The organism is Paenibacillus sp. D51F, from assembly GCF_053345695.1.
This window is the reverse complement of sequence record NZ_JBKFAO010000001.1, coordinates 519,045-739,158: the sequence shown is the minus strand read 5'-3', so window position 1 is coordinate 739,158 and position 220,114 is coordinate 519,045. Positions and strand designations below refer to the sequence as shown.

186 protein-coding genes, 4 pseudogenes, 1 riboswitch and 1 other annotated feature are annotated in these 220,114 nt (G+C 54.3%); of the genes and pseudogenes, 142 read left to right on the top strand and 48 right to left on the bottom strand.

Going from position 1 to position 220,114, the window contains the following annotated elements:
* Together ACLBWT_RS03445 and ACLBWT_RS03440 are read left to right on the top strand one after the other, a co-directional pair.
* Nucleotides 1–229, top strand: a pseudogene (locus tag ACLBWT_RS03445) (hypothetical protein); the annotation flags it as partial.
* Between the two features lie 17 nt (nucleotides 230–246).
* The gene (locus ACLBWT_RS03440) at nucleotides 247–2,082 is read left to right on the top strand and encodes a peptidoglycan D,D-transpeptidase FtsI family protein (RefSeq protein ID WP_447661651.1); all 1,836 of its coding nucleotides are present in this window, start codon (nucleotides 247–249) and stop codon (nucleotides 2,080–2,082) included.
* Nucleotides 2,083–2,199: 117 nt separating this feature from the next.
* Here the strand turns inward: ACLBWT_RS03440 and ACLBWT_RS03435 are convergent, their stop codons facing one another.
* Complete coding sequence (locus ACLBWT_RS03435) at nucleotides 2,200–3,324, bottom strand: AI-2E family transporter (protein ID WP_447661650.1); 1,125 nt, start codon at nucleotides 3,322–3,324, stop codon at nucleotides 2,200–2,202.
* Between the two features lie 189 nt (nucleotides 3,325–3,513).
* On the opposite strand from ACLBWT_RS03435, the gene ACLBWT_RS03430 reads away from it, so the two are divergent.
* The 3 genes from ACLBWT_RS03430 (at nucleotide 3,514) to ACLBWT_RS03420 (ending at nucleotide 6,625) form a co-directional block, all read left to right on the top strand.
* Nucleotides 3,514–4,953, top strand: a complete 1,440-nt coding sequence (locus tag ACLBWT_RS03430) for a polysaccharide deacetylase family protein (RefSeq protein ID WP_447661649.1) — start codon at nucleotides 3,514–3,516, stop codon at nucleotides 4,951–4,953.
* Between the two features lie 134 nt (nucleotides 4,954–5,087).
* Complete coding sequence (locus ACLBWT_RS03425; protein ID WP_447661648.1) at nucleotides 5,088–5,666, top strand: RNA polymerase sigma factor; 579 nt, start codon at nucleotides 5,088–5,090, stop codon at nucleotides 5,664–5,666.
* Nucleotides 5,663–6,625, top strand: coding sequence for an anti-sigma factor domain-containing protein (locus tag ACLBWT_RS03420; protein ID WP_447661647.1), 963 nt, complete (start codon nucleotides 5,663–5,665; stop codon nucleotides 6,623–6,625). The genes ACLBWT_RS03425 and ACLBWT_RS03420 overlap by 4 nt, the downstream gene beginning before the upstream one ends.
* 78 nt (nucleotides 6,626–6,703) lie before the next feature.
* Here the strand turns inward: ACLBWT_RS03420 and ilvD are convergent, their stop codons facing one another.
* Nucleotides 6,704–8,389, bottom strand: a complete 1,686-nt coding sequence (gene ilvD, locus ACLBWT_RS03415) for a dihydroxy-acid dehydratase (RefSeq protein WP_447661646.1) — start codon at nucleotides 8,387–8,389, stop codon at nucleotides 6,704–6,706.
* 200 nt (nucleotides 8,390–8,589) lie between these two features.
* Here ilvD and ACLBWT_RS03410 point away from each other — a divergent pair, with 200 nt between their 5' ends.
* From ACLBWT_RS03410 to nfsA, 11 genes are all read left to right on the top strand, one after another.
* Nucleotides 8,590–9,096, top strand: a complete 507-nt coding sequence (locus tag ACLBWT_RS03410; RefSeq protein WP_447661645.1) for a copper amine oxidase N-terminal domain-containing protein — start codon at nucleotides 8,590–8,592, stop codon at nucleotides 9,094–9,096.
* Nucleotides 9,097–9,278: 182 nt separating this feature from the next.
* The gene (locus tag ACLBWT_RS03405) at nucleotides 9,279–9,989 is read left to right on the top strand and encodes a response regulator transcription factor (RefSeq protein ID WP_447661644.1); all 711 of its coding nucleotides are present in this window, start codon (nucleotides 9,279–9,281) and stop codon (nucleotides 9,987–9,989) included.
* Nucleotides 9,979–11,124 (top strand): sensor histidine kinase, encoded by a 1,146-nt coding sequence (locus tag ACLBWT_RS03400; protein ID WP_447661643.1) that lies wholly within the window; start codon nucleotides 9,979–9,981, stop codon nucleotides 11,122–11,124. The genes ACLBWT_RS03405 and ACLBWT_RS03400 overlap by 11 nt, the downstream gene beginning before the upstream one ends.
* A gap of 414 nt (nucleotides 11,125–11,538) precedes the next feature.
* Entirely contained in the window at nucleotides 11,539–11,844 is a 306-nt protein-coding gene (locus ACLBWT_RS03395; protein WP_447661642.1) for an urease subunit gamma, read from the top strand.
* Between the two features lie 82 nt (nucleotides 11,845–11,926).
* Nucleotides 11,927–12,295 carry an urease subunit beta gene (locus tag ACLBWT_RS03390; protein WP_447661641.1) on the top strand — a complete coding sequence of 123 codons (369 nt, stop codon included), beginning with the start codon at nucleotides 11,927–11,929 and terminating at the stop codon, nucleotides 12,293–12,295.
* Nucleotides 12,292–14,007, top strand: coding sequence for an urease subunit alpha (gene ureC, locus ACLBWT_RS03385; protein WP_447661640.1), 1,716 nt, complete (start codon nucleotides 12,292–12,294; stop codon nucleotides 14,005–14,007). The genes ACLBWT_RS03390 and ureC overlap by 4 nt, the downstream gene beginning before the upstream one ends.
* 53 nt (nucleotides 14,008–14,060) lie before the next feature.
* On the top strand, nucleotides 14,061–14,729 hold the full coding sequence (locus tag ACLBWT_RS03380) for an urease accessory protein UreF (RefSeq protein ID WP_447661639.1): 669 nt from the start codon (nucleotides 14,061–14,063) through the stop codon (nucleotides 14,727–14,729).
* A gap of 162 nt (nucleotides 14,730–14,891) precedes the next feature.
* Complete coding sequence (gene ureG, locus ACLBWT_RS03375; RefSeq protein WP_447661638.1) at nucleotides 14,892–15,647, top strand: urease accessory protein UreG; 756 nt, start codon at nucleotides 14,892–14,894, stop codon at nucleotides 15,645–15,647.
* The gene (locus tag ACLBWT_RS03370) at nucleotides 15,644–16,513 is read left to right on the top strand and encodes an urease accessory protein UreD (protein ID WP_447661637.1); all 870 of its coding nucleotides are present in this window, start codon (nucleotides 15,644–15,646) and stop codon (nucleotides 16,511–16,513) included. The genes ureG and ACLBWT_RS03370 overlap by 4 nt, the downstream gene beginning before the upstream one ends.
* A gap of 183 nt (nucleotides 16,514–16,696) precedes the next feature.
* A complete protein-coding gene (locus tag ACLBWT_RS03365; RefSeq protein ID WP_447661636.1) occupies nucleotides 16,697–17,140 on the top strand; it encodes a MarR family winged helix-turn-helix transcriptional regulator in 444 nt (147 codons plus the stop codon).
* Between the two features lie 114 nt (nucleotides 17,141–17,254).
* Entirely contained in the window at nucleotides 17,255–18,004 is a 750-nt protein-coding gene (gene nfsA / locus ACLBWT_RS03360; RefSeq protein ID WP_447661635.1) for an oxygen-insensitive NADPH nitroreductase, read from the top strand.
* A 120-nt stretch (nucleotides 18,005–18,124) separates the two neighbouring features.
* Here the strand turns inward: nfsA and ACLBWT_RS03355 are convergent, their stop codons facing one another.
* Entirely contained in the window at nucleotides 18,125–18,565 is a 441-nt protein-coding gene (locus ACLBWT_RS03355) for a hypothetical protein (RefSeq protein WP_447661634.1), read from the bottom strand.
* Between the two features lie 249 nt (nucleotides 18,566–18,814).
* Here ACLBWT_RS03355 and ACLBWT_RS03350 point away from each other — a divergent pair, with 249 nt between their 5' ends.
* Together ACLBWT_RS03350 and ACLBWT_RS03345 are read left to right on the top strand one after the other, a co-directional pair.
* Nucleotides 18,815–19,771 carry a 3'-5' exoribonuclease YhaM family protein gene (locus ACLBWT_RS03350; RefSeq protein WP_447661633.1) on the top strand — a complete coding sequence of 319 codons (957 nt, stop codon included), beginning with the start codon at nucleotides 18,815–18,817 and terminating at the stop codon, nucleotides 19,769–19,771.
* Nucleotides 19,772–19,866: 95 nt separating this feature from the next.
* Nucleotides 19,867–20,598 (top strand): NAD-dependent protein deacylase, encoded by a 732-nt coding sequence (locus ACLBWT_RS03345; RefSeq protein ID WP_447661632.1) that lies wholly within the window; start codon nucleotides 19,867–19,869, stop codon nucleotides 20,596–20,598.
* Nucleotides 20,599–20,696: 98 nt separating this feature from the next.
* Here the strand turns inward: ACLBWT_RS03345 and ACLBWT_RS03340 are convergent, their stop codons facing one another.
* Both ACLBWT_RS03340 and ACLBWT_RS03335 read right to left on the bottom strand, forming a co-directional pair.
* The gene (locus ACLBWT_RS03340) at nucleotides 20,697–20,942 is read right to left on the bottom strand and encodes a hypothetical protein (RefSeq protein ID WP_447661631.1); all 246 of its coding nucleotides are present in this window, start codon (nucleotides 20,940–20,942) and stop codon (nucleotides 20,697–20,699) included.
* Nucleotides 20,943–20,955: 13 nt separating this feature from the next.
* Nucleotides 20,956–21,270, bottom strand: a complete 315-nt coding sequence (locus tag ACLBWT_RS03335) for a hypothetical protein (RefSeq protein WP_447661630.1) — start codon at nucleotides 21,268–21,270, stop codon at nucleotides 20,956–20,958.
* Nucleotides 21,271–21,579: 309 nt separating this feature from the next.
* Here ACLBWT_RS03335 and ACLBWT_RS03330 point away from each other — a divergent pair.
* The 32 genes and pseudogenes from ACLBWT_RS03330 to ACLBWT_RS03175 form a co-directional block, all read left to right on the top strand.
* Nucleotides 21,580–21,777, top strand: a pseudogene (locus ACLBWT_RS03330) (RNA polymerase subunit sigma-70); the annotation flags it as partial.
* A gap of 301 nt (nucleotides 21,778–22,078) precedes the next feature.
* On the top strand, nucleotides 22,079–23,497 hold the full coding sequence (locus ACLBWT_RS03325) for a Wadjet anti-phage system protein JetA family protein (protein ID WP_023554900.1): 1,419 nt from the start codon (nucleotides 22,079–22,081) through the stop codon (nucleotides 23,495–23,497).
* 6 nt (nucleotides 23,498–23,503) lie between these two features.
* On the top strand, nucleotides 23,504–24,112 hold the full coding sequence (locus tag ACLBWT_RS03320) for a DUF4194 domain-containing protein (RefSeq protein WP_023554899.1): 609 nt from the start codon (nucleotides 23,504–23,506) through the stop codon (nucleotides 24,110–24,112).
* A complete protein-coding gene (locus ACLBWT_RS03315) occupies nucleotides 24,081–27,536 on the top strand; it encodes an ATP-binding protein (RefSeq protein WP_316142311.1) in 3,456 nt (1,151 codons plus the stop codon). Before ACLBWT_RS03320 ends, ACLBWT_RS03315 begins: the two co-directional genes overlap by 32 nt.
* A gap of 24 nt (nucleotides 27,537–27,560) precedes the next feature.
* Nucleotides 27,561–28,835: a Wadjet anti-phage system protein JetD domain-containing protein gene (locus ACLBWT_RS03310; RefSeq protein ID WP_447661629.1), complete on the top strand. Its 1,275-nt coding sequence runs from the start codon at nucleotides 27,561–27,563 to the stop codon at nucleotides 28,833–28,835.
* Between the two features lie 346 nt (nucleotides 28,836–29,181).
* Nucleotides 29,182–29,418, top strand: coding sequence for a hypothetical protein (locus tag ACLBWT_RS03305; RefSeq protein ID WP_023554896.1), 237 nt, complete (start codon nucleotides 29,182–29,184; stop codon nucleotides 29,416–29,418).
* Nucleotides 29,402–29,668 carry a type II toxin-antitoxin system RelE family toxin gene (locus tag ACLBWT_RS03300; protein WP_023554895.1) on the top strand — a complete coding sequence of 89 codons (267 nt, stop codon included), beginning with the start codon at nucleotides 29,402–29,404 and terminating at the stop codon, nucleotides 29,666–29,668. The genes ACLBWT_RS03305 and ACLBWT_RS03300 overlap by 17 nt, the downstream gene beginning before the upstream one ends.
* A gap of 217 nt (nucleotides 29,669–29,885) precedes the next feature.
* Nucleotides 29,886–30,161 carry a hypothetical protein gene (locus tag ACLBWT_RS03295; protein ID WP_447661628.1) on the top strand — a complete coding sequence of 92 codons (276 nt, stop codon included), beginning with the start codon at nucleotides 29,886–29,888 and terminating at the stop codon, nucleotides 30,159–30,161.
* Between the two features lie 202 nt (nucleotides 30,162–30,363).
* Nucleotides 30,364–30,519, top strand: coding sequence for a hypothetical protein (locus ACLBWT_RS03290; RefSeq protein WP_157462203.1), 156 nt, complete (start codon nucleotides 30,364–30,366; stop codon nucleotides 30,517–30,519).
* Nucleotides 30,520–30,609: 90 nt separating this feature from the next.
* Nucleotides 30,610–31,743 carry a DUF6155 family protein gene (locus ACLBWT_RS03285; protein WP_150959861.1) on the top strand — a complete coding sequence of 378 codons (1,134 nt, stop codon included), beginning with the start codon at nucleotides 30,610–30,612 and terminating at the stop codon, nucleotides 31,741–31,743.
* Nucleotides 31,744–31,755: 12 nt separating this feature from the next.
* The gene (locus tag ACLBWT_RS03280) at nucleotides 31,756–32,394 is read left to right on the top strand and encodes a UPF0158 family protein (protein WP_447661627.1); all 639 of its coding nucleotides are present in this window, start codon (nucleotides 31,756–31,758) and stop codon (nucleotides 32,392–32,394) included.
* Between the two features lie 28 nt (nucleotides 32,395–32,422).
* Complete coding sequence (locus ACLBWT_RS03275; RefSeq protein WP_447661626.1) at nucleotides 32,423–32,719, top strand: hypothetical protein; 297 nt, start codon at nucleotides 32,423–32,425, stop codon at nucleotides 32,717–32,719.
* A gap of 187 nt (nucleotides 32,720–32,906) precedes the next feature.
* Nucleotides 32,907–34,571 (top strand): SWIM zinc finger family protein, encoded by a 1,665-nt coding sequence (locus ACLBWT_RS03270; RefSeq protein ID WP_447661625.1) that lies wholly within the window; start codon nucleotides 32,907–32,909, stop codon nucleotides 34,569–34,571.
* Between the two features lie 150 nt (nucleotides 34,572–34,721).
* Nucleotides 34,722–34,901 carry a hypothetical protein gene (locus ACLBWT_RS03265; protein WP_015253841.1) on the top strand — a complete coding sequence of 60 codons (180 nt, stop codon included), beginning with the start codon at nucleotides 34,722–34,724 and terminating at the stop codon, nucleotides 34,899–34,901.
* On the top strand, nucleotides 34,894–35,478 hold the full coding sequence (locus tag ACLBWT_RS03260) for a zeta toxin family protein (protein ID WP_447661624.1): 585 nt from the start codon (nucleotides 34,894–34,896) through the stop codon (nucleotides 35,476–35,478). Before ACLBWT_RS03265 ends, ACLBWT_RS03260 begins: the two co-directional genes overlap by 8 nt.
* A 382-nt stretch (nucleotides 35,479–35,860) precedes the next feature.
* Nucleotides 35,861–36,817: a 3'-5' exoribonuclease YhaM family protein gene (locus tag ACLBWT_RS03255; RefSeq protein WP_278739780.1), complete on the top strand. Its 957-nt coding sequence runs from the start codon at nucleotides 35,861–35,863 to the stop codon at nucleotides 36,815–36,817.
* A 92-nt stretch (nucleotides 36,818–36,909) separates the two neighbouring features.
* Nucleotides 36,910–38,031, top strand: a complete 1,122-nt coding sequence (locus ACLBWT_RS03250) for a Fic family protein (protein ID WP_447661623.1) — start codon at nucleotides 36,910–36,912, stop codon at nucleotides 38,029–38,031.
* Nucleotides 38,032–38,158: 127 nt separating this feature from the next.
* Nucleotides 38,159–38,536 carry an HIRAN domain-containing protein gene (locus tag ACLBWT_RS03245; protein ID WP_447661622.1) on the top strand — a complete coding sequence of 126 codons (378 nt, stop codon included), beginning with the start codon at nucleotides 38,159–38,161 and terminating at the stop codon, nucleotides 38,534–38,536.
* A 54-nt stretch (nucleotides 38,537–38,590) separates the two neighbouring features.
* The gene (locus tag ACLBWT_RS03240; RefSeq protein ID WP_447661621.1) at nucleotides 38,591–39,544 is read left to right on the top strand and encodes a helix-turn-helix transcriptional regulator; all 954 of its coding nucleotides are present in this window, start codon (nucleotides 38,591–38,593) and stop codon (nucleotides 39,542–39,544) included.
* 41 nt (nucleotides 39,545–39,585) lie between these two features.
* The gene (locus ACLBWT_RS03235) at nucleotides 39,586–42,549 is read left to right on the top strand and encodes a PD-(D/E)XK nuclease family protein (protein WP_447661620.1); all 2,964 of its coding nucleotides are present in this window, start codon (nucleotides 39,586–39,588) and stop codon (nucleotides 42,547–42,549) included.
* A complete protein-coding gene (locus ACLBWT_RS03230; RefSeq protein ID WP_447661619.1) occupies nucleotides 42,542–45,862 on the top strand; it encodes a UvrD-helicase domain-containing protein in 3,321 nt (1,106 codons plus the stop codon). The genes ACLBWT_RS03235 and ACLBWT_RS03230 overlap by 8 nt, the downstream gene beginning before the upstream one ends.
* A 206-nt stretch (nucleotides 45,863–46,068) precedes the next feature.
* On the top strand, nucleotides 46,069–46,527 hold the full coding sequence (gene brxF / locus ACLBWT_RS03225) for a BREX-3 system P-loop-containing protein BrxF (RefSeq protein WP_447661618.1): 459 nt from the start codon (nucleotides 46,069–46,071) through the stop codon (nucleotides 46,525–46,527).
* Between the two features lie 19 nt (nucleotides 46,528–46,546).
* A complete protein-coding gene (locus ACLBWT_RS03220) occupies nucleotides 46,547–50,224 on the top strand; it encodes a DUF6079 family protein (protein ID WP_447661617.1) in 3,678 nt (1,225 codons plus the stop codon).
* Nucleotides 50,217–53,000 carry a DNA methyltransferase gene (locus tag ACLBWT_RS03215; RefSeq protein ID WP_447661616.1) on the top strand — a complete coding sequence of 928 codons (2,784 nt, stop codon included), beginning with the start codon at nucleotides 50,217–50,219 and terminating at the stop codon, nucleotides 52,998–53,000. The genes ACLBWT_RS03220 and ACLBWT_RS03215 overlap by 8 nt, the downstream gene beginning before the upstream one ends.
* Before the next feature lie 14 nt (nucleotides 53,001–53,014).
* Entirely contained in the window at nucleotides 53,015–54,898 is a 1,884-nt protein-coding gene (gene pglZ / locus ACLBWT_RS03210; protein ID WP_447661615.1) for a BREX-3 system phosphatase PglZ, read from the top strand.
* Nucleotides 54,899–54,907: 9 nt separating this feature from the next.
* The gene (locus ACLBWT_RS03205; protein WP_447661614.1) at nucleotides 54,908–55,618 is read left to right on the top strand and encodes a hypothetical protein; all 711 of its coding nucleotides are present in this window, start codon (nucleotides 54,908–54,910) and stop codon (nucleotides 55,616–55,618) included.
* 58 nt (nucleotides 55,619–55,676) lie between these two features.
* A complete protein-coding gene (locus tag ACLBWT_RS03200) occupies nucleotides 55,677–58,886 on the top strand; it encodes a DEAD/DEAH box helicase (RefSeq protein ID WP_447661613.1) in 3,210 nt (1,069 codons plus the stop codon).
* A gap of 460 nt (nucleotides 58,887–59,346) precedes the next feature.
* Nucleotides 59,347–62,031: a DEAD/DEAH box helicase gene (locus ACLBWT_RS03195; RefSeq protein WP_447661612.1), complete on the top strand. Its 2,685-nt coding sequence runs from the start codon at nucleotides 59,347–59,349 to the stop codon at nucleotides 62,029–62,031.
* A gap of 224 nt (nucleotides 62,032–62,255) precedes the next feature.
* The gene (locus tag ACLBWT_RS03190; protein WP_447661689.1) at nucleotides 62,256–64,796 is read left to right on the top strand and encodes a DEAD/DEAH box helicase; all 2,541 of its coding nucleotides are present in this window, start codon (nucleotides 62,256–62,258) and stop codon (nucleotides 64,794–64,796) included.
* Nucleotides 64,797–64,835: 39 nt separating this feature from the next.
* On the top strand, nucleotides 64,836–65,372 hold the full coding sequence (locus ACLBWT_RS03185; protein WP_028537358.1) for an HD domain-containing protein: 537 nt from the start codon (nucleotides 64,836–64,838) through the stop codon (nucleotides 65,370–65,372).
* Nucleotides 65,373–65,526: 154 nt separating this feature from the next.
* Nucleotides 65,527–67,887 (top strand): AAA family ATPase, encoded by a 2,361-nt coding sequence (locus ACLBWT_RS03180; protein ID WP_212949685.1) that lies wholly within the window; start codon nucleotides 65,527–65,529, stop codon nucleotides 67,885–67,887.
* The gene (locus ACLBWT_RS03175) at nucleotides 67,887–69,173 is read left to right on the top strand and encodes an McrC family protein (RefSeq protein ID WP_023554867.1); all 1,287 of its coding nucleotides are present in this window, start codon (nucleotides 67,887–67,889) and stop codon (nucleotides 69,171–69,173) included. The genes ACLBWT_RS03180 and ACLBWT_RS03175 overlap by 1 nt, the downstream gene beginning before the upstream one ends.
* Before the next feature lie 364 nt (nucleotides 69,174–69,537).
* On the opposite strand, the gene ACLBWT_RS03170 is transcribed toward ACLBWT_RS03175, so the two are convergent.
* Genes ACLBWT_RS03170 through ACLBWT_RS03160 form a run of 3 tightly spaced genes read right to left on the bottom strand, consistent with a single transcriptional unit; the run spans nucleotide 69,538 to nucleotide 73,116 of the window.
* Nucleotides 69,538–70,479 carry a tyrosine-type recombinase/integrase gene (locus tag ACLBWT_RS03170; protein ID WP_201318271.1) on the bottom strand — a complete coding sequence of 314 codons (942 nt, stop codon included), beginning with the start codon at nucleotides 70,477–70,479 and terminating at the stop codon, nucleotides 69,538–69,540.
* Nucleotides 70,476–71,603, bottom strand: coding sequence for a tyrosine-type recombinase/integrase (locus ACLBWT_RS03165; protein WP_201318272.1), 1,128 nt, complete (start codon nucleotides 71,601–71,603; stop codon nucleotides 70,476–70,478). Before ACLBWT_RS03165 ends, ACLBWT_RS03170 begins: the two co-directional genes overlap by 4 nt.
* Before the next feature lie 10 nt (nucleotides 71,604–71,613).
* Nucleotides 71,614–73,116 carry a tyrosine-type recombinase/integrase gene (locus ACLBWT_RS03160; protein ID WP_447661611.1) on the bottom strand — a complete coding sequence of 501 codons (1,503 nt, stop codon included), beginning with the start codon at nucleotides 73,114–73,116 and terminating at the stop codon, nucleotides 71,614–71,616.
* Between the two features lie 78 nt (nucleotides 73,117–73,194).
* Between ACLBWT_RS03160 and ACLBWT_RS03155 the strand changes: the two genes are divergently transcribed.
* The 4 genes from ACLBWT_RS03155 (at nucleotide 73,195) to sigK (ending at nucleotide 76,561) form a co-directional block, all read left to right on the top strand.
* Nucleotides 73,195–73,356 (top strand): hypothetical protein, encoded by a 162-nt coding sequence (locus ACLBWT_RS03155; RefSeq protein WP_240269551.1) that lies wholly within the window; start codon nucleotides 73,195–73,197, stop codon nucleotides 73,354–73,356.
* Between the two features lie 34 nt (nucleotides 73,357–73,390).
* A complete protein-coding gene (locus ACLBWT_RS03150) occupies nucleotides 73,391–74,158 on the top strand; it encodes a hypothetical protein (protein WP_240269554.1) in 768 nt (255 codons plus the stop codon).
* 269 nt (nucleotides 74,159–74,427) lie between these two features.
* Nucleotides 74,428–76,134: a recombinase family protein gene (locus ACLBWT_RS03145; RefSeq protein WP_447661610.1), complete on the top strand. Its 1,707-nt coding sequence runs from the start codon at nucleotides 74,428–74,430 to the stop codon at nucleotides 76,132–76,134.
* Nucleotides 76,025–76,561: an RNA polymerase sporulation sigma factor SigK gene (gene sigK / locus ACLBWT_RS03140; RefSeq protein WP_447661609.1), complete on the top strand. Its 537-nt coding sequence runs from the start codon at nucleotides 76,025–76,027 to the stop codon at nucleotides 76,559–76,561. Before ACLBWT_RS03145 ends, sigK begins: the two co-directional genes overlap by 110 nt.
* Before the next feature lie 134 nt (nucleotides 76,562–76,695).
* Here sigK and lspA read toward each other — a convergent pair whose 3' ends face one another.
* Complete coding sequence (lspA, locus tag ACLBWT_RS03135) at nucleotides 76,696–77,139, bottom strand: signal peptidase II (RefSeq protein WP_447661608.1); 444 nt, start codon at nucleotides 77,137–77,139, stop codon at nucleotides 76,696–76,698.
* 293 nt (nucleotides 77,140–77,432) lie between these two features.
* Here lspA and ACLBWT_RS03130 point away from each other — a divergent pair, with 293 nt between their 5' ends.
* Nucleotides 77,433–78,878 carry a hypothetical protein gene (locus ACLBWT_RS03130; protein WP_447661607.1) on the top strand — a complete coding sequence of 482 codons (1,446 nt, stop codon included), beginning with the start codon at nucleotides 77,433–77,435 and terminating at the stop codon, nucleotides 78,876–78,878.
* A gap of 286 nt (nucleotides 78,879–79,164) precedes the next feature.
* Here ACLBWT_RS03130 and ACLBWT_RS03125 read toward each other — a convergent pair whose 3' ends face one another.
* Nucleotides 79,165–79,722, bottom strand: coding sequence for a DUF1796 family putative cysteine peptidase (locus tag ACLBWT_RS03125; protein WP_447661606.1), 558 nt, complete (start codon nucleotides 79,720–79,722; stop codon nucleotides 79,165–79,167).
* Nucleotides 79,723–80,252: 530 nt separating this feature from the next.
* Here ACLBWT_RS03125 and ACLBWT_RS03120 point away from each other — a divergent pair.
* Complete coding sequence (locus ACLBWT_RS03120) at nucleotides 80,253–81,173, top strand: DMT family transporter (protein ID WP_447661605.1); 921 nt, start codon at nucleotides 80,253–80,255, stop codon at nucleotides 81,171–81,173.
* A gap of 152 nt (nucleotides 81,174–81,325) precedes the next feature.
* Here ACLBWT_RS03120 and ACLBWT_RS03115 read toward each other — a convergent pair whose 3' ends face one another.
* The 5 genes from ACLBWT_RS03115 to ACLBWT_RS03095 form a co-directional block, all read right to left on the bottom strand.
* Nucleotides 81,326–82,465 (bottom strand): toxic anion resistance protein, encoded by a 1,140-nt coding sequence (locus ACLBWT_RS03115; RefSeq protein WP_447661604.1) that lies wholly within the window; start codon nucleotides 82,463–82,465, stop codon nucleotides 81,326–81,328.
* Between the two features lie 17 nt (nucleotides 82,466–82,482).
* Nucleotides 82,483–84,171 carry a VWA domain-containing protein gene (locus ACLBWT_RS03110; protein WP_447661603.1) on the bottom strand — a complete coding sequence of 563 codons (1,689 nt, stop codon included), beginning with the start codon at nucleotides 84,169–84,171 and terminating at the stop codon, nucleotides 82,483–82,485.
* 10 nt (nucleotides 84,172–84,181) lie between these two features.
* Complete coding sequence (locus ACLBWT_RS03105; RefSeq protein ID WP_447661602.1) at nucleotides 84,182–84,919, bottom strand: hypothetical protein; 738 nt, start codon at nucleotides 84,917–84,919, stop codon at nucleotides 84,182–84,184.
* 226 nt (nucleotides 84,920–85,145) lie between these two features.
* Nucleotides 85,146–86,753 (bottom strand): helix-turn-helix domain-containing protein, encoded by a 1,608-nt coding sequence (locus ACLBWT_RS03100; RefSeq protein WP_447661601.1) that lies wholly within the window; start codon nucleotides 86,751–86,753, stop codon nucleotides 85,146–85,148.
* 24 nt (nucleotides 86,754–86,777) lie between these two features.
* The gene (locus ACLBWT_RS03095; RefSeq protein WP_447661600.1) at nucleotides 86,778–88,487 is read right to left on the bottom strand and encodes a sensor histidine kinase; all 1,710 of its coding nucleotides are present in this window, start codon (nucleotides 88,485–88,487) and stop codon (nucleotides 86,778–86,780) included.
* A gap of 301 nt (nucleotides 88,488–88,788) precedes the next feature.
* Here ACLBWT_RS03095 and ACLBWT_RS03090 point away from each other — a divergent pair, with 301 nt between their 5' ends.
* The 3 genes from ACLBWT_RS03090 to ACLBWT_RS03080 are packed head-to-tail and all read left to right on the top strand — an operon-like array spanning nucleotide 88,789 to nucleotide 92,315.
* Nucleotides 88,789–89,715 (top strand): ABC transporter permease, encoded by a 927-nt coding sequence (locus tag ACLBWT_RS03090; protein ID WP_447661599.1) that lies wholly within the window; start codon nucleotides 88,789–88,791, stop codon nucleotides 89,713–89,715.
* 13 nt (nucleotides 89,716–89,728) lie between these two features.
* A complete protein-coding gene (locus ACLBWT_RS03085; protein ID WP_447661598.1) occupies nucleotides 89,729–90,655 on the top strand; it encodes a carbohydrate ABC transporter permease in 927 nt (308 codons plus the stop codon).
* A 58-nt stretch (nucleotides 90,656–90,713) separates the two neighbouring features.
* Nucleotides 90,714–92,315: an extracellular solute-binding protein gene (locus ACLBWT_RS03080; RefSeq protein ID WP_447661597.1), complete on the top strand. Its 1,602-nt coding sequence runs from the start codon at nucleotides 90,714–90,716 to the stop codon at nucleotides 92,313–92,315.
* A gap of 164 nt (nucleotides 92,316–92,479) precedes the next feature.
* Here ACLBWT_RS03080 and ACLBWT_RS03075 read toward each other — a convergent pair whose 3' ends face one another.
* The 4 genes from ACLBWT_RS03075 to ACLBWT_RS03060 form a co-directional block, all read right to left on the bottom strand.
* A complete protein-coding gene (locus ACLBWT_RS03075; RefSeq protein ID WP_447661596.1) occupies nucleotides 92,480–93,007 on the bottom strand; it encodes a methylated-DNA--[protein]-cysteine S-methyltransferase in 528 nt (175 codons plus the stop codon).
* Nucleotides 92,991–93,641: a bifunctional transcriptional activator/DNA repair enzyme AdaA gene (locus ACLBWT_RS03070; RefSeq protein WP_447661595.1), complete on the bottom strand. Its 651-nt coding sequence runs from the start codon at nucleotides 93,639–93,641 to the stop codon at nucleotides 92,991–92,993. The genes ACLBWT_RS03075 and ACLBWT_RS03070 overlap by 17 nt, the downstream gene beginning before the upstream one ends.
* A gap of 230 nt (nucleotides 93,642–93,871) precedes the next feature.
* Nucleotides 93,872–94,735 (bottom strand): alpha/beta fold hydrolase, encoded by an 864-nt coding sequence (locus ACLBWT_RS03065; protein ID WP_447661594.1) that lies wholly within the window; start codon nucleotides 94,733–94,735, stop codon nucleotides 93,872–93,874.
* Between the two features lie 7 nt (nucleotides 94,736–94,742).
* Entirely contained in the window at nucleotides 94,743–95,912 is a 1,170-nt protein-coding gene (locus tag ACLBWT_RS03060) for an oxalate decarboxylase family bicupin (protein WP_447661593.1), read from the bottom strand.
* A gap of 159 nt (nucleotides 95,913–96,071) precedes the next feature.
* Here ACLBWT_RS03060 and mscL point away from each other — a divergent pair, with 159 nt between their 5' ends.
* The 7 genes from mscL to ACLBWT_RS03025 all read left to right on the top strand — a co-directional run bounded on the left by mscL (nucleotide 96,072) and on the right by ACLBWT_RS03025 (nucleotide 102,789).
* Nucleotides 96,072–96,470 carry a large conductance mechanosensitive channel protein MscL gene (gene mscL, locus ACLBWT_RS03055; protein ID WP_447661592.1) on the top strand — a complete coding sequence of 133 codons (399 nt, stop codon included), beginning with the start codon at nucleotides 96,072–96,074 and terminating at the stop codon, nucleotides 96,468–96,470.
* Between the two features lie 101 nt (nucleotides 96,471–96,571).
* Entirely contained in the window at nucleotides 96,572–97,558 is a 987-nt protein-coding gene (locus ACLBWT_RS03050; protein ID WP_447661591.1) for an aldo/keto reductase, read from the top strand.
* Nucleotides 97,559–97,590: 32 nt separating this feature from the next.
* On the top strand, nucleotides 97,591–98,538 hold the full coding sequence (locus ACLBWT_RS03045) for an ABC transporter permease (protein WP_447661590.1): 948 nt from the start codon (nucleotides 97,591–97,593) through the stop codon (nucleotides 98,536–98,538).
* Between the two features lie 195 nt (nucleotides 98,539–98,733).
* Nucleotides 98,734–99,807 carry a LacI family DNA-binding transcriptional regulator gene (locus ACLBWT_RS03040; protein WP_447661589.1) on the top strand — a complete coding sequence of 358 codons (1,074 nt, stop codon included), beginning with the start codon at nucleotides 98,734–98,736 and terminating at the stop codon, nucleotides 99,805–99,807.
* Nucleotides 99,808–99,842: 35 nt separating this feature from the next.
* The gene (locus tag ACLBWT_RS03035; protein WP_447661688.1) at nucleotides 99,843–100,994 is read left to right on the top strand and encodes a Gfo/Idh/MocA family protein; all 1,152 of its coding nucleotides are present in this window, start codon (nucleotides 99,843–99,845) and stop codon (nucleotides 100,992–100,994) included.
* A gap of 37 nt (nucleotides 100,995–101,031) precedes the next feature.
* Nucleotides 101,032–101,664 carry a ThuA domain-containing protein gene (locus tag ACLBWT_RS03030; RefSeq protein ID WP_447661588.1) on the top strand — a complete coding sequence of 211 codons (633 nt, stop codon included), beginning with the start codon at nucleotides 101,032–101,034 and terminating at the stop codon, nucleotides 101,662–101,664.
* 30 nt (nucleotides 101,665–101,694) lie between these two features.
* Nucleotides 101,695–102,789: a Gfo/Idh/MocA family protein gene (locus ACLBWT_RS03025; RefSeq protein WP_447661587.1), complete on the top strand. Its 1,095-nt coding sequence runs from the start codon at nucleotides 101,695–101,697 to the stop codon at nucleotides 102,787–102,789.
* Nucleotides 102,790–102,964: 175 nt separating this feature from the next.
* Here ACLBWT_RS03025 and ACLBWT_RS03020 read toward each other — a convergent pair whose 3' ends face one another.
* The 3 genes from ACLBWT_RS03020 to ACLBWT_RS03010 all read right to left on the bottom strand — a co-directional run bounded on the left by ACLBWT_RS03020 (nucleotide 102,965) and on the right by ACLBWT_RS03010 (nucleotide 106,495).
* The gene (locus ACLBWT_RS03020) at nucleotides 102,965–104,197 is read right to left on the bottom strand and encodes an aminopeptidase (RefSeq protein WP_447661586.1); all 1,233 of its coding nucleotides are present in this window, start codon (nucleotides 104,195–104,197) and stop codon (nucleotides 102,965–102,967) included.
* 313 nt (nucleotides 104,198–104,510) lie between these two features.
* Nucleotides 104,511–105,461: an aldo/keto reductase gene (locus ACLBWT_RS03015; protein ID WP_447661585.1), complete on the bottom strand. Its 951-nt coding sequence runs from the start codon at nucleotides 105,459–105,461 to the stop codon at nucleotides 104,511–104,513.
* Between the two features lie 17 nt (nucleotides 105,462–105,478).
* A complete protein-coding gene (locus ACLBWT_RS03010; RefSeq protein WP_447661584.1) occupies nucleotides 105,479–106,495 on the bottom strand; it encodes a Gfo/Idh/MocA family protein in 1,017 nt (338 codons plus the stop codon).
* 122 nt (nucleotides 106,496–106,617) lie between these two features.
* Here ACLBWT_RS03010 and ACLBWT_RS03005 point away from each other — a divergent pair, with 122 nt between their 5' ends.
* Both ACLBWT_RS03005 and ACLBWT_RS03000 read left to right on the top strand, forming a co-directional pair.
* A complete protein-coding gene (locus ACLBWT_RS03005) occupies nucleotides 106,618–107,454 on the top strand; it encodes an AraC family transcriptional regulator (protein ID WP_447661583.1) in 837 nt (278 codons plus the stop codon).
* 147 nt (nucleotides 107,455–107,601) lie between these two features.
* A complete protein-coding gene (locus tag ACLBWT_RS03000) occupies nucleotides 107,602–108,057 on the top strand; it encodes a hypothetical protein (RefSeq protein ID WP_447661582.1) in 456 nt (151 codons plus the stop codon).
* Nucleotides 108,058–108,322: 265 nt separating this feature from the next.
* Here ACLBWT_RS03000 and ACLBWT_RS02995 read toward each other — a convergent pair whose 3' ends face one another.
* The 4 genes from ACLBWT_RS02995 to ACLBWT_RS02980 all read right to left on the bottom strand — a co-directional run bounded on the left by ACLBWT_RS02995 (nucleotide 108,323) and on the right by ACLBWT_RS02980 (nucleotide 111,305).
* Entirely contained in the window at nucleotides 108,323–108,826 is a 504-nt protein-coding gene (locus ACLBWT_RS02995; protein WP_447661581.1) for a DUF3600 domain-containing protein, read from the bottom strand.
* Complete coding sequence (locus ACLBWT_RS02990) at nucleotides 108,816–109,382, bottom strand: sigma-70 family RNA polymerase sigma factor (protein ID WP_447661580.1); 567 nt, start codon at nucleotides 109,380–109,382, stop codon at nucleotides 108,816–108,818. The genes ACLBWT_RS02995 and ACLBWT_RS02990 overlap by 11 nt, the downstream gene beginning before the upstream one ends.
* A gap of 232 nt (nucleotides 109,383–109,614) precedes the next feature.
* Nucleotides 109,615–110,085: a GyrI-like domain-containing protein gene (locus tag ACLBWT_RS02985; protein WP_447661579.1), complete on the bottom strand. Its 471-nt coding sequence runs from the start codon at nucleotides 110,083–110,085 to the stop codon at nucleotides 109,615–109,617.
* Between the two features lie 260 nt (nucleotides 110,086–110,345).
* A complete protein-coding gene (locus ACLBWT_RS02980) occupies nucleotides 110,346–111,305 on the bottom strand; it encodes an aldo/keto reductase family protein (RefSeq protein ID WP_447661578.1) in 960 nt (319 codons plus the stop codon).
* 719 nt (nucleotides 111,306–112,024) lie between these two features.
* Here ACLBWT_RS02980 and ACLBWT_RS02975 point away from each other — a divergent pair.
* The 4 genes from ACLBWT_RS02975 (at nucleotide 112,025) to ACLBWT_RS02960 (ending at nucleotide 116,127) form a co-directional block, all read left to right on the top strand.
* Nucleotides 112,025–112,378: an NAD-dependent epimerase/dehydratase family protein gene (locus tag ACLBWT_RS02975; protein ID WP_447661687.1), complete on the top strand. Its 354-nt coding sequence runs from the start codon at nucleotides 112,025–112,027 to the stop codon at nucleotides 112,376–112,378.
* Nucleotides 112,314–112,661 (top strand): hypothetical protein, encoded by a 348-nt coding sequence (locus ACLBWT_RS02970; protein WP_447661577.1) that lies wholly within the window; start codon nucleotides 112,314–112,316, stop codon nucleotides 112,659–112,661. Before ACLBWT_RS02975 ends, ACLBWT_RS02970 begins: the two co-directional genes overlap by 65 nt.
* Nucleotides 112,662–113,874: 1,213 nt before the next feature.
* Nucleotides 113,875–114,999 carry an NADH-dependent flavin oxidoreductase gene (locus tag ACLBWT_RS02965; protein ID WP_447661576.1) on the top strand — a complete coding sequence of 375 codons (1,125 nt, stop codon included), beginning with the start codon at nucleotides 113,875–113,877 and terminating at the stop codon, nucleotides 114,997–114,999.
* 273 nt (nucleotides 115,000–115,272) lie between these two features.
* Nucleotides 115,273–116,127 (top strand): DUF4405 domain-containing protein, encoded by an 855-nt coding sequence (locus tag ACLBWT_RS02960; RefSeq protein WP_447661575.1) that lies wholly within the window; start codon nucleotides 115,273–115,275, stop codon nucleotides 116,125–116,127.
* Nucleotides 116,128–116,278: 151 nt separating this feature from the next.
* Here ACLBWT_RS02960 and ACLBWT_RS02955 read toward each other — a convergent pair whose 3' ends face one another.
* On the bottom strand, nucleotides 116,279–117,871 hold the full coding sequence (locus tag ACLBWT_RS02955) for a M2 family metallopeptidase (RefSeq protein ID WP_447661574.1): 1,593 nt from the start codon (nucleotides 117,869–117,871) through the stop codon (nucleotides 116,279–116,281).
* Nucleotides 117,872–119,038: 1,167 nt separating this feature from the next.
* Between ACLBWT_RS02955 and ACLBWT_RS02950 the strand changes: the two genes are divergently transcribed.
* The 12 genes from ACLBWT_RS02950 to ACLBWT_RS02895 all read left to right on the top strand — a co-directional run bounded on the left by ACLBWT_RS02950 (nucleotide 119,039) and on the right by ACLBWT_RS02895 (nucleotide 132,715).
* Nucleotides 119,039–120,046: a LacI family DNA-binding transcriptional regulator gene (locus ACLBWT_RS02950; RefSeq protein ID WP_447661573.1), complete on the top strand. Its 1,008-nt coding sequence runs from the start codon at nucleotides 119,039–119,041 to the stop codon at nucleotides 120,044–120,046.
* 29 nt (nucleotides 120,047–120,075) lie between these two features.
* Complete coding sequence (locus ACLBWT_RS02945) at nucleotides 120,076–120,939, top strand: sugar phosphate isomerase/epimerase family protein (protein ID WP_447661572.1); 864 nt, start codon at nucleotides 120,076–120,078, stop codon at nucleotides 120,937–120,939.
* A gap of 73 nt (nucleotides 120,940–121,012) precedes the next feature.
* Nucleotides 121,013–121,951: an ABC transporter permease gene (locus tag ACLBWT_RS02940; protein WP_447661571.1), complete on the top strand. Its 939-nt coding sequence runs from the start codon at nucleotides 121,013–121,015 to the stop codon at nucleotides 121,949–121,951.
* 26 nt (nucleotides 121,952–121,977) lie between these two features.
* Nucleotides 121,978–122,850 (top strand): carbohydrate ABC transporter permease, encoded by an 873-nt coding sequence (locus ACLBWT_RS02935; RefSeq protein ID WP_447661570.1) that lies wholly within the window; start codon nucleotides 121,978–121,980, stop codon nucleotides 122,848–122,850.
* A gap of 95 nt (nucleotides 122,851–122,945) precedes the next feature.
* Nucleotides 122,946–124,451, top strand: coding sequence for an ABC transporter substrate-binding protein (locus ACLBWT_RS02930; protein WP_447661569.1), 1,506 nt, complete (start codon nucleotides 122,946–122,948; stop codon nucleotides 124,449–124,451).
* 194 nt (nucleotides 124,452–124,645) lie between these two features.
* The gene (locus ACLBWT_RS02925; RefSeq protein WP_447661568.1) at nucleotides 124,646–126,838 is read left to right on the top strand and encodes an alpha-L-rhamnosidase-related protein; all 2,193 of its coding nucleotides are present in this window, start codon (nucleotides 124,646–124,648) and stop codon (nucleotides 126,836–126,838) included.
* 121 nt (nucleotides 126,839–126,959) lie between these two features.
* Nucleotides 126,960–129,059 carry an alpha-galactosidase gene (locus tag ACLBWT_RS02920; protein WP_447661567.1) on the top strand — a complete coding sequence of 700 codons (2,100 nt, stop codon included), beginning with the start codon at nucleotides 126,960–126,962 and terminating at the stop codon, nucleotides 129,057–129,059.
* Between the two features lie 157 nt (nucleotides 129,060–129,216).
* Nucleotides 129,217–129,561, top strand: a complete 345-nt coding sequence (locus ACLBWT_RS02915; protein ID WP_447661566.1) for a cupin domain-containing protein — start codon at nucleotides 129,217–129,219, stop codon at nucleotides 129,559–129,561.
* Nucleotides 129,558–130,556 (top strand): Gfo/Idh/MocA family protein, encoded by a 999-nt coding sequence (locus ACLBWT_RS02910; RefSeq protein ID WP_447661565.1) that lies wholly within the window; start codon nucleotides 129,558–129,560, stop codon nucleotides 130,554–130,556. Before ACLBWT_RS02915 ends, ACLBWT_RS02910 begins: the two co-directional genes overlap by 4 nt.
* Before the next feature lie 486 nt (nucleotides 130,557–131,042).
* A complete protein-coding gene (locus ACLBWT_RS02905) occupies nucleotides 131,043–131,504 on the top strand; it encodes a MarR family winged helix-turn-helix transcriptional regulator (protein ID WP_447661564.1) in 462 nt (153 codons plus the stop codon).
* Between the two features lie 25 nt (nucleotides 131,505–131,529).
* Nucleotides 131,530–131,838: a luciferase domain-containing protein gene (locus ACLBWT_RS02900; protein ID WP_447661563.1), complete on the top strand. Its 309-nt coding sequence runs from the start codon at nucleotides 131,530–131,532 to the stop codon at nucleotides 131,836–131,838.
* Nucleotides 131,831–132,715 (top strand): haloalkane dehalogenase, encoded by an 885-nt coding sequence (locus tag ACLBWT_RS02895; protein ID WP_447661562.1) that lies wholly within the window; start codon nucleotides 131,831–131,833, stop codon nucleotides 132,713–132,715. Before ACLBWT_RS02900 ends, ACLBWT_RS02895 begins: the two co-directional genes overlap by 8 nt.
* Nucleotides 132,716–132,882: 167 nt before the next feature.
* Here the strand turns inward: ACLBWT_RS02895 and ACLBWT_RS02890 are convergent, their stop codons facing one another.
* Nucleotides 132,883–133,518: a Ger(x)C family spore germination C-terminal domain-containing protein gene (locus tag ACLBWT_RS02890; protein WP_447661561.1), complete on the bottom strand. Its 636-nt coding sequence runs from the start codon at nucleotides 133,516–133,518 to the stop codon at nucleotides 132,883–132,885.
* 237 nt (nucleotides 133,519–133,755) lie between these two features.
* On the opposite strand from ACLBWT_RS02890, the gene ACLBWT_RS02885 reads away from it, so the two are divergent.
* Nucleotides 133,756–135,495: an ABC-F family ATP-binding cassette domain-containing protein gene (locus ACLBWT_RS02885; RefSeq protein ID WP_447661560.1), complete on the top strand. Its 1,740-nt coding sequence runs from the start codon at nucleotides 133,756–133,758 to the stop codon at nucleotides 135,493–135,495.
* A gap of 227 nt (nucleotides 135,496–135,722) precedes the next feature.
* Here the strand turns inward: ACLBWT_RS02885 and ACLBWT_RS02880 are convergent.
* The 3 genes and pseudogenes from ACLBWT_RS02880 to ACLBWT_RS02870 all read right to left on the bottom strand — a co-directional run.
* Nucleotides 135,723–135,993, bottom strand: a pseudogene (locus ACLBWT_RS02880) (transposase); the annotation flags it as partial.
* A 74-nt stretch (nucleotides 135,994–136,067) separates the two neighbouring features.
* Nucleotides 136,068–136,604, bottom strand: a complete 537-nt coding sequence (locus ACLBWT_RS02875) for a hypothetical protein (RefSeq protein WP_447661559.1) — start codon at nucleotides 136,602–136,604, stop codon at nucleotides 136,068–136,070.
* Nucleotides 136,580–136,786 carry a hypothetical protein gene (locus ACLBWT_RS02870; protein ID WP_447661558.1) on the bottom strand — a complete coding sequence of 69 codons (207 nt, stop codon included), beginning with the start codon at nucleotides 136,784–136,786 and terminating at the stop codon, nucleotides 136,580–136,582. The genes ACLBWT_RS02875 and ACLBWT_RS02870 overlap by 25 nt, the downstream gene beginning before the upstream one ends.
* 482 nt (nucleotides 136,787–137,268) lie before the next feature.
* Here ACLBWT_RS02870 and ACLBWT_RS02865 point away from each other — a divergent pair, with 482 nt between their 5' ends.
* Entirely contained in the window at nucleotides 137,269–137,517 is a 249-nt protein-coding gene (locus ACLBWT_RS02865; RefSeq protein ID WP_447661557.1) for a hypothetical protein, read from the top strand.
* Nucleotides 137,518–137,638: 121 nt separating this feature from the next.
* Here the strand turns inward: ACLBWT_RS02865 and ACLBWT_RS02860 are convergent, their stop codons facing one another.
* The 3 genes from ACLBWT_RS02860 to ACLBWT_RS02850 all read right to left on the bottom strand — a co-directional run bounded on the left by ACLBWT_RS02860 (nucleotide 137,639) and on the right by ACLBWT_RS02850 (nucleotide 141,042).
* Complete coding sequence (locus ACLBWT_RS02860; RefSeq protein ID WP_447661556.1) at nucleotides 137,639–140,134, bottom strand: DsrE/DsrF/DrsH-like family protein; 2,496 nt, start codon at nucleotides 140,132–140,134, stop codon at nucleotides 137,639–137,641.
* Nucleotides 140,134–140,430: an ArsR/SmtB family transcription factor gene (locus ACLBWT_RS02855; protein WP_447661686.1), complete on the bottom strand. Its 297-nt coding sequence runs from the start codon at nucleotides 140,428–140,430 to the stop codon at nucleotides 140,134–140,136. Before ACLBWT_RS02855 ends, ACLBWT_RS02860 begins: the two co-directional genes overlap by 1 nt.
* 162 nt (nucleotides 140,431–140,592) lie before the next feature.
* Nucleotides 140,593–141,042: a MarR family winged helix-turn-helix transcriptional regulator gene (locus ACLBWT_RS02850; RefSeq protein WP_447661555.1), complete on the bottom strand. Its 450-nt coding sequence runs from the start codon at nucleotides 141,040–141,042 to the stop codon at nucleotides 140,593–140,595.
* A 178-nt stretch (nucleotides 141,043–141,220) separates the two neighbouring features.
* Between ACLBWT_RS02850 and ACLBWT_RS02845 the strand changes: the two genes are divergently transcribed.
* Nucleotides 141,221–141,676, top strand: a complete 456-nt coding sequence (locus tag ACLBWT_RS02845) for a CBS domain-containing protein (RefSeq protein WP_447661554.1) — start codon at nucleotides 141,221–141,223, stop codon at nucleotides 141,674–141,676.
* 87 nt (nucleotides 141,677–141,763) lie between these two features.
* Here the strand turns inward: ACLBWT_RS02845 and ACLBWT_RS02840 are convergent, their stop codons facing one another.
* Nucleotides 141,764–143,086 carry a glycosyl hydrolase family 18 protein gene (locus ACLBWT_RS02840; protein ID WP_447661553.1) on the bottom strand — a complete coding sequence of 441 codons (1,323 nt, stop codon included), beginning with the start codon at nucleotides 143,084–143,086 and terminating at the stop codon, nucleotides 141,764–141,766.
* Between the two features lie 365 nt (nucleotides 143,087–143,451).
* Nucleotides 143,452–143,585, top strand: a riboswitch (cyclic di-AMP (ydaO/yuaA leader).
* 3 nt (nucleotides 143,586–143,588) lie between these two features.
* On the opposite strand from ACLBWT_RS02840, the gene ACLBWT_RS02835 reads away from it, so the two are divergent.
* Nucleotides 143,589–144,080, top strand: coding sequence for a C40 family peptidase (locus ACLBWT_RS02835; protein WP_447661552.1), 492 nt, complete (start codon nucleotides 143,589–143,591; stop codon nucleotides 144,078–144,080).
* Between the two features lie 132 nt (nucleotides 144,081–144,212).
* Here the strand turns inward: ACLBWT_RS02835 and ACLBWT_RS02830 are convergent, their stop codons facing one another.
* Complete coding sequence (locus tag ACLBWT_RS02830) at nucleotides 144,213–144,782, bottom strand: GbsR/MarR family transcriptional regulator (protein ID WP_447661551.1); 570 nt, start codon at nucleotides 144,780–144,782, stop codon at nucleotides 144,213–144,215.
* 242 nt (nucleotides 144,783–145,024) lie between these two features.
* Between ACLBWT_RS02830 and ACLBWT_RS02825 the strand changes: the two genes are divergently transcribed.
* Genes ACLBWT_RS02825 through ACLBWT_RS02815 form a run of 3 tightly spaced genes read left to right on the top strand, consistent with a single transcriptional unit; the run spans nucleotide 145,025 to nucleotide 147,982 of the window.
* Nucleotides 145,025–146,242: a quaternary amine ABC transporter ATP-binding protein gene (locus ACLBWT_RS02825; RefSeq protein ID WP_447661550.1), complete on the top strand. Its 1,218-nt coding sequence runs from the start codon at nucleotides 145,025–145,027 to the stop codon at nucleotides 146,240–146,242.
* Nucleotides 146,220–147,065 carry an ABC transporter permease gene (locus tag ACLBWT_RS02820; RefSeq protein ID WP_447661549.1) on the top strand — a complete coding sequence of 282 codons (846 nt, stop codon included), beginning with the start codon at nucleotides 146,220–146,222 and terminating at the stop codon, nucleotides 147,063–147,065. Before ACLBWT_RS02825 ends, ACLBWT_RS02820 begins: the two co-directional genes overlap by 23 nt.
* Nucleotides 147,066–147,091: 26 nt before the next feature.
* Entirely contained in the window at nucleotides 147,092–147,982 is an 891-nt protein-coding gene (locus tag ACLBWT_RS02815; RefSeq protein ID WP_447661685.1) for a glycine betaine ABC transporter substrate-binding protein, read from the top strand.
* 63 nt (nucleotides 147,983–148,045) lie between these two features.
* Here the strand turns inward: ACLBWT_RS02815 and ACLBWT_RS02810 are convergent, their stop codons facing one another.
* On the bottom strand, nucleotides 148,046–148,687 hold the full coding sequence (locus ACLBWT_RS02810; RefSeq protein WP_447661548.1) for a hypothetical protein: 642 nt from the start codon (nucleotides 148,685–148,687) through the stop codon (nucleotides 148,046–148,048).
* Between the two features lie 100 nt (nucleotides 148,688–148,787).
* Here ACLBWT_RS02810 and ACLBWT_RS02805 point away from each other — a divergent pair, with 100 nt between their 5' ends.
* The 3 genes from ACLBWT_RS02805 to ACLBWT_RS02795 all read left to right on the top strand — a co-directional run bounded on the left by ACLBWT_RS02805 (nucleotide 148,788) and on the right by ACLBWT_RS02795 (nucleotide 150,948).
* Nucleotides 148,788–149,264 (top strand): DUF523 domain-containing protein, encoded by a 477-nt coding sequence (locus ACLBWT_RS02805; protein WP_447661547.1) that lies wholly within the window; start codon nucleotides 148,788–148,790, stop codon nucleotides 149,262–149,264.
* 196 nt (nucleotides 149,265–149,460) lie between these two features.
* Nucleotides 149,461–149,661, top strand: coding sequence for a copper ion binding protein (locus ACLBWT_RS02800; protein WP_447661546.1), 201 nt, complete (start codon nucleotides 149,461–149,463; stop codon nucleotides 149,659–149,661).
* Nucleotides 149,662–149,868: 207 nt separating this feature from the next.
* Nucleotides 149,869–150,948 (top strand): Gfo/Idh/MocA family protein, encoded by a 1,080-nt coding sequence (locus ACLBWT_RS02795; protein ID WP_048748908.1) that lies wholly within the window; start codon nucleotides 149,869–149,871, stop codon nucleotides 150,946–150,948.
* Between the two features lie 84 nt (nucleotides 150,949–151,032).
* Here the strand turns inward: ACLBWT_RS02795 and ACLBWT_RS02790 are convergent, their stop codons facing one another.
* Nucleotides 151,033–151,797, bottom strand: a complete 765-nt coding sequence (locus tag ACLBWT_RS02790; RefSeq protein WP_447661545.1) for a YdcF family protein — start codon at nucleotides 151,795–151,797, stop codon at nucleotides 151,033–151,035.
* Between the two features lie 322 nt (nucleotides 151,798–152,119).
* Between ACLBWT_RS02790 and ACLBWT_RS02785 the strand changes: the two genes are divergently transcribed.
* From ACLBWT_RS02785 to ACLBWT_RS02775, 3 genes are read left to right on the top strand one after another with little or no spacing between them, the layout of a single operon-like run.
* The gene (locus ACLBWT_RS02785; RefSeq protein WP_447661684.1) at nucleotides 152,120–153,133 is read left to right on the top strand and encodes a methionine ABC transporter ATP-binding protein; all 1,014 of its coding nucleotides are present in this window, start codon (nucleotides 152,120–152,122) and stop codon (nucleotides 153,131–153,133) included.
* On the top strand, nucleotides 153,130–153,789 hold the full coding sequence (locus tag ACLBWT_RS02780) for a methionine ABC transporter permease (RefSeq protein ID WP_447661544.1): 660 nt from the start codon (nucleotides 153,130–153,132) through the stop codon (nucleotides 153,787–153,789). Before ACLBWT_RS02785 ends, ACLBWT_RS02780 begins: the two co-directional genes overlap by 4 nt.
* A 42-nt stretch (nucleotides 153,790–153,831) precedes the next feature.
* Nucleotides 153,832–154,686 carry a MetQ/NlpA family ABC transporter substrate-binding protein gene (locus ACLBWT_RS02775; protein WP_447661543.1) on the top strand — a complete coding sequence of 285 codons (855 nt, stop codon included), beginning with the start codon at nucleotides 153,832–153,834 and terminating at the stop codon, nucleotides 154,684–154,686.
* Between the two features lie 62 nt (nucleotides 154,687–154,748).
* Here ACLBWT_RS02775 and ACLBWT_RS02770 read toward each other — a convergent pair whose 3' ends face one another.
* Entirely contained in the window at nucleotides 154,749–155,288 is a 540-nt protein-coding gene (locus ACLBWT_RS02770; RefSeq protein WP_447661542.1) for a C40 family peptidase, read from the bottom strand.
* 139 nt (nucleotides 155,289–155,427) lie between these two features.
* Complete coding sequence (locus tag ACLBWT_RS02765) at nucleotides 155,428–156,675, bottom strand: CynX/NimT family MFS transporter (RefSeq protein ID WP_447661541.1); 1,248 nt, start codon at nucleotides 156,673–156,675, stop codon at nucleotides 155,428–155,430.
* A 326-nt stretch (nucleotides 156,676–157,001) separates the two neighbouring features.
* Between ACLBWT_RS02765 and spoVAC the strand changes: the two genes are divergently transcribed.
* The 15 genes from spoVAC (at nucleotide 157,002) to ACLBWT_RS02690 (ending at nucleotide 170,032) form a co-directional block, all read left to right on the top strand.
* A complete protein-coding gene (gene spoVAC / locus ACLBWT_RS02760; protein WP_447661540.1) occupies nucleotides 157,002–157,496 on the top strand; it encodes a stage V sporulation protein AC in 495 nt (164 codons plus the stop codon).
* A gap of 1 nt (nucleotide 157,497) precedes the next feature.
* Nucleotides 157,498–158,517, top strand: coding sequence for a stage V sporulation protein AD (gene spoVAD, locus ACLBWT_RS02755; RefSeq protein WP_447661539.1), 1,020 nt, complete (start codon nucleotides 157,498–157,500; stop codon nucleotides 158,515–158,517).
* Nucleotides 158,514–158,864 carry a stage V sporulation protein AE gene (spoVAE, locus tag ACLBWT_RS02750; RefSeq protein ID WP_447661538.1) on the top strand — a complete coding sequence of 117 codons (351 nt, stop codon included), beginning with the start codon at nucleotides 158,514–158,516 and terminating at the stop codon, nucleotides 158,862–158,864. Before spoVAD ends, spoVAE begins: the two co-directional genes overlap by 4 nt.
* Before the next feature lie 163 nt (nucleotides 158,865–159,027).
* Nucleotides 159,028–159,984: an AAA family ATPase gene (locus tag ACLBWT_RS02745; protein WP_447661537.1), complete on the top strand. Its 957-nt coding sequence runs from the start codon at nucleotides 159,028–159,030 to the stop codon at nucleotides 159,982–159,984.
* A gap of 3 nt (nucleotides 159,985–159,987) precedes the next feature.
* On the top strand, nucleotides 159,988–161,244 hold the full coding sequence (locus tag ACLBWT_RS02740; protein ID WP_447661536.1) for a DUF58 domain-containing protein: 1,257 nt from the start codon (nucleotides 159,988–159,990) through the stop codon (nucleotides 161,242–161,244).
* Nucleotides 161,237–163,486: a DUF4129 domain-containing transglutaminase family protein gene (locus ACLBWT_RS02735; RefSeq protein ID WP_447661535.1), complete on the top strand. Its 2,250-nt coding sequence runs from the start codon at nucleotides 161,237–161,239 to the stop codon at nucleotides 163,484–163,486. The genes ACLBWT_RS02740 and ACLBWT_RS02735 overlap by 8 nt, the downstream gene beginning before the upstream one ends.
* Before the next feature lie 130 nt (nucleotides 163,487–163,616).
* A complete protein-coding gene (locus ACLBWT_RS02730; protein WP_021879578.1) occupies nucleotides 163,617–164,144 on the top strand; it encodes a YqeG family HAD IIIA-type phosphatase in 528 nt (175 codons plus the stop codon).
* A complete protein-coding gene (gene yqeH, locus ACLBWT_RS02725) occupies nucleotides 164,141–165,262 on the top strand; it encodes a ribosome biogenesis GTPase YqeH (RefSeq protein ID WP_447661534.1) in 1,122 nt (373 codons plus the stop codon). The genes ACLBWT_RS02730 and yqeH overlap by 4 nt, the downstream gene beginning before the upstream one ends.
* Before the next feature lie 22 nt (nucleotides 165,263–165,284).
* Nucleotides 165,285–166,181 carry a shikimate dehydrogenase gene (gene aroE, locus ACLBWT_RS02720; protein WP_447661533.1) on the top strand — a complete coding sequence of 299 codons (897 nt, stop codon included), beginning with the start codon at nucleotides 165,285–165,287 and terminating at the stop codon, nucleotides 166,179–166,181.
* Between the two features lie 16 nt (nucleotides 166,182–166,197).
* Nucleotides 166,198–166,491, top strand: coding sequence for a ribosome assembly RNA-binding protein YhbY (gene yhbY, locus ACLBWT_RS02715; protein WP_447661532.1), 294 nt, complete (start codon nucleotides 166,198–166,200; stop codon nucleotides 166,489–166,491).
* Between the two features lie 52 nt (nucleotides 166,492–166,543).
* Nucleotides 166,544–167,164: a nicotinate-nucleotide adenylyltransferase gene (gene nadD, locus ACLBWT_RS02710; protein WP_447661531.1), complete on the top strand. Its 621-nt coding sequence runs from the start codon at nucleotides 166,544–166,546 to the stop codon at nucleotides 167,162–167,164.
* Nucleotides 167,157–167,729: a bis(5'-nucleosyl)-tetraphosphatase (symmetrical) YqeK gene (yqeK, locus tag ACLBWT_RS02705; protein WP_447661683.1), complete on the top strand. Its 573-nt coding sequence runs from the start codon at nucleotides 167,157–167,159 to the stop codon at nucleotides 167,727–167,729. The genes nadD and yqeK overlap by 8 nt, the downstream gene beginning before the upstream one ends.
* Nucleotides 167,730–167,740: 11 nt before the next feature.
* Complete coding sequence (gene rsfS, locus ACLBWT_RS02700; protein ID WP_447661530.1) at nucleotides 167,741–168,088, top strand: ribosome silencing factor; 348 nt, start codon at nucleotides 167,741–167,743, stop codon at nucleotides 168,086–168,088.
* Nucleotides 168,085–169,032, top strand: coding sequence for a CvfB family protein (locus ACLBWT_RS02695; RefSeq protein WP_447661529.1), 948 nt, complete (start codon nucleotides 168,085–168,087; stop codon nucleotides 169,030–169,032). Before rsfS ends, ACLBWT_RS02695 begins: the two co-directional genes overlap by 4 nt.
* A 226-nt stretch (nucleotides 169,033–169,258) precedes the next feature.
* Nucleotides 169,259–170,032, top strand: a complete 774-nt coding sequence (locus ACLBWT_RS02690; RefSeq protein ID WP_447661528.1) for a class I SAM-dependent DNA methyltransferase — start codon at nucleotides 169,259–169,261, stop codon at nucleotides 170,030–170,032.
* An 828-nt stretch (nucleotides 170,033–170,860) separates the two neighbouring features.
* On the opposite strand, the gene ACLBWT_RS02685 is transcribed toward ACLBWT_RS02690, so the two are convergent.
* Nucleotides 170,861–171,289 (bottom strand): GNAT family N-acetyltransferase, encoded by a 429-nt coding sequence (locus ACLBWT_RS02685; protein WP_447661527.1) that lies wholly within the window; start codon nucleotides 171,287–171,289, stop codon nucleotides 170,861–170,863.
* A 384-nt stretch (nucleotides 171,290–171,673) separates the two neighbouring features.
* Here ACLBWT_RS02685 and ACLBWT_RS02680 point away from each other — a divergent pair, with 384 nt between their 5' ends.
* Nucleotides 171,674–172,195 (top strand): GNAT family N-acetyltransferase, encoded by a 522-nt coding sequence (locus ACLBWT_RS02680; RefSeq protein ID WP_447661526.1) that lies wholly within the window; start codon nucleotides 171,674–171,676, stop codon nucleotides 172,193–172,195.
* Between the two features lie 326 nt (nucleotides 172,196–172,521).
* On the opposite strand, the gene ACLBWT_RS02675 is transcribed toward ACLBWT_RS02680, so the two are convergent.
* A complete protein-coding gene (locus ACLBWT_RS02675; RefSeq protein ID WP_447661525.1) occupies nucleotides 172,522–173,244 on the bottom strand; it encodes a 3-ketoacyl-ACP reductase in 723 nt (240 codons plus the stop codon).
* 181 nt (nucleotides 173,245–173,425) lie between these two features.
* Nucleotides 173,426–173,667: a binding site (T-box leader), on the top strand.
* 67 nt (nucleotides 173,668–173,734) lie between these two features.
* Here ACLBWT_RS02675 and leuS point away from each other — a divergent pair.
* A complete protein-coding gene (gene leuS, locus ACLBWT_RS02670; RefSeq protein WP_447661524.1) occupies nucleotides 173,735–176,176 on the top strand; it encodes a leucine--tRNA ligase in 2,442 nt (813 codons plus the stop codon).
* Nucleotides 176,177–176,295: 119 nt separating this feature from the next.
* Here leuS and comER read toward each other — a convergent pair whose 3' ends face one another.
* On the bottom strand, nucleotides 176,296–177,135 hold the full coding sequence (comER, locus tag ACLBWT_RS02665) for a late competence protein ComER (RefSeq protein WP_447661523.1): 840 nt from the start codon (nucleotides 177,133–177,135) through the stop codon (nucleotides 176,296–176,298).
* Between the two features lie 250 nt (nucleotides 177,136–177,385).
* On the opposite strand from comER, the gene ACLBWT_RS02660 reads away from it, so the two are divergent.
* The 6 genes from ACLBWT_RS02660 to ACLBWT_RS02635 all read left to right on the top strand — a co-directional run bounded on the left by ACLBWT_RS02660 (nucleotide 177,386) and on the right by ACLBWT_RS02635 (nucleotide 184,773).
* On the top strand, nucleotides 177,386–178,255 hold the full coding sequence (locus ACLBWT_RS02660; protein ID WP_447661522.1) for a ComEA family DNA-binding protein: 870 nt from the start codon (nucleotides 177,386–177,388) through the stop codon (nucleotides 178,253–178,255).
* 58 nt (nucleotides 178,256–178,313) lie between these two features.
* Nucleotides 178,314–179,627 carry a homocysteine synthase gene (locus tag ACLBWT_RS02655; protein WP_447661521.1) on the top strand — a complete coding sequence of 438 codons (1,314 nt, stop codon included), beginning with the start codon at nucleotides 178,314–178,316 and terminating at the stop codon, nucleotides 179,625–179,627.
* Between the two features lie 206 nt (nucleotides 179,628–179,833).
* Entirely contained in the window at nucleotides 179,834–180,373 is a 540-nt protein-coding gene (locus ACLBWT_RS02650) for a deoxycytidylate deaminase (protein ID WP_447661520.1), read from the top strand.
* Between the two features lie 348 nt (nucleotides 180,374–180,721).
* Nucleotides 180,722–183,589: a ComEC/Rec2 family competence protein gene (locus ACLBWT_RS02645; protein WP_447661519.1), complete on the top strand. Its 2,868-nt coding sequence runs from the start codon at nucleotides 180,722–180,724 to the stop codon at nucleotides 183,587–183,589.
* A 61-nt stretch (nucleotides 183,590–183,650) separates the two neighbouring features.
* Nucleotides 183,651–183,989 carry a hypothetical protein gene (locus ACLBWT_RS02640; protein WP_447661517.1) on the top strand — a complete coding sequence of 113 codons (339 nt, stop codon included), beginning with the start codon at nucleotides 183,651–183,653 and terminating at the stop codon, nucleotides 183,987–183,989.
* Complete coding sequence (locus ACLBWT_RS02635) at nucleotides 183,913–184,773, top strand: glycoside hydrolase family 76 protein (RefSeq protein ID WP_447661682.1); 861 nt, start codon at nucleotides 183,913–183,915, stop codon at nucleotides 184,771–184,773. Before ACLBWT_RS02640 ends, ACLBWT_RS02635 begins: the two co-directional genes overlap by 77 nt.
* 175 nt (nucleotides 184,774–184,948) lie before the next feature.
* Here the strand turns inward: ACLBWT_RS02635 and ACLBWT_RS02630 are convergent, their stop codons facing one another.
* Complete coding sequence (locus tag ACLBWT_RS02630; protein ID WP_447661516.1) at nucleotides 184,949–185,338, bottom strand: hypothetical protein; 390 nt, start codon at nucleotides 185,336–185,338, stop codon at nucleotides 184,949–184,951.
* Between the two features lie 255 nt (nucleotides 185,339–185,593).
* On the opposite strand from ACLBWT_RS02630, the gene ACLBWT_RS02625 reads away from it, so the two are divergent.
* The 4 genes from ACLBWT_RS02625 (at nucleotide 185,594) to ACLBWT_RS02610 (ending at nucleotide 188,615) form a co-directional block, all read left to right on the top strand.
* On the top strand, nucleotides 185,594–185,809 hold the full coding sequence (locus tag ACLBWT_RS02625) for a hypothetical protein (RefSeq protein WP_447661515.1): 216 nt from the start codon (nucleotides 185,594–185,596) through the stop codon (nucleotides 185,807–185,809).
* Nucleotides 185,722–186,480 carry an RNA polymerase sigma factor gene (locus ACLBWT_RS02620; protein ID WP_447661681.1) on the top strand — a complete coding sequence of 253 codons (759 nt, stop codon included), beginning with the start codon at nucleotides 185,722–185,724 and terminating at the stop codon, nucleotides 186,478–186,480. The genes ACLBWT_RS02625 and ACLBWT_RS02620 overlap by 88 nt, the downstream gene beginning before the upstream one ends.
* Nucleotides 186,477–187,031, top strand: a complete 555-nt coding sequence (locus ACLBWT_RS02615; RefSeq protein ID WP_447661513.1) for a zf-HC2 domain-containing protein — start codon at nucleotides 186,477–186,479, stop codon at nucleotides 187,029–187,031. Before ACLBWT_RS02620 ends, ACLBWT_RS02615 begins: the two co-directional genes overlap by 4 nt.
* Nucleotides 187,032–187,433: 402 nt before the next feature.
* Complete coding sequence (locus tag ACLBWT_RS02610) at nucleotides 187,434–188,615, top strand: hypothetical protein (RefSeq protein ID WP_447661512.1); 1,182 nt, start codon at nucleotides 187,434–187,436, stop codon at nucleotides 188,613–188,615.
* 698 nt (nucleotides 188,616–189,313) lie between these two features.
* Here ACLBWT_RS02610 and ACLBWT_RS02605 read toward each other — a convergent pair.
* Nucleotides 189,314–189,823: an NUDIX domain-containing protein gene (locus tag ACLBWT_RS02605; protein ID WP_447661511.1), complete on the bottom strand. Its 510-nt coding sequence runs from the start codon at nucleotides 189,821–189,823 to the stop codon at nucleotides 189,314–189,316.
* A gap of 287 nt (nucleotides 189,824–190,110) precedes the next feature.
* Between ACLBWT_RS02605 and ACLBWT_RS02600 the strand changes: the two genes are divergently transcribed.
* The 14 genes from ACLBWT_RS02600 to holA all read left to right on the top strand — a co-directional run bounded on the left by ACLBWT_RS02600 (nucleotide 190,111) and on the right by holA (nucleotide 214,739).
* On the top strand, nucleotides 190,111–191,469 hold the full coding sequence (locus ACLBWT_RS02600; RefSeq protein WP_447661510.1) for an extracellular solute-binding protein: 1,359 nt from the start codon (nucleotides 190,111–190,113) through the stop codon (nucleotides 191,467–191,469).
* Nucleotides 191,470–191,666: 197 nt separating this feature from the next.
* The gene (locus tag ACLBWT_RS02595; RefSeq protein WP_447661509.1) at nucleotides 191,667–192,956 is read left to right on the top strand and encodes an ABC transporter permease subunit; all 1,290 of its coding nucleotides are present in this window, start codon (nucleotides 191,667–191,669) and stop codon (nucleotides 192,954–192,956) included.
* Nucleotides 192,956–193,798, top strand: coding sequence for a sugar ABC transporter permease (locus ACLBWT_RS02590; RefSeq protein ID WP_049867718.1), 843 nt, complete (start codon nucleotides 192,956–192,958; stop codon nucleotides 193,796–193,798). Before ACLBWT_RS02595 ends, ACLBWT_RS02590 begins: the two co-directional genes overlap by 1 nt.
* 116 nt (nucleotides 193,799–193,914) lie before the next feature.
* Nucleotides 193,915–200,196: an S-layer homology domain-containing protein gene (locus ACLBWT_RS02585; RefSeq protein WP_447661507.1), complete on the top strand. Its 6,282-nt coding sequence runs from the start codon at nucleotides 193,915–193,917 to the stop codon at nucleotides 200,194–200,196.
* A gap of 1,072 nt (nucleotides 200,197–201,268) precedes the next feature.
* Nucleotides 201,269–202,816 (top strand): ABC transporter substrate-binding protein, encoded by a 1,548-nt coding sequence (locus tag ACLBWT_RS02580; protein ID WP_447661506.1) that lies wholly within the window; start codon nucleotides 201,269–201,271, stop codon nucleotides 202,814–202,816.
* Nucleotides 202,813–204,609, top strand: a complete 1,797-nt coding sequence (locus ACLBWT_RS02575) for a sensor histidine kinase (RefSeq protein WP_447661505.1) — start codon at nucleotides 202,813–202,815, stop codon at nucleotides 204,607–204,609. The genes ACLBWT_RS02580 and ACLBWT_RS02575 overlap by 4 nt, the downstream gene beginning before the upstream one ends.
* A gap of 19 nt (nucleotides 204,610–204,628) precedes the next feature.
* On the top strand, nucleotides 204,629–206,245 hold the full coding sequence (locus ACLBWT_RS02570; protein WP_447661504.1) for a response regulator transcription factor: 1,617 nt from the start codon (nucleotides 204,629–204,631) through the stop codon (nucleotides 206,243–206,245).
* 390 nt (nucleotides 206,246–206,635) lie between these two features.
* Entirely contained in the window at nucleotides 206,636–207,604 is a 969-nt protein-coding gene (locus ACLBWT_RS02565) for an ABC transporter permease (RefSeq protein ID WP_447661503.1), read from the top strand.
* 12 nt (nucleotides 207,605–207,616) lie between these two features.
* On the top strand, nucleotides 207,617–208,510 hold the full coding sequence (locus tag ACLBWT_RS02560; RefSeq protein WP_447661502.1) for a carbohydrate ABC transporter permease: 894 nt from the start codon (nucleotides 207,617–207,619) through the stop codon (nucleotides 208,508–208,510).
* Nucleotides 208,511–208,558: 48 nt separating this feature from the next.
* The gene (locus ACLBWT_RS02555) at nucleotides 208,559–210,172 is read left to right on the top strand and encodes an extracellular solute-binding protein (protein WP_447661501.1); all 1,614 of its coding nucleotides are present in this window, start codon (nucleotides 208,559–208,561) and stop codon (nucleotides 210,170–210,172) included.
* A gap of 170 nt (nucleotides 210,173–210,342) precedes the next feature.
* Nucleotides 210,343–211,476 (top strand): GntR family transcriptional regulator, encoded by a 1,134-nt coding sequence (locus ACLBWT_RS02550; protein WP_447661500.1) that lies wholly within the window; start codon nucleotides 210,343–210,345, stop codon nucleotides 211,474–211,476.
* 221 nt (nucleotides 211,477–211,697) lie between these two features.
* Nucleotides 211,698–212,246 (top strand): RNA polymerase sigma factor, encoded by a 549-nt coding sequence (locus ACLBWT_RS02545; RefSeq protein WP_447661499.1) that lies wholly within the window; start codon nucleotides 211,698–211,700, stop codon nucleotides 212,244–212,246.
* Nucleotides 212,243–213,331 (top strand): zf-HC2 domain-containing protein, encoded by a 1,089-nt coding sequence (locus tag ACLBWT_RS02540; RefSeq protein WP_447661498.1) that lies wholly within the window; start codon nucleotides 212,243–212,245, stop codon nucleotides 213,329–213,331. The genes ACLBWT_RS02545 and ACLBWT_RS02540 overlap by 4 nt, the downstream gene beginning before the upstream one ends.
* A gap of 367 nt (nucleotides 213,332–213,698) precedes the next feature.
* Entirely contained in the window at nucleotides 213,699–214,739 is a 1,041-nt protein-coding gene (gene holA / locus ACLBWT_RS02535; RefSeq protein ID WP_447661496.1) for a DNA polymerase III subunit delta, read from the top strand.
* 151 nt (nucleotides 214,740–214,890) lie between these two features.
* Here holA and rpsT read toward each other — a convergent pair whose 3' ends face one another.
* Nucleotides 214,891–215,163, bottom strand: coding sequence for a 30S ribosomal protein S20 (rpsT, locus tag ACLBWT_RS02530; protein WP_447661495.1), 273 nt, complete (start codon nucleotides 215,161–215,163; stop codon nucleotides 214,891–214,893).
* A gap of 176 nt (nucleotides 215,164–215,339) precedes the next feature.
* Here rpsT and gpr point away from each other — a divergent pair, with 176 nt between their 5' ends.
* Entirely contained in the window at nucleotides 215,340–216,347 is a 1,008-nt protein-coding gene (gpr, locus tag ACLBWT_RS02525; protein WP_076354704.1) for a GPR endopeptidase, read from the top strand.
* Nucleotides 216,348–216,402: 55 nt separating this feature from the next.
* On the opposite strand, the gene ACLBWT_RS02520 is transcribed toward gpr, so the two are convergent.
* Both ACLBWT_RS02520 and ACLBWT_RS02515 read right to left on the bottom strand, forming a co-directional pair.
* Nucleotides 216,403–216,756, bottom strand: coding sequence for a TetR-like C-terminal domain-containing protein (locus ACLBWT_RS02520; RefSeq protein ID WP_447661494.1), 354 nt, complete (start codon nucleotides 216,754–216,756; stop codon nucleotides 216,403–216,405).
* A gap of 67 nt (nucleotides 216,757–216,823) precedes the next feature.
* Nucleotides 216,824–216,997: pseudogene (locus ACLBWT_RS02515) on the bottom strand (TetR/AcrR family transcriptional regulator); the annotation flags it as partial.
* A 298-nt stretch (nucleotides 216,998–217,295) separates the two neighbouring features.
* Here ACLBWT_RS02515 and ACLBWT_RS02510 point away from each other — a divergent pair.
* The 3 genes from ACLBWT_RS02510 (at nucleotide 217,296) to ACLBWT_RS02500 (ending at nucleotide 220,033) form a co-directional block, all read left to right on the top strand.
* Nucleotides 217,296–218,060, top strand: a complete 765-nt coding sequence (locus ACLBWT_RS02510) for an SDR family NAD(P)-dependent oxidoreductase (RefSeq protein ID WP_447661493.1) — start codon at nucleotides 217,296–217,298, stop codon at nucleotides 218,058–218,060.
* A gap of 213 nt (nucleotides 218,061–218,273) precedes the next feature.
* Nucleotides 218,274–219,512 carry a stage II sporulation protein P gene (locus ACLBWT_RS02505; RefSeq protein ID WP_447661492.1) on the top strand — a complete coding sequence of 413 codons (1,239 nt, stop codon included), beginning with the start codon at nucleotides 218,274–218,276 and terminating at the stop codon, nucleotides 219,510–219,512.
* Between the two features lie 32 nt (nucleotides 219,513–219,544).
* The gene (locus ACLBWT_RS02500) at nucleotides 219,545–220,033 is read left to right on the top strand and encodes a hypothetical protein (protein ID WP_447661491.1); all 489 of its coding nucleotides are present in this window, start codon (nucleotides 219,545–219,547) and stop codon (nucleotides 220,031–220,033) included.
* Nucleotides 220,034–220,114: the final 81 nt, after the last annotated feature.

The following is a 220,114-nucleotide window of genomic DNA, read 5'->3' as shown; positions in this document are numbered from 1 at the left end:
CAAGAAGCAAGAAGCAAGAAGCAAGAAGCAAGAAGCAAGAAGCAAGAAGCAAGAAGCAAGAAGCAAGAAGCAAGAAGCAAGAAGCAAGAAACAAGAAACAAGAAGTAAAAAGCAAGAAGTAAGAAGCCCCTTTGCGAGAGCAAAGGGGCTTCTTTGGCTTTGTTCATTCTTCCCGCTGTTAGCTGAACGAAGGATGGGGAATGCTGGAATACAGAATCAATCGATTTGATATTCGGAGGCATTCCTATGTCCGTACGCCGCTTGAGAACCGCTGCTTGCTTGATTACGATCGTCATGCTTATCTGCCTCGCTCGCCTTGCCTGGATTGATCTCCTTCCTTCCCGACACGCTTCCGGCAGTCCGGCTGGAGGGCAGCGGCTGGCTGCCGGCCCGCTGCAGCTGCACAGCCAAAGCCTCCAGCTTGATTCCGGGAGGGGCGACTTCCTCGACCGTTCGGGCTTGCCGCTTACCGGCTTCTCCTATCGCTCGCTTGCGCTGTTCCCCTTGCCTTCTTCGGCGAGCAGAGGAACGGGCGGCGACCTCTCCGTCCTCGCGCGGATCATGAACATCGGGAGGGAGGAGCTGACGGAGAAGCTGTCCGCCCTGAAGTCGCCTGAATTCTGGCATGATTCCGGATCGGGAATTCCGCGCCGGCTAAGCGCTTCCCAGGAACGGGAGCTGGCCGGCCTGCGGATCGAAGGGGTAGCGGTGCTGCCGTTTCGGGCGCGCTATCTGGAAGGGGATAGCGGAATCCAAGCAATCGGATATATTAGCGAGAACCCGGATCGGATTCGGGAATTGTACGCCAAGCAGCTGCAAAAGGGAAAGGCGGCCCTTTCCGATCGAACTGGTGGAGCGGGTCTGGAGCTGTCGCTGGAAAAAGTGCTGCGGGGAACGGGCCCGTCCTACGCCCGATATTTTACGGACGGAGGAGGAGCTCCGCTCAAGGGGCTCGACATGACGCTAACGCGCCCGTCTACTCCTCTCTATCCGCTCCAGGCCGTCACGACCATCAGCCTTCCCTTGCAGCGGGAGCTGGAAAGGAAGGCGCGTCTGGAAGGGCTCGCCAAAGGAGCTGTCGTCGTGCTGGATGTCCGCAACGCCGACATCGTTGCGATGGTTTCGATGCCTTCCTTTGACCCGCTCAAGCTGGACGGCTCCCTGTCCGGGACGGAAAATCACGGTGTCAAAGCGTTCACTCCGGGCTCGATCTTCAAATTGGTTACGGAAGCGGCGGCGCTGGAGGCAGGCGTGACGAGCGAGGGAGAGAAGTTTTTCTGTCCCGGCGAATACGGCCGTTTCGGATTGTCCTGCTGGAAAGAGGGAGGCCATGGGCTCGTTACGCTGCGGCAAGGGCTGGCGCAATCCTGCAATATCGTTTTTGCCGGGCTTGCGGAGCGGCTGACTCCCTCCCAGATCCAGATCACCGCAGACCGTCTCGGGCTCGGCAAGAGGGTAGGCTGGAGCCTGGAGGACGGAGAAGCCGCAGGGCCGCTCAAGGGGCCGCTGCGGCTTCTGTGGGAAGAAGAATCGGGCCAAGTGTTCCGCCAAGGGGGAGCGCCGGGCAAACTATCGGGAGGCGAGCTTGCCCGGACGGGAATCGGCCAGCAGGATGTGCTGGCGTCTCCGCTTCAGGCGGCCAATCTGATGGTCACTCTTCTGCATGGCGGTCAGGTCCTCGAGCCGAGGCTGCTCCGAGAAATCCGATATGCCGACGGGCAGCTGCTTGCCCGGATGCCGGCTCATGAGCTGAAGTCGCCGTACGGACGCATTGCTCCGGATACGGCGGCAGCTCTGCGCAAAGGCATGGAGGCGGTCGTCAGCAGCGGGACGGGACGTTCCCTGCAGCGCATGTCTTGGCAGCTGGCGGGCAAATCCGGGACAGCGGAGACAGGGAGGCGGGGACAGGGGAACCATCAATGGTTCGCCGGCTACGGCCCTGTCCGCAGCCCACGGTATGCCGTCGCGGTGCTGGCCGAAAACCGGCCGGAGGGGAGCCCGAACCAGGCGGCGAAACTATTCGGCAGCGTCATGGATACGCTGGCTGCCTGGGAAGCCTCCGGCGCGGAGCGGCTGCCTTGACGAGAATCGCTTGATATCGAGCCGAATTTCAATGGCCGAGTTAAGGCCGAGTTAAGGCCGAGTTAAGGCCGAGCTTCATTCAAGCGGCGGACTGTCGGGACTCCGCTGATGATCTTCTCATGCCTCTGCCGGCGGATCGGGCCTTCCATAGTCCGGCAGATCATATTCATCCTTGGGCGGAGTGATCCATCGTCTCAGATAGCCCTGATCGTACAACGCTTTTACAAGGATGAGCAGCACGGGCGAGAGGATGACGCCGGCGACGCCGAACAGCGACAGAGAGATGACCATGAACGCCAGCATCGTGAAGGCGGAGACGCCGAGCGTATCCCCGGTAATGAGCGGCTCCAGAATCTGCCGGGCGAGCACGATGACGAGGAACAGGACGGTCAGCCAGATGGCCAGATTGAAATCCCCGACAGCCAGCAGATAGATGATCCAGGGAATGAATACCGTTCCGACCCCGAGCAGCGGCAGGATGTCGAACACAGCGGCCAGCACCGATATCGTCAGCGCGTTGTCGACCCCGAGCAGCAGGAGGGACACGAACACGACGAGGAAGGTGATGGAGATCAGCTTCATCTGGGCCTTCAAGTAAGCGGTAATGCCCGAGAAGACGTTGAGGCGCAGAAATTCGAATGCTTTCTTGAATGTCCGGGGCGTTTTGTCCCGGGCGATTTTTTTCCAGTCGCCGATCTCGATGCTGAGGAAATAAGCGAGTATGATTCCGACGATAAAGTTAAACATAAAGGCGGAGACCGAGGACAGGTATCCCGCCGCGCTGAAGAGGAAGCCTTTGGCCACTTTCTGCCCCCACAGGGTAAGGGAGTCGACGTATTCCTGCAGCTTGTCGACCGATCCCGGCGGAAGGGCGCCTACCTGCTCCTTGAGCCAATCCGATCCGGCATTGACCTTGGTGACGAGCATGCTCTGGTACTCCGGAAGCTTGTCCGCAAGCGCGGTCGCTTCCTTGACGACGATATATCCCGCTCCGAAGAAAAGGCCTAGAACGAGAGCGGAAAAGACGAGGATGGAAACAGCCGAGGCCAGAGATTTTTTGATGCCGATCCGGTTCAAGGCTTTGGCCAACGGCTCAATGATGACGAAGATGAGCAGCGAGAGGAAGATCGGAGCTGCGATGGAATACAAAAAGCTGAACAATAGCATGATCAGATAAACCGTGAGGACGATCAAGCCGATGTCGAAAGCCGTTCTCCAGTACTTGCGGTAAAAGGTCAGCATGCTGTCGGGTTCTCCTTCTCCAGATATCGGTGTACGAGCATATTTCTGTCTGTATTGTACTATAGTTTTAGAGATGATAGGCTTTTTTTGCCCTTGGACTATGGTACAATGGATGTTGACTTCAATGGACTTCCGGAAGGCTTGTGTCCGGAATCGACAGAATACAGAGAATATGGTGGGGAAAAGAACATGGAGAATTTGCTTGTCTGGGGATTCTACTTTTTGACGCTGTATGCTTTTCTCCCGGGGCTGGTCAGCCGCATGTTCGGATTCCGAGTGTTCAAAAAAGGCCTCACGGAACGAGAGATCGCCTTGACGTTCGATGACGGGCCCGATCCCGTTTATACGCCCAAGCTTCTCGATTTGCTCGCCAGGCACGGAGCCAAGGCGACTTTTTTTGTCGTCGGATCCCATGCGGAGAGGCACCCAGAGCTTCTTCAGCGCATGCGGGACGAAGGGCATACGATCGGAATCCATAACTATGTGCACAAGACCAATTGGCTGATGAGGCCTGCCACGGTGAGGAAGCAGATTCAACGGACGGCGGAGATCATCGAAGCGGCAGCCGGGCTGATGCCGGCCTACTACCGCCCGCCGTGGGGAATCGTGAACCTGTTCGATTTCTCCAAAAAAGGCCAGTACAAAATCGTGCTCTGGTCCGGCATCTTCGGTGACTGGAAAGCCCACGATAATGCCGATCGGCTCACGGAACGGCTGCTCAAGAAGCTGAGGCCGGGCGAGGTGGTGCTGCTGCACGACTGCGGGCTTACGCTCGGCGCGGATGCGGAAGCCCCGGCGCAAATGCTGGAGGCTCTGACCGTTTATCTGGAGGAAGGAAGCCGTCGCGGCTTCCGATTTGTCGGCATCGAGGAGATGATGGCGATCACGGACAAGGCCAAGGAAGCGAGGCCGGGCCTGCTCGGACGAGCTGCGGCATGGACATGGCTGCAGTACGAGAAGCTGTTCCATCTTGTATTCCGGCTGAAGGCTGTTCGGGGCTCGGGGGACAGGACGGTCTTTTACTACCGCAAGACGACGTACAACGGTCCCGAGGTGGAGCTGAAGGAAGGCGATATCATCCGCAAAGGCGATTCCGTCGCGGAGATCCATCTCGACAACGACATGCTGCGCAGGGTATCGGGACGCTCGACCTCTCCCATGGCAGTCATCATCCACTTGATCCGGGAGATGGAGACGGCGCTTCCCGCCTTGTCGAGGCAGGTTCTGAACGATCCTGAAACGAGCTCCGTCAAGGCTATTTATGGAGTTACCATGATTCATAGAGGAACCGACAGGCTCGGGTTCCAGGTATTCGACCTTCCTGAGAATTTATTTGCCAAAGCATCCCGAATTTATCTTCGTATTCTGTTCCGGGTTCTCACGGCAAGGCCGAAGAAGAAATCCACCAGCCGCAAAGGCAAGGAAAGAGACAAAAAGCCGATGACACCGCGCATGCTGCTGATGTCGCGCGAGGATATATTGCGGCATGCTGCCCGGACGCCATCCTCTTCCCGCGATGCCGATGGCCAGGAAGCAGCCAGGCAGCCGAAGGGCTCCGTGACTGTTCCTGCGGCCGAGCCGGGAGCCTCCGTCGAACCGGTCGCAAGCGGAAGCCCGAGCGCTTCCTGAACCTCAGCGATTGCGGGTGCAAGACTGCTTTTCGGAGCGAGGATCTCCGTGAAGCAGTCTTTTTTGTGTCCGGAATCCATTGGACTTTCGGGCTGGAAAGGCTATGATGGGAGAAGCGCGAAGGAGAGGAAACAATGAGCGAAACGGCTTGGGAGGAGCAGCTCCTCCAACGGATAGCGGCTAAGGACAGCGATGCTCTTGAGCAGCTGTATGATCGATATGAGCGGCCCGTATACTCCTTTGTCTACCGCATCGTCGGAGACGTCATGGCGTCGGAGGAGATCGTGCAGGAGCTTTTTTTCAAAGTATGGAATCACGCCGATTCTTTTGACATGAACCAGCGCACAGGCAAAGTGAGCACCTGGATGTTCACGCTCGCGCGCAACCTCTCCATCGACTGGATTCGGAAGCGCGACCGCCGTCCGGCGGCTTCGGGATACGAGGAAGACTGGCAAGGGGTCAAAGACCCGGAAACGACGGAGCAGGCTGCCATGGACAGGCTCATGGCGGAGCATGTGAAGGAAGCGCTGGCGGAGCTGAACGAGGAGCAGAAGCGGGTGCTGGAGTTGGTTTATTACGGGGGATACACGCAGCAGGAAATTTCCGAGCTGCATCATATTCCGCTGGGCACAGTCAAAAGCCGGGTCCGGCTAGCGCTTAGGCAGATGCGCAAAAGTCTCGGGGAAGTCTGGAGAGAGGGGGTTCGATCATGACAAGCCAGCCCTATCAGCCGCATGGCAAAAACATGGAATGCGACAATGTGGAGCTGTACTCGGCAGGAGCGCTTGACGCGGCTGAGCGCGTTGCATTCGAAGAGCATCTGGAACAATGCGCTGAATGCAGTGCGGAGCTGCAGGAGCTGCAGAAGCTGATGAATCTGCTGCCGCTGGCGGTCGATCCGATCGAGCCTCCCGAGGGAATGAAGAAGCGGGTGCTTGGAGCGGTGCTCGGCCGGAACAACGCTCAGGATCCGAGCTTGGGAAGGCAAGCGGATGCAGGTCTGGCGAAGGTGGATTATCCTGAGGAAGATGCTTCCGATCGCCGGCGGACAGAGGCTGCTTCCGCAAGCAAACGGAATGAGGATGCAGGATCAGCTGCCTGGACCTCGAACGACGAAAGCAGGAGAAGGACCGCTGCAGCAGGAGGACGCAGGCAGCGCCTGGTGGCGCTTCTGGCCGGAGCGGCCGCGGTCATGCTGCTTGTGTGCGGCACCCTTGCCCAGCGGATGGACAGCCTCGGCAAGAAGAATGAACAGCTCGCAAGCGAGCTCGAGGCGGCCAAGCAGAATCTGGTCCAGGCCCAGTCGGAGCTGCAGAACGTGATGAAGCCTTCGGCCGATGCGGCGGTGAGCCAGATCATTTCGCTCAAGCCGGTCAAGAATATGGTCGCCAAAGGGCAGGCTTATATCGTCGTGGATGCCAAGGGCACGCACTTGATCGTGCAGGCCAGCAAGCTTCCCGCGCTTAAGGACAGCCAGGCTTTCCAGGTGTGGCTCATCAAGGGCGACAAGCCTGTGAATGCCGGTACGTTCAAGCCGGTGAACGGCTCCGGCGCCATTACGTTCACGTTCCAGCCGGATTCCTTCGATCAGGTCGCGATCACGCTGGAGCCGGATGCGTTCGGCACCGCGCCGCGCGGGACGATGGTCATGGCCGGAGGCTTGAAAGCTTGATTTGAACGATGGAAGCCGAACGAAAAACAATCCCCCTGCGGCATGAAGCGCAGGGGGATTGTTCGGTTGTGAGTTGAATTAGATTCTCATGACGCCGCCGGTGCTGGCGGAAGTAACGAGATGGGAGTAGCGGGCCAGGTAGCCGCGCTTGATCTTAGGCTCGAAGCCGGTCCATTCGGCGCGCCGCTTGGCCATTTCCTCGTCGCTGATCTCCAGCTGGATCGTCCGGTTGTTCATGTCCAGCTCGATGATGTCGCCGTCGTTGACGAAGGCCAGAGGGCCGCCGTCGGCTGCTTCAGGCGAGATATGGCCGATGCTGATGCCGCGCGATGCGCCGGAGAAGCGGCCGTCGGTGATCAGGCCGACCTTGGCTCCGAGTCCCATGCCCACGATCTGGGAAGTAGGGGCGAGCATTTCCGGCATGCCGGGACCGCCCTTCGGTCCTTCGTAGCGGATGACCACGACATGGCCTTCTTTGACGAGGCCTTTGCTGAGACCTTCCAGAACCGCGTCCTGGGAATCGAAGCAGATGGCCGGTCCGCGGTGGTAGCCGCCGACGGATTTGTCTACGGCGCCGACCTTGATGATCGCGCCGTCCGGCGCCAGGTTGCCGAAGAGGACGGCCAGGCCGCCGCGCTCGGAATGAGGGTCGTCGATAGGGCGGACGACGTCGCGGCGCTTCACTTCCGTATTCTCGACGTTCTCGCGGATCGTCTTGCCGGTAACGGTGATGCATTCCGTGTGGAGCGCGCCTTCTTTCTTGAGCAGCTCGTTCAGCACGGCGCTTACGCCGCCGGCTTCATGCACGTCCTCCATGTGGATGTCGGAGGCAGGGGCCAGCTTGGATAGATGCGGCACGCGGTTGGCGACTTCGTTGATGCGGGCGATCGGGTAGTCGATGCCGGCTTCATGCGCGATCGCGAGCGTATGCAGGACGGTGTTGGTGGAGCCGCCCATAGCCATGTCGAGAGCGAAGGCGTTGTCGATCGCTTCAACGGTGACGATGTCGCGCGGACGCAGATCGAGCTCGATCAGCTTCATGAGCTGGCGTGCGGACTCGCGGACGAATTCCTTGCGCTCAGGCGAGACGGCGAGAATGGAGCCGTTGCCCGGAAGGGCGATCCCGAGCGCCTCGGCGAGACAGTTCATGGAGTTGGCCGTGAACATGCCGGAGCAGGAGCCGCATGTCGGACAGCCGAACTGTTCGAGCTCGGTCAAGCTTTTCTCGTCGATTTTGCCGGCCATGAATTGGCCGACTCCCTCGAATACGCTCGTGAGGGAAATGGCGCGTCCGTCGCTGGTGCGTCCGGCCATCATCGGGCCGCCGCTGACCATGATGGACGGGATGTTGACGCGAAGCATGCCCATCATCATCCCCGGCGTGATCTTGTCGCAATTGGGAATGCAGACCATGCCGTCGAACCAATGCGCATTGACGACCGTCTCCACGGAATCAGCGATGATCTCGCGGCTGGCGAGCGAGTAGCGCATGCCGATGTGGCCCATTGCGATGCCGTCGTCGACGCCGATCGTATTGAACTCGAACGGCACGCCGCCCGCTTCGCGGATCGCTTCCTTGACAACCTTGCCGAATTCCTGAAGATGCATATGGCCGGGAATAATATCAATATAGGAATTGCAGACGGCGATGAACGGCTTGTCGAAATCTTCTTCCTTGACGCCTGCGGCGCGCAGCAGGCTGCGGTGCGGAGCGCGGTCGAAGCCCTTCTTGATCATATCGGAACGCATTTTCTTCGGTGCCATGACTGTCCCTCCCTGGTATACCATCATTTTATGATTCTACCATAGCGGGGAAGGATTGACTACAGATTGCCGCTTTGATGCTTCGCTTCGATGATGCGGCTGCAAATTAGGATCTTTTCTAGGTTTTTACCGGCCGAAAGCGGTTTAATTACAATCAGAGCCGTTCATTCCGTCTATCGCCAAAGGAGGCAAATCCATCCATGAGTCCCATTCGCCGTTTCTCCGCCAGTCCAGCATCCCACGGTTCCCGCAAGCTGAAGCCTGCCGCCGCATTCTGCGCGGCAGCGCTGATCGCCTGCGCGGGGCTGCTGGCTCCCGCTCAAGCCCACGCTTCCAAGGAGCTGCCGAAAATTCTGATTAATGGCATCAACTATGACATGAACCATGATCCGGTCATCGAGAAAGGCAGAACTCTCGTTCCGCTCCGCGGCGTATTCGAAGCGATGGGGGCTCAGGTGGAATGGAACCAGTTCGACCAGAGCATCAAGGCGACCAGAGGGACGATGACGATCGAGCTGACCGTCAACAAGACGAAGGCCTCCATCAACGGCAACGAGGTCGAGCTGGACGTGCCGGCGCGCAATCTGAGCGGCGCGACGATGGTGCCGCTGCGATTTGTTTCCGAATCTCTCGGCGCCTACTGCTGGTACAATCCGGAGCAGAATCTGATCAATATTACGGATAAGGCGGACAGCGACAAGAGCTGATTCTCTTATTGCCGTTCATAACCGTATTCAATACCCCGTCCCTGCATGGCGCAGAAACGGGGTTTTCCGCTGCTTGTTGAAGGAAACCTAAAGGAAAGCTTAAACCTGTCTGACGATTGGATGCCACGCCTTTCAAGCGGCCCGGCTCTGCGGTATAGTGGCTGTAAGGGGTGGTATCGGCTGTGAAAAAGCTGTTGATCGTCGACGACGACCGCGAAATCGCGGAATTGATCCAGATTTATTTATCCAATGAAGGCTACCAGACCATGACCGCCCATGACGGCGAGGAAGCGCTCGCGCTGCTTGCGGACGGGTCCTACCATCTGGTCGTTCTCGATATCATGATGCCGAAGCTGAGCGGCCTCGAGGTGTGCCGAAGAATCCGCAAGGACCACGAGGTTCCCGTTCCGATCCTCATGCTGAGCGCGAAGGCCGAGGACATGGACAAGATCATGGGACTCATGACGGGGGCGGACGACTACATGGTCAAGCCGTTCAATCCGCTGGAGCTGGTTGCAAGGGTGAAATCGCTGCTTAGACGTGCCTATCAATATCCCAAATCGTCGCAAGCCGGCAGCTTGGATTCGGACGAGGCAGTCGACCTTGGACCGCTGCGCATCGACAAGAGCACCCATGCCGTCGTCCTGCGCGCGGACGGGAGGCAGATGCATCTGACGAGCACCGAGTTCGGCATTCTTCATCTGCTCGCGTCGCATCCGGGGCGGGTATTCAGCGCGGAGGACATCTTCCAGCAAGTATGGAAAGAGAAGTTCTATGAATCCAACAATACGGTCATGGTCCATATCAGCAAGCTGAGGGACAAGCTCGAGCAGGAAACCGGAGACAAGTTCATCGTGACGGTATGGGGGGTCGGCTACAAAATTGAAGGATGACAATATCGTCAAGGACATGACGGTCCGTCTGCTCGTCCATCTGGCGGCAAGCGCGGCGCTCGCGGTCATCACCTCCGCGCTCATGGTCATCGCCGCCGAGAGGCTGGCTGTGACGTTCCCGTCGCTGCGCTCGATCGCCCATCTGATGATCGACCAGCTGGGGGATTTTACGCTCGTCATTCTGGCTCTGATCCTGTTCCTCGTCTATTTGCTGCTCCTGCAGCAGCGGCAATTCCGGTATTTCCGCGACGTCAGCCGCAGCGTACGCTATATCGCCGACGGGCATTTCGGCTACAAGGTTCCCGTGCGGCAGAAGAACGAGCTGGGAGATCTCGCTTCCTACATCAACTATCTCGTCCACAAGCTGCAATTATCGCTGGACGAGGAGCGCAGGGCGGAGCAGACCAAGAGCGAGCTCATCACGAACGTCTCCCATGACCTGCGCACGCCGCTGACCTCCATCATCGGATACCTCGGGCTGATCCAGCAGGACCGGTGCAGGGACGAAGTGGAGCTGCGCCATTATGTCAGCATCGCTTACGAGAAGTCCAAGCGGCTTCATGTGCTGATCAACGATCTGTTCGACTACACGAAGATGAGGTATGAGACCGCGCCGCAGCGCAAGCTTACCTTCAATCTGACGGAGCTGCTCCGGCAGCTGCTGCTGCAGTACCGGGTGCCGCTGGAGGAGGCGGGCCTGGACACGGAGCTGAGGGCGTCGGCCGACAAGCTGATGGTGACGGGAGATTCCGACAAGATGGTGCGCGTATTCGAGAATCTGCTCGCCAACGCGATCCGCTACGGCAAGGATGGCGGCAGAGTCGATCTGATCGCTTCGGCATCCGGAGGCGAAGCCGTGGTCGAAGTGGTCAATTACGGGGAAATGATACCGTCCATCGATCTGCCCCACTTGTTCGACCGGTTTTACCGGGTCGACAAGGCGAGAGGAGACGGCAGCGGCGGCACGGGACTGGGTCTGGCCATCGCCAAAGGCATCGTGGAGCAGCATGGAGGAACCATATCCGCGGCAAGCGATCCCTTCATGACGAGCTTCCAGGTCAGGCTCCCGCTGGCCGGCGCCACTGTCCCGCTAGCGGAAAAGGGACGCGAAACGACGGCATTAGACGCTCTTTAGGATTTCTTAAGAAATTTTTAGGATTACGTTACGGTATGCCTCTCCCGGCTCGGCTACAATAGGAGCAGACAATGACGCTGAGGAGGGGACGTCCTTGAGGCATCTGTGGATGATGGTCATGGCATGCGCGGTTATCTTGATGGCCGTTCTGCTGGTAGGCGGAGACGGCGGCAAAAACGTGGGATTGGTCGATATTCTGCTGCGGATCTGGTAGTAGAGCAGCCGCTGGCGAGTGTCGATGTGATGGAGGGAACAGCATAGCAGCTTGGAATCGGGAAGCTTCGCTTAAGGCGGAAGCTTCTTTTTTTGCGTGCAGTGAAGGTTTAATCATGTTAACTTTCCTGACATAATATGTTTACTTCCGCCGCCAGCGTGACTATAATGGAACTAATTCTGGCATAAGGGGTGGAAGGGATGCAGTTGACCGAGCGGGAAAAAGAGAAGCTGCTCATCACAATGGCCGCCGACGTGGCACGCAGGCGGCTTGACCGGGGGGTCAAACTCAATTATCCCGAGAGCATCGCGCTCATTACCTCCGAGATCATGGAGGGCGCCCGAGACGGCCTTACGGTCGCGCGCCTGATGGAATACGGCACGCGGATCCTGCGCCGGGACCAGGTAATGGAAGGCATACCGGAGATGATCCATGAGGTTCAGGTCGAAGCGACTTTCCCTGACGGGACGAAGCTCGTGACGGTGCACCAGCCCATATCGGGCTGATCGTTCGGCAGCAGCCGGAGGCCGGATCGGGGTGGCTCTAAGAGCTGCAAGCGCCATGCTTTTGAAGGAAAGGGGAATGCCCGTGATACCAGGGGAATACCGGACATTGCCGGGGGAGATCAAGCTCAACGAAGGCCGGCGGACCGTAGAGCTGTTTGTCGTCAACCAAGGAGACCGGCCGGTCCAGGTCGGCTCGCATTACCATTTCTTCGAAGTTAATCGCGGGCTGAGCTTCGACCGCGAGCAGGCTTTCGGCATGAGGCTCAATATTCCTGCCGGCACGGCCGTACGTTTCGAGCCGGGCGAGGAGAAGCCGGTCGAGCTCGTCGAGCTCGGCGGAAGCCGTCTCGGCTTCGGGCTGAGCGGCATTGCCGGAGGTCCGGCGGTTGCCGGCGCGATGCCGGATGAGGTGAGGGCCCGCCTGAAGGCTTGGGAGGAGGGGAACGCATGAAATCGATGGACCGCAGAAGCTACGCGGACATGTTCGGCCCTACTGCCGGAGACGCCGTAAGGCTGGCCGATACGGAGCTGTGGGCTGTCGTCGAGAAGGATTACACGGTGTACGGGGACGAATGCAAGTTCGGCGGCGGCAAGGTCATCCGCGACGGCATGGGCCAGTCGAGCCGGGCGCTCCGCAGCGACGGGGTGCTGGACACGCTGATTACGAATGCCGTCATCATCGACCACTGGGGCATCGTCAAAGCCGACATCGGCATTCGGGACGGACATATCGTCGCAATCGGCAAGGCCGGCAACCCGGACATCATGGACGGCGTCACGCCGGGCATGACGGTCGGAGCGAGCACGGAGGTCATAGCCGCCGAAGGCAAGATCGTCACGGCGGGCGGCATCGATGCCCATATCCATTACATTTGTCCCCAGCAGATCGAGACGGCGCTCTCCTCCGGCATCACGACGATGATCGGCGGCGGCACGGGTCCGGCAACGGGCACCAACGCCACGACCTGCACTCCCGGTGCCTGGCATATGCAGCGCATGCTGGAGGCCGCCGAAGCTTTCCCGATGAATCTCGGCTTCACCGGCAAGGGCAACGCCAGCTTCACGGGTCCGCTGATCGAGCAGATCGAAGCGGGAGCGATCGGCCTCAAGCTGCATGAAGACTGGGGAACGACGCCTGCCGCCATCGATGCCTGCCTGAAGGCGGCGGACCAATACGACGTTCAGGTCGCGATCCATACCGATACGCTGAACGAATCCGGCTTCCTGGAGGATACGCTTGCCGCCATCGGCGGCAGGACGATCCATACCTACCATACCGAAGGCGCGGGAGGAGGGCATGCCCCCGACATCATCCGCGCGGCGGGCGAGCTCAACGTGCTGCCGAGCTCCACGAATCCGACCCGTCCGTTCACGGTGAACACGATCGAGGAGCATCTGGACATGCTGATGGTCTGCCACCATCTGGATTCGCGCATCCCCGAAGATGTGGCGTTCGCAGACTCGCGCATCCGTCCCGAGACGATCGCCGCGGAGGATATCCTGCACGATATGGGGGTATTCAGCATGCTGAGCTCCGATTCCCAGGCGATGGGACGCGTCGGGGAAGTGATTATCCGAACCTGGCAGACGGCGGACAAGATGAAAAGGCAGCGCGGGCCGCTGGCTCCGGACGACGAGCATGGCGACAACTTCCGGATCAAGCGGTATGTGGCGAAATACACGATCAATCCTGCCATTACGCATGGCGTTTCCCATCTCGTCGGCTCCATCGAGCCGGGGAAATTCGCCGATCTTGCGCTTTGGAGCCCGATGTTCTTCGGGGTGAAGCCCGATCTCGTGCTGAAGGGCGGAATGATCGCCTTCGCGCAGATGGGCGATCCCAACGCCTCGATACCGACACCGCAACCGGTATTCGGCCGCCCGATGTTCGCCGCTTACGGCCGGGCGGTATACGGCAGCTGCATCACATTCGTCTCCCAAGCAGCCCATGACAGCGGCATCGCGGAGCGGCTCGGCCTGCAGAAGCGGGTGGAGCCGGTCAAGGGCTGCCGGACGGTATCCAAAAAAGACATGATCCATAACGACGCCACTCCCGTCATCGAGGTCGACCCGGAAACCTACAAGGTGACGGTGGACGGTGTCCATGCGACCTGCGAGCCTGCGGTAAGCGTGCCGATGGCGCAGAGGTACTTCTTATTCTGACCTCCGGCAATGGAAGCTGCGGGGCTTCTTCAAGCCCCCCGGCCAACTGGCTCGTGCTGCAGCAGCTGCTGGACTCGGCGCTGCCGATCGGAGGCTTCTCGCACAGCTTCGGCTTGGAGACGCTGATCCAGGAAGGCGGCATCCGCAGTTCCGCCGATCTGGAGCAGTATTTGCGCGCCATGCTGGAGCAGAGCTGGGCGACGACGGATGCGCTGGTCGTCTCCGCCGTATACCGGGATGCGCCGGCAGGGGAGTATCGGCGCTTATGGATGGCTGAACGCATCGTGCATGTCCAGCGCATCGGGACCGAGACCCGCTCCGGGATGGAGAAGATGGGACGGCGCCTGCTGGCGCTGGCGGCGTCGATCTATCCGGGATGCCGCATGGAAGAGCTGGAGAAGGCATACCGGGAAGGGGAATGCCTGCTGACCCATCCGCTCGTATTCGGCTGGATCTGCTGGCAGAGCGGCATCGGCCGGGAACAGGCCGTGCAGGGGTGGCTGTACGGCAGCATCAGCAATGCGGTGAACAGCGCGCTGCGCCTGATGGCCATCGGGCAGACGGAAGCCCAGCGTATGCTGGCCATGCTGTCGGCGGATGCCGGGCGGGCCGCCGGGATAACGCTCGGCATGGAGCCGGAAGAGGCTTGGAGCAACATGCCTTTCGCCGAGCTGGCCATGATCCGCCACGAGACGCTGTACTCGCGATTGTTCATGTCCTGAACCCGCCCGCAGGAAGGCGGCTTTCATTATAATGGACAGGAATCGGCGTTGCCGGCGTGGAGATGAACGGATGGACGACGTTGGCCAGGCTTTCGCGAGGAAGCTTGAACTTCGGCTCGTTAAGAATCCGCAATCCAAACGATCAATTAGGAGGAGTTACGAATGTGCCAAGGACAAGGACATACGCATGTGGAATGGGAGACGAATCCGATCCCGGCCGGGAGGCCGATCCGGATCGGCATCGGCGGACCGGTCGGCTCCGGCAAGACCAAGCTGGTGGAACGCCTGGCGGAAGCGCTGAAGGATAAGTACAGCCTGGCGGTCATCACCAACGACATCTATACCAAGGAAGATGCGCGGATACTGGCGGCGACAGGCGTTCTGCCGGAAGAACGGATCATCGGCGTGGAGACGGGCGGCTGCCCGCATACGGCTGTGCGCGAGGACGCTTCGATGAATTTCGAGGCGATCGAGGAGCTGCAGAGCCGGTTCTCTCCGCTCGAGCTCATCTTCATCGAGAGCGGCGGCGACAATCTGGCCGCCGCGTTCAGCCCCGAGCTGGCGGACCGGTTCATCTACATCATCGACGTTGCTCAAGGGGAAAAAATACCGCGCAAGGGCGGCCCGGGCATCATGCGTTCCGACCTGCTCGTCATCAACAAGACCGACCTTGCTCCTCATGTAGGAGCAAGCCTCGAGGTGATGGAGGCGGACTCGCGCCGCATGCGCGGCGACCGGCCGTTCATCTTCTCCAATCTGTTCGGAGGCGAAGGGACGGCGGAAATAGCCGCTTGGCTGGAGCATGAAATCGCCCATGCGCAGGGCAGAAGCCATACCCATCATGAACACGGCCATGCTCATGGCGAGAGCGCCGCTGCCTCCGAGGCGGCGTCCGGCGGAGACGGACACTCCCATTGAGTACGGTCCCGGAAGCGGGAGCGCCGGCCGGCATCCGGGTATCCGAGCTTCGGGCAACATTCGAGCATCGATCCGGCGCAACGCGGCTGCAGGAGCGTTATCATACTTCGCCCATCAAGATCGCCAAAAGCTTTCCGCTCGGCAGCGGAGCGGGCATTCTGGTCATGGATGTGTCGCCAGGCATGCTGGAAGGCGATGCGTACCGGATGGATTGGACAGCCGGCAGCAACACGATGGTCCAGATTTCCAACCAGTCGTTCCTCAAGGTGCACCCGTGTCCGGGAGGCGGCGGCGCATCGCTGCGGCAGCGGTTCAGCATCGGCGAGCATGCGGTCATGGAGCATATGCCCGAGCCGGTCATGCTGTTCGGAGATGCGGCCTTCGCCTCGGATACGGAAGTGATGCTCGCTCCCGGCGCATGCTGGATGCAGGCCGAGGTGCTCTGTCCGGGCCGGACGCTGCGCGGAGAAGTATTCCGCTATCGCCGCCTGGACAGCAAGCTTGCTGTATATGAGGATGGTGAACTGATCTATCGCCAAAACCAGCGCATTATTCCCGGCGAGCAGCTGCTCGCCGCGCCGGGAAGCTGGCAGGGGATGACCCATTGGGGAACCTTCTGCGTCTTCTCGTCGCTGGTCGACCGCCGGCTGGAGGAGAAGCTGCGCGAAGCGATGGATTCTCTCCAGCCGGTGCCCGGACGCGAGGTTGTCAGCGGCGTCTCGCTGACATGGAGAAGCGGTCTCGTGGTGCAGGCCGGCGCCCGCAGCGCATGGACGCTGCAGCGGGCATTGGAGCATGCCTGGCTGACGGCGAGAAGGCTGCTGAGGCCGGATTTGCCGGACCCGCTCCGTAAAGCTTTGAACTAAACTTTTTGAAACCTGACCGTCCTGCTCTGCGTAGTTCAAGGATTGAGGCAGCCTTTGCCCATCTTCGAACGAACGGGGCTGCGTCTGTCAGGTTTCTTTTTTAGCTTTACATTGAAGATTTTTAGAGGAAAAGGATATAATAACCCCAACTTACTTCCAAAGGGGTCTGGAGGTGAAAGAAGCATGGTCAATGAAGCGGTATCGCAAGAGCTGATCAGACAGCTGGACGACCGGTTCAGGCTCGTCCGCAAGCTCATCAACTCCGAATGGAACCGGGATAACGAACATGGACTTGGCCTTACGCATGTCCGCATTCTCAGCCTGTTGTCCTCCGAAGGTCCGCAGAAGGCATCGGTGCTGGCGGACCGGCTCCAAATCACTTCCGGCGCGGTAACCGGACTGGCCGACCGTCTGGTCGAGCTTGGCTATATATCGAGAGAGCGCGGGGAGCAGGACCGCAGAGTCGTGCTGCTCGATATCGAAGCGAACGGCAAGCAGCTGCTGGAGCAAGTGAGCAAGACCAAGCAGAATCTGATGTACAAGCTGTACGAAGGAATGGACGGGACGGATATGGAGCAGATGCTCCGTTATTTCGACCGGATGATCGCCAATCTGCAGTCAGAGTGACGGATTGCCCTCATGGGAGCCGGACCTGATGGTTTGGAAGGCTGCTGGCAGCCCGACCTCCTGTGCCTTATAATGGACAGGAGGTTTTTTTGTCCCCGAAAGGAGGCTGGCATCATGCAAGCCGGCGACAGCAACGAGACGATCAAGCTGCTCATGAACCACCGCTCCATCCGGCGCTACAAGAACGAGCCGGTCACCGGCGAACAGCTGGACGCCGTTCTGGCTTGCGCCCGTCAAGCTTCTTCTTCCAGCCATATGCAGGCTTACAGCGTCATCGGGATCACCGATCCCGAGCTGAGGAATCAGATCGCAGATGTCGCAGGCAACCAGCGCCATGTCCGGGAAGCGCCTGTATTCCTCGTCTGGTGCGCCGATCTCAGCCGTTTCGGAGAAGCAGTCGCCATGCACGGAGGAAGTTTCGACGCGACGACGGAGTATTTCCTTGTGGCGACGGTCGATGCCTCGCTCGCGGCGCAGAACGCGGCGGCTGCAGCCGAGTCTCTGGGACTCGGCATCGTGTACATCGGCGGAATCCGCAACGACATGAGAAAGATGTCGGAGCTGCTGAGACTGCCGCCTCTCGTCTATCCCGTATTCGGCATGTGCATCGGCGTTCCCGACGAGCAGCCTGATCACCGGCCGCGGCTCCCGATGGAAAGCATGTATGCCGAGAACCGGTATAGGGAAAATGGGTATGCCGAAGATTTGGATCGCTACGACAGCCTCTATGCGGAATACATCCGCAACCGTTCCGGCGGCGGCAGGGAATCGTCGTGGACGCGCGAGATGAAAGGGCGCACCGATTATCCGTCGCGCAGCTACGCGGATTTCTTGCGGGAACAGGGATTTTCGTTCGAAGATTGATCGGACGAGCAGAAGCAGGGGCTGTACGGCTATATGCCGTACAGCCCCTGCTTCATTTATTTCGCCCGCGAGCGATCCGGATCATCGCTCTTTAAAATTTCGCTTCCCGTTCCATATCCTCTAATCCCGGTCTTCTTCCTCCGGATGCGCCCCGACTCCGTTCAACAGATCGGTGCCGTGGAATTCGTCGGGCGGCGCAGCGGGATCGACGGGCGTATCGTCGGCGAGCTCGAGAAGGTCAGGATTGGCGTTCACGGCGCGCACGCCGACAGGAACTTCCTCGGCATAGTCGCCGCCATCGCGCTGCTTGGCATATTGATCCGGACTCGGCGCTTCCGCCCCGTCTACATCATCCGCCAGCGCGGCGTTCGCTTGGGAGGAGGACACGGTGTAGCTGTCGACCTGAACGGTACCATAAGTGCCTTCTCCGGAAGGATAAGTGCGGAGAAGCTCTTCCTCGGCGCTTTGCACCCGGCTTCCTTCGCGCTGGTCCTCGAACATGCCGAATCGAGGATCAATGTCTTTTTCCGTCGCGAGACCTTCTTTGTTCTTGTCTTCCATGCTTGTCCCCTCCTGGTTGATGGATCTTCCTCATAACGTTCCAACGTTCGATTGCCTTGATAGGCACTTTATACCCTGTTGCAAGGGTTTCCAATCGTTCCGCTGTCCATACGCTCCCTGACGGACAGGGAGCTGTGCGCGAGGATAGCGCGTCAAATAGCCTGTCACAGTAAAGCGATGACGAGCCTGGCAGGGCCGTTCCGTAGTATAATGGAGACAGGAATGAACACCCCGGAAGGAGCCTGCTGCATGACGTTGATTAGCAGTCTGAACGACAAGGACGAATTTACAGGGTTCTATTTGGTCAAGGAACTCGATGTCAAGCTGACCAATTCGACGCCTCCCAAGGATTACTGGGATCTCGTGCTCTCGGATTCAAGCGGCCAGCTTGCAGCCAAGTACTGGGATTTGAAGCCGCATGAGAAAGATACGCTGAAACCGATGATGCTTGCCAAAGTGCAAGGAACCGTACAGCTGTACAGGGAACGCCTGCAGCTGAAGGTGACCCGGATCCGGCCTGCGGCGCCGGAGGACAATCTGCAGCTGACGGACTTCATCCGTGCCGCTCCCGTCGCCCCCGACGCTTTGATGGCGAACATACGCAGCAAGGTCGACTCCATCCAAGACGAGCAGATTCGGGAAATAACCGCTTATTGCGTCGTGAAGGCGGGAGATCGGCTGGAGCATTACCCTGCGGCCAAAAGCCATCATCATGCCTACTACGCCGGCCTTGCCTACCACATGGTGCGGATGCTGGAGATCGGGGAGTTCCTCTGCATGCAGAGGCCGTTCCTGAACCGGGATCTCCTGATAGCGGGCATCATCCTGCATGATCTGGCCAAGCCGGAGGAAATGAACGCGCAGCTCGGCATCGTTTCCGAATACAGCGACCGCGGCCGGCTGATCGGCCATCTGGCGCTCATCTCCGGCTGGATTACGGAAGCGGCGCTGAAGCTTGGCATTGAGCTTGAGTCCGCCAAGACAACAGCGCTTCAGCATCTGGTGCTGTCCCATCACAACCTCGGGGAATGGGGAAGCCCCGTGCAGCCGCAAATGGCCGAAGCGGTCGCGCTCCATTTCATCGATTCGCTCGATGCCAAGCTGCAGATGGTCGAGGACGCGCTCGGCTCTACGCCGGAAGCCGACAGCTGGACGCCGATGATCCGCGGATTGGAAAACAAGGCGATCTACAAAACCAGCTTGTAGACGCCGGGCCGCAACTGCGACTTTTGCTGTTTCGGCGTCAGCCCCTGGCGCAGCGGGGTAAAGGTGGGAAATGAACCTGAAGAGGGAGTGGCCGCATGGAGCAGGTGGATCTGCAGACGATTCTGTCCGATAGCCGGCGCATCGTATTTTTCGGCGGGGCAGGAACTTCAACCGAAAGCGGGATTCCCGATTTCCGCTCGGCGGACGGGTTGTACGAACAGCGTACGAGCAAAACGTACATGCCGGAAGAAATTTTGAGCCGGGACTTTTTCATGGAGCATCCGGCTGATTTTTATACCTTTTACCGGGCCCATATGGTCTATCCCGAAGCGCTTCCCAATGCCGCGCATCGCGCGCTGGCCCGGCTGGAACAGGAAGGCCGTCTGACCGCGGTCGTCACCCAGAATATCGACGGCCTGCATCAGCTCGCCGGCAGCCGCAGCGTGCTGGAGCTGCATGGCTCGGTCCACCGCAATTATTGCATGGACTGCGGGCTCAAGTATCCATTGTCCGCCGTCCTGCGCGATCCGCGCCCGGTTCCACTCTGCACGGCCTGTGAAGGCATCATCAAGCCGGATGTCGTGCTGTATCAGGAGAACCTCGATACGGATCTCATGGATCGTGCTGCATTCGAGATCGAGCAGGCCGACACGCTCATCGTAGGAGGAACTTCCCTGACGGTGCAGCCGGCCGCAGGCCTCGTCAGCCTATACCGCGGCGATAAGCTTGTTATCGTCAATAGGACTCCGACTCCGCTTGATGCCTATGCGAATTATATTTCGGACGGAAATGTCGGCGATGTGCTGGGATCTCTTTATCCTCGTTGATGGAAACGGCATTTTGTCCAGTGAGAGAAACGAGAAGCCCCGGCAGAATACTCTGCCGGGGCTTCTCTTGGATAGAAGGCTGGTCATGGAGGAACGGATTATTGACCGGATGCCGCCGCTAGGGTCAAAAGGAAGATGAGCAGCGATATCCCGGCGACAATCAGGAAAAGAAGCAGGTAAGCCCGGCTCAGATTGCGCTTGTTGAGATTGACGCCGGATCCGAACGCCCATACGAGCAGCATGATGATATTGAGGATCGGAATAGCCAGCAGCAGCATCGTCACCATCCAGGAGCTGGTGCGGATAACTTGGGAGTTGCCGGTCGGAATCGGTTGATAGGACATAGGGGTTCTCCTTTTAAACGTTCATATCGTTCATGGATTTGAAGGCACTGAACATGACGGCGCCGAAAACAACCAGCATGATGATGTAGATGACGATGCCGATCAGCGCCCATAACAGATAGGCGCGGGCAAAGTACTTCCGGTTCAGGTTCGCGCTGTCGCCGAAGGCCCAGATGAACAAAAAGATGATGTTGACGATTGGAATCATCAGAATGACAAGCGAGCCGAGCCAGGATTTGACGCTGACGACTTCGTCGCTGGCATAAGGCGCGTATCCCGGCGGTACCGGAGGCTGCTGGCCTGCCGGCGGTTGGAAGGTGGATTCCATTCTTTTTAACTCTCCCCTTAACTATGGTCAGAACGATGATTTTATCGGCAGGAATATATGGGAAGTTAATACCATTTGATTAAATATTAGGAATTCATTTTTCTTTTTTATGTAAACTGTTTCCTGTTCCCCTTTTAGGGATCGATTTACCCGTTCGAAGTGTTTTTGAAACAGGTTGCGGGTGCGACATATTTTGCGCCGGCCCGCTCCGTACAGGCACTTCTAGGCAGCCGCCCACATAAACTGTCAGTACACTTGCACCGGTGCCCACGGCAGGGCCGGTAATACTGCATGGGGGTGGCCCGAAAAATGCCTGGATTATTTGCTGCAATCGCCCTGTTCATCAAGCAGCTCAGCCTGCTCGTATCCTATGTCAAAAACAACGCTTTTCCGCAGCCGCTGCAGGAGGATGAGGAGCTGCGCCATCTGAAGCAGATGGCCGAGGGCAACCCCGTATCCCGGAACCTACTGATCGAGCATAATCTGAGGCTTGTCGCCCACATCGTCAACACGTTGTGAACACGAACCGATGTCGGGAAACGGCACGGTTTGTGTGCAGCGGTAGGTTTGTCCGGTGAGGGTGGACAAACTATATGGAGCCTGAATCAGCCGGTCCGAGGGGGCCGGTTTTCTGCTTCTTCTGGAGTTAATACCGATACTTGAGAACCTTGTGCGGCAAGTATTCCGTATACCAATGGAGCTTGCCATTAAGATTGAAGGGAATAGCCGTATTCTACCATACTTTATATCTTCCAAATCTAGTATAATAATGTATCGACATTTTTCTCCGAAAGGGTATGCGCGCGGTATGATGAACTTGTTTGATGTAGTACCGGAAGGATTATTTCATCTTCTGACGGGTTCCAATCGGAAGATATATGCGGAAGCACTGCTGCTTTTATACGAGCATTCGCAAAGGGAGCGGTTCGGCATTCGCTATGAAGTCATGCGGGATCTGCTGCAGGAGCTGCTGGAGACTCAACAAGAAACGGGTATGGTCATTTCTGCCGATGAGGATGAGCCGGTTGGAGCTGGAAGAGAGGATCAGCTTACGTTAGAGGATGTCTCCAGAGCTCAGGCCAATGCATTGCTGCGACGGCTGGAACGGGCGAAGTGGATTGATGTGGAAACCCGCAGCCAGTTCGAAGCTTATATTGTACTTCCCCATTATGCCAGCCGGCTGATTGCGGTGTTTCAGGAATTATGCGAAGCACGGACGGTCGAATATCAACGGTTTGCTTTTGTAACTTATCAGCTTCTTACCGGCGAGGAGGCCAAAATGCGCCCTTGTTTCGCCGTAATGGAGGCGGCACAGGTAACAAGGCAATTTCGCCATGAATTGATTGGGTTATACAATAATATGAAGCATCACATGGAGACAGTTGTTCAAAAAACTTCGATTCGCGAAGTGCTGGACCATCATTTTGAAACCTATAAATCGCAAATTGTAGATAAAAGCTATCACCGGCTCAAAACGTCGGATCATGTGGCGCGCTATCGTTTTCAAATCCTTCATACGGTTCAGAAGTGGCTCCTAGATCGGGGTTTGCTGCAGGAAGCTGCAATGGACGGCGTCAAGAGCGAGCTGTATGAAACGGTTGAACAAGCGGAATATGCCGTCAAGGAAGCTTTATTCTTCATTGAAGAAACCTTTGTCGGGCTGGAAGAGATTTTCTATCAGATTGATGTGCGGCATAACCAGTATCTTCGTTCTTCCTACGACCGGGCCAGATATTTGAGTCAGCAGCATGAAGGATTGGACCGCCGGTTGACACGTCTGCTGGAGTTGCTCGGCCAGCAAAAGCAGGATGCGGAATACTCGCTGTTCGCGATTAATCAGGTTCGCGGATGGTCAGAGCAGTCACTCCTGCCGCCGCGCCGCCGAAGGATGGCTCATCAGCCGGAGACCCATGTTACGGTTCCGATTCCGGCACACGTGATGGAGGAGCTGCGACAGAGGAACGTAGAGAAAATGCGCAAGGCCATTACCCGTAAAAAAGTGGATGATTACGTCATGACCCGGCTTGGTGACCGAAAGCGCATGGAACTGATCGAGCTCGCTCCAAGTAGTGCCGAGGAATTTCTTATGCTGGGGTATGTTTATTTGTATGGCTCGGATGGTGGCTCGCGTTTCAGCTTGGACCGGCAAGGCAAGCGGCAGACGGTTAGTGTCGGAAGATATCGATTCCACAATCACGACATTGTCCGTAAAGAGCGGGGAGGATAACGATTCATGATGTTTCAAGATTTGAGCGACTCTGAACAATCGAAGGTCAAAGAAGTAATCCAGCGACTCATGGAGGTTAACCTTCTGATCAAAGACAAGGACCGGGAGTTGTATGCGACAATTCGTCGCTACCGTACCGCGTTGGAGGGCTATTATCGATTCCTTGGTTGGGAACTTGTCGTGGACGAGCGGCATGAATGCGTCTATCTGCATATTCCCGATGGCCGTCTTCGCCGTAGGCTTGACCGGGAACAGACACTATGGCTGCTGGTGCTGCGCTTACTATATGAGGAGAAGAGGCAAGGCCTATCGCTGGCGGATTATCCTATGATTACCCTTTATGAAATTCGCAGCAAGTACGAGACGTTCCGGCTGGAATGGGTAAACCGTACCGCATTGGACAGGCTGGTTAGATTGTGTGTACAGGCCCAATTGATTGAACCGCTGGATTCCGACATTCGTTCCGATGATGCCCGGTTCAAGCTGTTCCATACTTGGATCTATATGATTCAGACGGATGAGATGCAGTCGTTACTTGATAAGCTAGAATTGTACCTGACGAACGCGGAGGGAGGATTGCTGGATGAAATGGATGAAGCGGCTGCGTCTGATTAACTGGCATTATTTCAAGGACGAGGAGCTGGAATTCGGAAAACAGACGTTGATCACTGGACAGAACGCCGCGGGAAAATCGACGATTATTGACGCGCTGCAGGTGCTTTTCGTTGCTGATCATCGAATGATCAAATTCAATGCGGCTGCACACGATGACGCCAAACGCAGCTTTATCAATTATCTTAGGGGAAAAATCGGCAGCGACGAGCGCTCCTTTTTGAGGGACGGCGATTTTACGACTTATATTGCAGCTGAATTCCGGGACGAGGACCGTAAGGAATGGTTCGTTGTCGGGGTAGCGATTGATGTATACCGAGGAAGCACGACCGGGGAAGAAGAGTATTTCATTTTGTCAGATCGGCGGTTGGATGATTTGCAGTTTGTCAAATCCAACGGCCAGCTGCTCAATCGAGACGAATTCCGCAAGCGCTACGGTGGGGAAAGCGTCAGGGTCAGCGGGCTCTCCGGAAAAAAGGCTTTGTTTGAAAGGAACAAGACCAACTATCAGAAAGCCTTACTCGCCCGGATGGGACAGCTTCATGATCGGTTTTTCACAATATTCACCAAAGCGCTCTCGTTCAAGCCGATCCAGAATATCCGTGCTTTTGTCTACGATTATATACTCGACCGAAAAGAGCTGCAGTTGGATTTGATGCGGCAAAATTTCGAGATCCACGAACGGTATCGCCAGGAGCTGGAGCATCTTCAGGAGAAGAAGCTGCACCTGCAATCCATACGTGAGTGTTATGCCCAGTATGCCAAATACAAGGAGACTGCCATTGAGCAGGATTATGTGATCCGGCGCTTGAAAGCGGATTACGAGAGTGAGAATCTGGAGCAGACCGAACGGGACAATGTCCGGCTGGAAGAAGAGCTGCGACAGCTTGCGGATGATATTGACCTTGCCGCGCGGTTGCAGGCGGAAGCCCGGGACAAGCAGCAGGATGCTTACCAGCGCTGGCAGAACCATGCTGCGGAGAAGCGCAAGAAAGAGCTGCACGAGGACATTGCCCGGCTCACCGCTCAACAGAGCGAGGGAGAAAGGCTCTTGCTCACGTATCGGAGACAAATTGAACGGGAGCTTCAGCTATTGGCGAACTTGTACGATTGGCCGGACAATCCGTACTGGACATGGAAGCCTGGAGAGAGGGAGACGCTTCGCAGTTATCAGGAGAGCCTGGCGCGTCTTGACGCTGTGGCACGTTGCGGAATCATTGAAGTCCATGAGGAAGAAGAGTGGACACGGGATCTGGCTGAGATTGGAGAAGGTCTAACGGCGTGGCGTGACAGGATGCTCATTCAACATAACCAGTTGCAGGAAAAGCTGGGTGAAACGGACGCTCGAATCGAAGAGTTAAGAACGATCATTCGTGATCTGGAGCAGCAGAAGCGCAGCTATGCCGAACCGGTGCGCCAGTTGAAGGGCATCTTGGAGGAACGGCTGCGGGGCCGCTCGGCGGTTTGGGTGTTTTGCGAGCACATGGAGCTCAAGGAAGAGCTTTGGCGTAATGCGGTGGAAGGGTATTTGAACACCCAGCGCTTCGATCTGTTGGTTGAACCGGAATGTTTCGCAGAGGCATTGTCTATTTATGAAAGGGAGAAGCGAACCTATCGGCTGGAAGGCGTCGGTCTCGTCGATACGGAGAAGGAGAAGCGGTATTTGGGAACGGCCGTAACCGGTTCCCTGGCACTCGAGCTGCAGGCGGAGCATCCCGTAATCCAGGCGCACGTCGAGCATTTGCTGGGCAAGGTGATGAAGGCTGCAAACGAGCAGGAGCTGCGACACCATCGTACAGCGGTGACCCAATCATGCATGGTTTACAACAACCTGGTAGCCCGGCAGATGCGCAAGGAGCAATACGAGGTTCCGTTCATAGGCGCCAAAGCGATCGCCCGCCAGTTGGAAATCCGCCGCTCCGAGCTGGTGTCTGCCCAGGACGAACGGCGCATGCTGTATGCTTGGGGTGAACACCTTTCCGAATGGATCGGCAAATTGAAGGAAACGGGCTGTACCAAGCTTGCCGACCATCTTGGCCTGATGCGGCATATCCACGAATGCTCGGAAATGCTATTGCAGAAGACAGAGGAACTGAATGGTCTCGATTTCAGCGAAGCGGAGCGGCTGCAGGCGGAGTATGAGCAGTGGAAGAAGGATGAACAGAAGTGGCAACAAAAATGGGGATCCTTACTCCAAAAGCAAACGGAAACCGAATCGAAAAAGTCCGAAGCGGAAGGAAAGCTGCACTTGCTTCGGATTAAGGTGCAAGAGTACGAAGCCGCATGGCGGAATTGGATCAATGAGCACGGCAGCGGGCGGGAAGCGGGAGCGATGCAAAGATACGAAGAAGCATGCAATTCGTCCGCCTCCACTTGGCAGAAAATCCAAAATTGGGAAGGCAGCTGGAAGGGTCAGCAGACACTGCGCGACAGCCAGTTCAACAAGCTGCAATTAATGCGGCAAAAATATAATATCGATCAAAATTTTATCGCCGACATCCAGAAGGTCACGAACGAGGATTACGATCGGCTGCTTGAAACGATCGAACACCTGAATATTCCGGAATATCAGGATAAAGTTGCGGCGGCTTTGAAAGAATCGGAAGAGGAGTTCAAGTCCCACTTTATTTTTCGGTTAAGGGAAGCGATCGAGATGGCCCGTAGGGAGTTTCACGAGCTGAACTATGCGCTGAGGCATTTTCCTTTTTCCGACGACAAGTATCATTTTGAGGTTTCCCCTAGTGAACGTTACAAGCGCTTCTATGATGCCGTGATGGATCCCATGCTTTTGGAAAAGGGTTCATTGTTCGAATTACCGGACAATGATCGTACCGAGGTTCTGCATGAGTTGTTCGATCTTCTGGTCAAAGGTGAGGCCGGACAATTGGAGGAGTTCTCGGACTATCGGCAATACTTGGATTTCGATATTATCGTAACATCCGGCAACGGCAAATACCGCTTCTCGCAAGTGCTGAAGGAGAAATCGGGAGGCGAGACGCAGACACCGTTCTATATTGCGATATTGGCTTCCTTCCACCACTTATATTCCGGAAAAAGCACGCGGCTTGTCATTTTCGATGAAGCGTTCAATAAAATGGACGAGCAGCGGATTCAATCCAGTCTGCGGTTGATTAAGCAAATGGGTCTGCAGCTGATTGCCGCCGTTCCCGATGAGAAGATGCAGCATATGGCTCCTGAGGTGTCCACCACGCTGTTCGTCAGCAAGCATAACTACCAGTGTTATGTAGACATGATTGACAAATGGGACAACGGGGCGGAAGACGAGATGGCGAGAGCGGGAGCCGTGGAAATAGCGGAATATGAGGCTGAGGCGGCTGCCGCATCGAATTTATCGAACGTTGACAACGGGAAATCCCCCTCAGCCGATGATGCGGATGAAGGAAACGGTCAAGGCTTTTTATTCTAGATTTTATGGTAAGGGGTGATCTGCTTGGAGATTCATGAAACGCCATATAAATCCAAATTTGTCTCCCAGCTGCTAAACCTCCTGTTGGACAAATACGAGTTAAGCCAGTCTTTTGTAACCGGGCAGCCTTCCAAGCAAAGGCCGCAGCTATCTCTTAACAAAAGTCCATTCTGGCAAGATTATACAGACGAAATGGATTTCCGTAAACGAATTTGGATCAACGAAGCAGCTTCCGAGTTGGAGCGGCTCGGACTTGTTGAACTCAATTGGGCCCGGTTTCGCACCGGCGAGCAGTTGGAAAGAATCTATCTGCGATGGAGTGAGTTGAAGACGGCTTATCGCGTTGCGGGGCGGATGCCGAAGCGGGACAAGCTGGAACGCTTGCGGCACATCCTTACTCCCTTATCCCGCCATCCTTGGGAATGGGTCAGGGTGTGGTCTGAACAAGCCGATGTATCGCTAGCCGAAGGTAAAACTGCCCACCTGGAGGTGGACGATCCAGAGGGGTATAAGGATCTTGTTTGTGTATTGCTGGAGCTTCCTAGGCTCGAGCGAGCCGCTCCAATAAGATTACTTAGCCAGAAGCTGTTCAAGGACTCCAAGCACATGGAAAGAAACGTTCAACGAAGGTTGCTTTCGCTCGCCAAGCAGGCATCAGGAGAGGAGCGTGAAACCGAGGAAGAATGGCTTGATTTCCTCGGGGTGGCCAAAAATCCACAAATTGTGCTGGTAAGCGGGCCTCTTTCATTCCGTACTACCGACAGTCGTAAGGTTGATATTGGAGTGTTTGCCGGTGGGGTTGGCTTATCGGATAAAACGGTGGAAGAAATGTGTCAAGTGCAAACAGTTGCCACTCGGATAGTAACAATTGAAAACTTGGCGACTTATCATCTGTGGCTCGAACACGCTTCCGAGCTCCGCGACACAGAGCTTGTTCTATATACCGGGGGATTTCCCCATCGGTCATTGCAATCCTTTTTGTGTAGACTGGCAGAGCATTTGGCCTCGGCATCGGAAAAGAACATTGAAGTGTATCATTGGGGTGATATTGATCTGGGAGGAATCCGGATTTTTGAATACCTGCGGAAGAAATTCTTTTCTAATCTGAGGCCCATGCTAATGGATGCGGAGACGCTTCTTCGTTACGAGTCCTCAGCGGCGTCAATCAGCGATGAATATGCCGGAAAGCTTGAGGAGGCTCTAAAGGATACCCGACTGACCCATTGGAGGCAGGTGCTGCAAACGATGCTTGATCGAAGGATACGCTTGGAACAGGAAAGTATTGTGGAATTGGATTAAAGAAGAAAACAATGGACATTAACTTTCTGACTTTTTGTTATGGAGGAAAACCAGACCACTCATCTTTGACGAGGGGTTCAGGTAACGTTCTTGTATTCACGAATCCGAGAACCTTAAGGCAGCGTAGCTGCCGGCCGCGACGCGGTTAGGTTCGCAGGGTTGTCTGCATGAATCTTCTCCCCCGAAATGCCTCGGGCAGACCAAGGGCCGTATGGCCCGAAGCGTGAATACGGTGTTAGCTGATGTTGCTGACTACCTTGAAATAGCCCGTACGATCTTTATGAAATTTCATTAAGTACGTGTTATAATAAAATTAATTTAGCCTTTCTAGATAGGGGTTGATCGAATGGCAGTTTCAAAAGATCATTTGAACAAATTAATTCAACAATTACCTGAAGAAGCCCTTCCAATCGCTGCTGATTTCTTGGAAAAATTAGTCACAAATAAAGAGTATCGTCATATCCCTTGGGATGATGAGCCAACTACTCAAGATGATATTGAAGCAATTAAAAAAGCTAAAGAATCCTTTAGACGTGGCGAGAGTATTAAACTTAAGGATGTTATCGATGACTTACTCAATTGAGTTCTATAAAGATGCTCTTAAGTATTTACAAAAATTAGATAGGACGAATCGTATTCGAATTACTCAACATCTACAAATTCTCTGTGAAGACCCTTATCATCCAGAGCTCGATATCAAAAGGATGCAAGGAACAATGGACGAATATCGATTACGAGTGGGTTCTTATCGAATTATTTATTCAGTTGAGAATGATAAGTTACTTATCCAAGTAATTAAAATTGGCTCTCGTGGTGATGTATATAAATCTTAACTTCTAGGTCTATTCTTACAGGGTAGGCCTTTTTACTTTTCTTCAGATCTTCAGCAATTTCAGCTAACGGCGCGGTTTGCGAAGTAAGGGTGGACGAGCTACATGGGCGATATGCCGGTCCGTGGGGACCGGTTTTCTGCTTCTACAGGATTCGGGGCGGTTTATGTTATACTGGTGATAAAAGAGCGGAAAAGCTTATGACATGGGGTGACATCGAATGGAAAAGGTCAATTCACCGGAAGAGTTGATGGAGAACATATCGAATATGAGCCGCGACAACTCCGTGTACCACTTTCATATTCCAGGAAAGGGAAAGTTCACTCTCGTCTTGCAAGAGGAAGAGCAGCGGTCCATTCAAGCTGACGTTGAGTCTAATCCGGAATTGAAGGTCATGATTGAACAAAGCAGGAAGGAATTCAAGCTTGGCAAAGCCTTGAGCACATCGGAGTTACTGAAATCCTTATCTCCCGAGGACTTTATTATTCATTCTTGAAACAGAAGCTATACTCACCAATCCCATTATAGGCAAAGCTTATACTGAGGAAGACAGACCTATGCGGGACTGTCGCGTATCATTGTGAAGAGGTCTAGGATTTCTTTTGAACAGCAGGAGAATGAAGTTTAGAATGTTCCTGTTTTGTTTCCCGGAGAGAAATGAAAATGATTGCTCAGATTTATAATTGGGAGGAGAACAGTTGGCTATGCCCCTGCCAAATAAGTTGGACCGACAAATGTCTGAGGATGAATGCAGCATTGACGATATCCTTGAATCGGCTGGAGTTTTAACTCCGGAACAAGCTGCGCATTTGACTGATGAAATCAAAAGGATGCGCGAAGAAGAATGGGAATGAATCTAAATAGCCAACCCATTGTAACTCCGCCCGCGGGATACAGTGGGTTTGTTTATATACTCGGAATACTTAAAAGGAGAACAGACGATCATGGTTTATCGATGCAGAATCGAACTGAATGAGATTGCCCCGAAGATTTGGCGGGAGTTTCAATTTCATCCGGACGTGACGTTTCATCAGCTTCACAAAATCATCCAATCGGTCATGGGATGGGAAAATTACCATTTATACGAGTTTCATGTGAAAGAAAAGGTGATCGGTCTGCCCGATCCGACATTCGAGCATATAGAAGACCGCGAGGTGCTGAATGCACGGAGGGAAATCGTTCAGAAGCATGTTCACGAAGAAAACACCGTATTTACATACGTGTATGATTTTGGAGATGATTGGCAGCACACGGTTACGTTGATCAAAATCGACGCATCGACATCCGACCCGGCACCCTTGTGTCTAGATGGTGCCCGCGGCTGTCCGCAGGAAGATGTGGGAGGCGTTTGGGGGCATCAGCATATGCTGGAAGTACTGCTTACTCCCAATCATCCGGAGCGGGATCATTTTATCGGTTGGGTTCGAGAAGGATATGATCCCGAACATTTCTCCTGCGAAGAAGTGAATCAGGAGCTTGAGCGGCATAAGGACAAGCTGATCCCCAAGTCACTGGTTAAGCGGCCGGTAGGGAAAAAGCCTGTGAAGCTGACGAAGTCTGCTCTGAATAAGCATCTGAAGCAGCTAAATAGCGACCAGCTTATCGATTTGGTGAAGGCTTGTTATGGCGCCAGCAAAGATATGGAGAAGTTTCTTGCTGTAAGAATACTGGGCGATGAAGCAGTAGAGTCTCTCTTTCAAGAGTATTGCAAGAAGGTTGAGAAAGAGTTTTTCCCTGAGCGGGGATTTGGCAAGCTGAGACTTCAGGATGCGAAACATGCGATTTCGGAATTCGAGAGATTGACTGGAAATGCCAGGTACGCCCTGGAATTGAAGCTGGTCTACGTTGAAAATGGAGTTGATTTCACCCTAAGCTACGGGGATATTGATGAACGCTTCTACAACAGCATGGTGTCCATGTATGCCGATATCATTGATCAAGTAAATGAAGATGAAACGGCCGAGTTGTTCGACGAATTCGAGGAGCGCCTCGAAGCCGTGGTTTCGAAAACAGAAGGGATCGGCTGGGGTTTTCATGACAATTTGGCTAATCTGCACGCTCAAATAAGATGGATTTAGGTGGGGAACTTAATGCGCGGCAGGAAGAAAAATAAGCGGACCGGTCAGAAAGCGAAATTCATGGGGCTGTTGGAACAAGACGAGAATTTCTATTTTATCGCCGGATATACGGATGGCGGCTTCCCGTATGGAATCACGTGGGAGGAATATGAGGCGGAACAACGCGGCGAGTTGATCAAAGCGATAGTAGCTGAGGGAGAACCTATGAAAGAATTGAAATTGACCAAGCAGCAGTTTCAGGAGATTGTGGATGCATACGACATGTACGTAGAAGGAATAGAGTCCTTCCTGAATATCGAAACTGGAGATGTTGTCACGTTGCGAACGTTTGACCGGGATGAAGAGGACGAAGAATTAAGCGAGGTCATTGAAGAAGGCTTTAATGAAATTTATTTTCGGTTACCGAAACGGGAGTCGGATGAAGGATATACCGACATGGTTGATTTTGCGGAAACGGTTGAAGATAAAAAGCTGCAATCCACTTTGATGCACATATTGAGCGGCGGCAAGAAAATATTCCGAAGATTCAAGGATGCGTTATCTTCCGACAGCGAGCAGTTAGAGCGGTATTACCAGTTTGTTGAAGAGCAGAATCGCAAACGTGTTTCGGATTGGTTGGAATCCATTGAAGTGAAGTTGATTCTCGAGTAATAAAGAAATGTTTGGGCAGGGGATACCGGTGAAACGTTCTTCAAGACAGACGATGATTAAGCTGTATGCGGAAGCGGTCATTTTGGAACTTCAACAATTAGGTTATCCCAATGATCAAGCTAACGCAGTCTTTTTTCGACACTATCGAGACATGAAACGCTTATTTGGTCTTGAGCAGAATGTATGCGATTTTGCAAAGATGATGGATGAATTTGAACGTGCCATGCAGAAGAAGCATGACCCGAGTGATCCCAATTCAATTGCTGTTGGCCATCTAAACCACTTGGCTAAAACATACATCCTTAAGCATAAAAGCAACAAATGAGCAGGATTATTTTCCAAATGGCAACCGATATACGACCTGTGTCGCTGTCACCATTTCTAAAAGATGAATATGTCGACGCTGCGGCAGACCAACATATTCCCTTCTTTACCACGGTGCGATCTTATCAGGTGTTCATCGACTATTGGAATTCCAAGATGGAAAGAAGCATCCAAAGGGGGTGGTCCTCTTGAATTTATCCGATTTTTCCAGATACATAGATCCTGCAGTTGTACACAGAGGGAAGGAATACGCGTCCGAAGGACGGGTAATTTCCTTGAAGTCCATTGCCGATGAAAAGTACACTGCGGTTGTGCGCGGGTACGAGGATTATGAGGTTTATGTAAGGCTAGACAACGAGAACAACATAATGGAATCGGAATGCGATTGTCCGTACGATTTCGGGCCGGTATGCAAGCATCAAGTCGCCGTATTCCTCGAGCTTAAGAATAGAGATGCAGACAGGGTATCTTCACCGGAACCGTCTCTCCGGCAACTGTTGGAAGCAGAGAGCAAGGAGAAATTAATCGAATTGCTGCTCTCGATTGCATCGGATTCATATACCGCGGAAGAGCGCATCAGACTCCACTTGTCGAAAAGGGGCGCGGATCAGGAGTTGGACGCCTGCCGACGGTTGATTCGATCCTACATTGACACATATTCGGATGATCATGGTTTTGTGTCTTGGCGGAACGTAAGCCGCACGGTGGAAGGTGCGGAGATCGTCGCTGAAAAGGCTCTCTCCGCCTTCGATGAAGGGGAATGGTTGCACGGGCTGGCGATTCTGTTTTGCATCATCGAAGAGATGATTGAATTATTGCAGTCCGCCGACGATTCGGACGGTGGAGTCGGGATCGTGATCGAAAGCTGTCTGGAATCGATCTTCAAGCTGGTTCAGGATCGCCATCATATTCCGGCGGAAGAACGCTTGAAGATTTTCCGCCGGTTGTTGGAGGAGACACACCAGCCTTATTACGACGGGTGGTCGGATTGGCAGCTCGCGCTCCTCGAGGCGGCGGGCGCGCTGATCGAGTCGGAACAGATGCAACATCAATGGGATGATGCGGCGGATTCGCTCCTGGGTCATACGTCCGGAAGCAATTGGTCGCGGGAGTACACAGACGAGCGGGTAACTGTGCTCCGATATGGTCAAATTTTGGAACGTTCAGGTGAAGAACAGGCGAAAGCTTATTTGTATAAACATCTGCATTTCCCGGAAATTCGGGAGATTGCGATTCGAGCGGCGCTTGAGCAAGGCGATGCCGAGGAAGCGATCCGATTGGCGGAGGCCGGGGAAGCCCAAGATCAGGGGCTGCCGGGGCTCGTCTATCGCTGGAAGAAATATCGGTATGAGGCATACCATCGCACAGGACAAGTCGAACAGCAGCGGAAACTCGGGATGGAGCTGATTGTGAACGGAGAGTATGCGTATTATCGCTCTGTGAAGGATACATTTTCCGATGAGGGAGAATGGACTTTGTATTTGCAAGATATGTTAGATCAATTAGAGCAGAGCACGAGGGGAGAGCATACGTATACCCAAATTCTGGTGGAAGAGGAGATGTACGCACGGCTTTTGGAACAGGTCCGCAAGGCACCTTACCGAATTGAATCGTTCTATGAGCAATTGCTTCCGCATTACCCGGAGGAGGTGAAGGCGCTTTTCGTGGCATATATCGAATTCCGGGCGGATCAATCCAGAGACAGGCGAGATTACGCCGATGTTTGCCGGATCATTCGAATGCTTCAACAGGTTGGCGGGCGGAAAGAAGCGTTCACCGTCACACAAAAATTGTTAACCAAATTTCCGCGAAGACCGGCTTTCCGGGAGGAGCTGGGGAAGATTCGTTTTTGAACTTTATAATGGGAATAAGAAGTAACGCGGTTTGAGCATAGCTTGATTTTTGTGAGTGGGTGGACAAACTGGTATGCGAGGCCTGTAATTTTGATCTGAAACGAGTATGTTATAATAATGGCAAGATTAAGTCGAGTTGGATGGTGACCTATGATGGACCGTATTCAAGATTTGCAAAAACTGATCAAACTTACGGGCGATCGCGCGAAACTGGATGCAAAAGCGAACGGAACTTATATTGTCTATCAAACGGAAAAAGGCCAGATTGTCAAAGAATATGCAAACGGTGTGATCGAGCCAATCGACAATCCTGGGGTTCATCATGAATGAGTACTCCACAGTGATGGTTGTATTCGCCGGCAATAACGGCAGCGGCAAAAGCACCATTTGCAATTTGATAGTGGACAGGCTTGGTATCAGTGTCAATATAGATCCCGACGCTTTAGCTCGGAGCATTGATTCTGACCATCCGGATCGCCGCAAAGTATCCGCAGGCAAAGAAGCGATTAAACTTGCGAGAGATTGTATCCATCATAAACGCGATTTTTCTGTAGAAACGACTTTGGCCGGCGGTAATGCGATACGACTGATACGGGAAGCCAAGGCGAACGGCTTTGAAGTGATGATGTTTTATGTGGGTCTAAATGATGTTCGGCTCAATATCGAACGTGTTGCCGCCAGAGTTCGAAACGGCGGACATCATATACCGACTGAAGACATCATTCGGAGACAAACCACATCCATGCAAAATCTGCTAACTCATATCCATCTCATTGATCATTTGATTGTGATTGATAATAGCGAAGTTTCCGGTGAAATCGTTATACAAGCCGAACATCATGTTTTAAAATATCAGGCCGAATCTCTTCCAATATGGGTGCAAAAGATCAAGGATCAGTTACATTGATTACGGAGGATGATATGAAGTTTGAAATTAATAATTCTATGGAAAACAAAATTAATGATTGGGATAAATGTGAACCCAAGGATGTAACGGGAGCAAAGTTTGCGTACATATTTATACCAACAAGTCTAGGATTGGTTATCAAGGTCCAGTGTGATGTTTGTAAAAGGGAGTTAATTCTAACCGATGATGATTAAAGCTTGAATTTTACATTTTCCCAATGTGAATAAGGACTTCTACGCGACCGGATTAGATCTGGTCGTTTTTTTGTTCAGAACATATATTCGCTGACAAAAAGTTGTCATGACTTAATTATAAAATAAAAATATACTAGATCACTGAGGCAGAGGCAGAGTTTTTGGAGTTGTAATTGGGGGTGAACAGAATGACATTGATTAAAGATCTGAGTACGAATGATGAATTCGTCGGCTTCTATTTGCTGAAAGAGCTGGAGCTGAAGCAGACCAACACATCCCCGGCAAAGGATTACTTCGATTTGGTGCTGTGTGATGCCAGCGGCCAGCTTCCTGCCAAGTATTGGGATGTGAAGGAAACGGAAAAAGACGACTTTTCTCCGATGACGCTAGTCAAGGTTCAGGGAATCGTTCAATTGTATCGGGAAAAGCCGCAGGTTAAGATCACCCGGATTCGCAATGTAAGTAATGAAGACGGTGTGTCCCTAACCGATTTTATTCGGGCGGCTCCAATTGAATCTGCGGAATTATTAGAGGTCATATACAGAGTCATCGAGAGTATTTGGGATCCGGTCATTCGTGATATTGTAAGCTTTTGCGTCGATAAGGTGAGTGAGAAACTGGCTCATTATCCGGCAGCCAAAATGCACCATCATGCTTACTTTGCCGGACTGGCTTATCATATCGTTCGTATGCTGGAAATTGGTGAGTTCCTATGCAAGCAGCGGCCATTTCTGAATGCAGATATGATCAAAGCCGGGATTATCCTACACGATATTGCAAAGCCAGAGGAGATGATCGCTCAGCTTGGGGTCGTGACAGATTATAGCACTCAGGGAAAGTTGATCGGTCATATTGCAATGGCAGCTGGTTGGATCACAGAAGCTGCATTGCGGCTGGAACTTCCGCTTGATTCGGAACAAGTAATCGGATTGCAGCACCTTATTCTCTCTCACCATAACCTCGGAGAATGGGGGAGCCCGGTACAGCCGCAAACGGCAGAAGCGGTAGCATTGCACTATATTGACGCACTGGATGCCAAACTCCAGATGGCGGAGGACGCACTAAGCGCCACTTCGGACAAGGAGTTATGGACACAGCCGGTTCGAGGGCTGGAGAATAAAGCGTTGTACCGGATGTCATTGTAGATATTAAAATATACGAAGAAAATGCAATGAAACAAAAATACTTTGCGGCAAAATAGCGGCAATGGTACAATGTTATTGAGGAAGGTGATGTTATGTTTACACCCAAATATTCAATAACGGACACCATAGCCCGCAGACTAATGGATATACAACGAGCCAGTGTTGTGGTGGATTTGCTTCCATTGCCCGCATCTATTCTGGATATGCTTAAGAAAGAATCGATGGAAAAGACGGTCATTCTTTCAACGAAAATTGAAGGAAACACGCTTGACGAGGCGACGAAGCGAAAAGTTTTGTACCAAACCAGCAATGACAATGAAGAGCAGGAAGTTTATAACTTAATGAAAGCTTTGGAATATCTGGATGAAGCCGAAAAAAGGCAGCTCCCGGTCACAGAGGAATTTATTAAAAAGCTGCATGCCATTATCCGAATATCGCACGGACGAAGACCGCGTGTTAGCGAGTATCGCGAAGAACAGAATCAAGTAGGCAGCCGCAATGCCTCCGGTTTTTATTTGCCGCCGGAATGGAAAGATGTCCCGGTATTAATGGAGGATTTGGTTGCCTGGGTGAACTCGCCGGAAACCTATTCGGTTCCGGTTCCTATCAAGGCTGGCATATTCATGTGGCAGTTCCTAACGATTCATCCGTATTTGGACGGAAATGGCCGAACGGCCCGGATGATCACGACATATCTTTTACGACGCGGCGGATATGGTTTAAAGGGGTTATTTGTACTCGAGAATTTCTATGACCGCAACTTGGCTGAATATTATCGACGACTCCAGTTGGGTCTCCATCACAATTATTATTTTGGGCGGAATGAAGCTGATTTGACGCCTTGGCTGGAATTCTTTATCGATGGTTTGGCGGAGGTTTTTCAAGAAGCCGCTGCCATCGTAACGGAGAAATCTGCTCAAATGACGAAAATCGAACCGGATCTAATTCGTAAGTTAGATCCCCAGCAAAGAATGGTGTTTGCTCAATTAACCTTTAAACAAGATACCCTAACGACAAGCGAAATGAGGGACCTGCTGCGTTTGTCGGACCGTTCAATAAGGGAAAAGGTAAGTCATTGGAGAGAAGAAGGATTCATTGAGCCGCGCGATCAAGACGCCAAAAGAGTTCGTTCGATTAAATTATCTGCGGAATACGAGAAGCTGGCTCAAGAAATTCGAACTGCGCCGGATAAATTCGCCCATTTTCTAAAATGATTGCAGCACTGCGATCTCAAGTTGAGATGCCGCAGTGCTTTTTTTGTGCGCAGAACATATATTCGCTGACAATCTATGGTCGTTGCGATCCGTCATAATGAAGGAAAGACATGCGGGAGAGAGTACAGTGGATCAACCGATCTATATCGCCGTCACAGGCACGCAGCATTACTACGGAGCAGCATTTCTAAAGCCGGGTCAGGTCGTTCACTTGATCAAAGACCCGGATAATCCGCATGACCATGAAGCGATAAAGGTGGATATGATCCCTTTGGGCAAAATCGGCTATGTCGCCAACAGTCCGCATACCGTACCGAAAGGATGCCGCAGCGCCGGCCGGATTTATGATAGGTTTGAGCATCATGTTTGCGGCATGGTGCGATTTGTCGTTAAGGATACGGCAATTGTTGAACTTACGCCGGGTCTAGAGGAAGTTTACATCATCAAAACGACAGAGAACGTTGCGTTTTCTCCTTATAGGCAGGAAGAACCAGGTAAAGTGTAGAATCCCAATGATGATAAGGATTTACATTCTATATGCCATGATAGGAGATATAGCATGACGGATAAAGTGATTCGGCTCTTTAAAATACTTCTCGCCATTCAATCCAATCCGGGGATTTCGGCCAAGGAGCTGGCGGACAAATGCGAGACAACGGATCGTACGATTTATAGGGACATGCGGATTTTGGACTTGATCGCACCGATTACAAACGAGGGTTACGGAAAAGGGTACCGTTTTGTCGGTAATTTCGCCATGTACCCGCTGAATTTCACGGAGCAGGAAGCGTTGGTGTTCTCTGTCCTGCCCTCCGTGTTGGACACCAGCAAATTGCCTCCAGGCTTTGAATCCGCCTACAACAAGGTGATGGCTACCCATGTGAAAGAAACCCGGAAGCGGTACGATACACTGGAAAATGTCGCAGACATGATCCAAATGGGCACCCCGGCTTATCGGGAGAACAGTGCCAACTTCTTGCTGTCCATCATGGAAGCGATTATCGCCAGTAAGACGATCAGGGCTGTTTACCATACCCAGAGCCGGAATGAATTGACGGAGCGCCAAATTGATCCGTACTATTTGGTCCCGCGGGATCAACGGTTTTACTTGATCGGCTATTGTCATTCCAAGCAGGACATTCGCACGTTTCGTATAAGCCGTTTCCGCCATGTAGAGTTGACAAGTAATCGATTCGACAAGGGTGATTTTAACATTGCTCAGTATATGAAGCATACCTGGTCGATTGAACGCGGGGATTCTTTAATCACTTTCAAGATTAAATTCCATCCGGATGTCGCCCGCTATGTGAAGGAAGAAGAATTGTTCGTGAGACCGAAGATGACCGATCTGCCGGACGGCAGCTTATTATTCGAGGTCACCGTCAACCACGAGCGGGAGTTTATGAATTGGGTGGTTCAGTACGGACCTTCAGCGGAGATTTTAGAGCCTGCATCTGTCCGGGAAAAGCTCAAGGAACAGCTACAGCGTTGGGGGAAGTTGTATGGGCAGTAAGGTGCTGTTGTTGAAAGATAGACGAAAGGAAGGTATCCCTTTTGAAAATAGCAGGCACGTTTCTAGAACGTTTATATGATGCAATCCGTAGAGAGCCATTTCGCCGCAAAATTGTTATTGCTCCTTCCTACATCGAAGGACAGTCCTGGTTGATGCGAATATGCCGGGAATTAGGGCCGGTTATGAATGTGGAGGTCCAAACGGTTCAATCCTTTGTAAGAAGTCAGGTTCAGTTCTCCCTGTATCAACAAGGGCTGACTTTAATCGGGGAACAGCGGTCCTTTTGGATTATCCATCATGTCATGGAACAAATGGCTTCCAAGCCGGATTCCTACATCGCGGTGGATCAAGTAAAGCCTGGTATTGCCATGCATGTTCACCAAGCCATTATGGATCTGCGCCGTGCCGGAGTGAGAGCGGGGGAGCTTCGAGACGACCACTTTATGAGCCAGCAAAAAGGCAGCTATGTCAAAAAGGTGCTGTCAGCGTATGAGCGCTTTCTGAATCAGCGGAGCTGGATCGATTTCCCCGGCCTTTTGTCGCATTTACCAACCCAATTGCCGGAAAACGTGGAGCTTATTCTGCCAGACCCTATGCCGCTTTCACCGGTTTCCGCTCGAATGCTGGAGCGGTTGTCAAACGGACGGATGACGAGGATTATTGCGGATTCTTCCTTCACTGACGTTCAATCCACATTGCCGTTCGGAGAGGTTCAGTTCTATCATGCGACCGGAAGGCTGGCGGAGGTTCGCGAAGCATTGAGACGAATCATTCAGTGTAGGATTCCATTGGATGAAGTGGAGATGATCGTCCCGGATGAAGAATATGCGTTGGTTATTTCGACCATGTGTGCTTCTTTCGGTCTTCCCTCTTCCTTTGCAGACGGGCTGCCTGTGATTACATCCAGAATGGGAAGAGCCGCACATTTCCTACTGAACTGGTTAGAGTCCGGTTACCAATTGAGGCAGCTAACATCGATGCTACAGCAGCAATTGATCACTTTCTCCGATCGTGACCAAAGAATAACGAATGCAGATTGTATTCGAGCCCTGGAGAAAAGCGGAATCGGCTGGGGGAAAGAACGGTATATCAAGTTGCTGGTGGCAGGGCATGTTCGGTCCCAAGGGGATTCAGATGAAAAACCCGAAGAACGGGAGCGGACGGAACAACAACAGCGGGATGACGAGATCAAGAAGCATCTGACAAACCTCCTGGGAGAATTGTTTCCTGACGAAGCGGCGCTCTCCTCTCCTAAGGGAATCTGGGGATGGCTCGTTAACATCTTGGATCGATTTGGTGTATGCGGAACGGAAGAGGATGCGATCGTCCTGCAAGAAATGAAAGGTATCGCTAAAGAACTGCAGGAATGTCCTGTTCCGGACTCGATGCCGTTTCAGCAAATGTTCTTGTATGCCCGAGACATGCTGCAGGAACTTCGAGTCGGGGTGCAACGGTTACCCAAGCCCGGATTCCTGTACATATCGAGTTTGGCGAACGGGGGGATCAGCGGGAGAAAACATACGTTTCTTCTCGGGATGGATGAACAGTCGTGGTCCGGGAATATCAGGCAAAATCCCATGCTTCTCGATGAAGAGTGCAGACGGATCGATGCCGGGCTTCAAACAGCCGTGCAGAGACAAAGAGATCGGCAACGCCTTCGTGATGGTCGGCTTGGGATGATAAGTGGCAATATCACATTTAGCTTCTCGTCGTATGACTTGGCAGAAGGAGCGACAGCAAGCCCGGCTTTTCAACTTCTACAGGTATTCCGAAAAGTATCCGGAAAAACGAATGCGGACTATGAGATGTTGCACCGAAGCTTAGGCGAACCTGTCGGGTATTTGGATGTAGAGCAGCCATCCTCTACTGAGCTAAATGGACTGCCATTGGACGGCTCTCATTATGTCTTCCGACAAATCCATGCGAATGTAAACCTTATGAGGGACCGGCAATCCTTCATCGAATCGGTCTATCCGTCGCTTCGTCAAGGCAGACTTGCACTCGAGGCGCGTGGCAGCTCGCAAGTGACGGAGCATGACGGATATATAGCGGGGGATGAATGGACTGATTATTGGAAAGACCGGGACGAACGGACGCTTAGCGCAAGTCAATTGGAGAAGTACGCGGAATGTCCGATGCGGTACTTTTTCCAATATGTGCTCAGGATTCGCGTGAAAGATCAGGTGACTTTTGACCGTACCTCCTGGCTGAAGCCGAATGAAAGAGGCTCGCTGCTGCACGAGGTTTATCGTCGTTATATGACGGAAGTCAACGCAAGTAAAGTCATGCCTATTACACACGATCATGCCCGTTTGCTTCGTATTGCGGAGGAGACGATTCTCTTGTATGCCGAGCGGATTCCGGCACCGAGCCCTCATGTGTTTGAGAGGGAACGGCAAGCGATGCTCCGGGATGTGGACGTGTTCTATCGCATGGAATTGCAGGCTAAGACGGCTCCCCGGTTTTTCGAACAAGAGCTCATCGTGGACGGCCAGCCGTTGCACCTTGAGCTTGGCGAGGACATGGCGATTACGCTGCGCGGGATCGTCGACCGGATCGATCAAGTTGCGCCGCATCAATATCGGATTATCGACTATAAGACCGGCAGTCCTCGGCCTTACAAGGAAAATGGCATGTTCGCAGGCGGTACGCAGCTGCAACACGCGCTTTACGCAATGGGGACGGAGCTATGGATGCGGCAAACGGGTGTGGATTCTGATGCAAAAGTGCTTGAAGCGTCTTACGTCTTTCCAAGCGAACGGGGGCACGGGCAAGTGATTGCACGCCCGCAAACCGAACGGAATCGAGTCACCGCGGTGATCCGGGGAATCCTTTTGTCGATGGAACAGGGATTGTTTATTCCCGCTTCAAATCCTGCGGTCTGCCGATATTGCGACTATGCGGCTGTATGCGGAGAGCACGCAGAGATGATGGCCCATAAGCGAAAGGATGAAGCAAATTCGGAACTACTGCACACGCTGCTGGAGGTGGAGAACATTGAATGAACCATCCGATCAACAAGCTAGAAAGAGGATAGTGGAAGAGCTTGATACAACTTTTCTGGTAGAAGCCGGTGCAGGCTCGGGCAAGACAACCAGCTTGGTCGGCAGATTGCTGGCGCTCATCGAGTCCGGAACGGCGAAGATGGAGCATATTGCGGCGATCACCTTTACGAATAAAGCGGCGGATGAGATGAAGGAGCGTTTCCGTATTGCTCTGGAGCGGAAAGCGGCTGATGTTGAAGGAGAAAATAGAGACCGATTGGAAGAAGCTTTGGCCAATCTGGATCAAATCTTCATTGGAACGATCCATGCGTTCTGTTCCTCCATGCTTCGCGAGCGACCGATTGAGGCCGGATTGGACCCTTCTTTCGAAGAAATGGATGATGAAATGAATCGCGCGTTCCACGATCAATGCTGGGATGAATATCTGATTCAGCTGCAGGAGGAAGATAGTGAAGCACTTGCCTCCTTTACCGAGGTGGGAATCGACGTCAGCATCCTGAAGAATGTCTATGATCGGGTATCCCTTTTTACGGATCTCCAAATCCCTTGCGAACCGGTTCATTGTCCTGATTTTAACCTAATCCGGCTCTCCCTGCTTCCCATGATCGAAGAAGCCAACAGGTTTCTACCGACAGCTGAACCGGAAAAAGGGTGGGATAATCTTCAGGCAAAACTGCGTACTGCTAATCGTATGCTGCGGTTGTCGGATGAGCAGGACAATATGCTGATGCTAACACTTGCGAAGATGTTTGACTTTAAACTGGATGTGAAGCAATACAAATGGACGGATAAGAAGCAAGCCAAAGCCATCTCCGAACGATTTCATGATTGGCAGATCACGGTCCTGTTCCCCTTTCTTCAATCGTGGCGGGAATATCTGTATCCGAAGGTCATTCAATTTGTCTTGCCTGCATTGGAGTATTGCAGAGAACGGCGATTGCAGGAAGGGAAGCTGAACTTTCAGGATCTTCTGATGAATGCATGCCGTCTGTTGCGTGATTACCCGGAGGTTCGAGCGTTTTTCGCCGGGCGCTACCAACGGGTAATGGTCGACGAATTTCAGGACACCGACCCGGTCCAAGCGGAAATGATGTTTCTCTTAACGGGGGGCGGGGATGATCCGAATGAACGAAATTGGCGGAAGCTTACTCCAAAGCCGGGTTCTTTGTTCCTCGTAGGAGACCCGAAACAGTCCATCTATCGTTTCCGCCGCGCGGATATTTCCATTTATAACGAGGTGAAATCGAGGATTCACGCATGTGGAGATGTTCTTCACTTGACCAGCAATTTCCGATCCGTCGATGCGATCGGCGATTTTGTGAATGGGCAATTCGTCGGCAAGCTTCCCGTTTGGGAAAGCGAGGTTCAAGCGGCGTATGTCCGGATGGAAACGAATATACCCAATCCCAAAGTAAACAAGAAAGCGAACCACGGGATCTATGCGCTTACGTATCCGAAAATTCCGGGAGGCAAGGATGCAGTAGCGGCAGTTGACGCAGAGCGTATAGCCACAACTATTGCGTGGGCTTGCCGAGATGGGAATATGCACATTCAGGAGCGGAATGGCGCAACTTGGGTGTATAGAGAGGCGCGGCCTAGTGATTTTCTGATTTTGGCAAGAACAAGGCATTATTTGCACCTATACGCGGAAGAGTTGGAGAAGAGGGGGGTAGCCGCGGAAACGGTCGGAAGCTCCGCCTTATATCCCGAGCTTCATACACTTGGACAATTAGCTCTCTATCTGGCCGATCCGTCTGACCATGTGGCGATGCTGAGCGTCTTGCGCGGGCCTCTATTCGGTATTAGCGACAAGGAACTGATAGCGTATCGTGCTCAAGGAAATGCATGGTCAATTTATCGGCTGCCGGAGGAAACAGAAGAACGGGGCAATCTTGTTACCGCTGCATTATGGAAATTGCGGCAATATGCCGGCTGGGTCAAGGAAATGCCTGCATGGGCAGCACTACACCGCATTATAGAGGACACCGGTCTTTTACCTTATTCTAGTATACAAGAAGCTGGTGCCAATCGTTCTGGAACTCTTCTCAAGATGCTGGAGCTCTTGCAGCGTGGCGCCTTGCTTGCATCGGATTGGCATGAACTGGCGCAGGCGATATCGGCCATTCGGGAGAGCAAAGGGATGGAAACTGCCAGTCTCTATACGGGCAAAGGTCAAGCGGTACGGATCATGAATGTGCATAAGGCAAAAGGCCTGGAAGCGCCTGTCGTGTTTCTCGCTTGTCCTTGCGGGGACAAGGATCATGACGCTGACCAGTTTGTTGATCGTTCGGAGACAGAGGCAGCGGGCTATTTCCTGATCCAACAATCGAAAGGATTTCAGAAAGAAACGATTGCCCAGCCGGTAGGTTGGGAATCGATGAGCGTGCGGGAACGAGCCTTCATGCATGCGGAGCGGGATCGTCTTCTCTATGTCGCGGCGACACGAGCAAAACAAATGTTGGTTGTCAGCCTCTACCCTGAGCAGCCGGCGAAATGCCCGTGGAGCTCGCTAGTGGGGGGGATGGATCATATCCGGGAGATAGATGTTCCGGAAGCGGATGTAGGGACTGAAGAAAGTGATGAGGAAATGGAGCGAGATATCGCATCAATCGATTTGGGGGCTTACTTGGCTCAGAGGGAGCAGGTGTTCCATCAACTGCGCCAACTGACCTATGCCGAAGCAACCGTTACTGGACTGACGAAGAGCATGGGCGAAACACCGGAATGGTCAGCCACTGGGTGGGGCCAATCATTCGGCAGCGTAATCCATAAGGGACTTGAGGTGGTCGGAAAAGGCCTTCCGATGAGTGAATTGCCTGATTACGTTCAATATCTCTGCCAAGTCGAAGGGGTTGCAGAGAAGATTGCTGGAGATGCTCTTCCTATACTCCGAGAAGTGCTGGATAGCGAACTCTGGCAGCGAAGTCAACGAGCAAAGCAGCGGTTGTTTGAGATCCCGATCATGATGCATCAGAGAAATGGGGAGGCAACGCCTTTTCCCGCAATCGAACAGGCAATATCCGAAACAGCTACCGTGGCATTGACGCATCAATCAAATAACGGCGGCAATCTCTTGGTGAAGGGTGTAATAGATTTCGCTTTCGAAGAGGATGATGGCTGGGTGATCGTCGACTTCAAAACGGATCAATTGGATGAGAGTAAATTAGAGCAGTTTGTCGGGTTTTATGCGCCTCAAGTGCAGGCTTATGCTTTGGCCTGGTCTGAAACGTTCGGTTATCGGGTGAAGGAAGCTGGGTTGTATTTTGTTAGTTTACGAAGATTTGTACCGGTAGCTGTGATTTCCGAATTGTAACTTGTGTTTTTTCACACATAAATCAAATCATCGATAATTTTTAGTATATAATCGAACATATACTAGCTGACAGACAATTGTCAGCAAAGTTCTTTATAATGATAAATGAGCTTAAGTAATCATGGGCAGGAATAAGCTTTTTAGTTGTGGAAATAGTACTTGAGATTCATTTTTTGGATATGAGTGAAAAACCGGAGTGAAGGCATATGGATAATCTGCAAGAATTAATTTCTTTGGAAATCGAGGCAACTAGAACGAAGCGAAATAGAATGTTGTTTGTCGTGGCAAATCGTGTCTCGAAAGAAAAACTGCATCGAGCTATTCATCAAATGGCGATTCCAATATTAAATGTAAATTTATTATTATCCGAGCAATTACGACAACTCCCCCCTGACAAACGGCCATTTGAGGTAGGGAGGATACTTAGGTCTCTTATTGCTAGCAATAGTAACGATGTAGTCTTCCTAGACCGTATTGAGTATTTATTCGACACGGAGTTGAGGCAGAATCCAATTCGATTATTTGAAAATTTAAGCGGAAATAAGACGCTCATTATTCATTGGCCAGGAATGATAGAAAGAGGGACTTTAACTTACGCAACATCCGAACATCCTGAATATTACTCAAGTGATACATCGTATTTAAGTTATGTAATCGAGATCTAAACTAGGAGGCAAAATGTTTATGAAATATCGTGAGCTTGTACAATTTGAGCCCATCCGCTCTATTATCGAATTAAGAACCGCTGACGACAGCATTATTGATAATTATGTAATTTCAAATCGGATGGCAGAGGTACTCAATGATATTATCATTGAGCAATTACAATTCGATCGTCCTATTGACCATAAAGGGATCATGGTTGTCGGAAACTATGGAACAGGTAAATCGCATTTAATGAGTGTTATTGCTGCAATAGCGGAATATCCGGGTACAAGTGCCCGACTGCAAAATCAGGAAGTTGCGGCTAAAGCCAAGGAGATCGAAGGAAAGTTTAAGGTGCTTCGAATCGAGTTCGATGGTATTGACATGCCTTTCCGGGAAGTGCTGTTTCGAGAGATGACTGAATACTTACATAGTATTGGTGTTAGCTATGAGATGCCAGAGCTTTCTCAAGTTGTCAGCAATAAAGATGAGCTCGTCAAATTAATGTCCGCTTTCCACGAGACATATCCAGATCACGGATTTATTCTCATCATAGACGAATTATTAGATTACTTGCGTAGCCGGAAAGAACAGGAACTGATGTTGGACCTTAACTTCCTCCGGGCCATGGGTGAGATTACACAGTCGACAAGGTTCCGTTTTATGACCGGTGTGCAAGAAATGTTGTTTGATAATCCGAGGTTTGCTTTTGTCGCTGAGCAATTAAGAAGAGTAAAAGAAAGAACAGTTCAAGCGATTATCGCTCGTGAAGATATAGAATTTGTCGTTTCGCAACGTCTTCTTAAGAAGAACGATACACAAAAAGCTTATATTCGGGAGCATTTGCAAAAGTTTGCTCCGTTATATGATAAATTAGGGGAGCAACTTGAGAAGTATGTGGATATGTTCCCCATTCATCCGGCTTATTTGACTTCGTTCCAGAAAGTTAAGATTGCAGAGAAACGTGTTGCTTTAACGACGGTTAGCGATGAGATAGATAAACTACTTGATCAAGAGGTTCCGGCAGATAGCCCGGGGATCGTTTCATTTGATAGTTACTGGACCTATATACAATCCGATAGCACATTACGCTCAGATCCAGATGTTCGGGAAGTGATGGAGAAAGCAGATGTTCTGCTAGATCGGGTTGAATACTCATTCCAAAAACCTTCATATAAACCAATGGCCAAACGAATCGTTCAGGCTCTATCTGTCTTCCGACTTACAACGGATGATCTAAGAGTTCGGATTGGCATGACACCATCGGAAATGCGGGACCAATTGTTCTTGTTCGATAAGAACTGTGACATGGACGTAGAATTTCTCGATACTACCATCGAGTCAACACTTAAAGAGATATTGAAATCGGTTAGCTATCAATTTATTTCCACCAATCAAGAAAACGGACAGTACTATCTTGATCTTGACAAGGATGTTCCTGTAGACGATCACATTGCAAGTAAAGCGGAAACGTTAAGCGGAGAGCAGTTAGATCGTTATTATTTTCAAGTGCTTCAACAAGTTCTTGAGCTTACTCCAGCTACTTATAAAACCGGCTACCGTATTTGGTCATATGAACTTGATTGGTATAATCATAAGGCAACAAGACCTGGTTATCTTTTCTTTGGAGCACCAAATGAACGTTCTACAGCTCAACCGGAGCAAGATTTTTATATTTATTTCTTACAAACTTTTGATGTTCCCAAATTTACGGATGAAAAGAAACCTGATGAAGTTTTCTTTGTGCTTGATACGAAGGATCAAACATTGCTCTTTATGTTGAAGCAGTATGCTGGTGCAATGGAGATGGCATCGAATACATCAACCGCAACTAGAGGACTCTATGAAGAAAAAGCCAATTATTACATTAAGGAATTAGTGGCTTGGTTTAAAGTCAATATGCCGGAAGTTTACAAAATGACATATAGAGGGATTACAAAGAAGTTAAAAGAATGGAGTTTTGCCGCACCTACTAAAGAATCAGTGCGTGATATTATTGATACAGCTGTAGATGATTGTTTTTCTGATTGGTTTGAAGAAAAGTACCCAGACTACCCGGTATTTGGTACGGATAGACCGATAAAATGGGACGCCATTAAAAATACTTATATTCCGGAAGCCTTAAGCGCAATTAATTCAACGAAAAAGACAAAAATGGCTAGGGATTTTCTAAATGGATTGGTTTTACTAGATGGTGAAAAATTAAACGTCCAAAAATCTGGATATGCCAATTGGATTATGCAGCTTCTGAACTCCAAAGGTCATAACCAGGTCGTTAATGCGTCCGAACTGCTGCATACGGATCGTATCGCCGGCGGGATGGAAGTCAAGAGAACAATGGAGTTCAAATTAGAACCGGAACTGCTGGCGGTATTATTGGTAGCGCTAGTTTATAGCGGTGACATCGAAATCACAATCAACGGCACGACATATAACTCAATGAAACTTGATGACTTAATCCGTCTTAAACCAGAAGGCATCATGGAATTTTCCCATATTAAAAAGCCTTCCGATTTGCCGTTAGCGGAATTACGAGCATTATTTGATCTGTTTGCAATTAGTCATGGACTTCTCCAACCCCAATCTCAAGCAACTGGGGTCGCTCAGTTGCAAGTGGAAGTGGAGAAGTTGTTGAAAGAGATCGTAAAGTTGGAGCAAGATATTAAATCCGGGATTCCAACATGGGATTTTCCATTGCTCCCTGAGAATGAAATTAAAGAAAATCAACAGAAACTACGGAAACTCAACGAGTTTTTACAAAGCCTAAGTGTGTACAATACACCGGCTAGATTGAAAAATTTCAAATACTCAATTGCCGATATCGAGACAATACAAGAGCATTTATATCTGGCTAAACAGTTAAGAACGTTAGAACAAAGGACAATCGATGTAACGCAAAAAGCGCAGTATATCGTTAATGCATTAAACCATGTGCAAGTGAAACATGAATGGCATGCGAAAGCGGAGGGGGCACTAGAAGACATTCTTCATGCCTTGAAATCCGGAGGAGATTGCCAAAAGGAGATTCAAAGCTTACAGAAACTGAAAGAACAGTATATCGATCTATATTACACGATGCATAGCGGCGCTAGACTCGGTATTACGGATCAAAATAAGAGGGATCAAGTACTACAAGATGGCAGATATGCAACGTTACGTCAATTGACGAGTATCTCCATCTTACCTTCAAGACAACTGGAGGAATGGAAGTCAAAGTTGGACCAGCTTAAGTTCTGCTGGAATTTGAAGAAGGATGATTTGGAACATTCGGTGATTTGTCCTCATTGCCGATATCGTCCGAAGGATGAGCCTTACGTTCAACAAGTGAGTATTGCAAAGATGAATGAGGAACTTGATGAGTTGGTATCATCCTGGACGGGAACTGTAATAAGTACGCTGAATGACCTTGAGATCAAAGAAAATATTACATTACTTAATGCAGAGCAAAAGCAACTAATCGAACAATTCATCCAAGAAGGAAAATTCTCATCCCCTGTAGACTTAAAATTAGTCCAAACATTGAAGGACCTGTTTGAAGGGATACGTAAAGTGGAACTATCAGTAGAGCAATTATTCCAGATGGCTGGGAATGGCCACCCATTGACGGTAGAGGAGTTGAGAAGCCGTTTTGAAGAACTAGTCCGGAATCATATTGGTACTGGCCACGGCAATCGAGTAAGGATTTTACTACGGAAAGGTGAAATAGAGAATGGCTGATAAGGTTGAACAACTTGAATTTGCTAATGCGAATCAAACAGCCCAAACAGGTCCTGTGACCTGTTTGGGCATGACGTTTGAAAATGATGAAGCCCGTCGCGCTTACTTTACGGAAGAATTGAGAAAGAAACTTCCGGAACTTAGAAAGATCGAAGGATTCCCCATCGGTGAGGATGAGGATATACTTACCCTGTCTGATCCGCCATATTATACGGCGTGTCCGAATCCTTGGATTGAGGACTTTGTGAAAGAGTGGGAATCATCGAAGCCCGAAAGACAGAATGATCACCAATATCGCCGGGAGCCTTTTACTGCTGATGTAAGTGAAGGTAAAAACGATCCAATCTATAACGCCCATAGTTATCATACCAAAGTTCCTCATAAAGCTATCATGCGATACATTCTTCATTATACTGAACCAGGCGATATTGTTGTTGATGGGTTTTGTGGGACAGGTATGACAGGTGTTGCAGCACAAATGTGTGGGGACCGAGGTGCAGTTCTTGAATTGGGTTACAAAGTGGATAACGAAGGAACGATTTATAAAGCGGAGGCTTCTGATGATGGAAATAAAACAACCTTTATTCCATTTTCCAAATTGGGAGCCCGTCATGTTGTTCTAAACGATCTATCTCCCGCCGCAACTTTTATAGCGTATAATTATAATACACCTGTAAATGTGACTAATTTTGAAAAAGAAGCAAAAAGAATTTTAAATGAAGTTGAAGATGAATGTGGCTGGATGTATGAAACGAAGCATTCGGATGGGCACATTGGGAAAATTAATTATACCGTATGGTCTGATGTATTTATTTGCCCAGAATGTACCCAAGAAGTTGTGTTTTGGGAAACCGCTGTTGATAAAGTAACCCGTACAGTTTTAGATGTATTCTCGTGCCCTAACTGTTCATCAAAATTATCAAAAAGAAATATGGAACGCGCCTGGGTGATTAATTTTGATACAGCTACTGGACAATCTGTAAAACAAGCTAAGCAAGTCCCGGTGCTCATTAATTACAAAGTGGGAGCCAAGCGTTTTGAAAAAACACCTGATGACTTTGATTTAATGTTGATAGAGAGAATCAATAATAAACAAATCCCTCACTGGTTTCCAACTGAACGATTGATGGAAGGTCAAGAAACGCGAAGGAATGAACCAATAGGTATTACTAATATGCATCATTTCTATACAAAGAGGAACCTTTGGGTTTTGTCGGCTTTGCTACACAAAAGTCCCCTATCACATAAGATTGTATTTCAGTCAATAGTCGCCACTTTGTGCTCAAGACTTGTCCGTTATAATATGGGCAACCGTGGTAACGGTCCTTTGAGCGGTACACTTTATATTTCATCACTGAATGCAGAAACAAATGTTTTAAATGCTGCTTCGGGAAAAGTAATGGATTTCGCTCGTGCCTTTGTTGTCAAAGGAAGAAACTTGATTCAGTGCCAAAGCTTTGAGAACACAATGATTCCAACGGAAAGCTTGGACTATATATTTATTGATCCTCCATTTGGGGCAAATATAAATTATTCCGAGCTGAATTCGATGTGGGAGTCTTGGCTTAAGGTAAATACCAATATTGTTCCTGAGGCTATCGAACACACTATTCAAGGTAAAGGATTAAATGAATATAGGAAACTCATGACTGATTGCTTCAAGGAAGCATTTCGCACATTAAAACCAGGCCGTTGGATGACAGTTGAGTTTTCAAATACTAAAGCATCTGTTTGGAATAGCATTCAATCGGCTATTACAGAGGCAGGTTTTGTAGTAGCTAACGTATCAGCGTTAGATAAGAAACAGGGGAGTTTTAAAGCTGTTACGACAACTACCGCAGTAAAACAGGATTTGGTTATTTCTGCATATAAACCTTCGAATGAAATGAAGTTGGAAATTCTCGAGTATCAATCCACAGACGATTCTGCATGGACATTTGTTAGAAATCATTTAAAGCAATTGCCTGTTCATATTGGACAGAGGGGATCTTCGGAATTAGTAGTAGAGAGGACCCCAAGAGTCTTGTTTGATCGAATGGTTTCATATCACGTGCAAAACGGTTTAAATGTGCCTCTCTCATCGGCCGAGTTCCAAGCAGGGATCGAACAAAGATTCCCTATGAGGGATGGTATGGCTTTTCTCGAAACTCAAGTCGCAGAATACGATAAAAAAAGGATTCAGGCGAAAGAGTTTATCCAGCTTAGCCTCTTTGTCTCAGACGAGAACAGTGCAATTGAATGGATCCGTCAGCAACTGCTCAAGAAACCACAAACGCGGCAAGATTTGCATCCTAACTTTATGAAGGAGATACAACATATAGCTAAACATGAAATGTTGCCGGAACTGGATGTTCTTCTTGAGCAGAATTTTCTAATGTATGATGGCGAAGGTAATGTCCCGAGTCAGATTCACGCTTATTTAAGCACGGATTTTAAGGACCTTCGTGGTTTGTCTAAAAGTGATTTGAAGTTAATTGAAAAAGCTAAGAACCGGTGGTATGTACCAGATCCGAACAAGCAGGCCGATCTGGAAAAGCTCCGTGAGAAGTCGCTGCTGAGAGAGTTCAACCAGTATGTTGAGGAATTGTCTAATAGTAAGAAAAAGTTGAAGCAGTTCCGCACGGAAGCGATTCGAATTGGATTTTATAAAGCGTGGACAGAGAAAAACTATCAAATTATCGTCGATATTGGAAATCGTTTGCCTGAATCGATCCTGCAAGAAGACGAGAAGCTCCTGCGATACTATGACAATGCGCAGACGAAGCTTGGGCTGTAAGGAAGTGAATAGAAATGGTCGGTTGGCGTCAAAAGGTGCTTGAATGTTTTCAAGCACCTTTCCCCCATCTTACGATTGTCAGCGATCCAGACCAATTGCTAGAAGATGAAATTATCATTTCTACATTAACGGGTCAAGGATTAGAATTGATAAAGTTTCAGGATAGAGCGTCATTTCGCTACGAAATGGAAGTCCGATGTAAGAACAATGATCAAAATGTAAACTGCGTTATTACGAGCCAATTGGATGACCTAAGAGAAATCCCTTTTGATATATGGAGTAATGCACAGAAGGTTGAATTGCGGAAAAGTAGTCTGTTCCCGGGACTTTCTGCGCATATTGTACGTCAATTGGATACTCGAACTCTAGATTTGTTATCCGATATAACTATAAGCGGCACGTTATCTTCCGAGCGTGCAACGATCGATTTTATCTTAAGAATAGTCTTCGGGTTAACCTATGATTCCGTTCATTCCCTATCCAATTGTCTGTTGCTCGCAATGCGATATCATCGTCTTCAGTGTGAAATTCCGGTACCGATACAACAATATCTGATTGAAGATCTGCAACGTCGAATTAACGATATTCCTATTCAAGATTGGATATCCTCACATCATGCTTTTTTGCAGTATTTGCAGCAGGAGTGGCAACGATTTGTTGAGAATCAATTTCCGAAATCGCATGCTTTCTGGGACCCTGAGGTACGTGCTGTGCTAAGCATGCTTTTCATCCAAGGTGATCTGTCGCCTGTATCGGTGATTCACGACTCTTTCCCTGAAGTGTTCTTCTGGGGTATATCTTATGATGGTAAGCAGCAGAAAATCGAAATGCTGAAAGAAATGGATCGGCAGGTAGAGACTTTACTTTCTTCCTCACCTGATCGCCGTACTTGGATACAGATCGCACGACTTTTCGGGAAGGCCAAAAGTATCGCATTAGAATTGAAACTCGAGGATAGGGAAAGCAAACTTTTAATAGATATGGAGGAAAGAGTTGAAGCGGGTTTTGAGCATTGGTTATCAAATCACTATGGATCGTTGGCTACATTAACCGATCGAAACGCTCCGGTTATGGTGCATAAGACGGTTGAGGTGCTCAGGCTAAAGGGGCAAGGGAAGGTTGCGCTTATTGTCTGTGATGGATTAAGTTTTGTTCAATGGGCTCAAATCGAGCAGGAGTTAATGAAAGATTTCCAGTGTGAGGTTTATGGTTCATTCGCGTGGATTCCTACCTTAACTTCTGTATCCAGACAGTCTATCTTCTCTGGCGAAATTCCGAAATTCTTCTACGATTCTATTAACACAACCTCCAAAGAGGAAAAAGCCTGGAAGTCAGTCTGGGAAAGAAATGGCGTTCCCTCAATGTATGTTACTTACGAACGCGGTTTAGGCCAAGGAGAATATGATCGATCGAATATTGCAGCATTGGCCAAATCGAATATCAAAGTTGCTGGCATTGTGGTCGATACGGTTGACCAACTCACTCACAATACCATACAAGGCCAGTTAGGCATGAATGCCGCGATTGGTGTTTGGTTGAAACAAAGATTTTTGCAATCCCTTCTTTTGGATTTGTTGAACGCGGGTTTCAATGTTTATCTTACCTCCGATCATGGAAACAAGGAAAGTAAGGGAATAGGTCGAACGAATGATGGGACACTTCCTGAAACCTTCGGAGAGCGCGTAAGGGTGTATCGCGATGTTGTCCTAAGGGATCAAGCCGCAGTACAATATTCAAGTAAACGATGGTCTGGTACGGGATTGCCGGATGATTATTACGCCCTAATCGCTCAAACAGGAGAAGCCTTCGTACGAGAAGGTGAGATTGTGGTAAGTCATGGCGGTGCAAGCATAGAAGAGGTTATTGTCCCTTTTGTCCACATTCAAAAAAGAAAATGAAGGTGCAAGATGAAAAAAGCAGTCGGCTTCGATCAAAAAATTCAACTTCATCAGCTTGATTTTATTGCGAATGAAATCCCTAGAATGTCATCAAGGGATGCATTGTACCAGTTAATTGATGAACGGCTCATGGCCGACATTGGTGGAGCAAAATCACGTGTTAACGCCCGTACGATTTTGTTTAAAATTTGGTTCTTAGTTTCAGACGAGCATATCGAGCTTCGTGACAGGGCGCTTGAGATGTTTCAACGCGCATCGAGGGAAGAAAAGCTTGTGCTTCATTGGGGGATGTGTCTCCTTGCTTATCCATTCTTCAAGGATACGGTAGAGCAGCTTGGCTACTTGTTTCACTTGCAAGATGAGGTGACTAGTGAACAGATCGGTCGGAAAATTAAAGGGCTGTATGGTGAACGGCGGAGAGTGGAAGTATCTGTGAATGCCGTACTTAGTTCACTTCGCTCCTGGGGAGTCCTTGACATGGGGAAGCGTAATTCTCATACCATGGAAGCAAAAACCAATATTTCTTCGACGGAAATAAAGAAATGGCTCGTACAAGTTATACTGATCGTTACAGGAAAGACTGTGATTGAATTAAATCATTTATCTGGAGAACCCTGTATTTTCCCATTCGAACTTAGTGTGCTTGAATCCGAGCTTTCGGGCAATTATTTGGAGGTTACACGTCAAGGAATTGGAAGGTTGTTAGTTGGGCTAAAATAAACGCTAACTCTGCTCGTGTGCGCCGCGGCAGAGTCTTTTTGCAAAGTAGGTGATCATCATGCTAGTCAAAGGCGATATTGTACGTGCTCCCCAGTTCCCAGAAACGGTGGAGATTAACAGCATTGAACTGATAGACGAGTATTTTGTTAATATTTCAGCTATTGGCCGAGAATCGAATCAATATTACGAATTGATGGTCGAACTGACCGATTTGGAGAGCTTTAAACGAATTAATGAGTCTGTTACGTCAGAAATAATAGACGCGCAAGAGTTACAACAATATCTACAGTACTTTGTCTTCTCAATGGATACAAAGTTTTCCTCTAAGCGGGCCTTGGGGAACAACAAATTGATCCCGCTCCCTCATCAAATCGAAGCTGTGTATAGCCGGATGCTTCAAACACCACAAATTCGATTTTTATTAGCGGATGATCCAGGGGCGGGCAAGACGATCATGTCCGGCATGCTTATCAAAGAGTTAATGGCACGTGACCGTATCCAAAGGGTTCTGATCCTTGTCCCGCCGCTTGTATTAAAGCAATGGCAAGAGGAACTAAGCGAGAAGTTTGGGGAACAGTTTTATATTATCAATCGTTCGACCGTTAGACAGTATGGGTCAGAGAATCCCTTTCTAAAGCATGACTTATGCCTTGCCTCCATATACTGGGCGGCGCGGGAAGAAGTGAAAACCATGCTTAGTGAAGTCGATTTTGACCTTGTTATCGTAGACGAAGCCCATAAAATGGCCGCATATACCCACGGTACGATCAATAAAAAGACGTCCAAAACGAAACTCTATCAACTTGGCGAATTGTTGCTGCGGCGCAGCGATCACTGTGTTTTACTTACTGCTACTCCGCATAAAGGGGATATGGAAAACTTCCGTCACTTAATGAGATTAGTTGATGGAGATATTTTCTCGAGTCTATCTGTCAGTGAAACATTGAGAGAGAAAGCGAACCCGTTTATTATTCGAAGATTGAAGGAGAATATTAAAAATTTTGACGGCACACCGCTTTTTCCGAAACGCACAGTGAAAACGGTTCAATATGAACTCTCTATGCCAGAGCTGCAGCTATATGAGGACGTAACAAATTACGTACGACATTATTTTAATCGGGCTATTAATTCCGGAAGTAATAGTACAGCGTTCGCTATGATGCTGCTTCAACGGCGATTGAGCTCGTCGATTGCTGCAATTGATTTATCGTTACGTCGGCGTAGGAAACGGTTACAGCGCTTACTAGAAATTACGATAAAAGAGCGCAAACAGTACATCGAAAAAGCGAAAGCCATTAATATAGATGAATATGCAGATGAGGCACTAGATTTGCAAGAAAAGATAGAGCAACAGCTCGAATTAGCTGTAGATCAAGTAGATCCGGAAGAACTCCAAATTGAAATTGATCAGTTGTCACGATTGATTAAGCAGACCGCTTTTTTGAAAACGAATGCGATCGAACGAAAGTATGATGAGCTGGAAAAGACATTGTTTGGTTTAAATGGACTCCTTAATCAAGGAGAGAAACTACTTCTGTTTACAGAATCTGCAGATACGTTGGAGTATTTGGAGAAAAGATTACTCGAACGATTGCCTAAGGTAGCAAAAATTGTTGGAAAGTTCTCCATGGATGAGCGAAGAAAGCAAGTGGAGTTATTCCGCAACGAATGTCAAGTTATGATTGCCACGGATGCCGGCGGCGAATCGATCAATCTCCAATTTTGTAATCAGATGATTAATTACGACGTCCCCTGGAATCCGAATCGATTAGAGCAACGAATGGGTAGAATCCATCGTATCGGCCAAAAAAATGATGTAGCTGTATTTAATTTGGTGGCATCCAATACTCGGGAAGGCGATGTCATGATTCGTCTGCTCGACAAGATGGATCAGATGCGTAATGATCTTGGATCGGATCTAGTTTACGATTTTATTGGTGAGATATTTAACGGTGAGGATCACGATCTTCCTTCACTCATGCAAGCTGCAATTCTAGAACGTGAAAATTTAGATGACATAATCGCATCCATGGAACGGTCGATATCGGAAGAACACCGAAGATTGCTCGAATTTGTCCAACAGGAGCGATTGACTGAAGATGCATTCGATTTGCCGAAGATGAGGCGTGAACAACATGACATCGCTGTATCGAAGCTGTCTCATCGTAGTTATGCTGAATTTGCCGAACAGGTGCTGGCCAGAAATAACATTCGTGTGTATTCATCCCAACAGGAGAAAGTAAAGCGAATTGATCGAATGCCAAAATATATCAGAGATCTGTGCAGAATGCACAATCTGCCCTATAGTCAAATGAACGAGGCAATCCGATTCACACCGTTTTCTGAATATTGTGTTGAAAATGTCATGTTGCTGTCTGACGATCATCCGTTATTTCGATTGAGCATGTTGCTTGCCCAGAAAGATCAGGACAAATTAACCATTCAAAGATTTATGGTATCGTATCCGATTCGAGAGCCGATGACAGTTGATGTTTATTTGGTCAATGTTGTTGATGGAACAGGTAAAGAATTAGATGGTGAAGTGATCTGCATCGCCAGAAGAGAAGATGGATCGGTATTAAGACTCGATAATTATTGGTTATTTCAGCAACAATTAAATGGTGAACCAATCGTTTTGGAAGTTCTAGATGATAAATCGATTCGAACAGCGGCGATCCAGCAAGCAATTACGATTAGGGATCGGGTCAAAGAGAAACGTCATCAATATTTAAACCGTGTTCTTCAGTATCTCGATCAAACCTTTACGAAGCAAATACATGAGCTGATGGACCGCAGAGCTGATTACGAACGCGATAATCATGATAATCGTAACAGTGCATTAATCAATCAATTGGATGCAAGTTTAATTGATATCGAATTACGTAAAGAAACCCGTCTAACACAGGTTGAACGACAAAAAAACATTACCATGAAACCACCAAAACGAATCATGCAACTGGAAATAGTTCCAAAAGGTGTTCCGGAGAGGTTTTTATCTGTGGACTACAAAGAGTTTGTAGAAGCCTACGAACGCCAACATGGCCGGAGCAACGTGAAAATGTTCGATCCACTAGCGAGGGTGGATTTCTATAGTGAACGTTTTAACGGTGAGCCGCGCTTCATTATTTTGACGGACAATCTAGACTTCTTTCCGTTAGAGGAACACCTTGAAGATTTTGCGGACATTGCGGAGTACACGTACGTTTACTATGTTCAAGGTAAGGTTGTGGTGGACGAGCAAAAATTGGCTCGACGTGTTCTTGTATAGCCACCTTCGCAGTAAAAAACGTGCATACCGACCTGTATTTTGATCGTCAATAATGAGCGATCTTGAACTATTTGTTGAATGATATAAAGAGAACCGTGTTCTATATTGAGTTGGAAGATGCATTATATGAGTACGATGAGGCGGATAAGGCGATCAAACCCCAGTTTCAAATTTCGTTGTTTAGAACATCATTACACCTGTCAACTTGCAAGGAACTGGAATGATCCAATGTTCTCACCCGTTACTTTAAACGCTTTTTTTTATTACAAAACGCCCAAACAAAGCGGTTATTTATTGCTTTGTTTGGGTTTTTTCGTATTTTCACAGGACTTAATGCCTAAATTGTCGAATTATCAATAAAGGGGTTTTATTCTACAGGAACGTATATTCGATGACAACCTATTGTCTAATCATTATGTTTAAATAAGATCAGCAGATATTATCGATGGAGGGATCAGGTATGGCATTTCTGAAATGCTCGGAATGCAACATTATGCTAAAGGCAATTCAAATTTCCAATAAGATTAGCCAAGTTGGGGAGCAACGATTACTTGAATATTCGCCAACCGGGATTAAATGCTCAGACTGGACTCCCGTAATTGAAAACCTCCGAGGATTCGCAGAAGGAATTTACTGTCCGTCTTGTTTTGCTATCGTTCCTCTAGAGAAAGAAGAATTTGCACTATGTGAGGATAACCGAATTCCTGGCGTCGTAAGTCATGAATTTTCATCAGAAGATGTACTGGATAAGCTGAAGAAGTTGGCCGAGGAAGAGGCCGCTGAGATTTATGTACATACACTTCCTGCCAAAGAAGCAACTTTTGCAGATATTCCTGAATCTACACCGGAGCCCATTAAGGACGCCTTGCATCGAATGGGAATTAAGCAGTTATATTCACACCAAGCAGAAACGGCCGATGCAGTCCATTCTGGTTCTAATGTTGTCTTGGTCACTTCAACATCATCCGGAAAGACGTTGTCCTATAACCTGCCGATTCTGAGTCGTTTATATAACCATCCCGAAGAACGTGCATTATACATATTTCCAACAAAAGCGCTAGCAAATGATCAGTTGGATCAAATTAGGCGTTTTGGCTTGCAACTGACGGAGAATCCTTCTTCCCTGGATGAGTGGTTTGAGACCCAGTTGCATTTGGGAGATCGTCTGATTCATATTGGTCGGCTTGATGGGGATACCGAGAATGGGCCGCGGCAGCGAATCATGGAGAAGGCACAGATATGGATGACGAATCCGGATATGATTCATTACTCCATTCTCGGGCAAGTTCAAAAGATGAAGTATGCGACCGCGCACCACATTCGAAATTATATGCGGAATCTTAAATTTATTGTGCTTGATGAGATGCATATGTACCGCGGTACATTCGGAAGTCATGTCGCATTAGTACTCAGACGCCTGCTTAAGGTTTGCCGAGAGCTTGGTAATGCACACAATATCCAGATTATCACGAGCTCAGCAACGATTGAGAACCCTGCTAGATTAGCAGAGGATCTTACGGGGCTAAGTGGCTTTACCCTCATCAATACAGATGGTTCCGCCCATCAGAAGAAGGGAATCGTCCTCTGGAATCCTGGCATGTCTGCAGACGAACAAGTCCGCCGCGCGCCTTCTACCGATGCGATTACGATGGCGAAACAAATTATGACTGTGGATCAGAAGGTGATTAAGAGCATCATTTTTCAGCCTTCTCGGAGCCAGACGATGGTATTTACCCGTTATATCAAAGACGTATTGCGCCAGCCTCTCCGACTACCTAAGGAGAAAGTGGACGGAGAGAAACTCGCGGCTTTTTATACTGGAATCCTACCGAATGATACCCGGAAACGAATTATTGAGCGGCTCAAGTCCCACGATATTCATGTCATTATTACGACCAATGCCCTTGAAGTCGGGATTGATATCGGTGATCTGAGTCTCGCCGTTCTTGTTGGTTATCCCGGATCGAAAGCGGCATTCTCCCAACAGATTGGGCGCGTAGGCCGCAAAGGCGAGGGAGTCGCTGTCTTGATCCTGCAGGACGAACCGCTTCAGCAGTATTACATGCGAAACCCACTGGAGTTTATTCACAAGGCTCCGGAAGTCGTTCGAATTAATCCAACAAATTACAAGTTGTTGGCTTTGCATATTCCCCTACTGAGAGAAGAGCTCGGGAGAGAAGTCACGAAGGAAGACTTGCAGAACATGTTCCCCGGATTAGTTGAAGACTATATCGAGACTGTTCTACAGGTTGCCGCATCAGCGAATCAAGAGGAAGTCGTTGATAAAAAGTTTAGCCTTCGATCCATCTCCGGGCAAAACTACAGCGTCACCATTCGGGGGCAGGATCAAACGATCGTTGACGGTCTGGATGAATGGAGTGCTCTTCGTGACTTTCATGAAGGCGCGATCTATTGGACTCCTGGAGAAAAAGGCTATCGAGTAGACTCTATCAATCGCAGAAAAGGCGAAATCATTCTATTGCCTATTCAAGAACTAACTTATTACACCCAATCTACTTATCGTGATGCCATCGACATTATGCAGACTTACCAGAAGCAAAATATCGAAGGAATCGATATGGCCTATGGTGAACTGGAGATCAAGCGGAGCGTTTTCGGTTATAAAAAAGTTTACTTCGGACAGAAGCATGATTCGGAGCAGGTTCAATTGGATCATCCGTCCGTCACCCGATTTACACCCGAAGGAATGTGGGTTACATTAACGGATTCCCAATGGGGTCACTTGAGGAATAACATCCAGGAATGGGTAGATGAAGGCAGACCCGTTGATCTGTTGGCCGAAGGCTCTCTTCACGCTGCAGGTCACGCTATGACTTCCGTTATTCCTGACCTCATTATTTGCGACGCGAATGATTTTACAGGTTTTTCGGCGAGCGGGATGACGGCTTTTGCGAATAGACCTGTAATCGGCTTCTATGGCGAGAACGGCTCCGGTCTCGGAACTATCGAGGCGATTTACGATAATCTCCCTCATGTGCTACGAAAAGCGCTTGAGCTTATTGAGAGCTGCCCTTGTTCTGAAGGATGTCCTAGTTGCGTCCAGCTCCCTGGTAAAGGAAATATTGAATTGTTCAAACCTGGAGCCAAAATGCTGCTGAAGATACTGATTGAGGGGAACGATTAAGAATGCCTGTAATCTGCTCTTCTTGTGGGGGCCATCGGCCATATGGAGACTTTGTCCAAATCGGTTATAAAGCAGATCCGAAAGGTTATTACCGTCATATCCATCAACGGGCAAACGGGATTCGAATTTCGGAGTGGCGCTCAATTGAACCCGATATGGAGTCCTATATAAACAAACAAGCTGGCGTTTATTGTACGCATGATGGATGTTCAATCTTGGACGGGATGTTGACAGCGGAAGAAATGGAAATGATCTCAGACCGAAGACTTCCCGTGCAACAAGTATTCGATAGTGATATGCTCGTCCAGAACTTGCTTGAAGTCGGTAATCGTATCCGAAGCGACGTACATGTACATCAAATTGACGCCAATCAAGGCGCTTATGCTGAACAAATCTTTATGCCCAGTTGGCTGCAACGGAAGCTTCTTTCACTGGGGATCAATAAGCTGTATCAGCACCAAGGAGAAGCCATACAGAACATCCGGGAAGGACGCAATGTCGTTCTCTGTACGAAAACCGCATCGGGAAAATCATTGGCTTACAATGTACCCATTATGGAAAAATTGGTTGCTGATCCGGATGCGTGTGCGCTATATTTGGCTCCGTTCAAAGCATTGGTCGAAGACCAGTTTACCCATTTGAAAGAATGGGCCGATGAGATAGAAGAGCAGGGAAATAAAATTTCGCTTAATGGATTTTCGCGATTCACTGTGAATGGACAACAAATATCTGTTGGACTTCTTCATGGGCAGCGGAACGTTCCGGAGCATATGAGAAAAGATCAGGCGTCTAGCTTCGTGTTCTCTGAGGGGCGCTATTGGCTGACCAACGTTCACTACCTGCACTTAATTCTTCAAAGTGCAAGTTCACCTAAGGGGAAAGGCCCTGGGCTGTTGCGCTTTCTGCAGAATCTTCGGTTTGTTGTTATTGATGAGCTTCATCAATACTCAGGCTTGTTAGGTTCAAAGGTTTCTTTGGTCCTTCGCAGATTAAGAATGTTATGTGACAGGTTGGGGAATAAGAACGTCCAGTTTATTGCCTGCTCGGCTACCATTGCTAATCCAAAGTATCTAGCTGAAGAATTAACAGGAATGCGTGGAATGAAAGGATTTCATGAAATATCGGGAGTACAAGCGCCAGTAAAGAAGAAAGCGATTTTGATGTGGAATCCGGGCTTATCAGACGATGAGCAAAAGAAAAGGGCCGTTGTTTCCGATCTCTATGAGATTCTGCGCACGATCTACAAGGATGGAAGATGGCCGAGAAGTATCATTTTCACAAGCAACCGCCAGCAAGCCCAGCTTTTAAGTCGTGAAATAAACATGATACTGCGCAGCCACCTTCATGATCATGGCGGGCTTTCGGCAGACGAACCACATGAATTTTTTCTGCCGTACCATGCATACCTCACGCAAGAAGTTAAAGAACGAACCATACAAAAACTTGAGCAAGGGGAGATCCTTGGAGTGGTCACTACTAGCGCCCTAGAGGTCGGGATTGATGTGAAGTGTCTGGATGTATGTATCTTACTCGGATACCCTGGCTCCCAGGCTTCTTTTTGGCAGCAGGCTGGACGAGTGGGACGCAGCAGAGACGGTGTGGTGATTATGATGCTTCAGGAAGAGCCATTGCAGCAATACTTTGCCCACAATCCTGAAGAATTCTTTAAGCTCCCGCCTGAATCAGCAGCGATTAATACAACGAATCCCAAGCTATTAAAGGAGCATCTCGCATACGCAGCTCACGAACTGGGAGGAACGTTGACCAATGCTATGAATTATGTTCGCTCTTCGGCGCTTCGCAAGGTGGTTGCGGAAGCAAGCGACCAGTGGCAGCAGATCGAAGGAAAACTCCTCTATCATGGTGAAACGCCAAGATATCAAACTTTGTTTACAATGGGGGCTACTTATACGGTTGTAACCAAGAACGGCTGGAATGAGGACATCTTGTTTCAAAGTGTAGATGAGCGTTCCTTAATAAGAGATTATCACGTGGATGCAGTATTTCTGGGACCTGACAATCGTACCTTCTATAAGGTCAAGTGGGTCAACGGTAAGCAACGCAAAGTGGTTGTGGAGCCGGTAAGAACGGATTATCATACCCGCGGAATTGTTCGCGATAGCATTGAAATCCATGACATAACCAATCCACTGAGAAGTGACGCGGCGATCAAATCCAATCTTGGAAACATCATCGTAAAACGAAGCACATTTGGCTACAAAAAAATCTACAATCACGGCGCAACGCCTCCCGAAACCGTGCAATTGACAAACACATATCCTGTCAGTTTCCAAACCGAGGCGTTTTGGCTGATGTGGGATCACCAAGGAAGGGATGAACTTAAAGGTCTGCTCAATGATGTACTGGATCGCGATACCATTGACTTGGAGACCATGGCTGAGGGAAGCCTTCATGCGGTTGAACATGCCATAGCTTCGGCGATACCGGCCGTTGTAAGGTGCAGTATGGCTGATTTTCAGCACACCTCTTTTTATTCTGGCTCAGCATTGTTTGGAATGCCCGGAATGTTCTTCTACGACAGCCAAGCAGGGGGAGGTTCAGGTATAGTCGAGGTCGTTGCGGAAAAATTCGGGGTTCTCTTGGAGAAAGCCCAACAGATCATTAGCAGCTGTGGTTGTTCGGACGGCTGCCCATCCTGCATTCAGCTGTTTCATTGTGAGAAGCAGAATGAGCCGCTGCATAAGGCTGGGGCTTTGCTGGTTCTTAATCACCTGCAAAAATATTCGGTTTGCAACCATTCATGAGAAACTGATCTTTGAAATTGAAGGGAGGAAACCGTGTCTATGACTTTAATCGATAAGGCAATTGAGTTTGCTGCCGTTGCACATCGGGAACAGCGCCGAAAAGGCACAGAGATACCATACATTAGTCATCCTTATGCTGTGGGCATGATTTTGCAGCGGGCAGGTTGTTCGGAGGAAGTTGTCGCGGCTGGAATTTTGCATGACACGTTGGAAGATACCGATACAACGGAGGAGGATTTACTGGCCTTCTTCGGTCCTAAAGTATTGGAAATCGTAAAAGGCTGCTCAGAACCGGACAAAGGTGCATCATGGGAGGAAAGAAAGCAGCATACGCTCGATGAACTTAAACATGCAACCGTTGCTATTCGGCAGACGTCCTGTGCAGACAAACTACACAATATTCGTTCGATTAAGAGGGACTTGAAGCAGTACGGTGAGGAGGCATGGTCTCGTTTCAAACGAGGACGTGATAGTCAGGAATGGTACTATAAGGGGCTGGTGGAAGGCCTCGGGTACAAATCACGGTTTAAGTTGCTTGAAGAGTCCCGAAATATGAGGCAGACTTCGATCGTCTAGCTAACTATTTGGTGGAACGCGGGATCGAGTTTCAGTCGAATAGTGAAGGGCCAATCATCCTGATCGGCTTCTGCACAGCGCTGATGCAGCTATTGAACTTATATCCGCATGAGATTTATCATCATTTCAATAAATGAAATCGAGGAGATCCAATATGAGCAAAGTATATTTCGGCAAGTTTGACAGTAGAAGACCGCATCAAATCCAAGAGAAGTATTACGCCGCCGGCGCCAAGGAGAGTACCTGGTACGGAGGGATCGAACCGGGGGATTTCGTGTTTGTGGTGACCAATGCCAACGTAATTGCGTTATGGAAAGTGAGGGAATATGGGCATAAGGTAAATCCTATTAATCCGTCGGATACAGGTGTTGTTTTTTTCGAAGAAATCAAGCGGTTTCCGCATCCTGTACCCGTCGTGCAATTTATTAAAAGTCCATATTTCAATTTGGATCTCAACTTGCTTAATAAAATTAACAAAGCTACTCCAGGTCACGGTTTCTTTCCCATTGAGACAACCTCGGCGTTTCCCATGGAAAACTGGGATCAGCTTTCTTTTACATCGGTTCGTCGTTATTACGTCACACTAAGTTCTCAACTCCCGCCAGTTGCAGAAAACGACATCATGGTTGTAATCGACAATCTCGTAACATCAAGAATAGTCGGGATATTGGAATGGAAGAATGGACAATCCCAACCTTATGCCAGTTTGCAGAAACTGTACGAGGACAAAAATTCCGTCAATGAACGGTATACATTGCTACAGTTGCTTGAATTTGCCGAAGAGGAAGCGCCGATTAAACGTAACTATTTGAAAAGCGTCCTGAATGAATTGGAAAAGCAAGGTTATTTTGTAGTGGATAATCCTATTCGCCTTTATGACAACGTCTTGGTTGGCCGCCGCAAGACACCGATCAGCAAACCGAATATGGAAGTTGGAACTGATGGGAAAACGCCAATCACGCATGCGTTAGAATCTTCGGATGTCGAGGACGCGCCGGAATTGTTTGAACAATACCGTGCGTATGCTGAGTTGCTGGATTTCAACCCCAATTTGATTTTATACGGACCGCCGGGAACAGGGAAGACGTTCGCTACGAAGAACATCATTGAAGCGTTTGAGTATACATTCAGTAAAAGATATATCCCGTTCGTCCAAGTTGAACGGGAAGAACGGGTACGTTTCATCACTTTCCACCAGTCCTACTCGTATGAGGAATTTATTGAGGGTATTCGCCCCCAATTGGAAGAAGACATGAAGCAAGACGAAGCAGGTGGTGAGATTCGGTACCGCGTGGAGCCTGGCGTTCTGAAAAAGATGGTGGAAGACGCGTCAGCACAAATTATCAAAGCGGAATCTGAGTCCTCCGGTATTTCGGGAGCCGAGTTCATACATTCGGGATCCCGGGTCTGGAAAGTATCGCTCGGCCGCCGCAACAGCGATCACATTTACAACCAATGTAAAGCGGGCAAACAAATAGCGGTCGATTTTCTCGATCACATCGACCTTACAGACAAATCATATGACGAAATTTATTCCTTGCTTGAGAATGAGCGGGATGATGGGGCTCAAAAGCCTACAATGGATGCCAATACGCTAGATACTCTCATTAACCAAATGGAACGAGGTGATATCGTATTTGTCTATGATGGCCCTCGGACGATTCGGGATATTGGTGTGATAACAGGGGATTATGCTTACAGAAAGGGACATGTGGCGCCACATGTCCGGCCGGTTGCGTGGTTGAAAGAATTTACGGACCCCGCGGATATTTACGATATGAACGGCGGAGTAAGTCTTACTCTCAAAACGATTTACGAGCTTCCCCGAATTCACATGTCCGACGTTCAGAAATTGATCGGTATTTCCAACGATATAAATAAAACGGTTAAGACACAGCAGCATCAGCAAAAACCATACTATTTGATCATCGATGAAATCAACCGAGGTAACATCTCTAAAATCTTTGGCGAACTGATAACATTGATTGAAAAGGACAAAAGGCAAACGGTCAGCACGATCTTGCCCTATTCCAAAAAGCCTTTCTCGTTGCCTAGGAACCTGTATATTATCGGTACGATGAATACTTCCGATCGATCGATCGCGATGCTGGATACCGCGCTAAGAAGACGGTTCGTATTCGCGGAAATGGAACCAGATTATGCGGTTTTCGAACAAAATACAGCAAAAGTGGGCTCGGTGGAACTTGCAAGTCTTTTGCGCAGCCTTAACGAAAAAATATCGGAGAAGCTGGATCGAGACCATCGGATCGGCCACGCCTATTTGATGGATGTTTTAACGATCGATGATCTTTTTAAGAGCTGGTATTATAAAATTTTGCCATTAATCGCTGAATACTTCTACAACGATGTCGCTGCTATTCAGTCGGTTGTTGGAACCAAGTTCTTCGAGAAATCCGGAAGCATGCGGTTCTTAAGCACGCAGCCTTCCGATAAAGATACGGTTTCCGACTTCGAGAAGGCCTTGTTGACCCTCTATAAAGGAATAGAAGACTGATGCCGAAACTCATCACCGTCTTTGAAGACAGGTATTCGTTGGAACCAATCTCGAATGAACATAGGATGGAATTATCTTCGTTGGAGTCCATTTGGGGAAGGCAAAATATTAGCTTCAGTGTAGATAACCGAGTGCTGCTAAGGAAGTATGTTGGATTTATCGCCACTCCTTCCTTGCAGCTACAGATTCTGCCCAAACTTTATGAAGATGCGGCATCCGCTGAAGACTTCGAAGAGGAAAAACGTTCGTCCGTTCGGATGCTGTTCCGTTTGCTGGCATCTAGCGGGTTCCTTTCAGTCAAAGATATTCCGGAACCTCAACTTATAGCGGCTATGAACGGAGATTTGCTGGAGATTTTCATTCACATTTTCATTAAGAGGTTCTTGGAACTCTTTCAGAAGCAAATTCATCGTCAATATGAAGATTTTGAGGGCAACCTGGCCTTCATTAGAGGAAGGATCCTTTTTCAGCGGCAGTTGCTCAGGAATGGGGGATTTAAGCATAAGCATTATGTTAGTTATCAGGAATTCACGGAAGACAATCTGCTTAACCAAATCATTAAAGCCACAATGATTTCACTTAGAACATTGACGAAAAACGAGGAAAACAAAACTAGTTTGAGCCATGCGCTTTTGCTTTTAGAGGATATCTGTCCCATCCGGCTTACCGAATCGATGTTCCAAAGAGTACGATTCAATCGGTTAAACGAAGACTATCGGCCGGTGTTTGAACTCGCTAAGATGTTTTACCTTAACCGTCAACCTGGGGTCCATGCGGGCGACGAGCGTACCTTTACCTTTTTGATCCCATTGAATCAATTATTTGAGTTCTCGTTATATCAATGGTTGGATAAAGGGTTATCTTCGGATGATTGGGTGGTCCGTTATCAGACGCCACAACGTTACTTGGATGCTGAAAAAGAGGTTTTTCTGCTCAGACCCGATATTACTATCGCATGCAGCCGAGCAGGATCAGACACGCCAATCGAAATGATTGTAGATGCGAAATATAAAAATCCCATTTCTGAAGAGAATACTCGACTTTCGGAGTCGGATGTTTACCAAATGTTGGCCTACGCAGTCCGTTATCAATGCAATCGGTTGTTTCTGGTATACCCAGTTTTCCGTGCGAATAAATATTTCCAGAATCCGCTAGCAACCTATTTGATACATAACGGAAATCAGGAGATCCGGATATCAGCTCTTCATATTGACATTGCTTCCGAAGACCTGGATCAAATACAAAAAGAGTTCATAAAGTTAATATGCCATTTTTTTGAGAGTTAAGAAGGGAGCATGAAATGAAAGTTCCGGAAGAGGCTAGTCCTTATGAGATACGAGAACTAGCCGAGCAACAGTGACCTTTGCTATTATTGATTTCAAAGCACATCCACTATATAATAAATTTGTTCCTTCTATCGCTTCTGTTCCCAACGGAAGCCTAATGAGTGGCCATCCTCTGGCCCAAATCATGTCCTCGCGGGACAGTTAATTGATACCATTTCCTCGAGCCAGGTGCTTTCGGTATCCAATTCCCTTTATGGTGATTAATTACAACACGGGAGTAGTCTGTCCTTGTGTACTATAATTGTTCAAATAATGAACCCGAATGAAGCATGTTTTCTTTGCTTTCTTCGGGTTCTTTTTGTTGTTATTCAATTAGAGTTGAGCACGCGTCGTTCAACAGCTTGGCAGCGTCAACTGGAGGAACATATCGCAAAGTTGTCGACAGCTGCTTATGGCGTAGTTGTCGTTTTATAGCGATAATGTCAATCCCGCTGCTCTGCATCAAGTATGCCGTTGTATGTCGAAAACTATGGGCAGTGACTGTCTTTTGTATACCGGCCTCTAGGCAAAGATTCTTGATGATTCGGTTTAATGCTGCTTTTGTTAGTGGTCGATTGTTTTCAAAGAAAACCTCGGAATGTCCGGAATTCCGCCATTCTTCTACAACCGGATGATGCAAATAACGCTCCAACTCAACAACGAGGGAATCGGGCATATAAACGACTTCGGAGGAGGTTTTCTGCCCTTTGTTAACCAGAATAACCTTGCGCTCAAAATCAATCTGTTCGTACGTTAGCTGTATAATCTCCCTGTTTCGAAGAGCGGTCGTTGACATTAGCAATATGAGGATGTAGAACTTCCGGACAAATGGATCGGCTTTAAGCGCTGCTTGAAATAATCGTTGACATTCACCAATGGAGAGGGAACGATCTATTATTCGGCGTTCATAATACGGATTCGGAAAATTCTTCATGGGGTTTTGTTTAATCATCCCAAGACCGTGAAGTAACGTGAAAAAATGTTTCAGGTAAACAATGTTATTGAAGATAGTATTCTTGCTTGCCTGAAACCTCTTCTTGAGAAACTGGATATAACCGTCAATACATTCAGTATCGATCGGGCGATAAGTCTCGGATTCAGTATCATAATAAAATTTATCGAAATCCAGCTCTCCCTCAAAGTCTAAGCTCAGATATTGTTCAAATTTCATGAATTGGCGACTATAAGCGTAAATTGCAGAATCCTTGAGATGGGTATGTTTTTTCCAGTTGGCATAGTAAGGGGAATCCAATAACAAACGTTTCATTTGTTCTCCAACCTTTCTCTAATTTTTTGAATAATCTCTTGGGCAAATGGGTGTTTGTTAATGGCGTCACGAAGTTGATCATCGAAAAGCCGCAAGTACTTCATCGTGCTGTCGATCGACTCGTGACCTAGAAGTTTTGAGAGGGTGTATATATCGATCCCTGCTTCAAGGCCTTGAACGGCAAAAGAATGACGAAAAGAGTGAGGACCTAAACGATCTTTGTCTTCCTCTTTTATCGACCGAGACTCGCGAATAATACGTTTCATAAATTGCTGAATGGCTCTAGATGTGATGGGTTTATCCCCGGCAGTGCTTGAAAAGATATAGAGCCTTTGATAATCGGAATCTGGCATCACCTCGCGAGCGCGACTGTATTTTTTCTCTATAAAATCTGTGAGCATCATTAAGGCGAGCTCGTTGATTTTTCGGACTTTCTTGGTATTCTCAGCCCCTTTGGGTGTTACCTTGATTGTTTGAGTATCAGGAGTGATATCACCGATCCTTAGATGGCAGAGCTCGTTTATGCGAATTCCACTCCCAAGGAAAGTCCAGATAATTGCAGTGTAAAGGCTATCGTGGTTACGAGATTGAGCGATCTGCAAGATTTCCGCGATCTGCACTTTAGTAAAGGCTCTTGGTGCGTCATCGTTTGACCATCGAACGCGTAGTATAGTCTTCAAGTCCCCGAGATCCTGATGACCAAAGAATATTTTGTATGTGGTCTTTATGAAGGTTCGAAGAAAGGAAGACTTCTTGGCTTTTGTATTAGGATCCTCATTAAGCTTAATATAGTCGGACAAGAATTCGCCGTTTGATACCTTTTCAAACTGCGGATCGTCGCCAAACTTTTCCTTCACATGTTGCTGGAAAAGTTTCATCTCTGACCGATACGTTGTTTGCGTGGTCCGGCTAAGTCCAGAAAACTTGCTGCTTTGATAGAAAGCATCAACGGCTTCGAGAAATGAAACGTTCCGCACTGCCGGGGGCATATTAGGTTTTGTCTGTGTCTGGACAGGCAAGGTTTCCATAACTTGCCGCATTTTCTCTGGACCATAAAGACATAACAGCTGATTCAGTTGTTCTTTAAGTTCGGTATACTTTGTATCGTTGATTACTTTAGGCATGGGAACCTCCTCAGTAATTGATTTTGTTTACAGCACTTGTTAATTGATTGGGGCTCCGGTGGACGTAACGTGCAGTATTTTCTGGCCGATCATGCCTTGCCAAGTACATAAGCAATTGTGACGGGCAATCTGTACGTTCTGACAACCTGCTGATGAAAGTGTGCCTCAGTAAATGGGGCCCCCCTGGATATTTCCATCCCGAGACAAAAGAATAAAGTTTGTACTGTGCCCTTAATTTGCGAATAGTTGATTGGCTGTTGTTTCCAAACAGATGGACATCCTGACTTTTGTTGACAACAAGCTTTTGAAAGTAATTCTGTAGCGGATCAGGTAAGGGTAGAATGGCCGATTTCTCGTTTTTTCCGAAGACAGAGATGGTTCTATTCTCGACATTGATATCCTGATAGCGAATGTTAGCAACTTCATGAATTCGCAAACCGAGACAAAGCATCAACCCAAAGGCTGCCAGTTCCAATGTGGGATGATCAGAATAGAGTTGGATATTATGAAAAAAACACTGGAGTTCAGCATCTGTTGGTAACTCGCGATAATAGTATCTCTCGTACGGGATTCCTGTAACATCCATTGTTATGTCTTTAGCAAGCCAGCCCAATTTATAGAGGTTAGCCAGAAGGAATCGGATATCGTAAAAACAATTGCTAACCGTTTGCTTGATATAGATCCCTTTCTTTTCTAAACGAAGTAAATATTGCTTGAATTCGAGTAGATGCTCCTCAGTAACTAATGACAATGGTAATTCGTCGCATGAAGTGCTCTGGAACTGAACGTATGTTTTATTCAACCAGTTTAAAAATAGGGCGTAACTGATTTTATATTTACCGTTAACGCTTTTTTCCTTGACTCCTGAACGGTGTAAATCTTTAATATGCGCAGTGATAGCGGGATGATTTATATCTTGAGTCCTCTTTTTTGTAGAAATACCGTTTGTTGATTTCTTTAATTCGAACCCATTAGAGATTAATTTTCGAGCTATTGCTAGAATCATGTCACGTTGAACGAAATTGTAGGAAGAATGCTCAATGAAATTAATAAGTGCATCTTTATTTGCCAATTCTTTGTTTTGAATGGATCTAGCATCAAGCCCATAACGGGTTTTAAAAAAATCAATGAGCTCTAGTGCGTATTCCATCAAAGAAAAGTAACTGGTGGATTTGATCGACTTTTTATTATCAAGGTAATCCAGTAGCACGGGGGCAAAGATTTTGCCTTGAATCTGGGTTGAAAAGATCCATTCATTTAATGCAAGAGAACCACTTTCTGGTGAACATATCTCGACGTCCTCTTCAGGCCAACGAAATGCATACATAGTATTCAAGAACAACAGCACCTTCTTCCAACTTAAGCTCTTAATATCATGATTGCCAGTTGGGGTGGATTCTAAACATTCTTGCGAAGTAGAGTTCGCATAAGAAGCATTCGGCGAGATAGTTTTCGCATTTTGCTTCCAATGATTTGATTTGAATAAATCCCTAACTTCCTGATCGCTATCCATCTACATCTCTCCTCAGATTCTGTTTCTATCTTCGACCGCTCAGACCGCAGTTTTTGCTTAGAAAGGAGGTGGGGTCTGGTGACGCTCATCATTGATGTAAAGGTATCATTTGCTTTAATTTCTGTCCCTGGTGCTCCACATTTGGAGCAAAACGCGTTGGATTATTGGGTTTCGCGAGGATTATGGTCGGAAGTAACAAGAATCTGCTCCATTTGTGGAGAGATGACGATGGATGCCTAGATCGGGATTAAGATGATGGAGGGCAGAGCCTAGGTTGAAGAAGAAGGATGATCTTCAACAATGGCTTTATAAATTCCTCCGTGATGAAATAGATGAAATTACTTATATCAGCAGGCATGATAGAGACTGGTATGAGGTTAAGCAACTGGCAGCTACAGACCCTCTAATTTTCAGAATTCTGCTGCGAAAGCTCTCCTTGCCTTATCGTCGGAAAGCATTGATTCAGGCTTTTGGCTTAGGGACAGTGGAGCTAAGAACACTCTTGCTGGGAGATTTTTCGGAATCTTCTTCAACGATTTCTGACCTATACCATCCAGTGAAGTATAGAAGGAGATTTAGCAACGAGCTGCTGGCCCAATTCGGAATCATCCACCGTGTTCCTTTTGATTGGGTTTATAAGGATGGGGCTGTTGTGGAGCGATGGAACTTCAAAAATTATGATTTTAGCGGGATAGCTTTAACTCATATGAAAGACATGATCCCGTTATTGAGAATGGCTGAAGAACGAAATAGACAAGTGAATGGATATGCCATCCAGACAAGCACGGATCAAGAATGTTACATCCGTTTGGAATCACGAGCGGATGTGATCGTCGTTGATCTTTATCAAGCTGACTTATTGAGTTTGGACCAACTCATGTCCGGGCTAAAATCGACGCCCTTCATTTGGACTGGCTTCATTACCCAATCCGTTGTACCTGGGTACCGGTACTGGACATTCATAGGTGCTGAAGATGATTCAGCTATTGCCCGGGTCATGGAAGCAGAGTTCAAGTATATCCAAAACAATTTCCACTTGTGATAGGACAATCTGCCGACGGAATAAGGTGTATTGAGGTGAAAAGTATGGAGCGGATGCCGACAATCAAAATCGTATATGTGCCTCATACTTTATGCAGTGAATCGGCTAAAGTCTCAAACACCTTATCCGCCGCGGAAGCCAAAAATGCCGTTATCGATTACATCCTAAAGCGTTTGATCCTAAAGCCGACTGAATAAGCCGGTTTTTTTGTTTCTCTCTTTGTCCATACTGGAAAGTAATAATGAAAGAAAGGAGCAGAGCGAACCCCCATGTATACTGCCATCTATCCCCGGGTTTCGACTGGGATGCAAGCCTCAGAGGGCACAAGCCTAGATGCCCAAGTTGAAATCTGTATGCGGAAAGCGAAGGACTTGGGAATTCCCGAATCTATGATCAAGGTGTATCGTGAGGAAGGATTCACGGGAGAAGATATTGATCGGCCTGCGATGAATGAATTCAGGCAAGATGTGGCGCAAGGTCTGGTCCGTCGCTTGATTGTTACTCATCCCGACCGTTTGACCCGGGACTTAACGGATAAATTAATTCTTTGCAGAGAGCTGGAGCGGAGCAATATCGAGTTGGTGTTCGTAGATACGGAGTACCGGAATACGCCGGAGGGACAGCTTTTCTTCAACCTGATGAGTTCCATCGCGCAATACGAGTTGTCTCTAATCAAGAAGCGGACGGTACGCGGAAGGCTTAAAGCAGTGGAGAAAGATAAGAAGATCATGCCCATGCGTGTGGCCCCCTACGGATATGACCTTCAAGCGAATAGCCTGATCATCAATGAGCAGGAAGCTGAATTTGTCCGTAAAATGTACCAGTGGTATGTGCATGACAACTATACGCTTCGTGAAATCGGGGATCGCCTCTATTCCCTAGGGGCGGTACCCAAACGAGGAGAAAGCCGGAATTGGAGTGCCAGTTCTATTCGAAGGGTTCTTACTTCAGAGGTATACATTGGGAAGTTCTATTACAACCGGAGAGAAACCCGGAAGATTCGCGGAGAGAAAACCAAGAACGGTACACCGAGAAAAACCTATGCTTTTCGCGAGGAGAAGGATTGGATCGAGGTATCCGTACCAAGCATCATCGACCCATATCTGTTCGAATTAGCCCAGGTGCAGAAAGAGAAAAATATGAAACGCTCAGGAAATGTAAAGTATGAGTACTTGTTGAAATCGATGATTCGCTGCGGCCATTGCGGAAGAATGTGGCAAGCTACAACTTATACGGGGCGGGTAAATAAGGCGACGGGAGAAAAGATCCGTTACACCTGCTACAGATGCCCGAATCTATTTCCCAAGAAGTACGGTGAAGGGGTTGAGAAGTGCCCTACTCAAACGTTACGAGCCGATATGCTGGACCATTACGTCTGGAAGCTGATTCTGGAGACACTGTCTAATCCTGATGATTATATGAAGCGGCTGCAAAACAAAGCCAATGAAATTAATCTGGAGCTTCAATCCGCCGCCGACCATATCAGACGTCAACTGGATCAGAAGGAAAAGGAGAAGGAAAAGATCAAAATCATGTTCAAACGAGAGGTCATTGATGAGCAGGAGATGCTCTCCGAAATGAAAAAGATCAATACAGGTCTGAAGTCGTTGGAGCAAGAGCTTGCCGGGTACGAAAAGCAGTTGTCAGAACAAGCGGAGAAGGAAATATCGGCCAATCGGATTGCCGAGGTCTCCAAGGCTGTCCGAAACTTTATCGAGAGCGCCGGCGACGAGCTTACCCTTGAGGAGAAGCGACACATCGTGGAGACCTTGGTGGATGAGGTGATCATTCGCTACGATGGGAACGAAGTACAGATTACAGCGGTCGGGGCACTTGATGAGTTGAAACGCCAACCGTTTATTCCGCATGAAAGTGACGTCGTTTCGTGTTCACAACCTCAAGAAGTTCGACAATACTGGCGAAGACTCGGAAGACCTCATATCCATCGGAACGATCGGTCTGATCAAGGCGATTGAGAGCTTCCAGAGCGGAAAAGGCACGAAGCTGGCGACATTCGCGGCCCGCTGCATCGAGAACGAGATCCTCATGCATCTCCGCTCGCTGAAGAAAACGCGCAAGGACGTCTCCCTGCACGATCCGATCGGTACGGACAAAGAGGGCAATGAAATCACGCTGATCGATATTCTCGGCTCGGAGCATGACGATGTCGTGGAGAAGGTGCAGCTCAAGATCGAGAAATCGAAGATCTACAAAAATCTGGACATTCTCGACGAGCGGGAGCGGGAAGTGGTGATGGCCCGGTTCGGGCTGGAGCATGGCGGCGAGGAGCGGACGCAGCGGGAGATCGCCAAGGAGCTGGGCATCAGCCGGAGCTATGTATCGCGGATCGAGAAGCGGGCGCTCATGAAGCTGTACCATGAGTTTTACAAGGCGAAGAAATAGGCCGATTGGATTCAGACTGCTTTTTTCATGAGCAGTCTGTTTTATTTTCGGGTCGTTTAATGCGGCTGAAATTCGAGAATACCGATCAGGAACTAATCGCCCTTTTGCTGTCGAAACGGTCGGAAAGACGCCGCCTAGGCTCGTCTTCTGCTTCTGATCCAGGTGACGACCGCATGAAGGAGCAGCAGCAGCACACCGGCCTCGATGGCATGATCGGCCACGTTGAGAATGCCGCCCGAGCGCACCAGGAAGTCCGTCACTCGTCCGAACAGGAGGCGGTCTATTCCATTGCCTGCAGCTCCGCCGACGAGGAATCCGAAGCTGGCTTCCAGAAGCAGGGATCTCTTCTCCAGGGTACGGCGATGATGCAGGATGACGACGACGAACAGCAGGGCGGCAAATCCGAACAGCGTTCCATATCCCTGGAACAGGCTTCCGGCCATGCCGCTGTTCTCATAGCGGCTAATTTGGAGCGGCCCCCACGGGAACGATTCTCCGACCTCGACATGGCTGCGGATCAGCCACTTGGTTGCTTGATCCAGCATGAATGCCAATACCGCAATGCCATAGAACAGCATAACCGACCTTCTTTCGTTTTAAGCTTCTTTCATTTTAGATCAATGACGCAAGCTTTGTCTCCATCGGCCTCTTCTCGACGACGGCATGTCCAAGAATCCGGGGAGCAACCCCAAAAAGCAGAGTTTTATCTCTCATTTGATCCTCCTTCGATAATGAAGAGCATCGCTTTGATAAAAGAATGCACTTCAAATATTTGTGAGAAACCTACCGATTTACTAGAAGATGGAAGCAACACTTTCTTCCAAATAATAACCATACTCCACATGCTCCTCATCCTTGTTGTCCCCAAAACTTGTTTTACGACATCAAAAAGACTACGGCGAAAACGCCGTCCTATCGGGCATATCCTTGGCACGGCCCGGATGAACAGCATTCTTTCGGCTGCGCCGATCTTAGGCAGCATCCTTACGACGCTATTATCAAGTTTCACTGCAACACTCTGCACCATCAATCGTCTATATGTAAAAAATGGAAAGTGGTGACTCAAACCTTGCGACGAATGATGACGAAATTATTGATGTGCGCCGGACTGTTTGTTTCTGTTGTCCTTCCGTATCCGGTCAGCGATGCTCAGGCATCGATAGCTGAACTGCCGATCATTGAAAATGACGCGGCCGTGTTTCAATTGATCCCGCACAAAATATCGGCGAAATTGAACAAGCCAGCCTTCTCGTTGGATTCGAAGTCCTTGAAAGCTTCTCCGCTGCTCATGAAGAACGGGAACCTCTATGTGCCGATCAAGTGGCTGGAGCTGGCGCATGTCGGAAGGATCATGAAAAGCACAAAAACGGATAGTTATTGGGTCGAGTTCAACCCCGAACATCCCACTGCCTTTTCAACCATTCATTTCAAGCCTGACAGCTCCAGGCTATATATGGAATGGAACGGAAAACTTTCCGTGCTCGATGACCTGAAGAAGATTTTGCCGCCGTTCATGAAAAGCAATACGCTGTATGTTCCGGTTTCAATGTTGCCGCGGATGGGCATCAACGCCAACTGGAGCCAAGGGATTTTGCAGCTGACGTGGAGCGAGAAGTCAGCAAAGGTTCTGCACCCTGCCTATACGACAGATGCGGGCCGCATCACATTTAGTGCATTGGTACAGAAAGAGTACGGGCGTGTTTATTTAATGCAAAGCATGGGATTTGGCGGAATGACCAGCGTTGAGATGGGCGCAATCGGCTCCTTAAAAGGGACCGAGAAGACGATCGACAAGTCGATCAAAATTGGGAATCGTGAATTCAGCCGGGTCGAGTTTTCCGTTGATCTCCGTCCAGGACCGAATCCGCTGCAGATTTATTACAACGACAATCCGTCGGCAGACATCATCGTCAATCGGATCGTCAAGGATCCATCCTTGATTCCTATCCGATATGTTCATGATACTTATACGGATAATATCGTGTTCAATAAGCCGACACAAGGCTACCTGCGGGTACTGGCTGGAGAAGCCATAGAGATCAGCGGATCTGTCAGTGCGGATGAGGATATTCGGAGTCAGGTTGTTGGATTTCAATTGACAAGGTTTCAGAATGGAGACTATCAGACAAGCGGCAAAAAAACAGTCGTGCAGATGAACGAGAATAGAGAATTCAGCGGCTCGATCGCAATCAATGAGCCCGGCAATTATTTGATCAATATCCTTAGTCCGGACGTGTTCGCAGGGGGGATGACATCGCCGTACGCCCCGACTAAATGGGCGGAGATTGCGGTTGAAGTACGGCCGAAAGGCAAGTAGCTGGAAAAGCGATTAAGTATGCGCTGCAGGGTTGTCCATTAGGATAGCCGGTCCCGCTTGGGGGCCGGCTTTTTGTTTTAAGGCGGCGCTTATGTCGGAGCGGAATCCGCTTCTTATTGATGGCATTCGCCTGTTGCCGAGAGAGTGATTGCAATCCTGTCGTCTTGCCGGCCAGCCGGACGGCGCGGGTCCATGGCCCGCATGTACCGATCATCGCTGAAACATTCATAGGGATCCTATCTTCTTGTTTGTCGGCTCCAGCTGGTTATTGACAAGCATGCAATTCTCAGCGATGGCTCATTCCGGACAGGATCTGCCTCCAGTAGACGTCGTTGTCATGGAAGATATCGGCGACCTGCGGAATCTGCAAGGCGCATGCATGGGGAATCCGCCAGCCAAGCTCTTCGATTCCGGCAGACGGTCCATGCTGCACGTAGAGAATGTTGAACTTGCCGCGGATCATTTTGCCCAGCACCTGCTGAAGCTCGTACAGCTCCGGATAACTTCCTTCCGTCCGGATGAACAGCATCCTTTCGGCTGTGCCGATCTTATGCAGCATCCTTTCGGTGCGCCGATTCATCTTGGCCTTGAACTCCGGATTAGGGAGCAGGGTGTACGGCATACCCGGATGGCTCGCAGGAAAGTCGTGATTGGAGACGATTCCGTAGGCTTGATCCTTGACGAGATAACAGCCGGCATTGGGGTCGATCCCGACGATGCACATGTTTTGGAGCTCCATGAAATGGGCGAATCGGTCCTGCAAAGCTCTTGATACACCGGACAAATGGGGCGAGCCCATCCAATCGATCGGACCGGAATAAAGCCGAAGGCCCGAACGGGTCATCTGCACGCCCGGAAGCAGTTGTGGCCAAGGCTGTAAATCGCATCATACGAGCCTCCCAGGCCGGTCAATGTAAGCACTTTCCATACCTCCCGTTTTTCCCTCTCGTATAGTAAATGCAAGATCGATAGAGCAGGGCCGGGCAAGCCGTCCGGGGAAGGGAAAATATGCTTTTGTCTTGGAGACTCTTTCCCTGGGCATGATTCGCCGAATATAGTAGAGTGAAGCGGTTATGAACCGCATGATGTCGCCTGAGCGCGTTTGGAGGAGTTGTCATTGAATTCAACGGTAACGGAAGTATTGCCAGTTGGCCATCAAATTTTATAAGGCTGTCTATCATACTCTCGAAGAGAATTTGAACGATCGTGCGAACGAAATCAGAAGAGGGAATGATATCGAGAACGATGAATTTGCCGAGCGCATCCGCGTCAAGCAAAGAGTGATGGAGAAATTCGTTGATAGAATACCAGTGAGCGGGAACAGACAACCCGGTAAGCGAAACGCAATTTAATGAATTTGCATGGAGGTTTCAAATGAATGCAACAACCAAGTCCGCTTATCCTGCCCGAACAAAAGGCATCGCCCTGGCTTTGGCGGGGGCATCGCTCTGGGGGATATCGGGTACGATGGCGCAATATTTGTTCCAAAAGCAAGGCTTCGGGGTGGAGTGGCTGACCGTCATCCGGATGCTGACAGCCGGCTTGATCATGGTGGGAATCGCCTATCGCAAAAATCGGCGGCAGGTGTGGGGGATATGGAAGAACGGGAAGGATGCGGCATCCATTATCCTGTTCGGGATTTTGGGCATGCTTGCCGTCCAGTATACGTTTTTTGCGGCCATCCATCACGGCAACGCGGCGACTGCAACGGTGCTCCAGTATACCGCTCCGGTACTGATCGTATGCTTCTCGGCCATCAGAGCCAGAAGGTTTCCGGGGCGGACTCTGCAAGCAGGGGTTGTCCTTGCCATTGCCGGCACCTTCCTGCTCGTAACGGGAGGAAGCCTGACAAGCCTGTCCGTATCCACCCCTGCGATAGGGTGGGGACTGGCTTCGGCTGTCGCGCTCGCCTTCTATACGCTGCAGCCGCGCCGTCTGCTGTTGAGCTGGGGCTCGCTGATCGTCGTCGGCTGGGGCATGGTGATCGGAGGAGGCTGCCTCGCTTTTTACCATCCCCCTTGGCAGTTCGAAGGAAGCTGGTCCGTTTCATCGTTCGCGGCGCTTGTTGTCGTCATCCTGTTCGGAACGATATTCGCCTTCATCTGGTATTTGGAGAGCACCAAATATATTTCCGGCTCGGAGGCGAGCCTGTTCGCCTGCATCGAGCCGCTCACGGCAACGGCCATCTCGGTCTTGTGGCTCGGCGTTCCGTTCGGCCTCTGGGAGTGGGCGGGGACGTTATGCGTCGTGGGCACCGTGACGCTCATGTCTCTCGTCAAGCAGGCTCCATCTTGAAGGCTGCCCGACGAATTGCAGCAGGCTTCCGGCTCGGAAGCGGAGCCGGGAGAGAGAAGCGCAGAACAAACAGAAAGGCCAGCCGGAAATTCCCGGCTGGCCTTATTTGTCGAGAGGTTGCCATGCGGGCGGCCTCTCGTTGTCTTGACCGCTTACAGCCCCAGCTTATGCCCCTTCTCCAGCCGGACGATCTGCTTCTCGCCGTTGTCGGCGAGCTCGCGGAACTGCAGGATGGTGTCGCGCATCTTGGGCAGAGCCTCCTGCTTGTAGGCGCTGATGGAATCGAGAGCGGACAGCACCTCGGTGAACGCCTGCTTCAGCGTATCCACGGAGATGCTGGCCTCCAGGGACTGCTTGTGGATTGCGGCCCCCTGCGTATTGAGCATCCGGGAGGTGTGGGAGATGATGTCGTTGGTCGTCTGGTTGAGCAGCTCGATCTTCTTGAGCACGATTTTCTGGTTGTAGAGCGCCGAGGCGACGATGACGGAGATTTTGAGCGCCGAGATCGTGACGTTCTTGGCTCTGTCGACGCCGCGGATCAATTCCTTGTTGTTGCGGATGACGACTTCGATCGCCATGATGCCCTGCTGGTTGACGACGAGCATCTGCTGCAGGTCCATCACCCGCTGGCGCATCGGGAACAGCACCTCTTCGGTGATGAAGCGCACCTTCTCGGGATCCTCGCCGCGCACCTTGGCGGCCTCGATCTGGGCTTCGATCGATTTGTCCATGAGCCCGCCGAGCTGGATTTCCTTCTGAAGCTTCTTGGTCAGCTCCCGGAGGGTCTGCTGCTCGATCTCCAGCGTCGTGTTGTCGTTCTTCAGCGTCGACCGGCCCTTGTCGAGGGAGACGACGATATCGGAGATGACCGCGTCGGCCTTCTGGAACTTCAGGAAGTAAGCTCGGAGCGGATTGAACAGCTTGCCGAGGAAGCCGCTCTTGGCGAAGTCGACGGCGCTCGGATCGAGATCCTTGAGCTGCGTGTGCAGCTCGGACAGTCCCTTGGCCACTTGGCCGCCTTCGTCTCCCGTCTTGGAGAGATTGCCGACCGAAACTTGCAGCAGCGAGTTCTTATCCGAGGAGGCCTTCATCGTCTTCATGCCGAAGCCGTCGATCGTCTGGAGAATCTCCCTGCGTTTGTCCAGCGACTCCGTATCGAGCTCCATGATGGCGGCGACGTTGGCGTCCGCCAGCTCCTTGAGCTTCCGGACTTCCTCCGGCACGGGCTTGACTTCCTCTTCTACCGCCGCCTTGATCTCTTCCGGGCTGGCTACCTCAAGCGAAAATGTCATGGTCATCCTCCTCCGAGTTACATCTGGACATTGAACAGATTGCCGATCTTGTAGACGACATCATCCGTATCCGCATTGATGCTGGCGGCCTCGTTGATGCTCGATATGCTTTGGAGCGCCTTGATGTTGGCGTTGTAGCCGATCGTATAGATCGGAACCTTGTAGGTTTCGACGAGCTCCTTGATGTCCTTGAGCGTATGGCCTTCATTGGTCTCGCCGTCGCTGAGCACGAAGATGAGCGGCTTGACGGCTGGATTGGCCGCCATCTCGTCCTGCAGCATCTTGAGCGCGACGATAATTCCGTCGAAGGTGGCGGTGCCGCCTCCGGCCTGCAAGCCTTCCACCGCTCCGACGAACATGGACTGCTGGTTCGTGTCGTACTTCTTGATCGGCAGGTTGACCGTGACCGAGCTGGAGTAGGAGACGAGCCCGATGCTGTTGTCCTTGCCGAGGTATTTCTGGCCCTTCAGCAGCGATTCCTTGAGCTGGTTCAGCGGCGCGCCGTCCATGCTGCCCGATACGTCGGCGACGAACACGGCCGCGATCGGCTTGCTGCCGTTCTTCTTCTCTTTCCAGACCTTTTGGGCGGAGCCGAGCAGGCCGCCGTCGACCGTGGGAAGCTCCGACTTGTAGTCCTGCAGGCCATTGAAGCCTTTGTCCGCCGCGGCCTTCTGGTATTTGTCCTGGGCGGTGAATTCGGCGAATTTCTTGATGATGTCGAGCTTCTCCCGGGGGAGATCGCCAAGAGCGTACAGCGGGCTGTCATGCCGCGCTCCGAATGGCGTGAACACATATCCGCTCTTCAGGTCGGCTGCATTGACGTAAGTCTGATATTCCAATACGAATCCGTCCAGCATGCCCGACTTGGCCGCATCGCGCATCTGGATCGTCGTCGACGCGGTGAACGGAATGTTGGCCTGGAACTTCTCGAAGCCTTGGACCGCTTTGTCGCTGAGGATGTCGGCGCTGTCGAACGTGCTCAGCGCCGTGACGAGAAAGTTGAGTCCGGTGGAGCTTGCGAACGGATCCGTGTAGCCCATGGAGAATTCGTTGTTCGCGATCGCTTCCGTCACCGTCTTGACGTTCACCGAGCCGTATGTATCCACGAGGGAATCATACTTGGCTTTGGCGATGACGATGCCGGGAACGTTGCCGGTGAGCCGCTTGGAGATCAGCTCCGTCTTGACTCCAGCCGCTTTCACCATCTCGCCCCACAGCTCGTTGGACGGGGTGAACGCATCGGGGATGTACTTGCCGGATTTGATGTAATCGGCTGCCGTGCCCGAGGCGATGTTGCGGATCTTGACCGATGCCGGCTTGCCGTCGACGACGATGCCGGCTTTGTTGAACTCTGCCGCCGTCTCGGTCAGCCAGCCGTCCACGCCGGTTCCCGATTTCTCGGTCGACGAGAAGATTTCGACGAACTGATCCGTGGAATTGTCGACCGTGACCGGAAACTTGGAGATGTCGGGAAGCGATTCGGCGATATCCGCCGGGTTCAGGTCGATCTGTCCTTTGACCGGGGCTTCCGTCGAGACCGACAGATCGCCGTACAGCTTGTTCAGGCGCTTGCCCGCATCCTCGGCCGATACCTGGGCCTTGCTCTTGCCGAGGTTGGAGGTCAGGGAGATACCTGCATAGACGCCCGCGAACACGAGCACGACAATGACGGCGGAGAGAAGGAAAAACTTGCTTTTCTTCGGCATTCTGCACCTCTTACTGTTTGTAGAATTTGGTCTGCTTGATCAGGGAATCCAGCTCCTGCATGCCCGGCATGTCATCGATGTCATCGGGATCGATGCCGTCGAGGCGGGAGATTTCGAGGAGCAGCCGGTCGAGCTTCATCAGCAGCTCCTCGTTGGCGGACAGGGAGCTTTTGACGAAGGCGAGGTGGTCATTGTACATGGCCGCCTTCTCCTGGATGAGCTCGCTGGAGAAGGAGCTTCTCTTGCGGCCCGACATGCTGGAGAATTCCGCCTCGTCGAACACATGCAGCCGGTTCAGCAGGCTGCGCACGTTGAGATAGAACAGCTTCTCCGCCTCCTCGGTCACGGAGGCGAACTTCTTGAAGCTCAGCTCGCCGCGGTCGAAGCGCTGCTCCAGCACGTTCTCCAGGGCGAGCTTCTTTTTCTTCAGCCGGGCGATCTGCTCCAGCGCCGTCGCGATATCGTTCTCAAGCGCCTTGACGCGCTTGTATGGAGACAGCGCTTCCGCGTAATCGTCATAGGATCTGATCTGCTTGACGGGCAGAGCGGCTGGCTCCCGGAATACGATGGCATAGCTTCCGTAGAACAGCGCCAGCGCGCTTGCCAGCAGCAGGCTGACGCCGGTTGCCGTCGACAGCGCGCTTCCGCCGATCTCGACGTTCAGCAGTCCGGGCGACAGCACCGCGATATCGGCGGCAGCCACGATGACAATCAATCCAGCCAGTCTGAACAGCTTGGAACCGTTCATTTTGTCTTCCCCCTTGCCCTGTGCGCGAACAGCGGCTCTCAATCTATCTTCCAATCTTTTACTAGGAAAAGTATACCATAGGTTGCGCTTCCTCTCTCTTGCAAGAAGCGAAAAAATCATCAGAGTTTTAAAATATTCCCAATCTGTCCGTTATATGTTCCGGGCTGCGCTGCCGCTCCCCGACCCGGGTTTCCATTCCTGGCAAAAAAAGCCGGCCCGGACCGTCTCAGGACGGTCTGGCCAGCTTCTTGAACGCTTTGCGGTAGTCGGCCGGGCTGCAGCCGGTCTCCTGCTTGAACAGCTTGGAAAAGTGGGAGTCGTTGGCGTATCCGACCTGATCGGCGACGGCGCGGACCGACAGGGAGGTGTCCTGCAGCAGCCGCTTGGCCTCCGAGAGCCGCGCCTGGATGATATAAGTGCCGAGGGGCATGCCCGTCTCCTTCTTGAACAGCCGGGCCATGTAGTCGGGATTGAGGAAGACCGTCTCCGCCAGGCTGGTGCGGGTAAGATCATGCGCGAGATGGGCATGGATATGGCTTGCGACCTCGTCCGCGATGGATTTGGGAGGCTCGGCGAAAGGCCGGGAATGGGCCGCCGTACGGACCAGATACCGCAGATAGCCCTGCATGTCTTCGACGGAATGGAGGGACTGGGCATGCAGCCTGTCTCCTTCCGAGCCTGCATACAGCTGATGGGCTTGAATTTCCCTGCTCTTCAAATGGGCATAAACGATCTGGACCATATCGTGCCGGAACGGCCGGAGCACGGAAGCGCATAGGGCGTTCTCCCGCATCAGGCGCGTCAGATACGCCTCGGTCTCATCGAGAAAAGAACCGTATGCCCCCTCGCCAAGCAGCCGCTCGAGCAAGCCGAGGTTGGGCGGGACATACGCCGGCTCAAGGCCGGAGCTGCCATCGACGAAAATCGTCTCGTTGCGGTGCTTGATCCATTCCTCATTGACATGCAGCAGCTCCTTGACGGCTTTGCGGATCTCACCGAGCGGCCGGGACGTCGCGATATGGCAGCTGCAGTCGCATTTCAGGAATTTGCGGCTTTCGGCTATCAGGGAATCGCAGAGCCTCCTCGGAATATCTCTGTCGGGAGCGAGCGTCCATTTCAAGATGAGCATCCAGTTGCCTTCCTTGAATTCGGAGATGGCTTCGACGGACAAGGATGGGTGCTGGAACAGCTCGTACATGACATTGAGCAGCGCGTAGTCGAACAGCGGCTTGTCTTCGCGGCCAAGGCTGGCCTCTTGTGGGAACAGAGTCACAAGCACGGGCAGGAACAGATCGCTCAGCCGGTAGGGGAGATTCTCTTCCGTGATGGCGCCTGCAGCCGCAGATGGGCTGGAGGGGAATGCCTTGCCTGCGATGAGCCGGGTCCAGAAATCCTCCAGCACGCTCTTGCGGCTCTTTTGCCACAGCTCCCCTTCATGGATCGCCAGCTCGTTATGCTTTTGCTCGCGCGCTTTGGCAATCGCCTTACGGATAATCAGGGTCAGCTTGTCGACCTCGATCGGCTTCAGGAAATAATCGAAGCTTTGCAGCTCGATCGCTTTCTGCGCATAGTTGAAGTCGGCGTAGTTGGTCAGAAAGATCGCCTGGACCGGGTAATTCTCCTGTCGGACCCAGGCCAGCAGCTCGAGCCCGCTGCCCTGGGGCATTTCGATGTCGCAAATGAGGATCTGCACGGTATATTCCAGCAGAATCTCTCTTGCCTGAGCGACATTGTAGGCGGTATGGACATGCTCGACGTTCATGGCGCGCCAATCGATTTTGCTCTCAAGCGCCTTGACGACGAAGTAATCGTCGTCCACAAGAAGGACGTTCATGGCAGGCTTCCTTTCGGGATGGGATTAGTCGCTGCCGGCGGGGAGCGCGATCGTGACGCGGGCTCCGCCGTCGATTCCATTGGCGAAGTCGACCGTCGCCCGCTCGCGGTACATCAGCTTCAGCCGCTGCAGCGTGTTCATGATGCCGATCCGGTTGCCTCCTGCCTGATCGAGGCTTTCTCCGCTGTGCAGCCGCTCCAGGATGGGGGAAGGAAATCCGGGGCCGCTGTCCGCAATGACGATGACGGCCATATCCTCATCCTCCTTTCTCTGCATGGACACCGTGATGGAGATGCTGAGCTCCCGCTCTCGCGACACCGCATATTTGACGGCATTTTCGATGAACGTCTGGATGACGAGTGGAGGAATCTTCACTCCCGAAGCATGGTCCGGCCGGGAGATGGCATAGGACAAGGCGCTCCGGTAGCGGGACCGCTGGATATCCAGATAGATTCGGGCGTGCTCGATCTCGTCTTCGAGGAGGACCAGATTGTCTCCGCTCTGGAAGATATAGCGGAAGTAGCGCGTCGTGGCCATCGACATGTTCTCGATCTCCTCGTGCATCTCCATCTGCGCCATGCTGTATATGCTCGTCAGGCAGTTCAGAAAGAAATGCGGGTTGATCTGAAGCTTCATGTAATCCAGCTGAATCCTCCTCTTCTCCAGCTCCTGCTCGTACATCTCGATCTTGTATTTCTTGAGCTGCCCGACGAGATCCCGGAACTGCGCGTTCGCCTGCTCCAGCTCGATGATGCGGCTTCCGGCGCTTGCTCCTCCGGAGTCCCCGTCCTCATACATGCGGGCCAGATTGTAGGAGAAGCTCTTGACGGGCCCGAGCACCTGCTTGCGGAAGAGGAACAGGAACGCGCTGAGCGTGCAGGTGACGAGAAAGAAGAGCAGCATGATCAGCAGCTGCACGATCATGATCTTCTCGAACGCCCCGTAGTGGATGACCAGCTCGGCGGTGAAGGTGGCGTTGCTGAAGCTGCTGTCCACGACGGTCGGCGCCTGGAGCAGATTCAGCCAGAACGGCTTGCGGGCATCGGGCGGGCTGCCGCTCCGGGGAGCGGACAGGCTGCCGCCCTCCTCGTCGACCAGCGACGCGTACCCGCTGGCCCCGAGATTGATCTGCCGGAGCGGCCGGATCATATTGTCCGCCGAGACAAGCCCGACCAGGTAGCGGTCATGGTAGGGGACGATATTGACGATGTAGGAAATTCCTCTTACCGTAAGCGGCGTCCATTTGGAGTAATAGTTCTCATAGACCCCCTTGTCTTCCGTCAGCGATCGGATCTGCTGCTTCAGCTCGAGAAAATGCCCGTAGGATATCCCCATCGGCGCGCAGTTCCGGAACAAGTCCCGGCTCTTCAAGTAATAGAAGAAGTTGTATTCCTGCTCGTAGTTTTTCGTCAGCTCGGTGAACCGCTTGAAGAGCTTCTCCTGAGCCTTCAGGAATTCGGTGCTGTTGTCCGGATAATCGTTCATGTCCGTGATCGTCTCGTCATTGGCCAGCGTCCAGCCCATGTAATGGTTGATGTAGGCGAAGTCATGGTCGATCCGGCTGACATAGAGGTCGGCCGTATCCTGGACATTGTTCGTGGATTGCTGCTTGACCAGCGACATGGAAATGACGCTGATGACAAGGTCGAGCGCAAGAGCCAGGAACGAGAGGAACACGAGCAGCCTGACATAATGGATGATAGGGTAGGGCTTTTTCCGGTTGGATGGATTCATAGGCGGGAGGCTCCATTCCTTTCCGTTCTTCCGATCTTGAATGCGCTTTATTTCTAGTATAGAGGTTTTTGCCCAGAAAATGGATGCTTGTCGGCGGCGCGGAAAGCCAAAGTCCGGATAGCGCAAAAACAAGTCCGGATAACCGCATGGCGGCGCGGGATGAAGGCGGGCGGATTCCGCCTGGCGCTCCTCGGAAGTCCGGATAACGGTCCTTCAGGTCCGCCGTCCGCTCCATGGACGGAGCTATACTGGAGGAGTTCAAGAGGGACAGCGACAGAGCCGCTGCAAGGGGGGAATGAAGATGGCATCCGGTCAATCCGGAACGACGGGACGGACGGTCAGGCAGATCAGAAGGGGAGCGGGGCTGTATGTGCTGCTGCTGCCCGCATTTATCCTGACGCTGCTCTTCGCGTACAAGCCGATGTACGGCGTCGTGATCGCGTTCAAGGATTACAGTCCTGCGCTCGGAATCATGGACAGTCCATGGGCGGGATTCAAGTACTTCGAGAAATTTTTCCAATCGTATCAGTTCGACAATACGATCCGGAATACGCTGGTCATCAGCTTGTACAGCATGGCCACGTTCCCGATCCCGATCGCGCTGGCGCTCATGGTGAACCAGATGCGGGCCAACCGGTTCAGGCGCTTCTTCCAGACGGTGACGTACATGCCGCATTTCATCTCGACGGTCGTCATGGTGGGGCTGATGCTCATTCTGTTCTCGCCAAGCACAGGCCTGCTCGGCAATCTGTACGCCCTGTTCGGAGCGGAGCCTCCCGATCTGATGGGCTCCTCGGGCCTGTTCACCAGCGTCTATGTCTGGTCGGATGTGTGGCAGCATGCCGGCTGGGACAGCATCATCTATATCGCGGCGCTGTCGGCGGTCGATCCGAGCCTCTACGAGGCTGCGACTGTCGACGGAGCGAGCCGCTGGCAGAAGATCCGCTTCATCGATATTCCGATGCTGCTTCCGACTGCCGTGACGCTGCTCATATTGCGGGTCGGCGGGCTGCTAGGGGTAGGCTTTGAAAAGGTATACCTGATGCAGAACGACCTCAACATCACCTCGAGCGAGATCCTCTCCACCTATGTGTACAAGATCGGCCTGCTCAGCAGCCAGTACAGCTTCTCCTCCGCGATCAACCTGTTCAATACGGTCATTAATTTCGCCTTGCTCATCATCGTCAATCAAATCGCCAAAAAAACAAGCAGCAACAGCTTGTGGTAAGCCGGAGGAATTCATGATGGAGACACGGAATGCCGCTGTTGCGGCCAAAACGGCCGGAGGCGTCAACACCCGCTCTTCCGATGCCGTCCTGGAGGCGGTTCTGTACGGACTCGCCGTCCTGATGCTGGTCGTGCTTATGTATCCGCTCTATTTTATCGTCATCGCCTCCTTCAGCAATCCGTCCTCGGTTGCCGGCGGCAAAGTATGGCTCTGGCCGAGCGGCTTCACGCTGGACGGGTACAAGGAGCTGCTGAAGCATGCCAACATATGGATCGGCTACCGCAACACGATCCTGTATACGGCAGCCGGCACGGCGATCGGCCTGGCGGTCAACCTGTCCGCGGCTTATGCGCTGTCGCGCAGAGACCTGCCCGGGCGCAAGATCCTGTCCCTTTATTTCATTTTCACGATGTTTTTCAGCGGCGGCCTCATTCCGATCTTCCTGACGGTCCGCGACTTCCATATGTACAACACCTTTCTCGTCATGGTGCTCCCCTTCTCCGTGTCGGCCTACAACATCATCGTAGCCCGGACGTTCTTCCAGACGAGCATTCCGGGCGATCTATGGGAAGCGGCGCAGATCGACGGCTGCGGCAATCTGAGATACTTCGCGCAGGTCGTGCTGCCGCTCTCCAAGGCGATTGTCGCCGTGCTTGGATTGTGGATCGCCGTCGGCTATTGGAACTCCTACTTCAATGCTCTGATCTATCTGAAGAATCCCGACCTGTACCCGCTGCAGCTCATCCTGCGCAACATCCTGATCACCAATCAGATGCAGTCCGGCATGGGAAGCGGGGAGGCGGCGCAGATCGCGCTCAGGCTGGCCAGCCTGATGAGGTATTCCGTCATCATCGTCTCTACCGTTCCGATCATGCTGCTCTACCCGTTCGTGCAGAAGTATTTCAATCAGGGGGTGATGATCGGCGCCGTGAAGGAATGAGCAATCGGCTTGACCGGCATGTGATTCGAGACAACAATCAAATCGGGGGGAATGAAAGATGGGTTACCGTTCCGCATCTAAAACCATGATGGCCGCGCTGTTATCCGGAGCGCTGCTGGTCGGGCTGACCGCCTGCAGCGGCGGCGGGGGAGACAAGGCCGCAGCCGTGAAGGGCGACGAGTTCAACAAGGAAGGCCTGCCGATCGTCAAGACGCCGGTAACGCTCAAGGCGCTGACCGTCCGCTGGGGCAACATGGGCGACACGTTCACCAAGAACCAGTGGATGATCGATCTGGAGAAAAATACGAATGTGAAGATACAATGGCAGGTCATGTCCTCCAACGACTGGAACGAGCAGAAGTCGATCATGCTCGCCAGCGGCACGCTGCCGGACATCATTTTCGGCGATCTCGCGTTCTCGGACTCCGACATCGTCAACAATCTGAGCTACTTCCGCCCTTTGGACGAATACATCGATTCCTACATGCCGAACCTGAAGTCCGCGCTGCAGGAAACGCCGGAGCTGAAAAAGCTGAGCACGTTCCCGGACGGCAAAATCTATTCCATGCCGGCAAGGCTGCCGTCCCGTCCGAAAACGAAGTTCCAGCCGGTCATCAACAAGACGTGGCTGGATAAGCTCGGCCTCAAGGTGCCGGATACGATCGACGACCTCTACAACGTGTTCAAGGCGTTCAAGGAGCAGGATCCGAACGGCAACGGCAAGAACGACGAGATTCCGTATACCGAGAAAGGGCTGAGCATGGACTTCCTCAATCCGTTCGGCATCACCGATCCGAACGGCAACAACATGCTCGTCAAGGACGGCAAGCCGGTCTATTACCCGGTGACAGAGGAATACAAGGAAGGGCTGAAGTGGGCCAACAAGCTGTATGAGGCGGGCCTCATCGACAAGGAGATGTTCACGCAGGACGCCACGATGACCTCGGCCAAGCAGCAGAACGCGGATGCGCCGATCGTCGGCTTCTCCTACCAGTGGACTCCGGACGCCGTGTTCGGCAAATGGAAGGACCAGTACGTCACGATTCCGCCGCTCGCAGGACCGGACGGCAAGAGATATCAGTCCGGCATTCCGGTCGGCATGAGCCTGTACCGCAACGAGCTGCTCATCACGGCCTCCTGCAAGCAGCCGGAGATCGCCGCGCGCTGGGCAGATCAGTTCTACACGAACGAAGCCGGCATCCAGAACTTCTGGGGAGCGATCGGCACCGTCATCCAGAAGAACGACAACGGCACGTACACGCTGATGGACCCTCCTAGCGGCACGAGCGCCGACGCCTGGTACTGGGAGCAGTCGGTCCGCGACTTCGGACCGAAGTACGTGAGCCCTTCCTTCGAGAAGAACATCGTGCTCAATCCGAAGACCGGCGACGGCCTGAAGCTGGAGATCGACAAGCTGGGCAGCGAATACGTGACGACGCCGTTCCCGAACGTCATGTACAGCGCGGAGGAATTCCAGGAGCTGCCGACGTTGACGACCGACATCGACGGTTATGCGGCGACGATGCGCGCCCAGTGGGTGACCAAGGGCAACATCGATGCCGAATGGGATGCCTACATCAAGAAGCTGAACGACATGAAGCTGGATCAGCTGATCAAGATCCGCACAGCCGCGTATGAACGGTACATGAGCGTGAAGTAGGATCGGGCGGGCCGCGATGCGGCCCGCTTTTGTTTTTCCTCGGGCGAGCTGTGCCTATCATGCTGGCCGAGGAGGTCTATGTGCATAGAGGAATGAAGTGAAAAACAACGCCCCGGGACCGTTTCCATGTCCCGAGGCGTTGTTTTTTCTTTGCCATCCCACGATTATAAGCCCTTCGCTTCGCGCTCCAGCTCCAGCAGCTTCGTCTTCATTTCCATGCCGCCCCGGTAGCCGGTAAGCGCTCCGCCCTTGCCGATGACCCTGTGGCAAGGCACTGCGATCAGTACGGGGTTGGCGCCGATCGCGGCGCCGACGGCCCGGACTGCGGAAGGCCTGCCGATGCGCTCCGCGATTCCGGAGTACGACTCGGTATCTCCATAAGGAATGCTCTTGAGCGCCTCCCATACCGCGAGCTGGAACGGTGTTCCGCTCATCGCGAACGGCAGCGTGAACGCATCGCTCCTGCCCTCCAAGTATTGAAGCAGCTCGTCCGCATAGGGCCGAAGCTTCTCCTCGCTTCGAACGAGCCTCGCTCCAGGCATGCGGGCGCTTGTCCAAGCCGTCATTTCGGCTTCCCCTCCGTCCCGCGAGCCGACGAATGCCAATCCTTCCTCGGTTGCGGCCAGATGAAGCTCCCAATCATCATGATGGAGCAGGGACCAGTAGACGATGGCTTCATTTTGTGTGCTCATGGATCTCTTCCTCTTTCCTGTCTGCGGCATTCCGGCGATAGGCAGCCGGAGTCAAGCCCGTCATTTTTTTGAACAAGGTCGTGAAATAAGGCGTGTTGGGCCAGCCGCAGCGCTTGCCTACGGCAGCGACAGGCAGCTCCGTGGACAGCAGCAGCTCCTTGGCGGCTTCGGCCCGAACCTGCTGGATATATTCAACGGGCGTAACGCCCACGATCTTATGGAACGTCCGGTGGAGGTGGAACGGCGAGCCGTGGCATGCTGCTGCGAGAGCCTCCAGAGTCAGGCGCTCGGCATAATGGGCGCGGATGAATCTTTGGGCCAGGGCAATCCAGTCCTCGTCAGGCACAAGCTCTCCCGTCGGCCTGCATCGCTTGCAAGGGCGGTAGCCGGCGGCGAGCGCTTCGCCGAACGTTCGGAACATGCCGGCGTTCTCCCGGTTCGGCAGCCTGGATCGGCAGGACGGCCTGCAGAATATTCCGGTCGTCCTGACCGCGTAGAAAAATTCCCCATCTTTCGAGCCGTCGCATGCGGCCACGGCTTCCCATTCACTGTCGCCAAGCAGCTGCGGCTCTCCGAGAGAACTGCCGCCGCCGTCTTCCCGCGGCTCGAAGCCGATTGAATCCGTTGTCCGCATCAGAATCACCTCCTTCATCAGTATAACCCCTTCGAGCGCGTTTGTGCGGCACCCCGGATAGGAGCGCAAGATTGCGAAAGGCATCCAACTAAAAAAGTCCCCAAAGGGACTCTCGGCCAGTCTGGCAGGCTGCTCTCGCCCGTGTTCTTGCCGACTGCATTTGCCGGCTGTACTTGCCGGCTGCACTCACCGGTTGCACTTGCCGGCAGCTGGAGGTGGCTACGCTTCCGTCAATCCCTGGCTGCTTCGTATAGGCTGGCCGCGATGCGCGCCGGGGCGGTTTTGACGGTGGACATATGGTCGCCCTCTGTTTTGATGAGCCGGAAGACACCGAGCCGTCCGGACATATGAGGATGCCAGCCGTATCCTTCGCCTTGCGGCAGCACGCCGTCGGTCGTGAGATACAAGTAGCTTCTCGGAATTTCGAGCGCATAGAATTTCTTCAGGTCGAGCTTCTCGAATAGAGGTTTTGCCGGCTCTGGAACGATTCTGCTGTACAGATTATCCGCGAGCCTCTTGTCGGCCAGATTGGCGAAGGTTTCCCTGAACAGCGGATAAGGCAGCATGATCGTATCGTCCGGAGACGATTGTCTAAGCTGCATGAACGATTGCTGTATGGGATTCGGGAGCTGATCTGCGATCGATTGGCCGTCTCCCAGCACGAACGCGTTCATGAATATGATCCTGCGGATTCTGTCAGGCACGAGCTCCGCGGTTTTCTGGATGACGCTTCCCCCGAAGCTGTGGCCGACGAGCTGGACATCGGACAGGCCGCAGCCCGTGATGTATGCCGCCACCGCCCGGGTTATGGCCTCGTGGGTCACGCCCGGGTTGTAATCCGGGCCATGTCCGGGATATTCCGGCACATGAACGCGGTGGCCATGCTTCCGCAGCTCGGCGGCAACCTCGCTCCAATAGCTGGCGTCCGCCCAGGAGCCATGGATGAGGACGAAGGTCAGGCTCGGCGCAGGCTCGCTTTGCAGGCTGCCGTTCCGGTACGGTCTGCGGACTGGAGGCCAAGGCGGATAAGCAGGAATCCAGGCAGATTGATGCTGCGCAAAGAAATCGGGGCTGCCTGGGCGCTCGGGATTCATTTGATCCTCACTCCTTTTCCGGTCCGGGAACGACGGGCCATTTGACTTGCCGCAGGCAATCGATGACCTCGTCTCCGACATGGAGATTGCTCTTGACGAGCTGGCGGGGCGTCAGCGCCATCCATTGATTCAGGGAAATATCCTCGAAGCGGCTGCTGCGGAACATTTCCAGAAACCAGAGCGTGGAGGTTCCGGTGTTCTGGATGTAATGGCCGAAGGCGAAGGGGACGTAGCCAACGTCTCCAGCCCGGTAGTCGAAGGTGCGGGCTTTGCCGCCGCCGGCGAATACGGTCATTCGGCCCTGTCCTGCCAGGTAATACTGCCATTCGTCCTGATTTGGATGCCAATGCAGCTCGCGCATGCCTCCCGGCTTGACTTCGACCAGCGCGGCCGCGATCGTCTTGGATGCCTGGAAGTTCGTCGAGTCCGCGATCCTCACGCTGCCGCCCGGTGTCGTGAGAGGGGTCTGTGCCAGCAGCGAATGCTTGAAAGGAAACGGGACGGTGCCGTAAGGCGATTGAATTTCCTGGCTTTGGATCGGACCCGGCACCTGATCGCGGTAGATGTAGACCTGTCCGGGCGGAATGGAATCGAACGCGCTCGACGGAACGCCGAAGTTCTCGGCCAGCACGTCCTTGGGCGTATGGGCGAACCAATCGGAGATGGAGAGGGTGTTCAGATCCGAGAAATGGCCGTCGTCGAAGACGAGCAGGAACTCGCAGCCTTCCTCCAGCCCTTGGATGGAATGGGGCAGCCCCGGCGGAAAGTACCACAGATCTCCGGGGCTGACGTCCGCGATGAAATTGCGGCCCTGCCAATCGATCGCGGTAATCCGGGCGCTTCCGAGGAGCATGTAGGCCCATTCGGCCTGCTGATGCCAGTGGAGCTCGCGGACTCCTCCCGGAATGAGGCTCATATTGACCCCGGCAAGCGTTGTCGCTGTTGGGAGCTCCCGAATGGTCACCTCGCGCGACCATCCGCCCTGGTTCAGCTGCATATGCGCATCCGAGAAGGAGAATCTCAGATTCGGGATGAGGCAGTTGTCCGTTGGCGGGGGGACGAGCAGATCGGGATTTTGCACATCGCGCATGAGGTTGCGGGGTCCTTTGTCGGGCCCGCCGGCTCCATCCGGGCGCATCGGCTCGGGGACAGGCAGGGATTGCTGCTCATTCTTCATGGCATGGACTCCTTTTCCGATGGCAGGCTCAGGCTCAGCCGTTATGTGCTACCTTACGCCGGCTTTCCGTTGGATATGTATCTGGCGGCAAAAGCCGAATGGAGTTAAAATGGAAGGACGTGGGAAATCGACTATATTTGAAGAGGAGTGGTGGCCCCTTTGTGGAAGGAATTCAAGGCATTCGCGCTTAAAGGCAACATTCTGGACCTCGCTATCGCCGTCATCATTGGAGCGGCCTTCGGCAAGATCGTCAGCTCGCTCGTGGCGGACATCCTGACGCCGCTGATCGGCATGCTGTTCGGAGGCGTCGATGTATCCGGACTTGAGGCGACGTTCGGGGATACGAAGCTTGCGTATGGATTGTTCCTTCAGAGCGTGATCGACTTCTTCATCGTTGCCTTCTCCATCTTCCTGTTCATCCGGCTGCTTACCGGCCTCAAGCGCAAGCGGCATCATGTAGAAGAGCAGCCGAAGAGGCAGGATCCCGTCCTGACGGGAGAGGAGAAGCTGCTGATCGAAATCCGCGATTTGCTGAAGGACAGGCAGAGCAAGCTCTAGCATGACGGAAGCTCCAGCATGACGAATTGGACGGCGCATGGACGGTCCGGAAGGAGAGGCCGCTAATCGGTTTCGCAAAATGAATGGGAGGCGAGGTTTGCATGCAAAAACGGATGCTGGGAAAAGAAGGTTTGGAAGTTTCGACGCTGGGGCTCGGCTGCATGGGCATGTCGGATTTCTACGGCGGCCGGGACGAAGCGGAGTCGATCTCCACGATCCACCGCGCGCTGGAGCTTGGCGTCACGCTCCTGGACACGGCGGACATGTACGGCGTCGGGGCCAATGAAGAACTGGTCGGACAAGCCGTCAAGGGCAGAAGGTACGACGCGGCCATCGCGACCAAGTTCGGCATCCGCAGAGCGGAGGACGGGACAAGGCTAGGGGTGAGCGGCCGTCCCGACTATGTCCGTGCGGCCTGCGAAGCCAGCCTGCGGCGTCTTGGAACCGATCATATCGACTTGTACTATCAGCATCGGGTTGATCCCGATACGCCGATCGAGGAGACGGTCGGCGCGATGGCGGAGCTGGTCAAGGAAGGCAAAGTCCGCTTCATAGGCCTGTCGGAAGCCGCTCCGGATACGATCCGCCGCGCCAGCGCCGTGCATCCCATCTCTGCGCTTCAGACGGAATATTCCCTATGGAGCCGGGATGTCGAGGACGAGATTCTCCCGCTCTGCCGCGAGCTCGGCATCGGCTTTGTTCCCTATTCGCCGCTCGGCAGAGGTTTCCTGACCGGCCAGATCCAAGCGTTCGACGATCTGCCGCAGGACGATTACCGCCGCCACTCTCCCCGCTTCCAGGGAGAGAACTTCGGCAGGAATCTGGAGCTGGTGGACCGGGTCCGCGACATCGCGGCGGCGAAAGGCTGCAAGCCTTCCCAGCTGGCGCTTGCCTGGCTGCTGTCGCAAGGCGACGACATCGTTCCGATTCCGGGGACGAAGCGCCGCAGCTACCTGGAGGAGAACATCGGAGCGGTCCATATCGGGCTGACCGATGAAGAGCGGAGCCGGATCGAGGAGGTCGCCCCGCGCGGAGCGGCGCATGGCGAGCGGTACGCCGAGGACGGCATGAAAACCGTCAATCTGTAGGCGGCGAGCGGGGGTCCGATATGTGGGAATTCATGATTCGCAGAACGTTTCAATCCATTCTCGTCCTGTTGATCGTGTCCGCTTCATGCTTTTATCTGATTCATAGAATGCCGGGCGACATGTGGTCGACGATCGGAATGACGCTGGAGCAGAAGCAGCTCGTGAATGCCCAGAAGCATGCGCTCGGACTCGATCTGCCCTTCCTGGAGCAGTATTGGGCCTGGCTCAAAGGTCTCCGCCATGGAGCGCTCGGCCTGGATTACCAGATGTACCCGATCAGCGGCTACATCTGGAAGTATGCGCAGAACAGCCTGATCCTGATCGGCACCGCGTGGCTTCTTGCGCTCATGATCGCGTTTCCGCTGGCGGTCTACAACAGCCGCCGGCCAGGCGGCCTGTCGGACCGGGCGGCGGTCATGCTCGCGATTGCCGGCTTCGCCTTGCCCGCCAGCGCCGCCGGCATCTGGCTGCGTCAGCTGTTCGCCATGAATCTGCTCTGGCTTCCTCCCAGCAGCATGCATACTCCCGGCATGGAAGGAGACCTGCCGGATCTGCTTCAGCATATGATCCTGCCCGTCGCGACCTTGATGCTGGGCATCGTCGCCGTGTATCTCAAGTTCATCCGCTCCAGCCTGCAGGAGGTGCTTCCTTTGGACTATCTGCAGACGGCCCGGGCAAAAGGCGTTCCCGAAAGGCGGGTCATCCTTGTGCATGCGCTGAAAAACGCCATGATCCCCGTCGTTACTCTTGCCGCGATCGATCTGCCGATGCTGGTCAGCGCCTCGGCCATCGTCGAGAACGTGTTCAATTGGAGAGGCCTCGGATCTCTGATGGTTTACGCCGCTCTATCGCGCAACCATCCGCTGCTGATCGCCGTCATCATCATCGTCACCGGTCTCGTCGTCCTATTTTCCTGGATCGCCGATATGATCTATCTGCTGCTGGATCCGCGGATCCGGCTCGGCAGGAAGACGGGATAGGCACACGCGCCTCCCTCCCGGTCGATGCCGTTCATTTGATTCATTCGCCCCGGCCATGCCGGGGTTTTTGTGTTCGCCATCGCGCCGCGCCATTCATCGTTGTCATGTCGCAGGATTGCATTGACATAAGAGCGTTTCCATGAAAAAATGTACACGCGTACATGATCATATCATTGAAGTAAATGAGGCTAGGGAATGACGAAAAGGACGGAAGTCGCCAAGCTGGCGGGCGTATCCGAGGCGACCGTGTCGCGCGTGCTGAGCGGGACGGGGCCGATCAAGGAGGCAACCCGGCTCAAAGTGATGGAGGCGGCGGACGCGCTAGGTTATGTGCCTAGCGACATCGCCAGGCAGTTTGCGAAGAAGAGAAGCGGAAACCTGGGCGTCGTGCTGCCGTTCATGCCGAACGTGCCGCTCTTCTCCACCTTCTACTTCTCGCAGCTGCTCGGCGGTATCGGTCTTGCGGCCGGCGAGCGGGGGCTGAATCTGCTGCTGATCTTCCGGCAGCCGGGAGACGCAAGTCCGTATGCCGGCTTGTTCAGATCCCGCAAGGCGGATGCCTGCATCGTGCTCGGCTCGAGCGAGGTTCCGGGGGAGAGGGAGGCGCTGCAGGAGCTGGAGGCGGCCGGTTATCCCTACGCCGTCGCAGGCCAGCGGTTCGAAGGGCTGGAGCATCGGACGGTAGACGGAGATCATGCCGCAGGGAGCCGGCAGACGGTAGCCCATCTGCGCGGACTCGGCTGCCGCAGCATCGCCTTCGTCGGCGGTCCTGCGCAGTATTCCAACAGCGGGGATCGGTATGCCGGTTATGTGGAGGGATTGGCGCAGGCGGATCTGCCGCTGCGGCAGGACATCGTTCTTGAAGGCAAGTACAGCCGCAAGAGCGGCCTGGCGCTTGCCTCTCAGGTAGAGCAGCTGCTGCGGAGCGGACAGGCCGACAGCGTGTATGCCGGCAACGACCGGATGGCGATCGGCATCATGCAAGGGCTGCTGGAGAAAGGGATCCAGGCCGGAAAAGACTACGCGCTCGCTGGATATGACGGTTCCGACGGAGCTTCCATGACGAGCCCGCAGCTTACTTCCGTCTCGGTCCCTTTCGACGAAGTCGGCCGGCAGGCCGCGCTGCGGGCGATCGGCGAGGCGGAGGGCGGCATCGTTCCTGCGCATGAGCTCATGCTGGCTACGAGGTTGGCGGCGAGGGATTCGACGCTTTTATACCGCCCGGCCGATCCTGAAGCGAAGGCTGATGCAGACAACAGAATCCATTGAAGGAGATGATGTCGGTGAAGAAGATCAAGGTTGGGATGGTTGGCTACAAGTTCATGGGCAAGGCGCATAGCAATGCCTATCGCGCGCTGCCGATGTTTTTCCCGGATGCCCCCGCGGGTCCGGAGCTGAAGGTTCTCTGCGGCCGCGATGCCGCAGCCGTCGAGCAGGCTCGCGCCCAGTTCGGCTGGGAGGAAGCCGAGACGGATTGGAGGCGGCTCGTCCAGCGGGATGATCTCGACCTGATCGACATCAACGCTCCGAGCGACGCGCACAAGGAAATCGCGCTGGCCGCAGCGGCAGCCGGCAAGCATCTGTTCTGCGAGAAGCCGCTGGCTCTGTCCCTGACGGATGCGAGGGAGATGCTGGCGGCGGCCCGTCAAGCCGGAATCAAGCATATGGTCGGCTTCAATTACCGGTTCTCGCCGGCCGTGCAGCTCGTCAAGAAGCTGATTGATGAAGGGCGGCTCGGTCAAATCTATCATTTCCGCGCCTGGTTTCTTCAGGACTGGATCCTGGATCCGGACTTCCCGCTCGTGTGGAGGCTGCAGAAGGATATCGCCGGCTCCGGATCCCATGGCGATCTCGGCGCGCACCTGATCGATATGGCCCGTTATCTGGTCGGAGAGTTCAGCGAGGTGATCGGCATGAGCGAGACTTTCGTCAAGGATCGGCCCGTCGCAGCCGAGATGACGGGGCTGAGCGCCAAGGGCGACAAGGATGCTCCGCGCGGTCCGGTCACGGTCGACGACGCGACGCTGTTCCTGGCCCGATTCGAGGGCGGCGCGCTCGGCAGCTTCGAGGCGACCCGCTTCGCGGCGGGGCATCGGAGCACCAATTCCTTCGAGATCAACGGCAGCAAAGGCAGCGTCATCTTCGATTTCGAGCGGATGAACGAGCTGCAGGTGTATTTCACCGACGATGCGGACGATGTGCAAGGCTTCCGGCGCGTGCTCGTCACCGATGCGCCGCATGCCTATATCAACGCCTGGTGGCCGGCAGGGCACACGATCGGATTCGAGCATACGTTCACGCATGAGATGCTGGAGCTGTTCACCGCCATTCATGAAGACCGCCAGCCTTCGCCGAACTTCGTGGACGGCGTCAAATGCCAGGAGGTGCTGGAGGCGGTCGACCGGTCGATCGCGGAGCGCCGCTGGGTAGGACTCGAGGAAATGCAGGAAGCGTGAAGCGCGAAAACAATATGAGGACAAAGGCGGGTGCACCGTGAGAAAAGCATTGATCGTGCAGGGCGGATGGGACGGCCATCAGCCGAAAGAGGTGGCCGCGATTTTCGCGGAGCTGCTGGGCAAGGAACAATTCGACGTTGTCGTCTCGGATACGCTGGACAGCTTCAAGGACGCGGAGCTGATGGCCTCGCTCGATCTGATCGTCCCGATCTGGACGATGGGCAGCATCGCGCAGGAGCAGCTGCGCCCGCTGCTGGATGCCGTGCAGGCCGGCTGCGGCATCGCCGGCTGCCACGGAGGGATGAGCGACGCCTTCCGCAATGAAGTCGAATATCAGCATATGGTCGGCGGACAATGGGTCGCGCATCCCGGCAATGACGGGGTGAGATACGAGGTGAGCATGAGCCGCTCGGACGATCCTTTGACAGAGGGAATCGGAGATTTCGAGGTTTCCTCGGAGAAATACTACATGCACGTAGATCCAGCCATCACCGTTCATGCCACGACGGATTTCGATGCCGTCAAGATGCCGGTCGTCTGGACCAAAACCTGGGGCAGGGGACGGGTCTACCACAATACGCTCGGCCATCAGGCCGATATTGTCGAGATGCCGCAGGTGCTCGAGCTGATGAGACGGGGCTTCCTGTGGGCCGCCCGTCCGCAAGCCTAGAACAACGATAGCCTAAGGAGGCCCGAATACATGACCCCCATTAAAGTCGGCGTCATCGGCTGCGGCAACATCAGCCGCATCTATTTCACGAACCTGAAGCAGTATCCCGAGGTGGAGCTGGCGGCCTGCGCCGACATGGATCTCTCCAGAGCGCGCGCGATGGCAGAGGAGTACGGCATTCCTCATGCCTATTCGGTCGAGGAGCTGCTCGCGGATCCGGAGATCGGGATCGTCGTCAACCTGACGATTCCGCAGGCGCACGCTCCTGTCTGCCTGGCGGCGCTGGAGGCCGGCAAGCATGTGTATGTGGAGAAGCCGCTCGCCGTCACGCGGGAGGAAGGCCGCCACGTTCTTGAGCTGGCAGCCAGCAAAGGCCTTCGGGTCGCCAGCGCTCCCGAAACCTTCCTCGGCGGCGCCATCCAGACCTGCCGCAAGCTGATCGACGACGGAGCGATCGGCCGTCCGATCGCCGCAGTCGGCTTCATGCTGAGCGGCGGCCACGAGGGCTGGCATCCCGATCCGGCCTTCTATTACAAGAAGGGCGGCGGACCGATGTTCGACATGGGCCCGTACTATCTGACCACTCTCGTGAATCTGCTGGGTCCGATCCGCAGGGTGACCGGCTCCGCGGTCGTCTCGCATCCGCAGCGGACCGTCCGCAGCGAGCCCAAGCGCGGGGAAGTGATCGATGTCGAGGTTCCGACCCATATCGCCGGTGTGATCGACTTCGAGAACGGCACGGTCGGCACGCTCATTACGAGCTTTGATACCCCAGTCGGGGGAACGCTGCCGAATATCGAGATTTACGGCACGGCAGGCACGCTGCTCGTTCCGGACCCGAACAATTTCGGCGGCGTCGTAAGGCTGCGCCGGCAAGGTGAAGGAGCGGCGGAAGAGATTCCGCTCACGCATGGCTTCACGGACAACAACCGCGGCATCGGCGTGGCCGATCTGGCCCGCTCCATCGCGGAGGGCATCCCGCATCGCGCCAGCGGCGAGATGGCCTATCATGTGCTGGAGGCGATGCACGGCTTCCATGACGCCTCTGCCGAGGGCAGGCATTACGAAATGGCGAGCAGCTGCTCCCGTCCGGAAGCGATGCCGGAGACAGCACCAGCAAAGTAAGGGATGGAAGCACGGGCTGCCGGCGTGGTGATGCGGCCGATTCATCTGCTGAACAGCACTGATTCATTTCCAATCGCTGCGGAAAACAAAAAGCAATCCGGAAGCCTGGCTTCCGGATTGCTTTTTCTAGTCTCCTATGATGCTGCACCGGCCACATAGGCCGGCTTCCTTGAACCTAGAGAGCCCAGTTGCCGGAGCGGAAGATCGGCTCGACCTTGCCGTCCTGCGTGACGCCGTCGATGTCCATCGCCGGCGAGCCGATCATGAAGTCCTCATGGACGAGGCTGCGGTTGGAGCCGCGGGCAGCCAGCTCCTCGGGAGAGAGGTCGGTGCCGCCTTCCAGGTTGACCGGATAGGCTTGGCCGAGAGCGAGATGGCAGGACGCGTTCTCGTCGTACAGAGTATTGAAGAAGGTAATGCCGGAATTCGAGATCGGGGAATCATTCGGCACGAGCGCGACTTCGCCGAGCTGCACGGCGCCTTCGTCGGTCGCGAGCAGCTTGGACAGCGTCTCGTAGCCTTGCTCGGCGGAAAACTCGACGACCTTACCTTCCTTGAACGTCAAGGAGAAGCCGTCGATGACCTGTCCGTTGTAGTTCAGCGGCTTCGTGCTGCGAACGGTCCCGTTCACCCGGTCCTTGTGCGGCATCGTGAACACTTCCTCCGTCGGCATGTTCGGATTGAACATGACTCCGCGCGAATTTTTCTTGCCGCCTCCGAGCCAGAGATGTCCTTCCGGCAGGCCGATCGTCAGATCTGTGCCCGGAGCCGTATAGCGGAGCTCCGCGTAATTCTTGGCGTTGAGCCGGTCGACCATCGACAGCAGAGTGGCATTATGCTGGTCCCATGCGGCGACCGGATTTTCGAGGCCGATCCGGGTCGCGTCGATGATTCTTTCCCACAGCTTTTGGACCGCTTCGTCGGCTGGAATGCCAGGGAATACTTTGGCCGACCATTCCGGAGTGGCGTAGGATACGAGCGTCCAGGCGTTCTCGTGATTCATCAGCGCATTGCGGTAAGGAGCGAGAGCGGTGGATGCCGTCTTGGAGTTGGTCGCCATCCGGTTCGGATCGATATCGCTCAGCAGGTCCGGGTTCGGGGAGTAGATCTGGATGAAGGCGGCGCCTTCGTCGGCGAACCCTTTCATGGCATTGGAGCGCCATGCCGGATACTCCGAGAAGCTTTCCTCCGGCGCCTGCTTGAAGCGGATGCGGGTCAGCTCCTCGTCGTTGTATTCGACGTGGACGTCGCGGGCACCGGCCGCATACGCTCTGGACGACACCAGACGGACGAGAGGCGCGGCGGTGATCGGAGCCATGACGACGACTTTCTGATTCGGCTGCACGTTCACGCCGACGCGGACGATGATGTCGGCATAGTTTTCCAGCTGCTGTTGAGTAGGTAGCATAGGAACCCCCATAGAAATAGAGTAGATGAACAGGAAATCTATTCTATTATAAGCCTATTGTGGCAAGGTTCCAATCGGGAACCGGATGATCGGCAGCGGATTTAAAGCGTTTCCACTCTATTCGCAGCTTCAGCATTGCATCGTCGATAGGCAAAATCTTTGGATGGAGATTTTCCCATGTAGACGGGCGGCCGAGCGGACGCGCAAAAGAGACGAAGCCGAGCAGGATCCTCGGCTTCGTCCCTTGTTCTCTTTCTTGCAGGCTTAACTTCCGCCGCTTGCAGGAGGAGGAAGCCGCGTCAGCGGCGCCTGCCTATTCTTTTCCCACGACGCTCGCGGCGGTAAGATCCAGCCAATCCAGCTCGGCGCGAGTGAGCTTGATGGATGTCCCTTCCTGGCAAGAGCGGAGCTCTTGCGCATTCTGGGCGCCGATCAGCGCGCAGGTCGGGAAAGGCTGATTGAGCACATAAGCCAGAGCGATCTGAATGACCGTGACTTCCTTGTCCTTGGCCAGCTGCTCGGCGCGGCGCAGGCGCTCCCAGTTGTCGTCGCTGTAGAAGACGCGGACGATATCGTCGTTGTCGCGCACCTCGGGCGAGAAGCGGCCGGTGAAGAAGCCGCGCGCCTGAGAGGACCAGGACAGCAGAGGCAGCTGCTGCCGCTCATGCCACTGCAGCGTTTCCGCGTCGGCCGACACGCAGCCGTGCCAGAACGGCTCGTTGACCTTGGCGAGGCTCAGGTTCGGGCTGCTGAAGGTGAAGCCGGCAAGGCCGTGCGCGGCTGCATATTCGTTGGCTTCCTGCAGGCGCTGCCAGGTCCAGTTGGAGCCGCCGATCGCGCCGATGCGTCCGGCTTCGATATGCTCGTTGAGGACTTCGATGATTTCGCCGACAGGCGTGGAGGGATCGTCCCGGTGAAGCGCATACAGCTCCACGTAATCCGTGCGCAGCCGCTCCAGGCTCGTCATGAGATCGCTGTTGATCGCTTGGCGGTTCACGCGGGGACCGGTATGGTCATGATGGGCGCCTTTCGTCAGGATGACGAGATCATCTCGGTTGCCGCGCTCTTCCATGTAGCGGCCCAGAACTTCTTCGCTTTGGCCGCCGGAATAGATGTGCGCCGTATCCACGGCATTTCCGCCGATGGCGAGGAAGGCGTCGAGATTGGCCGCCGCTTTTTCATACTGGTCATGAGTAAAGTAATCGGAGCCCTTCATCAGAATCGAGACGGGCTTGTCGGTTCCTGGAATGAGGATCGTTTTCATGGTTATTTTCCTCCTTGTTAGTGGGTTGCAACCGGTTGCAAGACGATGCGCTTGCTCTCTCGCGCGGACTGCAGGCAGGCTTCCAGAACACGCATGTTGCGGACCGCGTCCTGCGGCGGGAATTTCTGCGGCTCTCCGTACAGCACCGTTCGGGCAAAATCATCGCATTCCAGCGAGAAATGGTTGATAGGGGGAACTGCTACTTCTTCCCGCTGTCCATTGACGGTGACGTAGAAATGGGCTCCGCTGTCCTCCGGAGCGATGAAAGCGGAAGGAACCTCGATGATGCCCTCGGTACCGAGCACCTCGAGCGTATTGCGGAAGGCGCCCCACATGCCGCAGTCGAAGGTAACGCCCAGGCCGCCCGGGAATTCCAGCAGTCCCGAAGCCATCATGTCGACATCGCCGTGCTGCGGCGAGAACAAAGCCCTGACGGTGACGGCCTCCGGCTCTTGGCCGAGCAGGAGCCTGGCTGCCGTGATGGGATAACAGCCGACGTCGTAGAGGCCGCCGCCTCCCCAGTCCTTGTTGAAACGGACGTTGCCGGAGCTGTTGGAGCTGTTGAACGTGAACGTGCCGTGGATGCTTCTCAGATCGCCGATTTTGCCGGAATCGATGATGCTGCGGATCGTCTCGTAGCGGGGATGATGGCGGTACATGAAGGCTTCCGCGAGAATGACGCCGTTCGCGGCCGCCGCTGCAGCCATTTCTTCCGCTTCGGCCGAGGTCAGCGCGATCGGCTTCTCGCACAGCACATGCTTGCCGGCAGCCATGGCGCGGATCGCCCACTCCCGGTGCAGATGGTTGGGCAGCGGAATGTAGACCGCCTGGACTTCATCGTCGGCAAGAAGCTCCTCATAGCTGCCATACGATCCGGAAATTCCGAATTCATCCGCCGTCTCGCGGGCTTTGCCTTCATCGCGGCTTGCAATGGCAATGACTTCATTAAGCTCGGACTTCATCAAGCCCGGAATGACCGAGCCCCTTGCGATCGATGCGGTGCTCAAAATGCCCCATTTCAGCTTCCCGTTCATGGCCCAAACATCTCCTCCTTCAACAACTACGATTATATTGTCATTATATGAAATGAAAGATAGAATAAAAATAATAATATTTTGAAGGGCATTAGAACAATATTGTCATGGAGGAGATTTCATTGGAGCGGCAGGCCCATTTATTGACCTGGCCGGATCTTCCGTACTTCGTCTTTCCGGAATCGGTCGGCAGATACACCGAATATCCCACGCACTCGGTGCTGAGGGAAGCGGGCGCCCTGAACAATTTCAACATCCATTATGTCGCTTCCGGGCGGGGATATGTGGAGGTGGAGGGCAAGCTCCACGAGCTGGAACGGGGCGAGGCGGTTCTGTATTTTCCGCTGCAGCGCCAGCGGTATTACAGCAGTACCGAGGAGCCGTGGGATGTGCGTTGGATCCATTTCTATGGCGGCACGCTTCATGATTATATGATCGAAAGGGGCTTCCACAAGAACAATCTGTGGAAGCTGCGCCAGCCCGCTGCTTGGGAGGAGGCGCATCTCGCGCTGCTCCAGGAAGCCGAAGCGAACAGCATGACCCGGCCGGCGCTGCTGTCCACTCTGACGTATGCGGTGCTCGCGGAGTTCGTGCAGCAGGCGGTCAGCCTGACTTCCGGGCGCACGAGCCCGGCGGAGAGCCGTGTCATCGGCCTGCTGCCGCTCATGCAGCAGGAGGCGGCGAAGCCGTTCATCCTTCAGGAATGGGCGGATCGGGCGGAGGTGAGCCCGCATTATTTCTGCAAGCTGTTCAAGAGCGCCATGCAGATGACGCCGTCGGACTTCGTGACGCGCGCCCGGCTGCAGATGGCGAAGCAGCAGCTGCTGGAGCGGAAGGACGACAACATCGGAGACATCGCCGTGCGGGCCGGATATCCGAGCGCCAGCTATTTCAACAAGCGGTTCCAGGAGCATGAAGGCATGACGCCCACGGAGTATCGGAGCTTGTTCAACAACTGACTCAGGCTTGGGAATGGTCCGGACAGGAACGCAAGACGAGGGTGCCGTTCAGGATAAGAATCTCCTATTGCTCCTATGGCTTGCGCCATGCGGGGGTCAAGCTCCGCTTCCAATTTACGCCGCCCTATGGCGGTTTTTTGTCATGGAGTGCGCAACCTTGTCGAACTGCCTTGCGTTTTTGAAAGCATGGGAGGGATGATCCCGTTGAAAAAGAAACTCTCGCTGCTCCTAGTCTTGCTGCTCCTATTCCTGTCCGCATATACCGCAGGCTTCATCTGGATAAGGAACGGCGTCCAAAAAATAATGACGATTGGAATGCAAACGGATATAAACTTCGCTCCCTACATGAACGAACAGGCCTACGACAAGCTGAATCCGCTGAAGCGCGGTTTGGTACAGTCGCCTTACCGCTATGAGCCGAATAAACATGAGATCATTTCCATCGTTCCGGTTCATTATTTTTTTGGAGCCGCTGTTTATGCCAAGCAGTGCTTTTCCTTCCAAGCCGGCGATCATCGGTTCGGATCGGTGGAGAGCATCAAGATGAGAGTGAGATGGAGAAATGGACACTGGTATGCGGAAAAGGTGGAGATCAAACCTTGAAACGGTGGCTGCAGCCAAAAGTGTGAGAGTAAAGGGCAGATTTCGCCGCTGCCTGCAGCCAAGGTTATCACTAGAGGAATTTTATGATTCATTCCAAAGCAAGCTGGTTCCGCATTCTTCCTTCATGGGTCCATGAATCAAACTTCTGTCCTTTTACGGGCATAAAAATGCACCCCCAAGAATTTAATCGGATAAACCATGGGTTCAATCCAATGTCCATTCCAAGAGGTGCACTTCTCATCGGGAGGGTCACTGCTTCATTTTTTTACGGTTTGGCGATTCCGTTGATCTTCTCGAAGTACGGGGCAAGCTTGGAGGCGAGCTGCTCAAACTGCTGCTGCTCTTCTTTGGTCAACTTCTCTTCATGCACGACCCCGTTTTTATCCGTTATTTTCAGCTTTAATTGCATCAGCTGCTTGGTCAGCTCCAAATACTTCTTGATTTCGTCTTCCGTGAGCTTGCCTTTTGCAGCCTGAAGGAATCCTTCTATCTCCTGATAATCTTCCAGTGTACCGCCGCGCTGTTCAATGGATGCAGAAGAACCGAATATATGATCGGCTAGATTGGAGGAAGCAAATACGGCAGAAGGGATGAGGATTGCTACTGCGGCAATGCCTGCCAGAACGCGTTTTTTCATATGAAATCGACCTCTCTTTTTGTTCACATAATATTGATAGGACTGTCGGACACGTCCGTGCAGCTCGGATGGGCAGTTCATCGAATCTGCCGCCTGGCGAAGCTCCTCACGCAGCTCCTTCTCAATGGACATATGCATCTCCTCCCGTGTTCATTTCGAATCGTTTCCGGAGTTCTTTCAGTGCCAGATGATGCCTGGATTTCACTGTGCCAACAGGGATCAGCAGCATGTCTGCGATTTCTTCCAGAGCATAGTCGTGAAAATAGCGCAGGATGACGACCACACGCAGTTTGTACGACAACTGGCGGACAAGGCCGAACAGCTCATGCTGCGTTTCGGACTGCAGGACGGCTTTGTCCGTCCAGTCGAATTGTTCGCGTGTCATCTGGCGGTTTCGTTCATTGAGGCGAATTCGCCGCCAAGCCTTTCTTTTCCAATCCTGGACCTGACGGACCGTGATCCCGTGCAGCCAGAACCGGAACGGCCGGTTCGGATCGTACGTGTGAAACGACCGCCACATGGACATGTAGACGCCATTCACGATATCCTCAATGTCCTGGTTGTTATAGACGAGAAAAGCAGCTGTCCGATAGACGTCTTGGTGAGTCTCCTGATAGACAAGCTGAAAGGCCGACTCGTCGCCTGCTATCGCTTTTTCAAGCCATGGAACTAACTCTTTATCATTCATGGGGGCCCCTCCTGAACGTGTTACAACCCTTAATTCGCTCCAGCAGGGAAAAAGGTTCAGTTAGAGAATAAACTTTTTGATTCATCCAGCTCCCGAATATGATAGTGGTCAGTTGCATGGCAGGATATTGGATACGAGAAACGAGAATGAGCGCTGATAATCAGGATATGAATCAGAGCCCCTCGATTTTTCGAAGGGCCCTGATTCTAGTGCAATGATGAAGAACTAAACCCTAAGCCTCTTGCTTCTTGACGACTGGAATCCAAACCTCCATTTCATACTTGCCGTTGCCTCGATCATAGGTCATTTCAAACTCGGGGCCGTCGACATTGTCATAGGTGCAGGTCGGGAACCACTCTCCCCAAATACGCTTCCACAGCTGATGAATTCCACTTTCTCCATCGTTGTAAAGGCCTGTCGAAAAGATTGCATACGTCTGAGGTGAAATTTGAAGTGTTTCAAACCCTTCCTGCAAGCCGGTCTCCGGCATGAAGTGGCCGATCAGGTAGGAGAATCTCTCGCCGCCTTGGCGATTGTTGTAGAGCACGCCGTGAAGCTGGCAGTTCTCTCCATGCTGTGCCGCTGCCCGAATTCGAACCACGCTTCCATCGGCGATGCAGCGGGTCCAGAAGGCCGATATTTCAATAAAGGGATTTTCGCCGTCGGCTGTCCAGCCAATCCATGCGAATAATCCTCCTCTCACATTTGATTATAGAGAGCTGCAGAACGCATAGCCTTGCATTTCATGCTCATTATGGTCATGTTCGATAGGGATGTAGCCTATCCTTCTTTATGCCGTTTGCCGGTGCACAGCACAGCTCTTTGAAATCTTTAAGTCGCGGGAGACCGATGTTTTGTTATTCACCCGCTTAAGAAAATATCTTTAAGCTCGCATTTTTTGGCTACTAAAAAGAGCGTCCGCAATCGGACGCTCTTAAATTGATTATTAGATAGCTCTCTGGCTTACTTGCTCTCCCCCGAAAGAATGTCCTCAATCCGTTGAACGATAGCTCCGTCAAGCTCCACGCCGGAAGCCTTCACGTTCTCTTCCAGCTGGGAAACCTTCGTCGCTCCAACGAGCGTGCTGGCAACGCTGTCATGGCGCAGAATCCAGGCGAGAGCCAGGCTGGAGAGGGAAAGGCCGAGCTCCTTTGCTACGGCGTCCAGCTGGTCGACTTTGCGCAGATGGCTGTCGGTCAAGTAATTCTTGATCCACATGTTCGTCTTCGGATCGCTCGCGCGGCTGCCTTCCGGAAGCTCTTGTCCGAGCCGGTATTTGCCGGTCAGCACGCCTTGGGCGAGAGGGGAGAACACGACTTGCGAGATGCCGTTCTTCTCGCTGACGGCCAGCACGTCCCGCTCGATGCTGCGGTTGAACATGCTGTACTCCGGCTGGTTCACGACGATGCGGTCCAGCAAATACTTGTCCGCGACCTGAACCGCCTCCTGGATCTGGGCCGCGCTCCATTCGCTGACGCCGACGTAAAGCACCTTGCCCTGGCGGACGAAGTCCTCGATCGTGCGCAGCGTCTCCTCGACCGGAGTCTCGGGATCGTAGCGATGGCAGTAGAAAATGTCGACGTAGTCCTGCTTCAGCCGCCTCAGGCTAGCGTTCAGCTGCTCGACGACATGCTTGCGGGAGAGGCCGCGGTCATTCGGACCCGAGCCCATCGGCCAGAACGCCTTCGTCGCCAGCACATACGATTCGCGCGGATACGCAGGCAGAATATCGCCGAGCATGGATTCCGCCGCGCCTTGCTCATACACATTGGCGGTGTCGATGAAGTTGATGCCGAGCTCGAAGGCGCGCTCGACCAGCTTCGCTCCCGTATTTTCGCCTACCGTATGTCCGTACGTCATCCAGCTGCCGAGACTGATCTCGCTGACCTTGAGGCCGGAGCGGCCAAGCTTTCTGTATTTCATTCGCTGTCTCTCCTGACATTGAGGGAATGGGTTCCATGGTTTTCCGCGCACGGGATGGAAGGATATGGACGCGCGTTTACAAAGTTTATCACGACTCGGTTCTCCTCACAATAGAGCGTTTTCATTGTGCAAGCCGATAGACGGATCAACCGTATTGATTTGCCCTGGGAAAGATAAATCCGCCCTATGTATGGAAGGAAATTCCATATCTAAACTGCTCACACGACACTGACGCTGGGAGGGATTCGCGCTCTGTCGCCATCTCCAGCATGATTGACAACACGGTCCGCGATCACCGGATCCGCAAGCTGTTCCCGAGGGACTGGAGAGCGGACACTTCGTCGCCGACTCCATTTACGAGCTCGCCCGGCATCCTTACGCGCTGGACCGCAAGGCAGATGGAACGCTAGTTCGGCCTTGAGGGCGGCTTTTCCTTGGAATAGGGGAGCAATCAAGTACGACGAAGAACGTCAGCCAGGCAGAACCGCTCTACACAACGGTTTTTAAGCAGTTGTACAGATCGGATTGAAGCTGCGGGGACAAGCGAAGAGGAGGCGGCAGCGGCAAGCTGGGCACGGAGGTCGTGCGCCAGTTGAAGGAAGTCGGATTCGACGTCGTTTCGCTGGATAGCCGCATCTCGGATAAGCTGCCTTGCAGGCAGCTTCAGGTGGACATGAACGATTTAGGACAGGTGATGAGCGCCTTCCGGAGCGGAGGGCATCGTTCATCTGGCGGCGATTCCGGCTCCGGTCGGGTTTCCGCAAAACCATATTTTCACCAACAACGTCATCGGGAGCTTCAATATCCTGGAGGCGGTTTCCCTGCTCGGCATCAAGCGAGTCGTCATGGGATCGAGCACTTCCTGCTATGGCTTTGCTTGGGCGGAAAAGCCTTTTTCGCTGTCTTATCTGCCAGTCGACGAAGATCATCCTCATTTCGCCCAGGAGGGATACGGCCTGTCCAAGACGCTGAACGAGCAGACGGCGGCATGTTCAGCCTCCGTAGCGGGTGGAGGCCGTCAGCCTCCGCTTCTCCCTGATCGCGGTTCCGCAAGATTACGCTCATCTGCGTGAGGCGATGAAGCGGTCGGAGGCTTTTCAAAAGATCCTTTGGAGTTATGTTGATTTGAGAGACGCAGCGGCGGATTGCGTGCTTGCGTTGACAGCTGAGGGGATCGAGGGGGCGGAAATGCTGAATTTTACCGGGGATGATACGCTGAGTGAGATGGATACGGCGGAGCTGGTGAAGATTTATTATCCCGAGGTGAAGGAGTTTATGAAGAATTTGACGGGGCGGGAGCCGTTGTTTAGTAATGAGCGGGCGAAACGGGTTTTGAGATGGGTGCCGGGATATTGATGGGGAAATAACATATGTGCGATTAGGATAGCTGTTGCAGCAATTGCACACGGTTGGAAATATTAAGCCCGCATAAAAAGCGGACTTTTTTCTTTACAGACATAAATCTAGGTAGCCCAGGAGCGTCGCTATCCGGAAGGACAACAAACATACCGAGAGTATACTCAGTCGTTAAGCTGACGTGGGGAACAGTTTAAGATCAAGAGCGGTGAACCGTATCACAAGTGACGGCGAAAAATTTGAATGTCAAGAAGTGTATAGAGGACTGTAGAGTGATGGAGGAAGGTGCTATAGAGATATGTTTATCCCTCTTAACCAATTATCAGATTGTCAGTGAACTCCGCAACAAGTTATTAAGCAACTGATGAACGCACCCAGCAGGTGGCGTCCGTTCGCCTCAAGATTAATAAAGTCGTTTTTTCATCAACTTAGATTTTCCAAAGCATCGGATCTTATACTAAAAATGATTGCCGGAGAAATGTGGGGCCCGGATATTCCCATACAGTCGCAGGAATAAAAACTAAAAATCCACCGCACAGCGGCAATACACTGGAGCAGCATGCATCTAACGCGGTTTCTGAGGCGCAAACGGCTTTAAATCAGGCTATAAGCTCGATAAGTGAATCTTATGTGGCAACAAATTCACAAGCTTTGGAGACGGCCCGGCAGCAATTGACCCGAGCAGAGGAATTTTTAGATCAAGCGCAAGCTTCAGCTAACGCATTACGTCTGCCAGACCAACAATAATATCGAGATATGGTCGTCTGTCTGTAGACGTTGTGTATGATGTTTACGCCGATACGCCCCGCATGGGCAAATGATCTGCGTTGACGCTCGGAGGAACGTATTTGCCATAGACACGGAGAATCACCGTCAGAAGGCTTCGGCTTGCGCCGAAGCTTTTTGTTTTGTTGAGATGCTCCATAACCGGACTCAGTTAGAAAAAGAATATATCCGAGTGTGAGATAAGGAAAACGCCCGTCAAGGCAAAGAGATTGCCTTGACGGGCTTTCTTCTTGTTCTTTAATGGTCTTCTCTTGCGCAAATCTACCGCGCTTTCTTCTTGAACACGGAGTGTTCCAGAATTTGCGCGGGATCGTTTCCTGATTAGATTGTTAATCGTGTTTTCTTCATCTTCGCATCTTCGTATGCTTTTCCCGTTGTTGAGCAACCTAGTTGAGGTCTAATCATCCATAGGGAGGACATATTACGCATGAACCCCAAATATAAGCCACTATTTGAAGACTTTACGCTGCGAAGCGGCATCCGGCTGAACAATCGAATCGTCATGGCCCCGATGACGAACTGGTCGTCGAATGCGGACGGCACAGTTTCGGACACTGAGGTCGACTATTATATCCGCCGAGCCGACGGCGTCGGCATGGTCGTGACCGCATGCACCTACGTCACCCGCAACGGAAAAGGGTTCGCCGGCGAGTTCGGCGCCGACACCGACGACATGATCCCAAGCCTGCGGCGTCTTGCGTCCGCGATCAAGGAAAAAGGAGCGGTGGCGCTGCTGCAGATTTTCCACGGCGGGCGCCAGTGTCCGCCGGAGCTGGTGCCGAACGGAGATATCGTAAGCGCGAGCGACGTACCGTCGGAACAGAACGGGAATGTCAGGCCAAGGCCGCTTCAGGATGAAGAGATCGAAGACATCGTGCGCGACTTCGGGGAGGCGGCACGGCGGGCGATTGAGGCGGGCTTCGACGGTGTAGAGATTCACGGCGCGAATGGATACCTGCTTCAGCAGTTTTTCTCGCCGCATACGAACCGCCGCGACGACCGCTGGGGCGGGGATCTGGCGAAACGGCTGACGTTTCCGCTCGAGGTGGTGGAGGAGGTGAAGCGGGTCGTCGCCGAGCATGCCAAACGGCCGTTTGCCGTCGGATACCGCTTCTCGCCGGAAGAACCGGAGGAGAACGGCATCACGATGGACGACACGTTGAAGCTGGTCGACGTGCTCGCAGGCCGGGAACTGGACTACCTCCATGTGTCGCTCATGGACTTCGGGTCCAAACCGCGGGTCGGGGCGGACGAAAGCAAGTCGCGGCTGCAATGGATTGTAGATACGGCCGGCGGACGGACGCCCGTCATCGGCGTCGGCTCCGTGCATACGCCCGAGGAAGCGCTGGAGGCGCTGCTGACGGGCGCAGCTCTGGTTGCCCTCGGCCGCGAGCTGATCATGGAGCCCGATTGGGTCGCTAAGGTCGCGGAAGGCCGGGAGGCCGAGATCGCTACGACGCTCAGCAAGCAGGACCAGCGCCGGCTAGTCATCCCGGATCCGCTCTGGCAGGGCATCATGGGCGCACCGGGCTGGTTCCCGGTGGTGGACTGAACGCTTCGCCGCAGCCGGCTGCACCGATAAATTTACCTACACGGTGACAGGGGTCTTTGGTACTTTTTATAATATTGGAACTCCCGCAGTAGTCTAAGAAGGGGCACCCAAACAGGTGCCCCTTAAACTTCGACTTATAGATGTTACGGTGAACCTTATCATAAGTAACGGCAAGTTTTTTGGGGAATTGCGACAGCCTTGCAGACACGGATTTAAGATTCATTAAAGGTTTTCGCCTCATACTCCATTAGGTGGATATGGAGGGGGAACGGAATGAAAAAAATCAATTATGTTAAGTTTGTTCTTGATCTTATCATGGGTGTAATGTTCGTCTTGTTCTTTAATAAAAATGTTTTAGGCGGGTTAGCGTTTCATGAAATATCGGGCCTCTTTTTTGCGGGTGCTTACATCACTCATATTCTTCTGAATTTGAGTTGGGTGAAGAGGGTCACCTTAAAAATGTTCGATCGCAGTTTATCTTGGAGAATACGTGGAAGTTATGCGTTGAACCTGTTATTGTTGATTTCCATGACGTTCATTATTGTCAGCGGGATCATGGTTTCCCATGTCGTATTTCCGAATATAAACGTGGGCAATGAGGGCTGGTTTAAGATGACTCATATTTCCGTATCCTTCTTGGTATTGGCGCTAATCGGGGTCCATGTCGGGCTGCATTGGCACTGGGTCGTGAACATGTGCAAGAAAATGACGAGCGTAAAGAAGAGTCGGACTTGGTTGAGGTATGTCGCACAAGGCCTGACATTGATTGTTCTGCTATTCGGGCTTTACCAAATCAATCAGACTTCGTATGTTACGCATTTAAAAAGCTCGGTTTCGGCGTTCGGAGTAAACACGAAGCAAACAGGAATCAAGGGCGGGGACGATTTCCAGGGCAGAGAGGTTTTCGAAAACGGAGAACGAGGTGGAATGAAGGGAGACAAGCAGCTTTCCGGGAGAGAAGGTCAACCTGAATCTCCATTCCATGGAGGGGAAAATGGAGGTAACGTAAGCGTCGTTTCTGTCATTTGGACTTATACCGGAATTACGGCTGTGTTCATCATTGCAGCTCATTATCTGAAAAAATTAAGCTTATACCGAAAGAAAAAGACGGTTTTAAACCCGAAATAAGGGTTAGTTGATAGTTTTGAAAGGGCCATTCCCTAAGGAATGGCCTTAAAACTTGCCGTTACAGACGGCGCGGTGAACCGTACCATAAGCAAGTGCGATTAAACGATAAGAAAAGGATAGCTTAGACCATGTAGGCCTAGCTATCCTTTTCCTATTGTCTAACCTGAGCTTTACAATAAACCTCAACAAAGTGAGCGGGGTTTAATTTTTCGCCTGTTATACGGCTAATTTTTTCATTCCAGTTATAGCGTGCAGCTGGTTTAAAGAATTCATTGATCAGCATTTCACCAGTTTCTTTTGTAAAAAATTCTGGAGAAATTCTTGTTTCAATATGGCGAAGTAATTGTGCTGCCATTAGTTCGCCTAAGAGATAATTTTGGTAGTACACAGGTGCGAGTGTAAAGTGAATTTTTGCTGCCCAATCAGGGTTATCAGTTTTATCCGGAGGAGTAATTAGCTGAATTTCATTGACAGTTTTCCACCATAAAGCGTTTAAATCTTGATCAGGATTTTCGTACAGTTCTTTCTCAAAAAAGACAAAGGTAATAATCCATCTTACTGCTATAAGCATTTGAAATTGTTGGAAATTTTCTAATTCAGAAGCAAGCGCATTTACGGTTGCATCATCGACCTGTAAGAATCGCTTTAACCAGCGTGGGTCTTTGCCCATTTTCCCAAATAACATCGCGATTGATTCTGTTGTTAAGGTGTGGCTACTGGTACGTAATATGAATGGAAGGCTAGCGTCTACATATTTAAAATAAGCTGCATGCCCAAATTCGTGTAAATTTGTTTCCATCCAATAGGCATCCTCCATTAAGCTGCAAAGGACACGAACGTCACCTTCACGATCAACATCCAAGCAAAAGGCTGTTGGATTTTTCTTATCTCTTGGGAATAAATCGCTTTTTTCATATAGGTCATCAATATCAAGCCCCAATGAGCTAAACGTATTTGTTGTAATCTGAACGATATCTTGTTCCTTGTAAAAACGATCTAGATTGGTTGAATCTGACGGTGGTGCCTCCTGGAAAAAGGGATCAACATAATGCCAAGGGCGAATATCCTCTGGATTAATCCCGAATTTAGTTGCTAAACGATCATCAAGTTCATTCTTCATCGTACGATAGGTTTCATCTGATTGATTAATGAGTTCGTTGAAAATAGCAAATACCTCATTACGATCAAGTTCTTGTAGCGCAAAGCCCATTTGATGATGGTTATCATAACCAAGTAGTTGTGCAGCTTCATTGCGCTTCTTTACAAGCTCCAGCAGATCCTTTTCTACAACTTTACCTACTTCCTTACTAGCAAACCATACTTTTTTGCGTAATTCCAGGTCATCACTATTTAACAATACCTCTCGAATATCATTGGCAGAATACTTTTTCCCATCCACTTTAGGTGAATAAGTGTTAAATAATATATTTAGTTCAGAAGCGCGTTTTGCCAAATCTGCAATCACATCTTCAGGGAGTTGGTTGCCCTCCATTTCGTTTAGTAAAAGTTGAAGCTGTCGTTTTTCAATTTCCGTTATGTTTTCCATTGCTAGAAAGTGTTTTGCTTTTTCGAATGTTTCTTTTGAAGAGAATAACAGATTGTACTTTGTGTCAGCTTCGCCTAGTTTTTCAGCCCATTCAGAGTCCCCTGTTGTTTGGGCCATCCAGGCTGTTTCGGCAGTGGTTTTGTATAATTCTTGCATTTTTTTATTGAAATCATTAAGGAAAGTTTGTAGGGTTTCCAAATGGTCGCAACCTTTCTGTATCAAAATACCTTTATACATTATTAGGAATTCGACATGAATATTCTTAAACCTTTAAATGTTTATCAATAAAATGGGTCAGCAGTTAAAAAAAGAGGAATGCTATGGATTCAAGAACAATACCATCAAGCTTATTGATCGGGAAGTCCTAGATAACATTCAATCGACACAACGTAACATTGGATTGAGATTGTCTGAACGACTTGAGGGCAAATTTATTGTAAAATTAGCCTTGATTATGGAGAGCCCTCCCTCATAATGAATTAACATAATTGACATGTAAGAAAATAGGAAAAGTTGGGCTTACCGAGGATTGAACGGCTCCCCTGGGCTGGCGGCGCGATTCATCTTATGCGGTTGGAAGCCTTTGACCTTCCGGACTGCGCGACGTTTGCGGAGCGTCACGGGGGCACCAACGATTTCCGTCCGGAGACGCTTTACGCCATTACACGGGGTCATCCGCTTACGCTCTCCTATTATTCAAAATCCAGGATGGGAAGACGAGTTGTACGACGGTAGATCAACGGAACTTGCGGAAACGTTAAAACAAATTTCTTCGCGGTAATTCTCTTATTTTACAAGAATTACACTAGACCTGTAGTTTGAAGACACGCCATAGGAGGATTCACCATGACGCTGGGTGTCATAGCAACTCCCGAGGGGTAAGCTTTCATCAAGCACTGGTGAACAGCCTCAATTTTCTGGAGTTCTGAATCAACATCGAGTAATGGTCAGCTCGATTGGATGAGGCCCGACCGGATCGATAATCGCGGAATCGTGAAGGAGGAGCTGCAACTCTCATACCGTCTGATCGGCACGGCGGATGAACTCGGATGCCCGAATTTCGAATGCGGCGTCAATTATTTCGAAGAGCTGTCCTACTTCAGCAACGCTTCATGTGAATCGAATATGAGGCTCCGAATGGAGTCGCCATCTCTGCCTTAACTGCCATTGGAATAACTTTGTTGACTAAGAAATGGTATGGAGCGTCATGAGAAACAGGGACATCTAAGTGTTTATTCAACTAAAACGTTTATGATCCGAAACGTTATCAGAAATGATTGACAGAAAAAAGAACAGTATGCTAAAATTTCATTGGAAGCGTTTTCAAAAATATAACGGATCCGTTCGGAATAACAGGTGAGAGATATGGCGGCGACAATAAAAGATATTGCTAAATTAGCAGGTTGTTCCATTACCACCGTATCGCGAGCATTAAACAATCATTCAGACGTCAATAGGAATACCCATAAGAAGATTGTCAAAATCGCGAAACAATTGGGATATCAACCGAATTCATCGGCACGAAGCCTGGTGTTGAAGAAAACGAATACGATCGGTCTGATCGTTTCGAATTTAACGACAAGAAGCGGGCATCATTTTTTGTTTGATGTCATTTGCGGCGTGAACGAGCAGGCCACCTCGCGCAATTATGACGTGTTTTTGTTCGGCACGAGCTCTCAGCAGCAGAGGGAATTGCGCTATGAGGAGCTGTGCCGCAAGCGAAGCTTCGACGGTGTTATTTTAGCGGGGCTTAAAATCGACGACCCGTACATTGAGCAGGCCGTCCATGCGGAGGTCCCGACCGTATTGCTCGATGTTCCGGCTGCTTCTGACAATGTTGGAAGCGTTATCAACGACGATGTCGGCGGCTCGATGTCCGCGATTCAACATTTGATCGATTACGGTCATCAGCACATTCTGTTTATCAACGGTCATCGGGAGGCGGTAGTCAGCCAGCATCGGCTGGAGGGCTACAAGAAAGCGCTTGAGAAGAACGGATTGCAATACGATGAAGAGAATACCGCGCATGCGGATTTTGAAATCGAAGGAGGCGGGAGAGCCTTCGAAGCTTTGATAGCGAGGAGGCCGAATGCGACGGCCGTGTTTTGCGCCTCAGATTTGATGGCGTACGGAATGCTCACCAAAGCCTCCGAGCTGGGATATAAAGTCCCCGATGACATCTCCGTTGTGGGCTTTGACGGAATCGAGATCACCAAAATCATGAAGCCGTCGTTGACGACAATCGAACTGGACCGGTTTCAAATCGGGACATCCGCCGTCAATATGGTGTTGGAGATGTTGGACGGTTCATCCGGCTACACGCGCGTTATGTCATCCAAGCTTATCATACGGGAAAGCACGAAAAAGCTTTGAAAGGCCGATGAGAAGCGAAGTTCATTTTAATGTTTTTGAAAACGTTTCGGATTATTGTTTTTGAAAACGTTTCGGAAAATTCCATTTTAAGGGAGACGGTTACTGTGAAACTAGGCATCATCGCTTCGCCGAATCTGGAGAGCTTCGAATACGCCAAGCGGTTAGGGCTGGAGTTTGTGGAATTTTGCATTAATGTTGGAAATGACGCGAAGGAGTTTGCGAGACGCGCTGCGGAATTGAAAGAGGCAAGCGAGCGTACGGCTGTGGCGGTCGGATCAATCGGACGCTGGGGTCCGGACCGGATTGCAAAAGACGGCAGTATAATCGAAGAGGAGCTTCAGGCGGCATATGCATTGATCGACGCTTCAAGCGAGCTTGACTGTCCGGTTTTTGTAAGCGGATGCAACTATATTGAGGAACGGTCCCTCTACCAGAACGTGACCTCGGCCATCGAATTTTTCTCGAAGCTGATTGAATACGGTAAAGCTAAGGGCGTGCGAATCGCTACCTACAATTGCCACTGGAACAATTTCGTCGTCGATGATATGGCCTGGAGGCTGATTCACGGACATCTGCCGGAGCTCGGCATCAAATACGATCCATCACACGCGCGGTATGCGGGACAAGACTACTTGAAGGAAATGAAGGAATGGGGGGGGCGGTTCCTTCATGTGCACATCAAAGGCTCGGTGATCATTGAAGGCGAGCGTTTCGACGATCCGCCGGCAGGCTTGGACCAAACCGATTGGGGGGCCTTCATGGCGATTTTGTATGGTGTAGGCTATGACGGTGGCTTGAGCGTCGAACCGCATTCCGATGTGTGGACCGGCGAACTTGGCGATAAAGGTGTACGATTCACAGTTGAATTTATGAATAAATTGCTGTTTCGTTGACAACTAATTTTATCCCGCTATTTTCCAAAACGTTTTGAGGAATCGTTTCAACTTTGGGAGGTGCTTAGATAGAATGAAGAGGACGATCGATAAGAAAAAAAACGGATTTGTTCATGAAATGAAACGAAACTATCCCTATTATTTGATGATGTTACCAGCTGCAATCATTCTTTTTCTATTCTCATATTTACCGTTGCCGGGTATTATTATAGCTTTTCAGGATTTTAATTTTATGGATAAATTTAGAAGTCCTTTTGTTGGTTTTGACAATTTCATGTTTTATTTTACGAGCATTTATGCATTCCGTACAACCTTCAACACCATCTTTATCAATTTGAATTATATCTTTTGGACAACGTTAGTCAGTGTTCTTATAGCAATCCTGTTAAATGAGCTCAGATTGAAAATTGCCAGCAAGATTTATCAAAATCTTATGTTTCTGCCCTATTTCATCTCTGCAGTCGTGATCGGCAAGCTTGTGACGCAAATCGCTTTCTCGGACAAAAACGGGATCGCAAACCAAATCCTCGGGCTTTTCGGGCAAGACCCGATCCAGTGGTCACAGAATCCGGCACCGTGGGCTTGGATTATTATCGGAGCTCACGTATGGCAGGCAGCCGGCTATTCCACAATTGTCTACCTTGCCAGCATCACAGGTATAGATGATCATTTGTTTGAGGCGGCGTCGCTTGACGGAGCGAATCGTTGGCAGCAAATCAGGCTCATCTTACTGCCCATGCTGACTCCTGCAATTATCATCATGACACTGTTAAGCATCGGCGGCATTTTACGCGGCGACTTCGGGACCATATATGCCATCATCGGGGATAACGGACTGTTATTCGAAAGAACGGATGTCATCGATACTTATGTTTTCCGGGCGGTCAAGCAGGCAGCTGATTTCGGGACAACAGCCGCAGTCGGTTTGTATCAGTCCGTAGTAGGATTCATATTGGTTTTCGGATCCAACGCCTTGGTAAGGCGATATAACAAAGATAACGCGTTGTTCTAAAGCGGTGATGGGAAGGAGGAGGCCGGATGCGGAAGCTATCGCCTAGCGGTTATATCATGCAGTTCATAATGCATCTTTATCTCTTCATCTTTGCGGTCGCATGCATTTACCCGCTTATTCTCACATTTATGGCTTCAATCAGCAGTGAAAAGAGTATTTTGGACCATGGGTTTCAGCTCATTCCGAGTGAGTTTTCTCGGGTGGCGTATGAAGCGGTCTTTAACAGCAAGTATGTTTTCAAGAGTTTTGGGGTTTCGATTTTGGTTACAGTAGTCGGGACGGTGTTGTCGCTGCTCATTTGCGGCACGGCAGGTTATGCAATGTCGGTCAAGCGGGTCAAATACAAAAATGTCGTCGCTATGTTTTTTTACATTCCAATGGTTTTCAGCGCGGGTGTGCTGCCCTGGTATTTGGTATCCACGCAGATTTTGCATTTGCACAATACATTTGGTGCGTTAATACTGCCTGGTCTAGTAGCTCCATTTAACGTATTTTTGATGCGTAATTATTTTATGACCGTTCCATCCGAACTGATCGAATCGGCGGAGATCGACGGCTCCGGAGTCATGAGAACATTTCTTGGTATCATCATTCCGTTGTCAAAGCCAATAATTGCGACGATTACCTTGTTCATTGGTTTGGCTTATTGGAACGATTGGGCGAGTGCGTTGTGGTTCATTGATAATCCCAATATGTACCCGCTTCAGTTCATGCTGTACCGGATTCAATCCATCATTAATCTTGTCCGGGAAACCGGAACCTTGGGTGATATGAAAGTTCCGGCAGAGACTTTTCAGATAGCAACCATGTTTGTAACGATCGGGCCCATCATCCTTTTGTATCCGTTTATCCAGCGCTATTTCGTCAAAGGAATCATGATCGGCGCAGTCAAAGGATAAGCTCTATTCCTTGGTTTTAAGAAGTTTTTTATACTGAACACAAAATCGGTATAAAAACTTTCAATATTAGCTTTACAAAAAAAGGAGGAAGTAAGATGAAAGCCTTTAAAAAACCGGTTTCAGCTCTGTTTGCAGTTCTGATATCAGTGGCTATGCTTGTAGGCTGCAGCAATACGGGCGGTAATCAGGCGGGATCGAATGATTCGAGCGTCAACGACGGTACCAGTGCAGACAATGGAGGCAAAGTTGTAAAACTGACAGCTGCCTTCCCAGGTCAAGAATCTCCAGCACAAAAGAGCGTTTTGCAAGCGATTAACGAAAAGCTTAAAGCGGACGGGCTGAACATTGAAGTCGATATTAAGTATCTCGACGATTTTTGGAATAAACTGGCCCTGAATATTGCTGGTGGAACCGCTTACGATTTGGCATGGGCACACAGCTCCACGTTGTCTGACTTGGTAGCGAAGAAGGTATATCAGCCTATTGATCTGGAAAAGAACGCCAGTGATCTGTTGAAAAACACACCTGATTATGTCATCAAAGGCGGTCAAGTTCAAGGCAAGCAGTATGCAGTCCCAAGAGCCATTCCGATGACGGGATTCAATAATGTATATGATATTCGCGGCGACTTGCGGGAGAAGTATAACATTTCGAAAATCACGACAGTAGAGGGCTTGGAAGCTTATTTTGACGCCATTCAAAAAAATGAGCCCGATATGCATCCGATAGTAGGAGACAACATCCAGGAGTTGTTCCCGGTATACGCCAATTACTACTTCCCGATCGGTGACGGTGGCCAGTACCCGCTTTATATCGATCCGACCGATAATACGTACACCGTGAAATCGTTCTTGGATTCCGATGCCTTTGCCCAAGCTATCGCAAAGAAGAAAGAATGGAAAGACAAAGGATGGCTGTTTAACGAGGCTGATTATAATGGAGAAGATGGATTTGATAACGGTAAGGTTGCTGCATTAGCCGCCAATATTTTCAGAGCATCGGAACGAGTTGACACGCTCACGAAAAACGTTCCGGGTGCAAAAGTAGAAACCGTTTATCTGGAACCCAAGACTCGCTACATTTTCTCTGCCGGAGACAATATGTTGGCGGTTCCAAGCACGAGCAAGCATGCGAACGAAGCGGTGGCTCTAATCAACTGGATTAAAAAAGACCAGGCGAACTACGATCTTTGGTCCTATGGAGTAGAAGGCGTAAACTACAAGTTGGCTGACAATGCGGTTGATGTCTCAACCATTTCGGATGAAAACAAGTACAATGCGAATGTATGGATGTGGAACGACCTGCGTCTTGCCCGTTTCTCTACGAACTACCCGAAAGAAGATATTGAAGCATTGAAGACTTGGGACGAAAATTCGGAAGTCACGCCTTTTGTCGGCTTTACTTTGGATCAAAGCAAAATTAAATCTCAAGTCAGCAACATTCGAGCTATCATGGGTGAATATATTCCGAACCTGGGCATGGGTGTAACGGACTACAACAAAGTAAAAGGCGAACTTGTGAAAAAGTTAGAAGCAGCAGGGTTGAAGGATGTTATAAAAGAGACTCAAAATCAAATCAACGCTTATGTGAACCAGAAATAGTTGCGAATCTATAACTACCTATATTTAACGAGTGTGGGCATCTTTTGCGGATGCCCACACTCGTTATACAGGCGAAGCCCAATGTCATCTAATAAACCACCGCTGACGATGAGCGATGGCGGATTGGTTTTTCATCTATTTTCCAAAACGTTTCGGAGATCCTGAACATCTGAAAATCAAGGGAGGACCATAGGATGAATATCGAGAAGCAAAGCAGACACCCGTTCAACATGTATCTCACGGCAGGTGAATATATGAAGGTCATCGGCACGCAAGACGGATATTTTCCGGATTTCGGACATCACATCGCAAATGAGATGGGCGGGGTTTGGCTGCATCCGATCAAGCTATTGGACGGCTACTGGCTTCGAATTACGGACTTGGACCGAGATATATCCGTTTGGTCCAAAGCGGACGAGTTTATTTCCCATCCGTGGGGGAACCAGTTCCGCTACGGCCATAATCTCGGACACATTCCCGTGTCGATGGAGCGCACGCAGTTTGCGCCCGAGCAGGAGAAGGGATTCATCACCCGCTATGATATATTCAACTACTCGCAAACCGAGACACGGCTGAGGCTGGAGCTGCTTGCGCGGACCGATCTTCGCCCGGTCTGGTTTTCTGAGAGTATGGGGATACATGACGGCCAAGAAGATGTTATCGAGAAAGTGTCGAACCGGCTTGCTATCGCGAAGGACTGCGACCATGATTGGTTCGCGCTCATCGGCACCGATCTGCCGGGGGAGCAGTTCGACAGCGGGCAATTGTACGGTCCGGAATTTACGAGCGGGAACGGTCGGGGCGTGAAATTTGAGACGGCCGTTACGTTGCAGCCACAGGAGCAGTTGACATTCCATCTGTTAATTGCCGGCTCGTATGCTTCGAGAGAGGAGTGCGAGCGTACATACTCGGTCATTTCAGGGAATTTCGATGAGCTGCTGGAAGCGAAAATGCGCGCAAGCGAAGCGATTCGGGAACGAGCGGAGCTTGAGGTGGAAGGCGAACCGGACATCAACGACATTTTTGCCTGGGTAAAATGGAACAATCAATGGCTTGTGCAGCAGGTGGATGGCATCGGCAGAGGATTGACGGCCGGTTCCCCGACATATCCATGGTGGTTCGGCTGCGACAATTCATATTCCATCCAGGGCGTACTTGCGATCGGGGATCACCAGCTTGCCAAGGATACGGCCCGCCTTATACTTGATAGTTCAGTCAAAGCGAACGGCAACGGCCGGATCGTTCACGAAGTTACGACTATGGGCGCCGTCAGTAATCCGGGAAATACGCAGGAAACCGCTCACTATATCGCATTAGTTTGGGAATTATACCGCTGGACCGGAGACCGGAACATTTTGGAGCAAAATTTCGAGTATTGCGTGAAGGGCATTGACTGGCTGCTGGGCGAAATGGATCCGGACGGCGATCTGCTGCCTTCGGGATACGGCATTATCGAAATCGCCGGTTTGAATATGGAGCTAATCGATTCGGCCGTGTATACGGCGAAAGCGGTGCAGGCTGCTGCCTTCATGAGCAGAGAACTCGGCGACGAGGCGAAAGCGGAGCAATATACTCAACTGTCCGAGCGCATCGTCAGAGCGGTGAATGATAGGTATTGGAATGAACGCGAAGGCTTGTACTCTGATGCAGTCGCTCCCAAGAAAGATATCTTGCCGAAGGTGGAGTTCATGGTTTCTCTGGCCGAAAAGCGTGGAGCGGCCGATTACCGCGCCTATCTCGAAAGGATGCTTGAAGAAACGGACGACGAGAATGCGGATCGCGGTTGGATCATCAACAAAAACTGGGTGATATCTACGCCGATGGAGGCTGGGATTGCGGACAGGGAAAAAGGCGAACGTGCGATTGTCAATATGAGAAACGATGATTTTATTGGCGAGTATGGAGCGTATTTGTCTGGCAGCCTTAAACAAGGGACAATGACGATCAGCACGGGCGTGCACGCGGTTGCGGAGGCGAAGTACGGCAATACGGAAGCGTCTCTTGATTTGCTTAAGCGCATGTTCCGTACGTTTTCAAAGGTGCTGCCAGGGTCGATGAGCGAGATGTCCCCCGATTACGGATGCGTGGTGCAAGCTTGGACCGTTTACGCGGTGGCTGTCCCAATCGTATCTCACTTTTTTGGGCTGCAGCCTGAGGCGTATAAAAATCAGCTTGTGATTCAGCCTAACATTCCTTCCTCTTGGGAGGGCAAATGGATTCATTTAAGAAACGCCCGGGTTGGCAACGCGAACGTCGACATCTCCGTGAAATCAGACAATGGTCGGTTATTTGCGGAGATCCGGAACGTGTCAGGCTTAGAAGTGACCGTATCCTGGAACGGGAAATCCGTAACAAGCTGTGAGTCGAGCATAACCGCCCAGCTTTGATTTTATTAAGGTGCTCGCGGCGTTTTGGACACTATTCCATCAAGGGCGACCGGGGAGTGCGGTATACGATCGATCCCATACGCAGAATACCGGTTTGTTAGATAAGCTTGGAGAGGAGTGCATGGCCATGATTCCGGCGAATGGTATCATCGATTTATCGACAGACAAGATGACGTACAGATTAAACGTGGAAAAGGGCTTGTCCCTGCGCGAATACGGACGGCCTGGCTCACCTCTTGTCCGTCTGGACGATCAGGTGGAAGCGGCAGGCTGCGAGTTCGCATTGGTATGCGACGGGGTGACGATCGACGGGACATCCCCCGGGATGACGACGACCGGAGTCGAGGACACGGCGTCTGCCCTCGGTGTCCGTTCCGTTGCCATCAGCCTCCGGTATGAGCCGAAGGAGCTAGACATCGTATGCTATTACCTTATCTATGAAAATACTGCTCTCGTCGAAAAATGGATGGATATCAGGAACGCCGCCGGCAATCCGGTGACGATCGGGCGCATCGATTCCTTCGTTCTTCCGCTGCCCAGAGACGAGTGGAGGGTCGAGTACTACGCGAGCGACTGGGGTGCCGAGTTTGAGCCCCGAAGCGAGCCTCTCGCCGGCGGCTTTATGCTGGAAACCAGATTTGGCCGTTCGTCGAAGGGGACGCATCCATGGATGACGCTGTACCGCATGGACGGGAGCGGGCAGCTGCTGACCGTTTCCCCGATGTGGTCAGGCAATTGGGTCATGCGCGGGGAGGCCAAGGCCGAGGGTGGTTACCGGATCAGTGGCGGCCTTCATGACTGGGAATTCGCCAAAGTGCTCCAGCCGGGCGGTGAATTCGGGAGCGTTCATGCCGCAATGGCCCTCGGAAATTCGGGCGATCCGGATACGACCGCCGTTCAGTTCGCTCGGGTTGGCCGGAAGCATTGGTACCCGCACAATGCGTTCTCGCGTTCGTTGCCGGTGGAGTGGAACCATTGGTGGAGTTACGAGGATCGGGACGTGAACGAAGAGAATTTCCGCCAGAATGCCGAATCGGCGGCCAGCCTAGGCATGGAAGTCGTCACGCTTGACGCCGGATGGTTCGGGCCTTCCGAGCCAGGAACGGAGTGGTACGATTATCGGGGGGATTGGGAGCTTGTCAACGCGGCCCGGTTCCCGGGCGGCATCCGTCCCCTGTCTGACCGCATCCATGGCCTAGGCCTGAAGTTCGGTCTGTGGTGCGAAATCGAGGCGGCGGGGAAGCTGTCCTCGCTGGGAGAGCGCAGCCCGGCTTTTGTGGCGCGGCGGGACGGCGAGCCGCTTGGTTATGTCTGCTTCGGCAATCCGGAGGCGCGGGAATGGGCGTTCCAGACACTGGACCGGCTGATTGCGGACTATGGCTGCGATTGGGTGAAGCTGGACTTCAACCTGGACCCCCAGGCCGGCTGCAACTGCACGGATCATGGCCATGGTCCTGGCGATGGCCTGTACGAGCACTATACCGGTTATTATTCGGTTCTGGACAGAATCCGGGAGCGGTATCCCGATATCATCCTAGAGAACTGCTCATCAGGAGGTCTCCGCATCGATCTTGGCATGATGCGACATACGCATCTGACGTTCCTGAGCGACCCGGACTGGCCGGAGCACAGTCTTCAGGTGTTCTGGGGCGCGGTGGCGATGCTGGCGCCGGATGCCTGCCTGCATTGGAGCTATTCCGAATGGCGCGGCGACCATCCTTCACAGACGTTCAATCCGCGCGATCCATTGCTGACGGAGAAGCGGTTCGACTATTATACGAGGATCTCGATGCTCAGGGGGTTCGGTTTCTCGCAGAAGCTGTCGGAAATGCCGGAGCGCTGGCGGCGGCGGATTGCCGATCATGTGAAGGTGTACAAGGAAACCGTGAGGATGTTCGTGCGCGAGGCGGATTTGTACCGGCTGACCGGGCAGCCGCTACGGGAAGGAGGCGGCGAACGCTGGGCGGCGTTCCAATACAGCTTGGGGAGCGAGGACAAGCATCTGTTGTTCACCTTCCGGCTGCCGCGGTCGCCAGAGTCGCGCGAAATCCGTCTGAAGCATCTGGATCCGGACGCTTCTTACCAAGTAGGCACCGTCGACGGCGGTAAGCGATCGACCCGCTCAGGCCGCGAACTGATGGCGTACGGAATCCGCTTCGCCGATCTGGAGGAAGAGGAATCCGAACTGCTTGTGATCAAGCGAATAGGCGGAAGCCTGTAGTCCCGATATAAGAATGGAGAAGGAATCGCTGTCCTCGAACCCTCTGTGAATAATAGGCATGTTCGGTACAACAGGTATCCCTCCGCAGAATCTGCCTGGACTTTTCAGCCGCGACAAAATAGATGGATGAAAAGGGATTCACAATTCGACTTGAGAGGTGAAAGGCTTGCCGGTTATAGGAATAGAAAAACAGGATTCGAGCTTATTTCCTTCGTGGAGTGAGTTGAGTCATTATGGGATTACTTATTTGAAGGTCGGCGACGTGGTAGAACTTCATTATCATGACTGTAACGAATATTGGATCATCGTTAGCGGGAAAGGGATCTGCACAACAGAAGGTGACACTTATGAAATCGGTCCAGGGGATCTCGTGCTTACCGAACGGGGACAGGAGCATTCGCTCATTGTAACCGAACAAATGACTGCCATTTATATTTATGGTGTTATGCCGCCCGAGGGCCGGTCGGGTCATTTGCACCGTTCAAAGGAGGCCACGAAATGATCCTAAAAATCATTCAAGTCGGACTTGGTGCTCATGGCAGAGGTGTAGGAAGCAATTTTATCCTTCCGTCAGTTGATTTTGAATATGCAGGGCTTGTTGATTTGAATATGGCTGCACTGGAGGACTTTGCAGGTGAGCATGGCCTATCCAGTGAACTGCTGGACACAGATTACAAGTACTCTTTCAGTACAAGAGAGGCGGACGCCGTCTTTATTACCGCGATATCTCCGAGTCACTATGAAATTGCCAAAGAAGCGCTTGAGCAAGGCCTTCATGTGCTCATCGAGAAACCGTTCGTTTTGTCTATGGAACATGCTGTGGAATTGGTGCAGCTTGCAGAAGATAAACAGCGGATTATAATGATCAGCCAAAATTATCGCTTTGTTTCACCTGTGGTTACTTTAAAACAAACCATTGATCAAAGCTCATTAGGGCAAATGCGATTTGTTAATACTGAATTCTTCATTAATCATGAAGGTAAAGGCTATCAACGCGAGATGGATAATTTTATTCTGATGGAGATGTCCGTACATCACATTGACATGATCCGGTTCCTGCTGGAAAGCAATATTGTGAGTGTTTGGGGCAGGACGTGGAACTATTTGAACAGCGGATACAAAGGTGACCCTAATGTCCACGCAGTCTACCAAACGGAGAAAGGTGTTCCTTTCTTCTATACGAGCAGTTTATTGGCTAGGGGACCACGGTTACCATGGGAAGGAAAATGGAGATTGCAGTTCGATCACGGTGTAATTTATATGGATGATCTTGGTGAGGGTTATGGGGTTTATGTCGCTGACAGTAATGGTACCTTAACTAAAATTCCTACGCAGATCCCCGAGCATGAGAGCATTCACGGCGTACTGTTCGAGTTTGCTCAGTCGATCCGAGAAAACAGAGAGCCCGCTACTTCCGGGAGAGACAACTTAAATACGATCAAGGCGCTCTTAGCGACAAGCGAATCATCCATCTTGGGCAGAGAAATACAATTGTAGCTTTTATCCATAACGTGAGCGATGAATAAACCAATTTCATTCCATCTGCAATTTGCGTCGCTCCGGCTTGCCCTTTCCGCATTCCTGCCTCTATGGAGGTTAAGCCGTCCGATAGCTGCCCAGATTTTCGTTTATCGTCTTCGTCCCTTGAAGCAGCAGATCGATATCTTGAGTGTTGGATGAAGAATTTGCATCCTCTACAATTCCCAGCAGGCACATCGCCCAATTACGAAAAACTGGTCGTCGATCCCAAACAAGACCGGTCGCTCCATCATTAATGGCCCCCAATCTGGGTGCCATTTTTCGCCGTTACTTGTGATACGGTGAACACGAGTAACGGCAAGTTTTTTGGCGGAGGTCGGGGGGAAATCGAAGAGGCGATAAACTGCCAGCGGGTAAGTCTTAAAAAAAATAGTTGCAATAACATCCTATTCAGCATATCATACAATTAGTTGCAATAACACCCTATTAAAAGGAGGTGATCAAATGAGTGAGCATGGGAGGAAGAATGACGAGGGCGCGGCGGAATCGCACGGACAATACATCTCAGCCATATACCGACACATGCAGATATTGATCTCAGCGGAGTTGGCGCCCTATCGAATCGGAAGCGGGCAGTACATTTTTTTGATGGCGATTGCGTTTCAGCAGCCAATCACGCAGAAGGCGCTAAGCGAGAAACTGCTCATTGACAAAACGACTACCGCCAAGGCAATTGCAAAGCTGGAAGCAGAAGGTTACGTGCGGAGGGAAGCCGATCCCGCCGACAACCGCTATCATCTTCTCTATTTGACGGATTCGGGACGTATGGTGGTACCTAAGGTACAGGAAGCCCTGGCTCGTGTTAAGAACAAAACCCAGAAAGGTATTACCGATGAGGAGTATGACTTGTTGGTACGCTTGTTGAAAATTGTGCTTCACAATCTGACCGAACAGGAGGAGATGTAATATGTGCGGGTACGGGGAAGCAGACTTGACGGAAGAGCTGTTGACTTGGGCTGGCGTTACCAAGCATCCTCATCGGTTCGGAGGGGAGGAATTTCAGCTGAACGGAATGGAAATCGGGCATACTCACGGCAACCGCTTGTTCGACCTTCTTTTGCCGAAATCTGAACGCAATCGGCGGATTGAAGAAGGGAAGGCAAAGCCGCATCATATGTATCCTGATTCAGGTTGGGTATCCGTTTATTTGAATACCGAGCAAGATGTCGCTCATGCCATCGATATCGCGCGTTCTAAATATGATCAAATAAAATTGAAGGGTGCGATGCAAAATGATTAACGAGGCATTCCCTTATGAGAAAAAGCGCAAACCAATATTCGGTCTGGAGATGGCATATGTGGAGGAAGGAAGCGGCGACCCGATCGTCTTCTTACACGGCAATCCCACATCTTCCTATCTTTGGCGCAACATCATTCCTTATGCTCAGAAGTTCGGCCGCTGCATTGCGCCGGATCTGATTGGCATGGGCGATTCCGCAAAGCTTCCGGATAGCGGACCTCACGCGTACGCCTTTATCGAACACCGCCGCTACCTCGACGAGCTGCTCAAACAGCTTGGCGTGAGCGAGCGTGTGACTTTCGTGGTGCACGACTGGGGATCAGTGCTGGGTTTCGATTGGGCGAAGCGCCATCCCGGCGCAGTCAAGGGCATCGCGTACATGGAGGCGATTATTAAACCACGCAGTTGGAGTGAAATTCCGGAGAATGGACGCAAGATCTTTCAGGCGCTTCTGACGCCGGAAGGAGAACGAATGGTGCTGGAGCAAAGTTCGTTCATCGAGTATAACCTGCCGGCAGGCATATTACGCAAGCTGACTGATGAAGAAATGGCACAGTACCGCCGGCCGTTCCTGGAACCGGGCGAGAGCCGACGTCCTACGCTCAACTGGGCACGCCAGCTTCCGTTCGACGGAAACCCGCCTGATGTAACGAAGATTGTCAATGATAATGGAGAATGGCTGGCGCAAAGCACTGTCTCCAAACTATTCATTCAATGCGACCCCGGCTTATTGCCGCAATCCCACATCGATTTCTGCCGTACATGGCCATCGCAGACCGAAGTTATTGTGCCGGGTCGCCACTATCCCCAAGAAGACGCACCCGATAAAGTTGGCGAAGCGCTTGCCGTATGGTTGGAAAATCTGGTTTCACTTTAAGCTTAAAATAGGCTTCTCGGTCTCCCGTACATGCGTACGATCTTCGTCCCGTCCTTCAACCGGTTCACCATGCGGCTCGCAGTCATCGGGGTGGAATATGGTTGGATGTGATGTGAGGGCTGTGGAGTTTCAACTCCCGGTCGGAATTACTCCTTAAAACGATCAACTTACCTTTTAAGCATACCGGTTTCAATTATAACCCTGACGTCAATGTTCCCAAGCTTTATTAAATCGCTTGGCTTCATTTTTTGCCGATAACAGCCTAGTTTCAAATTATAAATGTCGACACCCTGTTTATTAGACGTATCGAATGTTTCTCGGATCTCCTTTTCAATTATCGTTTCAGCTTTGTTTGCAAGCGCGGTGAGTGTCATTTTTTGTTTTTGTACGCGAATAAATCCTTTTGTCTTCACTGTGAAATCGACGACAATCCATTGACCTTCCCTGTGATAACTTCGCCTTACTTTAGGGTTGCTTAACGATAATAGGGTCGCTTTCTCCTTACTCTCATCAATGACCAGATTAGCTTGCTTTAAATGCCTATCAAGCCAGCGCACCCCTATTACTTGCTTTTCTGTGAAGGAATGCGGGGAATTACCCTGTGTGATCGCAACTGTACCATTCATGACAGCCACATCCTCCTTTTCACCACCTTTCATCCAGCTTTCATTCATTTTGATTTGCGGGACTAAAATCGTTTCATATTGTTCGCCAAGGGAACGTATGACTTGCTGCATTTTTACGGGTTCAAGAAGTGAATGCATTTGATAGGTGATTTTGGGTTGATATAGCATTGTTGCCATGGAAGAGCTCCCCGTTATCGGCTTGGCATCGAGCACCTTCTCAATGGGTTCCATTCCGGCGCTTTTATGAGGACAGTTAAGGAGGTAACATGGAACTCTGACCCACAAGGGATGGGATACAAATCGATTGAAGTTGGTTGTAAACAGTGTTACTCTAACAACGGTAAACTCAAAATCTATGTTTTTGCAATACATCTAGTAATAGTCACTATTTTAGTTATAAAGAAGGGTCATACGATGATAAAAGTTGATAAACTATCCTTTTCATTTCCGCAAAAAGAACTATATAAAAACATTTCATTTACGTTTGAAGAGGCACAACATTGCGCTTTTATAGGAACAAGCGGCAGTGGGAAAAGTACGCTGATAGATATACTGATGGATCCGGAAAGATATTTGTTCGAGGGCATGCTGGAAATAGATCCGACTTGCAGAATTGGATATGTAAGTCAATTCTCACAATTAGACAAAACGAAAGAAACAACGGTTTTTGAATATATTGGGGAAGAATATATTAAGATACAAAATGAAATAACTTCTATTTGTTCTGAAATGGAAACATCATCGGATATTGATTCGTTATTAGAAAAGTATCAATTAGCTTTAGACGCATTTGATTCAATCGGCGGGGAGGATTTTGAAAGCAAAATCAATAAGAAACTAAATCTAGCTAACCTCATGAAGCTAAAAGATCTTAGGGTATCCGACCTGAGCGGTGGGGAATTCAAACTTATTCAAGTGATGAAGGAAATGCTTAGGAGTCCAGACTTGTTGATTATGGACGAACCAGATGTATTTTTAGACTTTGAAAACCTGAATGCGCTTAAAAATCTGATCAATTCTCACAAAGGAACACTGCTGGTTGTTACGCACAACCGATATCTATTGAATCATTGTTTCAACAAAATCATCCACCTTGAAAACACGGAGATCCAAGAGTTTGATGGGCGATATATCGATTATAACTTCTCCTTGCTTCAGAAAAAAATCGAGTTGCAAGAACTCGCAATCGCCGATGATGAAGAAATGGAGAGAAACGAGAACATAATCAATAATCTTAGAGCTATCGCAACTTATAATTCAGAAGCATCTAGAGGGAAAGCGCTAAAAGCTAGAGTTAAGTTTCAAGAAAGATTTGAAGCTCGTAGAATTAAAGCGCCATTTGTTGATATTAAGCAACCGAATATTAATTTTGGTATTGAGAATGAAATGGAAGACACCATGGTTGTAAATGTCACTAACTATCGTGTTGCCTTTGATGAGCTGCTTTTGGATAAGGTTAGCTTTGAGATAAAATCTACGGATAAAGTAGCCATTATTGGTTCGAACGGTACCGGTAAAACGACTTTGCTCCGAGATATCTATAAAAACAATCATGATTCCATTGAAATACATGCTGATGTTAAAGTGGCCTATTTATCTCAGATTCAAGGCGAAATGCTGAAGGATTCTAATACAATACTAGAAGAATTCATCGATGCTGGGTTTAATACGTATGATGAGATTAGATCGTATCTTTCAAGCTTTGGCTTTGAAGGAGAAATCCTTAATCAAAAGATAGAATCTTTATCGGGTGGAGAAAAAAATATGCTTCAATTGGCTAAAGTTTCTGCCAGTAAAGCAAACGTATTGCTTCTTGATGAACCGACAAGCCATTTGGACACCTATTCACAACTAGCACTGGAGAAAGCCATTGAAGACTATAAAGGTGCGATTCTCATGATTTCTCATGATTTCTATTCGGTCGTAAATGGCATGGATTATGTTTTAATCATTGACGATAAGACGATTAGAAAAATGAGCATGCGAAAATTTAGACAGATGATTTACGCTAGTCATTTTGATAGAGACTATTTAGAAACGGAACAAAATAAAAAATCCATTGAAATGAAAATAGAAATGGCTTTAAAAGCTGCTGATTTTGAACATGCAAAAGTATTGGTTGATGAGCTGGAAGAGCTGATTAAGTTGCTTTAAATTTCAACCTTCTGATTGAAATGAGTTGCAGCGAATATTGCTGAAGTGAATGAGTCCGAGTTCAACGATGAGACATGATCTTGGTGGAAAAGGATCAATAAAAAAGACAAAGCGCGGCAACCGTCCATAAACGTTGCCACGCTCATTTATTTTTTATTAGCAATCGCGGAATCAAGAAACTTGTGGGTCTGTCAAGAATTTTGTGTAAACTCACCGACAGTGAAGCCTTAGCGTAAATGCTGGCCGATGCGATCGGGGAATAAAACGGGGAGCTGGAGGAGAATCTGTCCCAGTTTTGGATTCGGCCCGTCCACTTCCGGACAACGTCCATGGTCGCCAGATAGAGCATTTTGAGCAGGGCTTCGTCTTCGGGAAGATGCTCTTGCCCTTGGTGACCTTGCGGAGCTGCCGGTGATTGCTTTCAATCATGTTCGTGGTGTAGATGAGCTTACGGATTTCCGGTGGATACTTGAAGAATGTCGCGAGCTCAGGCCAGTTGCCCTTTCAAGTGGAATAGAAGGCATAAAAAAAGCGAACCGAGGATGGCTCCTGGCTCGCTGGTCTTGAACAGATTATTGTGCTGTTGTTGCACGATTGACGATAGTATCGGCCACCGGATCAAATTTGACAGCCTTTGCTTTGTTGCCGCGTAACGAGTAACCGGGATGATAAGTGCGGTAAGAATGATACGGGAGCTTCTTATGGACGACCCGGCATAGAAGATTAGAAGGCAAGTCGTTTACTGTCTCCAGAGCAGCTCCGGTAAATGTCTTTTGCAATCTGTCATCGTAATACGGACCGGTAAAAAAGAGAACAACATCCGGCCTCAGTATACTGATCTCATATGGAAGCAATGGGAAATGGTTGCAGATGATCTCTTCAACCTCAACGGACGGTCTTGTCTTGTTCTGGTCGAGCTTGATCAGATTGCTGGTCATGTAACCGTCTTTCGGACCATCCGGGTTGAGCCTGTCATGGATGAGCTTGCATGCTCTCCAGAAAGGCGTATGAGCCCATTTGTCATCCTGTCTGAACCGGATATAATCATTCTGTAAGTCGTCGATCGCATCATATGGCTCCCGATTCACGAGATCAATGTATGTTCCCATCCACAAGTTTCCTTTCCCACAAACAGTATTTTTACTGAAGCTTCTTGATAAGGCCCAACCGCATCAATAAGGAAGGGCTTAGACAAGCTAGGCAAGTCAACTTTCCTGTCTACCAGTGTGTTTTTCAACCGGTTCCAGTATTCCATATACATCACACTTAATTCTTCTCTGATCTGTTCCATTTCCATCGCACACCTTTCGCTTGGCATTCTTTATAGTTGCTTACGATAATCATTTGATAACGGTTCCGCAAGGCAAACCAACGTCATCCCCAATGAAAAAACAAAAGACTTGTGAATCGTCAGCATTTGACGAACACAAGTCTTACTGTGTAAGGATTGGGGCATGAAACGGCAGGCCGGGGGTACTTTGTATATGTAAGGTGGTGCCCCGAAAAATGTATCTGTTATGGCAGAAGAGTAATTTGTCAACTCTCAGAGGCAGCTTGAGGGATTTGGACAAGTTTTCTAATCCAGATAGTGACCCTAGAGGCCCTTGGAGAAGTGCAGACTTAACTGGACTAGCTACAATAGGATAAACGGCCCAATTACATTTCAATCCTATTTTGAATTTGCATAGTCTTGTTTCCTTCCTCCTTATTCCGCATCCCAAGTCCTTTATTTTCTGTACAAAAAAAGCGAGGCACCGTGTATAGACTTTAACCGTGCAGCTGTACAGCTCCCCGGCTGGAAGCAACATCTTCTCCCCGCTCGCGGAAACGGCGGTTACGCTGGCGCCTGCACTCATGGGAGCCGTCGCGGTAGGCTCGATAAGCACCGGCTCCGCAACGGGGTTGGCGGTGCCTGTAGCTGCGGGCAATCGCCTGCTCTTGGTCTACACAATCGCTGCAGCCTGCTCTGTGCTCGTTCAAGCCGTCACAGGCTTTGCCAGCGCGGGCGTATCGATCATCTAAACGGCGGCATGAAGGCATTTCGGATAGCGGAGGGGCTTCGTTACCTTCCGCTGTTCCGGAATGCCTTTTTGGATCGGACGCAAAAAATCCCCGTCCGGTCCAAACCGGTACGGGGATGAAGTTAAATGAACAGGTTGATGCCGGACTGATCGGCTTTGCCGAGGTAATAGCCGACGCCGCCGAGCTTGACGCCGTCGATCAGCTCCTCGCGCTTGATGCCCATGACGTCCATCGACATCGTGCAGGCGACGACTTCGACGCCTTGCCCGATCGCGGTCTGGATCAGCTCTTCGAGGGAGGAGATGTTGCTGCCCTTCATGACGCCGCGGATCAACTTGGCGCCCATGCCGCCCATATTCATCCTGGACATGCCCAGCTTGCGGCTGCCGCGCGGCATCATCATGCCGAACATCTTGCCCATGAAGCTCTTCTCTACAGCCACCTTCTCGGAACGGCGGATGACGTTGAGTCCCCAGAACGTGAAGAACATCGTTACTTTCTTGCCGCTTGCCGCGGCGCCGTTGGCAATGATGAACGAAGCGATCGCCTTGTCCAGATCGCCGCTGAAGACGATGAGGGAGCTGCCCTCGGGCGTATCGCCCGAACGGGGAGAGGCTGCCGCTGCTTCGGCGGCGACAGGCTTGCGCACATAAGCCTCGATGACGCCGCGAGGTTTCTTTTCAAGCTGCAACAGCTCGTTGCGGGACATGGTCGCCCAAGCGCTTATATCCTCGTAGAAGCCCGGGTCGGTCGCGGTGACTCGAAGCACCTGTCCTTCCTGCATGGCATCGATCTTCTGCTTGACCTCGATAAGCGGGCCGGGGCAGCTGAGACCGCATGCATCGAGCTCGGCATGGATTTGAGCGATAGCTTCCTTCGGCAGCGGAGCTTGTCCGGCAACCGCTTCGGCAGCGGCAGCGGCTTCGGCTCCGGCCGGCGGAATCATGACGAGCGGCTGCTGCGGTGGATTCGGTTTATACTGTGCCATTTGGTAGCTTTTATACCCTCCTGTCAGGTTGCGTACGGAGAAGCCTTTTTGGAGCAGGATGCGCGAAGCGGTATAGCCGCGAAGCCCGACCTGGCAGTATACCCAGATTTCCTTGGCCGGGTCCAGTTCTCCAAGGCGTTCGCGCAGCTCGTCCACCGGAATATGGAGCGAGCCAGGGATATGGCCGTTTTCATGCTCCAATACCGTGCGGACATCGATCAGCATCGTTCCGCTGTCGCTGCGGGAGCCGAGCTCGTCTGCCGTGAACACATTCGTTCTGCCGGTCAGAATGTTTTCTGCCGTATATCCGGCCATGTTGACGGGATCCTTGGCGGAGGAAAAAGGAGGCGCATAGGCGAGCTCCAGCTCCGTCAGATCCGTGACGCTTCCGCGAAGCCGGATGACAGCGGCTATGGAATCGATCCGCTTGTCGACACCGTCGGCTCCCACGGCCTGGGCTCCTAGAACCCGGCCTTCATCGTTGAAGATGATCTTGAGCGTCATTGGCGAGGCGCCTGGATAATAGCCGGCATGGGAGCTCGGATGTACGACGGTGACCCGGTAGGGAATGCCGAGCCGCTTCAGCATTTTCTCGTTCAGTCCGGTGGCTGCCCCGGTCAGGCCGAACACTTTGATGATCGAAGTGCCTTGCGTACCCTTGTAGGAGCTGCGTAGTCCGCAGGCATTGTCGGCGGCGATCCTTCCCTGCTTGTTGGCAGGTCCGGCCAGCGGGATGGCGGCGGCCCGTCCGCTGACGTAGTCCACGACCTCGACCGCATCTCCAACCGCGAACACATCCTGCAGATTCGTTTCCAGGCGTTCGTTCACACGGATATGGCCTCGCTCTCCGAGCTCCAGGCCGCTGTCCTTAAGGAAATTCGTGTCGGGAACGACGCCTGCGGCCCAAATAACGATATCGCCGGCAACCGTCCGGCCGCCTGCAAGGCGGGCTTCAATACGTTCTCCCGCATCCCCGAACGCTTGAACCGAATCGTTCATGATCAGCTTGACGCCGCTCTGCTCCATTTCCTTGACCAGCGCGGAAGCCATCTCCGGATCGAACGGAGCCAGAATCTGGCTGCCGGACTGGATGAGGGTGACATCGAGGCCGAGCTCGCGCAGATTCTCCGCCATCTCCACGCCGATGTATCCTCCTCCGACAACGAGGGCCGCGCGTACGCCGTCCCGGCCGACTTGTTCCTTGATGCGGTCCATGTCGGGAATATTGCGCAGGGTATGCACCTTCGGATTGCCGATGCCTGGAATATCCGGCTTCAGAGGTTTCGCGCCGGGCGACAGAATCAGAGCGTCGTAGCTTTCCTCATAGAGCCCGTCCGATGCAGATCTTACGGTGACGGTCTTGGCTTCCGCATTGAGGCCGATCACTTCGCTCTCGGTGCGGATATCGAGCCCGAAGCGCCGGGTCATCGCTTCCGGCGTCTGGACGAGCAGCTTGGAGCGGTCCTTGATGGAATTCCCGATATAATAAGGCAGGCCGCAGTTGGCGAATGAAATGTAGGCATCCCGTTCAAACATGACGATATGGGCGTCTTCGTCGAGCCTGCGCAGCCGCGCGGCTGCCGAAGCGCCTCCTGCGACTCCGCCGACGATCAGTATTTTTCTAGGCATCAAGCTTCATCCTCTCCGGTAATCATATGGACAAGCGCCTGGACTTTGGCATCCGGCACCGAGTAATGGACTTCAAGGCCGCTGCGGCTCGTCACGACGATGCCGGCGGCGCGGAGCTTCTGCAGATGCTGGGAAACGGTCGATTGCGGCAGCCCGAGGCATTCCTGCATATACGAAACATTGCAGGAGCCCTTGCCGATCAGTCCTCTGACGATGCAGAGGCGGATCGGATGGGCGAGCGCCTTGAGTAGCTCGGCCGCCTTCTCGTAAGCTTTTACGTTCGTGTTCTTGTCCATCATGCTGATTCTCCCATCCCGTCTTAATATCGTAATATTAGAATATAACGATACAAAAGGCAAGAGGGAAGAGGCGGAAATTCATGCCGAAAATGTGTCCATTCCTTTTTTGCAGGCAGGCATTAAGCCTCCGGAATGAAAGCAGCCTTAATCCCGTGAGGATTAAGGCTGTCTCTCTGCTTGATGATCCTGCAGGCAGGCCCGATTGAACTTCTCCAGGAGGGCGCCGAATTGCTTCTGCTCCTCATCGGACCATCCCGTCAGCAGCCCGGCGATATAATCGGCTCTGACTTTCCGGTTCGCCTCCAAGGCCAAGGCGCCTGCCTTCGTCAGCTCCAGGGAGTAGGAACGGCCGTCCTGCGGATGTGGAATCCGGTATGCATAGCCCTTCTGCTCCAGGGCAGCGGACTGGCGGCTTACAGTGGAAATATCCAGTCGGAATTCATCTGCGAGCGCCTTGACACTGGCGGACCTCCTCGATGAGATTTGCTGAAGGAGCAAATAAGCGGATCGATCCAGCATTCCTTCCTTCTTGTAGGTCGTGGCGGAAGCTACGAGCCTGGAGAGGATGGAGAGCTCGAGCTCGATTTGCTCGAAAGGAAGTTCGTTCATCACAATTCCTCATTATCGTTCGGCATAGGTTTGGGGCAGCGCATCCGGGCGCTGCATGAACAATCGGCGGCAGGGATAACCATTGACACGATGTCCAGTAGTTGTATAATTCAAGTATATACTTTCATCATACAACTTGTTTGAAGCGTCCGCAAATCGGAATCGAGGGGTTATGAGGATGAAAGCCAAGGATTTTATGATCTCCAAGGTTTATAAGGTGAAGGAATCCGATACCGTGAGGGATGTCATCGAGAGATTTCTTGCTTACCGCATCAGCGGCCTGCCCGTCGTCAACGAGCGCAACGTAATCGTCGGATACGTCAGCGACGGCGATATCATGCGATACATCGGCAAGCATGAAGACATTGTCGTCGATGCCTTTTATTTCACGGCCGTCGTGAATGGCGACAACGATAAATATGAGGAGAGGCTGAAGCGGCTGCTTCCTTTGAACGTCATGGCGATCGCCAAGAAAAAAGTTGTAACCGCTTCCGTGGAGGATGACATCGAGCAGATCGCCGCCATCCTGGGCAAGAAGCAGATCAAAAAGCTGCCGGTCCACCGGGGCGGCTTCCTTGCGGGCATCATCAGCCGCGGCGACGTCATCCGCCAATCGTTTCAATCCCTTCTTTAAAGACGCTCGCAGGCAGCTTTCAAGCCGAAAAAGAGCCCGTTATGCCGGACCGGCACAACGGGCTCTTTTCGTTCTGCAATCCGCGGTTCACTTCATCGCTTGATAGATGGCTTCCAGCAGCTCGCCGTTCATGTTCTGGCCATACTCCCAGAACATGATGCCGCCGAGTCCGCCGGACTTCACGTAATTCACCTTTCCCGTCAGCGATTCCGCATCGTCGTAGCTGAGGAATCCGCCGCTGGAATTCGTCAGGTATGGAGCCCTTGCCGTGGAGTCCCACTGGCGGGTCCAGCCGTTCTTGTTGATATAGCTCGCCTTGAGCTCATCATAGGTGTAATCGCCGGAGCCATGGGAGTAGAAGGCGCCTCCGGCGACGAGCTTCGCTGCCGGAGCGCCCTTGCTCTTCAGCAGCTTGATGGCGGAATCGACGCTGTAGCTTGCCATCGAGGAGTTGTACAGGGCGGTGTGATGGGTATTCGCGCCGTTCTGCAGATCGTACGTCATGACATTGAGGAAATCGAAGGAGGGAATGACGGCGGCGATATCGATGTTGCCGAGACCGTAGTCGGAGGCGCCGACGGCGGCTGTAAGCTGGTATTTGTTGGCGGAGCGTCCATCGGCCGAGCTGGCCGAGTCCAGAGTCGAACGGAGCTTCTGGATGAACAGAGTATAGTTCGCACGGTCGCCGGAGCCCGGATATTCCCAATCGATATCGATGCCGTCCAGCTTATTGGCCCGGATATAGGATACGGCGCTGTTGGCGAACGCCGTGCGGCTCGCGTCCGTAGCCGCTGCTGCGGGGAAGCTGGCGGAGCGGCCCCAGCCTCCGACGGAGACGAGAACCTTGAGATTCGAATTTTTGGATTTCAGCGAGACGAGCTGCGCCAGCTTGCCCGTATCCCCTCCGCTGACACCGGCAGAGGTCGCGTCGGCGAAGGCATAGAACACATGTGTCAGCTTCTCGGCCGGCACGGTGCTGATGACGGGGAAATGCCAGTCGGCTACATACGCGCCGATGATTTTGCCGGCAGGGACAGGAGTGGCCGTCGGCGTCGGTGTCGGAGTGGCGCTAGGCTTAGGCGTCGCCGTAGGAGCAGGCGTTGCCGTAGGAGTCGGCGTAGGGGATGCCGAGCAGAGTGACAGCACTTTCCAGGCTCCCCATTCTCCGGCGAGATCCGGGCGCTCGCCTTGCGTCCACCATTTGGCTTCGTACAGCGTGCCGGAGTAGACCGCCTTCTGCCCGACGGTATAGATGGATGACGAGCTCCAGGCAGCGACTCCGCTGCATGCATCCGCAGCGCTGGCCTTCTGGACGGCGACGCCTTGCGGAATGAGCGAGAAGGCAAGAAGCACGGCAAGCATCAAGACTCTCAGCGCGGAAGCGGCGATGCGGCGGTTCGGTTTGAACATGAACGATACCTCCTGAAGGATAGGATGATAGGGGCGAAACAAGAATGAGAGGGAATATCCGGCCTCCTTTTTCGAATCTATTGAAAGCACTTTCATTATCAATGAAAGTGTTTATCGATAAAAGGGGAAAATTGGATGAATGCAGGGAGAAATTTCTATCGAATGGGAATAGAGTACTTTAAAGGAAGAAAGGGGAAGGACTATTTGTTCAGAAATAGGCATCAAAAATATCTCTATTGCGATATAAACAAGGGCGAACGACCCTCTTAGAACGAAAAAGTCGAATTATGAAAGACTTCTAATAATCCAAAGGGAGGAGTTCGACAAAAAACTACGAATATTAACCATCAGCAAACAAGCTTGAAACAAAATAAATGCCGAATTTTCGATAAGAAAAACGGGGGAACCACTCGGGGTGAATGAATTCTGCAAGAGAGAATTCTAGGGAACCTTCTACCGAACCCATCAGCTAACTTCGTAGGCACCGGAGGGAGAATCATCTGTGAAGAAAGTCATCATGTCCATTACCGCTTTCATTCTTATTGCCGTGTTCGCATCATCCAGCGTGTTCGCGAGCACCGAATTGAAGTCATCCATCGGCAAGGTTCTCGGCACTCCCTACAAGTATGGAGGCACGACTACAGCAGGATTCGACTGCTCGGGATTCGTCCGCTATATTTTCGGCCAGTTCGACATGAAGCTGCCCCGCACCTCCCAATCCCAGGCCAAGGCCGGCACGAAGGTGGAAAAGGATGATCTTCGTCCGGGAGACCTCGTCTTCTTCAACACCAACGGCCGCGGCATCTCGCATGCCGGCATCTATGTCGGAGACGGCAAGTTTGCCCACTCCTCGAGCAAGGGCGTCCGGTATACGGATCTGGACGATGCCTATTATGCCAAGCGCTACGTTACCGCGCGCCGCGTCGTGACGGGCGAGGATTACAGCAAGATGGTAAGCGAAGAGGAAGAAGCGGCCGACGACGCCGGGGAATGATGGACGGCTCCGGTTCGGAAGGATGAGGGGAGACAGGCGGCGCGAGCTGCCTGTCTTTCTTTTTTGCGCAGTCGGTTATATTCCAGCAACAAAACCGAAAAGCCTTCCCGCCGGGGAAGGCTTTTCTTGGTTTCAGCTCGAAGGCTCTTCCTTAGGCACATGCTTGAAAATCTCGCCGGATTCCATCAGATCGATGACCCGGTCCAGCCACAAATAATAGTCGATCGCTTGGCTGATCTTCTCCAGATCGCCGCCGATCAGGGCGTGCATGGGTTCCGAGCCGCTGCTCTCGGCCAGCTTGTCCAGCTCCGCCTTGGAGCGGCGAAGCGCCATCAGGTTGAGCTCCACGGCCTTTCTCCACTTCAGGACAAAAAAATCGGCGAAAGTCTGGTGCCAGTCCCGCTCGACTTCATACAAGTCCTTCCGCGATCCCTTTTCCCATACCTTGTTCACCATATTCAAATCAACCAGCGTGCGGATACCGGTGCTCATGCTGGTTTTGCTCATTTCCATCGCTTGGCCCATCTCGTCGAGATTCATCGGCTTGTCCTGGAAAAACATGAGTCCATACAGCAGTCCTGTAGACTGTGTGATGCCGTACAGGTCCATGTTCTTGCCGATGGACTCGATCACGCGCTTGCGCGCCTTCTGGATTGCCTGCTCCTGCGCGGCCTCCAAGCCGGCAAAATCATTGGTCATCATGTCCGCTCCTTCATCGCCTTCTCGGCTGACAAAGTAATTGTAAGAAACATTCCCGGCAATGTAAAGCGGTTGATGAACGAGTATAAGAGAGGATACGGGAGCATTTCGACATGTAAAGTATGTGCAGTAAAAACCGTACGTACTTATTATACGGATAAAACGGTTGACGGTGTCGTGAATTGTTCGATAGACTAGTTCGAGTGAGCGTTGGCCGCAAGAGAGGCCACAAGGAGGTGAAGCGCTTGTCGATCATTGAAGTCACGGATGTGACGAAAATATTCGGCGAGGATCCAAAACGAATGCTGCCGCTTCTGACGGAAGGGTGGAGCAAAGACAGGATCTTTAAAGAAACGCGGCATACGGTTGGGGTCAACCGGGTTCAATTTGCCGTCGAGCCGGGAGAAATTTTTGTCATCATGGGGCTGTCCGGCAGCGGGAAATCGACTCTCGTGCGCCTGCTGAACAGGCTGATCGAGCCGACGGGAGGCGCCATCCGCATCGCGGGACAGGATATTACCCGCTTGAATTCGGAGCAGCTGAGGAAGGTGCGCCAGAAAAAGATCAGCATGGTCTTCCAGAAATTCGCGCTGTTCCCGCATCGGACGCTGCTTGAGAATGTGGAGTACGGACTTGAGGTCCAGAAAGTGCCCAAGAAGGAAAGAGAGCCGAAAGCAAGGGAAGCCTTGCGGCTCGTCGGACTGGAAGAAAGGGCTGACAGTTATCCCGATCAACTGAGCGGCGGCATGCAGCAGCGGGTCGGACTGGCAAGAGCGCTTGCGAACGACCCTGAAATACTGCTGATGGACGAAGCGTTCAGCGCGCTTGATCCGCTCATCCGCAAGGATATGCAGGACGAACTGCTGGAGCTGCAGGAGAAGATGAAAAAAACGATCGTGTTCATTACGCATGATCTGGATGAGGCGCTGCGGATCGGGGACCGCATCGCGCTCATGAAGGACGGAGCGATCGTGCAGATCGGCACGCCGGAAGAAATCATGGTCAATCCTGCCAACGAATATGTGGAGCGGTTCGTCGAGGACGTGGATTTGTCCAAGGTGCTCACCGCCTCCCATGTGATGCGGCGTCCCGAGACGATCGGTCTCGACCGCGGCGCCAGGGTCGCCCTGCAGCTGATGCGCGAGAGCGGCATCTCCAATCTGTTCGTGACGGACCGCAGCCGCAAGCTGATCGGCGTCCTCACCGCCGACGACGCGTCGGAAGCGGCGAAGCGCGGACAGCCGCTGGAGGAGATCGTTATCCGGGATACCCCTGTCGTCACTCCGGAGATGCTTCTCCACGAGCTGTTCGACATATGCGGGACCAGCAAGTATCCGGTCGCCGTCGTGAACGAGGCGGGACGCATCGTCGGCGTCATCGTGCGCGGAGCCGTGCTCGGAGCGCTTGCCGGTCATGTCTCCGGACGGGAGGTGAGCGAGGATGCTGCCGAAACTACCGCTTGATAAATGGGTAGACCAAGTCGTGGATTCCATCGAGGAGAACATGAACTTCCTGTTCGATCCGATTTCAGCCGGAATCGAAGGCGTCGTGGACTTTTTCTCTTATCTGCTCCATCTTCCGCCTGCCATCGTGCTGATCGTTCTGTTTACGGCGCTGGCCTGGTGGATCATGCGCTGGCCGATGGCGCTGTTCACGTTCGTAGGCTTGTTCCTGATCGACAATCTCGGCTATTGGGACCATACGATGGATACGCTGGCGCTCGTGCTGACATCGGCGATCGTCAGCATCGTGCTCGGCGTGCCGATCGGAATCGCCTGCGCCCGGAACAACCGCACGCAGAGCATCGTGACGCCCATTCTTGATTTCATGCAGACGATGCCGGCCTTCGTCTACCTGATCCCGGCTGTGACGTTTTTCAATCTGGGCGTTGTGCCCGGCGTCATCGCCTCGGTCATTTTTGCGGTGCCGCCGACGATCCGCCTGACGAATCTCGGCATACGCCAGGTGCCCGCCGATCTGGTGGAGGCGGCGAATGCTTTTGGATCCACACCTTCCCAGAAGCTGTTCAAGGTGCAGCTGCCGCTGGCGGTGCCGTCCATCATGGCAGGCATCAACCAGACGCTCATGCTCGCTCTGTCCATGGTCGTCATCGCTTCCCTGATCGGGGCGCAGGGCATCGGAGCGGACGTGTACCGCGCCGTCAGCCAGATCAAGACGGGCAAAGGCTTCGAAGCCGGCCTGGCCATCGTCATTCTGGCGATCTTCCTGGATCGGCTGACGCAGCATCTCGTCAAAGGGAAAAAACATGCAGACAGGAGAGGATAGATATTTTGATTCGGAACTCTTGGAAAATGGTTGGAATACTCGGACTTGCAGCAGCTATCGCGCTTGGGGGCTGTTCTTCGAGCGGCAATGAAAATGGAACGGCTTCCGGGGGAAGCGAGGAATCTGTCGGCAAGGCGGTCGGCCACAAGATCATCGGCATCGATCCCGGCGCCGGCCTGATGGCTGCCGCCAATCGGGCTATCGAAGACTACGGCTTGTCGGACTGGACGCTGGTCGAAGGCTCGGGAGCGGCGATGACCGTTGCGCTCGACAAGGCGATCAAGAAGAAGGAGCCGATCGTCATCACCGGCTGGACGCCTCACTGGATGTTCGGGAAGTATGATCTGAAATATCTGGACGATCCCAAAAAATCGTTCGGGGAGGACGAAGAGATCCATACGATCGTACGCGGCGGATTGAAGCAGGATGCGCCATCGGCATATGAATTCCTCGACCGCTTCGAATGGACGGATGCCGATATGGCCAAAGTGATGATGGCCATCCAGGAAGGCGCCGAACCGGCCGCCGCCGCCGCCGATTGGGCGAAGGACAACACCGGCTTGATCGACGGCTGGGTGGACGGCATCGAGAAGGTGTCCGGCAAGCCGCTCAAGCTCGCCTACGTCGCCTGGGATTCCGAGATCGCCAGCACGAACGTTGTGGCGTGGGTGCTGGATAACCGCCTCGGCTACAAGACGGAGCTGCTGCAGGTGGAAGCCGGTCCGATGTGGGCGGGAGTGGCGAACGGCGACGCCGACGCGATCGTAGCGGCATGGCTGCCGATTACGCACAAGGACTACGCGGAGCAGTACAAGGACAAGTACGAGGATCTCGGGGCGAATTTGAAGGGAACCAAGCTTGGCCTTGTCGTTCCTTCTTATATGGATATTTCCTCGATCGAGGATTTGGCGAAGTAAGCCGTCATAGAGGCAAGCTCCCTGTCGGGTAGATGCTTCAGCGGCTTGCCGAGCAAGGCGGAATCAAGACCAGCCGGCAGGCGCATCGAGCGATGCGTCACGCCGGCTGGTTTTTTTTGGTTTGGCGAGGGACAGCCGCCTCATTCTCTCGAGCCGCCCAGTCTCGGAAAACCAGCGGTCCTGCGACAGGACCGAGTAAGCGGCGGCGAAATAATCCGCGGCGTCATCGGGCCTTCCGAGCGCAAGCAGGCATTCGGCGAGCTCTTCGTACACGTATCCGTCAGGATCGGAAGCATTCTTCTGAGCGAGGAGCTCCAGCTGAATTCCATAGGCTTCGTCCACGCGGCCGAGCCGCCGAAGCACCTTGGCCTCGCACCATCCCGCCATGGCGATATTCGCCGGATTTCCTTGCTTCAAGCGGAACTTCAACGCCCTTCCGAACAACTCCAGAGCGCTTCCTCCAGCTCGCCGGCCTCGACCTTCGCCCAGCGACGTTGTTATACAGAGATCCGATCCAGCGGCAGGCAGCCGGGCGGGCTCTCGGCAAGCCGGAGCGCCTTGGCGTTCAATTCGGGCCGAAGGAGGGGAATCGGCAAGCAGCGTCTGCGCTTGGTCCAGAACAGCCTCGGCTTCGTCGAATTTCTGCTGAAGGCCGAGGGAGCGGGCAATCTGCGTCAGCAGCATTTTAATCGAGATCGCTTGCATCCGCACACATTCTTTTTCCGGCGAAGGAAGGGATGGAGCTGTCTGTCGCGCCGTATTATAATGAAAGGCAGAAATGAAAGGCAGAAAGGAGGCGAGGCGCATGATTCTGGTCAGCTCCTGTCTGGCCGGGCATGAGGTCAGGTACAACGGGACGCATTGCTTGAGCGAGACGATCAGGGAGATGCTCCGCGACGGGCGCGCCGCCGCTGTCTGTCCGGAGCTTATGGGAGGCTTCTCTACCCCTCGCGAACCGGCGGAGATCCAGGGAGGCGGCGGAGAGGATGTCCTGGACGGCGCTGCGCGCGTCGTGGACCGATCCGGCCTCGATGTCACGGATCTCTATCTGGCGGGGGCGTACAAGACGCTGGAACAGGCGAGGACGGTCGGCGCCGATACCGTCATTCTCAAAGAGAACAGCCCGTCCTGCGGCAGCGCCGCCATTTATAACGGCCATTTCAATGGCATGAAAATTTCCGGCAGCGGCGTCACGGCGGCTTTGCTGCGCCGCCACGGGATTCGCGTGCTGTCGGAGGAAGAGATGCAGGAATGGGAAGGGGCGAGCGGTGCTCAAGGATGAACATGTCGTGCCGAGAGGGCGGGAATGGTTCTGCTGGCGGTATGCTCATAATAAGGAGCGAGGCTGCGCCTCGGAGATTGAGCATGAATAAGCAAGGAACAATCCGGCTTGACATACATACCCCTGGGGGGTATATTGGAATGGAAAGAGCATTCAAATCCCGGCTCCGGCAGAGCCTGAAGGAGATGTGGAATAGATGGCGACAGAAGTTCTTCAAGTAAAGGGAATGTCCTGCGGGCATTGCGTCAGCTCCGTCGAAGGCGCGGTCCGGAATGCGGGCGGCAGCGCGAAGGTCGACCTTGCATCCGGCAAAGTAACGGTGGAATTCGACGATTCCAAGCTGTCCGTGCAGGCGATCAAGGAAGTCATCGAAGAGCAAGGCTACGATGTCGTTTAATTGAACGGATAGGCCTGCTTCAACAGGGAAGGATGCGAGCGGCAAGCGCTCGTTTCCTTCCTTTTTTGTATTCATGCTGCATGACACGGATGCGATGTCGCAATTTTGCATATAGAATGTCCTCATTCGCTAGTCTTTTCCGTCCAGGCTCTGTGGTACATTAAAGATGGGTAAGGGCTTTCAATTACAAGTTGCGGAGGTTGGACAATGAGCAAACTGCGTGTGGGCATCATCGGCTGCGGCGGCATCGCGAACGGCAAGCATCTGCCGGCATTGAGCCAGAACGGAAACGTGGAACTTGCGGCATTTTGCGATATCGTCGAGGAGAAGGCGCGTCAGGCCGCGGACCAGTACGGCATTGAAGGCGCAGCCGTTTATACCGATTATCAGGAGCTGCTGAAGGACGGCAGCCTGGATATCGTGCATGTGCTGACGCCGAACGATTCGCATTCGCCGATCTCGGTCGCCGCGCTGGATGCCGGCAAGCATGTCATGTGCGAGAAGCCGATGGCCAAGACGGCCGAGGAAGCAAGAGCGATGCTGGAGGCGGCGCGCCGCTCCGGCAAGAAGCTGACGATCGGGTACAACAACCGCTTCCGCCCGGACAGCCAGCATCTCAAGAAGGTGTGCGAGGCCGGAGAGCTGGGAGAGATCTATTACGCCAAGGCGCATGCGATCCGCCGCCGCGCCGTTCCGACTTGGGGCGTCTTTTTGGATGAGGAAAAACAAGGCGGGGGACCGCTTATCGATATCGGCACGCATGCGCTGGATCTGACGCTGTGGATGATGGACAACTACAAGCCGGTGTCGGTGACGGGCTCGGTCTTCCATAAGCTCGGCTCCAAGGAAAACGCGGCCAATGCATGGGGACCGTGGGACCCGGCCAAGTTCACCGTGGAAGACTCCGCGATGGGCTTCATCAAGATGGAGAACGGCGCGACGATCGTGCTTGAAGCGAGCTGGGCGCTCAACACGCTGGACATCGACGAAGCCAAGTGCTCGCTCAGCGGCACGGAAGGCGGAGCCGACATGAAGGGCGGCCTCCGGATCAACGGCGAGGACAGCAGCCGCCTGTACGTCAAGGAAATCGATCTGAACGCAGGAGGCGTCGCTTTCTACAGCGGCACGTCGCAGCGCGATATCGACGTGGAATGCTCCGCATGGATCGATTCCGTCCTCAACGATACGGAACCGGTCGTGAAGCCGGAGCAGGCGCTTGTCGTGACGGAGATTCTCGAAGCGATCTACGAATCGGCCCGCACGGGCAAGACGGTGTACTTCGACTAAGCAGCAAAAAGCGGTCCTATCCCGGCGACGGGGAGGACCGTTTTTTCATTTTACCGCTATTTCATGCGGGCTCTTGCCTCAGGCTCAGCCCTTCAGCCGAAGGGCCAGCATGCCCAGGTATTCCTTGAGAGCCGTGGAGCTGGCAGCCATGGCGCCGCCGGAGGGGAGCAGCTTGCTCCAATAGAAGACGGCATCGGCCGGCGCCCCATAGTCGACTGGATAGGGAAGGGGCGTGAGCCCGGCTTGCCGGAACGTCTCCACCGAACGGCTCATATGGAAAGCAGAAGTGACCAGAACGGGACGGCTGAACCCTTGGGCCTCCATCAGCACCTTGCTGTAAGCGGCATTCTGCTCCGTATTGAGCGAACGGTTCTCAAGGAAGATGCTCTCGGCGGGAACTCCGAGCTGGCGCAGCTGCCTGCCCGCGATGTCCGCTTCATTGCCGCTGTCCGGAAATACCTGGCCGCCGCTGAACAGAATCGGCAGCCCAGTAGCGGCATGCAGCCGGACTGCCGCCAGCAGCCTCGCTTCCCCCGAACCGGACAAGTTGCCGAGTCCTTCGAGATCGGGCGTATCCGGCGTCGCTCCGCCGCCGAGCACGACCAGCACGTCGCCTTGCAGCCGCACATCGGCCGGCGAAGGCTGGGGATAGCGGCTTTCGATGCTGCGCACGAGAGCGTCGCTGGCCAGCCCCGAGCTCATCAAGTACAGCGCGACTAGCAGCAGCAGCGGGAGCCATGTCCATTTGCGGTCCCGGATCCATGCTCTCCAGACGGCGACCCCGAGCAGAAGCAGGAACAATCCGGGTGGAAGGAGCAGGCTGTATACGAATTTGACGAAATAGATCAAGGTATGTCCTCGCTTGAATCCGGGGAAACGGACGAGCGGACGCCAAGAAGGCTTCGACGTCAATTCCCCTTGCTTTTGAAAGTCATCTATTATAAATCATAAAACGGAGCCTGATGGCAAGGAAACTTCTGCAATTTGACATGACTATGTCAGAATAATAGAATAAATACTTTGGGAACGGGGTATGAAAACCGCGCCGTTCCGCATGCTAGAACGATATTTCATCCACTATAGACAAAACCAACGCTCGCCTATATAATACCACTTAAACTACTTGGTTTTATAGGATTTGACAGGCGGTGTTGTTCCGGGAGGGATAAACCTGATTCACTTGCAGGATGTGACGAAAACATACCGCAGCGCTGGCGGCGGAGAAGTAGACGCGATCCGCGACATCACGCTCGATGTCCGCAAAGGCGAGATATTCGGCATTATCGGCCATTCCGGAGCCGGCAAAAGCACGCTGATCCGCTGCATGAATCTGCTGGAGCGTCCGACGCGCGGCACAGTGAAGGTCGGGGAAGTCGTCCTGACCGGTCTGGGAGAACGAGGCTTGCAGCGGGAACGCCGCAAGATCGGCATGATCTTTCAGCATTTCAATCTGCTCTCCAGCGTGACGGTCCGCGACAATATCGCGTTTCCGCTCAAGCTGGCAGGCCAAAAGAAGCCGGCCATCGCCCGCCGCGTGGACGAGCTGCTGACGCTGGTCGGCCTGCAGGCGCACGGGGACAAGTACCCGTCCCAGCTGTCGGGCGGTCAGAAGCAGCGTGTCGGCATCGCGAGGGCGCTCGCTGCCGATCCCGAGGTGCTGCTCTGCGACGAGGCGACTTCCGCGCTCGATCCGCAGACGACGAACAGCATTCTTTCGCTGCTGATGGACATCAACGAGAAGCTGGGGCTGACGATCGTGCTCATCACGCATGAGATGGGCGTCATCCGCTCCATCTGCGACCGCGTCGCGGTCATGGACGCCGGTACGATCGTCGAATTCGGCAACGTGCTCGACGTGTTCCTGAAGCCGTCCCACCCGGTCACGAGGCAGTTCGTCGAAGAGATGTCCGATCTGTCTGACGGCTCGCCGCTGCGGACTCGCGATAATTCGCGGCTTATCCGGCTTCATTTCGTCGGTGAAGAAACCTACCAGCCGGTGCTCTTCGAAGCGCTGAAGGGCAGTCCCGTGCAATGCGCCATTCTCCAAGGAACCGTCTCCCGCATGAAGCATACTCCTTACGGACAGCTTCTTGTCGAACTGAGCGGCGGAGGTCCCGGCGAGGCGGACGCCGTCATCGAATCGCTTCGCGCGAGCGGACTTGACGTGGAGGTGCTGCCGGAATGACCTGGGAGAATATCAATTGGGACGAAATCTGGCAGGCGACGCAGGATACGCTGACGATGATGGTGTTCTCCATGATCTTCACGGTCATTCTGGGCCTCGCGCTCGGCGTCCTGCTGTACTTGACGTCCAGCCGCCAGCTGCTCCACATGCCGGCCCTCTATTCCGTCCTGTCGTTCGTCGTGAACATTCTGAGGTCGGTGCCGTTCATCATCCTGATGATCGCGGTCATGCCGCTCACAGAGGCGGTCGTCAATACGACCATCGGCGTGAAGGGAGCGATTCCGCCGCTCGTCATCGGGGCTGCGCCGTTTTTTGCCCGACTGGTCGAAACGGCGTTGCGGGAAGTCGACAAGGGCGTCATCGAGGCCGCTCAAGCGATGGGAGCTTCCAAATGGGATATCGTCCGCCGCGTGCTGCTGCGGGAATCCCGGCCGGGACTGCTCGCCGCGATCACGGTCACAGCGGTCACGCTCGTATCGTACACCGCGATGATGGGCACCATCGGAGCAGGAGGACTGGGAGACCTGGCGATCCGTTACGGCTATATGCGCTTCCAGACCGACATCATGATCGTGACGGTCGTCATCCTCATCGTGCTGGTCCAGCTGCTCCAGGTTCTGGGAGACTGGCTTGTCCGCCGAATCAGCCGGAGATAAGACAGAGAGAAATTACACTACATTTATCGGAGGGTCATACTCATGAAAAAATGGTTTACTGTCCTTACCTTGTCGCTGCTTGTGCTTGCCCTTGCGGCTTGCGGAGCCAATAACGGCAACAATGCCGGCGGCGCGGCAGAAAACGCTGCTTCCAACGCTGGCGCAGGCGCTTCCGAGCCGATCACTTTGAAAGTCGGAGCCTCGCCGGTTCCCCATGCCGAGATTCTCAACCACATCAAGGATGCGCTGGCCAAAGAAGGCGTCAGCCTTGAAGTCGTCGAGTTCACGGATTACGTCCAGCCGAACGTGCAGCTGTACGAGAAAAAGCTGGATGCGAACTTCTTCCAGCATGTTCCTTACCTGGACGAGTTCAACAAAGAACGCAGCTATGATCTCGTCAGCGTCGGCACGGTGCATGTCGAGCCGATCGGAGCTTACTCCGAAAGCCTCAAGTCGAAGGACGAGCTGAAGGACGGAGCGACAATCGCGATTCCGAACGACGCCACCAACGGCGGCCGCGCGCTCAAGCTGCTGGCCGACAACGGGCTGATCACGCTCAAGGACGGAGCCGGAATCAGCGCCACGGTGAAGGATATCGCGACGAACCCGAAAAACCTGAAGTTCAAAGAGCTTGAAGCCGCCACGCTTCCGCGCGTCCTGAACCAGGTCGACCTCGCGATCATCAACACGAACTACGCTCTCGATGCCAAGCTCAACCCGACGAAGGACGCCCTGTTCATCGAAGGCAAGGAATCCCCTTACGCCAATATCGTCGCCGCCCGTCCGGACAACAAGGATTCCGAAGGCATCCAGAAGCTCATGAAGGTTCTGAACAGCGACGACGTGAAGAAATTCATTGAAGATAAATACGAGGGAGCCATCGTTCCGGCGTTCTGATCCAACCTGCACAGAAAAGGCCTTCGCGCATCGCGCGAAGGCCTTTTTTTGACGGCTGGCGGTCAGAGCACCCGCGCTGCCGATACGAACCGCTTCTGGTAGCCGCTGTCGAAGCTGCTGATGAGGATGCCGTTCACTTTGGAGCCGATCGTGTTGTGGATGAACTTCCCGTTCCCCATGTAGATGCCGACATGTCCGATCGATTTGGAGGAGCCTACGGTGAAGAACATAAGATCGCCCTTGCGAAGATTGGCTTTGCTGACCTTGGTGCCTTGCTTGCTCTGCGCGGTCGATCCCCACTTGAGCGAGACGCCCTGGGAGGCAAAAACGTATTTGGTGAACGAAGAGCAGTCGAAGATGAGCTTCGCAGGATTGTTCGTTCCGTAGACGTATTTGACCTTTCCTTTCAAGGACTCCGCATAGGCAATGATGCGGTCGGCCTTGGCGGATGCTGTCGATGCGGATGCCGAGGCAGCAGCATATGTACTGCTGGCCTGCGCGGCATGAACGGGCTTGGCCGCTGCCGCTGTACCCGCGGCAAGGATGAGGGATAATGCGGCGACGCCGGCGACGGTCTTGCGAAGATGCAGGAAAAGATTCATGATGTTCCTCCTTCTGGCGATGTACGGCTATTCTAGCATCGCTTGATAGAAGGCGGATATTTTCTTAGAGAAGCCTAATCATGCCAAAAAGAGCCAAAAATATAAACCCGCCGTTAGGGCGGGTCAGGATCAAATGGGATCAGTTGTTGCTCAAGCGGCCGGAACGGCCGGGTAGAGAAGATTCTTCCTCTGCTGCGACGTAGCGATTGCGGGCGGCTCCGGTGCCAAGCACGATGACGATGCAGGAGAGGCCGAGCAGGATGGCAAGCACCGGCTTCCAGGAGCCGGACAGATCATGGATGGAGCCGAACACGATCGGTCCGAGCGCCGCCAGCAGGTAGCCGAGCGACTGCGCCATTCCGGACAGCTTCGCTGCTTCCCCGGCGTTCCGCGTGCGGAGGCCGAAGAAGGTGAGGGCCAGCGAAATGGTCGCTCCCTGACTGAGGCCCAACAGCGTGATCCAGAGCCAGGTCATGTCTGTGCTGCCGAACAGGAGCCCGGAATAGCCGCTCAGCGACAGAGCGCCGGACACGAGCACGAGCGGCACCTGGGAGCGCATGCGGCTCGCCCATACCGGCATGAAGAAGGAAGTCGGCAGGCTGACGAACTGCATCAGCGAGAGCATCCAGCCGGCGGCGGAGGCGCTCATCCCATTCTCATGGAATACCGCCGGCAGCCATGCGATCGTCACATAGAAGGTCATGGACTGGATGCCCATGAAGAACGTGATTCTCCAGGCCAGCGGGGAGCGGAACATGCTCGGCGACGACCCTGCCTTATAGGAAGCGGCAGCCGGAGCCGCTTTCCGGGAATATGGAATCCATACGGCAAGCGCGGCAGCGGCCAGCAGCGCCCATATCAGCAGCGCCCCCTTCCATCCCCAGCCCGGCACGGAAGCCAGCGGGACGGATACGCCGGAGGCGGTGGCGGCGAATATGCTCATCGTCACCGAATAGGAGCCGGTCAGAAGTCCGATCCGCGTCGGGAAATCACGTTTGATGATGCTCGGCAGCAGAACGTTGCTGAGAGCGATCGCCAGACCGAGCAGGGCGGTGCCGACGAACAGTCCGGCTGCGGCGGGCAATGTCCGCAGCAGCATGCCCGCAATCAGGAAGAGCAGCCCGTAAAGCAGGGAGCGCTCTGCGCCGAAGCGGTCCGCGATGCGCGGAGCCAGCAGGGACATGGCCGCAAAGGCGATGAGGGGAAGCGAGGTGAGCAGGCCCGACATCTCGCTGCTCAGGCCGTAGCTGCCGCGGATCTGGTCGATCACAGGCCCGACGGAAGTTATGGCTGCGCGCATATTGGCGGCGATCAGCAGGATTCCTGCGATCGCCGACGCAGTCAGAAGCCTGCTTCGGCCGGAAGCAGGCTTGGGAATTTGGCTCATGAATAAGTTCCTTCTTTCCAGGCCCCTCGGTTGACATTGTGTGTGAGCTTTTAGGGTACCAGTAACGTATACTATCCTACTTCACGACTAAAGTAAATAAAGAGATGCTGCTTTCAGCGGCTGCGCAAGTGAAGCCGCCCGGCTTATTTTCTACTGCCATCTAATTAAGATGCCCCGCGGAAGCAAGCTCGGGCTGGCAATCGATGGCGGAGCGGAAAAGTTGGATAATACATGAGGGAAAGGCGAATAATAACCTCGAATTCATGGCTTGCGATGCTGCGCCGCCGGACGGCGCCTGCGATAGCGGCCAGCAAGGGGGAGCATCGATGTCAAACAAAAGCACGCGGCGCGAAGGTTTCAAGAAAATGACGATGTCGCCGAAGGAGTATCAGACGTTCGCCAAGACGAGGGAGCCGTCCCGCTCCGTTTTTAGCAACTGCGTACGCGCCTTTCTGGTCGGCGGCTTCATCTGCCTGATCGGCCAAGGCATCCAGGAATTTTTCATGCATGCCTTCAAAATGCCTGTGGACAAGGCGGCGAACCCGACCGTCGCCGTCTTGATCCTGATCTCCGTCATCCTGACCTGCCTCGGCGTCTATGACAAGATCGCCCAGTGGGCGGGAGCGGGCACGGCGGTGCCGGTCACCGGCTTCGCCAACTCCATGTGCTCGGCAGCGATCGAGCATCGCAGCGAGGGGCTTGTCCTTGGCGTCGGGGCGAATATGTTCAAGCTGGCAGGCTCGGTGATCGTATTCGGCACCGTAGCGGCTTTCTTCGTCGGCATCGCGCATCTCATCCTGGGTACTGGGGGGCAGCCTTAAGATGCAAAGAGGAAAGCAGACCTGGTGGTTCGAGAACCGTCCGGTCATTGTCGGGACGGCTACTGTTGTCGGCCCTGACGAGGGAGAAGGGCCGCTTGCCGCTGATTTCGACCTGATCCACCCTGAACTGGACATGCAGCAGAAGAGCTGGGAGAAGGCGGAGCGGCTGCTGCTGGAGCAGGCTTCGGATCTCGCGCTAAAAAATGCCTCCATGACGAAGGAGCAGCTGGAGTTTTTCGTGGGCGGGGACTTGATGAACCAGATCATCAGCAACACCTTCGCCGCCAGGACGCTGGGCGTGCCCTACCTGGGCGTCTTCGGAGCCTGCTCCACGTCCATGGAGTCGCTGGCGATCGCGTCGCTGATCGTCAACTCGGGCGCGGGCAAATCCGTGCTGGCCGGAACCTGCAGCCACAACTGCACGGCGGAGAAGCAGTTCCGGTATCCGACCGAATACGGGTCGCAGAAGCCGCCTACGGCGCAGTACACGATTACCGGAGCAGGAGCGGCCGTCGTCGCGCCTGCAGGCATCGGACCGGTCGTGGAATGCGCGACGATCGGCCGCATCGTCGATCTCGGCATCACCGATCCCTTCAATATGGGCGCCGCCATGGCGCCGGCTGCGGTCGATACCATCCAGATGCATCTGACGGATACCGGCCGCTCGCCGGGCGATTACGACATGATCGTCACCGGGGATCTGGCGACAGTCGGCCACGGCATCGCCACCGATCTGCTCAAGCGCAACGGAGTCCCGATGGAGCAGACGCAATTCAACGACTGCGGCCTGATGATCTACGATATCGACAAGCAGAAGGTGCAGGCCGGGGGCAGCGGCTGCGCATGCTCGGCAGTCGTCACTTACGGACATCTGCTGAAGCGCGTCCAGTCGGGGGAGCTGAAGCGGATTCTCGTCGTGGCGACGGGAGCGCTCCTTTCGCCGCTGTCGTTCCAGCAGGGCGAGACGATTCCTTGCATCGCGCATGCGGTGTCTATTGAACAAAGCGGGGTGTACGCATGATTTATTTATGGGCGTTTCTGATCGGCGGGGCGATCTGCGTCATCGGGCAGCTCATGTTCGACGTCGGCAAGCTGACGCCGGCGCATACGATGGCGACGCTGGTCGTCGTCGGAGCCATCGTGGACGGCTTCGGCTGGTACGAGCCGCTGATCAAGTTCGCCGGCGCGGGCGTCACGGTTCCGATCACGAGCTTCGGCAACTCGCTCGTTCACGGCGCGCTGACCGAGCTGCACGATACGGGATGGATCGGGGTCATATCCGGAATATTCAAGGTCACCAGCGCAGGCATAAGCGCGGCGATCATCTTCTCCTTCCTGGCCGCTCTCGTCGTCCGTCCGAAGGGATGAGCGAAACATTTTGTTCCTGACTGTCGTATGCATTGGAGAATCCCTCTGTGGGATTCTCCAATTTTTTTTGGAAACGGATGTTATTGTTAGATATAGTCGGTTCTTGTAAACTAATAAAATACCGCTCTCGCAGGGGAAGCAGTCTTCGGAAGGAGTCATGGACATGGAAGTCTACGCATCCGATCTACAGCTGTGCACGGACATTCGCCGCAATCTGGAATCCTGCATCCTCGGCAAGGAGCGCGAGATCGAGCTCGTGCTGATCGCCCTGCTGGCAGGAGGCCATCTGCTGCTCGAAGATGTTCCGGGCACAGGCAAGACCCAGCTCGTCAAGGCTCTCGCCCGCTCCATCGGGGGCGATTTCAGACGCATCCAGTGCAATCCGGATCTGCTGCCTACCGATATTACCGGCCTGACCATCTATCATCCCCGGGAGGAGCAGTTCATCTTCCGTCCGGGTCCGATCATGTCCCATCTCGTCCTTGCGGACGAGATCAACCGCGCGACGACGAAGACCCAGTCCGCTCTCCTGGAGGCGATGGAGGAGAGAAGCATCACGGTGGACGGGGAGACGTATTCGCTGCCGAGTCCGTTCATTCTGATCGCGACCCAGAATCCGATCGAGTTCGAGGGAACGTATCTGCTTCCCGAAGCCCAGATGGACCGCTTCATGATGCGGCTGTCGCTCGGCTATCCGGGAGAAGCCGAGGAGAGGCGCATGGTGCTCAAGCAGGAAAGCGGCCATCCTTCCGATCTGCTCGGCCGGGTCGCCGAGATCGGCGACATCGTCAAGCTCCAGGAGCTGGCGGAGAAGATCCATGTGGACGAAGCGGTCGGAGAATATCTGGTCCGGCTCGTCCGCAGCACCCGCGAGCATGAAGGCGTGCAGCTGGGAGCCAGCCCGCGCGCCGCGGTAGCATTGATGCGGGCCGCCAAAGCCCGCGCGCTGATCGAGAAGCGGGAATACGTCATCCCGGACGACGTCAAGCAACTCGCCGTCCACGTGCTCTCGCACCGGCTCCTGCTGAAGCCGGCCGCGAGGCTTGGCGGCACCCGCGCCGAGACGGTCATCGAGGACGTCATCGGCCGGACCAAGGTGCCGGTCCGGCTGGAGCGCTGACGCATGGGCTTGATCCCTGCAAGGAGGCGCCAGTCCGCCTTCAGGTGGCGGCTGCTGGCGCTGATCTACGTCTCCAGCCTTTTGTACATGCTTTTTCAAGGCGGCAAGACCGCCGTCATGATCTTTTGCATCCTGAACGGACTCATCCTATATATTTCTCTTGGTTATTGGAGCGGAATCCGCGGCATATCGGGCAAGCGCCGGATCAGGGCTTCCGGAGACCAGTCGCCGGCAGCCCAGGCGGTTCTGAGCGCGGGAAGCTCTCAGGAAGTAAGCCTGAGCATGAAGCTGCCCGGCTATTATCCCGTCCCCTACGTGCTTGTCCGGGAACGGCTGCAGCGCAACGGCAGCGAAGAGATCCCGTTCGAGATCAGCTTCGTGCCGAATGTGAAGCGGAGCGGGCAGGCTTCCTACAAGACGCCGCCGCTGGAAAGAGGCATCTACCGGTTTTTGCCGACCGAATGCTCGACGCGCGATTTGTTCGGCTTTTTCGAGCATACCGGCCATTTCGAATCGGCGGATGCTTTCGCCGTGAGGCCGAGGACGATCGAGCTTCGCGGCTGGGAGCGGGTGCGCAGAGGGGCGAAAGGCAATTATTCGCATGCCTCGGCTCCCCGGGCTTCGCGCGAGACGACCCAGATCAACGGCATCCGGGAGTTTCTGCCGGGCGACCGGCTCTCCCGCGTCCATTGGGGGGCGACCGCCAAGACCGGACAGTGGAAATCCAAGGAATTCGAGCGCGAGGCGCTTCCGCGTACGATCGTGCTCCTGGATGCCTGCCGCCGCCAGGCTCCAGGCGCCGAAGCCCGATTCGAGATCGCCGTATCGACGGCGGCGTCCCTGTTCCAGCACGGCCTCCGGCGCAACACGTCCATGGGACTCTGGATCTCATCCCGGGTCCCGGGCATTCTCCGTTCCGGCAGCGGCGGCGATCAGCTTCATCAGGCGATGGATCTGCTCACCGCGGCGGACAACGATGGAGCGGACGGAATCGATGCCGCCTTGTCGGAGGCGGAGGCCGTGCTTGAACGCGGCTCGCTGGCCGTGCTCGTGACGGACGCCGGTCCGGATGAAGTGCGCCGGGCGATGTCCATGCTGTCCCGGCGGGGCATGAATCCTTGCTGCATCAAGATCGAGGACCGTTCCTCCGGAACGAACAGCGCCTCTTTCCACGATTACGGCGGGCCTGTCTATGTGATCTCGAGCCTGGAAGAGCTGCCGGACGCGCTTGACGGAAGGGAGGTCGCCGCCGATGCCTGAAGGCAGGAAAGCCCGCCGCTACCTGGGTGTTGCCCAAGGAATGATCGCAACCTCCGCCCGCTGGTTCGTCATGCTGAGCGGCCTTCTGACAGCCGTCATGATCGCGAGCAGCCTGTCGGTGCTGGAGAAGATCTGGTGGTCCGAGACGTTCCGGGTCGCGTACCTCGTCCTGGGGATGTCCGCCCTGATCGAGCTGCTGCCTTTGCGAAGAATATACCGGATCCTGCTCCAGCTCGCGTCCATCGGCGTCATCCTCTATGCCGCCGCTCCGATACAGTGGACGCCATATGACCCGATTCTCATGGACAGCCGCTTGGCCCATCTGGCCGACAATCTTGCCGCCCTTCATCCGTTTCTGGAAATCGCGCTCGGGGTGTGGATAGTCTACGTTCTCTTCTCGGCCTGGACGCGCATCCGGATCCGAATCGTCGGCTTCACCTCGGTATGCCTGCTTGTCCTGGCGGTGACGGATTCCTTCACGCCGATCTATCTATGGGACAACACGGCCATCGTCATTTTCGCCGGACTGGTCTGGCTGATCGCCGAGCACTTCGCCCGCTTCCAGCGGGACCATCCCGCGAGCTGGACAAGGCTGAAGAGCTATCCTGCGCAGCTTCTCCTGCCGATCGTGCTGGTGCTTTCCCTCGTCATGGCGACGGGATTGTTCGTTCCCGAGATTCCGCCGATCATCAAGGATCCATACACGGTATGGAAGGAAGCCCAGGGCGAGCAAGTCCAGTCTTTCGTAGGGGACAAGGGCGTTGCGCCGGCGAACTCCAGCAAGCAGAGCAACAAGTCGGGCTACAGCCGCGAGGACGGCAAGCTGGGCGGGGGCTTCAACTACGACTATTCTCCGGTCATGACGGTCAAGTCGGACCGCAAGAGCTATTGGAGAGGCGAGACGAAATCGAACTATACCGGAAAAGGATGGGAAGACAGCGAGCTCGAGAAGAACGAGAAGCTCATGCCGTTTGCTGCGGGAGGTGAGCTTGCGTTTGGATGGGATCGTTCCGCTGCCGAAACGGTGGAGATCCATCAAGAGTTCAAGATGGCCCGCAAAGACGTGTTCCCGGTCCTGTTCGGCGCCTCCGCCATCAAAATTCTGGAGTCGTTCAACGGCTCCAAGGACATTTCCGGCTCGAGCGGCTGGTATCCATCCTCGATGGAGCTCCGGTATGAGAACGGTCAGAAGACGTACCCCAAAACCTATTCCCTCGTCTCGGAGCAGACGCTTGTGGACGACGGCGTCAAGTCCGCGCAGGCAATCATTCCGGACCAGCGGCTGCAGGGCATGTACACGCAGCTGCCGATGGATATTCCGGCCCGGGTCACTCAGCTTGGGCGCGATCTGACGTCTGCCGAGCCGACCGATTTCGGCAAGGCTGTCGCTATCGAGGAGTATCTCAAGACGAACTTTCCTTACACCAATCAGCCGGACACGAGCAAGAAGGTCAGCGCCGACTTCGTCGATTCTTTCCTCTTCGAGATTCAGGAAGGCTACTGCGATTACTATTCGTCGGCCATGGCCGTGCTCGCCCGATCCGTGGATCTGCCGACCCGCTGGGTGAAAGGCTATGCTTCCGGCTCGAACCGTGTTCCGATGCCGGGCGGCATGCGCGGCGGGCCTGAGGAGTGGATGGAAAGCGATACCTATACGGTGCGGAACTCCGATGCCCACTCTTGGGTCGAAATCTACTTCCAAGGCTACGGCTGGATTCCGTTCGAGCCGACAGCAGGCTTCGCTTATCCGTATCCGGCGGCAGCCGACGATGCGGCAGCGGCAGCCACCCCGACGCCGGCGCCAAGCGCGGCGCCGGAAATGGACACGGAGGCTTCCGAGGCATCCGGATTCGCCCTTCCGTCCTACGTCTACGTCATCGGGGGCATCGTCCTGGCGGCAGCCGCAGCTGCTGCGGCATTCGTGAACCGGCATATCCTTGCCGAGTCTTGGCGCCGCTGGCGCATCCGCTCGCTGTCTGCCGAGGAGCGGATATCGTGGGATACCGGCCGGTTGATCCGCTCCGCCAGGCGGGGCGGCCTGGTCAAGGAGGATCACGAGACGCTGAGAGAGGCGGTGCTGCGATGGTCGAAGCAGCGCAAGTATCTGCAGCGGGAGCTTCAGGCTATCCTGGCTGATTTCGAGAAAGTGAAATACAGCGGGCAGCCCGTTTCATACGGCGACGCCGAGGTTTTCGCCGGCAAAGTCAAAGGCGTGCTCGGCAGGTTCGGCAAGCCGGGCTGATCCGGGCCGAGCCGGCAAAGTTCGGGAAAGGAACCGCTCCTGTTGACAGGGCGGTTCCTTTTTGCGCCGTTATCCTGTAATATGGTATAGTTTCGTAAGATAGCAGGCTCTAAGCAAGGGAGACTAAGCGATGTTTGAACGGCTGGTGCCGCACATGCGCGTGAAATCTATATATGAAATCGATCTTGATCTGCTGAAGGAGAAGGGTGTTCGAGGCATTATCACCGATCTCGACAACACGCTCGTCGGCGCCCGGATCGCACTGGCGACCCCGGAACTGATCGCCTGGCTCGACAGGGTCAGGGAACTCGGCTTCCAAGTCGTGGTCGTATCCAACAACCACGAGACGCGGGTATCCCGATTCGCCGAACCGCTGGCTATCCCGTTCATCCATGCGGCCCGCAAGCCGTCCACCCAAGCGTTCCGCAAGGCGCTGGCGGTGCTTGGCCTGGAAGCGGAACAGACGGTGGTCGTCGGCGACCAGATGATGACCGATGTATTGGGAGGCAAGCGGATGGGGCTGTATACGATACTCGTAGCTCCCATCTCGCCGGCGGATGAAGGCTTCGGCACCCGGATCAACCGGCTGCTGGAACGGATTGCCCTCTCCCGGCTGCGCCGCAAGGGCCTGTGGCAGGAGGAGGAAACAAGCAAGTGAGCGAAAAACAACTGGACAAGCAAGGATGCGCAGGCTGCGGAGCCGCGCTTCAGTCAGCCAGCAAGGACAAGCCGGGATACGTCCCGGCATCGGCCAAGGGCGGCGAAGCCGTCATCTGCCAGCGGTGCTTCCGCATCCGCAACTACAACGACGCCGTATCGGTGTCCATGGACCATGACGAATTCCTGAGGCTGCTCGGCGGCATCGCATCTACCGACAGCCTCGTCGTGCATATCGTCGACCTGTTCGACTTCGAAGGAAGCATGATCTCCGGCTTGCAGCGCTTCGTGGGCAACAACCCCGTGCTGCTCGTCGTCAACAAGATCGACCTGCTTCCGAAGGGGACGAACTACAACCGCATCCGCAACTGGGTGCAGCGGCAGGCCAAGGCGCAAGGACTGCGCACGGTCGATATCGTCCTGTGCAGCGCCAAGAAAGGCATGGGCTTCGAGCGGGTCGTGGAAGCGGTCGAGGAGCTGCGCGGCCGCCGCGACGTCTACGTCGTCGGCGCCACCAACGTCGGCAAGTCGACGCTCATCAACAGGCTCATCTCCGACTACAGCGATCTGGACCGGGAATTGACCGTATCGCGGTTCCCGGGAACGACGCTCGACGAGATCCGCATCCCGCTTGACGACGGCAAAGCCATCGTCGATACGCCGGGCATCGTGTACCGCTCGCGCTTGACGGAGCTCGTCCCGCGCGGCGTTCTGGGAGCCTTGCTGCCGGACAAGCCGATCAAGCCGCTCGTCTATCAGCTCGATGCCGGCCAGACGCTGTTCTTCGGAAGCCTGATCCGGTTCGATTATGCGGCCGGAGCCAATCTCAGCTTCACGCTGTACACGGCCAATGCGATGAAAGTACACCGGACGAAGATGGAGCGCGCCGACGATCTCTATGCCCAGCACAAGGGCGAGCTGCTTGCCCCGCCTTCGCGGGAAGAGCTCGAGAAGATGCCGGCCTGGACGCGCCATTCCCTGCGCATTCCAAAAGGAAGCGAGTCCGACGTGTTCGTCTCGGGCCTGGGATGGATCCGCGTCAACGGCACCAGCGGAGCGCAGATCGAAGTCTATGCGCCCAAGGGAGTCAAGGTTCTCGTCCGCGAAGCTTTAATCTGACTTAGACGGGAGAGCTGACGGCATGATGGCAAAGACGCATGGGATGGCCGGAATGGAGATCGACAGCCATACGACCTTGTACGGCGTCATCGGCGACCCGATCCGGCATTCCAAATCGCCGGTCATGATGAACCGCGCCTTCCGCGAGACCGGAGTGAACGGCGCTTATGCCGCCTTCCATGTCGCGGCTGACCGGTTAGGCGATTTTTGGGCCGGAGTCAGGGCGATGGGCATCCGCGGCGTCAACGTGACCATTCCGCACAAGCTGGACGTCATGAGCCATCTGGACCATGTCGATGAAGGAGCCCGCTTGATCGGAGCCGTGAACACCGTCGTGAATGAAGGCGGCGTCCTGACCGGCTACAATACGGACGGAATCGGTTATGTCCGTTCCCTTAAGGAAGAGGCGCTGCCCGATCTGCGAGGCAAGCGCATCGCGGTCATCGGAGCCGGAGGGGCCGCCCGCGGCGTGCTGTACGCGCTGCTGAAGGAAGGCCCTGCCGAGGTCGCGGTGCTGAACCGGACGGAGGAGCGCGCCAGAGAGCTGGCGGAAGCCTTTGCCTCGCATGGACAGGTGCGGGCGCTCCCGCAGTCCGGCAGCGAGGCGGAGGACGTTCTCCGCTCAGCCGATCTCGTCGTGAATACGACCTCGATCGGGATGCATCCTAATATAGACGCATGCCCTGTCGACGTATCGCTGCTGCGGCCGGACGCGGTCGCAAGCGACCTGATCTACAACCCGCTTGAAACCGCATGGCTGGCCCAAGCCCGCAGCCTCGGCCTCCGCACGCATGGCGGACTCGGCATGTTTATCTACCAAGGCGCTTACGCCTTTGAATACTGGACCGGCATACCGGCTCCGACCGGAGCGATGAGGGAAGCCGTCCTGCAGGCGATGCAGGAGAAGTCCGCACCATAGAGAGGTATGTGATTTTATGTTGACAGGCAAACAAAAACGACATCTGCGCTCGATGGCGCATCATCTGACCCCGATTTTCCAAATCGGCAAAGGCGGCTTCAACGAGCAGCTGGTCAAGCATGTCGAGGAAGCGATCGAGAAGCGCGAGCTGCTCAAGGTCAATCTCCTCAACAACTGCGACGAGGATGCGCGCGAAGTCGGCGCCCAGCTGGCGCAAGGCTCCGGCTCGGAGCTCGTGCAGGTGATCGGCAAGACGATCGTATTGTACAAGGAATCGAAGGACTACAAGACGATCGTGCTTCCCCGCTAGGCTGCACCTTCCGCAATACCGAAGCTGCCGGGCATGGGGAGGAGGGGATACAATGCGCAAGGCAGGCATCATGGGAGGCACGTTCGATCCCATTCATATCGGACACATGATCGCTGCGGAGAGGGCGAAGGAAGCATGCGGGCTGGACGAGATGCTGTTCATCCCCAATGCCGGGCCTCCTCTCAAGGACCGCGCTCCGGGGGCTTCTCCGGAAGACCGCTGGAGCATGGTCCGGCTGGCCGTTCAAGCCCATCCCGGCTTCCGGGCGCTGGATATCGAGCTGAAGCGCGGCGGAATCAGCTACATGTACGATACCGTCCTGCAGCTGCAAGAAGAGATGCCGAAGACGGAATTCCATCTCATCATCGGAACGGACCGGATCGGGGATCTGCCGAAATGGCACCGGATCGGCGAGCTTGCGGAGAGGATCATCTTCATCGGCGTCGACCGGCCGTCCGACGACGGCGATCCGGCGGCATCCGCGACCGCTGCGGCCGGCAGACTGCCGGCCAAGCTGAGAGAGCGTCTGCTGCTGGCTTCGATGCCGCGGCTGGCGATTTCCTCGACGGCGATCCGGGCCCGCCTCGGAGCGGGCTTGTCGGTCCGGTACCTCGTGCCGGAGCCGGCGCTTGATTACCTTCTGGAGAAGGGACTGTACCGCCATGATGGATAAGCAGCAGATGATCGAATCGATTCGCTCCGGCATGCCTGAGCGCCGCTGGCAGCATGTGCAGGGCGTCATCTCGACGTCCATCGTGCTCGCCGGGCGGTTCGGAGCCGATCCGGACAAGGCGGAGTTGGCCGCCATCCTGCACGATCTGGCCAAATACTGGCCGGTGGACCGGATGGAGGAAGCGATCCGGGAGGAGAGCGCCGACCTCGGCATCCTGTCTTACGACAAGGAGCTGTGGCATGCGCCCGCAGGGGCCTGGATATCCCGCAGGGACTACGGCGTTACGGATATCGAGGTGCTCGACGCCGTCCGTTACCATACTTCCGGCCGGGCCGGCATGACGCTGCTGGACAAAGTGGTCTGTCTCGCGGACTACATGGAGCCGGGGCGGGACTTCCCCGGCGTGGACGGCATCCGGGTGCTTGCCGAGACCGACCTCGATGCCGCGCTTAGAGCCGGTTTCGATTCTACGATACGATTTTTGCTGGAGAAGGGAAAAATAATCTATCCCCTGACACTGGCTGCACGGAACGACCTGATCACGACTATAACCAATAGACATTAGGAGGCAACTGAATGGCCCTGAATTCCGAACAACTGCTGCAGGCCGCCGTCGAGGCGGCCGAAGATAAAAAAGCGGGCAACGTCGTCGCGCTCAACCTCAAGGATATTTCCCTCGTCGCGGATTATTTCGTCATCTGCCACGGCAATTCCGATACGCAAGTGCAAGCGATCGCCACGGAGATCCGCAAGCGCGCCCAGGAGGGCGGCGTGACGATGCGCGGCCTTGAAGGCATGGATACAGCACGCTGGGTGCTGATCGACCTCGGAGACGTTGTCGTGCACGTATTCCACCGCGAAGAGCGCGACTATTACAGCCTGGAGAGACTGTGGTCCGACGCCAAGGTCGTGGAGTTCGCATGACTCCTTATGCCGGACAAACATTGAAGCTGAGGGTGGCGCGCGAAGTGTCGCCCTTCGGCTTTTTTCTAAGCCTCGGAGACGAAGAGGATACGGAAGTTCTGCTGCACTACAGCGAGACGAACGGACATAAGCCGAAGGAAGGGCAGGAGCTGGAAGTGTTCCTGTTCCACGATACCGACGACCGTCTGTCCGCGACGATGAAAAAGCCGCTGATCCAGCTCGGCGAGCTGAAGCGGCTGGCTGTCGCGGACATCCACCCGCGACTCGGCTGCTTCCTCGAGATCGGCCTCGGCCGCCAGCTGCTGCTGCCGCTCTCGGAGCTGCCGGAGCTCGTCGACCTCCGTCCGCTGCCGGGCGATGAAGTGTACGTCACGCTGTCGCATGACAAAAGCGGCCGCCTGCTGGGCAAGCTCGCGCGCGAGGACGATCTGGCGGGGCATGTATTCCCGGTTCCGTCGACATGGCGCAACGAATGGAAGGAAGGCTGGGTCAGCCGCACGCTGCAGATGGGGTCCTTCGTCGTCCTGGACGGCGATGTCATCGGATTCGGAGCTTACGGCATGATTCCGGCATCCGAGCGTCCGGAGCCGCTGCGCCTTGGCCAGCGCGTGCGCGCCCGGGTCACCTTCGTCCGCGAGGACGGCCGCGCCAACCTGTCGATGGGCCAGCTCAAGCAGGTCGGCCGCCTGGAGGACGCGGACCGCATCCTCGCGTTCATCAAGGAGCGTCCGGGACAGGCGATGCCTTACTCCGACGAGACTCCTCCGGAGATCATCAAGAATAAGTTCGGCATCAGCAAGGGGGCGTTCAAGCGGGCCGTCGGCAAGCTGATGCGCGAAGGGCTCGTCCGCCAGGAAGGCAACTGGACGAAGCTGGTCACGGAAGCCGAGAGCGGCGCCCCGGCAGACGTCAAGGCGTCTGAGGAGAACGGCGGAGCCGAATAGCTTTCGCTCGGAGACGGCAACTTCGCTTGCGGGTTGGTGCTTGATGATCGGGGCAGCAGGCAAGGGCTCTGCCGATGCTGCGATAGAGCTCATTCCCGTTCAGCGGAAGAGTTGAGGGCAGGCGATGCCCCGCCATTCATCGGCAGCACCTGATAGCTTGATACGACTGATGCTCGCTTAGTGGAAGCGTCTGCCTTGCAAATGTGTTTGCTTAGGAGGTTTTGCCATGAGGGCTTACCGCCAATTCGCCGGCGTCTACGACCGGCTGATGGAAGATATGCCATATCCGGACTGGATCCGGTTCATGAGGGAATGCTGGGAGAGTTATGGCGTGCCGGAAAGCATCGCTGATCTCGGCTGCGGTACCGGCAGCCTGTCGATTCCGCTCGCCAAGTCAGGCTTCCGCGTCTATGGAATCGACCTGTCTGCGGACATGCTGTCCATCGCCCGCAGCAAGTGGGACGAGACGCCTCAGCAGGCGATCCGGTCGAATGCGGGCTCCGTCCGCTGGCTGCAGCAGGACATGCGGGACTGGGAGCTGCCGGATTCAGTGGACGCCGCAATCAGCTTTTGCGACTGCCTGAATTACTTGACGGAAGAAGAAGATATCGAAGCGGCCTTCAAGGCGACATTCCGGGGACTTAAGGACGGCGGCATATTCCTGTTCGATGTCCATGCGCCGTCCACGCTGAGGCGGTATGCGGAAGAGCAGCCGTTCTTCCTCGACGAGAGGGATGTCGGCTACATCTGGACCTCCGAGCTGGAGGAAGACCGCATCGAGATCCGCCATCATCTTACGATATTTGCCAAGGATGCGGGAGACCGCGACGGGCGCTTCATCCGCTTCGAGGAAACCCATCTGCAGCGCGCCTACGATCCCGACTGGATCGTCCGGGCTCTGAAGGCAGCCGGCTTCAGCCGGGTGGACCGCTATGGAGACTTCAGGCTGAGGGAGCCGGTGCCGGATTCGGAGCGGCTGTTTTTTGCGGCGGTGAAATAAAAAAAGGCTGAAAAGTAGACGAGACAGGTCCGCTTTTCAGCCTTTTAAAAATTTTAAGATGGAAACTAGCTTAATACATGGCAGAACGAATTTATGGAACAAGAGTAACTAGGATTAGCTTGAGCAGAAGCCAAAGAGGCAAACGGGAGCGCCAGAACAGCAATCAGACCTAACATCAGCATCATCTTTTTCAACATAATCACCTCCGATTTGATTGATAATCTTAATATAATATAAAAATGGAAATATTAATATATTTTTGTAAGATTCATGGAAGGTAAGAATATTAGATTTTTTGCTCGGATATCTCTAAATATCGTCAAAAGCGTGCCTACGATCCCGACTGGATCGTCCGGGCTCTGAAGGCCGCCGGCTTCAGCCGGGTGGACCGGTATGGCGACTTCAGGCTGAGAGAGCCGGTGCCGGATTCGGAGCGGCTGTTTTTTTGCGGCGGTGAAATAGATTTCAAAAAGGCTGCTCACTCGACATGCGTCGAGAGAGCAGCCTAACTGAATTTTAATAATTTTTCTCCAAACACGTAATAGGGGAGGTATAGCAGTATTGAGGAGCTGCAGCAGCAGAAGCTAGGGAAGCGAATGGAAGGGCCAGCATTGCCGTCAAACCAATCATGAGAACCATTTTCTTCAGCGTAATCACCTCAAAATTCCATTTATTTCAATATATTTTAAAATATGAAACAGGATAGACGAATGTAATCTATGTGTTAGGAAAATTTGTTTTAAATAGAAGAGGTTGTAAAACCTCTCCTTTTTCGGAGAATTTTAGCTCTTCTTTGGATCAGCGGTGGAAACCTATCCTCTTGAAAACCTACTTGACTTCAAATACATTGAACATTCCCGTCATGCCGGGAGCATGGTTCTTGAATCCAAACGTTTCATAGAATGCTTCCTTGCCTTCCGCAGCGAACAGTCCCGTAAAAGCGATGCCGCTGTCCAGCTTGCTCTGTCGAACGTAGTCGAGCAGGTCTTCCATGATTCTTTTTCCGATTCCGCGGCCTTGATGCTCCGGGTGGACGGCGACATCCTGGATATAGAAATACATGACGCCGTCGCCGACGATCCGGCCCATTCCGACGGCTTCGCCGTCCAGCTCGGCTACTACGGCATAACGGGATTGGGGAATGGAATTCCGGACCATTCCGGCATCTACATGTCCCCACCCCACGGCTTGCCACAGGGAGATGAACTCCTCTACGGAAGGCTGACGCTCTTTTATGACGATGGATTTGAAGTTCATTGGCCCAACCACCTTTTGTTTATTTTTCAGGCGGCTTGGATACCCGCCCTCTATCAGAGGCATCGGTTCAGCTCCATGTTCTTCAACCCCTTTCATTGAATTCCTGATCGGCTCATGAGAAGCCGATTGCAGTACCTGCCGTTTTTGTAAACCTCATCCCTCAGGATACCATGCCGTCCCGGCGAAAGCCTCATTTCTCGTACCAGCGGATGCCCCGCAGCAGGACTGATTTTCCAATGAGCCTGATAGAACCCCTCTACCGTCGTTGAAGGCGACATGGTATACTTTCCCGAATCAGAGATTCGTTGCCGATCTGTAAATTCCCTTTAATAGGGAAATGCCCGCATTGAGGATAATGGATAGAGAAATAGAGGGGGAAGAACGATGGCGAATGTGAGGCTGGCGGTTCCGCACTTGCGGCTGGAAAAGGAATATATGGACTTTTACGAGGAATGGGTTGAGAGCGGAGAAAACATGGTTCCCTGGGTCATCGCGAAGGATCCGGCGGACTTCGCCGGGATGGTGGATTGGCTGGGGAAAAACAGCGCCGGCATCGGACTTCCGGAGGGCTGGGTGCCGGATTCGACGTTCTGGCTCGTCGATGAGACCGAGCGAGTGCTCGGAGCCGTCAACATCCGTCATGGCCTGACGCCGTTTCTGCTGACGAGCGGCGGTCATATCGGCTATGGCATCCGGCCTTCCGAGAGGCGCAAGGGCTATGCGACGGAGCTGTTGAGGCTGGCGCTGGAGAAGACATCCGAGCTCGGCATCGCCAAGGTGCTGGTCGTATGCGACCGCTCCAACGAGGCTTCGGCGAAGACAATCTTGAACAACGGGGGAGTGGAGGATGCTCCGCATACCGAGGAGAACGGGAATGTTGTTCGGAGATTCTGGATCGGCAGATAACTTCGTTCAGCCCTGTCTGAATGGACTCCGGAACTTCAAGCATGGAGCTGCCGAGAGGCTCTACGTGGACAGCCGTGTTGCCCGAGGCCGCATACGGCTTCGTCTTGCCTGTCCCGAGGGAGATCGAGTCGTCCGCCATCTCATCCTTACCGTCGATTATCGAACGATGGCTATGCTTTCATACGGGGACGAAAGCAGCAATGGGATGCGGATGAGAACCGGAGGCTCCGGATTCGGAAGCTTCCCCTTTTGCATTGCTGAAGCCAACAGCTTCCGAAACACCAAAAAGCCGGCATTCCTAGGGAATGCCGGCTAGTCTTTTGGAATCAAGGATTGGTCGTCCAGATGCCTGCGGTCTTGATGAATACGCGGTCCGGCAGCTTGAGCGTGGCGACGATCAGCTCGGCGACGTCCTCCGGCTGCAGGATGTCGTTATCGCTGTCGTTGCCCTTGAGCAGGCCGTTCGCGGAAGCGAGCGGTGTATTGACCGTGCTTGGCGTCAGCGCCGTGACGCGGATGTTCGACTTGCGGACCTCCTGCATGAGCGCCTCGGTGAAGCCCATGACGGCGAACTTGGAGGCGTTGTAGGCGGAGCCTGTCGCGAAGCCGCGCTCGCCTGCAGTGGAGGCAATGTTGAGAATGGCACCGCTTTTGCGCTCCAGCATGGAAGGAAGCACGGCATGGGTGACGTAATAGGTGCCGAACAGATTGATGCGGACGATCCGCTCCCATTCGGCCGGATCCATCTCGGCTACCGTGCCGAAGGTGGCGACTCCGGCGTTGTTGATCAGGACGTCGACGCTGCCCAGCTCATTGGCCAGGCCTTTGGCGGCATCGGCCGCCTCGGAGGCGTCGGAGATGTCGGCGACGGCGTAATGGACGCTTATGCCGTATTGGGAGGTCAGCTCCCTTGCCAGCGATGCCAGTTCGGACTCGGTGCGGGATATCAGGCCCAGATTGACGCCTTCCTTGGCGAGAGCGATCGCGGCCGCACGGCCGATGCCTTTGCCGGCTCCGGTGATGAGGGCCGTCTTATTTTTCAATTCCAATGGAATCTCTCCTGTCTATGTAGAATGGACTTGCACAGCATTTTTATTATATAGGAAGGCTGGATGAGGAACAAATGAAGAAGTCATGAGCGAGCGCCATGATGCGCCGCAGGATTCGACTGCCGTCGACGGCTTCTTGACTCCCGGTCTGCAATCCACTATAATCGGACTTAAATTAGCCATATTGGCGTTGAAGAGGAGCAGTAAGCCGCATCGCGTGGACTTAGAGAGCCGGCATCAGTTGGTGCAAGCCGGACCCGCAGCGTGCCGAATCTCGCCTCGGAGCCGCAAGGTCAATTCCGGATTCGGAGCAGCCTTGCCGCATGGCCCGCGTTAAGGGCTTCATGAGTGGGTGTCCGCGGCAAAGCATGCCGGGCGCCAACTAGGGTGGTACCACGGGAATTCAAACCTCTCGTCCCTAGCGATTAATCGCTGGGACGGGAGGTTTTTTGCGTTTGCGCCCCCGCACAATGAACAGGAGGCATAGGCCATGAGTCAGGAAAGAATCGAAGGACAAGGCTACAACCCCCAGCAGCTGGAGCCGAAGTGGCAGCAGCATTGGGATGAGCATAAGACGTTCCGCACGGAGGAGGACTCGATCAAGCCGAAATTCTTTGCGCTGGACATGTTTCCGTATCCATCGGGGGCGGGTCTGCATGTAGGCCATCCGGAAGGCTTCACGGCGACGGATATTATTTCCCGCTACAAAAGAATGAAAGGATACAACGTGCTGCATCCGATGGGCTGGGACGCCTTCGGCCTGCCGGCAGAGCAGCATGCTCTCGATACCGGCGAGCACCCGCGCGACATCACGGTGAAGAACATCAACAACTTCCGCCGCCAGATCAAGTCGCTCGGCTTCTCGTACGACTGGGACCGCGAGATCAGCACGACCGATCCGGACTACTACAAGTGGACGCAGTGGATTTTCATCCAGCTCTACAAGAAAGGCCTCGCTTACGTCGCGGAGGTGCCGGTCAACTGGTGTCCGGCTCTGGGCACGGTGCTGGCGAACGAGGAAGTCATCAACGGCCTCAGCGAGCGCGGAAACCATCCGGTCATCCGCAAGCCGATGCGCCAGTGGGTGCTGAGAATTACCGAGTATGCCGAGCGCCTGCTCGAAGATCTGGAGGAGCTGGACTGGTCGGAAAGCATCAAGGACATGCAGCGCAACTGGATCGGCAAATCCGTAGGCGCCGAGGTCGCGTTTGCGGTCGACGGCTCCGACGCGGAGATCCAGGTGTTCACGACCCGTCCGGATACGCTGTTCGGGGCGACCTACTGCGTGCTGGCTCCGGAGCATGAGCTGGTGGACTCCATCACATCGCAGGAACAGAAGGCGGCGGTCGCCGACTATCGCGAAGCGGCTTCCCGCAAGAGCGATCTCGAGCGTACCGATCTGGCCAAGGACAAATCCGGCGTCTTTACGGGAGCTTACGCGGTCAATCCGGTCAGCGGAGCCAAGGTTCCGGTCTGGATCGCGGATTATGTCCTGGCCGGCTACGGCACGGGAGCGATCATGGCCGTGCCGGGCCATGACCAGCGGGACTGGGAATTCGCCAAGCTGTTCGACCTGCCGATCATCGAGGTCGTGCAGGGCGGCAACGTCGAGGTAGAAGCCTTCTCCGGCGATGGACCGCATGTGAACTCTGATTTTCTCGACGGCCTGTCCAACAGCGAGGGCATCGCAGCCATGATCGGCCGTCTGGAAGAGACGGGCAAAGGCCGCGGCAAAACGACGTACCGGCTGCGCGACTGGCTGTTCAGCCGCCAGCGCTACTGGGGCGAGCCGATCCCGATCCTCCATCTGGAGGACGGCTCGATGAAGCCGGTTCCGGAGGATCAGCTGCCGGTGCTGCTGCCGGACGTGGAGGCGATCAAGCCTTCGGGAACGGGAGAATCTCCGCTCGCCAACGTTACGGACTGGGTCAACACGACCGATCCGGAGACCGGCCTGCCGGCTCGCCGCGAGACGAACACGATGCCGCAATGGGCGGGAAGCTGCTGGTACTACCTGCGCTTCATCGATCCGAAGAACGATCAGCAGTTCTGCTCGCCCGAAAAACAGAAGGAGTGGCTGCCGGTCGACCTGTACATCGGCGGCGCGGAGCATGCGGTGCTGCACCTGCTGTACGCGCGCTTCTGGCATAAGGTGCTGTACGACCTCGGCTTCGTAGACACCAAGGAGCCTTTCCACAAGCTGGTCAATCAAGGCATGATTCTCGGCCCGAACAACGAGAAGATGAGCAAATCCCGCGGCAATGTCATCAATCCCGACGACATCGTGGGCGAATACGGCGCCGATACTCTGCGCCTGTACGAGATGTTCATGGGGCCGCTGGAAGCGACGAAGCCGTGGAACACGAGCGGCGTCGAGGGCATGCACCGCTTCCTGAGCCGCGTCTGGCGCTTGTTCGTCGGCGAGAACGGCGAGCTGAATCCGAAAATCTCGGATGCCGAAGGAAGCGATGCGATGAACCGGGTCTGGCACCGCTCCATCAAGAAGGTGTCGGACGACTTCGACAACCTGCGCTTCAACACCGCGATCAGCCAGCTGATGATCTGGGTCAACGAAGCCTACAAGGCCGAGACGCTGCCGCGCCGTTCCATGGAGAACTTCGTGCAGCTGCTCTCTCCGCTCGCTCCGCATATCGCCGAGGAGCTGTGGGAGAAGCTGGGGCATTCCGAATCCGTTACGTATGTGGAATGGCCATCCTATGAGGAATCGTGGACGGTGGACCAGGAGGTCGAGATCGTCGTGCAGGTCAACGGCAAGATCGCCGAGCGCGTATCCATCGCGGCCGACACCGACACGGACGAAATGGAACGGATCGCCAAAGAGCTCCCTCGCGTGAAGGAGCTGACGGAAGGCAAGACGGTCCGCAAGGTCGTCGCGGTCAAAGGCAAGCTCGTCAATATCGTAGCCAACTAAAAAGATACCGATGGCTGCAGTCTTCTTCCTATGGAGAGTCCTGCAGCCGGAGGCTCTTTCTGAGGAAAGCATCCCGGAAGAGGTGAACGGACCCTGGAGGTTTCGCATGCGCGAATGCCTCAGGGACCGTTCACCTCTTCGTCGTTTAGGGAAGCTTCGACCTTTTCGAGATCCTCGCGGAATTTGTCATGGGTGATGCGGATCAGCTTCTGGAACATGCCGTCCGTCTCCTGTCTGAGCAGCTGCAGGCCTTGCTGGGTAATGCCGCCCGGCACTGAGACGCGACGGATCAATTCATCGGGCGTCATCCCCCCTTCGGTCAGCAGCTTGCCTGTGCCGAGCAGCATGGCGCTGGAGATGGCGACCGCCTCGTCGGGATCGATGCCGGTGATCTCGACGGCGGCGTCGATCAGGCGCTGCAGCAGGAAGGAGATGAAGGCCGGACCGCAGCTGGACAGGTCGGAGACGATCCGGGTGTACTGCTCGTCGATGAGCAAGGGCTCGCTTATGCGCGACAGGATGCCTTCCAGATAGCAGCAGTCTGCGACGGTCATGCGGCTGCCGAACATGCAGAGCGAGGCGCCGCTCAATACGCCGTTCGTAATGCTGGGGATGATTTTGGCGATGCGGCAGGGGAGCTGATCCTCCAGACGGCTGATGAGCACGGCGCTGGTGATGGACACAACAATCTGTTCGCTCCGGACGGCCGGCTGAATTTCCTGCAAGACGGACTTGAACTCCAAGGGCTTGATGCACAAAAAGAGGCAATCGCTCTGCTGCGCGGCTTCGCGGCTTGATGGAACGGCCGTAACGCCTGGATGCTGAGCGGCAAGATGTTCGGCCTTGATGTAAGTCCGGTTGGCGACGATCACATCGGAAGCGTCGACAGCGCCCGACCGGATGAAAGAATCCACCAGCAGGCTGCCCATGCTGCCCGTGCCGATAAATCCGATCTTCATGGGATCCCTCCTTGCGAGCTGGGACGCCGGTTCGAGGCCGAGGCCCTGAGATGGACGTCCCGCATGGGATACAATGCGGGGGCCTGCCATGCAGGCCCCTATACCCCTTCTGACCATCCGTTCCCGGAAGGCGTTCCTTGCCAGGGCGGAAGGCGGATTGTTAGTACTCTATGCAGGACGGCTCGGCAAACATGTCGAGGAAAGGAAAACGTTCACGAATAAGTGCCGGATGGCAGGGAGGAGCATGCACATGGAGAGATATGGAGCGCAAAGGCGGCCCCCGAAAAAAACGGCCGTCATGGTTTTGGGCTTGGCCGGGGCTGGCTTGATCGCTTTCGGGCTGCAGCAGCCGCGGGATCCCGATCCAGCCGGCTGGGTTCAAGTGAACGCGGCGTTGGCGGATGCGATGGCCGGCAAGGACGCTGCGTCAGGAGGCGATGGGAGGAGCGGCGGAACGGGAGGAGGGGATGCGGGCGTGGCAGGGGGATCTGGACTTGCCGAATCCGGCGGCGAGGCGGCGGCAGGAAACGGATCCGCCGCAGGAGGAGCTTCTGGCGGAGCTGGGGTGACAGAGGCTCGGGGCGGTGGAGCAGAGGAAGACTCAGCCGCAGGCGGGAGTTCCCGTTCCGGACAAGCTGCCGCTGTCAGCACGGACAGCGGGGCGGATGCGGAAAGCAAGCGAACTGCGGAAGGCGGTGCTTTATCAGGGGCCGTGGAACAGAGCAACTCTGGGGCAAAGGGCGGTGTGATTGGGAGCGGAGCGGGTGCGGGAAGCGTAGCGGCCGGCTCCAGCGCAATAGGGGCCAATGCGACTGACAACGGTGCGGGAATCAAGGCAGACGGCGGCGGAGCGGCTGGATCGGCGGGAAGCGGAGAGGGCGCAGGGAGCGGACAAGCCGCTGGCGGAAACGCCGCGTCGGAAGGGAGGATTGACCTGAACCGGGCAAGCGCCGAGCAGCTCGATGCGCTGCCAGGCGTAGGTCCCGCCAAAGCAAAAGCGATCGTCGAGGAGCGGGAACAAAGCGGTTTTTTTCGATCGGTCGAGGATGTCCAGAGGGTGAAGGGAATCGGTCCGAAAATCGTGGAGAAATGGAAAGATCTAGTTGTCGTCCTCCCATGATTGTGAGAAAATGGGTATATTTCCATGATTTCATCCCGATATAGGAGGTTTTAAGAAGATGACTGAACCTCGCAAGCTTGCTTTCGAAACACTGGCCGTCCATGCCGGCCAAGAAATCGATCCGACGACCCTGTCCCGCGCCGTGCCCATCTATCAGACGACATCGTACGGCTTCCATGACACCGATCATGCCGCGGATTTGTTCGGACTGAAGTCGTTCGGAAATATCTATACCCGCATCATGAATCCGACCAGCGACGTATTCGAGAAGCGGGTTGCGGCGCTGGAAGGCGGAGCGGCAGCGCTTGCGGTTTCCTCGGGATCTTCCGCCATCTCCTACTCGATTCTCAATATCGCTTCGGCAGGCGACGAGATCGTCAGCTCGTCCAGCCTGTATGGAGGCACGTACAACCTGTTCGCTCATACGCTGCCTAAGCTCGGCATCAAGGTGATCTTCGTGGATGCTTCCGATCCCGAGAACTTCCGCGCAGCGATTACGGATAAGACAAAAGCCGTATTCGGCGAAACGATCGGCAATCCGAGAGGCGATGTGCTCGACATCGAAGCCGTCGCCAAGATCGCTCATGAGAACGGCGTTCCGCTCATCGTGGACAATACGTTCCCGAGTCCCTATCTGCTGAGGCCGATCGAGTTCGGCGCGGATATCGTCGTCCACTCGGCGACCAAATTCATCGGCGGACACGGCACGTCCATCGGAGGAATCATCGTCGACGCGGGAGCATTCGACTGGCTGGCGAGCGGACGGTTCCCTGGCCTGACGGAGCCGGATCCGAGCTATCACGGCCTCGTATACACGGATGCCGTCGGACCTTTAGCATATATCATCAAAGCGCGCGTGCAGCTTCTCCGCGATCTTGGCGCCGCCATCTCGCCGTTCAATTCCTTCCTGCTGCTGCAGGGGCTGGAGACGCTCCACTTGCGGATGGAGCGCCACAGCTCCAACGCGCTTGAGGTCGCCCGTTATCTGGAAGCGCATGACGCGGTGGCATCCGTCAGCTATCCCGGCCTGCCCGGACACCCGTCGCATGAGCTGGCTCAGAAGTACTTGCCGAAAGGGCAAGGAGCGATTCTGACCTTCGAGATCAAAGGCGGAATCGAAGCCGGCAAGCGGATCATCAATTCCGTGCAGCTGTTCTCGCATTTGGCGAACGTCGGGGACTCCAAGTCGCTCATCATCCACCCGGCGAGCACGACGCATCAGCAGCTGTCTCCGGACGAGCAGCTGGCGTCCGGCGTCACGCCGGGCCTGATCCGGCTGTCCATCGGCACGGAAGGAATCGCCGACATCCTGCATGATCTCGGACAGGCGATCGCCGCCAGCCAGGCGAGCGAGGTCGCCAGCGGCTCCTGATCGTATCGAGTGTCATGGGTTCATGACGAAGGAGATGGTTCCTGCGGAATGGGTTCATGACGAAAGAGACGGTTCCTGCATAGCTGAGACACTTCCATGAGGCTGATCCGCCCAGGCATTTGGCTTGGCATCATCCGATTGTCGCTTTCCCGCTGCATTCGCTATAATGGAATTCAACAGGAACCGACAGGAAGGGGCTGCTCCGCATGCCGACTACATCCGCCGTCCAGCAGGATGCCGCAAGAAAAGACTGGGACACCTATTTCATGGACATCGCCTATATGGTATCGACCCGTTCACGCTGCCTCAGGCGGCACGTGGGAGCGCTGCTCGTCCAGGGCAAGAAGCTTCTTGGAACAGCTTACAACGGAGCTCCGATGGGCGTCGCCGACTGCTCTGAGGCCGGCTGCATGATCGTCGAGGAGTGGGAGCAGCGCATTACGGACGGCCAGGCCGAAATGGTCAAGAAGCAGCGCTGCATCCGCACCATCCACGCCGAGCAGAACCTGCTTCTGTTCACCGACCGGAGCGACCGGGAAGGCTCGACGGTTTATGTGACCGACCAGCCTTGCTGGACATGCGCCAACATGCTGGCGAACAGCGGCATTTCCGAGATCGTCTATCATCGAGGGTATCCGAAGGACTCGGAGAAGGTCAGAGCGCTGATGGAGCAGAAGGGAATCGGCTTCCGGCAGCTGGAAGGCTACGAGCCTCCGCCGCAGGCAGGCCTTGCCGTTACGGACTAGCGGCCAGCGGATGTTGGATTTGATATGGCTAAGGCTGATGATGGGCTAAGGGCTGATGATGGGCTAAGGGCTGATGATGGGCTAAAGGCTGAAGATTAAAGGCTGCAGACTAAAGGCTAAAGATTAAAGGCTGAAGATTAAAGGCTGAAGATTAAAGGCTGAAGATTAAAGGCTGAAGACTAAAGGCTGAAGATTAAAGGCTGAAGACTAAAGGCTAAAGATTAAAGGCTGAAGACTAAGACTGATGCCATAGCTGTCGGAGGAAGCACCTCCATGAGTTCTCCTTTCAAGAGGAGACTCGTGGAGGTGTTTTGTTTTGTTGCTTGTTGACCGGAAAGGAGAAGAGGGATGAGAGCGAGAGGTTTTATGGATGGAAGGCCGCTATTGTGGGCGGCCGTCTGCTTCGTCGCCGGCAGCTCTGCGGCGGCGTACTGGAGTCCCGGCGGAGCGCTGAGCGCCGGGCTGGGGCTCGGCCTGCTGCTGGCGGCGCTGGCGCTCGTCGGGCAGGCCCGGCCCGGGCTGGCCGCCGCTTGCCTGGCGGCCTATGCCATCGCCGCAGGCGAGCGGCTGTGGGCGGATGCGCGGTCCGCGACCGCGCTGCCCGCCTTGTACGCCGCCGCCTCGGCGCAGCTGCCGCCCTCGGACATTCTGGCCGAGGCGGAGGGGGTCATCATGTCGCCGGTCGAAATCGACGGCGACGTGGTGCAGCTGCGCATGACGGCGCAGACCGTCCGCGCGGGGGACGCGCAGCAGGCGGAGCCGCTGCGCGAGCGGCTGCTCGTGCGCGTCAAGCTGCTGCGCGAGGCGGAGCTTGACGCCGCGCGCCAGTGGCGGCGCGGCGACCGCATCGCGGTCTCCGGCGCGCTGCAGCTGCCGGCGGGGCCGGCCAACCGCGGCGGCTTCGACTACCGCCGCTACCTGCGCAGCCAGGGCATCCACTGGCTGCTGCAGGTCCAGGGCGCGGGCGATGCCGACGTCTCGCCCGGCAGCCCCTGGAGCGCAGCCGCGCTGCTCGGACGCGCGGATGCGGTCCGCTCGCAGCTCGGCTCCGCGCTGGAACGCTCGTACCCGGCCGCGCAGTCCGGGTACATGAAAGCTCTCGTCCTCGGCGACTCGGACGATATCGACCCCGGCCTATACACCCGCTTCGCCCGTCTCGGCCTGACGCACATCATGGCCGTGAGCGGCATGCATGTCGCCGTCATGCTCGGCCTGCTCGGATTTCTGCTCCGCCTCTGCCGCCTGACCAAAGAACAAGTCCTGCTTGTCCTCATGCTAGCCGTGCCGCCTTACGTCTTGCTGACAGGAGCCGCTCCATCCATCATCCGCGCCGGCGTCATGGCGCTGATCGGCCTGGCAGCAGCGCGGGCAGGCAAGCTGAAGGACGGTCTTCATCTGCTTGCGGCTTCCGCCATGCTGATGCTGCTCTGGGATCCCCGCCTGATCGAGAGCGTGAGCTTCCAGCTCAGCTTTATTGTAACGGCGGGACTGATCCTCGGAGTGCCAGCCGTGAACCGGCTGCTTCCACGCATCCGCAAAGGGCGGTTCCTGCTGGACTCGCTCGTAGTCACGGTCGTCGCCCAGGCGGCATCCTTCCCGGTATCGATTTATTATTTCAATCAGTTCCATTTGCTTTCGCTGCCGGCCAACCTGCTGCTCGTGCCGTTCATCAGCCTCCTCATCATGCCTGCGGGCGCGGCTGTCATGCTGCTGGAGCCGATATGGCCGGGTGCGTCGCGTGTCATCGCGGCCCTAACCTCTCGAGGGAACGACTGGTCATTCCGGGTCGTGGACGGCATGAGCTCCTGGAGAGGAGGGGCGACAATCTGGGCCAAGCCGTCCCTTTGGTGGATCTTTGCCTGGTATGGCGCGCTTGCCTGCTTGCTGGCTGCTTTGGCTGCCTGGAGGCGCGTCCGGAAGGAAAAGCGGCAGCCAAGTCCAGAGCAGACTTCCGGCGATGAGACCCGGCCGCTCCCGGATGTCGGTCATCTTGATCCTCATTGGCCTGAAGGTGGAAATGTGGATCGAGGGTTGACTGGATTCAATCGTCAAAATAATCCGCCCGGCAGCAAACCGGGCAGCAGCAGGCGAGTATACGATCTTCAATCCCTATTTTCAGCCGGAGGAATAAGTCCGGGGGCTTATGTAAATCGTCTCTTTCGAACATTCACCAACGAGGCGCATCGATTTCTGCGCAGTCCGGGATTCTGCTCGTTTGCCGGTTTTGCGGCTGTCGCTCTTCTCCTGTTCCATGCCTATCATCCGGACTGGCCGCGCCGCAGCGCGCAAGTGGATTTCCTGAATGTCGGCCAGGGAGACTCGACCTTGATCCGGACGCCATCGGGCAAAGTCATTCTCATCGATGGAGGAGGAACGATGGATTTCGGCAAGGAGCCTTGGCGAATCCGCCGCGATCCGTATGAGATCGGACGCAAAACGCTCGTTCCGCTGCTCATGCAGCGGGGCGTTCATCATATCGATCTCCTTGTCGCCACGCATCTGGATCAAGATCATATCGGAGGTTTGACTGCCGTCCTGGAATCCATCCCCGTTCGTCGATTGTTGTGGAATGGAACATTGAAGGAAGCGGGCAAGGCTGAGCCGATCCTGCAGGCTGCTGTCGAATTGGACATTCCGGTCTACTCCGCCGGATCCGGCCAGAGCTGGCAGGCGGATGCCTCGACCCGTCTGGACGTTCTATGGCCGCTTGCCGGCAGCGGCCAAGCATCCATTGCCGAGGGCAAGCGAGAAATAGCGATTGCGGAGGAACAAAACGAAGAAAGCGTCGTGCTCATGGTTTACATATATGGCAAGCGTTTTTTGCTGCCTGGCGATCTCGGCTCTGCAAGCGAGCAGGAGCTCATTCGAGAGAGCATAGCCGCCGAGCTAAGCCATCCACTATCGAATGCCGGGCTCACCCGGCATTCGATGGTGGATGGGACGAACAGACCGTCACCGCCAACTCCATCCGTGGATGTGCTGAGGGCGGGACATCATGGAAGCAAGAACTCCACCTCTTCGGTTTGGCTTGCCTATTGGAAGCCGTTCATTGCCGTTCTATCCGCCGGTTTGAACAACCGGTACGGGCATCCCAGCGCCGAAACGATGGATAGGCTGAGAGAAGCGGGGACGAGAGCGGTGCGGACGGATCTGGACGGCGAGATCCAGTTCGAGATCAAGAGAGATTCCATGAACATGCGGCTTCTCCATCCATGAGACTCGTCCAATCCTGCGCCTTGGCAAAGCGCTGGATTTTTCCATCTTTCCAGCTCTCCTGTTGATTACGACCTTGTTCAGGCTCGCCCTCAACGTATCGAAAACCCGCAGCATCCTTGTCTACGGCCACGGATTTCTCAATTCGTTCTGGGGCATCATCCTGCCCGGAGCTTCCGGGTCGTTTTCCGTATTCTTCATGCGGCAGTTCTTCCTTACCTTGCCATCGGACATGATGGACCGTTCAACGTCAACCAGAACAGCGCATCCACGAGGACAGTCACGATCCGCTACGCGGCAGGAGCCGGCAATACTTCCCGCTATGTATCGGTCAACGGCTCAATCGCGGCCGCGAATCTCATCCTGCCGAGCACAGGCAGCTGGGGAACCTGGGGCACGGTGACGCTGAACGTGTAAGAGCGTTTGAGGCGACGGGCCGGGCGGCATACAAGGAGACGGCCGATATTCTCTGGGCCGATATCCAGACCGGCTGGAACAGCCATATGGGCGGCGGCATCGCCTGGCAGAAGTCCCAGCTCGATTACAAAAACACGCCGGCCAACGCGCCAGCGGCCATTTTGGCGGCAAGGCTGTACCGGTTGTCGGGCCGTCCGGAGGATCTGGCTTGGGCGCTCAAAATTTACGGATGGCTGAAAGCGAGCTTGATCGATCCGGCGACCGGCTTCGTATGGGACGGCATGAACCGCACCGGCAACGGAACGATCGACAAGGACTGGAAGTTCACGTACTGCCAGGGCGTCTATATCGGCGCCGGCGTGGAGCTGTACCGGATTACGGGAGATCCGGACTATAAGCAAGACGCTGTCCGCACGGCTGATGCGATGCGGAGGGAGCTGGTCCATCCGGCGAGCGGCCTGCTTCCTGAGGAAGGGGATGGGGACGGCGGTTTGTTCAAGGGCATTCTGGTCCGATATTTGGGAGAGCTAATTGCCGTAGCTCCGCAGGAGACAGCCATAACCCGCCTGCTGGAAGCTCAAGCATCCTCGCTATGGAGCCGCGGACGCGATCCGCGGCGCCAGGTGTTCAGCACTTGCTGGTCAGAGCTACCGGAAGAAAGAGTGACGCTGAGCACCCAGCTGAGCGGCATCATGCTGCTGGAGCAGCTGGCGGCGATGGAGAAGCGAAGTACGGCTGCGATGCCGGATTCCGGCATCGCGTATCCATGACCGTCCGGATGGAGGCTGTCCATCCTTCCTGCGGACGTCCGCAACGTTGAAAAAGGAGTCCCGGCGGGGACTCCTTTTTCATGTTGGTCCCACTATCGCCTTTTGCCGCTAGAAGCTTTTCCGTCGAACGAAGCTTTGTCGGCACATTCAGCTCGACATGCACCCGGGCCGCCGCTCACTTCACCTTATCCGGATGACGGAAGCGAAGCGCGGACCACGTCTCGTCGATCGCCACGTTGCTGACGGGGCGCAGGCCGATAAGCTCCTGCACGAGCGACGCCAGGCTGTCGCGGTTGATGTCGGGCTTGACCGATTTGCTTTTTTTCGGGTAGGAAATCCAGAACACCGCATCTTCCTCCAGCATTCCGGCCGCCTCTGGCGCCCGCTCCCGCACATCCGCGGCGCTTCCGACGAACAGCTGCACGAAGGCGTACTTTCCTTCCGTCCCTCCCGTGTCCACGACATTCAGGCTGTAGCCTTCCGGCGCGAACAGAACGGCTGCGGGACCTTGCTTATAGTGAAGCTTTTTCAACAGCTGCTCCTGCATCATGACCACCCTTTCCATATTTGTTTACCTGTATTCATTGTACGAATCTCGACAGGCAGGGACAAGCACGGACTCGTCCGCTGGAGTACGAGCAGTATTTTTACTTTGCTCCCGGCGCGGCAAGCTTGTCCGAGGAAAGCGGCATTTGCCTTGCGAACGAGCCCGGCGGAGCCAACCTGGCGGTCATTCCGGTCGAGGACGGAGTCATGCGGTTCCGCTTGCAGGAAGGCAAGGTATCGAAGGTCGGGCGGGCATGCGGGCGACGAACGGGCGGTGGCCTGCCGGATTACGATGGCGGACTCGGGAGAGAGCCATGTCGTCCTGATCGGCAATGAACCGCCTGCGCAGGCAGGGGATTCGTATATCGTGGACGGAATTCAGGTATTCGGTCGTCTGGATCCATCGGCGGGGCGGCGAAGCGAAGGCAACCGTCGCGAAATAGCAGGGACCAACAGAGCGGCAGATCGGCTTGCGGGGCGACCCGTGTAATCGATCTCGCCGCTTTTTTTGGCGATGGAAAAATTTTATTCGCCAAAGCGCAGGGGAAACCAAGATATCCTTCGTCTATTCATGGGAAGGGGGGAAACGACATCCAAAGCGATATCGAATGGCTGCAGTCCGTCCGCGACGGCGGACCGGAACGGTTCGGCGAAATTATCGACGAGTACGGGGCTTACCTGTACCGGACCGTGTATGCCGTCCTGCGATCCCCCCAGGATACCGAGGACGTCCTGCAGGAGACGCTGCTGGCGATCAGCCGGGCGCTTCCGGAATGCAGGCTGGAAGGCTTCAAGACGTGGATTACCCGCATCGCCGTCAACCGAGCCATTGATTACAGGCGCAAGCGGCAGCGGCAAGAGGCGAAGTCAGGATCAGGCGAAGCGCTTGATGATTCGCCGGAAGTCATGATGAGGAGCGGGGAGCAGGACGATTCCCCGCCGGATCAGCTGATCGCGATGGAGGAGCGCCGGCGAGTGCAGGACAAGCTCGAAGAGCTTCCTCCGGAATATAAAGGGATCGTCCGGGACTATTATTTCCGCCGCCGATCCTATCAGGAAATCTCGGAAGAAAGCGGCCTGAAGCCGAAAAGCGTCGAGTCCAAGCTGTACCGGGCCCGAAGCTGGATGAAGCGACATTGGAGAAGGGAGGATTTCGATTGAGCGAGAACCGGCATCACAATCAGGAGGCATGGGCAGCTTACGCACGGAATACGCTGACCGATCGGCAGCGGGAGGAGATGGAGCTCCATCTCTCCCAATGCGACAGCTGCCTGGAGCTGTTGGTCCAGGCGGTCGACATCCTCGGGAGTCCGGCGGAGGAGGCGAGCGCCGCTTCCAGGCCTGACTTCTCCGGCATCGACTTCATGGCGGTTCCCGTTCCGGCTGCCGCCATGGAGCGGATCCGTTCTAACGTGCTGGAGCTAATGGAAGGGGACCTTCCGGGCGTCCGGCCGACTCCAAAAACGCGAACCGCCTGGCTGAGGCGTCCCGCTCTCCATTACGGGCTTGCCGCCTCGCTAACGCTGCTCCTGTATATGAGCGGGGCTTTCACGGACATGGACCGGTTTCTTGAAAGCCGGGAACCGCAGCAGGGAGCTTCCTCAGCGATTTCGAATCCGACATCCGGTCCGTCTTCCGAGAGCTGGTCGAACCGCATGCTGGATCGGACCGCGCATCTGCTTCAAGAGATCCAGGACCGCAGGTACCGGTGATTATCGGAATGAGTGCCGGAAGCGGAAAACGCCAGGGTAGTTCTTTTTAATAGAAGAATGAGCTTTAAAGCATCGGGATGAACGGGAGTAAAGGCCGACAGACCGAAAGATGGAAAGATGGAAAGATGGAAAGACAGAAAGACAGAAAGACAGAAAGACAGAAAGACAGAAAGACCGAAAGACCGAAAGACAGAAAGACAGAAAGACAGAAAGACAGAAAGACAGAAAGACAGAAAGACAGAAAAAGACTGAAAGACCGAAAGACTGAGAAAGACTGAAAGACTGAAAGACTGAAAGACTGAAAGACTGAAAGACTGAAAGACTGAAAGACTGAAAGACTGAAAGACCCGAAAAACCGTTTTAACTGAAATGACCGAAAAAACTCCGAAAGGAACGACCTATATGAGAACTCCTCCCAATCCTTTTGTCGCGCTGCTGCTAGGGTTTATCCCTGGCGCCGGACATGCCTATTTGGGCAAATACCTTCGAATGTTCGTCTATGGCGCTTTTGTATGGGGGCCGGTCGCCTTCATGCTGCTGTTTGCCGTCACGGGCAATCTGGACGGGAATGCCGCTCCGCTTATCGTGATTCCGATCGGAGTCTGGGGAATCAGCATGGTCGATATCCTCGTGACTGTGCTTGCCCGTCCTGCTCAGACGCATGCCTATGCTCCCGGTCCGCTGGACGGGAATGGGATACCGTCCGCCCGGCCTTACCCGGTCCGGTCCGCCGAGGATCAGCGGGAGAAGGCGCTGACGATCGTACTTTCCTTCATCCCGGGCCTTGGACACATGTCGCTTGGCCTCATGCAGCGCGGAATCGCCTTCATGATCGCTTTCGCAGGCCTCGGCGCGTTCATCGTTTTCGTCGCCGTTGTCCTGCATACGCCGGTTTTCCTCGTTTTTCTGCTGCTGCTGCCGGTCATATGGATCTACAGCATGTTCGACGCGATCCTGCATGTGAACCGCAAGCAGGCGGGAGAGCTTCTTCGGGACATCTCGTTCTTCGAGGAAATGGAAGACCGCTTCTCCGGATCCCGCAAAAACAAAACGATGGCGGCGCTGCTGTCGTTTCTCCCCGGCGCCGGCCATCTGTATCTCGGCCTGCAGAAACGGGGACTGCAGCTGCTGCTCGGATTCCTTCTGCTCATCTATCTCATGGACAGCATGCGGATTACGCTGTTCCTGTTCATGCTTCCGCTGCTTTGGTGCTTCTCGCTGTTCGACGCTCTGCAGCAGTACAACCGCTATCAGCGGGGCGAGATGCAGGATGTGCCCGTCCTGACCGAGCTCGCCCGCTATCACCGCTGGCTGGGAGCCGCACTGATCGCGCTCGGCGCCTATTATTTGATGGACCGTTTCCTTGGCCAGGCCATCTATGAATATCTTCCGCGCTTCGCCTCGGCCTACGACTGGTTCTTCCGCAGCCTGCCGCTGGCGGTCACATCCTTCCTGCTGATCGCGGGGGGCTTGCGGCTGTTCTTCGGGAAGCCGGCTCCGCCGGCGCCGATGCCGCTTCATGAACGCCCGACGCCCTATGCCAACTCCGGCGGACGGGAAAACCTGGCTCCAGAGGAGAGCTAAGACAGGACTGATGTGAACGAGAGGAATGGGAATATGTAATCCGCAAAAGCGACTTGGGGCCGAGTAAGACGACTTTTTCGTCTAACTCTATCTCTCAAGGCGGCTTGAGGTCGAGTAAGACGAATTTATCGTCTAACTCCATCGCTCAGGGCCACTTGAGGCCGAATAAGACGATATTTCCGTCTAATTCCATGGCTCAGGGCTTCTTGAGGCCGAATAAGACGACTTTCCGTCTAATTCCATGGCTCAGAGCCACTTGAGGGTGAATAAGACGACTTTTCCGTCTAATTCCATGGCTCAGGGCCACTTGAGGCCGAATAAGACGACTTTTCCGTCTAATTCCATGGCTCAGGGCTTCTTGAGGCCGAATAAGACGGCTTTTCCGTCTAATTCCATGGCTCAGGGCCACTTGAGTGCGAATAAGACGAATTTTTCGTCTAATTCCATGGCTCAGGGCGGCTTGAGTTCGAATAAGACGACTATTCCGTCTAACTCCATCGCTCGCCCCATCTGGCGATGATGGATAACGCAAACGGGACGAAACCGAAGATCGGTTTCGTCCCGTTTGCGTTATCTCGGCTTGAATTCAGCCGAAGCTAGTTTAGAGGCTGTCCCTTTTCATTGGATGCTCAATAGTCTTGGAGCTGAATCCTTAAATGAATGCCAAAAAGGAAAAACCGGCTTGTTGATTTCGACGATCACATCATGATGACATTCAAGAGATCAGAATTCACGGCGAACTCTTCGTTTGTATCTCCCCGATAGCATAGGCCCGGAAAACCGGTCTGAAGGCTTTCCACTAGAGAGCGAGGATAGATCCGGAGCTCATGGAGCCTGTCCAGGTCGACCCACTCGACTCCTATCTGCAGCTCATCCGGGTTGGAGGCGGCTGCGAAGCTCCCGTCGAAGCCGGGCGGGAAGGAGCATTGAAAGTAAAATTCCACCTGATGGATTTCGGAATCCCATTCGGAGAATTCGTGGTTTCGGCCGATATATTCGCGGATATGCAGCAGGTCGCCGGGAATGACTTTTTGCCCGATCTCCTCCAGACATTCTCTGACGACGGCATCCTTCAATTCCTCTCCATGCTCCTGTCCCCCTCCCGGAAACAAGTGAAATACGCCTTGAGCATCCTGATTGCGGGTCAACAGGATGCGGCCGTCCTGAATAAGAATCGCTATGACTGAATTGCGGATTGCTGCTGGCATGGTCTCCTTCTGGCCGTTGGCTGGATAAAGCCTATTTCAGCTGATGGGAAGGAGGAAGAAAACGATTGTTCAGCCAAAGGGTGCACGGCAGACTGCAAGTAAATGAAACAGATCTGCTCGGCATCCGCTCTCTTCATCCCCCAAAAGCTTCATTTGAAAACCATCCGTTCACAAGGTCACAATCTTGACGTTTGAAGTCATTACTTTGGTAGTTGGGCCTCCCCCCAAAGTCCTACAATGACATCAGCAAGCGAAACCAACCGACGAGATCCGGGGAGGATACAGAGATGAAGAAGCAAAAAACAGCCGCAGCGGCGCTGGCGATGGCTATCGCGCTGACGGGGCTTACGGCATGCGGCAGCAACAATAACGCGGAAAACAATCCGGGTGCAGCAAATACGGGCGCTGCAAATATAGGCGCAGCAACGGAGCCGGCTGCCAACACAGCGGCGAACGCAGGCGCAGCCGACAACGCAGGCGCCGATCCCGGCAACATGCCGGAGAAGCCGGCCGAGCTTACGATCTGGCCGGACGACAACGCCGACAGCGTGGCCACGATTACGGATATTACGAAGAAATACACGGAGAAAACCGGCATCAAGGTCAACGTCAAGCCGGTCAAAATGAACGACCAGCAGCAGATTCTCTCGCTGGACGGTCCTGCCGGCAAAGGTCCGGACCTGTTCTACCAGCCGGGCATCGGCAACCTGGTGCTCAAAGGCCTCGTGCAGCCGGTCAAGGCCGAGCAGGCCGTGCTCGACTCCTACACGCCGGAAGCACTCAAGGCGCTCAGCCAGGACGGCCAGCTGTATGGCCTGCCGTTCGTAACGGAGACCTACGCGCTGTTCTACAACAAAAAGCTCGTGCCTGCGGCGCCTGCCACGATCGCAGACCTGGAGAAGCTTGCCCAGGAGCAGACGGACGCCAAAAAGCAGACGTACGGCTTCCTGTTCGAAGGCATCAACTTCTACTACGCGTGGGCGTTCATGGGCGGCAACGACGGCTACATCTTTAAGCAGACCGACGCCGGCGGCTACGATGTCAATGAGATCGGCCTCAACAAGGAAGGCGCCGTCAAAGGCGTTCAGCTGATCCAGGATTGGTTCAAAAAAGGCTACCTGCCTAAAGGCGTGAACGGCGATATTGTCGGCGGCCTGTTCGGATCCGGCAAGGTCGGCGCGGTCATCAACGGACCTTGGGCGATCACGGATTACAAGAAGCAGCTCGGCGACGACCTGGCGGTAGCTCCGCTACCGACGCTGGAAAACGGCAAACACCCGACCTCCTTCATCGGCGTGAAGGGCTGGATGCTCTCCAAGTTCTCCAAATCTCCGGAGTGGGCTTCCGATCTGGCGGCATTCATCTCCAATCAAGAGAATGCTCTGGAATACTATAAAAAGACCGGCCAGGTTCCTCCAGTGATCGCGGTTCTGAACGACGCCGCGCTGACGAGCGATCCGCTCGTGAAAGGCTTCACGGAGCAGGTCCAATTCGGCCAGCCGTTCCCTACCGTTCCTGAGCTTGATTATGTTTGGGATCCAATGAAGAACGCGCTCCAATTCGCTTCCGAAGGCAAGGATGTGCAGAAATCGCTGGATGACGCTGTGAAGCAAGTCCAGGACAAGATGGCGATGTCCGGCAAATAAGAAGCCTGCGCCATTGAAGCCTGTTCCATACGGAAATCATCGCCCGGCCGTCAAGGCAAGGCGGGATTGCAACATCACGATGCCCGCGGGCTGGCGCTCACCGGCGCGGCTCCCGGGCTTTTGCTTTTGAATCAACCTCAATATATTTTTGGACGGACCCCTTATATAAAGAGCAAGGATCGGAAGGTGAAGGAACCATGCAAAAAGCATTGCAACCGAAGGCCGGTCCCCTGCCTTCTCCATCTGCGGCAGCCGCGCTGTCCATCATTCCAGGTCTGGGCCAGCTGTACAATCGCCGCTTCATCAAGGGCGTGCTGTTCCTCGTGCTGGCGCTGTCGCTCGCGGCATCGATCGGCGCATGGACGGCGCACGGCATCGAAGGGCTGATCACGCTGGGCAACGATCCGAATAAAGACGATTCCCGAACGCTGCTGACGGAGGGCATCCTCTCCGTGCTGCTCGCGATCGTGCTTCTATTCACCTATGTGCTCAATATCAAGGATGCCTACCGGGATGCGGTCCGCCGCCAGGACGGCGAGCGGATTCCATCCGTAAGGCAGGCTTTCCATGACAGCTACGACAAAGGCTTCCCTTACTTTGTCGTCGTTCCGAGCTTCATCCTGCTGGCGATGGTCGTCGTTTTCCCGCTGCTGTTCATGGTCGCGCTCGCGTTCACGAACTACAGCCTGTACAACTCTCCGCCTGCGAAGCTGCTGGACTGGGTGGGCTGGATCAACTTCAAGGAGCTGTTCACCAACCCGATCTGGACGCAAAGCCTCGTCTCCGTCGTCACCTGGACGGTCGTCTGGACGCTGGTCGCGACCTCGCTGCAGATCGGACTGGCGATGCTGCTCGCCGTGCTCGTCAATGACAATCGCGTGCGCTTCAAGAAGCTGATCCGCACGATCTTCATCCTGCCCTGGGCGGTGCCTTCGTTCATGACCGCGCTCGTGTTCGCCGCGATGTTCAACGATACGTTCGGGGCGATCAACATGCAGATCATGAGCAAGTTCGGCTTGATGGTTCCATGGCTGACGGACCCGACCTGGGCCCGCGTCGCGATCATCCTGATCCAGATCTGGCTCGGCTTCCCGTATGTGTTCACGCTGTTCACGGGCGTGCTGCAGAGCATCTCCAAGGACTGGTACGAAGCCGCCGAAGTGGATGGAGGCAGCCGCTGGCAGAAGTTCCGCTTCATTACTTTGCCTCATATCCTGTTCGCCACGGCGCCGCTCCTCATCATGCAGTATTCGTTCAACTTCAACAACTTCAACATCATCTTCCTGTTCAACAAGGGAGGACCGGCGGTGCCGGGCCAAAGCGCGGGAGCGACCGACATCCTCATCTCCTGGGTGTACAATCTGACCTTCACCGACAACAACTACAAAATGGCCGCCGCCATCAGCATCATCATGGGCCTTATCGTCGCGGCATTCGCGTTCTATCAGTTCCGGAAGACGCGGTCATTCCGTGAGGAGGGCTATTGATGGGACGCACGCTAAGATCCAAGCTGGAAGTATCCGGCATCTACCTCGTTGTTCTGATCATGTTCGCCGTCATTCTGTATCCGCTGCTGTGGGCGGTCAGCATCTCGCTGAATCCCGGCACCAGCCTCTACAGCGCCAAGCTGATTCCGGACAATCTCTCGCTGGAGCATTACCGCTGGCTGTTCACGGATCCGCAGAGCGATTACGGCCTCTGGTACAAAAACACGATCATCGTCGCCGTATGCAACGCCGTCGCCTCCGTGACGATGGTATCGCTGCTGGCGTACGTGTTCTCGCGCTTCCGCTTCACGGGCCGCAAGTACGGCATCTACACGTTCCTGCTGCTCCAGATGTTCCCGGTGCTCATGGGCATGGTGGCGATCTACCTGCTGCTCAACCTGGTGAACCTGCTGGACACGTTCACCGGCCTGATCCTGATCTACGCCGTCGGCGGACTGCCGATGAACGTGTTTCTCGTCAAAGGGTACCTGGACACCATTCCGCGCGATCTCGACGAATCGGCCACGATGGACGGCGCAGGGCATCTGACCGTATTTTTCCGGATTCTGATGCCGCTGACGGCTCCGATCCTGGCGGTCGTCGGGCTGTTCACCTTCATGGCGCCGTTCATGGACTTCCTGACGCCGCGCATCATCCTGCGCTCGCCGGAGAAGTACACGCTGGCGCTCGGGCTGTACAACTTCATCAACGACAAGTTCTCCAACAACTTCACGATTTTCGCGGCCGGCACCATCCTGATCGCCGTGCCGATCGCGACCGTGTTCCTGCTGCTGCAGCGCTTCCTCATCTCCGGCCTCGCGGACGGAGCGACGAAGGGCTGAGTTCTCCGAACAAGCAACGAAAAGAAAAGCTGCACTCTTGATTGTCTCCGACATGATTGGGCGGCTTTTCTTTTGCCAAGGAAAGAAAGCGCAACCATAACGAAAGGGGATATGACATGGCATTCCGATTCAAGCGGCTTACTGCCGCGCTTCTGAGCTTGCTGCTGTTCCTGCCGTCGATGGCTTCCGGCGCGCGCGCCGCGGAAGCGGACCTCAGCTCGGCCGTACAGGACCTCGGGTACGACGCTGCGGCATCCGCAACGGTTTCTGTTTCCGATTCTGTCTACGTCCGGCTGAAAAATGAATGGAAAGGCGTGTATCTGTACGAAGCGGAGGGACAAGCGCGCTACGGCTTCACGGCGGTGAACGATCCTGCATCTCAATGGGAGATCAAGAGCGGCGAAGGAGGCGCGCAGCTGCTCGTGAACCGGGCGACCGGCCATCTGCTGAACCGGGAGCTGGTGTCGGATCCGCATGACAATCTCAAGAGCTCCGCGCTCGACAGCGGCGCGGCATCGGCTCAGTGGCAGGTGACGGAAGCATCCGGCAAGCCCGGTTACGTCAATCTGTCCATTCCCGGCAGCTCAAATCAGATCCTCAACATCCAGGTGCTGAACGGTTATGCGCAGGTGAGCGACTGGGCGCAGCCAGGGTGGGGCTCGGCGTTGTGGCAGGTGGAGCCGGGTCATGACGAGGAGCCGGTCCGGCTGGTCGACGGCTGGAAGGGGAACGTCCTCTATGAGGAAGCCGGTCTGGCAAAATATGGCGCGCCGGAGCTGAACGACGCTTCCTCGCAGTGGTTCGTCGTGGACGGCGTGACGCCGGGCTCGAAGAAATTCGTCAATCGGGCGACGGGCCATGTGCTGAACCGTATGGGCAACGATGGGGACCGTCTCAACGATCCCGTCAAAAGCTCGGATCTGCCGGAGGCTTCCACGGCAGGCGATTTTTCCATTCAGGAGCAGGCGGGTGCTGCGGGGCTGTATACGATAGCGAGCAGCGAAAAATCCTCCTACCTGCTCCATGTCCAGAGCCAGACCGGCCATGCGCAGATCAGCGACTGGGCGCAGCCGGGGTGGGGCAGCTCCTCCTGGAGACTGGAGCCGGCAGCCGATTCTGCGGCGAAGCGGCTGCAGGACAGCTGGAAGGGAAGCTTTTTGCAGGAGCAGGGCGGTCTGATCGCATACGGCACGCCGGATTACACCGATGCGTCCTCCCAATGGATTGTGGAGGACTATGGAACGGCGGTTCGGCTGCGCAACGTGCAGACGGGCCGTTACATGCAGCAGACGGAGCTGAAGGGCGGCGCCGCTCTGGCTGCGGCCGCGCCTGAAGCGGCTGATCCGCTGCTGACGAGCTGGATTCAAGCTCCGGGTAAGGACGGCAGCGGCGATGTCCAGACCGGACAATCGACCTTCCAAGCCGCTTCCGATGGAGATGCGCTGCTGAACGTGCAGAGCCAGGACGGCTATGCGCATGGCAACAACTGGGCGCAGCCGTCCTGGGGCAGCGCCCGCTGGCTGGTGAAGGCTCCCGCGCCTGAAGGTCCGGCGGAGGAGCTGACCCCTTATGTGAAGATCCGCAACGACTGGCTGCAGCTGTATCTGTTCGAGAAGGACGGCAAGCTCGCTTACGGCAACGTCCAGCCGGGCGACGAGAGCGCGCACTGGCTGATCGAGACGAAGGACGGCGTGCAGCATATCGTGAACCGGAAGACCGGCCATTACGTCACGCTGAGCGGCGTGAAGCCGGATTCCCGCGAATCGGTCCGGGTAGCGGATCCGGCAAGCGGCGACATGGATTCGGCCGCATGGACCGTGTTGGACCATCAGGGCTTCAAGCTGATCCGCAGCGCAGGGGATGCCCGCCCGGCCGAGGCTTCCGGATACTTGAACGTCGAGCATAAGCTCAAGGCGGCCGAGTACAGCCCGGTGAACCGGGATTGGGGCAGCCCGAAGTGGGAATTCATTCCGGTGAAGGCAAGCGAGACCGGCACGGGAGGCGGCGCTCCGGTGCTGCTGCCTGACGGGGCGATCCGCTTGACGAGCAAGTCCGGCGGAGCGGCGCTCTACGAGAATGCCGGCGGCGTCGTGCTTTACGGTGGTCTGGACGCCAAGGACCTGCGCTCGCACTGGTTCGTGAAGGAAAGGGCCGGAGGAGGCGTATCGATCGTCAATGAAGTGACCGGCCGCGAGCTTTCCTGGCTGCCGGGCGTGAGCTATCTCGGCACCGTTCCTGCAGGCGAAGCCGGAACGGACGCGGGATGGGCGCTCGAGAACGCGCCTGCCGCCGGAGCGATTCTGCTGCGCAGCCTGGCCGAGGGCCACGAGGATGAATACGTGCAGATAGCGGACGGACTCGGCTATGCCCAGCTTGATCTGCGCTCCATCGACAACGGAGCCGTCCAATGGGTCGCGGCCGCGGCGCCCGAGGGAGGATTCATCCCGGAGGTCCAGGATACGGTCGGCAGCGGCATCACGCCGTCGGCGCCTCATTCGGGCTTGTACCGGCTGCAAAACTCGGCTGCCGGTTCGCTCCTGGCGATGAACGGCGATGATTTGGCGCTGTCTGTCGGAGATAGCCGCAGCAAGAACGTGCTTTGGAGAATGGAAGACCGGAACGGGCGGCTGCTGCTCCGGAACGAAGGAACCGGCAGCTACCTGCTGCGTGACGGAAGTTCGGTCTCGGCAGGAGAGGCGGGCCCGGCAGCCGAATGGACGCAGGAAAAGCAGTCCGGCTTGCTGATGCTGGCCGAGCCGGGCGGCAGCCGCGTGCTGTCAGCCTCCTCCGGTCATGCGGCGCTTGCCGAGCGTGAATCGGCAGGAGGTTCAGGCCGCTGGAAGCTGCTCGAGGTCGCAGGCGACGTCGTGTACGAAGCGGAGAAAGGCTTTGTCTCCGGCGGTGCGGGCATTCATGCCGAAGCGCCAGGTTATGCCGGCAGCGGGTATGTATCCGGTTGGAAGGATGCCGATGACCGGCTGATTCTGTCCGTTCAAGCGCAGGCAGCAGGTCTGTATGAAGCGGATTGGATCGCTGCAGCCTTGGCTGGCGCGGATGCAGGCAGGCTGTCCGTCTATGTCAACGGCCTGCCGCAAGGCAAGCTGGATGCGGCAGCCGGAGATGGCAATGGCAAAGGCAATGGCATATGGAAGACGGTATCGGCCAAGCTGAAGCTGCGGGCAGGCTACAATTCCGTGGAGCTGCGCTTGGCCGGGGACGACGGGGGCGGCCTGCTGGTGGACCGGCTGCTCGTGCATGGCGCGGTCAGCCGCGATTATCGCGGAGCGACTCTTCCTTATACGACCTATGAAGCCGAAGACGGAGCGACGAACGGAACCTTGCTTGGTCCCGACCGGACGTATATGACGCTTGCTTCCGAAGCGTCCGGCAGAAAGGCCGTCAAGCTGGATGCAGCCGGCCAGTATGTGGAATTCAAGCTTGCGGAACCGGCCAGCTTCATGTCCTTGCGCTACAGCATACCGGACAGTCAGGACGGCGGCGGCCAGCAAGCGACGCTGAGCTATGCGGTGGATGGAGCCCCGGGCGGCAAGCTGGAGCTATCCAGCCGCCACGCCTGGGTATACGGCAAGTATCCATGGTCCAACAATCCCGAGGACGGAGATCCTCACCGTTTCTATGACGAGACGCAGCTGGACTTCGGCCGCATGCTGCCGGCAGGGACCGTGCTGAGGCTGGAAAAGCAGGCTTCCGACGCAGCCGCTTATTATGTTCTCGACTCGGCGGATCTGGAGCTGGCCCCGTCGGCATACGCCATGCCGGAAGGCTTCCTTTCCGTGGCGGACTTCGGCGCGGCGCCGAACGATGGCAAGAGCGACTACACCGCGTTCCTGGATGCCGTCCAGGCTGCAAAGGCGGCGGGCAAGGGAGTCTGGGTGCCGCAGGGCATATACCGTCTTGATTCGCCGCTGGAGGTGCAGGGGATCGTCATCCGCGGCGCGGGCATGTGGCATACGGCCATTGAAGGCGCAGGCTTTATGGGCATGGGAGACGGAATCGGCGTGTACGATCTCAAGGTCGACGTCGGCGTGACGGGACGGCATGACGAGCTGCGGGAGGCGGCTTTTGACGGAACGTTCGGCAAAGGCTCCACGATTCAAGGCGTATGGGTCGAGCATGCCAAAGCCGGCATCTGGTCGGTCCGCAGCGACGACGAAGACGGCGGCATCGTGACCGACGGTCTGTACGCAGCTGGCATGCGCATCCGGGATACGTATGCGGACGGCATCAATTTCTCGACGGGAACCCGCAACTCCATGGCGGAGCAGAATGCGATCCGCAATACGGGCGACGACTCCATCGCGATCTGGTCGTCGCAGCCGGACGGCGTAAGCGCGGACGACGCGCGGGCTTCGGGCAATACGATCCGCTTCAACACCGTCCAGCTTCCTTGGCTCGCGGACAATGTCGCGATCTTCGGCGGCAGCGACAACAAGGTGCAGGACAACATCCTGTCCGACACGGTCGGCTTCGGCGCCGGCATCGCGGTGTCGACGCGCTTCAATCCCGTCGCCTTCAGCGGCAGGACGGTCGTGGAGCGCAATACGCTGATCCGTGCCGGGGGCCATGAGTTCAACTGGAATCAGGACTTCGGCGCGATCTGGCTGTTCACCGGCGACAAGCCGATCGATGCCGATATCGATATTCTCGACAATACCGTTCTGGACAGCACGTTCCAGGGGCTGTACATCAACGGAGCCTATCCGTTCAATGCGACCGGCCAGCATCGCATTCTCATTCGCAATCTGGTGCTCGATGGAGCGGGCACTTGGGGCATCCACGCGGGCGGCGGCATCAGCGGCTCCGTCCAGCTGGACCGGCTGCAGCTCCGCGGCGCAAAAGTAGGGCCGTTCTTCAACGCTTCCGGCAACGCGTTCCAGCTGGCGCTGACCGAGCAAGCGCCGCCGGCAAGCGTGCTCCCGGTCGACGGATACCAGACCGGCGAAGGCTTGACTTGGGACAGCCAGCCGGAGTCAGGAACGGGTACACCGACGCCGACTCCGACAGGCACGGCATCGCCGACACCGGCGCCGACAGGCACGGCATCGCCGACACCGGCGCCGACAGGCACAGCGTCGCCGACGCCGGTGCCGACAGGCACGGCAGCGCCGACGCCGGCACCGACAGGCACGGCAACGCCGACGCCGGCACCGACAGGCTCGCCGGCGCAGGGAGCGGGTTCATCCGCCGCCAATCAGGATGCGCTGGCGAAGGCTGCCGCCGGCAAGACGTCGCCCGTGCAGCTGGAATCGATAGCTCTCGCAGGCGGCGGAAGAGCGGCGGAGCTGCCGCTGGACGCCTTCCTGGCATATGCCAAGGCCATGCCGCTAGGAACGATTACGCTTCAAGCCGGAAACTCGTCGATTTCGATCCCGGCATCGGCAGCCGCCAAGATGGCCGCCATGCGGGGCAAGGCGGATACGGCTGGAGCCGTCATCCGAATCGAGCTGGGCACAGCCGATCAGCAAGCCTTAGCCGCGATGAAATCACGGGCTTCGGCCTTGAATGGCGCTGCCTTTGCCGGGACGGCAGCCTGGAGCCTGAGCTTGGAGCAAGGCGGGCGCTCCTTGCCGCTGACGAGCGGAATCGGCTATATCGATGTCGAATTCCTCGTGGGCAGCGACAGCAAGCCTGGCCCGAACGCAGGCTTGCTGCGGACGGGAGACGGCGCGGTTCGAGCCGTGCCGGCATCGTTCGCAAAAGGCAAGGACGGGACGATCGTCCATATCCGCACGCTGGGAGCAGGCAGCTTCGGAACAGCTGCACTTCCGTCCAAGGCCTTCCGGGACATAGCTGGCAGTTGGGCAGCAGCAGATATCGAGCGGCTGTCAGCGGCCGGAATCTTGAACGGCATCTCCGCTGAGCGGTACGCTCCGGCGCAAGCCGTATCGAGAGCTGACTTCGCGGCGCTAATCAGCCGCGCATTGGGACTGGATCTGCTGGCCAGCGGAGCAGCCGAAGGCCGGAGCTGGAATGACGGCTCACCGGGTTCCGCCTGGACAGCCGCAGCCGACGCCGTCCGTTCGGCCGGCATCATGCAGGGCGACTTGGACGGCAGCTTCCGGCCGGGAGCTTCCGTCACCCGCCAGGAAATGGCTGTCATGCTGAATCGCGCCATCCTCTTCGCCGCAAGCGGCAAGCCGCGCACTTCCGCTCCGGCTCCACAAGCCTCTGTATTCACCGATACGGCTAAGATCAGCCCGTGGGCGGAAGACGCCATAATCGCCCTGACCGCGAGAGGGATGCTGCGCGGACTGCCGGATGGAGCCTTTCATCCACAGGCGGCAGTCACCCGCGCCGAAGCGGCAGCGCTGCTGGCGAGGCTTTTGTTGGAAGCAGGCTTTCTCGGCAGCTTCGATGATATAAAGGCATTGACTTGAGAAGCTGTTCCACGCAGGCGGCGACTCCTTAATTCAAACCGCATGGAAGAGCAGGATGAAGCTGAGCCTTGGCTTCGTCCTGTTTTCTTTTCGTCTATAGCTTCTATGAATAGTGCGGAGCAAGGCGAAAGCCATCCGGACTCAGATCGTTCAGCTGGTTTTCGGAGTAAAACGGTCATCGAGCAGGGTCCTTTCTTGGTGGCGCCGCAACCACGGGAATGGCCTGCTTTTTTTCTTCTACTCATGGGACAGGCCGATTTTCGTTGCCCAGGAAGGGAATTGTTGCCCAGGAAGCGGAATGGGTTCGTCTCATGCGGAAAAAAACCAAGGCAAGCAAATAAGGGTGGATATAATAAGGCTGTATTCGAGCCTTATTTCAGAAAAAGTTGCCGATCGAAAGAAAATAAGGTTCATTGTGGAGCTTATTTCTAGAAATTCAATAAAATCAGGGCGGCAGAACGGAAATAAGGCTGCATTTGGACCTTGCGCTACCGCAGTACGGGCGGAAAAGACCAGATAAGGCTCGTTTTAGACCTTAGCCGATTCCTAGCCTTCATCTGCGGCCTCAAACCCTTCTCACCGGAAGAGGATGCCCAACGGGCTGCCCCGAGTCATGCCCACGGCTCATGAGCCTCCCTTTTTTGCGGAATGGAGCCGCTTTTACGATTGCGGCGTCGCGGCCAGCAACATTTCCCTCCCTTCCCTCCAGCTTCATATGGCAAGCTTCGCCTGAATGGCGTATACTATCGCTACCAAGGACGCAAGTCCGCGGCGTTGCAGCCCGACCACCCTTTTCCCAGAGCGTTTATGTGAGAGTGGGCGCTGATTAGGAACCGGGCTGCATCCATAACCTTTTGTTCCTCCTCGCACATAAGTGCAGGAGGACTTTTTTGTTTGCAGCTTCATTCCCTCTTGCCCGCCTGAATTCGGCGCTTAGCCGGACAAGTCATCGAAGTGTTATAAAAGGTCACTATTTTTGCCTATCCGGTAGAAATAGGAGTAGAGTGGGCGGCGGCGCGGGCGTATAATTGAAATCGCTTACTCCATTATCGCTGCAAGAGGGGTTCTTGCCATGACAGCCAACCGCAAACGACTGACGCTTGCGCTCGCCGCCGTACTCGCGCTGGCCGCGCTGACGTTCTATTCCCGTCCGTGGACGATATTTAAACCCGGCGACACCGCTCCGTCCGGAGTGGCATCGGCCGCCGCCCCCGACCGTCTGGTCATGATGTTCCCTGCGAGCGTCGTGCCGGATGATCTGCCGCAGGTTCAGAATGAGATCAATACATACCTGCAGCAAAAAATCAACGCCGCCGTCGAGATCCGGCCTGTCGACATGGGCAGCTGGTGGGACCGCACCGGCCTTGTGTACGCTTCGGGCAGCCAGGTCGATCTCATGTTCACGGCCGGGTGGATGAAGTTCGGCGACGAGGTGGCCAGAGGCCGCTTCTTGCCCCTGGACGACCTGCTGCGGCAATACGGCGGCGGAATCCGCGGGATCATCAATCCTGACATTCTCGATGCCAGCCGCATCGGGGGCAAGCTGTACGCCATTCCGACCAACAAGGAGTTCGCCGCGAGCAAAGGAATCGTCATGCGCCGGGATCTCACGGAAAAATACGGAATCAAGCTGGCGTCGATCTCCTCTCTGGCCGATCTCGGTCCCGTGCTGGAGACGATCAAGCGGCGCGAGCCTTCGGTGACGCCGCTGCAGGTGCGCTCCGACCGCAGTCCGTTCACGTTCCTCATGCAGTACGGCCTGTTCGACATGCTCGGGGACGGACCCGGCGCCCTTCAGCGCGAAGGGGGCGGGACGAAGGTCGTGAACATGGTGGCGACCGAAGCGTACCGGATCAACGCCAAGCTCATGCACCAATGGCATCTCGACGGGTACCTGAATGCCGATGCGGTGACGTCCAGGGACAGCGAATACGAAGCGGTCAAGGCGGGAGCCGCCTTCTCCTTCGCCGAGTCGATCAAGCCGGGCTTCGAGATCCAGGCGTCGCGCAACACCGGCATGCCGATGGCGGCCGTGGAACTGACCAAGCCGTACACGACGACGGCCGACGTGACGAGCGCGATGTTCGCCATTCCCCGGACTTCCCGTCATCCGGGCAAGGCGATGCAGCTGCTCGATCTGCTCTATACCGACCCTTATTTGCTGAATTTGCTCGATTGGGGCATCGAGGGCAAGCATTTCGTCGTCCGGGTGGACGGCCGGATCGGTTATCCGGAGGGGGTCGACTCCCGAACCGTCGGGTACAACCTGAACCTGCCGTGGATGTTCGGCAATCAGCTCCATTCCTATCTGTGGGACAACGAGGATCCGGAGCTCTGGACGAAATACAGGCAGTTCAACGAGGAAGCGGAGCCGTCCCGGGCGCTCGGTTTCGTCTTCAACCCGGACCGGGTGACGAGCGAGATCGCGGCTTGCAGCCGCGTCGACGAGGAGTTCGCTCCGGCCATCATCGCGGGAGAGCTGGATCCCGACCTGGTCATCCCGATGTATCTGGATAAGCTGAAGGCGGCGGGAGCGGACCGGGTCATCGCGGAGAAGCAGCGCCAGCTGGACGAGTGGCTCGCCTCGAAGCGGGCGGCGGGCAAGGAGGGAGGCCGATGAAGGGCTTCCGGCTTCCCCAGGCGACGCTGCGCACGCGCCTGATCATCGGGTTCGCGGTCGTCACGGCGCCGCTCGTCATCCTGCTGTTGTGGAACAATCTGTATTCGACCACAGTCGTGCGCTCCCAGGTGGCCCAGTCCAACCGGAGCCTGCTGACGATGTACATGAACGATATGGACAAGGTGCTGGAGGAAATCCAGAATTATCTGTTCAAAACCGCCGAGCAGAACCGCGATCTGCTGTCGCTGTCGCAGAACGATCGAGGAGGCTGGGATTACTACCGGGCCAAAACGCAGATGGCCGCCGACCTCGGGGTCAACTCGAACTATTACGAGGCGGCGGATGTGCTGTTCGCCTACAGCTCCAAGTACGACGATCTGTTCGTCTCCCAGCAGCAATCGGTCAGCTTCCAGCGGAAGCGGGAAATCCAGCGGCGGCTGCATGAAATTCTGAAGGCGGGAGCAGGGGCCGCCACTCCATTCAGCGGCTGGACGGTGACGGAGCTGAACGGCTCCTATGCCCTTGTGCGCATCGTGGACACGGGATACGGCTCCGCAGCGGGAGCGTGGGTCGATCTCGACCGGCTCATGAGGCCGCTCCATGCCCTCGGCGAGAGCGGCAAGGGAGAAGCCTTGCTGCTCGGCGGCCATTCCGGCAGCCTGCCGCTGACGACGCTCAAGGCCGGCCTTCGCGACGAGCTGCAGGCGACCGGAGCGGCCGCGGATACGGAAGCGGCCACCGGGGCGTACACGATCGCCAAGCTTCCGCAGCCTTATCTTCTCGTCGCCCAGCCTTCGCGGATGGCAGGCATGAGGCTGGTTCTGCTTGTGCCGGAGAAGTCGCTGCTCGAAGGGCTTCCGTATTTCCGCTATCTGACCTATACGGTTCCGGTGCTGGCCGCCATTCTGCTCGCCCTGTACCTATACTACCTTCAGCGGGCGGTCGTCGTGCCGATGCATCGGCTCATCAAGGGGATGCGCAAGATCCGCTCCGGCGATCTCAGCGCCCGTCTGCCGGACAGCAGGCTGCCGGAATTCGTCACGATCAACGAGACGTTCAACGGCATGGCCTCGCAGATCGAGCATCTGAAGATCGACATCTACGAGGAGCATATCCGTACCCAGAAGGCCGAGCTCAAGCATTTGCAGGCGCAGATCCAGCCTCATTTCTTCATGAACTCGCTCAATATCGTCTACCAGCTCGCCCAGATCCGCAGCTTCGACATCATCCAGAGCATCGCGCTCCACCTGGTCCGTTACTTCCGGTTCACGATCAATACGTCCGCCGCTTCCGTGACGATCCTTCAGGAGCTGGAGCATATCCGCGATTACCTGACGATCCAGAAGCATCGATTCCCGGAGACGCTGGAGTTCGACTTCAACGTGGAGGCTGGTCTGGACAATTATCTTCTGCCGCCGCTATCGATCCAGCCGATCGTCGAGAACGCGATGGTGCACGGCTTCTCCACCAGCGGCGGAGGTCCCTTCCGGATCTCGATCGCGGTGAGCCGGGACGGTACTGCGGGAGAGGGAGCGGCTGCCGGCGGGATCCGGATCGACGTGGCCGACAACGGCAAAGGGTTCGCTCCCGGAATGGCGGAGAGGCTCGCGGCTCGCGTGCAGGAGCAGGAGCCGGGAGAGCGCCATGTGGGATTATGGAATGTCGCGCGCCGCTGCCGGCTGTATTATGGAGATTCCGTCACGCTGAAGTTCGAGAACGGAGCGGGGCGGGGAGCGCTCGTCACCCTCGGCCTTCCGGGAGAGCAGGCCGCGGACAATCGCCAAGCAGGATGACGCAAGGAGGAGACGTTGCATGAAGGCGCTGATCGTGGACGATGAAATCTATGCCGTCAAAGGATTGATGGCCGGCGTATCCTGGCAGGAAGCCGGGATCGACGAGATCTATGAGGCTTACCATGCGGACATGGCCAAGGAATTGCTTCGGAAGCATGACATCGACATCATGATCTGCGATATCGAGATGCCGGAGCAGAGCGGGCTGGAGCTGATGGAGTGGGTCAAGGAAGAGGGAATGAAGCTGGAGACGGTCGTGCTCACCTGCCATTCCGAATTCCGCTATGCCCAGAAAGCCCTTCAGCTGGGAGGGAGCGATTATATCCTGAAGCCGGTCATATACCGGGAGCTGGAGCAGGTGCTGCAGGCGCTCGGCCGCAAAGTGGAGGAGCAGCGGCAGGCCGACCATGAAGGGGAGCGCTACCATCAGCTGGCGGAGCTGTGGCAGGGACAGAAGCCGCTGCTGGCCGAGCGGTACTGGAAGGATCTGCTCGACGGCCGGGAGCGTCCCGACGCCAGCTGGCTGGAGAGGGTCAGGCTCGCCGCGGATGTCGATGCGGAGATTATCGGCCGGGTCCGTCCGCTTCTGATCAGCGTGGAGAACTGGGAGAAGGAAATCGACGAGCGGGATGAGCGCGTCATGGAATTCGCCCTGCGCAAGGCGGCGGAGGAAATCTTGCTGGTATCGCTCCCGGGAGCCGTCGTCGAGGATTACCGGGGCAACAGCCTGATCCTTCTCTATGAGGGAGGCGCAGCGGCGCCGCAGCTGCAGGAGCTGTGCGACCGGTACCGGGAAGCCTGCAAAACCTATTTCTATTGCAAAATGTCCGTGTACATCGGAGACGCGGTGACGCTCAAGGAGCTCAGAGGGGAATATCTCGGCCTTCTGCATGAGGAATACCGCAATGTCAGCATTACCTGGAGCAGCATTCCCGCCGGCGCCGCCAGCCGCGGAGAACATCGCGCCCATCTCCTGCAGCCCGATTCCGCGGCTCTTCTGGAATGGGCGGATCTGCTGGAGCAAGGCGGAATCGAGTCGATGAGAGCAAGGCTCGAGGAGCTGCTCATGCCCGGCGCGGCCGTGACGGTCGAGACGCTGAGCGCGTATGCATACGCCTTGATGCAGGCCGCGTATCTGACGCTTCACCGCAAGGGCTTTCCCGCCTTCATGCTGCATCAGTACCGGGAAGACTTCGACGTCAGCGCTGCAACCCGCTCCGTGCAGCGGTTCCGGGCATGGTCGGAGGGCATTCTCGACCAGATCGGCGCCCTGCTTCAATCCCGCCGCTCGGAAAGTCCCGTCCTGAGGCAGATCAAGGCGTACATCGCCGGCCATATGGACCGCGACGTGACCCGGGAAGAGCTGGCCGAGCATGTGTTCCTCAATCCGGCCTATCTGTCGCGCTTGTTCCGCAAGGAGACGGGCAAGGTGCTGACCGACTATATCCTGCAGGAAAAAATGCGCGCCGCCGCGCAGAGGCTGACGGGGACGGACGAGAGCGTAAGCGCGATCGCCGCCGGGCTCGGCTACGGCAACTTCTCGTACTTCGCGCGGCTGTTCCGCAAGGTGTACGGCAAGAATCCGCATGAGTTCCGCAAAATCGGAACCGACAGCAGCACGACTTCCGGCGCTTGAAGTGGCTTCGCTTTCCGCTGGCCGGACATCGGCAGGAATTGCTCGAGCATGCCTTTATTGATAAGCTGGATTTAAGCATCCAGATCGAAAAGCTTGATTGGGATCTTCCGATCGAACCAGCTCGATTGGAACCTCCCGATCGAACCAGCATGGATTCCGCTGCATCAGCGGAATCCATGCTTTTTTGTAGGTCCAAAGACCTGGATTCGAACAGTCATTCAAGGAGAATTCATGCTTACCTCACTTTATATGTCATAACAAATATGAGGAAAATAAAGGGAATCAGAATGAACGGCTCTATAAAACGCTTTCATAGGACTAATTCATCATATACATATATCAAATATTCCGATAACATTTTATTTGTCATAACAAGTTATGGAAAAGGAGATGGATGCCCGCATGGAAATCCAGACGGCGCGAAAGCCCTCGGCCGAAGGTTTTTCCCGCCGGCTCGCGGAGATCGGAAAACAGCTGAAGCGCAATATCGGATTGTACCTGATCATCGCACCGGCCTTTTTTTATTTCGTCATCTGGCATTTCTGGCCGCTGTACGGAATCCAGATCGCATTCAAGGACTACATGCCCGCTCTTGGAATTACGGGAAGCCCCTGGGTAGGGGTGGAGCATTTCACCCGTTTCTTCCGCACCTTCTTCTTCTGGGACATACTCCGGAACACGCTCGGCATCAGCGTTTACGGGCTGATCGTAGGCATACCGGCTCCCATCATCCTCGCTCTCATGTTCAACGAGATCAGGCGCAAGCGGCTGCGCAGCGTCGTGCAGACGATCTCCTACGCGCCGCATTTCATCTCCGTCGTCGTGGCGGTCGGCATCCTGTTCTTCTTCATCTCCCCGACAACGGGCGTCATCAACGGAATCATCACCCGCTTCGGCGGCTCTCCGATCGATTTCATGGCGAATCCGTCCCATTTCTGGCATCTGTTCGTCTGGTCCGGCCTGTGGCAGTCCATCGGCTGGTCGTCCCTCATCTATACGGCCGCGATGGCGGGCATTCCGCCGGATCAATATGAAGCCGCATACATAGACGGAGCAAGCCGCTTCAGGCGCATCTGGCATGTGACTCTTCCCGGCATCATGCCGACGATCATGATCCTGTCCATCATGAGCATCGGAGGGGTGATGAACGTCGGCTTCGAGAAGGTGCTGCTCATGCAGACCGACATGAACCTCGCCAAATCCGAGGTCATCTCCACGTACATGTACAAGAGCGGCATCGTCGAGGCCCAGTACAGCTTTTCCGCGGCCGTAGGCCTGTTCAACAACGTCGTCAATTTCATCCTGCTGATCCTGTTCAACGCCATCGCCAAGCGGGCCGGACAGACCAGCCTCTGGTAAGGAGGAGCTGACATGGATACCATCAAGCAGACGCCTGGAGAAAAAGTCTTCGAGGCCGTCAATCTGACGCTCGTGCTGCTCATTACGATCGTGCTCTTGTATCCGCTGCTGTTCGTCATTCTCGCCTCCGTCTCGGATCCGCGAAAGATCTACGATACGTTCCTGCTGGTCTGGCCGCAGGGCTTCAACCTGGAAAGCTACAAGGCGATCTTCGAGAACGGCGACATCTGGATCGGCTACCGCAATACGATCCTCTATACGACGGTCGGCACGGCGATCAATGTGTTCATGACGATCCTGGGCGCATATCCGCTGTCGCGCCGCCGGTTCTACGGCAAGAACGTCTTCACGTTCCTGTTCACGTTCACGATGTTTTTCAGCGGCGGCCTCATCCCGACCTACCTCGTCAACCAGTCGCTCGGCATTCTGAACAGCATCTGGGTGCTCGTCCTGCCGGGAGCGATCAGCGTGTTCAATCTCATCATCATGAGGACCTACTTCCAGACCCAGATTCCGGTCGAGCTGGAGGAGTGCGCGTTCGTTGACGGCTGCAGCGACTGGCGGCTGCTGTTCAAAATCGTGCTTCCGCTGTCCATGCCGATCATCGCCGTGATGATCCTGTTCTACGGAGTCGGGCATTGGAACTCCTACTTCGATTCTCTGATCTACATGACGGACAGGGACAAATTCCCGCTGCAGCTGTTCCTGAGGGAGATCCTGATCAAAAACAGCATGCAGGACATGCTCGGGGTCGCGGTGGACGAGCAGTACAGCCAGCGGATGATGGCGCGCGAGGGAATCAAGTACTCTATCGTCGTCGCGTCCTCGCTGCCTCTGCTGATCCTTTATCCGTTATTGTCGAAATTTTTTGAAAAAGGCATTCTCGTCGGCGCGATCAAAGGCTAGACGGCAGACATGCAAGTCTGCCCTACAATGCGACAGGGGGAGTAAACCATGAATAACGCCAGGTTGAAACAAGGTTTGATCGGGGGGCTTGCCGTGCTGATGCTGGCCGGCTGCCAGTCGGGCGGCGGCTCGGCAGGGAGCGGGGAATCCGGCAGCGGGGGCAAGGACGGCAAAATCACGCTCAAGATGGCGCGGGACAGCTTCACGGACGTCCATCCGGCTTCGAAGGACCTGTGGATGTGGAAGAAGTACGAGGAGAAGACCGGCATCCATATCGAGTGGGAGGAGATACCGGGCGAGAGCTCGGCGGAGCGCAAAAACGTCATGCTCGCCTCCGGCAAGCTTCCGGACGCGTTCTACCAGACCGGCTTCAGCAGCTCCGAGCTCGTCAAGTACGGGGAACAAGGCTTGTTCCTTCCGCTGGAGGACCTCATCGAACAGCATGCTCCGAATCTGAAGCAATGGTTCGAGAAAAATCCGGAGGTCAAGAAGGCGATCACGATGCCGGACGGCCATATTTATTCCTTGCCGTATATCGATACGGCCCTTCCGTACCGCTCCATCCGGCTCTATATCAACAAGACCTGGCTGGACAACCTCGGCATGCAGGTGCCCAAGACGACGGACGAGCTGCAGGCGGCTCTAAAGGCGTTCAAGGAGAAGGACGCCAACGGCAACGGCGATCCGAACGACGAGATGGGCTGGGTCATGCCGACGGGCTTCGTCAACGGCATGTTCGAGCGGCAGCTGTACGGCAGCTTCGGCATGGGGAACGGGGGCTACAAGGGGGCGGCAAGCTGGATCTACAAGGATTCGGACGGCGCGGTCAAGCTCATCTTCAACGATCCGAAGTACAAGGAAGTGCTGCAGTACCTGAACGGACTGTTCAAGGACGGCACGCTGCCGCAGCTCAACTATTCCGGCTATGAATATGCCCAGTGGGCGGCTGACGGCTCGGCCGGCAAGGTCGGGGCCTTCTCGTGGGGAGATCCGCATTATATCGGAACGATCGGGGCCAAGGACTATGTCGGCATCAACGTGCTGGCCGGTCCGCACGGGGACAAGGTCGTGAACTGGATGGATCCGATGACGAGGCAGACGTCCTCGTTCACGATCACCAAGTCCAACAAGCATCCGGAGGAAACGATGAGGTGGGTCGATTATTTCTATGGCGAGGAAGGAAGCAACTTCGGCTACTTCGGCATCGAGGGCGAAACGTACAGCATGGTGGACGGCAAGCCGCAATACAGCGACGAGATCCGCAACTACAAGGGCGGCATCCAGCTCGGAGCGTTCCAGTACGTAGACAACGTGTATGGAGGCGGCTACCCGTATGCGGAACCAGATATGGAGCTTCGTTCCGCCGTGAAGGGCAAGACGGTGGACGAGGACTTCAAGACGAATGCGGCGGAGCTCGAGCAGTTCCTGCCAGAGGAAGTGTGGCCTGAATTTTCCCCTACTGCGGAGGAAGCCAAAAAGCAGACGGCGATCTTGACGGACATCAACAAGTACATCCAGCAGATGAGGGTGAAATTCGTCACGGGGCAGGCCGACTTCGACAGCGGCTGGGACCAGTATGTCGCCACCTTGGACAAAATGGGCGCGCAGGATTATCTGGCGATCAAGAAGGGCCAGTATGAACGCTATCAAAGCGTGAAGTAGATCAGGCAGACAAGCAGCAGAGCCGGGTCCGGACGCCGCCTCCTTCGGGGGGCGGGGCGGCGCCGGCTCGTAGCCGGTCAAGCTATTTTCATGTACAATGAAATCACGACAACGGGCTTCGCCGGCAGCGGCAAAACCCGGTGCTTTAAGGCAGGATGTGAATAATCGCAGTGAGCAAATCCCAGAAACCGCTCTATTCCGTCATCAAGGATGAGCTGCAGTCCAAAATCGATCAGGGAGACTATCAGCCGGATCAGCAGCTGCCTACCGAGAACGAGCTTTCATCCCTCTACAGCGTCAGCCGGATCACGACCCGCAGAGCCCTCGAGGAGCTCGAAAGGGAAGGCTACATCTACCGGATCCAAGGCAGCGGAAGCTTCGTGAAGAGGGCTGATGCGGCTCCGGAACGCCAGGCGCCGCATCCCCCTTCTTTTGCGGAGGTAGAACCGGGTCCGATCATTTCCATGATCCTGCCTCATCTCGATGAAGGGGCCATGGTCGGTTATATCCGCGGAGCCTCCAATTACCTCAACCGGCTCGGCTACCATCTCAGCCTGCATACGAGCAACAGCGATCCGGCGCTGGAGGAAGAGCTGCTGGAATCGATGCCGGGCCGGGGAAGCTCGGCCGTCATCCTGTATCCGCTCAACGACTCCTGCAGCTTCGAGCGGCTCAACCGGCTGTACCTGATGGATTTTCCGATCGTCACCATCGACAAGGAGATGCCCGGCATGCCGATTCCCTCCGTCGTCTCCGACAATTTCGGCGGCGTGTACGAGGCGGTATCCCGGCTGATCGATCTGGGCCATCGGCGGATCGCCTTCTTCAGCAACGCGGGAATCGAGTCGGTCTCCTCGGTGCGCAGCCGTTACTTCGGCTACTGCAAGGCTATGAAGGACCGCGGAGTTCCCATCCTTCCCGAGCTGGTCCGGCTCGGCGCGAGCAAGGAGCTGAAGGCAGCCGGAAAAACCGCTTTTTTCAGCGGGCTGCTGAACGGCTACCGGGAAAACGGCATTACGGCCGTCCAGGTGGAGAACGACCTCATCGCGGTCCAGCTTCTGCTCTATGCCCAGCAGATGGACATGCGGGTTCCCGACGATCTGTCCATCTTCGGCTTCGACAACAATCCGATCTGCGAGATGCTGCATATTCCGGTGGCGACGGTAGGACAGAATTACGACGAGATCGGCCGCATGGCTGCGGAGCTGCTCGTCCAAAGGCTGCAGCAGGGCCAGGCCGATACCGGGCAGCATGTCGTTCCCGTCAGCCTGATCGAAAGGAAATCGGTCCATCGGCTTGCATGAAAGCGGCTGCAATTCCGCTGTTCCGGCGGTTGCCAATGACTCCCGCTCCCGGCGTCTATACGCCGGGAGTTTTTTTTGCTATTGTTGGGTGGTAAATGCCTGCTTCATTATCATTCGCGGTAATTTTTACCATAACTAACTTTTTTATATTACATATGCTTGCCCTGCAACCTTTCGCGCCAGGCGCGCGTCAGTACGGGTGCAAGAGAGGGGGAACCTTCGTGGTAGAGCCTGGTCTCATACGAGCCGCTCAACAGGGCGATCGCGACGCTCTCGTGTCCCTATTGCGCGAAATAGAAAATCACGTATATCGGACGGCCTATTATATTCTGGGCAACGAGCAGGACGCGCTGGACGCTTCCCAGGAAGCGCTCATTCGCATTTATACCAAAATTACTTCCTACGAGGAAAAAGCGCAGTTCAAGACATGGGTGCAGAGAATCGTCACGAACATCTGCATCGACAAGTTCCGGCGCACCAAGCCCGTCGTGTCCATCGAAGAGCATGATATGGTCTTCCGGGAGAAGCAGGATGTTGAAGAGGAAGTATTGTCCGCCTATGCGGCCAAAGATATTCGAGAAGCAATCGACAAGCTTCCGGATCACCACAGAGCCGTTGTCGTGCTCCGTTATTTGCAGGACTTCTCGTACAACGAAATCGCGGATTCCCTCGATCTTCCGCTGAATACGGTGAAATCCTATTTATACCGGGCCAGGCAACAGCTTCAGACGCTGCTGCATGACTATCAGAAAGGTGGTGTCCGAGGATGACTTGTCAAGAGGTGGTAGAGGTTATGAATCGATATTTGGACGGCGATCTTGACGAGCATGAACGCGTGCTCTTGATGGAGCATCTCAACAACTGCCCGGACGACCAGGAGCTGTTCGATCGCCTTCAAAGGCTCTCCGAAGAGCTCGAGGAACTGCCCAAGGTCACGCCGCCCTTCAGCCTGGTGGATTCCATCCTGCCGCAGCTGGCCGAGATCGACGCGCTGCGGGATGCCAAAGCCGCCCAGGCGGCGGTCATGGACGAAGAGTGGACTCAGGCGGAGGAAGCCGCTGCCGCAGAAGGCGGCTCGCTGGGGTCGCGCCGGGCTTCGCGGAAGCGGACGGGCTGGCTTGGCCGCAGAACGGCGGCATGGGGAGGGGCGGCCGCGGTTGCGGCGGCGGCCATCATTCTCGCCGTCAGCCTGAACGGTCCTCAGCCGAACAGGCAGACGGCCATGCTGGAATCCAAGGCGCCTGCAGCTGCGGGCAACGCCTCGCAGTATTCGCCTGCAGCTGATTCGGAAGCTGCGGATACGGGGGGAGCGGCCTTGAAGTCCATGGAAGAGGGGAGCGGTTCAAGCGAGCCCGCCGCATCTCCGACGGCGGTCTCCGACGGCAGCCGCGGGACGGGAGACAGCTCGGGCGCGAAGTCGTCGACTCCTCCATCCCCGTCGGCCAAGGTCGGAGGCATCGGGGGAGCGAGCCGGTTCGACAAGGCGGCTCCGAACAATTCCGGCTCCGCGAACATGGGAGAACCATCCATGGGAATCGCCCAATTCCCGAGCCCTCCGGCATCTCCATCGCCGGGAATGGAGCAAGGAATCGCCGACCAAGGGATTGCAGCCGCTGCGGATGCTGCATCTCCGGACGGCAAGTACAGCTACGCGGTCACCGGCGAACTGCTGGAAGTATTCGAGAGCGGGGACAAGAAGCTGGCGGAGCTCAAAATAGACGGCGAGCTTCATGGCTCTCCTTCCTGGAGCTCCGACAGCACGACCCTTACGGTCGAGTTCAAAGACGGCACCGGAGCCGTCAAGAAATTCAAGATCGTAGCTGCCGAGGGCACCGTGGAGGAGCAAAAATCCTGATCGGCGTACAAGCACGAATCGCGGGGTATGCGCGTATGGTATAGCAGGGGGATGGAATGCTCGTTCCCTGGCATCGTATGACCATCCCGTAGAGGCACCATGGGCTTCTGGCGGCGATGTTTATATAGATGTACGGCAAACAGAGACAGGCAGAGGAAGGCTTCGTCGGAGACGGCGAAGCCTTCCTCTGTTTTATTGCGGAAGCAGGAGGAGGTTATTCCATTCCACCGGCGGAAATAGTGGTTGTTTGTCTGCATTGCCTTTGCTCAAGCAGGAGGTTCGGCCCTGAAATGCCGGGCGCCGCCCTTGCCTAAGCAGGAGGTTCTGTCCTATGATGGGACGACATGAGCATGGAGGAGGGACTGGCATGGAAGCCAAAGACGCTGCGAAGGATATTCGGGCCGGCAGGATTGCTCCCGTATATGCCGTCTTCGGGAAAGACCGCTACCGGATGAGCCAATTCGCGACGATGCTGACGGAGAAGCTGCTGGCGCCGGACGAGAGGGAGCTTGGCATCGTCCGGTACGACATGTCCGAGACCTCGCTGGAGGAAATCATCGGCGAAGCCGAGACGCTGCCTTTTTTTGTGCCGAAGAAGATCATTCTGGCAAGGGATTCGAGCTTTCTGTGCGCGGCGGCGAAGGAAGGGAAGGTCGAGCATAAGGCCGAGCGCTTTCTCTCGTACATGGAGCATCCGAGCGAGACGAGCATCATCGTCTTTCTGGTCCAGGCAGACAAGCTCGATGAGCGCCGCAAGGCCGTCAAGCTGCTCAAGGAGCGCAACCTGCTCGTCGCCTTCCCGGAGCTTACCGAGGGCGAGCTGGCAAGCTGGATCATCCGCAGGGCGAAGGATCAGAGCCGCAGCATAGGCGAGGAGGCGGCATCTCTGCTCGTCTCGAGAGTCGGCACCGGCATGCAGGCGCTGTCGCAGGAGGTGGACAAGCTCTGTCTGTTCGCGGGGGAGGAGGGAAGCATCTCCGTCGAAGACGTGGCCCGATTGACGGCCTCGACGGTCGAGGAGGATGTGTTCGCCTTGATCGATGCGATGGCGGAGCTGAACATGGACCGGACGCTGACGATCTATCGGGAGCTGCTGCTGCGGCGGGAGGAGCCGATCCGCATCGCCGCTCTCGTCGCCAGACAGCTGCGCATCATGCTGCAGATCAAGGAGCTGGAGCGGCATCGCTATTCGCCGCAGCAGATGGCCGGCCAGCTGGGCCTTCATCCCTACGCGGTCAAGCTGGCCGCGGAGAAGGCGCGCAAGTTCGAGACGGCCGCGCTCGGCGAGCATCTATCGGCGCTCGCCGAGCTTGATTACGCGATGAAGACAGGCCGCATCAACAAAGAGCTGGGATTGCAGCTGTTCTTTCTCTCCATGGGAGCCGGCGCGAAAAGCGGGCGGGCATGAGGAGCCATGTCGAAAGGGAAGCGATAAAGAATTGCTGCGCTCAGCAATTCTTTTTTCATTTTGCGGGTATCCTGTGGGTGTATAGATGAAGACCGTCCGGGCAAACGAAAAACAGCCCTTCTCCAGGAGGAGAGGGGCTGTCAGCTTGTCCTTAAGCTTGCGCCGAAATGGCGTTGAGCTTTTTGGCCAGGCGGGATTTTTTACGGGCAGCAGCGTTTTTATGGATCAGGCCTTTAGTAACGGCTTTGTCCAGCTTTTTCGTTGCGACGATCAGAGCAGCCTTGGCTGCTTCCGCATCGGTACCGGTAGTCGCTACGTCAGCTGCTTTGACAGCCGTGCGGAGCGCGGATTTTTGGGAAGCGTTCAGAGCGCGGCGTTTCTCGCTCGTTTTCACGCGTTTGATGGCGGATTTGATGTTTGGCACTTGTGGTTCACCTCCTACAAAAGGGGATAAGACCCCATACTGCAACACAACTTAAAATATCTTATCATGCACATTGCCAAATTGCAATACGAACGATTGGATAAAACATGCCGGCCGCATAAAACGAATCCGGGATCAGCAAGCTAATGGCAAATCGTGCAGAGGAGCGTTGGCGCATGAATCATGATTTGGATTTGGGACGTTATGCGGTTCACACCGACCTGGCGCTGGAAGCGAAGCAAATGGCCGAGGAGTCTAGCGGAGGGCCGATTCCCGGCGTCCACTCCGAGACGACGGAAGACGAGGGCATCACGATCACAAGGCTGACGGTCGAGAACGAAGCAGGCTCGCGGGCCATCGGCAAAGTCATGGGCAAATATGTCACCTTCGAAGTGCCCGAGCTGCGGACGCATGATTCGGAGCTTGGAGACCGTGTCGCGACCTCGTTCGCCCAGGAGTTCGAGCGCTTCCTGCAGGAGCTCGGCGTCGCCAAGGACGCGAACGTGCTTATCGTCGGGCTCGGCAACTGGAACGTCACTCCCGACGCTCTCGGCCCGCTCGTCGTGGAGAATACGATGGTGACGCGGCAATTTTTCGAGCTGATGCCGGATCAGGTCGCTCCGGGCTACCGCTGCGTCAGCGCTGTCGCCCCCGGCGTGCTCGGCATTACCGGCATCGAATCCAGCGAGATCATCCAGAGCATCGCGGAAAAAACGAAGCCGGGCCTCATCATCGCCATCGACGCGCTCGCCTCCCGGTCGCTCGACCGTGTGAATACGACGATCCAGATTGCAGATACGGGCATCCATCCCGGATCGGGCATCGGCAACAAGCGCAAGGGGCTCACGAAAGAAATACTCGGTGTGCCCGTCATTGCCATCGGAGTTCCGACTGTCGTTTACGCCTCGACGGTCGTGAGCAGCGCGTTCGACATGATGAAGGAGCATTTCAAGCAGCAGGCAGGCGATACCGGGCAGCTGATGGGCATGCTGGATCAGCTCGGGGAGACTGAGCGGCTCATGCTCGTCAAGGAAGTGCTCTCGCCGCTCAAGCATGACCTGCTCGTGACGCCGAAGGAAATCGACCAGTTCATCGAGGATATCGCCAATGTCATCGCCAGCGGACTCAATGCGGCGCTGCATGACGCGGTGGACAGCTCGAACGTAGCCGCTTATACGCATTGATCGATTCGCGGAATCCGCACCGGGACGCTTTCTTATGGAAGCTATCCCGGTTTTTTCATTGTTTCCGCTTGAATTCGATGTAGTCGAGGCGATTGTTGATCTGCAGCAGCAGCTGCCTGGCCATATAGTCGGAGGAGAACTTGAAGCCGGTCCCGGCCCAATACATGACGACGCCGATCGTCGCGGAGGCGAGATAGCTGTACATGAATTCCCGATCCACCTCGGGATCCTGCTCCTCCACGCTCAGCTGCAGGTCCCGCTTCATGGCGTCCTTCAGGACGCGGTTCATGTCTTCCCCCAGCCCTCTGTCGACCGCCAGCAGCGCCAGGAAGGTCTCCTTGTTCTGCTCGACATGCTGGAATAGAAGCAGGCTGGAAGGATAGATGTCTGCGGCGCCGACTCCGCTCATCCCCGGATAGGGCCCGAGAATGAGGTCGGCGAACTGCTGGAGGAAGCCCCAGCCGGATTTCCTCCAGCAGCTCTTCCTTGCCGGCGTAATGGTTGTAGAAGGTGCCGCGGTTGTAATCGGCCTCCTCGGCGATCTCGAGAATGGTCGCCGCCTCGTAGCCTTTTCTCCGGATGATCCGGATCAGGGCGGACTGAAGGGCTTCGCGGGTTCGTTTGGCTCTGCGGTCTAGCTGTTTGTCCATGCGCGGCGAGACTCCTCTCGATGGAATGTCCTTTATCCAGTATAGATAAGCGGGGACGCTCAAGGGAAATGCCGATCGGAAAGGCGACATTCCCGAGCCGGATGTGCAAGATGACGGCGTTGAACGACAGCCGGATTCCGGCTGTCCAATAGGCGACAAAGCAGGCGGCGCCTGCTTATTGCGGCATTTTCCGGCCAGGCGTATGCTTGGTCTGTAAGCGGTTAACCGATAAAAGTTCAAGCGGGTCCGCCCAGCCGGGCCTTCCCCAAAAATCTAATGGATAAGGAAGCGATCCTATATGTCCGAACAAACAAAAACAGCCGTCATCACGGGAGCCGCAGGAGGAATCGGCAAGGAGCTGACGCGCCGTCTGGCCCAGCGGAACCTCAATCTTGTCCTCGTCGATCTGAAGGAGGAAGCCCTGCAGGCCGTCATCGCCGAGCTCGGCCTCGACAGCGCCAAGACGATTGCCGTCGCGGCGGATGTCTCGAAAGAGGAGGATGTCTGGAACTACGTCGAGCGGGCGGTGGAGAAGTTCGGCACGATCGATTATTTCGCCAACAACGCCGGCATTGAAGGAGCCGTGGGCAGCATCGAGGACCAGAGCGTCGCTACGCTCGATCTCGTCTACAACGTCAACGTGCGCGGAGTGTTCCTCGGCCTGCAGCATGTGCTTCCGGTCATGAAGAAGCAGAAGTCCGGCGCGGTGCTGAACACATCCTCGCTGGCAGGCCTCATGGGCGCTCCGGGCATGTCTCCCTATATCATGTCCAAACACGCCGTCATCGGACTCACCCGCGTCGCGGCGAACGAAGCGGCCGGCTACGGCGTCCGCGTCAATGCGGTGCTGCCGGGCACGATCAATACGAACATGATGCGCCAGATCGAGACCAAATCGGGAGCTCCCGAAGGGTTCAAGAAGGCCAACGAGGACAGCACGCCGCTGGGCCGCTACGGCGAAACGCAAGAGGTAGCGGCCGTGATGAACTTCCTCTTGTCTGATGAAGCGTCGTTCGTTACCGCTTCCCTGTACACGGTCGACGGAGGCATGATGGGCCAATAACGACCCGGATAGAGGTTTCCGGTTAAAAAGCAACAGCCTGCTCCTGCCAAGGAGCGGGCTGTTTTTTTGCGCGCTTTCCCCGCTGCCGCAGGCTCATCTCTCGAATGCGGTTCTATCACTTCTATTTTCCTCATAGAGTAGAAACAGTTGAGAGACCAAAATTCTGTTTTTCGCTTTCAGAACCGCAGAACCGCGTTCGGGAGGAGAACCGATATGAAACGAATCAGGGCCGTCAATCCGGAAATAAGCAGTCTCCGCATCCGCGAGTTCCTCGCTGCGGGACGCACCTTCGTGCTGCTGTCGCTCTGCTCCATGATCATCTTCGTGCTGGCCGGGGCCGCTTCGATTGTCCGCCATCAGGACCCTTCATCGCCGGCTTCCTCCATGAAAGGATTGACATCCATGGTTTCAAGCGCCTTTCTGGCGGACATGCTGGGAATGGAGATGCCTGCGTTCCAGAGCAGCGGGCATGGCGAGAGCGTATCGACCCGGCAAGTGAGCAGCTTCGTGCTTCGAATGTTGACCGACGTGAATCCGGGCAGCCCGCGCAGCCTGCTGGCGGCCGGCATGCCCGTCATGCAGAGCGGCGGAGAGAATCTGGCCGGCAAGGCGAGCGCGGCGGGCGGTCAGACGCCGGAGCCGGAGGACGAGCCCGAGGCGGCAGCAGGCGACGACTCCGGCGAAGACGGCCATGATGCAGGCATCGAGGACGATTCGCCCGTAGGTCCGATCGGAGTGCCGCAGGATGATCCGGCGGGCAGCGGGCAGAGCGGTCCGGAGAGCAGCGGCGCCGGCAGCGGAACGCCTCCAGCAGCAGCTGGCGGCAGCAAGGCCGTGTTCATCTATCATTCGCATATCCGCGAATCCTACAATCCGGAAGTGAGCAAGCCCGGAACGAATCCGGAATCTTCCAAGGTCAACGTGGCCAATGTCGGAGAGAGGCTGGCCGAGGAGCTGGAAAAACGCGGTGTCGGAGCCGTTCACTCCAGCACGGATTATCCTTCTGTGATCCCGGGCTTCAAATATACGATGAGCTATAAGTATTCCAAGAAAAGCGTGCAGGAAGCGATGAGCGCCAATAAAGGACTGAAGTTCTTTTTCGATATCCATCGGGATTCCGCCAAGCGCAAGACGACGACGGTGAGTATCGGCGGCAAGGATTACGCGAAAGTATTTTTCATCATCGGCCGCAAAAATCCGAATTGGGAAGAAAACGAGAAATTCGCCGAGCAGATCCACAACATGCTGAACGAACGCTATCCCGGCTTGTCACGCGGCATCTGGGGCAAGACCGTGACGACCGGCAACGGGGAGTACAATCAATCGCTGGCTTCGGACAGTGTGCTCGTCGAGGTCGGCGGCATCGACAACTCGCTGGAGGAAGGCTATCGGACGGCCGACGCTCTGGCCGAAGTGATCGCGGATCTGTATTTCGAGGGCGAGAAAGCTTGATTCGATTCGATTAATCGAGAGGAGAGGTCATCATGCGCAGAAGAAGCCAGCTCAAATGGACCGTGCTGGGCGCCGCCCTGGCGGCCGTGCTGATGTTCGGAATGGAGATGACGACGGGCGGCATCAACCGGGTATACGGACCGATCGAGGGTTCCGATCCCGCGGCGGTCGGGCGTTTCGCAGAAGCCGCGAAAGCGCGCGAGCAGCTGCAGGCGGCGCAGAAATACGAAGCCGAGCTGCGCCGGCTTCAGGAGAAGTACGGCGTCCAGCCGTCCGCCTCGGCAGAGGCGCAGACGGCATTCGCCGGAGATGCGGAGTCGGCCGGCGCAGCGGGCGGAGACGTCTCGGCATGGAATGAAGACCCGGGCGGGGATGCATGGTCCAGGCTGCCGGGGGTCGCGCCGCTGGATTCCGACACCGGCGTCAATCGCCTCGCCGACGGAACGGCCGGCATGCTGCAGAGCGTTTCCAGCTCCGGCATCCGCTTGATCGTGACCCTCTTCGACTCCTTTACCAATTAAGGGCTTGCAGACGGGCCCGTTTCCTTTCCCTGCCGCTCATTGCCGCCCCGGTCCGCCTCGGGTATAATGGTACGAATGGGT

What these genes read in the sequence shown, in the direction of transcription:
- ACLBWT_RS03440 (WP_447661651.1), top strand. Translation starts at nt 247, where the DNA reads ATGTCCGTACGCCGCTTGAGAACCGCTGCTTGCTTGATTACGATCGTC.
- ACLBWT_RS03435 (WP_447661650.1), bottom strand. Translation starts at nt 3,324, where the DNA reads ATGCTGACCTTTTACCGCAAGTACTGGAGAACGGCTTTCGACATCGGC.
- ACLBWT_RS03430 (WP_447661649.1), top strand. Translation starts at nt 3,514, where the DNA reads ATGGAGAATTTGCTTGTCTGGGGATTCTACTTTTTGACGCTGTATGCT.
- ACLBWT_RS03425 (WP_447661648.1), top strand. Translation starts at nt 5,088, where the DNA reads ATGAGCGAAACGGCTTGGGAGGAGCAGCTCCTCCAACGGATAGCGGCT.
- ACLBWT_RS03420 (WP_447661647.1), top strand. Translation starts at nt 5,663, where the DNA reads ATGACAAGCCAGCCCTATCAGCCGCATGGCAAAAACATGGAATGCGAC.
- ilvD (WP_447661646.1), bottom strand. Translation starts at nt 8,389, where the DNA reads ATGGCACCGAAGAAAATGCGTTCCGATATGATCAAGAAGGGCTTCGAC.
- ACLBWT_RS03410 (WP_447661645.1), top strand. Translation starts at nt 8,590, where the DNA reads ATGAGTCCCATTCGCCGTTTCTCCGCCAGTCCAGCATCCCACGGTTCC.
- ACLBWT_RS03395 (WP_447661642.1), top strand. Translation starts at nt 11,539, where the DNA reads ATGCAGTTGACCGAGCGGGAAAAAGAGAAGCTGCTCATCACAATGGCC.
- ureC (WP_447661640.1), top strand. Translation starts at nt 12,292, where the DNA reads ATGAAATCGATGGACCGCAGAAGCTACGCGGACATGTTCGGCCCTACT.
- ureG (WP_447661638.1), top strand. Translation starts at nt 14,892, where the DNA reads ATGTGCCAAGGACAAGGACATACGCATGTGGAATGGGAGACGAATCCG.
- ACLBWT_RS03365 (WP_447661636.1), top strand. Translation starts at nt 16,697, where the DNA reads ATGGTCAATGAAGCGGTATCGCAAGAGCTGATCAGACAGCTGGACGAC.
- nfsA (WP_447661635.1), top strand. Translation starts at nt 17,255, where the DNA reads ATGCAAGCCGGCGACAGCAACGAGACGATCAAGCTGCTCATGAACCAC.
- ACLBWT_RS03355 (WP_447661634.1), bottom strand. Translation starts at nt 18,565, where the DNA reads ATGGAAGACAAGAACAAAGAAGGTCTCGCGACGGAAAAAGACATTGAT.
- ACLBWT_RS03350 (WP_447661633.1), top strand. Translation starts at nt 18,815, where the DNA reads ATGACGTTGATTAGCAGTCTGAACGACAAGGACGAATTTACAGGGTTC.
- ACLBWT_RS03345 (WP_447661632.1), top strand. Translation starts at nt 19,867, where the DNA reads ATGGAGCAGGTGGATCTGCAGACGATTCTGTCCGATAGCCGGCGCATC.
- ACLBWT_RS03340 (WP_447661631.1), bottom strand. Translation starts at nt 20,942, where the DNA reads ATGTCCTATCAACCGATTCCGACCGGCAACTCCCAAGTTATCCGCACC.
- ACLBWT_RS03335 (WP_447661630.1), bottom strand. Translation starts at nt 21,270, where the DNA reads ATGGAATCCACCTTCCAACCGCCGGCAGGCCAGCAGCCTCCGGTACCG.
- ACLBWT_RS03325 (WP_023554900.1), top strand. Translation starts at nt 22,079, where the DNA reads ATGATGAACTTGTTTGATGTAGTACCGGAAGGATTATTTCATCTTCTG.
- ACLBWT_RS03320 (WP_023554899.1), top strand. Translation starts at nt 23,504, where the DNA reads ATGATGTTTCAAGATTTGAGCGACTCTGAACAATCGAAGGTCAAAGAA.
- ACLBWT_RS03315 (WP_316142311.1), top strand. Translation starts at nt 24,081, where the DNA reads ATGAAATGGATGAAGCGGCTGCGTCTGATTAACTGGCATTATTTCAAG.
- ACLBWT_RS03305 (WP_023554896.1), top strand. Translation starts at nt 29,182, where the DNA reads ATGGCAGTTTCAAAAGATCATTTGAACAAATTAATTCAACAATTACCT.
- ACLBWT_RS03300 (WP_023554895.1), top strand. Translation starts at nt 29,402, where the DNA reads ATGACTTACTCAATTGAGTTCTATAAAGATGCTCTTAAGTATTTACAA.
- ACLBWT_RS03295 (WP_447661628.1), top strand. Translation starts at nt 29,886, where the DNA reads ATGGAAAAGGTCAATTCACCGGAAGAGTTGATGGAGAACATATCGAAT.
- ACLBWT_RS03285 (WP_150959861.1), top strand. Translation starts at nt 30,610, where the DNA reads ATGGTTTATCGATGCAGAATCGAACTGAATGAGATTGCCCCGAAGATT.
- ACLBWT_RS03280 (WP_447661627.1), top strand. Translation starts at nt 31,756, where the DNA reads ATGCGCGGCAGGAAGAAAAATAAGCGGACCGGTCAGAAAGCGAAATTC.
- ACLBWT_RS03265 (WP_015253841.1), top strand. Translation starts at nt 34,722, where the DNA reads ATGATGGACCGTATTCAAGATTTGCAAAAACTGATCAAACTTACGGGC.
- ACLBWT_RS03260 (WP_447661624.1), top strand. Translation starts at nt 34,894, where the DNA reads ATGAATGAGTACTCCACAGTGATGGTTGTATTCGCCGGCAATAACGGC.
- ACLBWT_RS03255 (WP_278739780.1), top strand. Translation starts at nt 35,861, where the DNA reads ATGACATTGATTAAAGATCTGAGTACGAATGATGAATTCGTCGGCTTC.
- ACLBWT_RS03250 (WP_447661623.1), top strand. Translation starts at nt 36,910, where the DNA reads ATGTTTACACCCAAATATTCAATAACGGACACCATAGCCCGCAGACTA.
- ACLBWT_RS03240 (WP_447661621.1), top strand. Translation starts at nt 38,591, where the DNA reads ATGACGGATAAAGTGATTCGGCTCTTTAAAATACTTCTCGCCATTCAA.
- brxF (WP_447661618.1), top strand. Translation starts at nt 46,069, where the DNA reads ATGGATAATCTGCAAGAATTAATTTCTTTGGAAATCGAGGCAACTAGA.
- ACLBWT_RS03220 (WP_447661617.1), top strand. Translation starts at nt 46,547, where the DNA reads ATGAAATATCGTGAGCTTGTACAATTTGAGCCCATCCGCTCTATTATC.
- ACLBWT_RS03215 (WP_447661616.1), top strand. Translation starts at nt 50,217, where the DNA reads ATGGCTGATAAGGTTGAACAACTTGAATTTGCTAATGCGAATCAAACA.
- pglZ (WP_447661615.1), top strand. Translation starts at nt 53,015, where the DNA reads ATGGTCGGTTGGCGTCAAAAGGTGCTTGAATGTTTTCAAGCACCTTTC.
- ACLBWT_RS03205 (WP_447661614.1), top strand. Translation starts at nt 54,908, where the DNA reads ATGAAAAAAGCAGTCGGCTTCGATCAAAAAATTCAACTTCATCAGCTT.
- ACLBWT_RS03200 (WP_447661613.1), top strand. Translation starts at nt 55,677, where the DNA reads ATGCTAGTCAAAGGCGATATTGTACGTGCTCCCCAGTTCCCAGAAACG.
- ACLBWT_RS03195 (WP_447661612.1), top strand. Translation starts at nt 59,347, where the DNA reads ATGGCATTTCTGAAATGCTCGGAATGCAACATTATGCTAAAGGCAATT.
- ACLBWT_RS03190 (WP_447661689.1), top strand. Translation starts at nt 62,256, where the DNA reads ATGTTGACAGCGGAAGAAATGGAAATGATCTCAGACCGAAGACTTCCC.
- ACLBWT_RS03185 (WP_028537358.1), top strand. Translation starts at nt 64,836, where the DNA reads ATGACTTTAATCGATAAGGCAATTGAGTTTGCTGCCGTTGCACATCGG.
- ACLBWT_RS03180 (WP_212949685.1), top strand. Translation starts at nt 65,527, where the DNA reads ATGAGCAAAGTATATTTCGGCAAGTTTGACAGTAGAAGACCGCATCAA.
- ACLBWT_RS03175 (WP_023554867.1), top strand. Translation starts at nt 67,887, where the DNA reads ATGCCGAAACTCATCACCGTCTTTGAAGACAGGTATTCGTTGGAACCA.
- ACLBWT_RS03170 (WP_201318271.1), bottom strand. Translation starts at nt 70,479, where the DNA reads ATGAAACGTTTGTTATTGGATTCCCCTTACTATGCCAACTGGAAAAAA.
- ACLBWT_RS03165 (WP_201318272.1), bottom strand. Translation starts at nt 71,603, where the DNA reads ATGCCTAAAGTAATCAACGATACAAAGTATACCGAACTTAAAGAACAA.
- ACLBWT_RS03160 (WP_447661611.1), bottom strand. Translation starts at nt 73,116, where the DNA reads ATGGATAGCGATCAGGAAGTTAGGGATTTATTCAAATCAAATCATTGG.
- ACLBWT_RS03145 (WP_447661610.1), top strand. Translation starts at nt 74,428, where the DNA reads ATGTATACTGCCATCTATCCCCGGGTTTCGACTGGGATGCAAGCCTCA.
- sigK (WP_447661609.1), top strand. Translation starts at nt 76,025, where the DNA reads ATGAAAGTGACGTCGTTTCGTGTTCACAACCTCAAGAAGTTCGACAAT.
- lspA (WP_447661608.1), bottom strand. Translation starts at nt 77,139, where the DNA reads ATGCTGTTCTATGGCATTGCGGTATTGGCATTCATGCTGGATCAAGCA.
- ACLBWT_RS03125 (WP_447661606.1), bottom strand. Translation starts at nt 79,722, where the DNA reads ATGACCCGTTCGGGCCTTCGGCTTTATTCCGGTCCGATCGATTGGATG.
- ACLBWT_RS03120 (WP_447661605.1), top strand. Translation starts at nt 80,253, where the DNA reads ATGAATGCAACAACCAAGTCCGCTTATCCTGCCCGAACAAAAGGCATC.
- ACLBWT_RS03115 (WP_447661604.1), bottom strand. Translation starts at nt 82,465, where the DNA reads ATGACATTTTCGCTTGAGGTAGCCAGCCCGGAAGAGATCAAGGCGGCG.
- ACLBWT_RS03110 (WP_447661603.1), bottom strand. Translation starts at nt 84,171, where the DNA reads ATGCCGAAGAAAAGCAAGTTTTTCCTTCTCTCCGCCGTCATTGTCGTG.
- ACLBWT_RS03105 (WP_447661602.1), bottom strand. Translation starts at nt 84,919, where the DNA reads ATGAACGGTTCCAAGCTGTTCAGACTGGCTGGATTGATTGTCATCGTG.
- ACLBWT_RS03100 (WP_447661601.1), bottom strand. Translation starts at nt 86,753, where the DNA reads ATGAACGTCCTTCTTGTGGACGACGATTACTTCGTCGTCAAGGCGCTT.
- ACLBWT_RS03095 (WP_447661600.1), bottom strand. Translation starts at nt 88,487, where the DNA reads ATGAATCCATCCAACCGGAAAAAGCCCTACCCTATCATCCATTATGTC.
- ACLBWT_RS03090 (WP_447661599.1), top strand. Translation starts at nt 88,789, where the DNA reads ATGGCATCCGGTCAATCCGGAACGACGGGACGGACGGTCAGGCAGATC.
- ACLBWT_RS03085 (WP_447661598.1), top strand. Translation starts at nt 89,729, where the DNA reads ATGATGGAGACACGGAATGCCGCTGTTGCGGCCAAAACGGCCGGAGGC.
- ACLBWT_RS03080 (WP_447661597.1), top strand. Translation starts at nt 90,714, where the DNA reads ATGGGTTACCGTTCCGCATCTAAAACCATGATGGCCGCGCTGTTATCC.
- ACLBWT_RS03075 (WP_447661596.1), bottom strand. Translation starts at nt 93,007, where the DNA reads ATGAGCACACAAAATGAAGCCATCGTCTACTGGTCCCTGCTCCATCAT.
- ACLBWT_RS03070 (WP_447661595.1), bottom strand. Translation starts at nt 93,641, where the DNA reads ATGCGGACAACGGATTCAATCGGCTTCGAGCCGCGGGAAGACGGCGGC.
- ACLBWT_RS03065 (WP_447661594.1), bottom strand. Translation starts at nt 94,735, where the DNA reads ATGAATCCCGAGCGCCCAGGCAGCCCCGATTTCTTTGCGCAGCATCAA.
- ACLBWT_RS03060 (WP_447661593.1), bottom strand. Translation starts at nt 95,912, where the DNA reads ATGAAGAATGAGCAGCAATCCCTGCCTGTCCCCGAGCCGATGCGCCCG.
- ACLBWT_RS03050 (WP_447661591.1), top strand. Translation starts at nt 96,572, where the DNA reads ATGCAAAAACGGATGCTGGGAAAAGAAGGTTTGGAAGTTTCGACGCTG.
- ACLBWT_RS03045 (WP_447661590.1), top strand. Translation starts at nt 97,591, where the DNA reads ATGATTCGCAGAACGTTTCAATCCATTCTCGTCCTGTTGATCGTGTCC.
- ACLBWT_RS03040 (WP_447661589.1), top strand. Translation starts at nt 98,734, where the DNA reads ATGACGAAAAGGACGGAAGTCGCCAAGCTGGCGGGCGTATCCGAGGCG.
- ACLBWT_RS03035 (WP_447661688.1), top strand. Translation starts at nt 99,843, where the DNA reads ATGGTTGGCTACAAGTTCATGGGCAAGGCGCATAGCAATGCCTATCGC.
- ACLBWT_RS03025 (WP_447661587.1), top strand. Translation starts at nt 101,695, where the DNA reads ATGACCCCCATTAAAGTCGGCGTCATCGGCTGCGGCAACATCAGCCGC.
- ACLBWT_RS03020 (WP_447661586.1), bottom strand. Translation starts at nt 104,197, where the DNA reads ATGCTACCTACTCAACAGCAGCTGGAAAACTATGCCGACATCATCGTC.
- ACLBWT_RS03015 (WP_447661585.1), bottom strand. Translation starts at nt 105,461, where the DNA reads ATGAAAACGATCCTCATTCCAGGAACCGACAAGCCCGTCTCGATTCTG.
- ACLBWT_RS03010 (WP_447661584.1), bottom strand. Translation starts at nt 106,495, where the DNA reads ATGAACGGGAAGCTGAAATGGGGCATTTTGAGCACCGCATCGATCGCA.
- ACLBWT_RS02995 (WP_447661581.1), bottom strand. Translation starts at nt 108,826, where the DNA reads ATGTCCATTGAGAAGGAGCTGCGTGAGGAGCTTCGCCAGGCGGCAGAT.
- ACLBWT_RS02990 (WP_447661580.1), bottom strand. Translation starts at nt 109,382, where the DNA reads ATGAATGATAAAGAGTTAGTTCCATGGCTTGAAAAAGCGATAGCAGGC.
- ACLBWT_RS02980 (WP_447661578.1), bottom strand. Translation starts at nt 111,305, where the DNA reads ATGAAATACAGAAAGCTTGGCCGCTCCGGCCTCAAGGTCAGCGAGATC.
- ACLBWT_RS02965 (WP_447661576.1), top strand. Translation starts at nt 113,875, where the DNA reads ATGAACCCCAAATATAAGCCACTATTTGAAGACTTTACGCTGCGAAGC.
- ACLBWT_RS02960 (WP_447661575.1), top strand. Translation starts at nt 115,273, where the DNA reads ATGAAAAAAATCAATTATGTTAAGTTTGTTCTTGATCTTATCATGGGT.
- ACLBWT_RS02950 (WP_447661573.1), top strand. Translation starts at nt 119,039, where the DNA reads ATGGCGGCGACAATAAAAGATATTGCTAAATTAGCAGGTTGTTCCATT.
- ACLBWT_RS02945 (WP_447661572.1), top strand. Translation starts at nt 120,076, where the DNA reads ATGTTTTTGAAAACGTTTCGGATTATTGTTTTTGAAAACGTTTCGGAA.
- ACLBWT_RS02940 (WP_447661571.1), top strand. Translation starts at nt 121,013, where the DNA reads ATGAAGAGGACGATCGATAAGAAAAAAAACGGATTTGTTCATGAAATG.
- ACLBWT_RS02935 (WP_447661570.1), top strand. Translation starts at nt 121,978, where the DNA reads ATGCGGAAGCTATCGCCTAGCGGTTATATCATGCAGTTCATAATGCAT.
- ACLBWT_RS02930 (WP_447661569.1), top strand. Translation starts at nt 122,946, where the DNA reads ATGAAAGCCTTTAAAAAACCGGTTTCAGCTCTGTTTGCAGTTCTGATA.
- ACLBWT_RS02925 (WP_447661568.1), top strand. Translation starts at nt 124,646, where the DNA reads ATGAATATCGAGAAGCAAAGCAGACACCCGTTCAACATGTATCTCACG.
- ACLBWT_RS02920 (WP_447661567.1), top strand. Translation starts at nt 126,960, where the DNA reads ATGGCCATGATTCCGGCGAATGGTATCATCGATTTATCGACAGACAAG.
- ACLBWT_RS02910 (WP_447661565.1), top strand. Translation starts at nt 129,558, where the DNA reads ATGATCCTAAAAATCATTCAAGTCGGACTTGGTGCTCATGGCAGAGGT.
- ACLBWT_RS02905 (WP_447661564.1), top strand. Translation starts at nt 131,043, where the DNA reads ATGAGTGAGCATGGGAGGAAGAATGACGAGGGCGCGGCGGAATCGCAC.
- ACLBWT_RS02895 (WP_447661562.1), top strand. Translation starts at nt 131,831, where the DNA reads ATGATTAACGAGGCATTCCCTTATGAGAAAAAGCGCAAACCAATATTC.
- ACLBWT_RS02890 (WP_447661561.1), bottom strand. Translation starts at nt 133,518, where the DNA reads ATGGCAACAATGCTATATCAACCCAAAATCACCTATCAAATGCATTCA.
- ACLBWT_RS02885 (WP_447661560.1), top strand. Translation starts at nt 133,756, where the DNA reads ATGATAAAAGTTGATAAACTATCCTTTTCATTTCCGCAAAAAGAACTA.
- ACLBWT_RS02875 (WP_447661559.1), bottom strand. Translation starts at nt 136,604, where the DNA reads ATGGGAACATACATTGATCTCGTGAATCGGGAGCCATATGATGCGATC.
- ACLBWT_RS02870 (WP_447661558.1), bottom strand. Translation starts at nt 136,786, where the DNA reads ATGGAACAGATCAGAGAAGAATTAAGTGTGATGTATATGGAATACTGG.
- ACLBWT_RS02860 (WP_447661556.1), bottom strand. Translation starts at nt 140,134, where the DNA reads ATGCCTAGAAAAATACTGATCGTCGGCGGAGTCGCAGGAGGCGCTTCG.
- ACLBWT_RS02855 (WP_447661686.1), bottom strand. Translation starts at nt 140,430, where the DNA reads ATGGACAAGAACACGAACGTAAAAGCTTACGAGAAGGCGGCCGAGCTA.
- ACLBWT_RS02850 (WP_447661555.1), bottom strand. Translation starts at nt 141,042, where the DNA reads ATGAACGAACTTCCTTTCGAGCAAATCGAGCTCGAGCTCTCCATCCTC.
- ACLBWT_RS02845 (WP_447661554.1), top strand. Translation starts at nt 141,221, where the DNA reads ATGAAAGCCAAGGATTTTATGATCTCCAAGGTTTATAAGGTGAAGGAA.
- ACLBWT_RS02840 (WP_447661553.1), bottom strand. Translation starts at nt 143,086, where the DNA reads ATGTTCAAACCGAACCGCCGCATCGCCGCTTCCGCGCTGAGAGTCTTG.
- ACLBWT_RS02830 (WP_447661551.1), bottom strand. Translation starts at nt 144,782, where the DNA reads ATGATGACCAATGATTTTGCCGGCTTGGAGGCCGCGCAGGAGCAGGCA.
- ACLBWT_RS02820 (WP_447661549.1), top strand. Translation starts at nt 146,220, where the DNA reads ATGCTGCCGAAACTACCGCTTGATAAATGGGTAGACCAAGTCGTGGAT.
- ACLBWT_RS02815 (WP_447661685.1), top strand. Translation starts at nt 147,092, where the DNA reads ATGGTTGGAATACTCGGACTTGCAGCAGCTATCGCGCTTGGGGGCTGT.
- ACLBWT_RS02810 (WP_447661548.1), bottom strand. Translation starts at nt 148,687, where the DNA reads ATGCAAGCGATCTCGATTAAAATGCTGCTGACGCAGATTGCCCGCTCC.
- ACLBWT_RS02805 (WP_447661547.1), top strand. Translation starts at nt 148,788, where the DNA reads ATGATTCTGGTCAGCTCCTGTCTGGCCGGGCATGAGGTCAGGTACAAC.
- ACLBWT_RS02800 (WP_447661546.1), top strand. Translation starts at nt 149,461, where the DNA reads ATGGCGACAGAAGTTCTTCAAGTAAAGGGAATGTCCTGCGGGCATTGC.
- ACLBWT_RS02795 (WP_048748908.1), top strand. Translation starts at nt 149,869, where the DNA reads ATGAGCAAACTGCGTGTGGGCATCATCGGCTGCGGCGGCATCGCGAAC.
- ACLBWT_RS02780 (WP_447661544.1), top strand. Translation starts at nt 153,130, where the DNA reads ATGACCTGGGAGAATATCAATTGGGACGAAATCTGGCAGGCGACGCAG.
- ACLBWT_RS02775 (WP_447661543.1), top strand. Translation starts at nt 153,832, where the DNA reads ATGAAAAAATGGTTTACTGTCCTTACCTTGTCGCTGCTTGTGCTTGCC.
- ACLBWT_RS02770 (WP_447661542.1), bottom strand. Translation starts at nt 155,288, where the DNA reads ATGAATCTTTTCCTGCATCTTCGCAAGACCGTCGCCGGCGTCGCCGCA.
- ACLBWT_RS02765 (WP_447661541.1), bottom strand. Translation starts at nt 156,675, where the DNA reads ATGAGCCAAATTCCCAAGCCTGCTTCCGGCCGAAGCAGGCTTCTGACT.
- spoVAC (WP_447661540.1), top strand. Translation starts at nt 157,002, where the DNA reads ATGTCAAACAAAAGCACGCGGCGCGAAGGTTTCAAGAAAATGACGATG.
- spoVAD (WP_447661539.1), top strand. Translation starts at nt 157,498, where the DNA reads ATGCAAAGAGGAAAGCAGACCTGGTGGTTCGAGAACCGTCCGGTCATT.
- spoVAE (WP_447661538.1), top strand. Translation starts at nt 158,514, where the DNA reads ATGATTTATTTATGGGCGTTTCTGATCGGCGGGGCGATCTGCGTCATC.
- ACLBWT_RS02745 (WP_447661537.1), top strand. Translation starts at nt 159,028, where the DNA reads ATGGAAGTCTACGCATCCGATCTACAGCTGTGCACGGACATTCGCCGC.
- ACLBWT_RS02740 (WP_447661536.1), top strand. Translation starts at nt 159,988, where the DNA reads ATGGGCTTGATCCCTGCAAGGAGGCGCCAGTCCGCCTTCAGGTGGCGG.
- ACLBWT_RS02735 (WP_447661535.1), top strand. Translation starts at nt 161,237, where the DNA reads ATGCCTGAAGGCAGGAAAGCCCGCCGCTACCTGGGTGTTGCCCAAGGA.
- ACLBWT_RS02730 (WP_021879578.1), top strand. Translation starts at nt 163,617, where the DNA reads ATGTTTGAACGGCTGGTGCCGCACATGCGCGTGAAATCTATATATGAA.
- aroE (WP_447661533.1), top strand. Translation starts at nt 165,285, where the DNA reads ATGATGGCAAAGACGCATGGGATGGCCGGAATGGAGATCGACAGCCAT.
- yhbY (WP_447661532.1), top strand. Translation starts at nt 166,198, where the DNA reads ATGTTGACAGGCAAACAAAAACGACATCTGCGCTCGATGGCGCATCAT.
- nadD (WP_447661531.1), top strand. Translation starts at nt 166,544, where the DNA reads ATGCGCAAGGCAGGCATCATGGGAGGCACGTTCGATCCCATTCATATC.
- yqeK (WP_447661683.1), top strand. Translation starts at nt 167,157, where the DNA reads ATGGATAAGCAGCAGATGATCGAATCGATTCGCTCCGGCATGCCTGAG.
- rsfS (WP_447661530.1), top strand. Translation starts at nt 167,741, where the DNA reads ATGGCCCTGAATTCCGAACAACTGCTGCAGGCCGCCGTCGAGGCGGCC.
- ACLBWT_RS02695 (WP_447661529.1), top strand. Translation starts at nt 168,085, where the DNA reads ATGACTCCTTATGCCGGACAAACATTGAAGCTGAGGGTGGCGCGCGAA.
- ACLBWT_RS02690 (WP_447661528.1), top strand. Translation starts at nt 169,259, where the DNA reads ATGAGGGCTTACCGCCAATTCGCCGGCGTCTACGACCGGCTGATGGAA.
- ACLBWT_RS02685 (WP_447661527.1), bottom strand. Translation starts at nt 171,289, where the DNA reads ATGAACTTCAAATCCATCGTCATAAAAGAGCGTCAGCCTTCCGTAGAG.
- ACLBWT_RS02680 (WP_447661526.1), top strand. Translation starts at nt 171,674, where the DNA reads ATGGCGAATGTGAGGCTGGCGGTTCCGCACTTGCGGCTGGAAAAGGAA.
- leuS (WP_447661524.1), top strand. Translation starts at nt 173,735, where the DNA reads ATGAGTCAGGAAAGAATCGAAGGACAAGGCTACAACCCCCAGCAGCTG.
- comER (WP_447661523.1), bottom strand. Translation starts at nt 177,135, where the DNA reads ATGAAGATCGGATTTATCGGCACGGGCAGCATGGGCAGCCTGCTGGTG.
- ACLBWT_RS02660 (WP_447661522.1), top strand. Translation starts at nt 177,386, where the DNA reads ATGGAGAGATATGGAGCGCAAAGGCGGCCCCCGAAAAAAACGGCCGTC.
- ACLBWT_RS02655 (WP_447661521.1), top strand. Translation starts at nt 178,314, where the DNA reads ATGACTGAACCTCGCAAGCTTGCTTTCGAAACACTGGCCGTCCATGCC.
- ACLBWT_RS02650 (WP_447661520.1), top strand. Translation starts at nt 179,834, where the DNA reads ATGCCGACTACATCCGCCGTCCAGCAGGATGCCGCAAGAAAAGACTGG.
- ACLBWT_RS02645 (WP_447661519.1), top strand. Translation starts at nt 180,722, where the DNA reads ATGAGAGCGAGAGGTTTTATGGATGGAAGGCCGCTATTGTGGGCGGCC.
- ACLBWT_RS02630 (WP_447661516.1), bottom strand. Translation starts at nt 185,338, where the DNA reads ATGGAAAGGGTGGTCATGATGCAGGAGCAGCTGTTGAAAAAGCTTCAC.
- ACLBWT_RS02610 (WP_447661512.1), top strand. Translation starts at nt 187,434, where the DNA reads ATGAGAACTCCTCCCAATCCTTTTGTCGCGCTGCTGCTAGGGTTTATC.
- ACLBWT_RS02605 (WP_447661511.1), bottom strand. Translation starts at nt 189,823, where the DNA reads ATGCCAGCAGCAATCCGCAATTCAGTCATAGCGATTCTTATTCAGGAC.
- ACLBWT_RS02600 (WP_447661510.1), top strand. Translation starts at nt 190,111, where the DNA reads ATGAAGAAGCAAAAAACAGCCGCAGCGGCGCTGGCGATGGCTATCGCG.
- ACLBWT_RS02595 (WP_447661509.1), top strand. Translation starts at nt 191,667, where the DNA reads ATGCAAAAAGCATTGCAACCGAAGGCCGGTCCCCTGCCTTCTCCATCT.
- ACLBWT_RS02590 (WP_049867718.1), top strand. Translation starts at nt 192,956, where the DNA reads ATGGGACGCACGCTAAGATCCAAGCTGGAAGTATCCGGCATCTACCTC.
- ACLBWT_RS02585 (WP_447661507.1), top strand. Translation starts at nt 193,915, where the DNA reads ATGGCATTCCGATTCAAGCGGCTTACTGCCGCGCTTCTGAGCTTGCTG.
- ACLBWT_RS02580 (WP_447661506.1), top strand. Translation starts at nt 201,269, where the DNA reads ATGACAGCCAACCGCAAACGACTGACGCTTGCGCTCGCCGCCGTACTC.
- ACLBWT_RS02575 (WP_447661505.1), top strand. Translation starts at nt 202,813, where the DNA reads ATGAAGGGCTTCCGGCTTCCCCAGGCGACGCTGCGCACGCGCCTGATC.
- ACLBWT_RS02570 (WP_447661504.1), top strand. Translation starts at nt 204,629, where the DNA reads ATGAAGGCGCTGATCGTGGACGATGAAATCTATGCCGTCAAAGGATTG.
- ACLBWT_RS02565 (WP_447661503.1), top strand. Translation starts at nt 206,636, where the DNA reads ATGGATGCCCGCATGGAAATCCAGACGGCGCGAAAGCCCTCGGCCGAA.
- ACLBWT_RS02560 (WP_447661502.1), top strand. Translation starts at nt 207,617, where the DNA reads ATGGATACCATCAAGCAGACGCCTGGAGAAAAAGTCTTCGAGGCCGTC.
- ACLBWT_RS02555 (WP_447661501.1), top strand. Translation starts at nt 208,559, where the DNA reads ATGAATAACGCCAGGTTGAAACAAGGTTTGATCGGGGGGCTTGCCGTG.
- ACLBWT_RS02540 (WP_447661498.1), top strand. Translation starts at nt 212,243, where the DNA reads ATGACTTGTCAAGAGGTGGTAGAGGTTATGAATCGATATTTGGACGGC.
- holA (WP_447661496.1), top strand. Translation starts at nt 213,699, where the DNA reads ATGGAAGCCAAAGACGCTGCGAAGGATATTCGGGCCGGCAGGATTGCT.
- gpr (WP_076354704.1), top strand. Translation starts at nt 215,340, where the DNA reads ATGAATCATGATTTGGATTTGGGACGTTATGCGGTTCACACCGACCTG.
- ACLBWT_RS02520 (WP_447661494.1), bottom strand. Translation starts at nt 216,756, where the DNA reads ATGAGCGGAGTCGGCGCCGCAGACATCTATCCTTCCAGCCTGCTTCTA.
- ACLBWT_RS02510 (WP_447661493.1), top strand. Translation starts at nt 217,296, where the DNA reads ATGTCCGAACAAACAAAAACAGCCGTCATCACGGGAGCCGCAGGAGGA.
- ACLBWT_RS02505 (WP_447661492.1), top strand. Translation starts at nt 218,274, where the DNA reads ATGAAACGAATCAGGGCCGTCAATCCGGAAATAAGCAGTCTCCGCATC.
- ACLBWT_RS02500 (WP_447661491.1), top strand. Translation starts at nt 219,545, where the DNA reads ATGCGCAGAAGAAGCCAGCTCAAATGGACCGTGCTGGGCGCCGCCCTG.